We start from the raw sequence: 230,686 nt of genomic DNA on the forward strand, positions 1-230,686 counted from the left end.
ATCACTCGTTATTTTTTATTACCGCTCATATTGTTGATCCATAATTATATTATTTATCAAAATGTTATCTGACATCAACTGACCATGAAATAATATTGCATTCTATTCAACATGCGAAATAGCTCAATTTAACGCGTTAATTTACAAGATACCCTTGATACCTATAAAGTTATACATTTGGGGCGTTTATGTTGTATTTTGAATTTATGTTTTTATTAGTCGTGCTCTATATCGGTTCCCGATTTGGTGGCATAGGTTTAGGGGTGGTATCAGGGATTGGTTTGGTCATTGAGGTCTTTATCTTCAAAATGCCACCTACGTCTCCGCCTGTCACCGTCATGCTGATTATCTTAGCGGTTGTCACCTGTGCCTCGATCCTCGAAGCTGCAGGCGGTCTCAAATATATGCTGCAAGTGGCTGAGCGTGTTTTAAGAAAGAACCCTAAACGCGTGACGCTCATTGCCCCTTTTGTTACCTATACAATGACATTTCTGCTCGGTACAGGGCATGCAGTCTATTCAATTATGCCGATCATTGGTGATGTCGCCCTTAAAAATGGCATTCGACCTGAACGTCCGATGGCTGCAGCGTCAGTGGCGTCGCAAATTGCGATCACCGCTTCACCACTTTCTGCTGCTGTGGTGTTTTATTTAGCCCAATTAGTGGATGTCGACTCTTCTATCACCCTGCTGTCGATCTTAATGGTCACCGTGCCGTCCACGTTATTTGGTACCTTGATGCTGGCACTTTATAGTTTACGTCGTGGTAAAGAGTTAGAGGATGATGAGGAATACCAAGCACGCTTAAACGATCCTATCTGGCGTGAAAAGATCTTAAATACCACATCAACCTCTTTAGATGAAGCACTACCAAGCAAAGCACGTAACGCCGTATTTATCTTTTTAGGTGCGATTGTGTCTATCGTGGTGATCGCCATGTTCCCTGAAATTCGGACCATCTCCGACGGCGCTGCGCCAATCAAAATGTCGGTGGTGATCCAAATGATGATGTTGGCGTTTGGTGGGGTGATTTTACTTGCCACCAAAACCGACCCGCGCGATGTGCCGAATGGCGTAGTCTTCAAGTCAGGAATGGTCGCCGCCATTGCTATTTTTGGTATTGCCTGGATGTCAGATACTTATTTCCAATACGCGATGCCGCAATTCAAAGCCAGTATTGTTGATATGGTCACGCTACACCCTTGGACGTTTGCATTATCGCTGTTTATCGTCTCGGTAGTGGTTAACTCACAAGCGGCCACAGCACGCATGATGTTACCTGTCGGTTTGGCGTTAGGACTCGAACCTGCGTTAGTGATCGGTTTAATGCCGGCGGTATATGGTTACTTCTTTATTCCCAATTACCCATCAGATATTGCCACGGTAAACTTTGATAATTCAGGCACAACGAAAATTGGTAAGTACTATTTTAACCATTCATTCATGTCGGTGGGCTTAATCGGCGTTATCTCTGCCTGTCTGGTTGGTTATGTATTAGGTCAAATAGTGATTGGTTAAAAGCGCTAAGTTAATAAGAACAAAGTTGATAAAAGCAAAAAGCCATTAAACATTAATGCTTAATGGCTTTTTCAATAAATCAAACTGAACGAGATTACTTCAGTTTAAATTGAGCCACAATTGATTTCAGTTGCTCATTAGCAACAGCAACATTTACCGACTCTTGAGCTGTAGATTGACCGTTTATGGCTAGCTCTTGCGCCATTTCACGGATCGCAGTCATGTTACGCGTCACTTCATTAGAAACACTGCTTTGTTCCTCGGCCGCGGTTGCAATTTGCGTATTTAAATCATTAATTTTCGTTACAGAACTGGCGATATGGTCCAAATCTTCAGCTACCGTATAGGTGCTTTTAGCAGCCTCTTGGCAAGTCTCTTGGGTCATATTCATCGCTAATATCGCAGAACTTGAACCCGCAGTTAATGCATCCAGCGTCTCTTTGATTTCAGCCGTACTCACTTGCGTTCTCGCTGCTAGCGCACGCACTTCATCAGCAACAACAGCAAAACCACGACCTTGTTCACCGGCTCGCGCAGCTTCAATTGCCGCGTTAAGCGCCAGTAGATTTGTTTGTTCAGCAATCTCACCAATCACATTAAGTACTTTCGTGATAGCTTGCGTATCTTTCTCAATGTCTTGAATACTTTTTGATGAGCTTTCTACATCTTCAACCAGCTTAGAAACGGTTGCGGTGGTCGATGTAACCGTCACTTTCGACGTATTTACCTGCTTATTCATGGCATCTGTAAATTGTGACGCTTCCTCAGCATTGCTGGCAACATCATTCGCCGTGGCACTCATTTCTTCTACTGCTGCTGCAATTTGATCTGTTTCAATTGAGTGAGCATCCAATACTTGATTATTGCTCGTTGTTTGCTGTTCTAGTCTCTCTACACTTTCGGAAATATGTTGTGAAGAGTTATCGATCTCTAACATCAAGGTTTGCAGGTTCGTAATGAAAGCATTAATACCTGCCGAAATATCACCTAAGTCATCGTTACTTTCAACCGGTAAGCGACGCGTTAAATCACCATTACCTTTCGATAAATCCATGACCACTTCTTTCAGTGAGACAATCGGACGATACACTATATTCAGTACAGTAATGGTCAAGAATAAGCCAATTGCGAGCATGATAGCAGAGACCACAATAGCACTTTCTAACGCCTCATCGACTTCTGCATAAGCCACTGACTTATCAACACCAATAAATAAGTACCAGCGCTTGCCATTGACCAGTGTAATTTCTTGCGTAAAGGCTAATTTATCGACACCATCTACAGTATAAGCCGTTGTGTTCGCTCGCCCACTTAACATACCGGTTTGAACATTACTCATGCCGACATCAGAAAAATTAACCCCCGTTCTCAATGCCGGTGAATTTGATACTAGTGCATAACCGTCACTATCCATAATGGCAGTGACAGAACCAGGGTAATCCACATTTTTAACGGTTTCTTCAAGAATTTTTAAATCGATATTACCAAGTAGTACACCATCATCAATGTTACGAACAACTGAAATAACCGGAAGACCCGTACTTTTAGCGTTATAAACATTCGTCACATCGAGTGTAGCGGTGTTCTTCCCTTTGATATACCAAGGGCGTAGACGCGCATCATAACGTTCTAGAATCGCAACGCCATTAACCCAATCTGAATTTTGAGCGGTAGAATACGTGACACCATCGTCAAATGCGAAAAAGACGCTAGCAAAACCACTGGTTTCTTTTATGAGTCGTGCGATGGTGACGTAATCATCACCCAGACTATTCGATTTGTATTTTTGGGTTATCGCATTAAGCGCATCCGTTTTTGTTGTAAACCAATCTTCAATTTTGTTAGCTTCATAGCTTACGATTGAACTCGACAGCAGGTTCACATCTTCAATGGTTTTAGATTTAAGTATATTGTAAGAAATTATATTTGAAACAAGTAAAATAACGCTCAGTAAGATAACTACCGACAATATGATGAGTCTTTTAAATCCTAAATTTTTTATCATTTTTTATTCCACAATTAGATAGATCAGAGATAAACTGTTGAGATAATTTACATCCATAACAATGAGCCTCAACAGTATTTAACAATATTTGAATATGCTATAAATCAATAACATACCCTTAATTACATCCATAACTCTCTACTTATCACTCAATAATTACGAGAATGTTCTAAATAATCCATTAATGACACAATCTAGCGTATCGGCGGTTCCTCATAAAACATGAATGAAAAACAAAAAAAAGCGCCACCAATAAGGTGACGCTCTTTTCTCTGGATTAAACTTCTTCTAGAATTCTAGTGTCTACGTTTCCTTTTTTTGGCTCTGTTTCAACCTCTTTAAGTAACGCAGTAAAGTGGCGAAGAACTGGCGGTTCGTAAGTAAAGTCCAGACCTTTCACGTTAGCTGCGTTTTCTTTCACTTTTTGGAATGCTTCAATAACAAAGTCCATATGGGTTTGCGTATACGTGGCACGAGGAATAGTAAGACGAAGTAGCTCTGCAGGACAAGCATGTTGTTCGCCAGTCACTGGATCACGACCTTGCAGCAGAGAACCAATCTCAACAGCACGGATACCGGCGACTTTATATAGTTCGCAAGCTAAGGCATGTGCAGGGAATTGACCCGCGGGAATATGAGGCAGTAATTTACCCGCATCAACAAAGGCGGCGTGGCCACCCGCTTGTTGGCATACGATGCCTAGCCCCTCGAGTCCATCTACCAGGTATTGCACCTGACCAATACGGTATGCCAACCATTCCTGACGCATACCATCATAAAGACCCACAGCAAGACGCTCCATCGCACCGCCTTCTAGGCCGCCATAAGTAGGAAAACCTTCTTGAACCACACACAAAGTACGACATTCTCTATAGGCATCCAGCATAGCGTCATCTTTGAAGCAAAGTAGTCCGCCCATTTGCACCATGGCATCTTTTTTCGCCGACATTGCCAGCACATCGGCATACTTGTAAGATTCGCGCGTGATCGCGGCAATGGTCCAGTTTTGATAGCTAGTTTCACGTTGCTGAATGAAGTAAGCATTCTCAGCATAACGCGCTGAGTCCATGACCACTGGGATGGCATATTTTTGCGCTATTTCATACACGGCTTTTAAGTTGGCGATAGAAACAGGCTGGCCACCCGCAGAGTTACAAGTAATGGTACTGACAATATAAGGAACATTTACTGCGCCCGCTTCTAGGATCGCTTCTTCTAGCTTAATAAGGTCAAAGTTACCTTTGAAATCGGCATTAACCGCGGTATTAAACGCATCTTCTGTGTATACATTTTTCGCGACACAGCAGTTTACTTGTGTGTGCCCTTGTGTTGTATCAAAGAAGTAGTTCGACAGTGCAACCATCTTCTTACGGTCTAGCCCGTTCTCCATTTCACGTTTCTTGATAAGCACAGGGATGTAAATTTGTTCGGCACCACGGCCTTGGTGAGTCGGAATGGTATGTTCATAACCAAAAATATCTTTCACTGCATTCGCCAGCGCGTAATAACTGCGGCTGCCGCTGTATGCTTCATCACCACGAAACATCGCAGCTTGCATATCTTGGGTAATTGCACCAGTCCCACTGTCAGTCAGTAGGTCAATAAATACGTCTTCACTGTCGAGCAGAAATGGATTCATACCCGCTTTTAAAATGGCTATTTCACGATGTTCACGAGTAGTGCGTTTCACAGGTTCAATAACCCGGATACGGAAGGGTTCAGGCAGATGTTTAAAGTTTTCCATAAGAATACCTTTGTCATACTTTTAATAATACGAAGAGAATTTAAGGTTATTTTAAGGCGATGTTAAAAATCGCCTATAGAAGTTATTCTGAAGACAAACGGCAGGATAGCTGATGATCGATGTTATACCAGGCTAATAGTGTTAGCGCTGGCATATATTTCATGTGGAGATGTATGCTCATTTATATGCTTCTCTTTAATAAAAAGTAACATGTCAGACCTATATATAAGTGTATTTTACATAACTGAATAAGTACATATTTACACCGCTAAAATGTGATCAACTCTATTCACTCATATCAATGATGTTAATGTCTTCCTTAATGATTAAGCAAAGAGACGCTGACTAGCAACAATCAACGCCTTATTAAACGAGATATGAGGCTACATGCCATAGCGGAACGGTTTCCCCGCATTGACCATATCGCGGTGCACAGGAGCAAGCGCATTAGCATAAGCGGCAAGCAACGCCACCGTATACTCGCTGCGATCATGTAAATTCTGGTCAGTACATTCATGCTCAGATATCAAAGTATCATCGCAGTGTCGAAATATCAGATGATCAGGCAAAAAACACACATGGTTATTTTTGTTACCCGTCATTCGTAATTCACTAATCGGGTAAACACCATTAACACTTGCAGAAACGCCCACCAGCAGCGCGGCCTTGTGAGCTAATTCCTCGTCAGTGGCTAGCATCAAAAAATTCTTTAATGCAGGCGTTGCCATTCCATGCCACTCAGGCGTAATAAAAATGAACGCGTCCGATTGCTTAAGCGTTTGCGCAATAGATTGCCATGGTTTCCACTCCTCATCGCCTTGCCATACTCCCTCATTCCAAAATGGCAGCTTCAGTTGATGTAAATCGAGAACCGTTACCTTGTTAAAATGGCGGTCAGCCAATGTTTGTAGGTAATAGGCAACATTCAGGCTTTGAGAATTCGCTCTTTGGCTTCCAGATACGATAGTAAGCTTCATATTAACTCCGTTTTACAGTTTGCAATTGTGCTAAGTGATTAGTTTGTGCAGATGGCCGAGGCGCAGCCAGCACGATTGAAAACAAAACGGCTGAAGCACCTATAAGTTGAGGCCAAGTCAGCGTTTGATCTAGGATAAGATAACCAAGGAAGCAGGCCGACACACTGCTTAAAAAGCCGATAAAAGAGACCGACACGGGTGGTAGCTTTTCGATACCACGAAACCAGAGAAAGTAACCTAAAATGCTACCAATAATGCTCAAATACCCATAACCAAAGTAGTTGGTTGCCGTCAGTTGGGTTGGAACACCTTCCACCCAAAGTGAAACAGGTAACAGAATTATACCGCCAAATAATAACTGCCAACCGGTAAATCCAAGCATTGTCATCCCCGTTGGACGTCCCCATTTTTTTGTCAGCACGACACCTAACCCCATGCTTAGGGTGCCAAGAATGGCAATCAACACACCTTCGACATTTAGTTCCGCAGAGCTATTAATCACCAGCAGACTCACTCCAAAGATACCGAATCCACAAGCGAGCATTTGTTGTGAAGAAAAACTGGTTCCCAGCAAGTACCAACTCAAGATCATAATAATCACAGGTTGACTAGACATGACCATCGACGCCATGCCCCCCGGTAGGTAGGTTGCCGCAAAAAATAAGCAATAGAAAAATAAACCTATGTTCAAAAAACCGAGTGTAGCCAAACGCAACCACCACATTCCTGCTGGCTTAGTACGGCTAATTAGCACCAGTAATATCCCTGCAGGAAGCGCACGGATGGTTGAAGCAATAAGCGGACTTTCTGGTGGTAATGCTTCGGTTGTCACTATATAAGTACTACCCCAAACGATGGGCGCAATTGCGGTTAACGCTATTGTCTTAATTTGCTGGATCCTGTTCATAACTCACCTCCACTAATTAATTATCAATCTTTCAGTAAAGTATCTTTTGCAAAAGATACTTTACTGAAAGTAATGGATATATATTCTTAAATCAAGTATCTTTTTGAAAAGATATTTATTTGAGAGATAAAAATGCCATCAGACAAAGTCGATAAAATCCTTGCACAGTGGTTAACTGTTAGGCCCGATCTGGATTGCTCTGCAATGGGAATTATTGGGCGATTACGTCAAACCAATGATGCATGGAAGAAAAAGTTAGATCCTGTTTTTAAAAAATATGAATTAAGCGGCATCGAGTTTGATATTTTGGCCACCATACGTCGCAGCAACACAGCGGTTACCCCAACAGAGTTGTATCATACCCTTATGCTCTCCTCTGGGGCGGTCAGCATGCGTATTGAACACTTGGTGAAAAATGGATTTGTCCAACGCATTGCCAGCGAGCAAGACCGACGCAGCTGTAAAGTAACTCTGACTAAAAAGGGAGTTGAGTTGGTAGACACAGCATTGAATGCGCATGTTGCCAACATGGACAACATGCTCAGCGTACTTAGCAACCAAGAGCAAGCGCAGTTAGCAAACTTGTTAAGGAAGATACAGTTAGCAGACCAATAACTGATTAGCCTTCTGCATATAAACCGTTATGACGATGCAAAAAGAAAGTTTAATGGACGTGAAAATGTTAAATGCTGAATCAAACGGCTTAATAGAAATGGGATTAGAGTTAAACGCTACGTCCGTTCATCTTTCGGTGTTTCCATCACCACCAGTGTGGTGATGGAATTCACTTGTGCGATCTCGCCTAACACATCGGAATGAAAGCGTTTGTAAGCGGTCAGATCAGCCGTCTCGACGCGCAACAGATATTCATTAGCCCCCGTGACATTGTGGCACTCGCTCACCTGCTCTACATCCATGATCTGTTCTTCAAAACCACGCTGTGATTTTTTACTGTGACTCGACAGGCCAATTGTGACATAAGCAATAAAACCAATACCCAATTTTTTTGAATTTAGCACAGCGCGATAGCCCTGAATAACGTCACTGCGCTCTAGTTCTTGCACGCGCCGTAATGTCGCAGATGCAGATAATCCGATCCTTTCTGCAAGCTCAACATTAGACAACCTGCCGTTCAATTTAAGCTCACGCAAGATCCTTTCGTCAAACCTATCCATAACAACCATTCCTTGTGTATTTTCATCAATTAGAGCAAATATAGACACAAAATTTACCGCATACTTGCTTAAAATACAACAACACATAAGAACTAACAAATGGATTGAAAATGGAATATCAACAACTTATAGCTTTAATAACCTTCGCTTTGGTTTCAACCGTATCACCAGGGCCAAACAACATTATGCTAATGGCCTCTGGCGCCAATGTAGGCTTTATGCGCACTATTCCCCACATGCTCGGCATTATTTTTGGCTTTAGTTTAATGGTTGCTTTGGTTGGTTTGGGCTTGATGGGACTGTTTACAGCCTATCCAGTTGTGCAGCAAAGTTTACGCATCGCCAGTATGCTTTATCTGCTGTATTTAGCGGTTAAGATCGCCAAAAGCAAACCCATGACAAACGACGCATCTGACTACAAACCGATGTCTTTCCTGTCAGCCGCCAGTTTTCAGTGGGTTAACCCGAAAGCATGGACAATGGCATTAACCGCTATCAGCGTTTATGCCGCCTCTGCAGAACTGCAAGATATCTTACTGGTATCGCTGATATTTGGCCTGGTAAACGTGCCTTCCGTTAGCTTATGGACAACAGCCGGAAAGCAACTGCAGGGGATCTTACAAGCGCCAGCAAAAATTAAAGTTTTTAACTACAGCATGGCGGGCTTACTGGTATTTTCAATTGTGCCAATGGTTTGATAAAAAACATGGCAGAGACAGCGGGAAGGAAATGCTTGGTTTGTAGGCCAAATACCCACAAACCAAGTTAGCAAAGATAAATTAAGGACTAATCTCGGTAAATATCGACGCTAAAATTAACGCACATTATCATCGTGGTTAAGATCACGATTAACTTCAAATTCTAGAATATCGCCAGGCTGGCATTCTAGTACTTCACAAAGCTTGTCGAGTGTTGATAACCGGACCGCTTTCGCTTTGCCGTTTTTTAATATCGACAAGTTTGCCTCTGTGATGCCAACAGCTTGAGCTAGGCTTTTTAAGCGCATTTTTCGCTTGGCCATCATTACATCTAAATTAATACAAATAGTCATCTCGGCTCCTTAAATCGTATGGCTGTTTTCATCAGCAAGAATATAACCTTCTTTCATCACCCATGAAATAATCAAGATAATAAAACCAAGCACTAATGTTAAAAAATCCACCCCGACAAATCCAATTGCCAGCATGCGATCACCCGGAGGGTTATTAAACGACAAGATAGCCGACATCAATGCACCGTAAACCACAGAAGCACCAACCCAATAGAATAAGCTGTAACCTAACTTTTGATAACTCATCACATTATCAAGTGTGAAAATCTCATTACGTTCGTAGCTGCGGAATAAATTAATCAGTACCTTAAGCGCATACATAATGATGCTGCATAAAAATGAGCTGGCGATGGTGGCTAATATTCGCGTTGTTAACGTTAGCGGTAATTGTGTATAACTGTCGATGTTATGAGTGACCTGAATAACGCCGAATGATGTAAGAAAATCATATGATGTTTCAACTGTTAGCCAATAATAACATACCGCAATTGGGGTTAGCACAAACAGACTTTGAAAAAATATACGTGCACGACGGCTTTGCTTTTGAATCTTGGACATAATAAGTAATCCTGTTGAGTAGATAACTGGATACTAAGGTAGAAATAAGTATATTTCAATAATTAATTATCGATTAACGATAATTAATTATCAAATAACAACCGTGAGACGTATTTATCTATTAGCTTTACCTCATACATAATCACTAATTTTACGCTTTCTTTACGCGAACAACTGACACTAATTTGCTAAAGTATTTACAAATCATTCTTTATGGTCTGTTTGTATCATGTACAAGTATTGGCGTTCTAACCTCATGTTCTTCACATTCGTTATATTAATGAGTGCGCTATTAAGTAGCGTTATCATTGATCTGCTGTTCGGTGCAACGATTGCGGTACTGCTTATTTTACAGTTAGCCGTGGTGGTAGTGGCCTTACGGTGTAACGCGAAGTTTGCTTATTTTGCTGCTATCTTCGAAGCCGTGAGTTTCAATCTCTTATTCACGACTCCGCGTTATTCTTTACAGATGTTTCATATGGACGATATCGTGAACCTGCTGGTATTTGTCATCGTCGCACTGACAGCGAGTCAATTGGCAGAGCATTATCAACGTCAGAAAAATGAGTTAAAACAAGCTCAGCTTAGAAACAGTATCCTACTCTCGGTTTCTCACGATTTACGCACGCCATTAGCGACTATCATAGGTACGCTAACGACCCTGAAAGAATATATGGAAAAACTTAGCGAAAGCGAAAAAATAGAATTGTTAGACAGCGCAACAGCAGAAAGCCATCGGCTGCATCAATACATAGAAAACCTACTTCAAGCAACTAAATTGCAGCATGGTGCGCTCAAATTCAATAAAAGTGACGATTCTATCTTAAACGTCGTTAACCAAACTATCGATCGTTTTCCAGAATCACAGCAACGTATCAAGCTCATCGCTGCAACGCCATTACCGATGTTGCAGATAAGCAGTTCCTTAATTGAACAGGCTATTTTTAATGTCTTAGACAATGCTCTCCGTTACACGCCTTCAGACAACATGGTCAATATCAACGCCTACCAAGCAGGTAATGAGGTCATTTTAGATATTCAGGATGAAGGCGACGGTATTACGATTGAGCAAGCCGCACATATTTTTGACTTGTTTTATAGCGAGAGTACGCACAAAAGTAATGATAGTGGCACCGGACTGGGGTTAGCCGTCGCTAAGGGGATTCTGACCGCTCATAACGGTAATGTTGAAGCGATACCCGTGACTCATGGCTGTCTCATTCGTATACGTTTACCCATCACTAAAGAGGAGCAATAAATGACTTATAAAGTATTGGTGGTCGATGATGAACCACAAATTCATACTTTTATTCGTATCTCATTGGCTGCGGAAGGTTTCGACTATATTGGTGCAACATCGATTAAATCAGCTCTGGATATTTTCCATCGGGAACAGCCGCATATTATTGTGCTTGATCTGGGATTGCCTGATGGAGATGGCACTCAATTTTTGCAGTCTATTCGTCAAACCGTTAAAACACCTGTGCTTATCCTAACAGCAAGAGATCAGGAAGCAGAAAAAGTACGCCTATTAGAAGCGGGAGCGAATGATTACTTGAGCAAACCATTCGGCATTAAAGAACTGATCGTGCGCATTAAAGTGCTTGTTCGTGATTTGGTCGATGAAGCGTCTTGCTCAGATATACTCGTCAGTGACCGACTTCAATTACAGAAAAGCACGAATCAAGTCTGGCTGGATAGTAAAGAGGTCGCCTTAACCAAAAAGGAATTTGCTTTTGTTGAAAAACTCATGAACCAGCCTGGAAAACTAGTGAAACAAACAGAATTGCTGGAGGACATTTGGGGACACACGCATCGCAGTGATACCCATTATTTGCGAATTCTAGTGAGCCAGCTGCGTAAGAAACTGAGCGATGGGGCCGATCTGCAACAACTCATAAAGACAGAATCAGGACTGGGCTACCGCTTAATCTCAGATAATGCCGAACGTCATTTATCCTAGAACACATTTCATTTTATTTACTTAACATAACGATACCGAGCAGCGCTTGCGGATGCTTCTTTATCACTTTTGGAAAATAGAAAAGGCAGTCATTATGGCTCATTTTACGGTTATTGGTTTGGGGCGGTTTGGCATCTCTGCCAGCTTGGAATTAATTCATCTTGGCCACACAGTAACAGGGGTCGACACAGATCCTAAAATTGTTGAAAAGTACGTAGAGGAACTGACTCAAGCAGTTATCTGTGATGCTACCGACGAAAGTGTGCTAAGTGAATTAGACCTCGCAAACAGTGAAGCCGTGTTGGTTGCAATAGGGAAAGACATGCAAGCTAGCCTGCTTTGCACGTTAGCATTAAAGAACCTTGGCGTAAAAGGCATTTGGGTTAAAGCAAGTACGAAAGCCCACCATACGATAGTATCAAAACTCGGGGTGTCACGGATAATTCACCCTGAAGAAGAAATGGGAGTTCGTGTAGCGCAGGCGCTTAATTACCCAATGGTGAATAACTATCTCTCCATAGGTCATGGATTTTATGTAGTCGAAATTCATATAAAACCAACGCTGCATAATAAGCCAATCTCTGAAGTGATTGGTCATACAAGGAATCAGGTGAGTGCGGTTTTAGTTAATCGAGAACAGGAAGTTTTCACTCACATTAATGATGATTTTGTATTGCATGTAAATGACACATTATTACTGTGTGGCACTCGTACGGAACTAAAGTACATCGCTCCAAGGTTGGTGTAACGTGGTATTATGGCATCCTTCGGTCTCACCCATTGAGCGTAAACCCAAAGCTGGTAAGAAATTACTTGGCGCACCACCACTCATTTTGAGTGGCAGTTTTGCACTTTTAATTCTGCTTGGAACCTGTTTACTGAAATTACCGATAGCAACACTAGAACCTATTTCTTGGTTGCAAAGTTTTTTTACAGCAACATCAGCGGTAACCGTCACAGGTCTCGTTGTGGTCGATACGGGAACGGCATTCACACCATTTGGTCAAACCATTATTGCACTACTGATCCAATGCGGTGGCCTAGGGCTAATGACGTTCGCTATTGTCACACTGATTGCACTAGGCGGAAAAATCAGTTTTTTACAATGTACAGTGGCAAGAGAAGCCTTTAACCAGACCGACACCTCAACACTAGCATCCACAGCCAAGTCGGTATTAGCCTTTTCGTTATTCGTAGAACTGATTGGTATAGTGATTCTCTCGGTATACTGGAGTGGCGAATTGGGTTGGACAACCAGTTTGTTCCATGGATTTTTCTATACCATCAGCGCATTTAACAATGCTGGTTTTGCCTTGAGCGCGGATAGCTTAATGCCTTATGTCGCAGATCCTATTGTTAACCTGACAATTACAGGGCTACTCATTATCGGCGGTCTTGGATTTTCAGTCTGGACTGATCTACGCCGTAACCGACGCTGGTCGCGTTTGACCGTTTATAGCCGGATGATGATTACAGGAACAATATTCATCAATGCGGTCGCCGTTATTACCATCTATCTGATTGAATACAATAACCCAAATACCTTAGCGCCACTCAGCGAACTAGGAAAATGGTTAGCATCTTGGTTTCAGGCTGTCAGTCCGCGTACGGCTGGCTTTAACACCTTAGCGATTGACCAACTTGAAGATGCAACCACAGCCATAATGTTAGTGTTAATGTTCATTGGTGGAGGCTCGTCAAGTACCGCTAGCGGGATTAAAGTAGTTACTTTTATGTTACTGATTCTGGCTACGTATAGTTATTTGCGTCGTGATGAATCGATCTACGTATTTAAACGTGAAATAGCTAAAGACACGGTGAGTAAAGCGCTGGCGTTGACGATGATATCAATCGGGATCACTTGGCTAGCCATTTTTGCACTGTTACTCAGTGAGAAAGCACCCATGATTGATATTGTGTTTGAAGCGGTTTCCGCTCTGGGCACCGTCGGCTTATCCCGAGGTTTAACAGGCAGTCTTTCTGAATCGGGTGAGTTTATTATCATTTTCATGATGTTTATGGGACGCTTGGGGCCATTAACGCTAGCTTACTTTCTCGCGAGCCCAAGAACAAAAAAACTGCGCTACGCAGAAACTAAACTTGCCATTGGCTAGGTAATTAAACGGATGATATTTACAGTTACTTCACAGCGTATTCGTTAAATATTTGTTGATCTATCTCCGCAAGGACCTTATTGCACTCAGCCATTGAGAACTCGGTTAGATACGTAAAAAGCCAACGACAGTAAGTCGTTGGCTTTTTACATCTCACATCAATATTTTTAGCCTAGATTTATCATTTAAATTATGCACAGATTCCGATATTTGCAGTCACGTTTTCAAACCAAGGCTGACTTTCGCAATCGAGCTCGGCATCAAATTGTCGTGATAACATAGACTGAACTTTTTTAATCGCATTGCTGGCAATCAATACTTTTTCACCGGCAACATTATCATTTTTTAATGCCAATTCATTCGCATAATTGAGCAGATCTTCAGCTGAGTCCAAATTAAAAGAAGCTGTATGTAAGATATCAAGACTTGCTTGCGTGTAGTTGCATGAACGGATAAAACGAATTTCTTGCTTAACACGAGAAACAAGCGCTAAACCATCTTTTACTAAAATTTCAAATTCCACTGCTAGCACCCCAAATAATTTGGTAAAATTATAATCGCTTAGGAAAAAAACGATGCTGTTTATTACTATTTTTTCATTATAACGGTTTAAGTGATTATAAATAGTAAGATAGTTGCTTAATAAGTAACTTGCCTGCAATAGTTAAAACTAAAACAAATAATGCTGAGGAATAAGATTAAACCCCACGTCAGACGATATTTTACGAGTATAACCGCCAATAAGTGAAGCACAGTTAAACAGAAAAATAACTCTAATTATTATTTATTTAATTATAAGTTACTCAACAAAACTAAATACACAATTTGTATGCATTTTCTAATTTAAAACCCTATTCTGGCTTCAACAAATCGAAACGCACCCTGAAAGGATAAAAACCATGACACAATTAAACGTAGTTGATACAGCGAAGAAACTTTGGAGCAGCAAAGACGAAATTGCTAAAAACATTTGGTTAGCAGGCCTTGGTGCATACGGTAAGAGCATTGATGAAGCGAACAAAGTTTCAGACAAATCTTCAACATTATTCGAAGAACTTGTTGCTAAAGGCACTAAGATTGAAGAATCAGCTAAAGCAAAATTGTCTGATAAAAAAATCTCAACTGACGTTTTAGAAACACGTGTAAACCAAGTGTTCACTAAAATTTCAGGTGTTGACGGCACTAAAGTCGACGCATTAAACGCAAAAGTTGATGAATTAACCAAAGCAATTGCTGATCTTAAAAAGTAATAGTTTAACGTTAATCGAAATGGTGAGCCGAGGCTCGCCATTTTTCGTTTAAGAGGCAACAGTATTATAATAAACACAGTTTGTATTTAAAGGCTATTTTGCCTATCTAGACATAACAAGCACAAATTAACGACATTTTCACTCAAAAACACAGTCATAAAGTATAATTTATACCTGTTTAAATATTGACCACCAAGTCAATTAATTTAATTTATTTTAATATTACCCCATTATCTACCTAATTATCCTCAACGCCCTATAAGTAGTAGTTCCCCATAGCAATACCAGCTATTTTCCGCCTAGATATCTCTCTGTTTTGAATGTTCAGCCAACATAAAAAAATTGACAACCGCGTCAACATCTTTAAGATGCCCCGCAAGCAATGTGACGTTGTATAATTTTGGCAATATGGGCCTTAAGTCTCTACTCTGAAACCGTAAATTTCAGACCTACAATGAAGCAGGATAACTGTACCTTTTTTCTGGTATGGTTCCCCTACCCAAGTTTATACTTCGGAATATTGTCATTTTAAATCAACCAACTTAATAGTAATGGGTGTTTAATGGACAAGTACTTCCTCCTGTCTGCGCGTGGCGCAACTGTAAAAAATGAAATCTATGCGGGTTTAATTACCTTTTTAGCGATGAGTTATATCTTAGCAGTGAATCCGGCAATTTTAGGCAGCATCGAAGGGATAGACAAAGGCTCGGTCTTTACTGCAACAGCACTGTCTGCAGCAATCGCCACATTCATTATGGGTGCGTTTGCTAAATACCCAATTATGTTAGCACCGGGCATGTCGATGAACGGCTTCTTTAAAGCTATCTTACTCGGTGGCGGTATCTCGTTACTTTGGCATGAAGCACTGTTTGCTATTTTCCTTTCTGGTTGTCTGTATTTAATCTTAAGCTTAACCCCGGCTCGTAAGGTGATGATTGATGCGATCCCTGAAGATTTAAAACTCGGTATTGCAGTTGGTCTGGGCTTATTTGTATCTTTTCTGGGGTTACGTAACGCCGGTATCATTGTAAGTAACCCTTTCACCTTAGTAAGCATGGGTGATGTCAGCGACCCCAAAGTATTTATCGCCCTGTTCAGCATCTTTATTGCGATAGGCTGTTTAGTCCGAGACATAAAACTCGCGACTGTTATTTCATTCATCTCGTCTATTATTTTAAGTTTATTAAGCGATCACTTCTTGGGTAGTCACTTAATTACCTTACCAACTGAAGTATTTTCTATGCCGCCCAGTTTAGCGCCCACATTCGGTGCTATCTTTGACTTGTCGCAACTGACAATGCCAAAAATGACTGATTTGATTTTCTTGGTTATTATTTTTTTCATTGTTGATTTCTTCGATGGTCTAAGCACGATTGTGGGTGTCGGCCGTGATGCAGGCATTATCGGTAAAGACGGTAAAGTACCAAACGCAAAATCGGCATTAGTGGCTGACTCCGGTGGTACCATCATAGGTACTATATTAGGCACAACGTCCATTACTGCTTATTCAGAATCGGCAGTGGCATCATCAATGGGGGCTAAAACAGGTATCAGCGCCATTACGGTGGCCGTGATGTTCCTAGTATCTATGTTCTTGTTCCCTGTATTCTCAATATTTACCTCGGCGATTGTGGCGCCGGCACTGGTTGTTATTGGTATTTATATGATTAAGAACTTGGCAAATGTTAGCTGGGATAAGAAAGAATCAGCCATTCCGGTATTCTTTATTATGGTATTTAGCTTGTTAACCTTCTCGCCTGCAAACGGCATGGCAATGGGTTTCATCAGTTACTGTTTCGTCATGTTAGTACAAGGTGACGGCAAAAAAGTTCATCCGATTATTTACTCACTCGCACTACTATTTGTTGTTTATTTAGCAATTTCATAATTTAGGGACTGACACATGAATTTATTAGAAAAAGCGATTTTAGAGCACGGAAAATCAGTGAACAACGTAGCCTTAGACGCAAGTAGCTTTTTAACAAAGCAAATTGATATTCAAATTTTAGACTGGTGTGCATCGCAACTAGCGATCCACTTTCAAGATGCTAAAATCGACCGTATCCTCACCATTGAAAGCGGCGGGATTGCTATCTCAACCTTGGTGGCATTAAAATTAAATGTGCCATTAGTGGTGATGAAGAAAAAACGCAGCATGTTAGACCCAGAAAATGTACTAACCACTAATGTGTTCAGCTTTACCAAAAATAGCTCATACGAGTTGAACTGTAATGTTGAACACATTAATGACAATGATCGCATCTTGTTTGTTGATGATGTATTAGCACACGGTAATGCAGTTGAAGGTACACTGGCAATCCTTGAACAAACTAACGCTGAATTAGTGGGTGTGGGTATCTTGTTTGAAAAATCGTTCCAAAGTGGCGCGGCAATGTTAGCAGAAAAAGGTATTGATACCTTGTCACTGGCACGTATCAGTTCATTAGAAAACGGCATTCATTTTTAATAAAATGATTGTTAGCTAAGTAAAGTTAATCGAAAGGGGAGAAACTATCACTGTTTCGCCCCTTTTTAGTTACTAATACTTAATCTTTTTCATTACTCGATAATCAATAAACATTACGCCCGATCGTCTTTCGGAGAGTCCATCACCACATGCGTGGTAATGATGCGGATTTGGGGTATCGCCCCTAATTTATTGGAGTGAAAAACTTTATAAGCTTTTAAATTCTTGGTTTCGACACGTAATAGATATTCAGAGGAGCCGGTAATGTTGTGGCACTCTTTCACTTCTTCCGCCAGTGTGATCTCTTGCTCGAAATGTTGCTGTGCCGCCATGGTGTGTTCACTTAGCCCCACTTCCACATAAGCGATAAAACCATTTCCCATCAGTTCACTATCTAGAATAGCGCGGTAGCCTTTGATCACCCCACTGGATTCTAATTCCTGCACTCGACGTAAACACGTTGACGGCGATAAATTTATTTTTTCAGCCAGCTCAGCATTAGAGATCCGCCCGTTAATTTGAAGCTCTTGTAAGATCCTGTCATTAAAAGCATCCTTTTTGATGATTTGTTGTTTCATAAGTCCTTTTCACTGATCATTTTTAACGATAATCCCACTATAACTGAATTATCATTTAATTAACTAGGGATTACTTAAAGAGATTGATTTTATGAGCGTCGAAATACTAACCGCATTTATGGCTTTTGCATTTGTCACCTCAGTCACTCCAGGACCAAACAACTTGATGTTAATGAACTCAGGCGCTAGTTTTGGTATTAGAAAAACCGTGCCACATGTATTGGGGATCGTTGTAGGATTTATATTTATGCTGCTGTTAGTGGGGCTCGGTATTATGCAAATTTTCCAGCGTTTTCCTGTCAGTTATGACATATTAAAAATACTGAGTATTGCTTATTTACTGTATCTAGCCTTTAAGATCGCCACCTCTAATACCACACTGGAACACAATGCCACCAAGACCAAGCCATTTAGCTTTATACAAGCTGCAATGTTCCAATGGATAAATCCAAAGGCATGGACAATGGCGCTGACTGCGTTGAGCATTTATGCCACGTCTAGCGACTTAAATACGGTATTATTTGTCACGCTAATATTCGCGGTTATTAATCTACCGGCCATCAGCCTATGGGTGCTTTTAGGACAAAAAATGCAGCGTTTTTTAACCAGCCGTAAACGCTTAAAAGCCTTTAATATAACGATGGCAATGCTACTGGTGATGTCACTCTATCCGGTGATTTAGAATGGGTTTAATACTTACTAAACGATGCAACACAACCCCGAGTAACTGGGTTGTATTGCACTAAAATTAAGATGATCAGCTCGAAAGCCGCTTGCATCCTCACTCAGGGTAATGCCCTTTACTTAATGAGCGATACACCTTCAACTACAGCCACAGTACTCGCATCAGTACGTTCGATAGTTTTAACCAGTACCGATTGGATCGTTTCATCTTCGCGTGCGTCAGTTTTACTTGCAAACTTTTGCGCTTGTGGCGCTGCGCCTTCTTCTGACGTAAATGTCACCACAACTTCTGTTGCGATGTCAGCTGTTGCACCAAAGTACTCGAATGATACAACTGGGTAGCCTTTGAAGCCTCTTTTGGCTAGCTTTTCAATGCGTTTTTTTGCTTTATCTACATTCATTTATCTGAATCCTTGTGGTAACTAAACCTGAAAAAATATAATACGTAAACAATAAGGGGATAGCTATGACGAACAGCTCAGTACCATCTTGCGTCCCCACTCTGGCGGTAATGCAGCGAGCTTTTCAAACTCAGGGTGTTCGGCAAATGGATTGGTTAATACTTCAAGTAACTCATTCACCAGGCTATAGTCATAGTCTGTTGCTTGCGTAATAGCTTGCTGCGCTAAGTAATTGCGTAAAATATACTTAGGGTTAACTTGATTCATATGTACTTTACGTACCTCATCTACGCTCGATTCTAAGACCAAACGTTGCTGATATTTAACCGCCCAGGCATCAAATGCCTCACGGTCGATAAACTGATCGCGTATCGGACTATTATCAGCATCCTCTGCGCTATCAAAATCACTTAATGAACGGAAGAAATAGGTATAGTCCACCGCGCTACCTGCCAATATTTCCAGCAAGTTTTTAATCAATTCACCATCCGTATCGTGCACTTGCTGTAAACCGAGTTTACCACGCATCAACTCACGCAATTTAGCTAAGAAGATATCATCATAAGTTTGCAGCACTGCATTTAACGGTTCGACATCCATGAACGGCGTCAACGCACGACCTAACGCCATTACGTTCCAGTAACCCACTTGCGGCTGCTGATTAAAGGCATAACGACCCGAATAATCGGTGTGGTTACAAACATAAGCCGGATCGAAGTTATCCTGAAATGCAAACGGGCCATAATCAAAGGTTTGCCCTAAGATCGACATGTTATCGGTATTCATTACCCCGTGAACAAAACCAACCGCTTGCCAATGTGCCATTAACTCCGCGGTAGTGATCATCACTTGCTTATAAAACGCCAAATAAGGTACTTCTGCGGTTAAGGCATCGGGGAAATGTTTGGTCAGGGTATAATCCAGCATCCGCTTTAAATCGTCTAACTGCTGGGTATAATAAAAGTGTTCGAAGTGACCAAAACGCACATGCGATTCAGCAACACGTACCACCATAGCCGCTTGTTCAACCTGTTCACGCATCACCGCATCGCTACCAACAACCACACTTAATGCTTGTGTTGTTGGAATACCTAAGCCTTGCATTGCCGCACTGCATAAATACTCACGAATGCTTGAACGTAATACCGCGCGACCATCACCTTGACGGCTATAAGGCGTTTTGCCTGCACCTTTTAAATGCAGATCCCAGGTCGTGTTCTTGCTACGATCACCACTAGCATCATTGCCTTTAACTTGTGCTAACAACAAACCACGACCGTCACCGAGATCTGGGTTGTAGTGACCAAACTGATGACCGGTATACTTCATTGCTAGAGGTTCAAAACCGCTTGGCAGATAGTTACCTGAGCATAGTTGTAATAACGCATCGCTATCAGCGACAGCATCGTCTAAACCTAACAAGGCTAATACTTGCGGGTTTAGGCTGACCATTTTCGGGTCGCTGATCCCATCAGGCATTTGCTTGTTATAAAAATGCGCGGGTAACGTCGCATAGTGATTATCACACTTAAGTGAATCGATACCTGCTAGTTTATTATGACTAGAGTCTGGTTTATTAATGATGCTCACGAATTATCTCTTTTGTCCTTGGCTAAAGCCCATCGATATCGAGTTGATACAAAAACGTTGACCCGTCTCTGTTGGTCCATCCGGGAACACATGGCCTAAATGCGAGTCACAATTACTGCACGTCACTTCAATACGTTGCATGGCTAAACTGTTATCTTCGGTATACACCACCGCGCCTGATTTGATCTCTTTATCAAAGCTCGGCCAACCGCAACCGGAATTAAACTTGCTGTCGCTGGTAAATAATTCATGACCACAGCATTTACAGTGATATACGCCCACTGTCTCATTGTTTAATAGCGACCCCGTATAAGGATGCTCTGTGCCTTTTTTACGGCACACGTGAAACTCTTCATCGGTTAACTCGGCTTGCCACTCGGCGTCTGTTTTCGTCACCGAAATAGTGCTTTTACCTATGTTCTTCATATCAGTGTTCTTTATCTCTTTATTCATAGTTTTGTTATCCTCACGGTTAATGAGTAGATTGTAAGCGCCCGTACAATGTTTGATAAAGCCCTTCAACCTGTAATAATTCATGATGTTGTCCTGACTGGCTAATTTCACCATCGTCGAGCACATAGATCAAGTCAGCTTGTTTGATTGCACTGAGTCTATGGGCAATAATTAATGTCGTTCTGTCTTCTAAAAATTCACTCAGATTATGGTGTAACCGACTTTCGGTTTCGGTATCTAACGCCGATGTGGCTTCATCAAATACCACCATTTGTGGTTTACTTAATACCATTCTCGCAATGGCTAAACGCTGGCGTTGACCACCAGAAAGACGCACACCATTACGTCCGACTAAGGTGTCTAGTCCATGGCCCAGTTGTTTAATTGTTTCTGCCATTTCGGCTACTTGCAGCGCTTGCCATAATTCATCATCGGTAAAGCTATTACCCATAGATAAATTTTCACGGATCGAAGTATTAAACAAAATAGGTTGCTGTAAGACCGTGGCAATATTTTCACGTACTTTATCATAACCAATCTGGTTTAGCGGCACATCGTTAATTAAGATCTCGCCTTGCTGTTTCTCATATAAACCCAATAACAATTGCACCAAGGTCGATTTACCACCGCCACTTACCGCAACAATCGCGACTTTTTTACCTTTCGGGATCACTAAGTTGACATTACGAATGACTTTGTTTTCGCTATTATAAGCAAAACACACATCTTTGAATTCAACCGCAACGCCTTCTTGATCTGCAAACGGATCAACCAAACACGGATGTTGTGGCTCTTGGGTTAATTCGAACACACCGTTTAATCTTTTCAATGCCGCCGAGGCTGCGAAGTAGGTATATTGAATACTTAATAATTCTTGTACCGGTCCCATCATAAACCACAGGTAACCAAATACTGCGAAGATCTGACCGATAGTGAGATCCGCAAATACCACCATCAACATGGCAATGGCACGGAACACTTCAAAACCAATTAAAAAGATAGTGAAACTTAAACGGTTAACGGCATCGGTTTTCCATTGTGATTGGATCGCGCTATCACGTAACTCACTCGCGGCTTCGATCACACGACTGAAGTATTGCTTTTCACGTTGCGCGGTACGTAACTGTTGGATCGCATCTAAAGTATCAATCAAGGCTTCTTGAAATGCTTCAAAGGCGGCATTTTCACGAGTTTTTAAGTTTTTAATCCGCTTACCAAACGAACGAGAAAAATAGATAACCGCCGGATTCAGCAATAAGATAATCAAACCTAACTGCCAATCAATCCATAACAAGATCGCTGCCGTACCGATAATAGTGAGCATACTAACCAGGAATTTTGACAAGGTTTCTGCTAAGAACTTATCGATGGTTTCAACATCGGTAATACAGCGAGAACTGATCCCGCCCGAGCCCTGCGTTTCATATTCAGTTAATGATACCAAGGGTAAATGCAGCATTAATTTATTACGAATGTAAAAGCTTAAGTTCTTACCTATGATGGTAAATTGTCTTGCTTGCCATACCGACAAAACTAAACTCGATAAACGTAACAACACTACGAAGCCAAGGATCGCCAAAATATACAGTTGCGGTCCCCAACATGATTCAGGGAACATGTTTTGCATTGCCTGCACTGCAGCACCCGGCTTTTCGAGCAACACTTCATCCACCAACAAAGGCATCATCAGCGGAATAGGCACACTGACTAAGGTGGCAAATACAGCAATAATATGCGCGGTGATTAATGGTTTCTTTTGGCGTAATACCCGCTCACGAATTAACGCCCAGCTGATAAGATTGCCTTGCTTTGTTTGCAGAGCGGGTTGGTCAGCGGTTTGTTGAGACGTTTGCGCTGATGTTTGCTTATGGTCTTGTGAGTCGTCTTGCTGAGATTGAGAAGTTGTTTTTATCATAATGTCTATAAAACCACGCCTACCTTTAGTTGTTACGAATGATTATCAATTGCAGTTATTATGCCGCAGATTCACTCGCAACGACAGCTTTAATACCCGCGCTATGTACCTTGATGCAGATATCACCTTGTTTGAATGCAATCGTCGGATTAGCTAATGTTTCACCTGCTGCTTGTGGCGCAGAGCGTTTAATTTTAATGCTGCTGTCATTGGCTAACACAGTATCAATATCAGGGTTAACCGCATGTAGAGCCTGATCTAATTCAGCCATGCTAGCCGCATTACCCGGCAGCACTAACTCAACATGTTCCCACCCCTGCTGTGGATAATGTTTGCCAGGAAACGGCAGTTCGACACAATCAATCTGCCAGCCGCCTAATATTAACGGCTCATCTAATACTATTATATATATCGGACGACCGTTAATAATACTGTCAGAAATGACTTTCCCACGTTGTTTAAATTCAGCCAGTAATGACTCTGCGGTGGCAATATCATTAACGCGCAATGCAACATGGTCACACCATACTGCCTCATTGTTTGCGTTTGATTGCTTAACTAAACCAAGCTGATGTGTGAATGCTAACATTGCTTTAGAGAATGCCGGCCACTGTTGAGTTAGATCTTGATATTGCATGGTAATTCCTTCAATGAGTTATCAAATAATAATAACACAAGCCGCATTTTTACTGCGTGGTTTATAAAATAACCATTCTTGATTTAGTGCAAAAAATTGAAAGTTGACTCTGATTAGCTCAAAAACACAGAGCTTTTAGGACATTATCCTGCTAAATTAAAGAGGATTTATTTTAATAACGTCTCTCAACTTTTAGACAAAATAGGTGTATATATGAATAATGTTTTTGATGCTGTAAAAAGTGCTCGTCGTAAAAACAAGCTAAAACGCGAAATTCACGATAATGATAAGAAGATCCGCGATAACCAAAAACGTGTCGATCTACTTGATAACCTACTTGATTATCTTTCTCCAGAAATGACTCAAGAAGAGATTGTTGAAATCATTGCTAACATGAAATCTGATTATGAAGATCGTGTTGATGACCACATCATTACCGGTGCAGAACTATCTAAAGAACGTCGTGAAATCAGTAAAAAAATGAAAATAATAACAAAAGCGGTTAGCGAAAAATAAAAAAGAAATCGAACGCTATACACCTACACGATAATCCGCGCCCTAAATAAATCTAATAAGCGGATATCAACATTCAGATGGGCACCAGATACACGAGGTTACTTGCTCGGTCTGGTGTTTTATCTCAATACACACCATCATATCTCTGCTATTACAACACAAAATATTATTCTTAATATAAACCAAATGGTTAACTCGATATTGCAATAGTATTTAAACCACTAACAATGCTAATCTAACTCTCCGTCAATCAATTAGCAGTCGATAAAAATGAACGCACTTTCTAAAACACGATCTAAATTGCCCTCTAAAGAAAGTCCGTTTGTGTTTCTCGCCCTTGCCGGAATAGTCATGGCCATGACCTTTTCCGGCTGGAATGCCCTGTTAAATAACTTTGCCATCGAGAATGCCGCATTTACCGGTGCTAAAATTGGCACACTGCAATCAATACGTGAAATACCGGGATTATTAGCCTTCACGGCTGCCTTTGTATTGTTGGTATTTTACGCAGGCGCAGCGATTGCTGCATTATCGTTAATCTTAAGCCAATTTGTAGCGACTAATCATCTAGAAGATCAATCAAATCATGGCTAAATAAACATTTAATTTGACCAAAACCGTATTCAACCTCTTGCCTAACGATTATATTCAGGCGTTCCTGACCTACGCAAGAACAACCATGGCAGGATTACCGATAATGGGAACCATTAGTCGGCTTTTATATGTTCTAGTACGAGTGATCCATCAAAAAATCGATGTCTTGATCTTCTGTTATGTATTGATGTACATTTCCACTCTTAAATAATTTGAGTGGATTTTTATTTGTCGTTTTATAGCTAAGTGATGAGCCATCTATCTGCAATACACTGCCTTCAGGTATGGCAACTACAATTTCATGAGGATTGACCACCAAAAATTCTAAAATCCGCTCATCTCTTGTCTCTCCCATGTGTCCCTCTAAACTAGCTTCTATATAATGAGGATTTATCTGAAATGGTACGAGATTTAATGATGGCAAGATTGCAGCCGTCACTATTGGCAGATCATTTGTAGTCCTTATCGTTGGAGCCCCAATATTTGATCCTGCGCTCCATCCTATATATAATTTATCTTTCTTTAAGACAGCCTTTCTAATGGGTCCGATTAAACCAAGATCGTGTAATTTTTTATTTAAAACCCAGGTATTTCCGCCGCTGACCAATATACCATCGGCTTCTTCTATGGCTTTAACTGGATCATCTTGATCTTCTATATTTATTACCTCACAACCAAATTGACTAAAACTTTGCTGCACAGCCTGAGTTCTAGTCTTGTGATCCTCCCTTATAACAGCGTAGGGAATAAACACTAATTTCTTCGCCTTTGTCTTAGAGATAACCTCTTTGATCCAGTCGAAGCCGTACTCAAGGATTTGGGTATTACCTGCTAGTTTACCATTGCTAAAAAGCATGATATTCATATATATATCCTCTGTTATAGTTGAACCACACTTTATTCCGCATTCATACCAATCATTTAGCCTTATCGTCCAGTGTGACTTATTTAAAAATAAAAATAGCATTTCATATGTGATAAAACGCACACATAAATATACTCACAAAGTGGTAACGTGGCTATGTTTTTTTATAATGAAATGTAACTAACTACCATTATTGTAGAGTGGTTGGATGTATTCCAGTTTATTAAGATCACTTTCTCAAATCAAAGTGCAGGGCTTGGTTTAAAAATCATGGCCATTGCTGGTTGTGCATTTTATATGCACGAAATAGGTGCTTCAAAATCACTCGTTCGTGTTTTGACTCGTCCGTTAATGCACATCAAACATATGCCGTACCTGTTCATGGCGATATGTTTTTTAGTTGGTGAGTTTCTCTCTATTTTTATTACAAGTGCATCTGGTTTAGGTGTGCTTTTAATGGTCACTCTATATCCATTAATGAGAAGTGTAGGCTTAAGCCCCATTATGATGACCATTGTGATGGTATTGATCATTATGGTTTCTGCGATCTTAATGGGTTCCGGAAATGCAGCATTTTTATCATTCGCAAATCTAGTGCCTGATATAGCTGGGAAAATGGGGATCGCACCAGTAATGATGTTACTACCGATGCAATTTGTAGCGGGCATGAGTCGGAATATCTCTCCTATCACCCCAAATATGGTTGCTATTGCAGGCGTGGCAGATGTTTCGCCATTTGATCTAGCGAAACGAACGGCAGTTCCAATGATGGGGGGTATCATTATCTCTATATTTGTTAGTATTCTTCAATTTTAATCATCACTTTTACGCACGATAGCAAAGAGGCTATCGTGCGTATTTACCAAAAACTAAGAATTTTTCCCAATCAACTTAAGACTCTGTCTGAAGTGAAGTCAGCACGATATGATTAACATATAGGTCTACAGAAACGAAAATTAAGGCCTCTATCATGATCGAAGTTACTCAATCTAATTTTTTTCCGATGAATAATACTATTAAAAATTATGCATGGGGAAGTCTCGACTCAATGCAGGATCTGTTTACTATTTCTAATCCTGAAAAAATACCTCAAGCAGAAATGTGGATGGGCGATCATCCAAATGGCTGTTCTAAAATAACCCATCACTCACACGAAATTTTACTTTCAGATTTTATTGCGTCAGCACCCGCTGCGATACTTGGCCGTCACCAACATTCAAGTAATATGCCTTACCTATTTAAAGTACTTGCGGCGGAAAAAGCATTATCCGTACAGGTTCATCCAAATAAACAGCAAGCTGAAATGGGGTTTTTAAATGAAAATAAATTAGGTATTTTACAGGATGCTTATAATAGAACCTATCATGATGTCAATCATAAACCAGAGCTAGTCTTTGCATTAACACCGTATAAAGTGATGAATGGATTTAGAGATTTAACGTCTATTACCCATGATTTTGAGGCATTAAAAATTTCAAGTTTAGCCTCTGCACTTGCTGATTTTAAAACGGCTTTAACTGACTCCGCGCTAGCCTCATTTTTTACAATCCTATTCATGCTTAGTGAAGCTGAAAAAAAAGAAGCTGTTACCGTATTATTGAATTACGCTCAACAACAAGATACAGATCGACATCAATTAATTACTGAGCTGGCGCAACAATATCCTGGAGATCTAGGTCTTTTTTCCCCCTTATTTTTACATACTGTCATTTTACAACCTGGCGAAGCGATGTTCTTACGTAGTGGCACCCCCCATGCTTATGTATATGGTACCGCATTAGAGATCATGGCAAGTTCAGATAATGTCCTCCGCGCAGGACTCACAGAAAAACATATTGATATTCAAGAGTTAGTGGCCAATATGACATTCACACCATTGAAGTATGACGAGTTACGGCTTAAGCCTAAAAAGGCAAACAATATTACACACTATCCGGTTCCAGTAGCTGATTTTAGCTTCTCAATTTATACGCAACAACAAGCACATACAATAACGGTCAACAGTGCCGAAATCTTGTTTGCCATAGATGCACCGGTATCGATATTCCACGACTCAGGCGAGGTGCTCACCTTCAATAAAGGAGAGTCAATATTTATCCCTGCTTATGTAAAAGAATATAAGATCACAACATTAGGCCGTCTAGCTAGAGCATATACTTCATAATAGATCCCTTCACTAACGCTCATAAATAGCAGGATTTCTTCTTAATAAAGAAATCCCGCACACCTTAAACAACACCCCCAGCAATCTTCCATTGATAGTAATAGTGACGAAATTCACGTTTTCAACACAACGGCAGACAAAGTAGGAATTTTTCCTAATTCAGTTAAGCCAACGTCTCAAGCCAACGTCATACCTACAAGTTAGTATCTCTCATATTCGTTGAACAAAATATTTATACCAATTTCAGTGCCGTTTATTTTATTAAATCCTGCTTAATATGCAGCATTGACTAACCCGCACTGTAGATGAACCTAGTAAGGATCCTATATGCTAAAAATATTAGAACAAGTTAGAAAACCGACACTTGATATACCCGTAGAAGAACGGCGTAAAATGTGGTTTAAGCCATTTCTTCGATCATACTTAGTCGTCTTTATTGGCTATATGGCAATGTACTTAATTCGTAAGAATTACAATATAGCCCAAAATGATATGATTTCAAATTATGGTTTGTCTATGACGGATCTCGGTTTAATTGGCTTAGGTTTTTCAATTTGTTACGGTATTGGTAAAACCGTTGTGTCTTATTATGCCGATGGCAAAAATACCAAGCAGTTTTTACCCTTTATGCTGATCCTATCTGGACTGATGATGATAGGCTTCAGTCTAAGTATGGGTGGTGGTGGCATCAATATCTTTCTAATGATGGCTTTTTACGGTTTGAGTGGTTTCTTCCAAAGTACTGGGGGCCCTTCAAGTTACTCGACCATTACAAAATGGACTCCGCGTAATAAACGAGGAACATACCTCGGTTTATGGAATATGTCACACAATGTTGGTGGTGCAGCCGCAGCAGGTGTTGCTTTATTCGGTTCTAATTATTTCTTTGGCGGCCATGTTATCGGCATGTTCATCTTCCCTGCACTAATCGCAATCGTGCTTGGTTTTATTGGTCTACGTGTCGGTAACGACTCACCTGAAGCTTATGGTCTTGGTTCTGTTGAAGAACTTTTTGATGAAGAAATCAGCCAAGAAGACCTTGACGTAGACGAACAACAACTCAGTAAACGAGATATTTTTGTAAAATATATATTGAAAAATAAAGTAATTTGGCTGCTTTGTTTCGCAAATATTTTTTTATACGTTGTCCGAATCGGTATTGACCAGTGGTCTACAGTTTACGCGTACCAAGTACTTGGCTTTTCAAAAGAGACTGCTATCAGTGGCTTCACGTTGTTTGAAGTTGGAGCGCTTGTCGGTACACTAATGTGGGGTTATCTTTCTGATCTTGCGAACGGTCGACGTGCACTGATTGCATGCATTGCATTGGGATTCATCATTGTCACCCTTGAATTCTACCAATATGCGACCTCTGAATATATGTTCCTTGGTTCATTATTTACGTTAGGATTCTTAGTATTCGGCCCTCAACTCTTAATTGGTGTCGCTGCTGTTGGCTTCGTGCCAAAGAAAGCCATCAGTGTCGCAGATGGGGTTAAAGGTACTTTTGCCTACCTTATCGGTGACAGTTTTGCCAAACTAGGTTTAGGTATGATTGCCGATGGTACCCCAATTTTTGGTTTGACCGGTTGGGCGGGAACCTTTGCAGCACTGAATGCATCAGCTATGATCTGTATTGGGCTACTGTTTTTCGTCGCGATTGCTGAAGAAAAGAAAATTCGTCATGCAAAACGAGCACATAAAAAATCAAAATTAGCCATGACTCTCTAAGCCATAAATATTGTTCTATAAGTATAATGCTGTTCACTTTAAGTGCATGGCATTTCTTTTCATAACAACATAAACCAATTCCTTACGCTTTGTTAACCGAACTATATAAAGATTAACCAACCAGTGCATTTAACTGCCATTTATACCCATAATAGAGATTAACTTGTGAAAATAATTTTAATTAACACGATTTAAAACACAACTTATCTTTATCATCCTTGATTAAACTTTTTAATAAATGTAATTTATTATTTCTTATAATATATAGGACTTTCAGATGATTAAAGTTTCATTAGTCGATGATCATATAATTGTTCGCTCTGGATTTGCCCAACTTTTATCACTAGAAACTGACATAAAAGTGGTAGGAGAATTTTCTTCTGCATCACAAGCGCGTAATGGTCTGCCCGGCTTACAAACAGATGTCTGTATTATCGATATATCGATGCCCGATGAGAACGGTTTATCTTTATTAGCTGACCTCCCTAAAAGTCTTTATTGCATTATGCTAAGTGTGCATGACTCTGCTTCAATTGTTGAAAAATCATTAGAAGCAGGAGCCCGAGGATATTTAAGTAAACGTTGCAGTCCTGATGAACTGGTTCAAGCGGTGCGCACCGTTGCAAAGGGAGGTTGCTACTTAACGCCAGAGATCACGCTCAAGCTAGTCTCATCGGCGCATGTTCAGAAACCAACAATGCAATTGACTAAAAGAGAGCTTCAAATCAGTGAAATGTTAGCATTAGGCTTAAATGTCAAAACGGTAGCAGCTCGCCTTGGATTAAGTCATAAAACTGTCCATGTTCATCGTGCTAATGCAATGGACAAACTGCATGTAAAAAATAACGTTGAATTAGCAAAACACTTTGAACGTGAATTATTTTAATGACTAATTATTGGTTAACATCGTTGTGTGGTTGGCTAATATTTTCATGCAGTTGGTTTTGCCTCTGGATATTTTCTTTTTCTTTTCTTGCCGAACCAGAGCTTGCAATTATATTATTTCCCTTTGCTTTTCGGCTCGGTATTGCATTACATACAAAAAAACGTTTCTGGCCTACGATTTATGGGGCTGAATTATGCCTTATGGCTTCATTATCCATCCTACTGGATCAATCACAATGGATAATTGTCATTATTACCAGTTTTGCCAGTATCCCAATGATCTGGTTTGCACAGCAACATTATTATGGTTCGCAATTACGTCGGCTTTGTGTCATTGGTATTGTCATTGTTGCAACCGCAATCATCAATACCTTGATGTTAGGCGACCGATTAGACTCTTTCGGTATGATTTTTCTAGTTAGCATAACAGGCGGTTTAATACTCGTACCAAGCTGCTACTTGGTATGGAGCTATTTATTTCAAAGTGTATGGACCCCTTTAACAATTAACCTCATTGCTAAACCAGTTGAATTGCGCAGTCGCCATATTATATTTTGTACCCTCTTGTTCATTCTTAATATTGTCATACAACTCGTTCTACCTGAAGAACTGCGACGTTTCGCCCCATTCTGCTTGGCAATCCCCATTATATTATTAGCCTTTCGTTATGGCTGGAAAGGTGCTTTATTAGGTACAGTACTAAATAGCATCGCGTTAATTGCTGCACGAAACGGCGTCAGCCATATGGAAATAACGGACTTACTGCTCTCGCTTTCAGCACAAAGTTTAACCGGTATTTTACTGGGTATTGGTATTCAACATCAACGGGAATTAAATCAAAAACTACAGCATGAACTAAATAGAAATCACAATCTGTCTCGTCATTTTGTTAAAGCTGAAGAATCCGTCCGACGAAATATCGCTCGCGAATTACATGATGAGATAGGTCAAAATATTACCGCGATTCGAACTCAAGCAAGCATTCTTCAACGCGTTGAAAAAAGCCCAGTAGGCCATCGTTGTGCATCTACCATCGAGGAGTTGTCCCTTAATATCTACGATACAACAAAAGGTTTACTCACTCAGTTACGCCCTAAAGTCTTAGATGAGCTGGGTCTTCAAGGCGCTATCCAGCACTTGGTACGTGAACTTGAGTGCGAAAGAAATGGGATCAGCACCACCATAATATGGAATGAACCGATAGAGAGAGACGCAGAAACAAGTGATGCAACCAATGTGACACTCTATCGTATCTGCCAAGAAGCACTTAATAATATGATGAAATATGCGCAGGCATCAGAGGTCACCATTACAGTTTCATTTCAAAAAAAAGCGTATCTAACCGTTAAAGATAATGGGATTGGTTTTAAACATGAAGATACACTCGACGGTTTAGGTTTACTTGGTATTCGAGAACGAGTCCAAGTACTCGGTGGTAAATTTACACTGATCACTCAATCCGGAAGTAATGCAGTCGGTACAGAGCTACAGGTGATTTTACCCATGCTATAAATACAACCACATTGTATAAATAGACAAATGTAATACTGTATTAATCCATAATTTTAAGGTCTGAGTGAATGATCAACTTCTTAAAATCAGAGCAGCATGCCAAAACTGTAGATGACCCGAAAGAAATAGATGAAGCTTATAAATATTGGCGTTTTCATATCATGTTTACCATGTACATAGGCTACGCTGTATTTTACTTTACGCGTAAAAACTTTAGCTATGTCATGCCAGCCATGATTGCAGACCTCGGGCTAGATAAAGCCGACATTGGCATGATGGGCTCTTTATTTTATATTACTTATGGATGTTCCAAGTTTTTTTCTGGCATTATTTCAGATCGATCAAATCCTCGTTTTTTTATGGGCGTAGGGCTGATTATAAGCGGTATTATTAATATCTTATTTGGATTTTCCAGCAGTCTTTTAATGTTAAGCATATTATGGATTTTAAATGCCATTTTTCAAGGTTGGGGTTGGCCAGCTTGTTCCAAGCTATTGACCACTTGGTATTCTCGGTCTGAACGCGGATTTTGGTGGGCACTATGGAATACTGCGCATAACGTCGGGGGTGCATTAATTCCATTGCTAATAGGATACATCACACTTCATTATAGCTGGCGCTACGGATTTATAATTCCAGGCATAATTGCAATATTCGTTGGTTTATTTTTATGTTGGCGATTACGTGATAAACCAACAACACAGGGGCTACCAACTATAGGGCATTGGCGAAAAGATAGTTTAGAATTGGCTCACGAAGGTGAAGACTTAAAGTTAAATCACAATGAAATCCTGAAAAAATACGTATTAACCAACAAGTATATTTGGCTACTGGCATTTAGCTACACGCTAGTTTATATCGTGCGGACAGCAATTAATGATTGGGGGAACTTATACTTAACAGAGCAGTATAATTACAGTTTAATCACAGCCAATAGCGCACTATCACTATTTGAAGTCGGTGGTTTGATGGGCTCATTAGTAGCTGGCTGGAGTTCCGATAAAATATTTGGTGGCAACCGAGGGCCTGTTAATTTAATATTTTCCATCGGCATTTTTTTGGCCATATCGGCACTTTGGTTAATACCCGTAGGAGGGTTTGTTCTGCAAGCGGCTTGCTTTTTTACCATAGGTTTCTTTATTTTTGGGCCGCAAATGTTAATTGGCATGGCCGCCGCCGAGTGCTCTCATAAAAATGCGGTAGGAGCCGCAACTGGCTTTGTCGGATTATTTGCTTATATGGGCGCTGCGCTATCAGGTTATCCCCTCGCTCTGATTATGACTGAATATCAATGGACAGGATTTTTCACTGTGATTACCGCTGCTTCTGCCGCTATTGGTTTGTTATTATTACCATTCTTAAAAGCACAGTCCTCTCAGCATACAAGTGATACTATAATTTATAGTCAATCTTGAAACAGACACAAAAAAAGGTCATCACTTTACAGTGATGACCTTTTTATTTACAAACTAAAAGCTAACAACCGATCACTCGGCTAGCAATTATTTGCTTGCGATATATTCTTCGTAAGTACCGTCGAAATCAATGATGCCGTTTGGCGTGATATCCCAGATACGTGTCGCAACTGTAGATACAAACTCACGGTCATGAGAGATGAATAGTAAAGTACCTTCATATTTCTCAAGCGCTATGTTCAATGCTTCAATTGATTCCATATCCATGTGGTTCGTTGGTTCATCCATTAATAATACATTTGGTTTTTGCATCATTAATTTACCGTAAAGCATACGACCTTTTTCACCACCAGATAGTACACTTACTTTCTTGCTAATATCATCATTAGAGAATAGTAAACGACCAAGGAAACCACGAACAGTTTGATCGTCATCGCCTTTTTCTTTCCACTGATTCATCCACTCCATTAGCGTCATATCTTCTTCGAAGTATGATTCGTGATCCTGTGCATAATAAGCGATGTTTACGTTTTCAGACCATTTGTACTCACCCGAATCTGGAGTAAGTTCGTCTACTAACATACGCATTAATGTTGTTTTACCAACACCATTAGTACCGATAATTGCAATACGCTCGCCAACTTCTACCATCGTCTTGAAGTTAGAGAATAATGGGCCATCATCAAAGCCTTTTGTTAGGTCTTGAACTTCTAATGCATTACGGTAAAGCTGTTTTTCTTGCTCGAAACGAATGAATGGCGTTTGACGGCTAGATACTTTAACTTCATCAAGCTCAATTTTATCAAGTCGTTTAGCACGTGATGATGCTTGTTTTGCTTTCGATGCGTTTGCAGAGAAACGAGCAACGAATGCTTTAAGCTCTGTAATTTGCGCTTCTTTTTTCGAGTTGCTTGTTAGTAGTTGCTCACGCGCTAATGCAGAAGCAAACATGTAATCATCGTAGTTACCTGGGTAAACACGTAATTCACCGAAATCTAGATCAGCCATGTGAGTACAAACACTGTTTAAGAAATGACGGTCATGCGAGATGATTACCATTGTGCTTTGACGTGCGTTTAGTGTTTCTTCTAACCAGTCAATCGTGGCGATATCCAAGTTATTCGTTGGTTCGTCAAGTAGTAAAATATCTGGATCAGAGAATAGTGCTTGTGCTAGTAGTACACGTAGTTTCCAACCGGGAGCAACTTCGCTCATTAGGCCGTAGTGTAGTTCTACTGGGATACCAACACCGATTAGTAGTTCACCCGCACGAGATTCAGCTGTGTAGCCGTCCATCTCTGCGAATTCACTTTCTAGATCGCCAACACGCATACCATCTGCTTCAGTCATTTCTGGGTTAGCATAAATTGCGTCACGCTCTTCTTTCACTGTCCACATTTCTGCGTGGCCCATGATCACTGTATCAAGTACAGTGTTGTTTTCGAATGCGAATTGATCCTGACTTAATTTACCTAGACGTTCGTTTTCATCAAGCTTCACGTTACCAGAGCTTTGATCTAAATCGCCGCCTAAGATTTTCATGAATGTTGATTTACCACAACCGTTAGCACCGATTAAACCGTAACGATTACCGCCACCGAACTTAACTGAGATATTTTCGAAAAGTGGCTTGGCACCGAACTGCATTGTAATATTTGCTGTGCTAATGATAGGGAACGCTCCTGTCCAAAAAGTGGACTAAATATAAATTACTGAATTTTAAGTTGGCGGAGTATAGCACCTAATGTGACGTAAATCACGTAGTCTGATTGGTAAATATAAATGAATAAGAGGAAATATTACTTTAAGGTTTATTTGACTCACTAGACTGCATCCGTGCAGTCTGCTTACGGTGTTTTGGCTGCTTATTTAGTAATAACTTATACACTAGTACTAGGCAATACCCGCTGGTACTTGCGATAATAACAACCAAGCGCCAAGTAATACGAATACCGAACCCATGATTTTATGTTGGTAGATGTGGAAGCGTTCGTTGGTTAATAATGATTTACCTAAGGTACCGACCGTCACCACTAACATTAAGTTAAACAATAAACCTAATACGTTAAGCAGTAAGCCTAGCACGAGCATTTGTTCACCAGAAGACGTTTCTATATTTGATGATACAAACTGTGGTAAGAACAACACAAAGAACAGTAAGGCTTTTGGGTTTAATAGATTGCTGAATACCGCTTTACGATACAGTGAACGCGCCATTTTGCTGGTTTGATCTATTTCAGGCGCCACTACTGAGCTGGTACGTAAACAATCCCAACCCATTTTTAATAAATATAAACCACCGACCAAATGCAAGGCTTGAAGGGCCATTGGATTCATGGCGATCATCGCAGACACACCCATTGCCGCTAATAACGTTAAGATAATACCTGATGTGGCATTACCTAAACTAGCAAAGAACCCGACCTTGCGGCCATAACTTAAGCTTGAGCTGGCAATTAATAACATGTCAGGGCCAGGGATCAGTAATAACGCTACAACAGCAGTTAAATACACAGGTAGAATAGCTAAATCAATCATGAAGGGTTCGCATTACAAAAAAAGGAACTGGATTGTAATACAACTAGCGGTACTTTCATCTACTTTTTAACTAACAAGTAAAATTAATCGCTATTCTAGAAACGAGTGCTAATCGTTCGCGCTAAAAGCTTAAAGTGGTAAGCGATTAAAAGTTTTCTTTCATGTCCAGATAACAACTGCGGATATGTTCAATTAACAGCTGCACTTTTTTCGCCGGCTTACGGGTATACGGATACACCGCATAAATACCAATCACTTTCGCTGTTTGCTGTGACAATACTTCCACCAGCTTGCCATTATCAAGTTCGTTGTAGACCAAACATTTTGGTAGGTAAGCTAAGCCCTTCCCTGCCAGTGCCGCTTGTTTAAGCGCTACGGCATTGTTAGAACTAAAATTTCCCGATACTTTAACGTTATACGTGGCATCGTCACGGGTAAATAACCAATTAAATGCACCGCTGGTTTGACAGGTATAACCTAAGCAATTGTATGGTGCTAACTGTTCGGGAAATTGCGGTTCACCTTGCTGCGCAAGATACTCAGGGCTGGCACAGATCATCCAACGCGAATTAAAGATATGACGCGCGATCAGGCTCGAGTCTTCTAAATGGCCGGTGCGGATCACCAGATCATAACCATCTGCGACCAGATCGACAAAATCATTGTTCATCGACATGTCAACCGTGAGTCCCGGATGCTTTTCACAAAACTCCGCCACGGCCTTGGCCAATAACAATTCACCCGAGATAGTGGGTACTGACATTTTAATGTGACCCGCTAAGGTTTCGCTATAACTGGTCACCGTATCAAAGGCATTCTTCGCGGTTTGGGCAATGCCTTTAGCGCGATAAAATAACATCTCGCCGGCTTCGGTTAAGGTCAGTTTACGGGTGGTACGGAAAATAAGCTGTACACCAAGGTCTTCTTCTAATCGACTGATACGTTTACTCACCACAGACTTAGTGACCTTGTTCGCCTCGGCAACTTTGCTAAACGAACCTTGTTCTATTACTTGGGTAAATAACACTAAATCATCAATTTGCGGCATGCCATTCTCAACTAATTTTTTGGAGGGACTAATCTGTAATTATACACTTAAATCGTAGCATTAAACGATAGTAGATAAATGTAACGAGGTTGAATAGATCCAACCTCGTTGATTTCACTTAAATTACATATCTGCAATCACTACATACGCGGCATGAATAGGACCATGCACACCAATGACTTTAATCAACTCAATATCGGCGGTCGAACTTGGACCTGAAATGAAGTTAATACAAGACGGTAAACGTTCCCCAGCTTGGGCTTTATCATGTAACAGTTTCGTGGCTTGAGTCATACGTGGCATAATTTGGCTTTGCGGGATCAAGAACACCGATGTTTCCGGTAACAAACTCACTGAACGGCCATGTGTCGAGGCACTGTATAATACCATAGTGCCTGACTCTGCTAATGCCTGTTCGGCAAACACAATACCGACTTTCGCCTGTTCTGCTTGTTTGATATTAATGTCATGCGCTTGGTCTGTATCCCAAGTATACACATCATCAAATTGCAGTTTAAGATTATTAGTTACTTGTAACTCGGCTAAGCGGTGATCACCCGAAACCACAATTTTACCGGCATTAAAACCATTACAAATACTGGTTAAGGTTTCGCTCAACTCTTCTTTATTACAACTAACACCCAACGAATTTAAATTAGTTTTAGTGTATTCTAAAAATACATCGGCAAGTTGCTGCTGACTAAATCCAGCCATCACATCATGATGTGGATTATGGGGTAACGGTGGACGCTCAACACCTTGAGTATTCAGTTCACGACCCAGTTTTTTAGCCAATGAACCCAGAAAGCTATCGCGATTATGTATCTTACCTTGCATGATTATTTCTCACTCTTATTAGCTTTAACTTTTGCTTTAACTATACCTGTGACAGCCGCTGAACCTGAAACAGTGCTGTCGGCATCACGGTTAGCAAACCAGCTGCGGAATGACTCACCATCGGGTTGTGGTAGGTCGCGGGCTTCCGTCCAGTCCGCTATCGCGCCAACATTAATCGGTAACTTGCCGTTTCTGATCACTTTCGCACCCACTTTAGCGCCGATCTTCATGCCCACATTCCATAATTTAGGACTGGCATTTAAATAGTTAAACGCCGATACTGCCATGCGTTCACCCAAAGGGGTTATCTTCTTAATCGCCATTTTTTCACGGTGTTTTAATAACAGATCTGACAGCGGGATCTTCACCGGACACACATCATTACACGATTGGCATAACGAACACGCATACGGTAAGTCTTGGAAATCTTCATAGCCACCCAGTAATGGTGACAGTACCGCACCAATAGGGCCTGAATAGATAGAGCCGTACGACTGACCACCAATATGGCGATAAGCTGGACAAGTATTCACACACGCCGCACAACGAATACAACGTAAGATATCTTTAAACTCTGACGCTAAAATGTCTGAACGGCCATTATCTAAGATCACTAAATGGAACTCTTCAGCGCCATCCATATCATTCGATTCTCTTGGGCCAGTAATAGCGGTGACATAACCGGTTAATGGCAGGCCTACCGCACTACGACATAACAAGCTGACCATGATATCGAGTTCTTCAAAGGTCGGGACGATACGCTCCATACCCATCACGGCGATATGTACTTTCGGTAACGAGGTAGCCAATCGCGCATTACCTTCATTGGTTACTAAGCTAATCGAACCTGACTCAGCAACCGCAAAGTTACAACCGGTAATACCGATATCGGCTTCCAGGAAATCATGCCGAATATGCTCACGCACAAAACGCGTCATCTCTTCCGGATCGGAACTGCCTGTATAGCCAATCTTGTCTTCAAATACGCCGCGGATCTGTTCCCGATTTTTATGTAACGCAGGCACGACAATGTGTGAGGGTGGATCGCAATCATCCACTTGTAAAATATATTCACCGAGATCGGTTTCAATCACTTCGCAGTTGTTACGTTGAATGACAGCGTTTAAGCCGATCTCTTCTGTCACCATCGACTTAGATTTAACGATTTTTTTGGCGTTTTTTTCTTTGATGATGTTTTCAATGTAGTCAGTGGCTTGTTGCGAGGTTTCGGCAAAAAATACATGACCACCGGTCTTTTGCACGTTTTCACTTAACTGATGTAAGTAGTAATCAAGGTTGTCTAATACATGGTTACGGATCTCCATGCCGTTTTCACGCCACTCATCCCAGTTACCGAGTTTGTCTGCCGCTAATTGGCGGTTGGTAAGCATACGTTCTTGGGCATTGGCTACCGATTTACGCATAAAGCCATCTTGCATTTGTTCTTTAATACGCTGTTTAAAGATCACATCACTGGTTTTCATCGACATGTTATTCTCCTACCTGGCTCATTAGCACATCAACAATATGCAAGACTTGCACGGTTTTACCTTCGCGCGATAAACGCCCGGCGATATTCATCAGACAGCTCACGTCAGCACCAATTAAGTAATCGGGTGTTACGTCAGTAATATGGGTTGCTTTTTCTTTCACCATTTCACCAGAGATCTCTGCCATCTTGATTGAGAAGGTACCGCCAAAACCACAACAGGTTTCTTGGTTTTTAATCGCAACAAGCTCTAGCCCTTCGACATTACCCAGTAATTTAAGCGGCTCCTCACGCACACCTAATTTACGAATAAGACTACAAGACGGATGATAAACACCACGACCTGGTAGTTTCGCGCCAACATTTTCGACTTTAAGCTCATTCACAAGGAACTGCGTCAGTTCGAACAAACGGTCCGATACCGCTTGTGCACGCGCCGCCCATTCAGGTTCACTCGCTAAATACTCAGGGTATTTCTTTACCGTTGCCGCACATGAACCCGCCGGCGTGACGATTGGATACTCATTACCTTCAAAGGCACGAATTAATGATTTCATCGCTGGCTTGCTTGATTCGACGTACCCGCTATTTAATGACGGTTGACCGCAGCAGCCTTGATCTTTCGGGAATAACACTTCGCAGCCTAACTGCTCCAGTAATAGCACTGTTTTTTTAGCTACGTTTGACTTAACGACATCACATAGACAGGTTACAAAAAAATTAACTTTCATCATCTCACCTTGCTCACCGAGCTTATTTTTTGGAGCATCATATAAGCAAGCCCAGCAAAAAACGAACGTGATTAATGCCAGTAAATATCTTAATAGCGGTGTTTGTGTGATCTTGACTTTTTGTAAAAACAAACAAATTATTTTAAAACAACCAGTTATATTTTTATTAAGGAATTGGGACAGGCATTATTAGATCAGATATGGAAACAATGAAATTCGAGATTAACGGTAATAAGCCATTTTAAACTTAGCGCAATTAGTCAGCAGCGAATGGCTACCTCGCCAGAGACAATAAATATGCTTAAATGTAATAAAATGACGAGATTATGTATTTCAAGCTATAAATACTATATTTTGTGGTTTAATTTCATCAAAATAAATGTCCGAATCACACAATACGCGTCAATCGGTTAATTTGTCGATAGTAACACGCCATTTTATTACCGTGAATTATGACAATCACTGTTTCTAATACCGCTACAATCATTTATCGACTATCATGCGAATGACCATAACTATTTGATTTTAATTGACTTGATAATTTACAGTTTTTTACATACTGTTATTTATGTCACAGTTGTTACCCATATCCCGAACTGCGTACCCCAAAAGAGGTGTAGAGTTTAAGGCTTAAGCTCTTACAATCCATTCCCCACACGATACGGGTATTAGAGAAAGCGCAGGATTTTACTTATTTGTACTTTATCAACAATACATTCTAATCATATTATAAATAGACTCATAGATAGCTATCAGGGCATAACCGATAGACTTATACTCAGAGCACAATGGAGTGGGTAGCAATGACATCCCTAATTTTGGCAATGATGCCAATTCTCGTCCTTATCTGGATGATGACTAAAAAGAATGGTGTACCCTCGTACATTGCACTGCCGTTAACAGCGTTGCTTGTAGCTGCACTGCAAATCTTTTATTTCCAAACAGACCTGACATTGATCTGGGCAAATGTAATCGCAGGCAGCTTGTCAGCCATTACCCCAATATCGATTATTGCCGGGGCAATTTTAATGAACCGGATGATGTGTCTATCAGGTGCTGAGAATACGATCAGTCGCTGGTTAGAAGGCATCAGCCGTAATAAAGTTGCTCAGTTAATGATCATTGGTTGGGCGTTTGCCTTTATGATTGAAGGTGCGTCAGGCTTTGGTACGCCAGCGGCAATTGCAGCGCCGATCTTAGTCGGTTTGGGCTTCCCACCCTTACAAGTAGCGATGTTAGCGCTGGTGATGAACTCGGTACCGGTATCGTTTGGTGCAGTAGGTACGCCAACTTGGTTTGGTTTCTCCAACCTGGGTTTAAGTGATTCAGCATTACTTGAGATCGGTCAACAAACAGCGATGATCCACTTTGTTGCGGCCTTTGTTATTCCGGTATTAGCCTTACGTTTTGTCGCGTCTTGGACTGACATTCGTCGTAACTACATCTTCATCTTGTTAAGTACCTTATCTTGTACTGTGCCTTATTTCCTATTAGCACAATGGAACTATGAATTCCCGGCATTAGTGGGTGGGGCTATTGGTCTGACTATCTCTATTGGTTTGGCTAAGTTAAATATCGGTCTGATCAAAACAGCTGAAACTAGCGATGATAATACGACCCTAACAAATGTGTCGCGTGGCGAGATTTTCAAAGCCATGACCCCGACATTACTGCTTATCTTGATCTTAATTGTGACGCGAATTAAACAGCTGGGTATTAAATCTATGCTGACTGATGCGACTGAAGCAATGTCAGCGTCGTTAGGCATCCTAGGTGACTTTAGTATCAGCCAAGCATTGATCTTCAAGTTAAGTAATATCCTTGGTACTAACGTAGCATGGGCCTACAAAGCGCTTTATGTTCCGGCTCTTGTTCCTTTCTTATTAGTGGTATTAATTTCTATCCCACTGTTTAAGCTTAAAGGCAGTATGGTGAAACAGGTATTCACTGAAACCGGTAGCCGTATCAAAATGCCATTCATTACCTTGATTGGCGCGTTGATCATGGTGAAACTGATGATGGCTGGCGGTGAAAACTCGCCTATCCTGATCATCGGTATGGCGTTCTCTGATTTGATGGGTACTAACTGGCAGTTTGCGTCTGCTTACCTTGGCGCACTGGGTGCATTCTTCTCGGGATCGGCTACGGTATCTAACCTGACATTTGGTGCGATCCAACAAACAATCGCGACGACTGTGGGTTTACCTGAAACCACCATCTTAGCACTGCAATCTGTCGGTGGCGCTATGGGTAATATGGTCTGTATTAACAATATCATCGCAGTATCGACTATCTTGGGTATTTCGAACAAAGAAGGTTACATCATTAAACGTACCGTTATTCCAATGATTATCTACGGGCTAATTGCAGCGATAATGAGCACGTTTATATAAGCGTTACATGTAGGGGAATAGCCCTGCATGATTAATGTTTAAATAAAAAACCAACGGCGACGGCTGTTGGTTTTTTTCATCCTATAACTCAATCTGTTTCATCTCTTCAACCTGAGCTAAGTAATACTCACACCGTATTTGAATGCTTTTTTTATACGCTTCGACATATTTAGACTCTGCCTCCGTAAGCTCCCAAGCTTGTTTTACTGCTTTATCCAAATTACTAAGAATAGATTTAGGCAGTTGGTAAGCATGAACCTTATCAGCTTCGAACTCATCACCAATAGCCATAGCAAGCTCTTGATCAAACACTGGATACATCTGTACATTAACAAGATCGTACCACGGGTTGGTACAATGATCTGCAATACTGAACAGCCTCCCCAAGTTCACCCCTTCACGAATATGTCTTACGTCGCGACTACTACCTAAATTTCGTTCATACTTTCTAGCAACAGAAAAATCAAGAGCCTGGCATGCATCAATCATATGGCGGCGCATTACGATATTACGCTCAGTACTATACATACGGTCGAAACGAGTAAGAGATAGGGCTTTGCATTTCCCTATTGGCATGGCCTCAACTTCAGCAACCTGCAAAGCCGTTTATCTAAAGATCAAAAAAAATCCCACTTACTGCAAATAAGTGAGATTTTACATAAAAGAGTTATCACTTTCTGCAACGGAAAAGACTAAAAAACCGACTGATGCAGTGTACTCAATTTTAGTTACACGCCACTCTGTAGGAGTGGCAATTTCAATGAACCTCGGTATTAATTAACCAAGATTAGAAAGAATAACGAGCGCCGACTTGAAATTCATCAGCATTGTCATTATTACCATGTCCAGCTGAAGTATCCGTGCTTAGTGCCACTTTATAGCTCGCATATACAGCCATGTTATCAATATAATGAGCATATTCAAAAGCAACATAGTTAATATCTATATCATTTTGATCATCTGCACTGTAATAGTTATATGAAATATTCACATTGTTTTGACCAAATGCATAAGCTGCATATGCATCAAAAGCATTGAAATCAGCATCAGCCAAGCTACCAGTTTGTACTAGTCCAGACAGTAAAAAATCACCTTGAGTATAACGCGCACCAACCATATATACATCTGATGAGTCAGTTTCAGTATCAAGCGCTTCTGTTGCTGCATAACCCGTACTTACTTCAACATGGTCAAGTAGTTGATAAGCAACCATCACACCGCCGCCATTTTCCGTCGCTTTAAGGTTAGCCGATGCATTGAATTTAAAGTCACCTTTGGCCACACTATAAAGAATAGTATCTTCTGCTCTGTCACCACTGGCTGTGATGTATTCGTTTGTAGAGCCACTAAATACTTCTGCCATATCGGTAAAGTCAGTCAGATATGTAACAGCGTTATCTTGTGTACCGTATGTCACTGTACCGTAAGCAGTTTCAACACCAACATATAAATAACGAGTATTATTTTTAACTTCGGTATCTGCGCTATTGTCTTCTTGTGTTAATTCAAATTCGAATTTTGCAACAGCAGTGATATCATCATTAACTTGATGTTTACCTTGACCGTTAAAACGTACACGAGATTTATCATCAAAATCACTGTCAGCAACGACGCCTCGAGCTTCAACACGTCCACCAAAAGAAAAATCTTCGATGTTTAATTTGTCAGCAAGAACAGGCATAGAAACAAGTGTTGCTAATGTGATCGATAGTGCTTTATTTAATTTTTTCATGAAATTTCCATTTCTAAATTTAGTCAATAATTAATTAAATAAATAGTTATGTATTTATTTAAAATCATAGATTAAAATCAAGTTTTTACATCGCCAATATCTTTAGGCGTCATTGACACCCTCAGTCATAGCGACTGCACTTTACTTGTTTTCTGTCATTATATTGATTAACTCAGCACCTAGTAACTAGTAAAAATACGGGTTATTCACCTAAATTGACCCAGTGATCAATTAAATAACCCGATATTGAATCGCGTCTTGGTACTTTAAAGCCGGGAGCATCATCGCCCCAATCACCAAACGCTTGTATTTCAGCGCGAGAGAACCAGCGTGCGTCATCTATTTCATGTTTATCGACCTGAATATCATCACTGCTGGCATCGGCAATAAAGCCGAGCATGATAGATGATGGAAACGGCCAAGGTTGTGACGCTAAGTACTGCACATTGGTAACGCTAATACCTGATTCTTCCATCACTTCTCTGGCAACAGCTGTTTCTAATGTTTCACCGGGATCAACAAAACCCGCCAGGGTCGAGTACACCCCTTCTGGCCATTCCACTTGACGGCCTAACAGACAACGTTCTATGCCATCCGGAAACTGCTTTCGCACAATCATGATCACCGCAGGATCGGTACGCGGAAAAGTCTGATGCTGACAATCTGGATTGGTACATAATCGCGCATGTCCCGCTGTCGCGGATTTATTCACAGTGCCACAGCGGCCACAAAAACCATGCGAGCGATGCCAAAAACCTAAACCACGCGCCAGTGCCAGTAATGAAGCAGATTGGTTATCCAGTATCACCGCCACTTTACGCAGATCGCCAAATTCACCTTCGACCAAAAATGCAGCAACTAATGCCTCATCAACATGGGTTAAGTCCAACGCAAAATAAGGTGTATTGTCATTATTTTCATCAAGTCCTAAAAACACAGCAGCCTCTAAATCAAGGAGCTGGACAGCCTCAAGCGTTAAAAATAACGGCGCGTTATTCGCTTTATTAAAGTAGTTTTGATCTGTATGGGTTAGTACCCAACGGCTGTTATTATTCTTTTGACTCGCTAACCACTCAGGGCTTTTGCGTTGATTAGATGCACGGTCGAGTAACATCTCACTGTATTTAAGCATCATTATCATCCTTGCTTGTTTTCTTATTTTTTTGTTGGCATGTATTCTGTTGGTCGTTCGTCAACGCTTAACTAAAGTTATCTGCTTGGCGTTGATAAAACTGATAAATGTGTTCAATAAACAGCTTCACTTTTAATGGCTGAAGCTTGGTATACGGGTAAATAGCATAGATACCTAACGACTTAGCCACCTGTTTTGGCAATACTTCAACCAAGGTTCCCGCTTGTAAATCATCGGCCACCAGCACTTTCGGCACATATATCAGCCCTAAATTAAACAACGCCGCTTTGCGTAATGCCGCAGAGTTATTGGTACTGAAATTACCTGATATCTTCACACTGTAATCGTCTTCACGGCCCTTAAACAGCCACTCATTCGCACCGCTTTCCTGATGACTGTACGCCAAACAATTATATTTATCTAAGTCTTGAGGGCGTTTCGGTGTACCATTTTTAGTTAAATAGGTTGGCGATGCACAGATCACCCATTGTGCTTGCACTAGACGGCGGGCGATGTAGCTAGAATCTTGTAATGCGCCAGTACGAATTGCCAAGTCAAAGTTGTTATCAATTAAATCAACAAAGCTATTATCCAGATCCATATGCACATGAATATCAGGATAACTGGCACTAAAATCGGCTATCGCTTCGGCTAGAATAATTTCACCAGACACCGTCGGTACGGTTAACCGAATCGAGCCCGACAAGCTATCCCCTAGCCCATTCATGGCATCGACCGCACCTTGCACCGATTGGTTAATGGTTCTGGCATGTTCAAAAAATACTTTCCCGGCTTCAGTTAACGTTAACTTACGCGTGGTACGAAAAATCAGCTGTACACCCATTTCTTTTTCTAACCGAGTAATGTGTTTACTCACCACTGACTTAGTTAAACCAACAATATCAGCCGCTTTACTAAAAGAACCTTGTTCAATTAGGTGATAAAAAATTAAAAAATCGTCGGTACTTCGCATTATTGGTCCACTTTATGAAACAGTCATGTGTAATCGGGCTAGTATATCAAATAGTGCGAGTTCGGTACTATATCTAAGATCACATAAGTGATTTGTCTAAAACCGCATCATTACAAAATTAAACAAACATAATGTGGCATATTAACAACAAAATAAAAATAACATAGCCGCGTTATTAGGAGCCTGCAATGTCTGACCCTTACCACATACTAATTAGCAAATTACGCCAATCTATTGATGACAAACGTATTATTACCGACCCGACGCTCACCTTCGCTTACGGTACAGATGCCAGTTTTTATCGTTTAATCCCCAAACTGATCTTACAACTCGCTAATTTAGACGAAGTGGTATTGGTAATTAAGACTTGTTATGACATGGCGATCCCCGTGACCTTCCGCGCGGCAGGCACCAGCCTATCCGGTCAAGCCTTGTCAGACTCGGTACTGATCATGCTGACTTCTGATTGGCGCGAACATAAAGTCTTAGACAACGGCAAACAGATCTGGCTACAACCGGGTATTATCGGTGCTGACGCCAATAAGATCTTAGCCCCTTATCAACGTAAGATCGGTCCGGATCCAGCCTCTATCAATACCTGTAAGATCGGTGGTATTGCCGCCAACAATTCATCCGGTATGTGCTGTGGTACGGCGCAAAACAGTTACCAAACCTTAGCCGGTATGACAGTGGTACTTGCCGACGGTACCGTACTCAATACCTTAGACAGCGATAGTGTAGCGCAATTTAAAATCAGTCATAAACAGATGCTTGATGATCTCACTAACCTTGCGCAAGCGTGTAAAGACAATACCGCATTGGCCGACAAGATCCGCCACAAATATCGCCTTAAAAACACCACAGGTTACAGCCTCAACTCATTAACCGATTACAGCGATCCAATTGATGTATTGCAGCATTTGTTTATTGGCTCGGAAGGTACATTGGGCTTTATTGCCGATGTTACTTACAATACGGTGATCGACCATAGCTTTAAAGCCACGGGTCTGTATTTGTTTGCCGATATTGAGCAAACTTGTTTGGCCGTCAGTGCACTTGCTAATACCAGTGTTGCCGCTGTGGAGTTAATGGATAACCGCGCCTTAAATTCAGTTGCAAATAAACCCGGTATGCCAACATTCATCACGCAACTTGCTGTCGATAACAATACCGAAGCCGCGGCACTGCTTGTTGAGATCCACGCCGAAAGTGATAGTGACTTAAACCAACAAGTGATCCAAATTAATACCTTAATCGATGAGCTTAACCCGACTGAAGCGGTTGAGTTTAGTACCGATACCAAGATCTATAATCAGTTATGGGCGATCCGTAAAGAGCTGTTCCCCGCAGTCGGCGCTGTGCGTGAAGCAGGTACCACAGTGATCATCGAAGACGTGGCATTTCCTATCGAACAATTGGCCGCAGCGGTGCGTGACTTAGAGATCTTGTTAAAAAAATACCATTATGATGAAGCGATCATCTTTGGCCATGCATTAGCGGGCAACTTACACTTTGTGTTTACCCAAGCATTCGAAACAGAAAAAGAAATCAATCGTTACAGTAGTTTCATGGACGATGTGGCGCAGTTAGTCGCGGTCGAGTATCAAGGTTCATTAAAAGCCGAGCACGGTACTGGCCGTAACATGGCCCCGTATGTCGAGCTGGAATGGGGTAGCGAAGGTTATGCCTTGATGCAAGAAATCAAACGCATCTTTGATAAAACCGGTATTTTAAACCCCGGAGTGATCTTAAATGATAATAAAAATAGCCACATTACCGATTTAAAAATCATGCCAGCAGCAGACCCACTAATTGATAAATGTATCGAGTGTGGTTTTTGTGAACCTGTTTGCCCATCACGCGAATTATCACTAACGCCACGCCAACGCAATACCGTATATCGTGAGATCAGCCGTTTACAACGTAGCCAAGAAGATCCCGCGCGTCTTGCCGAGTTAGAAAAATCATTTAAATATTTAGGTATTGATACCTGCGCCGCAACAGGCTTATGTGCAGAGCGCTGCCCAGTGGATATTAATACTGGAGACCTGATCCGTAAGTTACGCCAACAACACTCTCCTATCGCCAATGTCATTGCACGTTGGAGTAGCGATCACTTTGCTGGGATAACCACGGCCACGCAAGCGGGGCTCAGTGTGGCTAACGGTATTCATAGTGTTTTAGGGTCTAAGGCCATGCGTACGGTTACCAAAGCCACCCGTAAACTCAGTGGCGGCGCAGTACCATTATGGACACCGAGCATGCCGACTGCCGCAGGTAAAGTGACGCTATTAGCCAGTGATGGTCTGGCGCATAAAAAAGTCGTCTACTTCCCAAGTTGTGCCGCACGTAATATGGGCACCGCAAAGCATGCCATAGATAACCGCCCACTTGCTGAAGTAACGCAAGCGGTATTGCAAAAAGCCGGTATCGAAGTGGTTATGCCCAGCAAGTTATCAGAAAAATGCTGTGGTATGCCGTATAAGAGTAAAGGTTTTGTGGGTACAGCGCTAAGTAAATCGGCGCAGTTAGAGGCTGCTTTATGGGAAGCCTCAGAGCAAGGTAAATTACCGGTATTAATGGATACTAGCCCGTGTGCAAGTACCAGTATTGAGCTGATGACCAAAGACATTGCCATCTATGAACCGTTCCGCTTTGTGGCTGAGTTCGTGATGCCGCATGTTGATATTACCCCGCAACCAGAACCTGTGATGTTACATATTACCTGTACCTCACGTAAGCAAGGTTTAGCTGGGGTGATGGAACAAGTCAGTCGCGCTTGTGCGCAACACGTGATTATTCCAGAAGACATTCAATGCTGTGGTTTTGCCGGAGACAAAGGCTTTACTACACCGGAATTGAATGCCTCGGCCTTGTCACCATTACAACGTCAAGTACCGAGTAATTGCAGTGAGGGTTATTCGAATAGCCGAACCTGTGAGATTGGTTTATCAGAGCACAGTGGCATTGAATACCGCTCGATATTGTATCTGGTAGATAAAGTGAGTGAAAAGCGTGTTGGCTAGAAGGTCACGTTAGCTTGTCATCACCGCTTACTCGCCATTTATAACCACAAAAAATAAGCAGGTCGATGGCCTGCTTATTCATTTCGTAATACTAAATAATAGTCGTTATATATCCAGTCAGATTACTTGCTAAGGCCGACAAAAATCGCTTCTTTGTACAGTCCATCACGGAAATCAGGATGAGCGATTTGAATTAGGGCTTCAACACGCTGAGGAACAGTGAGACCACGAAGGTCAGCGCTACCGTATTCTGTAGCAATGATCTGAACATCATTACGTGGTGTTGTCACCGGCGTACCAGCAGGTAAAGCGACACGGATCGTTGACGCCAAGCCATCTTTACCTTTATGCAAAGAAGCAAGGCAAAGAATACTGAGCCCTCCTTTTGACATTTGTGCACCACGAATAAAGTCTACTTGACCGCCAGAACCCGAAATTTGTCTAAAACCAATACCTTCAGAGGCGATTTGTCCCGTTAAATCCGCCATGATGCAGGTATTTATCGACACGAAGTTATCATTTTTAGCAATTTCATATGGGTTTACAACTGTGGATACGTTGCCAATTTCGATTTCAGGGTTATTGTGAACGTAATCAATCAACTCTTGTGAACCCGCAGTAAACGCAGTAATGATTTTGTTGGGCTTGTAGTTTTTCTTGTCACCACTCACCGCGCCAGCTTTACACAATGCCATCATTGACTCAGTAAACATTTCTGTGTGAATACCAAGATCTTGATGGTCTTTTAGCGCCATGCCCATCGCATTAGAAATAGTACCGATACCGATTTGGAGCGTCATACCATCTTTAACATAAGGAATAACGTGTGAAGCGATCACCTTTTCAAGTTCAGATGGCTCGCCACCTTTCGGACCCGCAACAGAGTGATGCCCCTCAGTAATATGCGTCACTTGATCAACATGGATTAAGTTGTCATCACCCGCGATATAAGGCTGGTGTTTGTTGATAACGGCAATGATGGTATCAGCATGCTTCATGGCTTCGTTATTACCGACACCACCACATGCCCCCATGCTCATGTAACCCTCTTCATTGGGTGGGGTCATTTCAACCACCATCACATTGGGTTGAATTTGATTAAATAACTGCGGGAAATGAGAAAAATGGAAGTTGATCATTTCAACATTGCCCGTCTTTTGAATTTTACGCTCAATAGGTCCCATAAACAGGCTTATATGTTTAAAGCTACGACGAAACTCTGGTTTCAAAAAACCATATTGATGCGTGATAAGACCCGTATATAATTCACAATTTTCAACTTCTTTGACGCGTTTTTCTAACTCAAGTAAAAATAGAACAGGAGTAGACAGTAGGCCGCCAGCCCATACTTTATCTCCTGATTTTATTAGTTTAGTTGCATCCGTTAGAGAAACAGTTTTACTTTCATAAGTATTTTGCCAAGTTGTCATCATAACCTCTCAATAATAGAAAATAAGAACCTATCTGTATTTCATTTCACTCATAACGTTCCGTTGTTATCAGTTAGGATCTTTTTATTTGCTGCCGCGTAATCCGTGCTCTTTGGATCTACTATATTGATAAAAGGTCTGAATGATTTTGCATTTCAGGTCAAGCGTATGACAAAACCGGTCAAGTATTAAAAATGAGATCTGGATCACGTATGTGCCTATGCAAAATAGGACGTCAAAGGTTGTGAAGCGTGCATGATTATATTAGTCTGAATTACAGTTAATTATTCTTGTTTTTGAGTTATGCCAATAAAAAATAAATCGATTAAGTCGTTGTTATCGTATTACATTCATCCCGGTTGGATGCACCTATTAACGAAAGCGGCAGATAAAGTGAATATTGATACTTCGGATGGTATTTCCAATCGTATTATGGCGTCTGAATCGACCAAGAATATGGATGTACGCGAAATCCGAGATTTTCATTATCAACTCTATCTCAATTCGGGTGATCCAACATTTACAATAGATGCAGCCAAACAAGTGACGCCGCTTACATTCGATACCTACTCCCTCTGTTTATGGACATGCCCCGATCTTGTAACCTTGCTAAAAGATGCGGCAGCGTTTTGTATTACGCTAGGTTCGCCTATTCGACTCAGTTTTCATTTGACGCCGCAAGGGGATGCCGAAATTTGGTTATTTAATCAAGAACCGTTAAACAAAGAATCTCACATCACCCATTTAGGGGTCACATTGTATCTGGCGACACTTGTTCAGATTATTCATGAAACCACGGGTCATCAGCTCGATGAGTTGGCGGTGAAACTCATTACTTGGCCCTATGATGATAATCGCTTAGCTGAATTTGAGAAAATAATGCGTTGTCAAATTTCCACCAGCTCGCAGGTGAGAAAGATCCACATAATGCGTAAATACCTTCACAGACCATTGGTCACACAAAATCCTGAAATATATGCCAGCGCTCGTTCCTTATTACTTAATAAAGCCGCGAAGCTTGAAGCCGATGATATTTTATTACAGGTGTATAACACCCTTGATAAGCAACCAAATTTAGATGATTTATCTGCTGAAAGTATCGCTTCGCAGATGCTTTTCAGTGTGCGAACTCTTAATCGTCGATTAGCTGAAGTAGGAATGTCTTATCGAAGCGTGGTCGAAAAATATAAACTTGAAAAAGCACTGCAACTACTCAATCAACCACATCGTAATATTACCGAAATTGCCTTTCATTTAGGATTCGCAGATTTAAGCACATTCTCGCGTGCGTTTAAACGCTGGACAGGGTGTAGTCCGACAAAATCCATATAAAAAATAGAGCAAAAGACTCGCTAAGGATGATCTAAGTCAACTTAGTTACTAATGACCTAAAGTGTCAAATCTATGGCCTGAAAAGTAAAGTAATTCACGTGCTGAATTGTTCTAATTAACACCAGTTAGTGTAACAAGATAAAAATTTGTTACCGTAAAGTACTGGAGCAAAGCAATGTTAAAACAATCACATAAAGTACTATTTGAGCCGATGTATATTGGTAAACTCAAACTCAAAAACCGTTATTCTATGGCCCCGATGGGTACCCTTGGATGTGTGGATGCCGATGGCGCGTATAACCAACGTGGTATTGAGTATTACACCGCCAGGGCTAAAGGTGGTGTAGGCTTGATCATCACTGGCGTTAACATGGTTGAGAATACGCTTGAGCCGTTCCCAATGCCATCGTTACCTTGCCCGACTAACCACCCTATTTCCTACATTCGCAGTGGTAAAGAGCTGACAGAACGAGTTCATGCTTATGGGGCAAAAATATTTGCTCAATTAACAGCTGGATGGGGACGCTCTTGTGTGCCAGGCTTTACGCCAGCAGACAAATCTATCGCCCCATCTGAAGCGCCTAACCGTTTCGACCCGACTATTATTCACCGTGAATTAACCACGGAAGAAGTGAAATACTTCATTCAGAAATTCATCGAAAGTGCTGTTATTGCAAAAAAATCTGGCTTTGATGGCGTCGAAATTCATGCGGTACATGAAGGCTACCTACTTGATCAGTTTACGATGGAATTTTTCAACAAGCGTACAGATCAATATGGCGGAAGTTTCGAGAATCGTTACCGTTTTGCGGTAGAAATAATACACGGTATTAAGGCCACTTGTGGTCAGGATTTCCCAGTAAGCTTGCGTTATTCTGTTAAAGGTAACATGAAAGCCTTCGGCGAAGGTATTCTACCAGGTGAAGACGCTGTTGAAGTGGGTCGTGATATGGAAGAAGGCTTACAAGCAGCTAAATACCTACAAGATGCAGGATTCGATGCCCTCAACGTGGATGCTGGTACCTATGATTCATGGTACTGGAATCATCCGCCTAACTACTTCAAACCTGGTATGTACAAACCCTACTGTAAAGCGGTATCTGAAGTTGTTGATATTCCAGTACTGATGTCAGGCCGTATGGAGAACCCAGACATGGCAAGTCGTGCCGTCATGGAACATGCCGCTGATGGTATTTCGATGGGCCGTCCATTACTTGCTGATCCAGATGTTGTGAATAAGATCCGTCGTGGCCGTTTTGAAGAAGTACGTCCATGTCTATCCTGTCACCTTGGCTGCCTAGGCCGTATGGCAGAAGTGGGTAACATCTCATGTGCAGTGAATCCGCGCTGTGGCCGTGAAGAAGAATATAAACTAACAGCAACCCATAAAACCAAAAAAGTGGTTGTTATTGGTGGCGGTGTTGCCGGTATGGAAGCGGCGTGTATTGCTTCTGAACGCGGACATAACGTTGTTCTATTTGAAAAATCAGAGAACTTAGGTGGTAATGTTATCCCTGGTTCACAAGCGCCATTCAAACATGATGATAAGCAACTTATTACCTGGTTTGAAGGTGAGATGAATCGTAAAAATGTTGATGTACGTATGAATACTGCAGCAACGAAAGCAACCATTGAAGCGGAACAACCAGACAGTGTGATCTTTGCAACAGGGTCTCGCCCAACGACTCCAACTTGGTTAGCCGGACAAGACAAAGCACATGTTGCCATTGCAGAAGATGTACTGATGAACCCAGACCTAATCACTGGCGAAAGTGTAGTGGTGATTGGCGGTGGTTTAGTTGGTTCTGAAACGGCACTGTGGCTTGCACAAAAAGGCAAAAAAGCAATATTAGTTGAAGGTGCAGACGATATTATTGGTGGTCCACACGGTACTTGTTTTGCTAACTACCAGATGCTTAAAGAACTATTGGAGCAAGAGAACGTTGAAATAAAAACATCAACCTTCTTAAAATCAATCACTGATAATGGCATTGAAATTTGCCCTGCGAATGATCAAACAGCAGTGAGCGAAATCAGCGTCGATCACGTTATCCTTGCGATGGGCTATAAAGCAGAGCATAGCTTGTTTGATGAGTTAGCAAATGAACTGGATGTTGAAGATGTGTTTAACATTGGTGACAGCCAAAAAGCACGTACTATTATGACAAGTATCTGGGAAGGTTATGAAGTCGCTCGCTCATTGTAAAATTGATGCGAACTTGTCGCTATAACATGCCGCTTAAAACGCCATATTAGTAAACGATAAATAAACACGAAAGCACAACAAATTTCCTTGCTGTGCTTATTCATTTCGTAACACTAAATAATCCCCCACTACCCCCGTACCTTTACCCACCTCGACAAACCCTTTCGCAAGATAAAACTGCATCGCTTTTTCATTCTTCACCAGGCATTTCAATATCTGCGGTCGGCCATTAAACTCAGTTAGCATAGCAAGTAACTTAGTACCAACGCCCATATCCTGCGCATCATCGGCAACAAACAAATGATGGATGAAATTATCCGGTTCATAAACGGCAATAAAACCAAGTACGCTGTCACCAGTCACGGCTACATAAATAGTGTCATCGGTAACATGCGCATCAAAATCCGTCAACTGATAACCGCGGCTATCCAACCAAGTGAAAGTTGACGTCCTTGATGCCATATAAAGCGCACGTAATGCCGGTAAATATTGCGGTGAGTATGCTGCTATTTCCATATACAAGTCGTTCCTTAACGTAGATCAGTGCAATGAAGACCATAAATCGCGTGACCGATTATATCGCTATTCAAGTTTTCATAATTGCTAATGATCCCTTCTAAGGTCATATTCAAACGCTCACACAGTCGACGACTTGGTCCATTATCAGCAGCGACACATATTTCGACTTTATCCATGCTTAACTCTGAAAATGCGTATTCAATTAAAAAACTCACCGCTTTTGTCATTATGCCCAAGCCTTGGTATTTTTCACTTAACCAATAGCCCACTACAACCTTTTTTAATTCCTGATCAATACTGTTGAAACTGACATTACCCACCACCGTATGCTGATAAACCAGAGCACAAGTCATCGACTTACCTTCTGCGTATCCTTGCAATGATTTACGGATAAACTCAAGGAAGAAGGCTTCACTATTGGCATCAGTCACCCACGGTAACCATTTCGATAAATACGCACGTTCCGCCGTAACTATATCTAAATAATGTCTGGCGAATGACGGCTGCACAATAGCTAATTGTAAATCTGGAGCAATATTTAATGTAAACATTAGCTCTCCTCAATATGATTTATATACCTTCATATTAGGGGTTATTTATACCCCTAACAAGGTAACAGATCACAGATGTAAGATAAAAACAGACCCAATCTCAAGATTATTCACAGCGATAGTCAGCCAGCTTAATATAACGTGCCAGTGACTATTCACACTTAATTAAGCTTGGGTATAACTAATGATATTGTGGATGGTCACAGGCTTCTCCGTCATATTGCGGTAACCGTGTGGCTGGTCAGCATTAAATTTAATACTCTGCCCTTGCTTTAAGGCATGCCACTGCTGTGCAATGCCATCGGCTGTGAGAGCTAAGAAGTATTCCATAGCGCCATCAACAGCAATGATATGCTCTACCACACCTGCATTATGCGGTGCCGAAATATGTTCACGTTGTGGATCTAAAGTGATCTGGAATACTTCTAGTTTAGTCACTGCGTCATAAGGAAATAATGTCACGATATGAATATCATCTTCACTATTGTGCAATTTATTTATAGACACATTTTCTGGTGTATTTGGCTGTGTTTGCGCTAAATCGGTCAGAAAGTAAGACAGTGGCAGCTCAAAACCATTAGCAATACTCCACAGTCGTACCACGGTTGGGCTTGATTCACCGCGTTCAATTTGCCCTAACATAGCTTTTGATACACCAGTATGTTGACTAGTTTTATCTAAACTCCAGCCTTTGTTACTGCGCGCCGTTTTAAGGCGACTACCTAACGATGTATGAATATTGATAATAATGTCCTTTGTCATAACTCTTTTTTTTAAAGCTTTCAGTGGTAATAAAAAGAAGCTTGTGCGTTATTACGTACAAACACTTTATCACGGAATCGATAATTGGAGAAGTAGCGGCAATGAGCAGCAGCATAATATTAAATAGAATAAACATGGGGTTTATTGCTTCTTTAATCGGCTTTACCAGCTCTATCGCTTTAATATACCAAGCGGCGTCGAACCTCGGGGCAGACTTAGTTATGATATCAAGTTGGGTCTTTGCATTGGGACTTGGCATGGGGTTCACTTCGATTGGTTTATCTATCTATTACCGCACTCCGTTACTAATCGCCTGGTCAACACCCGGAGCCGCGTTACTGATCACCAGCACCCAAGGCTTTAGCATTAACGAAGCCGTAGCCGCCTTCATCTTTTCCGCTGGTTTAATTACCCTGTCAGGTGTTTCAGGGTTATTTGAAAAGTTAATGAATCGCGTGCCCCTGCAAATCGCCAGTGCCATGCTAGCTGGGATCTTATTGTCGTTTGGCATTGACGTATTTAATGTCATGAATGAATCCCCACAGCTTGTCGGCCTAATGTTTATCACCTATTTAGTTTGTAAATCATTGATCCCGCGTTTTTCCATGTTCGCGATTTTAATGGTGGCAATTACATCAGCATCGATACAGGGGCTGTTTGTCGTGCCCGAATTAGAATGGAGTATCGGCCAACTGGTATATATTGAGCCTGAATGGAGTATCGCCGCGCTAATCAATATCGGTTTACCCTTGTTTCTGGTCACGATGGCAACCCAAAACATGCCCGGTATCGCCATTTTAAAAGCCCATGGTTATCACGCACCGGTATCCAAATTAATGACGGTCACAGGCATCACCAATATGCTCATTGCGCCCTTTGGTGGTTTCGGTATTAATTTAGCCGCGATCACTGCGGCAATCTGTATGTCAGAAGAAGCCGACCAAGATCCGAAAAAACGCTATTGGGCTGCGGTGAGTGCAGGGGTGTTCTATTTGTTAATGGGAGTTTGTGCGTTAAGCCTCATGACCTTGTTTCAAGCCATGCCGTCAGCCTTAATATATGCATTAGCAGGGATAGCGCTATTCTCTACGATTGGCGGTAGTTTACAACAGGCTTTTGTTGAATCTCCTTACAAAGAAGCAGCACTTATGACTTTTTTAGTCACCGCATCTGATTTTACCTTGTGGCATATTGGCTCGGCATTATGGGGAATATTAGCGGGCTTAACGACCATGGTCATTATCACGCTGACAGCTGAACTTAAAAGCCCTGTTAATACAGGTTCCAGAAAACGTAAAAAAAATTAATAATTCAACCCCTTAAGGCCAAATAACGTGAAAATCAGAATTCAGATCAATAAATTTTGCACTTTATTATTACAACTGCGATAAATGTTCTATTTTATGGCTTACAGTGTGATGTAAGTCACAATTTGTAGCTTGAACTGTAAACCATATTGTAGTCTATTGATTCTCCTCAATTTATTATACAACCAGCATATTAATTTATGCTGTCTTATGAGCTAAAGGGAAGAAATGACTCATACAACAAATAAAGAAAGAACTTTCTCATCGTCAGTACAATTAGTCTCTATCACAGACCTTGATGGAAGGATCACTTACGCGAATAATGAATTTTGTACTATTGCTGGATATACGCTTAAGGAATTAGTAGGCCAGCATCACAATATCGTTCGTCATCCATCAATGCCTAAAGACGCTTTTTCAGATTTATGGGAGAAGCTAAAACGCAACGATTCGTGGCGAGGTATGGTTAAAAACCGTTGTAAAAATGGCGATTATTATTGGGTAGATGCGTACGTAACGCCCGTCTATGACAATAACAAAGTAGTCGGTTATCAATCTGTTAGAACGCTACCAAGTGCCATACAAAAACAACACGCTCAGAAACTATATGATACATTAAACAACAAAAAGTCAATTTCTGATTTTAAAACCAACATTCACTTGCGAAGAATGATGGCGGTAGTGGTTATTATCGCAGCCTTCCTCATTAACTTTGTATATACCGAGTCTATGCTGTCATCAATAGTGCTACTCATTTCTATTGGTCTTATTTCCCTGCTGTTTACTCAAGAACTGTTTCTGTTTCCCAACTACGTCAGTAAAACTAAAATTTTATTTGATAGTCCGTCACGTATTATTTTTTCAGGCAATGGCGTATTAGGTATTATCACTTATCCATTAGAGCTCTATAAAGCGCGGATCAGAACCATACTAGGCAGAAGCCAAGATTCTGGGCGAAAACTGGTCATACTAGCCTCAGAATTAGAACATGCATCCCAAAAAATGCTGGAAGGTATACAAGAAGAAAACTCACAATTAACCCAATTTTCGACAGCAATTACCGAAATGAGCTCGACCATTGAAGAGGTCAGTGTTAATACTAACCAAACCCATGATAAAGTTTTAGTTGTACAACATGAATGTCAGGCAAACATCCAAATTATCGAACAAAGCCAAGGTAAAATTGATGGTTTAGTTACTGACGTTGATAAAGCCGCCTCAAATGCCCTTGAACTAGTTGATGATGTAAATAATATTTCAACAATTATGACCGAAATTCAAGGGATCGCCGACCAAACTAACTTGTTAGCACTCAATGCCGCAATTGAAGCAGCCAGAGCTGGCGAACAAGGTAGAGGCTTTGCCGTCGTTGCTGATGAAGTCAGAAACTTAGCGAGTCGAACTCAAGAAGCGGCAGTTCAGATCCAAAATTCAGTGGTTGAATTACAAAATACTTTAACCACATGGAGCAAGGTTATGCTGACCAGTAAAGCTAACGCGGAAGAATGCAGTGAAGATAGCTCGAAAATAAAACAAGCAATGGAAAACATTATCATCAATGTTGACGGTGTGAGTGATATGACAGCACAAATAGCGACCGCGGCTGAAGAGCAAAGTATCGTCGCCCATCAAATCACGAAAAGTATTCATACTATCGATGGTATTTCTAAGCAAAATACCTTATATGCCAATCAAGTTCATCACTATGGTATTGAAGTAAACAAAAGTGCGGAAGATATTGAAAAATTAAGCGCTACATTTAAATAATACGTAAAAAGTTGTCCCACTAAGTCTTACTCTCCGACTTAGTGGGACAATTACAGAAAATATTTATTGAATTACCCTTACAACTTATTAATATGAATACATTAAATAGTTAATTAGGCTTTATCTTCGCTTTCAAACCAACGGTAAACGATACCCGCTAAGATTGCGCCGACAATCGGTGCAACCCAGAATAACCATAGCTGCGACAATGCCCAATCACCTTGGAAAATAGCCACACCGGTACTACGAGCAGGATTAACCGAGGTATTGGTAACTGGAATGCTGATTAAGTGGATCAAGGTTAAACCAAGACCAATTGCAATCGGTGCAAAGCCTTGTGGCGCGCGTTTATCCGTTGCCCCCAATATAATAATTAAGAACATGAACGTCATGACGATTTCTGTCACTAATGCTGCGACTAACGTATAACCACCTGGAGAATGTTCTCCATAACCGTTTGATGCAAAACCAGCAGAAGCATCAAAACCAACTTGACCACTCGCGATCACATATAAGGTCGCAGCACCGGCAATCCCCCCTAATACTTGCGAAAAAATATAAGGCCCGAGCTCTGCAGCAGAGAAACGCCCGCCAGACCAAAGCCCGATTGAAACAGCAGGATTTAGATGACAACCCGAAATATGCCCAATCGCAAACGCCATGGTTAATACAGTCAGACCAAATGCCAGTGATACCCCTAATAGTCCGATACCGACATCTGGAAATGCAGCGGCTAGCACAGCACTACCACAACCGCCTAGAACTAACCAAAATGTGCCAATAAACTCAGCAGCCAGCTTTTTTGTTAACGTCATGATTAAATCCATATAATAGTGTCAAAACATTCACTGATCATAGTCTAAAATGTCAGTTTTGCGCCCATGTTAATTTGCCCTTGCCACATTAGATCAGCATCAACTAGCCACTTACTCTATTGCCGAAAAATCACTTGTGCCAAAACTGTATCCACCAAACGGAGCAACAAATACCTCAGCGGCAGCAATTGCAGAGTGCATCAATGCACTAATCGATAGCAAACTAGCACCAAATTGTTGCTTATATTTCATAATGCACCCTGTAATATCGTGATTGACTGTTAAAAATATGCATTGCCACTGCTTTATCCCCATCTACAGGATCACTTTTTCAACAAAAAACTATATACTCCCCTGCTCAACCGCCTTTGGTTTCATAATACGAGAGACAGATATGCTGCACCAGACGTTACAACACTATTTTGGCTATGATCAATTTAGAGAAGGCCAAGAAGCTGTCATTAACAGTATTGTCAGTGGCAATTCAAGTGCAGCCATCTTTCCAACTGGCTCAGGTAAATCATTATGCTATCAGGTATCAGCGTTACATTTACCTCACTTAACCTTAGTTATTTCGCCGTTATTAGCCCTGATCCAAGACCAGCTATTGTTTTTAAAGAAACATAACGTCGCGGCGGCTAAAATTGATTCGAGCATGTCTGTCGATGAAGTCAGAGATACCATGTCAAAAGTCCGTGAGGGCGAAGTAAAGATCTTAATGATCTCGGTTGAACGTTTGAAGAATGAACGCTTTCGTAAATTCATCAAGCAAGTACCGATTTCATTATTAGTGATCGATGAAGCTCACTGTATTTCAGAATGGGGCCATAACTTCCGCCCCGATTACTTGAAACTGCCGCAGTACCAAAAAGAGCTAAACATTAAACAAGCTTTATTATTAACGGCAACCGCGACACCCTCGGTGATTAAAGACATGGAAACCAAGTTTAATATCAAGCCAGAAAATATCATACAAACTGGTTTTCATCGCGCTAATCTTAGTTTATTAATGCACCCTATTGCCCAAGACAAAAAACTGCATGCGCTAACTCGTTGGCTAGGTAAAAAGGCCGGACAAGCATCCATTGTCTATGTCACCTTGCAAAAAACTGCAGAAGAGCTAGCCAGTGCCCTGCAACAAGCGGGGATCGAAGCCGTGGCTTATCACGCGGGTATGCCCACCGAGATACGCGAAGAAGTGCAGCAAAGCTTCATGCGTAATGGCATCGACTGTATTGTTGCAACTATCGCCTTCGGGATGGGTATCGATAAAAGTAACATCCGTAACGTCGTGCATTTTGATTTGCCTAAGTCCATCGAAAACTACAGCCAGGAAATTGGCCGTGCGGGTCGTGACGGTAATGATTCACAATGCCTGGTATTAGCCAATTTAGATAACCAAAGTATTCTTGAAAACTTCGTTTACGGTGATACACCCGAGCTCAATGGCATTGAAACGGTACTTAGCGAAATCCAAGCTGCTGGGACTGAATGGGAACATACTTTATACGGGTTATCGATGAGCAGTAACTTGCGCCAAGCCCCATTAAAAACCTTACTGGTGTATTTAGAAATGCAAGGCATCATCAAGCCACTGTATTCGTATTTCGCCGAATACCGCTTTAAATTTTTAAAAGATCCGGCGCAAATACTCAGCCAGTTTACTGATGAAAAACGCGTATTTATTGAAGAAATATTTAATGCATCACCGGCGAAACGCACTTGGGCAACGGTTAACTTTGAACGTATGAGTGAAGGTTATCAAGAACAGCGAAGCCGTGTGATTACCGCGTTAGAATTTTTACATGAACGCAATAATATTGTCCTTGAAAGCAAGTTAATGACCGATGTATATCAGATATTGAATTCACGTTTTGATAGTCAACAATTAGCCGAAACACTGCATCAACAATTTGCACATAAAGAACAAAGTGAAATTAAACGCGTGCATGCGGTAGGCCAATATATTCAGAGTTCGCAATGCTTGAGTAAAGGTTTATCAACCTACTTTGGTGATGAAAAAGCGCCAGAACAATGCGGTACTTGCTCTGTCTGTCAGGGACGCATTGCACAGTTGCCACAACCCGCCAGCATGCCACCGCTATCGATAGAGCTCGTTGTCGAACTAAGCCAAGCATTTATTAATGCTTGCAACAAACAGCCTACGCCAGTATTAATCACGCGTTTCTTATCCGGCATCAGTACCCCGTTATTTATGAAAATGAAAGCGAAGAAGATCAGTAATTTTGCCGCGCTGCAAGCCTATCCTTATCAGCAAGTATTAACCTTGCTCACCAACAACCAGTAAAATTTTCTACACGCATAAAAAATAGCGCTACAGATCCTGCAGCGCTATTTCATATTCATTATTCCAAATTAAATTTGAAACGTGAAGCCATTATTGATTCTTAATCAGTAATAACTATAGTGCTTTAAGCGCTAGCTCATAGTTAGCTTCATCTGTGATTTCAGCCACTAATTCACTGTGTGTCACAACACCTTCAGCATTGATACATACTACAGCACGCGTCGTTAAACCACGTAATGCACCATCAGGAATAGCAACACCGTAAGCTTCTGCAAACTCAGGACTGCGGAATGTTGAAGCATGTTGCACATTAGCAATGGCTTCAACTTCACAGAAACGACCCGTAGCAAAAGGAAGATCTGCAGAAACACATACCACAACTGTATTTTCTAATGTTGCAGCAGCTTCATTAAATTTACGTACGCCAGTAGCACATACAGGCGTATCGGTGCTTGGGAAAGTGTATAGCTAAATTTTGTAAGTATTCGTAATCAAAAAAAGGGCGATGCATTAAATGCATCGCCCTTTTTGTACCTAAAGATTAACTACCAAGTAGCCAACCTCATGAGAAGGATATTAAACAAGTTTCTTAAGTGCATTAGCAACGAATTCAACTTGTGGACCAATCACGACTTGTACCGTAGTTTTACTTGGCTTGATCACACCTGGTACGTGGCGCTTAAGTTCAGCGTCATTTACAAGTGCAGAATCTTTTACGTCAAGGCGTAAACGTGTTGCACAGTTATCAACGTGTACTATGTTGTCTTTACCACCCACCAGTTCAAACACTTTAGCCGCAACTTCAGCGTGTGAAGCTTTACCCGCTTTAGCAGGAGCAACTGACTCTTCGCCTGCATCTTCACGGCCTGGCGTTTTAAGGTCAAACTTAACGATGATAGCGCGGAATGCAACGTAGTAGATTACGAAGAATGCTGCACCTTGAACCACTAGCATGTACCAATTAACAGCAAGTGGGTTACGTGAAGATAATACTAAATCAACCAGACCCGCACTGAAACCGAAGCCTGCAATCCAATGCATAGATGCCGCAATAAATACCGAGATACCAGTTAATAATGCATGTAGCACGAATAGTACCGGCGCCACAAACATGAATGAGAATTCTAATGGCTCTGTCACACCCGTAAAGAATGTAGCGAAGCCAGCCGCCATCATGATTGACATTACTTTCGCTTTATTTTCCGGTTTAGCGGTATGCACGAATGCAAGCGCCGCACCTGGTAGACCAAACATCATGATAGGGAAGAAACCAGCTTGATACATGCCAGTAATACCCACAGTTGCAGCGCCATTAGCAAGTGATTTTGCACCGCCAAGGAAGTTAGGGATATCATTAATACCTGCAACATCAAACCAGAATACTGAGTTAAGTGCATGGTGAAGACCAACCGGAATCAGCATACGGTTAAAGAACGCGTAGATACCAGCACCAGTAGGACCCATATCTTTAATGCTAGTACCAAAAGTAACCAGACCATCAAAAATAATTGGCCAGATGTACATCAGTACAAATGACAGACCCATCATGACAAAAGAAGTAATAATTGGCACTAAACGACGGCCGCTAAAGAAGGTCAGCGCTTTATGCAACTCAACTTCACTGAAACGATTATATAGTTCAGCGGTGATAACACCCACTAAAATACCAACAAACTGGTTATTGATTTTATCGAATGCAGCAGACACTTGGTCAGCACTCACACCTTGGATTGCAGCAACTGAACCCGGTGAAAGTAACGTTGTTACCACTAAGAAGCCAACAAGACCAGCAAGCGCGGCTGAACCGTCTTTGTCTTTTGACATACCGTAAGCAACACCAACAGCAAACAATAATGACATGTTATCAATAATCGCAGCACCCGATTTGATGAAAAATGCTGCAAGCATATTTTCACCGCCCCAAGCGATTGGGTCAATCCAATAACCAATACCCATTAATACCGCAGCAGCAGGTAGCACTGCCACTGGAACCATTAATGCACGACCAATTTTTTGTAAATAGCTAAACATACAGCCATCATCCTTATCTAAGTTTAAAATCCAATCAAATGTTTCGTTCTTGTTATGAAACTGTAGCAGTTCCATTAAAAGAACAGACTTTGTACTTACTCCACAACTTATTTCGTAATGTAAAGTAAGATGGCGTTAATGACAAACCAAATTCACTTTTAATTGCCTACAGTGTGATCTATTTCAACGATTTGAGCAGAAAAAGGCAAGTTTTGATAGCTGGATCCTAAAACTTAATTTACAATTGAAAAAAAGAATAGTTCACCACCAAAAAATTATAGAGAGTATCACATGAGATTAATTCCTTTACTTACTCCAGCCCAAGTTGGTCGCTGGAGCGCTGCTTACATTGTTGGTAAAATTAACGCATTCAACCCAACCGCAGACAAACCATTTGTATTAGGCCTGCCTACCGGTGGTACTCCGTTAACAACTTATAAGGAACTGATCAAACTGTATCAAGCAGATGCCGTAAGCTTTGAGCATGTAGTTACGTTTAACATGGATGAATATGTCGGTATAGATAAAGATCATCCAGAAAGCTACCGCACATTCATGTACAGTAACTTCTTCAAGCATGTGAACATTCAAGATGAAAACGTTAACTTGTTAAATGGTAATGCAGAAGATCTTGAAGCTGAATGCCAGCGTTATGAAGATAAAATTAAGCGCTACGGCAAAATTAACCTATTCATGGGTGGCGTAGGTGTTGATGGGCATATCGCATTTAACGAACCTGCATCATCACTGGCTTCACGCACACGTATCAAAACATTAACACAAGACACGCGTATGGCTAATTCACGGTTCTTTGATAACGATATTAGCCAAGTACCAAAACTAGCACTGACGGTTGGCGTAGGGACATTATTAGACTCACAAGAAATCTTGGTGTTGATCACTGGCCACAACAAAGCATTAGCACTTGAAGCAGCTGTTGAAGGGTGCGTAAACCACCTTTGGACTATCTCTGCGCTACAGTTACACCCAAAATCAATTATTGCGTGTGACGAACCCGCAACGATGGAATTAAAAGTTAAAACTGTACGCTACTTTAAAGAATTAGAAGCACAGAACATTCAAAGCTTTATTGCGGAGTAAGTCCATGTATGCACTCACTAATTGTACTATCTACACAAACGACAGTGTGTTAACTGAGCACTGTGTAATTGTCGATGGTGAATACATTCATGACTTGGTTGCTGTCGAAAATTGCCCAGCAGATATCGAACGTATTGACCTTGCCGGTGCAAGCTTAACAGCTGGTTTTATTGATTTACAACTCAATGGTTGCGGTGGTGTATTGTTTAATACCGATATCAGTATTAACACCCTTGAAATCATGCAACAGACCAACGAGCGCTTTGGCTGCACTAGCTACTTGCCAACATTGATCACGGCTACCGATGCAGAAATGAAGTCTGCGATTGAAACCATGACGGCGTATTTAGAAAAACACAGCAACCAAGCACTCGGCTTGCATTTAGAAGGTCCTTACCTGTCTACAGCGAAAAAAGGCATTCACAGTATTGACCTTATTCGCCACAGTGAGCAAACGATGATCGACCATATCTGTACCCACAGTGCAGTGATCAGCAAAGTAACCTTAGCACCAGAAAATACTGACGCGGCACACATTGCACAGTTAACCGCAGCAGACATATTAGTATCAGTTGGTCACACTAACGCAACGTACACCGAATGTATGCAAGGTTTTGAAGCCGGTGCACGTTTTGCGACGCATTTGTTTAATGCCATGAGCTCAATTACGGGTCGTGATCCTGGTGTGGTTGGTGCAATTTACGATCATAAAGACGTTTACGCCGGTATTATCGTTGATGGCCACCATGTCGATTACGCCAATGTACGTATGAGCCATAAATTAATGGGCGAAAAATTAGTCTTAGTGACAGATGCAGTCGCGCCAGCGGGGGCCAACATCGAATCTTTTGACTTTGTAGGTACAGAAGTGTTCTATCGTGATGGTAAATGTGTTGGTGCCGATGGTACACTAGGCGGCTCAGCATTAACTATGATCGAAGCAGTTGAAAATACAGTGAAACATGTTGGCATACCGCTAGCTGAAACACTGCGTATGGCAAATCTATACCCTGCAAAAGCCATTGGTGTAGACGATAAACTTGGCAGCATTGCAAAAGGCAAAGTTGCGAATTTAACAGCCTTTAATGCCGACTTCACAGTTATAAAAACCATTGTAAACGGACAAGTGAAAAGCTTCTAATTATGAAACATAGCCCAGTCGCCAATATTGAATTTATTAAACAAGTCAATACCGCCTCTGTTTATCGCCTTATCGATGAACAGAAGCAAATTTCACGTGTTGATTTAGCCAAACTTAGCGAGCTAGCGCCTGCAAGTATTACTAAAATGACACGCCAATTAATGGCGGCGGGGTTAATTAAAGAAGTTGCACAACAAGCCTCTACGGGTGGTCGACCGGCCATCTCACTCACCTGTAAAATAGATCCGTTCATCTTTTTAAGTTGTAAACTGGGTCGTAATAATTTATCCATCGCCTTGCATGACATTGCAGGCACTAAGCTGACCGATTACCGAGTCGCTTTAGACTCTGCTCCCAACAACGATGTGATCCCGTTTTTAATAGCACAAATAGCAGACTTCATTAGTGCTAATATTAATCCTGATAAACAACATCTGATCGCTATTGCGGTAACATCACCCGGCTTGATCGACCGTGAATCAGGCACAATTGTGTATCTACCAAAACACAATTTGAAAGATATACCGCTCGGAAAGATGCTCACTCAAGAGTTTAATGTGCCTGCTTATATTGCCAATCATACCCAATCTTTATCATTAGCAGAGTTATACTTTGGTGCTGCGCAAGATTGCCAAGACAGCGTATTATTGTCTGTGCATGATGGTGTTGGTTCCGGCATTATTAATAACGGTAAAATTTTTACTAACTACAATAACCAAGTCGGTGAAATCGGCCATATCCGTATTGATCCGCTGGGTTTACCTTGCCACTGTGGCAGTCATGGTTGTTTAGAGACTATAGCCTCTAATGAAGCGATCCTGAAACAGATCAAAGGGTTAATTAAGCAAGGTCATGAAACCTGTCTAACGCCCGAAAACTTGACCATCGAAGCGATTTGTACTGCTGCCAATGACGGTGATGAATTAGCGGTACAAGTACTGCTACGGGTGAGTAAATTACTCGGTCAAGCAATTGCAATCATAGTTAACTTGTTTAACCCACAGAAAGTATTAATCAAAGGTGAGATCGTGGCTGCAAAAGCACTCATTTTCCCGATGATTGAACACACTGTCCAACAATATGCTTTAGGTAGTTTCGTACCGAACCTGGTGATTAATGAAGCTAAATTTCAGAACGAGCCATCAATGGCTGGGGTTGCGCTAGTCCGCAAATCGCTATTAGAAGGCAGCCTACTGAGCCACATTATTCATAAGCATCGCGCTTAATCTAGGCAGTGACGGTACCCAAGTGACTTCAGCGCGTTGGGTTTACCTTCACCGTCTTGGTTATCATTTTCATTTTTGTTTGTTATAATCATACCAATTCAGCCAAGCTGACCACCCTTTTAAATTATTGCTAATGAGTATTGATATGCATTTCGATGACAATATCCGCATGGTTTTCTCCACCGAAAGCGGCCGTATAAAAGAAGAAAAACAAGTTGAAACGGCGCCGGAAGGTGATGGAATAGTGCGTATTCGCCGCGAAACCAAAGGCCGTAAAGGTAAAGGCGCGACAACAATTAGCGGTATCGAATTACCAGAAAAAGAATTAAAAGCACTAGCCAAAGAATTGAAAAAGAAAAGTGGTGTTGGCGGCAGTGTCAAAGATTTCATCATCGAGATCCAAGGTGATCAGCGAGATATGGCCAAAGAATTTTTAGAGAAAAAAGGCTATACCGTAAAACTCGCAGGCGGTTAATTGCAATGTTATCAATACACATAGTCACCTTTTTAAACACTTGTCATTTCTTCAAAATAAGCGCACCATAACTCTATTCGCGAGTAATAAAATAAATTATCTCGACGATATAATTCTCAGGGCGGGGTGTAATTCCCCACCGGCGGTAATAATAAGGTGGACGATCCATTAAGTCACAATCGTAACCTTATTTCAGCCCGCGAGCGCCTAAGCTACTTATGATTTATAAAGTCATCTGATTTAATAAAGTCATCGTTTAGGGTCAGCAGATCTGGTGAACGCTATGCCTCATAGCCTAGTCCAGAGCCGACGGTAATGAACATATTCATCGAGTATGTCTAAGTCCGGATGAGAGAGAATGTAAGATGCGTTAACGTCTGCCTTGGTCGATGGTTAATCACGCACTTCTAATTCTGCACGCCCTGATTCTGGAACCCAATATTTTATATAGTTGTATATTAAGGATTTAAACCATGAATCAGTCTTTACTTTCCCCTTTTGGCGATGCTATCACGCGAGTTGAAACAGCACTAACAGCATTACGTTTAGGCAAAGGGGTTTTAGTTGTTGATGATGAAGACCGCGAAAATGAAGGCGATATGGTGTATGCGGCTGAATCGCTTACCAATGAACAAATGGCGCTACTGATCCGAGAAGGCAGTGGTATCGTGTGTGTTTGTTTACCTGACGAACGGGTTAAACAGTTAGAACTGGCACCTATGGTCGAGAACAACTCAAGCCAATACGGTACTGCGTTTACTGTCAGTATTGAAGCCGCCGTGGGGGTTACAACGGGTGTATCTGCCGCCGATCGCGTAACAACCATTAAAGCCGCTATTGCAGATGGCGCTGTACCTAGCGATCTGGCCCGTCCAGGGCATGTTTACCCGCTACGCGCACAACCGGGTGGTGTATTGACCCGTCGCGGCCATACCGAAGGCACTATCGATTTAATGAAACTAGCAGGGCTAAAACCCGCTGGTGTATTGTGTGAAGTAACCAATCCAGACGGTACCATGGCGCGTTTACCTGAGATCATCATTTTTGGTGAAAAGCACGATTTACCAGTATTAACGATTGAAGATATTGTCACTTATCGTAATGCACAGTTAGAACAAGTAGGTTAATCGTTTTAAATAATAAAAGGCACTGTAATTACGCTTATTAGCTTCTATTAACGCTCATTTATCGTTAAACATCAGTGCCTTTATACATAGAAACCTTGATAAAAAACACCATAAACAACAAGTCATTTAAGCCATAAATGGTATAAAACATACCGGCAAATAAATCTGTTTCGTACAGACTAAATAAGTTATTTGTGGTTAACCAATACACCCATGCGCCCACGTATACCAGCTTTTCTATCGCAAAAACTGCAACTAACAAACGAATATTACCTTTGGTCATCGCCGCAGCAAAATATGCCAGTCCCCATACCATAATAATGACTAAACCAAAGTTAGACATCACAATAGGGTCAGCGTCATTAAGGGCCGTATTACTAAACAATTTAGAGAACGTCAGTACCCCTCCAATATTAACCAGCGCAGCTAATATAAGGCCATATTTAATTACCGTTTTATTCATGACAACTTCCTTATTCTTCATTAGTTCATACAAGGTTCATTTAACGTTTTAAAAAATCTTGTTATAGCCCCAGCCTCAAGCGGTTTACTAAAATAGTAACCTTGCCCATATTCACAATCCAATTTTTCCAACAGCATTGATTGTGATGCGGTCTCAATCCCCTCTGCGACAACGGCTAAATTCATCCTATGCGACATTGTTATTATTGTTTCAATTAAAATTTCATCACGTGCATTACCGATCTCATTAACGAACGAACGATCAATCTTTATTTTATCCAGTTGAATACGAGACAAATAGCTAAGGCTTGAATAACCCGTACCAAAATCATCCAACGCGATTTTAATTCCCATTGCTCTAAACTGGGCAATTGTTACTAATGCTTCGTCGCCACCATCGAGTAACACAGATTCAGTATCATATTTTATTAATGTAGTCGTAATCATCTGAATTAGCTCATTATCTTGTAACTGTATTGGTGATATATTTACAGCTACTTCATTAATATCAATTCGCTCGTCACTACGCCATACGGCTAACTGACGAATAGCTTCACATAGAACCCAACGGCCAATATTAATAATCAATCCCGTTCTTTCAGCCAATTCAATAAATTGCAGTGGCTCCACTAAACCTCGACGAGGATGTTGCCAGCGGACTAATGCCTCCGCTAGTTCATATTTACCCGTTTTAAAATTAATAATAGGTTGATAGTGTAACCGTAGCTCACCACGCGATATTACATGACGCAACTCAACCTCAAGCTCGAACCGCTCATGACCTGCAGTTTCCATTTCAGGTTTAAAGTAATTAATCTGACAGGCTTTATTGCCCCCTACTTTGGCAACCGCTAAATCAGCAAAATGCATCAATTTACTTGCATCTTTTATGGTTAACTCATGGCTGAGTACAAAACCACAACGCGTCTGGCAAGCGTAAAAAATAATTCCTAATTGAATCGGTTCGGAGAGCGACGCTAAAATATAATTAATTCTATGGTCTAAAAAATCGCGCTTGTGAGAAGGAATAATATAAACAAATTCATCACCACACCAGCGGCCCACCACTTCATCGTGTTGGCACAATGATAGCAATTTATTAGCCATTTCTACTAATAATCCATCACAAACATCATCGCCAATTTGGCTTTACCATTGAGCAACAATACCACGATGAAGCATGTTCTATTGTGTTACTCCATAGCCAAAATACACACATTGAACTGTTTGTATTTTCCGACACTGTAAAGTCACAACATCATGACACGTTAATTTATCTCAAAGCCATTGGCATCCGTCATTTAGCCATTGAAGTTGATAACGTCACTACGATGCACGACACATTATCAATAAGCACAACCGTAACCCCAATTAAACAAGCTCGATTGGGTTCGTTTAATTATTTTTTCTGCTATGACCCCGATGGCAATCAAATTGAAGTTCTTAACATTAATAATGGAATTAAAGGAATAATATGATCAGATTAACATGGAAACAAAAAATTGGTGCAGTCACCGGTAATGCCTTAGAGTTTTATGACATTGCTGAGTATGTCGTGTGGGGAATATTCGCATTATGCTTTTTAGTGCGACCACTCGGTGGACTGGTGATTGGCGATTACCGCTATTAGTCGGTGTATTAAACACCCTAATGAGCCTTTATTTCCGCTTATCACTACCAGCATTACCACCCGTTTAAACAGTTATTCGACCAATGCAGCGTTCGCGATTAATTTTGCGTATATTTATGGTTACAATCATTGGTGCTGTCATATTTTACACCCAAAACTTTGCCAGTAAAATGATTGGTGAAGAATTAGCGATTACTAACTTACCACTAATTAATTCATCGTTTAGCGGTGCTACGATCAAGGTCATAGCACCGCGGCTACGGTGAATAAAACACGTTCAAACTACATGGTCCGTCTAATTAACGTCACACTCGACATATTTAATAAACGCCAGCAACTAAGCAAACCAATCAGGCCGACAAAAATCGCGCCAGCACCGATCCCTAACAACCAATACTCAAAGTGGAAAGTCCCCGGCATCTCAAAGATACGGTTTTGTAAAATATACACACCCAGCTCCATGGCAATACTTGCCATTAATCCAGCCAACGCCCCTAAAGCGACAAATTCAAACAACACACTATTACGCAGTAAGCGGCCACTCGCGCCAAGCGTACGTAAGATAGCAAGTTCACGTTCACGCTCTTCCATACTGGCTTGTACCTGTGCCACCAACACTAAACTGCCCGCCAGTACCACTAGCACCAAAATAAACTCAATCGCAATCGACACCTGCCCTATCACACTTCTTAATTGGGTAATAATGGCATCCACATCAATCAAGGTAATGGTTGGATATTGAGTTAAGAAATCCTGTAATGCATCTTTCGCATCGTCCGGCACATATAACGAGGAAATATAGGTCGCAGGGAAGTCCGCCAGCACATGTAGGTTGAAGACCATGTAAAAGTTAGGCTGCAGCGTTTGCCAGTTCACTTTGCGAATACTGCTCACCAGTACGACGATTTCTTCACTGCCCAACTGGAAGGTTAAGTTATCCCCGACCGCGACATCTAACTTATCTGCTAATGTCGATTCGATAGACACTAACGCGCGGGTGTCTTCTGGTTGCCACCAGTTACCTGCAACTAAACTGTTTTCATAAGGTAATGCATCACGCCACGTCAGGTTTAACTCACGACCCACACCACGGCGGCCATTATCAGCAGACTTGGTTTCTTCCTTACTCACACGTTTGGTCACTTGGTCATCATTGATTTTGGTTAACCGACCGCGAACCACAGGAAAAAGACCACTGGATTCGATACCTAACGAAGCAACAAAATTGTCCACTGGCTCAACTTGGCTAGCGGTAATATTGACTAAAAATCGGTTGGCACTGTTATCCGGTAATTGCTTCTGCCAATCATCAATCAGGCCATTCTTCATGACCACGATAATCAATAACAACTGAATAGCGATGGTAAAACTGATTAATTGCACCGCATTTTCATTAGCGCGACGTTTTAAATTAGCTAATGCTAAATGCCATGACTTACCCGCCTTACTACCTGCAGAACGTCCTGCCGACATAAACAAGCGACCAATCACTAACAACACGAATGCCACCAGCATGCCGCCAATTAATAACGCCGCACTGAGCACTGCATCTTGGCTAAACAAATACAACAGCGTAAAAATAGCCAATAACGACGGCACAGGATTCATTAACCGCGTGAATAAACTGTTATTGGCATTATCATCACGACCACGTAACAGGGTCATAGGCGAAGTCTGTACCAACTCTCTTAATGGCGTAATAGCAAACGCAACAGCGCAAATAATGCCAGTGACAATCGCAACTAAGAAAGGATAGGCCATATTACCGGTGGTCGAGGTATCAAGGTAATCGCGCATAGCATACAAGCCAATATTCAATATCAAATAACCCACAACCAGCCCTAAACTGATACTCAGAACACTGAGCAGTGACCAATGCAGACAATACAGCTTAGTCACATACCCCTTGGATGCGCCCATCGCTTTAAATACCGCAACCACTGATTGATGGCGCTGACTATAACGACGACTGGCCACCGCGACAGCGACAGATGCTAAAACAATACCCAGCATACTGGCTAATGATAAGTATTTATCCGCTTTCGTTAACGCTCTCGCTAAGGGTGAGTTTTGTGATTTGATATCATACCAACGCTGGTTATCAGTCAACTGTGGTTTGAACCATTGCTCAAATGCAGTGATATTGTCGGCGTCTCCGGCGAACAGGTATTTATAACTTAATCGGCTACCGGGTTGGATTAATTCTGTCTTCTGTATGTCTTGAGCATTAATAAACACCACAGGGCCCGAACTAAACACACTAAACGACGCATCCGGTATTTGGGTAATAATCCCGGTGACTTTAAAACGCTTAACCCCAACTTCAATGCTATCGCCCAGCTTAATATCTAACAGCCTTAATCCCTTCGCCTCTAACCAAGCCTCCCCGGATTTTGGCGAGTTAGATGCAATCGCTTGGGTGGAATCTAACGACGGACTCACCAATAATTCACCGCGTAGTGGGTAATTGGCCGAAACCGCAGACAAGGCCGCCAGCGCCATCTTTTCGTCGGTAAACACCATTGATGACATTTGGATCTGCTGGGCTTGGATTAATTCTAAACTGCTCGCTTTGGCTAATACGGCAGGATCAATGACACTGCCGGTATCCAATACTCGGTCAGCCGCAATAAAAGTACTGCTCTCAGCCGTTAATGCTTGTTTAACGCGGCTAGAAAATCCAGACAAGGCAAATACTGCAGACACAGCCAGTACGATGGCCAACAAGATAATGGTCAGTTCCCCGCGCTTTAACTCGTGTTTTAATAATCGCAGCGAATGAATGCGCCAATAACTCATAATGACCCACTCAACGGCTGTGTAGTTCCTGAAGGTTCAGCAACTACACATTTTGTAACGACAGTTTCGGCAATGATAGGGGCAACATTGGCTTCACTTAGCTGGCCACTTTCCATGATCACTTGACGCTGACAACGCGCCGCTAATTTCGGATCATGGGTCACTAAAATCAAAGTGGTGCCCTGCTGCTTATTAATTTCAAACAACAAATCTGCAATGTGAGATCCAGTTTTAGTGTCTAAGTTACCCGTTGGCTCATCGGCAAATAAAATATCCGGTTTCGAAATAAATGCACGCGCAATCGCCACACGCTGTTGCTCACCACCAGAAAGCTGCGAGGGGAAATGCTCGGCTCTATCGACTAAGTCGACTTTGGCTAATAATTCTCGCGCTAATTGTTCTGGGTTGTCCATACCAGCTAACTCTGCTGGTAACATGATATTTTCCAACGCAGTTAAACTATTGATTAATAAGAACTGCTGAAAAATAAACCCAACATGTTTAGCGCGAACCGCACTGCGTTGCTCTTCATTAAATTGGTGCAAGGGCTGATTTTTTAGAAAAACTTCACCGCTCGAAGGTAAATCTAGCCCCGCTATAATAGACAATAGAGTAGACTTACCTGAGCCAGACGCGCCAACAATCGCTAATGAATCACCTGCTACCACAGTTAAATCCATCGGATATAAGATATCGAGGGTTTTAGCCTCTGTTTTAACTGATTTAGTTAAGGCACTTACTTTTAATATAACGTCGGAATTTAGCTTCATGTTTAAAAATGCCTTTAAAGTATTATTATTGATGGTTATCTTGTTACCTGCAGCACATGCCACAGCTAACCATAAAATTTTGTTATTGGGTGACAGCCTTAGTGCCAGTTATGGTATGACACAAAGCGAAGGCTGGGTAACCCTGCTTAATCAAAAGCTCTCTAATCAAAATGCCCCGTATAACATTATCAATGCCAGTATCAGTGGTGAGACTACCGCTGGCGGCCTGTCTCGCTTACCGGGAATTTTGGCTAAGCAATCAATTGATGCACTGATCATCGAACTCGGTGGTAATGACGGTTTACGTGGTTTTCCGCCTAAGTTAATCAAAAGTAACCTGACGCAAATGGTGGATCTCGCACACGCGCAGAATATTCCCGTGTATGTGATGAGTATTCGTATTCCACCTAATTATGGCCCACGCTACAGTAAAATGTTTACTGATGTATTTACCCAAGTTGGCAGTGAAAAAGACATTACCGTGTTGCCGTTTTTCATGGAAACGATCGCCGTAGATCCAAGCCTGATGCAAAATGACGGTATTCACCCCAACCGCACCGCCCAACCTAAAATTGCCGATATCATGTCAAAACAACTCGCGGCTATTTATCAAGAACGAAACTAACCCAAACAATCTGTCACGAACAAGTCGGTTCCAAAACCAGCATGAACTTATGCTAAGACATACTGGTTTACCTCTATTACGAATAACGGAGTAACTCACTAAGATAAACCAGTTTCTATTTATGTGTCAGGATGGATTTCACAAATGCGGGTAAAGTACTGTCAGGACTTTAGTTTTAAGGACTATTATTTTAAGGACTGTTGTTTTAAGGACCGCGGTTTTAAAGACAATGCTTTAAGGACTGTCAAAACAGTCCCATTTGCTGATCGGTTATCAAATCAAAGCTCAAGCCAATAAAGGGCAAGATACCATCGGCAATGGGTTTAATTTGTTTTTCAATATAATGCTCAAAATCCAAGACTGAATGTTGATGCTCGACCGCTTCAGGGCCATTCAGGGTGAGCACATAACTGATCCATGCTTTGTGCTGATAACGTAACGGTTGCCCTAATTGCCGGTTTTTTTCATCAGCGGCGCGCGCTGCTTTTACGTGGGGCGGCACGTTTTTCACATATAGCGCTAATTCTTGGCGCAAACGTTTACGGTAAACCAGCTTGTCGTTAAATTCACCCGCTAAGGTTTTCTCGACAATTTCCAGCACGTAATCTTCGACCGCAATATTATGGAATACCCGATGGTATAACTCCATCTGGAACATCTTAGCTAAATCAGTCCAATCGGTGCGTACGGTTTCCAGCCCTTTAAAGATCAGCTTTTCCCCGTCTTTAGTATGCACTAATCCGGCATAACGTTTTTTACTGCCTTTATCCAAACCACGAATGGTGGGCATTAAGAACTTGTGATAATGCACTTCGTATTCAATATCTAAGAAACAATCGATATCGTAATCTTCACGTAATAGTTGCTGCCATTGTTGGTTAATATACGCCGACAGCTCTGCACCCATGCGGTCGGCTTGTAAACCGCGATCAGCTGACGACCCACTATAACCGTCGGTAAATTTAGCGGCATCGAGTAATACAAACGTCGAATCGGTATCTCCGTAGATAACCTTGTACCCTTTGGCTTCGATCCAAGCCGCAGTGGTTTGCATGATCTCTTGCCCACGCATGGTGATCGACGAGGCTAAACGGGTATCATAAAAACGACAGCCGCCTGATCCTAACACCCCATAAAACGAATTCATTAAGATCTTAATTGCTTGCGAACGTGCGGCATCCTTGTCACGTTTGGCTTGATCACGCTGCGCCCACAGTTCGGTAATAATATCAGGCAGGTAATGTTTATCCCGATCAAACAAACCACCACGGAAACCGGGTATCGCCTCAGTTGGGTTCTGTACCCCTTCTAGCAGCCCAACCGGATCAATTTTGAACGTGCGGATAATCGACGGATACAGACTTTTGAAATCCAGTACGATCACATGATCATACAATCCCGGAAATGAATCCATGACGTAACCGCCAGGGCTTGCCATTACCCCACTCTCGCGTAGATTAGGGGCGATATAACCAGCACGGTGTAACTTAGGCAGGTAGACATTGGTGAACGCCAATACCGACCCACCGTTACGATCTAATTCTAATCCGGTTAACTGCGAGCGTAATAACAAGAAATCTAACAACCTCGTTTTAACAAAAATATCCCATACTAATACGCAATCTTGCAGGTTGTATTTCGCTAGCTTGACCTTGTTAAAATGAAAGTCGTGGTTGATCTGTTCCATGCGGTTATCAACATCATCAGTATCTTTACCGACACCGAGTATTTCTTGTGCCACGTTTTCTAAACTAAAACTGGGGAAGTTATAGGTGGCGGTTTTTAGACTATCAATGCCATCAACCACTACCCGACCATGTAAGGTTAAAAAGCCTTGTTGTTGTGGGGTTCGGCCATCACGCCAATGCAAGTTTTGACCACCGCGACCCAGCGCTAATTTAAGGTTATGGAAGGTGGCACGTTGGGCTAATAAACGGAAATCAAAGTTAATCACGTTCCAGCCAATAAAAATGTCGGGATCGTAACTGATCACGAATGCTTGCAATGCCAGTAATAAACTTTTTTCGTCAGCAACCCAATGGATTAACGGCTCGCTTTCGGGATCTTGCGCTAAGTCTTTCTCAGCTTTTGTTAGGTCTTTATCAAGAGGTTCGCCAATCATGTATACCCGTTTAAAAGGCTGACCGTCAGCGCAATAGGCTGGGCTTAATGAATACAAACCAATAGAGTACAACTCACCGTGTTCGGAGCACTCTATATCCAATGAGATCTGTTTAATTTTGTCGACTAAGTTGTCTGGCAGTTCAGCCGGTTTAAGCTGTGCTTGTTGAAATTCAACATAACCTCTACGTTGCACTGGCGTACCAGTGAACTCAACAGCCCCTTTAACAAACCGTTCCATTAAGTAACGTTCTGCTGGGCGAATGTCTGCTTCTAATACCGTGACTAGCTTACGTCTTAATAATTCTTGTGCGCGGTGAAAGTCATGCGAGGTACGGAAATAAAAGGCACTCATGAACTCTAAATCAAAGCTGCGCATTTTCAGGTTTTTATACGTAAAACGCGGATTCAATTCACTTAAACAAGCTAAGGCCGTGGTAAGTTGATCTTGAGGAATGAACATCACCAACGGCTGGGTTGCCGGGATCAATTTAACCGCACCCATTTCAGATGCTAACCAGTAACTTAATTCATTGTTACCATTACGATCACGGCTATGGCGCGATAATAAAAAACCCAGATATGTAGCTGACAAAATTAACCAGAAAAAGTAGTTTAAGACTGGTTAAGTGTACAGCATTTTTGTAGGTGTGAAAATGGCTCTTACAATACGATAGAAATACATATTGTAAGAGCCATTTTCACTATGCTAGATTAAAAACCAATTTATTAACTCAATTTAGTGAGGTGATTAAACCAAAAATTGGTTCATTATCTCTAATCAAGATATACCCCTCCCAACCATGGAAAGCCTCCCAAGTGGCATCGCTTGTTCTTATAAATAAGAGACAATCGCCATCTTTATGCATATCTTTTAATGTATTCCATTCCGCATTCAAGCGTCCAAATGGAATTACCTTCATTCCATTTTCAGTATCGATCTTTACTGTTTCTTTTTTTCTACAGCCTGAATTGATTGCGGCTCTGATAGTGTAACTTCAAGATCAAAATAAGACTTAACCTTATCAGTGTCACACGTAACAGATGAGAAAGCTAAGCTACTCCAGAAAAAAAGTACCAAAAAAAAGTAATTATTTTTCATGTTAATACCTATTCGTAAAGTCTGATCGAATTGTGATCAGCCCTATATGGTTCACCAAAATTTGTACTCATAAAATCATTTGTTATATTTATTACAGGCGTCTCAAACTTACGTTTATTAAAAATATATCCAAGTGTCGAACTAGGTTGTAGTGCATGGTCAGCTTCATGAAATAATATCCTATAAACTTTAAACCTTTTACATCAACCCCTAAATTTGATAGTTCAGCAACAACTTATTTTAGCGTTACAGTAACAGAGCGTTTTAATCCTGTATCTAACGTAATATTGTTGCCGCCTTGAGTGGTTGGCAATACACCCGACAACTTTGCCGTAATAGTCATATCCACCTGACAGTGATCATAACCTGCCACCAACTGCGCCTCACTTGCACCAAAGACGATATTAAGTGTGTCGCTATATTGGCCGCTACTTATATCCTTGGGCAGACCATCTAGTTCCGGCAATGCCTCCTGACGATAATCGCCCTGTCCGTTACTGCACACTAGCGCCTGCCCCAATAATTTATAGCTAACATTATCTTCCACTGCCCAGTTTACGGCGATAGTTTCATTACTGTAACTTGCAGTTGGAGTAAAAGGTAAAGGGAGCTTGGTAATACGCTCAGATGCAATTAATGCATTATCTCGACTAAAGGTGACTGATAACTCACTGATTACAGTTGAATGCTGAATTGATGCAGTATGATATTGACCAGAACTGTAGATCACGTCAGTTTCCGTGCCATCCACTGATACCGTTAGTTTATCCAGTGCATCAAGTTTGAGGTTCTCAGAGTTACGATCCTGAATACTGGCACTGACATATAATTCGTTATCAGCAATACCATATACAGAAACATACAGCTTCAGTTCATTTGTAGGGTAATCACTGCTTTTATTCAGCGCCACCAAAGGTGAAAAAGGGGTATTTTCACTACCACAGGCGGTGAGTAGTAAAGTTGTTAAACTTAATACTATAAGCTTGTTATAGTTATTGGGTTTGTAAAACATAATCATCCTTAATTAATGTTTGTTGTTTGATTTTATCTGTTCACCAACCCTTTGATTACACGGGGCCGACCAACATTACTAATAATTTCATTCGTACTATAGATAAACTCACAATTTACATATCTTTTATGAATTAATTTACAAGCCAGCTATCCGTTTTTGTTTTTAAAAGTAAGGTTATCTTTTCATAAGTTTCACGAGAAATTTGATTCCTATAAAGATGATATTGAAACTGTATACCACGATAGCTGAAGCGCATAATGCAACTATCGACTATCTCATCATATCCGCTGCAACTACCCACATAGCGCAAAGAATCATTACTTCTTTTTTCAAAAAGCGAGCTAACGATCGAACTTTCAACGCCAACTACAAAACCATCAATTAAATCTTCATGAAAAGGATTATTATCATATGGGCCTGTTCTTTCAAAAGCTGCAATCTCTAAATATGGCACCTGACTTTCTCTTAAAGGGTTATCAATATGCAATATAGAGCTAAGATTATGAGGGAACATATCCGCTGATAAATTCAAGTCATCATTCACATCAAATTTAATCCTAATGCTACACTGACTACTATCTAGTCCATCTCCATACTCGTCTTAACTGCGGGTCCTACAAGCCTCGATACTAATGCTTTAAAAAAATAAATTGCCCTTCTTTTTGAATAATAATGCCTTATATTCCCAAGCAACATATTCAAAATTTACGTTTACCTCACCGAAAAACGAACAAAGTGTAAAGATATAAAAAATACCCAGCCGTACATCTTATTCCTGCGAAGCCGCCACCTTTAATCGTCATCATGTTTAATCTTTAAGGTATGTGGCTCATTAGTTCGAATATGCTGTTGATACCATGGTAAATCTTCATTGCCTGCTCATCAGCCACTCTTCAAAATAATGATAAATTAACATGATGATTAAGCTGAAATAACTTAGCTATGAAACAACCAAACTAATTTGGCACTTTAGCGTTAAGTGAGTATTGGTCACCTCTATATACGACTATATCAATACAAAAACGTAATCTGATGCCATCATTTGTTAGTTATATGTTATAAAGCTTACAGGAATTATTAATAAACAATTTTAGATTAAATAAAGAAGAGAATACGCCTGTGGTCACAACCCTTAAACCTTTCATATTACTGCTCATTAGTGGCTTCTTGCTCATGCTTGGTTATGGTTTGAGTAATATCCTATTGCCTGTACGCATGCAAAGTAACGGTATCAGCGTCGATAACATAGGTATTATCTTATCTATGCTGTCAGTGGGCTTCTTACTGGGTGCTATCTATAGTCGCAGGCTATTACAACGGGTTGGTCACATTCGCATATTTGCCATGTGCGGTAGCTTAACCTCGGTGGCTATCTTACTTTCTGGCCTGTATCCAGAGCCATTAATGTTAGCCGCTATGCGCATGCTGACTGGGTTTTGCATCGCCTGTGCCAACGCCACGCTCGATAGCTGGTTAAGTCATAGCGCCACAGAGGAAAGCCGTGGAAAAATATTATCAATTAACCAGATGGTGATTATGTCTGCGTTATTCTCTGGGCAGTTTTTGTTAAACGTGGCCCCCGTCACCGATGTCACCTTGTTTGTTATCTCCGGTATTCTATTTAGTCTTTCTATTACCCCTATGGTGATCAGCAAGCATCAAGCGCCACAGATTGAAGACAGCCAGTCCATGTCCTTAATGACCATTATAAAACTGTCACCGCTCGGGGTTATCTGTTGTTTTTATGGCGGCTTTCTGTATGCCGGTTTAGTCAACATGCTGCCTATTTTTGCCAGTGATAATGGGATTCAAGATTTCAGTTTATCTATATTTATGGGGGCATCTATCTTTGGTGCCATAGTTTTTCAATATCCAATAGCCTATTTGTCCGACCGCTTTGACCGTCGTAAAACCATGTTATGTATGGTATTAGCCATTGCTGCATTGTCTTTATTAGTGCCGCAACTGATTAGTTCATCACAATTTAATCTCAGCTTATTAACGATTTCTGTCGTGATGGGGCTAACCGCTTGCCTCTACCCAATGAGCATGTCAGAAACCTTCGATAAAGTATTAAAAGAACAGATCCTCGCGGCAATGGGCTCGTTATTACTCATTTATGCACTGGGTAGTATTCTGGGACCCAATCTCGCGTCAATCGCCATGAATATGTTTGGCAGTGCCGCATTATTTTCATTTATTAGCATAACGGCCATGACGTTACTGGCTTTGATCATTGGTAATATGTTCAAGCAGACAGCATTACCGCGCGATGAACAAGAAAACTTCATCATGCAAACCCCATCGGGCGTGGCATCAGAACTGGATCCTCGTACTCAGTATGCTCAGCCTTCTTTTGAACAAACAACAGAAGTTGAAGTGGCTATTAGTTTGGCCGCTAACAATCCCGCTGCCGCCGTAAACATGGCTAAAACTTTAGCCATGCGCGACCCTAATGATGCCTCAAACTTAGCCGCGGCACTAAGTACCATTGACGAAATTGATATTAGCCGTCTATACCGTGCGATCACAGCAGCCGCACCAGAGATGAGTATTCATATTGCCGAAGCATTAACCAATGCCTCGCCAGAACAGGCTGAGGAATTAGTCGACTGGATCACCACCGAGCGTCCTGATCAATTTACTGATATTATTGTTGCCATCGCTAACTCAATGCCAGACAACGGTATTGATATGATGGAAATTGCCGCTGAAAACATGGTTGACGATCATCAAGACGAATTGCTCGAAATGACCGACCAGTACATGATAAATCTGTCTGATTCATTAGATGATATGCGTCCTGTCGATCGTACCGCAGCGGCTTCTGAACAAACGGCAACAGAGCTATATAACCGTTTAACCGATATCTCTCCTACCCAGTCCGCCGACTTCGCTTTGGCAGTATCAGAAGCCTTACCAGAGTCATCCAATGTGGTCGCGGAAGCCTACGTCAGTAACCTCATTGAAAGTGAAGAAGCAACACCGGGTGATGCGACTGCGAACATTGAAAGTGCGGTTAATGATTATGTGAGTCAACTAGCAGAAAGTATCCCTGAATATGCCGTCGATATTGCCAGTACTATGATTGACTCAGTCCCCGATATCGCCTCTGACATGGTCGAGATCTTACAATGTTCTGACGTATTCGATGACAGCGAATTGAGTATGTCGATCAAGGATAAACCAGAGCATGATGCGCTAGAAGAACAATTGCAATATGCCGTACAGACGCAAGCAGATGAGATTGATAAGAATAGTTAATATATGCAATAGGAAGATAAATAGAAAATCTGAATATCAAAGACAAATAAAAAACAGAACTAACCTACAAGTATGGGGTTAGTTCTGTTTATCAATCACAGGTTGATTTGTTTATTCATTACAAATTAAAACAACGCGTCATTCAGCCATAGATGGCAAATAATCGAAGCGATGTAACCCAGTGCAATCACTGGCGCCCAACGTAAGTGCCCTGCAAAAGTGTACATTCCACGCGCTTGGCCCATCAGTGCCACACCAGCAGCAGAACCGATAGACAGTAAACTACCGCCCACACCCGCTGTTAACGTCACTAATAACCATTGCCCCAGTGACATATCAGGCTCCATGCTTAATACCGCAAACATCACCGGAATATTATCAACAACCGCCGATAACAGACCGATTGTAACGTTGGCAACCGTGGTATCCCACGTGCCGTACATGATGCCAGAAGCCAGACTGAGATAACCCATAAAGCCTAAACCACCCACACACATGATCACGCCGTAGAAGAATAACAAGGTATCCCATTCGGCTTTAGCAACCTTGTTGAAAACATCAAATGGCACCACACCACCGAGCTGTTCTAAGGTTTTTTCATCATTCGCTAATTCGGCTTTCGCACGTTTCCGCTCTAACGAGATTGGCAGCGTTTTACGCAAGAAGTATCCGAAGAATTGCAGATAACCCAGACCTGTCATCATACCCAGTACTGGTGGCATGTGTAACACGCTGTGTGCAGCAACAGCTGATGCAACAGTCAGTAGGAATAACAACACAATACGCTTCGCACCACGCTTGGTATATACGATTTCTTGTACACCAGATAACTTGGCATTTTTAGGAATGAAGAACGTCATGATCGTAGCAGGTACAATGAAGTTAACCACAGATGGTAAGAATAACGCAGCGAATTCGTTAAATTCGACCATGCCCTTTTGCCATACCATTAGCGTTGTAATATCACCAAATGGACTGAACGCACCACCCGCATTCGCGGCAACAACGATATTAATACAAGCAAGGTTAATAAACTTTTTATCTTCCCCTGCAACTTTCATTACCACCGCGCACATAAGCAAAGCCGTGGTTAAGTTATCGGCAATCGGCGAAATAAAGAATGCGAGAATACCGGTTAGCCAAAATAAGCCTCTAAGATCAAGACCTTTACCTAACATCCAGCTACGTAATGCATCAAATAACTGACGTTCTTCCATCGCATTGATGTAAGTCATCGCAACCAGTAAGAACAGCAATAGTTCGGCATACTCTAACAGGTTATGCCTAAATGCAGCCTCAGCTATATCTGACATGCCTAAGCTAGCATAGTGCCAACCAATGAGGGCCCAAATAATACCCGCCGCCACCAGCACAGGTTTTGATTTTCGTAAATGTAAGTGCTCTTCTGCCATTACCAGCAAGTATGCGCAAGTAAAGATAATTACAGAAAAATAGCCTATTCTGGACGTAGTGAGATCAACGATTTCCCCACCGCCACCTGATGCAAACGCAAACGTTGCAGGTGCCAATCCAAACAAGATAACTAAAATAAGCTTCATTGCCATGTTATGTGCCTTCCCTCTCCAAATGATAAAAACCTGTGTAATGTATGTTAAATAATTGTTTTATGCTATTAGCAAAATCAATTTTGGTGAAATAATTACAATTTGTATGTTCTTTATCTACGAGCCATTAACTCAGAATTTACGACTAAAACCTTGTCAGTAAATGAATATTTCAGGTTGAAATTAAATAAAAATCGAGATAAGCACTTGATAAAAAACAATCTATTGCCTACCATCGAGTAACTCTGAACACTAAATATTAACGTCACTTACCGCCGCTCGGCACTAGCAAGGATATCCAAATTGGATCAAGAATTAAGGTTAATCATTTCCCAGTGGCTCGCTGATAGCGATACATTAAACAAAGCTGATTCAAACACTTATAACTTAATACTGGTTGTTCTATGTTTGAGCTTGGCTGCCGCCTCATACTTGTTGGTTAAACGTATTGTCATTAAAGCCATGAAGCTGATGTCGGTGCGATCTAAAGTAACTTGGGATGATACCTTCGTCGCTCACGGCGTATTAGAGAAGTTTGCCTTGTTAGTGCCGCTATGGGTCATTGATATTCTATTACCACTGTTTACAGTACTGTCCCCCTTTATTACCGAAGTCTTCGGTCGTCTGCTTAGCGCGCTGTTAGTGATCTTATTTGTCCGCGCAGTTTATGCGGTACTGAATGCCATTGCTGAAATAACAGACAAGCATACGGCAACACAGCGATTACCGATCACCAGCTTTCTGCAATTAATTAAATTATTTTTATTTTTTGTGACAGCCATTATTACCATCTCAATTTTGTCCAACCAATCGCCTCTCTACTTCTTAAGTGGTCTTGGTGTCGCGACTGGTTTCATCATGCTGATATTCAAGGATACCATTTTGGGTTTTGTCGCTGGTATTCAATTAGCCACCAATCAGATGGTGACCAAAGGTGATTGGATCCAAATGGATAAATACGGGGCTGATGGTACTGTTGAGGAAGTCTCATTGACGACAGTGAAAGTGCGTAACTTTGATAAAACCATTACCATGTTGCCTGCCTATGCTTTAGTGTCTGACGCCTTCAAAAACTGGCGTGGCATGAGTGAATCGGGCGGCCGCCGTATCAAACGAAGCCTGTTTATTGATATTCAAAGCATCGGTTTTTTAACCAAAGATGAGTTACAACGTCTTAGTAATATTCATTTATTGAAAAACTATCTTGCAGACAAAAGCTTTGATATCAATACTTTCAATCTCGATTTCAATGAAAATGAGCAAGCAGTAAACAGCCGTGGTTTGACCAATATAGGTACATTTCGTGCTTATTTATTAGTGTATTTACAGCAGCATCCAAAAGTACGTAAAGACATGACACTATTGGTCAGACAATTAGCACCAACAACACAAGGCATGCCAATCGAGATCTATATTTTTACCGAGGAAATTCGCTGGGCGTTTTATGAAGACATACAAGCCGATATCTTTGACCATATCTTCTCGGTATTACCGGCATTTGGTTTGCAGGCTTTTCAGCAACCAAGTGGCAATGATGTGCAAGCGCTACGTCATAAGCAATCTTAATAGCGAATACCTAAATAATTGATACATCTGAGTTGCTCCTACGTCCAAACATTTTAACGTGAGATTAAGCCCAACCAAAAATTGTTTTAAATAAATCAGCCTGTCCTAGCCAAAAAATAGTAGTTTCTGGTTTTATTAAACCAGAAACCTTTCTTTTGTTAGCTGTTTTTATTATATTGCTAAACTCTAATAATCAACCGTAAGCTATTCAATACAAATGACTCATGATCTAAAGATACTGCGGTTAATAAAAGTAATCCCCCCTATTATTGTCATTATCTTCGCTATCTTGGTTAACGTGATTATTATTAGCAATAATCAAGCGACACTAAAAGATGATATAAAAACACTTCGCCAAGATTTTATAAAAACAGAAAAAGAGTTAGTAAAGTTTCAGGTTCAGCAGCTTGTTCAAGACATAAATTACGAAAAAAACAGTACTAGAGCCTTATTAAAAAAAGACATTAAAGCCCGTGTGTATCAGGCCCACCGTATTGCCACGACTATTTATGAAGCAAATAAACATAAATCCGAAGTCCAAGTCACCAAATTAATTACCGACGCTTTGAGAAGTATTCGTTTTAATCAAGGACGTGGTTATTATTTCATTTATAAAACCAATGGTCTTAATGTCATGCACTCGACACTGCCTGTAATCGAGGGAACTTCAAAGTGGGATTATCAGGATATAAAGGGGAACTACGTTGTCCGAGACATGGGACAGTTAGCGAAAAGTAAGGGCGAAGGTTTCTCCCGATGGTGGTTTGAAAAACCACAGAACAAAAATAAAGATTTTGAAAAAATTGGTTTTAGTAAACATTTTTCACCTTATGATTGGTTCATCGGTACAGGTGAATATGTGATAGATGTAGAAAATGACATTAAACAACGTCTATTACAGCGAATATCCAATATAAGTTATGGCACCAATCGTTATATTTTTGTTATCGATTATCAAGGTAACTATTTATCTCATAATCCAAAAGACCTAAAAAGATATAATAACAATAATAATCACAGCCTTGCTGTAATGCAGAATATTGTATTCGTGGCTAAGCAGGGGGAGGACTACCTACATTATACCAGTTCAGAGATGCCGAGCACCGCTCAACCCACTGATAAAATTAGCTATATAGTGGGGTTGCCAGACTGGGAATGGGCAATTGGCTCAGGGGTCTATATTAGCGACATTGAAAATTACCTTACCACACGTGAAAAAGCGATTAGCCAACAACATCAGGATCAGTTATCCGAAATTTTATGGCTAAGTTTATTCGTCACCTTGTTTTTTGTTACCTTGTCGCTTTTCTTAGCTAATTATTTAGGCCGTCGTTTTGCCTTGTACGAAAACCAAATTAGCACCGATTTTTCTGAGTTAAATAAAGTTAAAGAGCAATTGCAATATCAAGCATTACACGATTCGTTGACGAAACTACCAAACCGAATATTACTCGATATTAAAATAGAACAAGGCATTGCTCTTTCAAATAAAAACAATAAAAAATTAGCCATCATGTTTGTCGACCTCGATGATTTTAAGAAAATAAATGACCTTTATGGGCATTCTGTTGGTGATGAGTTACTCGCGACACTCGGCACTATATTCAATCAGATGTTATCTGCAGGAGATAGTGTTGCTCGTTTTGGTGGCGACGAATTTATTTTTTGTTTCCCAGAACTAGAAAATTTAGCCGATGCGGAGAGAAAAGCCAAGCATATATCAGAGATCTTCAAACAACACTTTGTTATTAATGGTAAATCAATTTACTCAAGTTGCAGTATCGGTGTTGCTATGTATCCAGATGATGGTCATGTTGCCGAGCAACTAATTAGTAAGGCTGATATCGTGCTGTATAAATCAAAATTACAACAAAAGGGCCACTTTTTATTTTTTAATGACACTATCAATACCCAAGTACAACGGGATCTATTACTCGAATCTGAATTACATTTAGCGATAGCGAAGAATGAATTAGACGTGCTTTATCAACCACAAATTGATGCTGCAACAGGACAGATTTACGGCGTTGAAGCATTAGTACGTTGGTACAATACCAAACTGGGACATGTTTCACCTGTGGAGTTTATTCAAGTAGCTGAAGATGTGGGTATAATCAACGACATCGGTAACTTTGTCATTAAAAAATCGTTACAGGATATTTTACAGTTTAATAATCGCAGCAATACTCAATTGCACCTATCCATTAATATTTCACCTAAGCAATTGATGGAACCCGATTTTGTCAGCAATGTTATTAATCTCACTAATGAAATGGCCGTTGATAACCGCCTCATTACGTTAGAGATCACAGAAAACGTGCTGATTAACGATTTAGCTAAAGTACAGCCCGTTTTGCAATCTATCCGCAACAGTGGGATGAAGTTGTCACTTGATGACTTTGGTACTGGCTACTCATCATTAAGCTACTTGAGCAACCTGCCAATCGATGAAATAAAAATTGATCGTTCATTTATTGATAAATTACTGACCAATGACCAAAGTGAGTCGTTAGTAAAAACAATCATCGCCATTGGTCAATTCTGTGATTTAACGGTGATCGCCGAAGGGGTTGAAACAAAAGAGCAGTATGACCATCTTCGTCATTATCGCTGTGACTTGGTTCAAGGCTATTATTTTGACCGACCACTTTCGTTGGCGGCTCTCATTTCAAGTTATCAAACGAGTCGAATTAGTCATGAGGCATAAAAAAACGCGCTAGCCCTGTATCAATCAGATAACAAGGTTAGCGCGTTAGCAGTAAAGTTTATTCTGTTATAACCAAAGCGTTGTGCTTAAAACGTGTAATTAGATACGAGTACGTTTTTTCGCTTTAGGGCCGCGCTGCTGTTTAGCTGGGCCTTTCTTACCTCTATGGAGCGGGATACCAGAACCTGTAGGCTTAGTACGACTTTTACCACGCGATTCAGTGGTTTCTTCGATTTCTTTACCCAATCGACCGCTTCTCGTCGGCTTTTGACGTGCGTCATTGTTTTTCAATGAACGACGGATACGACCTTGACGAATACGTGTCTCTTTACGCTCTAAGCTACGCGCGGTTGTTTCTGGTGGTAATGAAACCAGGGTACGTAAATAGTTAATTTCTTCAAGTGCTAACTCTGACCAACCGCCACGTGGTAAACGGCGATCAAGTACTAAAGAACCATAACGGATACGGATAAGACGGCTTACCTGAATACCTTGAGATTCCCATAAACGACGTACTTCACGGTTACGACCTTCACTCAATAATACATTGTACCATTGGTTAAGACCTTCGCCGCCAGTTCCCTCTGCAACACCTTTAATCTTTTGGAATTTGGCAGGACCATCTTCTAATTCAACACCCATACGCAGGTTTTGAATTATTTTTGGCGTTACTTCACCAAAGATACGACAAGAGTATTCACGCTCTACTTCGTGACTAGGGTGCATTAGACGGTTTGCTAGCTCACCATCTGTAGTAAAGAGCAATAGACCCGATGTATTGATATCAAGACGACCAATCGCGATCCAACGACCACTCTTAAGTGGCGGTAGACGATCAAATACAGTCTTACGACCTTCTGGATCTTTACGCGTACATAACTCACCTTCAGGTTTATGGTATGCAAGAATACGACATACAGCGTCTTCTTCCTTGACCACACTTACCGGATTACCGTCGAGACGTATTTTATCCACTTCTTCAACACGGCTACCTAATGTAACCATTTCACCATTAACGCTGACACGGCCTTCTGCGATCACAGCTTCCATCTCACGACGGGAACCTAAACCAGCACGTGCTAGTACTTTCTGTAGCTTTTCACTCATCAGTTTTCCTAAATATTAAGTTACGATCTTATTTCGCAATTATAAAATGTTGTATGTATTCGATATCTAACAATATTCTTTAAATATCTAACAATGTTTCTTCGTCCATGGCGGCTAATTTAGCCAATAACGCTTCGTCCAATGGGGGTAACTCTTGGATACTTTTAATACCAAAGTAATCCAAGAATTGGGTCGTTGTCGCATACAAAGCCGGTCTACCCGGTACTTCTTTGCGGCCAATTACTTTGATCCATTCACGCTCTTCAAGCGAATGGATCGTTTGGCTGCTCACCGCGACCCCACGAACTGCTTCAATATCACCCCGACTCACGGGTTGACGATAAGCAATCAATGCTAATGTTTCTAATGTCGCGCGCGAATATTTCGCCGGTTTATCTTGCAACATACGCTGCAACCAAGGCGTTAAATAGGAACGCGCTTGAAAGCGATAACCACTGGCAACTTCTACCAGTTCGATACCTTTATCATGGTAATCCGCGCTTATTTCGGCAATATAGGCGGTCACTTGCTGACGGCTTAAATCTTCGTCGGCAAGCACATCACGGCATAAAGCCGCTAATGATAACGGTTTCTTGGCAACAAAAATAGCTGCTTCAATAATCTGTTTATAAGGTGTTGTATTCACACTCTGATCCATACTTATTCGGCTAAACTTAAGTATATCTCACCCAAAGGATTATTCTGGATAAGGCTAATTAAAGACTCTTTAAGTAACTCAAGGATCGCCAGAAAACTCACCACAATACCGCGTCGACCTTCTTTAGGATCGAGCACTTGATGGAAGGTTCGCACTTTACCATCTTGCAGTAATGCCAATATATGGGTCATCTTTTCACGCGTGGTTAATACTTCACGTTGGATCTGATGATGCTCGAAGTGTTCTGCTTTCTTGAGCAATTTTTGCAGATTATACGCCAAGTCTCGCAGAGATACTTCAGCTAATAACGGTGTAGTAGTAATATTTTCTGGCAGCTGTGCGTTTGCAACAAAAATATCGCGCTGGATCCTTGGATGCTGGTCCAAATCTTCTGCCGCATTCTTAAATATTTCGTATTCTTGTAACTGTCTGATCAGCACTAAACGTGGATCGTCGAGTTCTTCTTCTGCCACCACTAATTTAGGTAGTAGCAAACGCGACTTGATTTCCGCGAGCAAGGCAGCCATCACCAAATACTCACCGGCAAGTTCAATTTTCAACGTAGTCATTAGATCCACGTATTCCATGTATTGCGCAGTAATTTGTTGCATCGGTAACTGCAGAATATCGAGTTTTTGCTTTTTAATTAAATACAGTAATAAATCTAATGGTCCTTCAAATGCGTCTAAGAATACACTCAGCGCATCTGGCGGAATAAACAAATCCTTGGGAACTTTACGTAATAACTCGCCATTAACCTTGGCAATCGCAGCGCTAGACTCTACCACGGGTTACACGAAAGAAGATGCATCACCAGCACCTTGACGAAGAATAACGGCATCACCTTCCGAATAATCCACAACCGTTGTTACTTGCTCACCTAAGTAGCCGCCATTGATAATCAGCTCGACTTGGTTTTCAAGTTGGTCTCGGATCGCTTCAGGATCAAACTCTGCACCTTCGTTACCCGGTAAAATTAACGACGTCGACATCATAGGTTCACCGAGTGCATCTAATAATGCTAACGCAATGGTGTTATCAGGCACACGAATACCGATGGTTTTACGCTTCGGATTCATTAAACGACGTGGTACTTCTTTGGTGCCTTTAAAAATAAACGTAAATGGACCTGGGGTATTATTTTTAAGCGCACGGTAAGCCTGGTTCTCAACACGTGCGTATAACGACAGTTCTGATAAATCACGGCACAACAAGGTAAAATTATGATCTTTATCTAACTTACGGATCTTACAAATACGCTCTAATGCGTTTTTGTCACCAATATGACAACCTAGCGCATAGCCAGAATCGGTTGGATAAATGATCACGCCACCATCACGTAAAATAGCAACGGCCTGACTGATTAAACGCGCTTGCGGATTATCAGGATGCACGTAAAAAAATTGACTCATAATAATGATTCCTTAACTGTTTAATGACCCTTGCTGATGCCGCTAACTATTATTTAGTCATGCTAACTCATGCCGGGTTAGCTTGAGTTCCTCGCACTACTTAAGCACTTTGCTCGACAGTAGAGACTGGTTTAGCATCAGGCCAAGACGACCACACAGGGGTACAATCTTTGGGGATATATAAATTGCGGCCTAACTCAGTCCAGCTGCTTGGTCGATGAAAATCAGAACCAACAGACCCAGCTAAATTATAATCGCGACCATAACTGGCCAACAGGGTGCGCTCGGTAATGCCTTGTTGTGGCTGTCCCACTTCGAGGGCATCACCACCCGCTTCTTCGAAGGCCGCTAATAATCTTTTAATCCATTTAGTCGACAGTTTATACTGCAGCGGATGAGCCAGTACAGCTTGCCCACCAGATTGATGTATTATTTCTATCGTTTGCTCAATTGTTGCCCAGTTGGGTGGCACGTAACCAGTTTTCCCCTTAGCTAAGAAACGTTTAAATACATTTTGGAAGGTATTCTCAACGCCTTGCTCAACCAAATATTGAGCAAAGTGACTACGCGTGATACTGGCATCGCCAGCAAGCGCTTTAGCGCCTTCATAGGCACCAAAAATACGCGCTTTAGCTAAACGATTACCCATTTCAACCGCGCGCTCTTCGCGTTTATGGCGCTGTTCAGCTAAGAATGCCTGCAACATAGGGTTCGCGAGGTCAACATTCAAGCCAACGACATGAATTTCATGGTTTTGCCAGTTAGTTGAAACTTCAACACCATTGATCAGAGTAATAGGCAATCCATGTGCGGCAATCGTATCATGGGCTTCTTGTAAGCCATTAGTGGTATCGTGATCGGTAATAGCGAACACATCAACACGATGTTCAACCGCGCGCTGGACTAATTCAGCTGGACTTAAAGAGCCGTCAGAGGCTGTGGTATGAGAATGTAGATCGTAAATCATAAAATAGAGTATATCCAGCGATAAAAAGTCAGAAAAGGCAAAATAGGGCCCCATTATAAGTTTTATTTAACAATTTCACACAAAAATTAATAAATGTATTGACAGTAATAGCCCTAACCGCCTAAGTTTAACCTACTTAGATAACTTTATGGCTCAGACGCAATGCAAAATATTACAAACCAAACAATCAGTTGGTGGTGGCACATCCCTCTCTAAACGGGCATGTGATTTTGTGATATCTGCAGTAAATGTAAATCTACAAAAAATAACAAACATTAAAGCCCGTTTCATTGAAACGGGCTTTTTTATTGGAAATTTAGACACTCTAAAGCAAGGAAAGTGCGATGACGCAACTATTAGCGCCAGGTAAATTACATTCGATTCAGCAAGATTGTCCTCACATTGACGATCCCCTTGCGTTTTATCGCCACATGTATCGCCCCAGTGGTAACAGCTTATTATTAGAATCGGCGGATATAGTCACCAAGACCGCTCTGCAAAGTTTAATCTTGCTTGATGCCGCCGTTAAGATAACCTGTTGTGGCCGCACGGTTGAATTTACCGCATTAACCCTGAACGGCGAAAACCTGCTGCCTTTCTTAGCCGATGAGTTTAAAGCTCAACTTGGCGGTGATGCGATCACCGCTCTGAGTCATCACAAATTAGCATTAACCTTCGCGCCGACTGACGACAGCTTGGATGAAGATTCACGTTTACAGTCATCATCACCATTCGATGCCCTGCGGACCATTATCAACCGCGTCATTCCAGAAACACCGTTTCATGAAGCGCTATTTTTAGGCGGCTGCTTTGCCTATGACATGATTGCCAGCGTTGAAGAATTACCCAGTGTGCCAGATGGCGCTAATATCTGTCCTGATTTTGTATTCTATATTGCCGAAACCTTAATTGTGATTGATCGTCAAACCCAACAATCAAAATTAATCGGTAGTGTCTTTGGTGGCGAGCACTTTGCCACTGCACTTAACCAAACCCAAGCGAAATTAGCCCGTATCCAAACGGAGTGCACGACAGTCTTAACGGCAACGCCAGAGTCTAAAGCAGTTGAGTTAACGTTAAACGTTGATATTAGCGACAGTGAGTTCTGTGCCACGGTTGAAGATTTAAAAGACTACATCCGTAACGGTGACATTTTCCAAGTGGTACCGTCACGTTGCTTTAGCTTACCCTGTCCAGATTCGTTAGCCGCTTATGCCAAACTAAAACAAACTAACGCCAGTCCGTATATGTTCTACCTGAACGATTCTGACTTTGTATTATTTGGTGCATCACCAGAAAGTGCATTAAAATATGATGCGCAAACCAATGATGTAGAAATTTATCCGATTGCCGGGACTCGCCGCCGTGGTTTCCGCGCTGATGGTTCAATTTGCCCCGACTTAGATGGCCGTATCGAATTAGAACTACGCCAAGACAAGAAAGAAACGGCCGAACACATCATGCTGGTTGATTTAGCCCGTAATGACGTAGCCCGTATTAGTCAGCCAGGTACACGTTATGTGGCTAACCTATTAAACGTAGATCGTTATAGCTACGTGATGCACTTAGTGTCTCGCGTAAAAGGAAAACTACGCAATGATCTTGATGCCCTACATGCATACCAAGCGTGCATGAACATGGGGACGTTAGTTGGCGCACCGAAGATCCGCGCCGCTGAACTGGTTCGTCAAGTAGAACAACAACGCCGTGGTAGTTATGGCGGTGCAGTTGGTTACCTGACTGGTGATGGCACCATGGATACCTGTATTGTTATTCGCTCTGCATTTGTTAAAGATGGCACTGCGTATGTACAAGCTGGTGCGGGTGTGGTTTACGACTCAAACCCACAAGCCGAAGCCGAAGAAACCCGCAGTAAAGCAGCCGCGGTATTAAACGCAGTTGCCCTCGCACAAGGTTCATCATTAGCTGCCATCATGAAGGCAGAAGCTAACTCAACAACTAACAACGCTAAGTAACGGAGGCAACATGAGCAACACTTTATTTTTATTAGACAACTTTGACTCTTTTACTTACAACCTGGTGGATCAATTCCGCAGTCTCGGTCATGAGGTTAAAATTTACCGTAATAGCATCAGTGCACAAGCGATTAAACAGCAAATAGACCAATGTGAGAACAACCCCGTGGTGGTACTTTCACCGGGCCCTGGTAATCCATCTGAAGCGGGTTGCTTGTTGGAGCTTATCCGCTTGTGTCGCGGTCAATATCCTATGATTGGCATTTGCTTAGGGCATCAAGCACTGGTACAACAGTATGGTGGCACCGTTGGCCGTGCAGAAGAGATCATGCACGGTAAAGCCTCATCGATTAACCATGATGGTCAGTTGATGTTTGCCGGTTTAAGTCAGCCGTTAGTTGTGGCCCGTTATCATTCATTAGTGGCAACAGAAGTACCAAGCGGCTTAACCGTTAATGCCGAATTTAACGGTATGCCAATGGCAATTATTCAACCAGAAGATAAAGTAATTGGTTTTCAATTTCATCCAGAATCAATATTAACCAGTGAAGGCGCTGAGCTGTTAAAAAATACCCTAGCATGGGCAACAGCATCAGTAACCAGCCCTAAGGAGTAGGTCATGGCAGCATCAAACATCGTATCGGAAAACACGGCACCAGCAACAATCACCGTTATTCTAGAAAAGTTATACGCAAACCAAGTACTCACGCTTGAAGAATCAGAAACCGTGTTTACGGCAGTGGTACGAGGTGAAATGGACCCTATCGTACTTTCGTCAGTGTTAACTGCATTAAAAATACGTGGTGAACAGCCAGACGAGATTGCGGGTGCCGCGCAAGCGTTATTGGCCGCAGCAACACCTTTCCCGGCAATAGACGAACTGCATGCCGACTGCTGTGGGACCGGTGGCGATAACATGAATACCATTAACATCTCAACAACAGCTGCGTTTGTCGCGGCTGCTTGCGGATTGAAAATGACGAAACATGGTAACCGCAGCGTATCCAGTCAATCAGGCTCGTCAGATTTATTGGAAGCGTTTGGCATTAATTTAACCCAAACCCCAGAACAAGCAAAAGCCTGCCTGGATGAATTGGGCATTTGCTTTTTATTCGCGCCGCAATACCACGCCGGTATTCGCCATGCGATGCCTGTGCGCCAAGCCCTGAAAACCCGCACCATCTTTAATGTGCTCGGCCCACTGCTAAATCCAACGCGTCCACAAGTACAGTTAATGGGTGTATATGATGAATGTTTAATTCGCCCAATCGCCGAAACCATGGATAAGCTTGGAGTGCGCCGTGCGTTAGTCGTGCACGGCAGTGGTTTAGATGAAGTCGCCCTACACGGTGAAACCAACGTTGCCGAATTAAATAATGGCATGATCACTGAGTACACCTTAAGCCCTGCCGATTTTGGTGTGCAGCGTTATGACGTGGCCGAACTACGTGGTGGTAATGCCGCAGAAAACAAAGTCATTATCGAACGCTTATTATCAGGTCACGGCAGCGACGCACAAAAAGCCGCAGTGGCAATCAACGTATCGGCATTGTTGGTGGTGGCTGAAATAGCCACAGACTTCAAACAGGGTACTGAATTAGCCATGGCGGCAATTGATGATGGCCGTGCATTAGCCCTAATCCACCAGCTAGCAGCAAAAAGTCAGCAAGTTTAGTCTTGCTCTTAGTCTTAACAACAGGAAGGAAGCATACATGTTAACGCAAGAGTTACAGCAAACTATTCTCGGTAATATTGTTAACGATAAAGTGACTTGGGTTGCCGCGCGCAAAATCAGCCAACCATTAGCGAGTTTTATTGCTGATCTAACACCGACAGATCGTGACTTTTATGCCGCGTTATCGGGTAAACCAACCAAGTTTATTCTGGAATGTAAAAAAGCATCACCATCCAAAGGACTCATTCGCCCAGAATTTGATTTAGAGTTAATTGCTGGTGTCTATAAAAACTATGCGGCAGCAGTCTCTGTATTAACCGATAAGAAATACTTCCAAGGTGACTTTGACTACATCACTACAGTACGTAATATCGTGACACAACCGGTGATCTGCAAAGACTTTATCATTGACGAATACCAAATTTACTTAGCCCGTTTATACCAAGCCGATGCAACGCTGTTAATGTTATCGGTACTGGATGACGCAGAATATATTGCCTTAGCTAAAGTAGCTCACAGCTTAAACATGGGCGTACTTACCGAAGTCAGTAATGAGGCAGAATTAGTCCGTGCCATTGCGCTAGATGCAAAAGTGATCGGCATTAATAACCGTGACCTACGCGACTTATCCATTGACTTAAACCGTACTAAGAAAATTGCCCCAAAGATCCCAAGTGATCGTATCATCATTTCAGAATCGGGCATCTACAATAACCAACAAGTCCGTGATTTAGCCAACTACGCAAATGGCTTCCTGGTCGGCAGTTCATTAATGTCGCAAGACAACGTCGATTTAGCTTGCCGCCGATTGATTTTAGGTGACAATAAAGTCTGTGGCCTTACCCGTCCAGAAGATGCAAAAGTAGTGTATGAACAAGGCGCTATTTATGGCGGACTAATCTTTGCACCAACATCACCACGTTGTGTTAACGTAACAACAGCGCAACAGGTCATTGCAGCTGCACCGCTGGCTTACGTGGGTGTATTTGTGAATGAACAAGCAACAGTCGTGGCTCAGCTGGCTAATCACTTAGGTTTAGCCGCGGTACAATTACACGGCAGCGAAGATGCAAGCTACATTGCAATATTAAAAACCTTACTCAATAACGACATACAAATTTGGAAAGCGCACGGGGTTAGCAAACAAGCACCCGATTTAAGTCTGGCCAAGGTTGATCGTCATTTAGTTGATAGTAAGGTAGCGGGACAATCAGGTGGCACAGGACAGACATTTGATTGGTCGTTATTAACACCTGAAGATTGCAGTCAAATCATGTTGGCCGGCGGATTAACCCCTGACAACGTGCAAGACGCGGCGAAACTCGGTTGCTTAGGACTGGATCTAAACTCAGGATTAGAATCAGCACCCGGTATTAAAGATACAAACAAAATTATCGCGGCATTTAGCGCGCTTAGACATTATTAAAGGAACTTATCATGGCAAAACTTAATGCCTTTTTTGGCGAATTTGGCGGCCAATACGTATCGCAGATCTTAATACCTGCATTAGATGAATTAGAAGATGCATTTATCGATTCACAAAATGATCCGGCCTTCGAAGCAGAGTTTCAGAAACTGTTAAATGAATACGCAGGTCGTCCAACACCATTGACGCTATGCCGTAACATTACTAAAGGTTCAAAAACTAAGATCTACCTAAAACGTGAAGATCTACTTCACGGTGGCGCGCACAAAACCAACCAAGTATTGGGTCAAGCATTACTGGCTAAACGCATGGGTAAAACCGAGGTCATCGCAGAAACAGGCGCAGGCCAACACGGTACTGCATCTGCGCTAGCCTGTGCGTTACTGGGTCTAAAATGTCGCATCTACATGGGTGTAAAAGACATGGAACGCCAAAAGCCCAACGTATTCCGCATGAAGTTAATGGGTGCAGAAGTCATTCCCGTTGATTCTGGCGCAGGCACATTAAAAGATGCCTGTAACGAAGCATTACGCGACTGGTCTGCTAACTACGAAAATGCCCATTACCTACTCGGTACAGCGGCAGGTCCTCACCCATTCCCAACGATTGTGCGTGAATTCCAAAAAATGATCGGTGAAGAAGCCAAACAACAGATCTTAAAAGCAGAAGGTCGTTTACCTGATGCTGTGATTGCCTGTGTAGGCGGCGGTTCAAATGCCATTGGTATATTCAATGACTTCATCGAAGAAGAAGGGGTCAAACTGTACGGTGTTGAGCCTGCAGGTAAAGGCATTGCCACTGGTCAGCATGGCGCGCCGATTGCCGAAGGTACTAACGGGATCTTCTTTGGTATGCACTCATTATTAATGCAAGATAACTATGGTCAGATCCAAGAATCATATTCAGTATCAGCTGGTTTGGATTTCCCATCAGTGGGTCCACAACATGCGCATCTATATACCACTGGCCGTGCAGAGTACCCGTCAGTAACCGATGATGAAGCATTAGCCGCATTCCAGTTATTATCATCTAAAGAAGGCATTATCCCGGCGTTAGAATCATCACATGCATTAGCGTATGCACTACAGATGATGGAACAGGATATGGACAAAGAACAAATTTTAGTAGTGAACTTATCAGGTCGTGGTGATAAAGATATCTTTACCGTTGCCGATATTCTTGAAGGTAAAGGAGCATTATAATGGGACGTTATCAACAAACTTTTGCTGCACTTGCAGCAAAAAATGAAGGCGCTTTTGTACCTTTCGTCACAATCGGCGATCCAAACCGCGAGCAATCAATGGCGATCATCGAAACGCTCATTGCAGCAGGTGCTGACGCGTTAGAACTGGGCATTCCATTCTCGGATCCGGTGGCTGATGGCCCAACGATCCAAAAAGCCACATCACGCGCATTAAACGTGGGGATCAACCCAGATATCTGTTTTGAAATGCTCACCGAAATCCGTGCAAAATACCCACAAATACCCATTGGTTTATTACTGTATGCCAACCTAGTTTACGGTAACGGTACCGATAAGTTTATGGCCAAAGCGGCCGCGGCCGGGGTTGACTCATTACTGATTGCCGACGTGCCAGTACAATACGGTCAACAATTTAAAGACGCTGGCGATAAAGTCGGTATCGAAAGTATCTACATCGCACCGCCAAATGCCGATGACGCGACACTGCTACAGGTAGCAGAGCAAGGGTCTGGTTATACCTACCTACTTAGCCGCGCAGGTGTAACAGGTACCGAAACCAAAGCAGGAATGCCAATCGGCCCATTGTTAGATAAACTAAAATCATTTAATGCCGCGCCTTGTCTGCTGGGTTTTGGTATTTCATCACCTGAACAAGTGAAACAAGCTATCGCAGCAGGTGCTGCGGGTGCAATTTCAGGTTCAGCCATTGTTAATATCATTGAAAAAAACCTTGATAATAATGCAAAAATGCTGCAAGAACTGGCTGAGTTTGCCACGCCAATGAAAGCAGCTACGCGCAAATAACTGCATATTATTAAAAAATGAGGCCTCACCAAGGTAGATAACGATGACTCCAGCAGTAAAATTAGCTAAAAAAGCAAAAATAGCCCACACAACTCATGAATACCAACATGATTCAAACGCTGGATCTTATGGTTTAGAAGCGGCAGAGAAAATGGCCGTGGCCGCCGAACGTATATTCAAAACACTGGTGGTTGATGTCGGTGATAAGAAACTCGTGGTTGCCGTTGTTCCCGTCACCGCAATGCTTAATCTAAAGGCCATCGCCAAAGCTGCAAAAGCTAAAAAGGCAATAATGGCAGATAAGAATGATGTAATGCGCTCGACGGGTTACGTACTTGGTGGCGTGAGCCCATTGGGACAGAAAAAACGCTTACTCACTGTCATTGATAGCTCAGCACAAGCACATGAAACTATCTATGTTAGTGCCGGTCGTCGCGGTTTAGAGATCGAACTAAGCCCGTTAGACCTAAAGCAGCTAACCAATGCTGAGTTTGCTGCTATTAGTAGTGAGTAATGATTAACAGTAAAAAAAAAGCCCAGTAGATCGCGCTACTGGGCTTTTTTATCTATTACTGATGAAGGCTCAGGTCTAATTAAAGCGCGGTACTGATTAATAAGATGATTAAAGCAGGACAAACAAACTTCACATAAAGCGGCCATACTTTCCAGAAAATACCATTTTCGTCTGCGCCATCTTGACCTTTGATTTCAACAAGTAGGCTATTACGATGCCATACCCAACCTACAAAGATAGCAAGACCTAAGCATACTAATGGTTGTGTTATCTCTGTCGCTAGCTTAATCATGAAACCAAACATCAAGTCAAAGTTAGTCACTACAACCATCGCGAATGCAGTCAGTGCCGCGCCAACAATCCACGTTACTTTCTTACGTGACATTGCAGTTTTATCCACGATATAACTGGTTGGCACTTCGACTACCGAAATAGCCGACGTGAGTGCTGCAACAGACATCAGTGCAAAGAAGATAATCGCAACAATATGTTCTGCGGCGCCCATCGTTGCAAACAATGCAGGTAGTACAGTGAATACCAGCGTGTCAGAACTGAGTAAGTTACCATCAGCATCAAAGATGGTTACTCCATTGTGCTTAGCTACATACATAGCAGGTAGGATTAACATTGCCGCTAAGAAAGCCACACCTGTATCCATAAAGGTTACGTGCATCGCTAACTTACTGATGTTTTCATTTGATTTAAGGTATGAACCGTAGATCATCATTGCGCCCGTACCAATCGATAACGAGAAGAATGTCTGACCAAGTGCACCGATGATCACATCAGGGTGCATTACTTTTTCAACGTCTACGGTGAATAACGCCGTCACACCTTCACTTGCGCCTGGTTGGAACAAGATATAAATAACACTCGCAATCAAGATAGCGAACAATAGTGGCATTAAACGCTTCGACCATTTTTCAATACCGTCTTGTACGCCTTTTTGAATAACGTAAACACACATTAATGCAAATACTAAGGTAAATACGATATTACGCGATAATGAGAAATCGATTAACCAACGGCTTGTTTCATCTGCGCCAGCCATTGTGGCAATAGGTGCGAGCGTATTACTCACGAACCAGCCTGACAATACCGCGTAGAAACTAAAGATCATCGCCGCACACACAATCGATGCCAGACCGATAAGGCTACCAATCATTTTAGTGGCAGGCGTACGACCTAAATTAGCCATCGAGTCTGCAGGGTTAGTTTGACCATGACGGCCGACCATCAACTCAGCCACTAACATTGGATAACCCAGTAAGAAGATAAGGAACAAATACACAAGTAAGAACGCGCCGCCGCCATTACTTGCCGCTTGCGTCGGGAAACCCCAAATATTACCCACACCAACCGCAGAACCTGCCGCGGCCATTATAAAACCAAAACGAGAACCAAAATGTCCTCGAGACGCACCATCATTATTCTGTATTGCAGCCATTTATCCGTACCAAGTTTGCCAATTCCAATTGATAATAGGTGTTATACCCAGATAAACAGAAAACACAACCATTAAAACCTACCAAACACCATGATACATAGCTTTTATAACTATAAAAGTGTGATTTATAGCAATATTTAACTACTAAACACTTAAGTGTTCCTTTTTAATTGCGTAAACAATCCAATTTCATCGTTGAAATAGCATCTATTACCTATCACGTTAAACATAAAAAATAACACTTTAATCAAACCGTCACCAAAACTGCCTACTATGCGTACTTAATATATAACATAATATTTTATACTCCCGCTTGGTTAGTCATAAAACACACACAAAAATAAGGATCTTTATGTTAAAGAAAGTAACCGTCTTATTCTGGCTGTACATGTTCACGCCGGCATTAATGGCGATGAGCCAAGTGCCCACGGAACGGCATACTATTATTCAATTCACCAATAGTACGCCTCATACTTTATATGCGTATATTGAAGAAGGTAATAATGTCGACTTATTAACAACAGAAGTGCTGCCATTAAGTACCGTTGACGTGGCTAATATTACCCGCACTAATGTGGAACAGAATATATCTATCTCACTGAGTAACGCTGATTACAGCTTTAATTTAACGCAGAAGGTAACCGAGGATGAACTCGCTTTTGGCTTCGATAGCAGTGAACTGACCATAGCTCCACAAACCGACAATACTATTCAGCAGTTTGAGATCCAACTTGCCGATAATAACAATACCATCGCCTTTAATAGTGAAAATATACACCAAGGTGGCAGGGTAAATTACGTATTACAGCTGCATGATAAAAAGCCCACTATCGGACCCAGCAACGAGTTTAGCTTATTAAGCTACAACATTTGGGCCACCACCATATTCGGTTCTAAAAAAGTCGATAGCCGTTTAACGGAAATGCCAGCGGTGATGTCAGGTTATGATGCGTTAGTGCTAACCGAGGTCTTTGATCCAATCCGAACAAGCAAATTACTTAAACAGCTCAGTAAAGAATATAGCTTTACCAGCAGCGAAATATTTAAGTTAGGTAAAATCATGCAATCAGGTACACGTATCTTAACGCCTTGGCCTGTAGAAGCAGAAAAGAGTCTGAAATATACCAACTGTAGCGGTATTCAGTGTGCTGCGACGCGTGGGGTTATTTATACCCGTATTAATAAGCAAGGTTATATTTACCATGTCTTTGCGACTCACACACAATCGTCTGATGACGATACCAACCGCGCAGCACGTTTAGGCCAGCTAGAAGAAATGGGTGAGTTTATTCGCGCACAAAACATTCCTGCCGACGAAGCCGTCATTTTAGCGGGTGACTTCAACGTCAACAAAATTGGCTTGCCCGGTGATCGTGATCAAATGGCATATATTCTTAATGCCACCGAACCAGAGAATAAAGGTCACAATCTGTCTTTTGATTCCAATACTAACTATTGGGCAGAGAAACCTTATTTAGAATATCTGGATTACACATTAACAGGGAATGACAATTTACAGCCAATCAGTGCCAGCCAAGAAATATTCGCCCCTCGCGTACTGACAAAATCGCTTTGGGGAACTTGGGATTTATCAGACCATTACGCTGCTCGCGGATATTTTATCTACCCGACCAAGTAATAGCAGGATAAAACTCTACGCATAAATATTTCCGCATCTATTCTCTTTAGATGCGGAAATATCCGCCGAAAACTCGATATCACCACTAGATGAATACTCAAAACTAGGCATATACACTTATTTAAGCTTGAAACGTCCGAAAGTAGCACTCAAATAAAGTTGAAGCCCACTATGATTAGTGTGATCTGTGCATACAAATAAATTGCTAACAACTTGTTAAAACCCATAAAACTACCCATTATTAGCTACAGCGATGTTTTACTGGTCATTATAAGATAAAGATTAAAACCAAGTAACACCAAAACGAAAGCATAAAACACTAAATAGAACCCTCGCAACAACATAAACAGCAATAAATACAGTCAAGCGCTCGATAAACATACAACCACAAGGGTTGTTAATAAAAAACACGTAAAACATCAAATTATTTTGATAAATACGGGGTATTTTTTAGGTTAGAGGCAAAAAGGCGATCTACATCACTTTAAATAAAATTCAAATCATTATCCTATGCAGCAGTTAAGATACAGCGCAATATTACAGGTGAAATAGATATGTCAGAGCAAACAACTACAACTATCACGGACAGCACTACGAACGCTGCTAAATGGAACAAAGCAGACACAGAATGGGTATTAAGTTTATTCGGCACAGCAGTAGGTGCTGGTGTTTTATTCTTACCTATTAAAGCAGGTTTAGGTGGTTTTTGGCCGTTGGTAGTTCTAGCATTGATTGCTGGCCCAATGACATGGCTGGCGCACAGATCACTGGCGCGTTTTGTATTATCATCAAAAAATCCTGATGCAGACATCACAGATGTTGTTGAAGAACACTTTGGTAAAGGCTCAGCAAAACTAATTACATTTGCTTACTTCTTTGCTATCTACCCTATCGTATTAATCTACGGTGTTGGTATTACTAATACATTCGAAAGTTTCATTGTTAACCAACTTGATATCTTCACTGAAATTCCACGCCTAGCGGCTGATGGCGCACCGATGCTTAACGAAGCTGGTGTTCAATTAATGGATAAAGTAAGCGGTATCCCACGTTGGTTACTATCTGGTGGTCTAATTTTAGCAATGACTGCACTGATCCTATTTGGTAAAGACTTAATGCTTAAAGCAACATCAGCATTAGTTTACCCATTAGTAATCATCTTATTCGGTCTATCACTGTTCTTAATTCCGAGCTGGAATACAACGATGCTAACAGTTGTACCTGAAGCATCATCGTTCCTACCAGTTATCTGGTTATCGATTCCACTGATTGTGTTCTCATTCAACCACTCTCCAGTCATCAGCCAGTTTGCTAAAGCACAACGTAAATCTTACGGTGAAAACGCAGTAGAAAAATCAGACCTTATCTGTAAACGTGCAGGTCAAATGCTACTTGGTTTTGTAATGCTATTCGTATTCTCTTGTGTGTTATCACTATCACCTGAGCAACTAGCAGAAGCTAAGGCACAAAACATCTCAATCCTGTCTTACCTTGCAAACGTACATGATTCAGTATTAATTCAATACTTTGGTCCTTTCGTCGCATTCGCAGCGATTACGTCTAGCTACTTCGGTCATTACCTAGGTGCTCAAGAAGGTCTAAACGGTCTAGTTAAACAAGTTATGCCGAAAGCATCAGAGAAGAAAATCGGTACATTCTCTATCGCATTCATCGTACTAACTACATGGGCTGTAGCGATTATCAACCCAAGTGTACTGGGTCTTATTGAAACAATCGGCGCACCAATGATTGCCGCTATTTTGTTCTTAATGCCTATGGTTGCTATCAAGAAAGTACCTGCGATGCAAAAATATGCTAGCGATAAAGCAGCAAACATCTTTGTTACTATCTGTGGTCTACTCGCTATCACTTCAGTTATCTACGGCGCATTCTAAACCGCTGTTGACTGTAATGAAAAGTACTGCAACATAAGTTAATAACGAACAAAACCGGCGAGTCACCTCGCCGGTTTTTTTGTGTCTATATTTTCCGACTCAAAAAAATACCCATCAACCTAAGCTGATGGGTACTCTTCAATTATTGGACGAATCAAAACTACATATTTGGTGTGTCTGTTACTACATGTAGATTTTGCGCTCGGTGTCTTAGCAAGTGATCCATTAGCGTGATAGCAAGTTGTGCTTCAGCGATTGGCACAGCGCGGATACCCACACATGGATCGTGACGACCTTTGGTAACCACTTCAATGGCGTTACCAAATTTATCAATGGATTTACCTGGAATGGTAATACTTGATGTTGGCTTCATGGCAATATGAGCAATGATGTCTTGGCCACTTGAGATGCCACCCAGTACGCCACCAGCATGATTAGAAAGGAAACCATCTTCTGGTGTCATCTCATCGCGGTGCTCACTGCCAAGCTGTTCTACAACGCCAAAACCATCACCAATCTCAACACCTTTCACAGCATTGATGCTCATGAGTGAATGGGCGATGTCAGCGTCTAAACGATCGAATACCGGCTCACCTAAACCCACCGGAACACCTTGGGCAACCACTGTTACTTTGGCACCCACAGAGTTACCTGATTTTTTCAATCCACGCATATATTCATCAAGCGCTTCTAATTTACTTGGATCAGGAAAGAAGAATGGGTTTTGTTCAACTTGATCCCATTGCAGTGCTTCTGCTTTGATTGGGCCCAGTTGTGATAAATAACCGCGAATCACAATACCGTGTTGTTCTTTCAAGTATTTCTTCGCAATAGCACCCGCAGCGACGCGCATTGCCGTTTCACGTGCCGATGAACGACCGCCACCACGGTAATCGCGATGCCCAAATTTTTGATGATAAGTATAATCAGCGTGACCGGGACGGAAGGTATCTTTAATATTGGAATAATCTTGTGAACGTTGATCGGTATTTTTGATCATCAGACCAATTGAAGTACCTGTGGTTTTACCTTCAAAAATACCAGAAAGGATCTGAACTTCGTCAGCTTCACGTCGTTGAGTGGTATAGCGAGAGGTGCCAGGCTTACGACGGTCGAGATCAAACTGCAGATCTTCTAGTGAGATTTCGAGTCCTGGAGGGCAGCCATCAATAATACACCCAAGTGCTGGTCCATGGCTTTCTCCGAATGTGGAGATCTTAAATAATTGCCCAATACTATTCCCTGCCATAACAGCGTTTCCTTTATATAATGCCGACTAATACCTTCGAGAATACAAGACCCGTGGCTTAGCGACAATAGCAAACAGCTAAAAGAAGGAATAAAAAAAAACCTGTCACCATCATAAGATGATCACAGGTTTATCATGGGTTAAAGACCCAATAATAGTTCGCTACAGCGTTATTTAAACGGAGCGCCTATTTAAACGGTGCAAACAGCGCCATTGAATCTAAGATCTGCTCTTTGCTGATCACGAAGATACCGTGACCGCCGTTTTGCATTTCTAACCAGGTAAATGGTACTTCTGGGAATTTCTCTTGCATGTGAACCATGCTGTTACCGATCTCAACAAACAGTAAACCGCCGTCGTTTAGCATATCAGGTGCTTGTGCTAGCATTTTAAGCGTTAGCTCTAGTCCATCAAAACCAGACTGTAGACCGATTTCAGGTTCGTGTTTGAACTCATCAGGTAGGTTATCAATGTCTTCTTGATCAACATAAGGCGGATTCGATACGATCATGTCGTAGCGTAAACCTTCAAGATTCGAGAACAAGTCAGATTGAATTGGTGTTACTTGATTCTCAACACCGTGATCTTGGATATTGATCTCGGCAACTTCAATCGCACCATGTTCAATATCAACCGCATCGATTTCTGAATCAGGGAATGCATGAGACAATGCAATGGCAATACAACCGCTGCCCGTACACATATCAAGAATACGCATTGGCTCGTTTGTTAACCAAGGTTGGAAACCATTCATGATCAGTTCTGCAAACGGTGAGCGAGGCACTAATACACGTTCATCAACAAAGAACTCTAAGCCAGCAAACCAAGCTTTGTTAGTCAGGTATGCAGCAGGGATACGCTCATTTACACGGCGAACGATTAACTCAACCAATGTTTGGCGTTCAGAAGTAAGCAGTCTCGCATGACGAATTTGAGGGTCAATATCCAATGGCAGGTGTAATGTCGGTAAGATTAACTGTACAGCTTCATCCCACGAATTATCAGTACCGTGACCATAACAAATACCAGCATCGTTAAAACGGCTAACCGCCCAACGGATAATATCTTGTATTGTAATTAACTCTTTGACTGCTTCGTCAATAAAAATCCTGTCCACAATTGACTCCAATTTTGGTAAAGTAACAAAATGTTTAATCAACTGAGCTTAGCAGTTGAATTTGGGTAACTAACATTATGTTTAATAAACAAATGAAAAAAAAGATGTTGCTGCAAATAGATGTAGCAAAAGAACAGGCACAAGCGGCGCAAGTGAAAGTATCGCAAGCAGCGTTGAAACCAGATGATCACGCTCTTTTCTCTGATAGTATGAAAGGTATAAAACCTTTAGCACAGGATACCATACGCAAAACAAAAATCAGGGCTAATAAACCGAAAACGCAAGCAAATGATTCAATCCGGCAAGAATCAGCGCAACGTGAACATTTTTTCTCCGATCAATTTGAACCACATATTGCTGACGAAGGTCCAACTCGTTATATACGCGACGGCGTTTCACCTTATGAGTTGAAGAAATTGCGTCGTGGTGATTACGAACCTGAGTTGCTGTTAGACTTACATGGTTTAAGCCAAGAAACAGCCAAGGTAGAAATATCCGCATTAATCGCAGAATGTCGCAAACAGCATATTCGCTGCTGTAACGTCATGCATGGTCATGGCAAGAATATTCTTAAACGCCAATTACCAATGTGGTTAGCGCAGCATCCTGATATTGAAGCATTTCATCAAGCAACCAAGACCTGGGGGGGCAGTGCAGCCATATCTATCTTGGTTGAGCTGACCACGAAAGAAGATTTGTTTTAGTTGTCTGCCACGTATTAGCAGTATTTATTGATGATTATCGCGAAGGTAATAAAGGTATGGTGACTGATAAACAAGATCAGTGGTTTGCAGCGTTAGAAAAAGAAAACAATGAGCGTCTGGTGCAACTTGAACAAGCGATGCAGACCAAGGATAAATTGCACCTAATCAAAGCTGGGAAGGTCAGGAAAAAGGCTGAAGCAGCTACAGATTTCAAAGCGAGACATCCAAGGTTAAGCTTTCTAAAGCGTTACAATGTCATCATTATGATGCTGTTTTTTCTGCTCATCACGGTGGGTTTTAATGTGTCTATGTTTATCGGTTAACAGCAAACGGTTTATCGACGTGTACTAAACTATTTATCCTGTAGTACTAAACAACAGGCACAAAAAAAGGTTAGTGCATAACACTAACCTTTCAAACTCAGTCTGTTAAACCGCAAATCGCTTAATTTCACGATTCACTTCCGAGATACGCATTTTAACATTGTTACCTGCGTTGCTCGGCATGATTAACATACCTTGCTGGAACTCTAATAATCCCAAACCGGTGACATAGAGGGTTCCACGAAAAAAACTCTTTACATATTTTGCAATACGGAACGAGTTAAACTGTTTAAAACTACGCATTTAGCACTCCTTTATACGCTTATATAAGTACCATCCAAGTACCCAAACAGAGGCGGCATAGTATACTAACAAAACATCAATGCAAAGCTATTTAACACTACAATAACCGTTGTGCAAAGTATCAGCACCATTCATAATATGCTTTATTAAACAACATACTAACTTATACTTTGAGATGTCTCTAACCACTTCAGCTGGCAATCATTTTCATTTAATTCTAAACAAGCAATCGCAGACGTTGCGAAAGCAGGCATTTGTTTACCATTTGTCAATGCAGCAGTGAGATAACTCACTACAGGCAAATGCGAAACTAACAATATGGTTTCATAGTTATATTCTGCGACCAGTGCGCGAATATAATCAGCAATAAATTCAGCATCACCATAAGGGGTGATATCTTCACATACTTGGACTTTGTTTACGGTGAAAAAGTTCCCGATAACTTGCCAAGTTTGTACAGCTCGTACATATGGGCTATGTAATACACAATCTAACGTCGGTTCAATGGCACTTAACCAACGAGCCATCTCAGCGGATTGTTGTCGTCCAGTGCCCGTTAATTCACGTTCAGCATCGCTGTTGGCATACAGTCCCGCTTGACCGTGTCGCATAATATAAATCTTCATACCACCACGCATATTATCTATTGAATACTCTATAGATATTAACACAGCGCCTTAAAACGATTGCATGGTAACGCAGCTTGATGACAAAAATATTAAAAACCACGTTTAGCTTATGTTTTTAAACATTGTTTTCAAAAAATACTTACTTACTGCCATTTTAACGCCATACTGAACTTATATTATTAGCAAATAGTATCGCCATCGTGCGGTATCAATTTTATTCAGTAAGATTAAACCTCAGCATTCATGATTGCATTTTAAATTGGCCATTCTTTGAAGCCGATCTAATTTAAACTCTTTTTCTGATGCCATCATCACATGGAGCATTCACCTTGATTACTAGCCCTAATGATTACAAACAATATCGCCACATCACGCTCCCTAATGGTTTAGTTGTATTACTGATCCAAGATGATCAATGTAAAAAGTCAGCCGCATCCATGTCCGTTGCCGTTGGCCATTTTGATGATCCCTTGCAGCATGAAGGGCTTGCGCACTTACTCGAACATATGTTATTTCTGGGGACCGACAAATACCCAAAACCCGGCGAATACCAGTCGTTTATTTCCATGCATGGTGGCAGTAACAACGCTTGGACCGGTACCGAATATACCAACTATTATTTTGACATTAACAATCGCTATTTCCATAACGCCCTCGACCGTTTCGCCCAATTTTTTATCGCGCCAAGCTTTAATGCTGATTTGTTAGAACGCGAACGTCACGCGGTTGATTCCGAATATAAACTAAAGCTTAAAGATGATGTACGTCGCTTCTACCAAGCACACAAAGAAACCGTTAATCCAACCCATCCTTTTAGTAAATTCTCGGTGGGCAACCTCACGACATTAGCCGACACCGAAAGTTACACTTTGCGTGATGAATTGTTGCGATTTTATGAGCAACATTACTGCGCATCTTTAATGAAATTAGTGATCCAATCCGAACTGACACTCGATAAACAAGAACACATGCTTAGGGAGATGCTCTCCGCCGTGCCTAATCGCGGGATCAATGCAGTTCCTTTAGCAACCCCGCTATATACAGCAGCGCAATTACAACAAGCTATTTGGGTGGAATCGCTCAGCGGCCATAAAAAATTATACATCAGCTTCCCACTAGGCAATATTGTCCCCTACTACCAAATTAAACCACTGAGTTACATTAGCCAGCTAATCGGTGATGAAACCGATGGCAGTTTACTGTCATTACTGAAACGTAAAGGCTGGGTAACCGCGTTATCAGCGGGCAGTGGTCAAAGCGGTGCTAACTTTAAAGATTATAATGTCATTGTCGGTTTAACCAGTGATGGTTTTAACCATATCACCGAAATTGTTGAGTTCTGCCTGCAATATATCAAACTGATCGCCGAGCAAGGTTTACAGGCGTGGCGCTATGACGAGAAGAAAAATTTCTTGGAACAAGCCTTTCGCTACCAAGAAAAAATACCCGCCGTTAAAAATGTCTCTCACCTATCACAAAACTTGCATATCTATCAGCCTGAGCATGTGATTTACGGCGATTATATGATGAAGGGGTTTGATATTGAGGCGTGTCGTTTCTTCTTGCAGCAGCTTAGCCCGACAAATATGCGCTTGATGATATCAGCACCAAACTTAGAGACCAATAAAAAAGCGGCTTGGTATGATACCCCTTATCGCGTAGATGCATTTACACCTAGCCAGCAACAACGCTGGGCAAATGTAGAGATTGATGACCGCCTGGCGCTACCAATTAAAAACCTATTCATGAGTTCGTCTTTAGAAGCCCTGGCGCTTGATAAAGCCAATCTCACTGAACAACCCCGTTTGATTGATAAGAGTGAAGGGTTTAAAACTTGGTTTATGCAAGAGCATGAGTTCCACCTGCCAAAAGGTAATATCTTCATTTCAATTGACAGTGAATTCGCCATTGCCAATACCCATAATATAGCCATGACCCGATTAGCGGTTGAGCTATTGATGGAGCAATTAAATAGCCTGACTTATCAAGCCGAAATTGCTGGTATTAATTACCATATCTACGCCCATCAAGGCGGATTTACCTTACACCTTGCCGGGTTTGCGCAGAAACAGTTCGAGTTATTAAAACTGATCATTGGTCATCGTCACTTACAAACCGTCGATAATGATACCTTCTCGAGTATTCGAAACCAGTTACTTATTTCGTGGGAAAACCAGAAACAAGCGAAACCAATCAATCGCTTGTTTTCAGAGTTAACCTCACTGCTGCAACCAAATAATCCGTCAAGTGAACGTCTTGCTAAAGCCTTGGTGGGTATTAAGCAGGAACAATTACCTCAGTATCTGGAAAAAATATATCAAAACATCAGTGTGGAAATATTAATACATGGTGACTGGCATCAATCACAAGCGTTAGAGATAGGTCAATACGTCAAAGATAAACTGCATCCCATTAGCACGCCAGGTAAAGAGACAATACGTAAGTTGGTGGATATCCAGGATACCGGTTCTTTGGTACATGAAGTGGCTGTTGAACATAACGATTCTGCGCTGATTGTGTACTATCAAGCAGCGAAGATATCACCCAAAGAATTGGCTTATTACAGCTTGGCAAATCATGTCATGTCATCGAAATTTTTCTATGAACTGCGCACCCAGCAACAATTGGGTTATGTCGTCGGGACCGGTAACATCCCGCTGAATCGTCATGCCGGATTAATGTTGTACGTACAATCACCCCATACGCAACCAACGAAACTACTCAATGCGATCAATGATTTTATTGATTTCTTCCCGTTCGGGATGATTTCCTTTACCGAGCAGCAATGGCAATCCAGTAAGCAGGGATTAGTGTCTAAATTACGCGAACCGGACGCTAACATAAACGGTAAAAGTAAACGTCTGTGGCATGCTATTGGCATTAAAGATAAAGACTTTAATAAGTCCGATAAAATTGCCGAAGAATTGGAAAAAATTGAACGTGTCGACTTGATCCGCTTCATGGTGGAGTTAAAGTCTCGCACCTCAGACCGCTTGATAATGGCGACCATTAACCAAGGAAATAAACATGACCATGAAGATGACCACGAAGAACGTCATATAGAAAAGTTGGAAGGTACCTATCTTACTGATGTACAAGCCTTCCAGCAGCAAAGTCATATTTTTGAGCTATAGCGCTAAACAAAACTAACATAACAAGTACAAAAAAGGCGCAGTCGGTTACTCACCCACAGCGCCTTTCTTTTTAAGCTTGATCGATTCTAAATAGCGTTAGCTACTTAAACCAATAAAGCCGCCTAACGTAATTAACAGACCGCCTGTGGCTTTATTGATCTTATCTTGATAACGATTGAGCATTTGTTTTAGTGTGCCACGGTTAAGTAACATGATGAAACATGACCACAACACTGCTGTTTCTATGAAAATAGATAAACTAATTAATAACTTATCTGATGTCGGTGTCTCAGGTGCAATAACCTGACTGAATACCGCCACCATGAACATCAAGATCTTAGGGTTTAATAAATTACACAGCAGACCGTCTAAATAAGCTTTCCCAGGACTAAAATCTAATGAACTCGTATCAACCGCTATTTCGCTTTTCCCTGCACGCAATGATTTAATACCAATATAAATAAGGTAACCGGCTCCGAACCAACGCACCACATTGAACAACATAGGGTTGCTCGAAATAAGAAACGATATACCGAATAAACCTAGCATAATGTGCACAGCCAAACCACTAATGATACCGCCAACACAGTACCAAGCAGCACGTTTCGCACTTAGGCTACCGTATTTTAAGACCAACATCATGTCAGGCCCAGGGCTAAGCATGCCAAAAAAGTTAATAATTAATAATGACACTATTATTTCGTACATGTTGATCACCACTCCATTGCGTTGAGGTAATCATAGAACCTAAGTTGAAATGAATAAAATGACTTATCCTACTTTTCAGCAGTCCCACTGGGAATACCGGTAGTTAATTGAGCATATAGTTCATCACGCAGCCACTTATGCGCCAAATCATGGTCAAAACGGGGATGCCAGATGATTGCAGCCTGTAAAATAGGTAACTTAATGGGTAAGGCTTTGCGAATAAATTGCTCACCGATGATTAATTTATCGGCAATAGAGTTAGGAATGGTTAATAAATGGTCAGTTTTGGCGAGAATGCTAAAGGCCGAAGAATAAGACGGGATGCGTAGTGCCACCTCTCTAAATAGCCCTTGTGCGGATAACCCTACATCAATGTCACTGGCTTTATCTGCACCCGAGGTAATAATACTATGTGGATATTGCGTATAATTCGCTAACGTTAATACTTCATTTTCTAACGGGTGGCCTTGGCGCATAATACACACGTAGTTATCTTTCTCTAGCGGTAAATAGGAAAGGTGTTTATGTTCAGGACGAATAATGGTAGCGCCTAAATCAATCTCACCACGCTCCATCGCCGCCAGGGTAAACTTATCCCAATAGGTGAGATTAAGTTTAATCTTCGGTGCATGCAGATACAAATGAGCCAGCGCCGCAGGTAAAATATAATCGGTGACATAATCGGTTGAAGCAATTGTAAATTCACGCTGTGATTGCAGCGGGTCAAAGCCCCCGGTCATCAATAACCCATCGATGTTGTTCAAGATTTGCGCCAGTTCGGGTTTTAACTGCTTGGCTTTTTCGGTTAACTGACTTTTATTATCCATTTTGATGAGTAAAGGATCGGCGAATATCTCGCGTAACTTAGCCAGGTTTTTACTCATTGCCGACTGAGTGATGTATTGACGCTGTGCTGCCGCCGTAACTTGTTGCTCTTGCAACAAGTACTGCAAACTGAGTAATAGGTTTAGGTTGATACGTTGTAAATTAATCATTTAGCTTTAATTTTAAATCTGCGTTGCCTTCACGATAATCCATTGTCACTTTAAAGCCACAATATTTCGATAACTTAATCATACCCGAGTTGGTTGGCATGGTGAATCCGACCATATTTTTTAAGCCTAATTGACGACAAAATTCAATAATTTTCAACATTAATGCTTTACCTAAGCCCTGCCCTTTTAAATCTGAACGTACTGAAATGGCAAACTCTGCTTCAGACTTATCCCAATCAAAAATTGCCCGTACCACCCCTAATGTTTCAGGCTGACCCATCGGGTTTTTCGCACTGGCAATAAAGGCCATCTCACGTTCATAATCAATTTGCGTTAGCATTGCCATTTCAAAGTGGCTGAATTTAGAACGTGCGCCAAAATAACGTAAATAACGATCATCTGCAGTTAATGAAGAATCAAATGCTTGATGCTCTGGTTCATCCTCATGACGAATTGGTCTTAATAATACCGCTTTACCATTTTTCATGGTATAGACACTTTCTAATTCTTTCGGGTAGGGTAATATCGCTAATTTTTGCTGTGAACGGCGACCACGTAGGCCAATGCTAACGTTATCTACCTTGATGTTATAAGCAGTACGTCCTAATTCTAATGGCTCCAACAAGATCGACTTTATCATCGGAAAATCAATAATCATCTGTGATATACGGGTTAATATCTCACAGAGTCCGTCCATATTTAAGCGAACCGATAAACTGCGTTCTCGGATAATGCCTTGCTTGATAGTGCCGACAACAAGGTAACGAGATAGCGCCATATTCAGCGGTGGTAAAGCCACTCCAGCATCTTGATCGATATCCCAGTCGCCACCCGCTTCGCCTAGGCAAATAATTGGCCCAAACGCAGCGTCATCAATCACCTCAATCCGAAGCTTATTCACCTCGTCTTTGGTTAACGTCGTATCTGACCTAATGCCGTATGCACTGAGTAATAAATTAACCCCTTTGTCATTAATTTCTTTGACGCCGATACGCATGGCTTTGTCGACCATCATCTTAGCGTCGGCAATCAAGCCAGGATTTAAATCAGCTAATGTCTCAGGTGTTTGGATCAGTTGCTTTTGGTGACGTCTAAATTTAACAATATAATTAAAGGCTTTGACTGCGACTTCCGGGGTGCCGTATGACGGAATACCGGCTTTAATTAAGGTCTGACGGGCAAGACGACCACTGGTTTCGCCCATCCACGACGTGAATATAATCGGACCTTTTTTGTTATTTTTAACCAGTTGAGGGATCAGTTTTTCTGCCGTGACATGACATTCTTCCGTCACCTGCGGTGCATGAATAATTAATAAGGCATCATACTGTGCATCTTCTAACACAATATCTATCACCTTACTGTATGCCTCGGCATCAACACCACCGAGAATATTAATCGGGTTCATGCTGATAATTTTACCCGGCAGGGCTTTTAACAGTTTCTGCTCGGTTTCATAACTTAATTCAGCTAATTTACAGCCTGATTTAATCAATACATCAATGGCCATATAGGCTGGAGAGCCACCATTAGAAATGATCAACATTTTATCACCACGCACAGAACGTTTGACCGTAGCAATGGTTTTAATAGCAGATAGTAACTCGAAGGTATCATTCACTCGTAACATCCCCGAGCGTTGGAATGCTGCAGTGTAAGCGGTGTTATAAGAGATCTTATTGCGGCGGTCTTGTAATAACGCCGTTGCGCCACAGATGTTGGAACTTGAACGTACCACTACAATCGGTTTTTTAAATGCCGCGGCTCTGGCTGCAGACATAAAACGACGAGTATCAATAATATTATCAACATATAGTGCAATCGATTTAGTAAAGCGATCACGACTTAAATAGTCGATCAAGTCAGCAAAATTAACGTCAATCCGCGTACCAATAGAAATAAAACAGGAGAAACCAACGCCACGGGTTTCAGCCCAATCAATCATAGATGTAGCAAACGCGGCCGATTGTGAAATAACCGCGACATCACCTGCTGGCGGGGCAACATGCGCCAAGCTGACATTTAATTTCAGGCGTGGATTTAATACCCCTAAACTGCTCGGCCCTAATACACGAATATTGTATTTTGCGGCGATTAAGCCAATTTTTTCCCAGGTGTCAGCATTGCCTTCATAAGGTTCATCACTAAATAAAATAACCGCTTTACAACCAACCTCGCCCAGTTCTTTCACGATCTTGGCAACAAAACGAATCGGTGTACAGATCGCGCCAAGATCCGGCGCTATCGGTAAATCACTTGGTTTTTCATACGCTAAAATCCCACAGACATTATTAGCCTTTAATGATATCGGCATAATCGGACCATCATATTGACTGGCAATTAAATTTTTAACGACCCAATAACCAATACTCTCGGTGCTATTTTTAGCGCCAATAACGGCAATGGATGAAGGTTCTAATAATGCTTTAATATTCAGTTGGGACATAGTTATAAGACCGCCTGTTAAATACTACGTTTTCTATAGGGTAATGATTTTTTGACAAAATTACGAGTTACAGCCACAAGTTGATTCCACTTACCCATGACTTTTTTCTGGGTTTGAGTTTCCATTACTAATACTGCTTGCTCTGATGCCACCCATGTTTCGTTAAGTAACGATTTCGCGGCGACAATCGCATCTGGTGAACGGGTTTTGATACTCTCGACAAAGGTCATCGCCGCCGCCATCGGATCATCACAAACATGAGTAACCAGACCATACTTTTCAGCCTCGATACCGCTAAACTTACGCCCCGTCATGGTTAACTCTTTGGCAATATCAATACGGGTTAGTTCACGCATGGTGACCATGCCACTCATATCAGGAATTAATCCCCATTTGATTTCCATCACCGAGAATTCACAATCAGCCGTGCTATAACGAAAATCTGCACCGAGCGCTATTTGTAAACCACCACCAAAACACACACCATGAGTCACGGCAATGACAGGCACCGGAATTTGACGCCACAGATAACCCACCTTTTGTGCCAGATTAGCCAGTTCGCCTTCTTCACGTTTTAAGAGTTTACCGGGATTGAGGGGGTTTTTGATAATACTTTTGACATCCAGGCCAGCGCAAAACACCTTACCATCACCGCGTACGATCACTGCTCGGATGGCTTTATTATCCGCGAGTTCTGACGCTGTGCTATCTAATGCATAAAACATATCCATGTCTAACGCATTATATTTAAGGCCTCGATTAAGGGTGACTATCGCCACTTCATCGATAATTTCCACGGTAACACGTGGTTGTTGTGCGGTTACTTGACTATTTGGCATCTCTTACATTCCTTGTATGATACCAATCGCAATAAATAAATGTTCATTTAATACAATTGATATGCGATTCAATAATAAATCGAATAACAAGATAGTAGAGTAAAGAGTGACTTTAGATCATGACATAACTCAAGTTTTCCTATTCTTAGAGTAAATGCCCGAATAAGATGGGAATACCATATTTATACCCAAGTTTCTTCAAGATGCTATTTTATTAACGCTATCTCTAAAACCACACCATGGTTTGTGCGACCAAGCCAAATTTATTCGAACCACCATAACTGACACCGAGATCAAGGTGGAAAACCTTAAACGGTGACAAGCCAATACCAGCCGTAAATACTTGAGCTTTGTTACCTTGCAAATCTTTGGTATAACCAGCACGCAATTGCATTGCAGAAGGCAAGCTTAGCTCACCACCAATTCTCAGCATTTGGGTATCGTCAAAATCATCACTGACACCCGATAGGCTTTGTACATTCTCATAACGCTGCGTCGCATTCACATCAATATCCATCGCTAACGTGGCATAGTCACTGCGCCAACTAAGCCCTGTTGTCAGCACTGGGTGTAAATTATAGCTGGCACTCGAACCGTTCATCGGTTTTAAATCGACTTGTTGTGGTATTAAATTTTTCACTGCCGCGCCCGCATTTAACCCATATAACAGGCCAACTTCCATACCTAAGTCAAGGTTGAAGCCTTTCTTATCACTGCTCGCACCGTATTTGTATTTATCCGGATCAAAATTGTCGATAGTTTGTGAGTAATTATAAGTTGAAATAATATTGTATTTCGGTGATATACCAAAGTGCATGCCACCATAACGAGTATCGAACTTACGCGCGAAGGTCATGCCAAATTCAACCACAGAGATCGCATACACGCTCATTTTAGAATCAATATTACTATCACTATTCAGATCATCATCTAATATATCGGCAAACAAAAAGGCATCGGCATAACCTTTAATAAACACATTGGTGGAGTAATAACGTGTCGGCACTGAAGCAACCAGACCAAAGCCCACTTCTGAATAAGCTTTATCACCCGCAAGTTGGGTTAATGCAGCTTCAACAATTGCTTTATCAGTAGACACGTTCGTATTAGCGATAACATCATAAATATTTGAGGCATCATTAAATAATTCATTCGGATCATCGAATTGAATACCCAGTACCGGAGCTAATAAACCAAAGTCATCACGTACATCATGCTTGGCCGCCATTGCAGGATTGTGGAAAGAAGCAGTAACATAATCTGCAGTAGTAACACCTACTCCACCCATTGCATATGAGCGCGCGTCGAACTCGGTTGCCGAAAGTTGGCAACTTGTAACGGCAATACCCAATGATAAAGGCAACAATAATGATTGGCTGAGTTGAATTTTCATCAGATCATGAATCCTTATGATATTTGAATAGCGACATGTTCCATCGCACAAATTATAAGATTTATATCGTCATCACAGCTAACAACTTTAGTTAATTTCGTGTATTCGCACAAAAAACAGCTCGGAGCCTTGCTTATAGGTTAATGACGAGTGGCTTTTATAGACTTTCATGCTCAGTAATGCAGCAGTCAAACAGCAAATATAAGTTTTTGATTGACCTTTACGAGGTGATTAATTACAGTACGCATCGTTATATTTTATATAACATTCTGATTAGGTGACGTGTCCGAGTGGCTGAAGGAGCACGCCTGGAAAGCGTGTAAAGGGTAACCTTTCGAGAGTTCGAATCTCTCCGTCACCGCCATCATCACATTTAAAGACGTCCAAAGACGTCTTTTTTTGTATCTGAAATACACCAATATCAATGACTTAGTGTGTATTAACGTCCAAGGACGTTTTACAGCATCCTAAATTTTTAGTACCATCTCTTGTACCAGCACCCTTTTCTTATGTACTTCTATTTAGCTGGTGGCACATCAAAGTTCTTAGAACTTTGCTTTTAAGGTGGTACATCATGGCTAAAAAAGTAACTCCGCTCACTAATACTCAAGTCAAGCAGGCCAAGGCATGCGAGAAAGAATTCATCCTTGCCGATGGCGATGGACTACAACTAAAAATCAAACCGTCAGGCTCTAAAACATGGGTATTTAAATACTCTAAACCCTTTACCAAAAAGAGAACCAACCTAGGGTTAGGCATCTATCCTGAAGTATCGCTGGCTCAAGCCAGAGGTAAACGTAAAACATACCGTGAGCTATTAGCACAAGATATTGATCCAAAAGGCTACAAAGACCAAGAACATTTAAAAGAACAAGAAAAACACAACAATAGCTTACAAGTAGTAGCTGAAAATTGGTTCGGTATTAAAGAAACGGCAATCACTACCGACTATGCTAAAGATATATGGCGATCGCTTGAATTACATATATTTCCAACGTTAGGTAAATACCCTGTAGCAAGCTTAACTGCACCCGTGGTTATAGCAGTGTTAAAAAAAGTAGCCGAAACAGGTAATTTAGAAACGGTTAGACGCTTAGCGCAACGCTTAAATGAAATAATGACCTTTGCCGTCAATACAGGTTTGATCCATGCAAATCCATTAAGCGGTATAAAATCTGCGTTTGAAAAGCCTAAGCGTGCACACATGCCGACCATTAAGCCTGAAGAACTGCCTGAACTAATGCTAACGCTAAATCGAGCTAATTTGCATATGATCACTCGCGCATTAATCGAATGGCAATTACATACCATGACCCGTTCAAATGAAGCAGCAAAAGCTGAGTGGTCAGAGATAGATGTAGAAAACAAACTTTGGATAATACCAGCCTCACGTATGAAAATGAAACGCGAGCATACAATACCGTTGACCGAGCAAGCGCTTGCAATTCTTACCGTGTTAGAACCTTTTAAGCGGCCTCACTACCCTTACCTATTTCCATCTAACCGCGATCCTAAAAAACACATTAATACGGAAACGGTCAACAAAGTATTACGTCGTATCGGTTATCAAAACCGCTTAGTAGCACATGGCTTCAGAGCATTAGCAAGCACAACACTTAATGAGAAAGAATTTAATCCAGATGTGATTGAAGCAGCACTCGCACATGTTGATAAAAATACAGTGCGCAAAGCCTATAACCGCGCTGAGTATTTAAAACACCGTATTGATTTAATGTGCTGGTGGTCAGATCATATTGAAAACAGTGCGAAAGGAAGTTTTAGTATTACCGCTGGAATTAAGCTACGTAAAGTCATTTAGGGTTCATAAATATCGATAATTTTTGATTACTTTCGGAAAAGTGAACTTTTAGTAGTACATGATTCACCGAATATTATGACAAATAGCGCTATACAAACACTTGTTAGCACGGCATTAAATGAGAAAGCCTTTGCCGTGATTAAATTGAATCAGTACTTAGTCATATTGATAAAATAAGGTTCGTACAACCGTTCAAACTTTTAGAACGTAGTTCAACCAACATCTTAAGGGATTGAATGATGACAGAACAAAAAATAAAGACAGCTGAGTTAGTAAAAGACACAGAAATAAACAAACTAATTCCAAGGTTACTACCTCTTGAATACTGTAATCTGAATCGTGCAGCAAAAATGCTAAATATTGAAGTAGATGATATTAAACATTTTAATGAAATAAGCAGGATCAAATTATATGTTCGAAGTGAAGACGTTGTGGAAGGAGAAAAGTGGGATGAGCAATATCAGGATCACATTCCAAGTCATTATTACACTTATAACTTTACCCCGTTTTTTGTTAATGACGATTATCAGCCTAAGAATGATGATATCTACATAATGTATGCAGAATTAAAGGGAATACATAGCGCCATATATGAAGGTAAAAAGTTACCTGATAAAGACACTAATATTAGAAAGGCTAGAACGGAATCTGGACAAGTTGATCTAATCTTTGCATTAATTCAGTCAATCAAAGAATTAAAGGGATGCTTTGATAAAGATAAAGTAAAAGATGCAGACGATTTAATCAGAGAATATTTAATCAGCACAGGAGTAAATGAACAAATTACTTTTAATGAGAGAACTATTGCAGGCTGGCGAGAAAGTTCTAAACTTTTTTACCTGTCTGAAACTAAAAAAATAAAAAATAAAAATGTGATTTAATTCAACCACTTGAACTCGGGAGTTAATATCTGACAAATGAGTTAATTAACTCCCTGTACTTACACTGACCTCAGCAAGTAACCTTAATCCCGTAATAAGCAATAACGTTTATTACTGATTATTTAAGGTTACTAACATGATTAATACCAGCACCAATCCCCCCCGCTTACTAAGACTCACCGAAGTTCGGTACCTCACTGGTTTATCCAAATCTTCAATTTACAACTATATGAATAAAGGACTTTTTCCTCACTCAATTGCACTAGGTCTAAGATCTGTTGCTTGGGCAGAATATGATATACAGCTCTGGATTAATGATCGTATCAACATACGCGACCAGATGGTTGCTTCATGAAATACGAAAAAATCTTATTTATTTCATTAAAAATATAAATAATATGTGTAACAAACGTTATACAACAATAATGAATTTTCGATTGGTTAGCAATTTTATTGTTATCTAATAGATGGTTCAAAAGTAACTTATTTAAATAAAATACTTAACTTTAATCAATCCAAGATTTAAGCATGTAGCACATGTTATTTATGTTTCAAGCGAATAATTAGAGCAACATATATTAGGTAATAAATAGAAAAGATTTGAAAGTGTAAAATGATTTTTGAGTGTCTCGTGTTTTTATCCTAAACAGGTGAAAACAAATGAAAAAATTTAAAACTAACAAAAACAGAACAGAGTTTAAAAAAGAACAAGTAAATAATAATGTTATTGCTTTTCGTTTAAGTGAACGCTTTTTATTACCGCTTTTACACGAAGTTGCGGATGTGGCACAAATGTCTATGGCTAGTTCTGCCCAAGCAATAGTGAGAGATTTTTTGGTTGAATATAACAAAAAAACGTTAAAATTATCAGAAGAAGCTAAAGCGTTAAACCTACCTGAACCACCACCAATAGAACCGTTCATTAATAGCACTGATTTTAGACTGCAATGCGGTGCATTACTTCGTGAATCAAAAGCTTGTGAGTTAAAATCAGATCTAGAACCCCCCCATAATGCAGAACAAATGGAGGTAGTGTCTAATGATTAATTTTACTACTTTCACATCAACTCAACCTTGTAACAAAAATTATTTTGTCGAAAACAATAAAATTAATAAAAATGCGAATGGTGTTATATATGCTGGCGAGGCCAAAGAAACAATAATAAAAGATTTAAGTTTTTTATCTGATTATTTAAATGGCTTAGGGAAAAATCAGGCAATCAGCTTAGGTTGTTTTAAGGAAGGTATCGTTAATGTAGTAACTAAAGCGAAAGAAAATATTCCATCAGGTTCTTATGCGCGCAGTAAAGATAATATGAGTACCGATGATACATTTTTAGCTTTCCTAGATTTCGATGATCCTATCAACGGTTTAGACATGGATGATCCTAAAACTATTGGTGAATTTGCTCAAAAAATATTAGGTGAAAATGTAGGTGTTTACATTCGCGCTAGTTCATCAAATCAAATCTTATATAATAATAAACCAGTAAAAAATTGCTCCTCATGGCATGTTTATTTTGTATGCAAAGATACAACTTTAGAAAACGTTAAAAAACATGTAAATCAAAAAATGTGGTTAAACGATTATGGTCAAGTAACCTTAAACAATGCAGGCTCTATGCAAGTTAAGTGTGGTATAGATTTAGCTGTATTTAGTGCTGAACGCTTGGTGTTTGAAGCAAAACCAGACTTTTTAGGTGATGGTTTTAAAGTTATTCCGGTAAAAGATTTATATTTACAGGGTGATATTTTCCATGATTTTTTTAATAACGAACAAGATGAAATAACAGTAAAAAAATATATTGAAGAAGCTAAAGACAAAATAAAACCACAAAGTGAGAAGCTTAAAGAAGAATTTGTAAGTAACTATATAACTCCAGCTATGAATAGAACTGATATACCTCTTACATTGCAATCAAGTTGGAGGAATATTTTAGGGGCATTTGGATACATACAAAATCCAAGTAACTCTGAGCAATGGAAACATGCAACCGCCTCTCAATTTGGCTTGAATGTACTTAATCACGATTTGGTATGCTCGCATAACGCTAATGATATTCTATACGCGAGAAGTCAGGAAACAGGTAGCGTTTCTAAAAGACAAGCTATTGCTGATCTGATGTTTGAAGGTAATGAACAAAAAGCAAAAGATTTTCTTTTAAAAAATATTGCACCACCTAAAGATGATGAAACTATAGAAAGTTATATCAAGGGATTGAAATTACTTGATGTTAAGGATTTGCCTTCAAAATTAGAATCTACAAAAAAAGGTATTGATCTACTCAGTCAGAAATACTCAAAAGTGATGGTAAAACAAAGCTTTAGGATTGCAGTAGAATTAGATGATAAAAGCAGTTCACCTATTGAATTTGCATCAAAAGCTGACTGGGTGAATTTTACAGCAGATTTGCTTATACCATACAAAAAATTAAAAAATGAAGAATATATAAGTGGAAATTACAAGATAAGCGAGGAATTTTTAAAAAGTATGGATGTTCCTAAATTTGAACAAATTGCATTTAATCCCGCTGTAGATGGGGATTATAGAAAAATTAAAAATCTTTTTAGAGGTTTTCCATATTCTTATAATCAATCTGAACGTCTTGTATTCGATAACTCTATAAAAAGAAATGATGTTATAAGATTTACAGAAGAACATTATCCTCATGCTAAACGTTTTATTGAGCATGTTTGGGATAATATTTGTGATTCAGATGACCGTGCCGCTCGCCAATTTTTAGCATGGATAGCTGATATATTACAAAAACCAGATCGTTCTCCAATGATTGCTCCTGTTTTAAGAAGTGAAGGTAAGGGGACTGGTAAAAGTATTGTAGGTAATATTATTTCTCATTTAATTGGGACTGATTATGCTTTTAGTACTTCCACTGCCGCACAAATTGTTGGGAATTTTAATGCACATTTAGCAAATAAGCTTTTTGTATGTGGTGAGGAAATGAGTTGGGGTGGAAGTGTTGATATAGGTAATAAAATAAAGGATTGCGTTACTTCGAGTATACAAACTATAGAAATGAAAGGGGTGGATGTTTTTACTTTGCCTAAATACTACCGCTTAATGCTAATTACCAATAATGAATGGGCTGTAAATGCTTCAAAAGATGAAAGGCGTTATCTTGTGTTAGATGTTGCAGAACATCAAAAACAAAACAATGAATACTTTGCTTCATTTTTTGAATCTAAAAGTAAATTGTGTAAAAAAATGCTAAGTGACCTATTTAGTCTACTTAGTTCTTTTGAGTATGAAGATATAGATTTATCCAAAGGCGTTCAAACTAAAGCCTTACAAGCCCAGAAAATTAACTCTATGAGTCCTATGGAACAATGGTGGGATAATTGTTTAGAAGCAGGTGAGATTAAAAATTATAAGGACAACGATTGTAGTAATTCGCCTTTTAACCTCGATTCAACTAAAAAATTGAGTAATGACAAGGTAGAAAAATCTTTTGTATTCAATTGCTATTTGAGTTGGTTAGATAATGTAAAGCCTAACAGTAAAGAGCGTATCACCAATGCTGGAACTTTCGGTAAGCAATTTAAAAAAATGGTTAGTGGTGGTGAACAGAGGTTGGTTGATAGTAATCAGAAAACAGCATCAGGAAAGAATGCTTATTCTTTAGCTAATTTAGTTGAGTTAAAAGAAATATTTTATAAAAATTATCACTTTTAGATTAAACAAGCAAAAAAGAGCGAGCTTAATGCTTGTTCTTTATTATTTTTAAAACAACATGTTGATAGTGTTTTTTTCTAGATATATCCTAGCTAAAGCCTTGGGAAGCCCTTTATTTACTTGGTTTCCTAGTTTTCTTGGAAAAATAAGATAAGTGTGATTACAGCATATACGAAAATATTAGAGATATGTAATTCTATATATTTTAATACAATAAATTACTAAGATAACTAGGAAAACCAGCCTACACCTAGCTTCTAACTAGGTTTTTACTAGAAATCTTATTGTTTACTAAGAAACTTCAATTTTTATCCCACTTTATCTTAACGGTAGCAATGCCCATGCTTAGTTTTTCAGCTGTTTGTTATTGGTTAAAACAAATTTATTTCAGTTGTAGTGAATAGCTTATGTACTCTGTTTAGTTAGTGTAATATTTGACTAAGCGGTCAATTAATACGTTCAAACCATTCCACCTACCTACATCACTATCCTTTCAACATATCAAACACGACTCTCGCAAATCCTTTGGCTAACTCAGGGTTAGACAGGTATTGCATCATCATCGCTTGCTGCGCATCATTACTATCCATAACAGCATCATCAATGGCTTGTGGGAAATCACCTAACATGGCTTGTTCTGATGTGTTGTTGGCAATTTGCGTCATCACAGCGTCGTTTTCAGTTAACTTGTCGCGTACGGTAAAGGCATAGTTAATCAGATCTTTGTCTGTCAGTTCATCGGTAATAAACAATTCATTTAAACGAGCAAGTATCTGCGACAAATATTCTTCTTTTTTATCTTTAGCCGTCGCAGAACCAACATCATTACTTGGCTCTAATTGGTATTCAGCGGCATCTTCTTTAAGCTGAATGTCTTGTTGGCGGATCTTAGACAAACGGTAATGGCTCATCACGACGTTATCAAGATCGACATCGTCTTGTTCCGTGACTTTTTCACGTAACAATGGGCGTAGAAAACGCGCATAAAGGCTCAGTTTTTCTAATTCTTTATCATCGTAATCAACGATCTGTGACATGAATTCATAGAATCGTGTGAAGCTGCCTAAATCCTTCTTAAATATTTCTAAGCGGCTTTTCTCTTTTAGACATTCTTTTAATGATGATTCAGCATTAGCCATTAACACAGCATCACCTGTTTTCTTAGTGCGCTCAAACATATCCTTGGCTTTAAGGAACTCTTCTACAGCTGAGCTGTATTGACTCTGCCAGCGTTCAACCGCAGGTCTACAGATATTACTGATTGCTGCGCCGCTTTTGTTTTTCACAAAAAAAGCTTCGCAGAACTGTTCGACTTCGCGCCATTGGAATATACGGCCTGTTTTTAACTTTTCAAATAACTCAAACACCAGATCGGGATTCGAAACATCCGCCAGTTCAGCGGTTTGATAGTAAGGCTGAAATGCCGCTAATATTTCATCGGGTTCGTTGAAGAAATCTAATACAAAGGTACCTGTCTCTGCTTTACCCGGATAAGTACGATTAAGGCGAGAAAGAGTTTGCACGCATTCAACACCACCGAGCTTTTTATCTACATACATAGCGCACAGCTTTGGTTGATCAAAACCAGTTTGGAATTTATTCGCCACCAGCATGACTTGATAATCATCACTATCAAATGCTTTACGCATATCTCGTTTTTTGAGATTTGGATTCATGTTCTTTTCGGTAAATTTCTGATCAAGCCATGCGCCACAATCAGGATCGTCCTCCGTGAATTCAACTTCCCCCGAAAAGGCCACCATAGCTTGAATATTGCTACCATTTTTCTTACCCGCACCCGCGGTGGATTCTGCTATGTATTTATCAAACGCCAGTTTGTAACGAACCGCTTCTTTACGTGAACTGGTCACGACCATGGCTTTTGCTTGCCCACCGAGTAAACCCATTACGTGGGTTTTGTAATGCTCAATAATGACTTTTACTTTCTGTGTAATATTGTACTCGTGCAAACGTACCCATTGGTTTAATTTCACCTTGGCGCGCTTACTGTCTACCTCATCATCAGCACTTTCTATCTTCTGTGCCAATTGATAAGCCACCTGATAGTTAGTGTAGTTTTTTAATACATCCAGAATGAAACCTTCTTCAATGGCCTGACGCATTGAATACACATGGTAAGCCTGTGGGAGGTTTGTCTTGGATGCTGGTAATTCAGGATTAGGTAAACGACCAAACAATTCAAGCGTCTTAGCTTTCGGTGTTGCGGTAAACGCATAGTAATTTAGATTGCCACTGCCTTTACGTGCAGCAATAGACGCATCAAGGATGTCTTCTGACGATAATACCGTGTCGTCATCCATCTCATCAGTCATTAGCACTTCTTTTAACTGACGCGCTGTAGAGCCGCTCTGTGATGAATGAGCTTCATCGGCAATCACTGCATAGTTACGCTCTTTTAGACAGGTGCTATTTTCAATGGCTCGCAGTACAAACGGGAATGTTTGTATCGTTACAATAATGATCGGCTGGGCGTTTTCCAGTGCTGCAGCTAGTTTTTCTGACTTAGAGCCGTCACCTTCTTTGTTGTTAATACGCCCGACTACACCGTCTGCATGTTCAAACTGATAGATGGTATCTTGTAGCTGGTCATCCAGTACCGTGCGGTCGGTAACAATGATCACGGAATGAAATTGTTTTTCGCCCTGTTCATCATACAAGGTAGATAACTAGTGTGCTGTCCATGCAATTGAGTTTGATTTACCTGAACCTGCACTGTGTTGAACCAAATATTTATTACCCGTTCCTTCGTCAATAGCGGCAGTGATTAATTTAGTCACTACATCCCATTGATGATAACGAGGAAAGATTAAGGTTTCTTTCTTGGATTTTAATCCTTCCCAGTTTTGTTTCTCTTCAATTTGTAAATGAACAAAACGACCGATAATGTTTAATAGGTTGGCAGGTAATAATACTTCGTTCCACAGGTAGTCTGTTGCGTAGCGGTTTAGGCTTTCGGCATTAGTCAGATCGGGAATATCATTGCCCTTACCACCTTCACTTGTGCCTTTGTTGAAAGGTAAGAAATACGTCTCAGCACCATCAAGTTTGGTTGCCATAAATACTTCGTACTGACTGACGGCGAAGTGCACTAATGCACCACGTTTGAAAGACAGTAATGGCTCAGGTTTTTTAGTTGCTGGATCTTTAGGTAAACGGGTTTGCTTGTATTGCTTAATTGCATTTTCAACCGCTTGTTTGAACTCTGATTTCAGCTCTAGGGTCGAAACAGGTAAACCGTTGACAAATAACACCAGATCAATACGCCAATTTTTGGCTTTCTTACCTGTTTCAGCTAAATGCGCGGCGGTGGCGTACGGGCTATAAACAAGTTCGGGGACGATACGACAGATGTTCTGTTGGTATCTTGCTAATGTATCTGGGTTTAAACCGTGCTCGGGTTTAAATTGGCACAGTGAAAAGCGGACGTTACGGATTTTTAAACCATGACGTAATACACCCAATGTACCGTAAGTACGCGATGCTTGGTCTGTGGCATTGATATCGGCTTTTTTAAGCTGCGATACTAATGCTTCTAAAAAGTGCTTATCTGACTCGACAGGGAATAACTTGCAGAACTTCTGCCATTCTTTGGCTTGAGTTTCTTTTACAAACGCCAGTGCATCTTGTTGGTATAAGGCGCTTTCTCGATGGTAGTGTTCGGGTGAACCAAGTTGCCAGCCATTTTCCACCATCTGCTCGATGATATTATCTTGAAAAACGCGTTCATTAGATTTATCTGACATCTTGGTACATCCTGACGTTTGTTATTATTGTTGTTTGCCGATTATGATGGGGTACTGATTATGTTATTTCACGGAAAACACAGGTGATTTCTTTAGGATTATGTTTCCATATATGATCGAAGCCACTCGATAGCATGATTTCTATTTTTGATGTCGGTGATTCGATTCTTAAGTAACGATCATGGCTATTAGCGTATAAGGTACTTGGTGAAACTGTCCAGTCTGCATGTATTCCTTTAACAAAAGCGGCGGTAATCTTAGTACTGTTCAAAGTGGCATTGACTGTCTGTGATGTTTCAACATATTCAATATTTAAATTATTTCGAGGTAAAATCGATAAAAATAACGCCCGTGTATTGCTCCAGTTCTGAGCAATATAGTTGTCACAAATCGTAACTTTTGTTGCATCAGCAGATACCATTTCAAGGTATTTACTCAGATCTGCTCTCGATTCAGCTGGTGATAAACTAATGGTAAGATTGTTCGCGGTAAAATTCGATTTTATATTCAGATAAGGTAGTTGAACATTTGTATCTGAAGTCAGAATAAATTTAAGACTTGTTGTCGCTGCTAGTGCAGGTAAATCATAATCCTTAGTAATAGAGCCAGCATAAATAGGCAGTAAACGATCGTAACAAGCAGCATTAAGACCTAGCACTTTAGCTCTAACCAACTGAGCTTTGTTTGTCTCATACGGTAAGATGAGTTTACTCATTAACTGCTTGTATTTTTTGTTATATCGACGAGGTTCTAGCGCATAGTTTTCATAAGCCACCAGCAACTCATCACTTAATACCATTTTTCCAGCCATGACTACCTCATGTCCATCAGGTCTGCAACTGAAGTATCAAAAAATCCGGTTGGAAAGCTAATTATATTATTTAACTGATCTGTGAATTGGCCATTTTCATCAATAATTAATTGCTGAAATTGCTCTCTGACATTTGCTTTGTATTGGATCACAACGTCACTTTCTGCAATTTTTTCATCATAAACCTGATAGCAAATCTTATTAATCAAATGCTCACAATGAGTTTCGATGATCAACTGAATGCCGCAGTTGGCGATAAAAGTGAAGAATACTCCTAACTGTGCTTGCGCTTGTGGGTGTAAATGAATCTCTGGGTTTTCGATAATAACCAAGTCGCCTTTCTTCGCTATTAGGCAAAGAATAATCACCTTAGATACATAGCTCATGCCTGCACCTAAATTAAGAGGTGATACAGGCCCCAAATCTTTATCTTGAAAATATACTTTTGCTTCAGAAGACGACTTAGCTTCAGTTTTTAGCTCTGTTTTCGTATCTGTAATATAACTTAGCCATCGTCCAACTTGATAATCAAGATCTTTTGACTCTCTATAAAAGCACATATCATCTGGAATGGGTTCATCTTTAACTCTATCAAAATGTCCAAAAATAAATTGTCCAGATATACCGACTTTAGACTGGGAAATTTGTGCATTTTCTTCAGGGCCCTGCCTATTAGCATTGAGATAGAATAACTCTGGAGAAACAATGTTATCCAATACATCTATGCGATAATCAGCTGGTCCTTCTGTTAAAATTTCTTCAGAGTCTGCATTCCACTTCAAAATACCTGTGTCGCTATTTAATTCAATTTGAATTTTTTTAGCATTGTTATATTTATTTCGAATATCTGAAAACGAATCTAAAAACTTTGTTAACATTTCCATTTTAAGTTGGTTTTCCAAACTAGAATGACGAATAGCTAACAATAAAGCCTGTATTACAGTTGATTTACCAGATGAGTTTATTCCGGTAATAACCGTTAGTGGCTTTAAATCCAAAGATTCACAACCGAGACTCTTAAAATCTAATATTTTTATTTTGTTAAGCATGTTTAATACTCTCTATAATCTCATTTGCAAATTGAGTTCTATTATATGAGTTAGAGACTGTTTTATTATCTGAAAACAACATCTTATTTGATTTAACTTGTATTTTATAGTCATCAACAATATCAACAATTCGGTCCTTCAGACCTTCTTCTATTTTTTTTCTGACATCATTGTTACTAAAAACATGAAGTATAATTTCAAAAAGAGATATTACAGTCCTAGAATTTGAGCCAATACTTTGGAAAGCTCTTTCACCTAAAGTAATAAACACATAATAGAAAGACCAAATCGTATGTAGCCTTAGCTGTTCAATAAATTGATCATCACAACCATTTAAGAACTTCATCACATGTGAATGTAATTCGTTAATATCATTAGAAAAATCATCATTAACATGAATAAAACCTGTTGAATACAAATAAAAAGATAAAAATCTCAATATCATATATTCTTTTTGCATCCGACTTGAGTCATGCTTCGCAATACCAAAATAAGAAACCCTCTCATCAGAAGCTATAGACTGTAATAGCTTGGTAGATTTCCCTTGATGTAGTGCATGCCGCATTTCTTGTTGATTTAATTGAGTTCCACCTCTATTAATACGATCAAATATATAGAACTTCACATTATCAGGCGTTGGAGGCTTCACAACATATATTTGAAGCTGACAGTCTTCAATTCTTGCTTGAAGAATAGGGGGAAGTTGATTAAAACTTTTCCCTATATATTCTGGCAACAATTTTAATTTTGATAGCGTAAACTTCCCACTAATATAATCATGCAACGCTGTAAGCCTTTGTTTACCATCAATAATCTGCTTTTCACCTAACTCATTCTCAAATAGATACAGCATTGGTATTGGTATTTCTAACAAAATTGTCTCAATTAGCTCTGATCGCTGCAAGTCGCTCCAAACACTATATCGCTGAAAATCAGGACTAATATTGATTCTTCGTTTTTCTATATGTCTAACTATCTCAAAGACACTATATTGCTCTTTTACAATACGGATAGATGTATCACTAAGCGTTCCATAAGATTCGGCGCAACTTTCAATCGCATCCGCAATCTCAATGTCATCTTGCAAATCTTGAGGAGGTAAAAAAGGTCTATTAGGCATATTTGAACCGTATTGTTGTAAAGGCTTTTAACTAAAGCAATTATTGCACATTGTATAAACTGTCGTAAGCATTAAATTATGACCAATCTCGAACGTCTATCTTGCCTGTTACAGCTGCGGAGATTAAAGCAGTGCGGCGTTCTTGCATTAATGCTATAGCATCCTGAGCCTTTTTAACTAAACAATTAAATAGTTCAAGTTGCTGCATAACAAACTCTACAATATTATTTTGCTCTGATTTAGGTGGCAAGGAAAATCTGAAACCTATAACTGCACTTTTAGTTATATTATTAGCCATACCTTCAGCACCACTAATCGTCCTCTCAATATTTCGTCTCATATATGAAGATCGCATTAATAATGAGAAAAACTCTCCATTAATTTGAGGCGTTAAATGTAATCTAAATATCTTATCTGATAATAAAATTTTAGGTGGCGTTTCATAAACGTACGCAACAGAGCCAATTAAGTTAATAGAGCCACTAGCTCGTGACATTAATACATCACCAATTTTCACCTCATATGCAGGAAAAGGTGTAATAAAATTAGGCAGTGCTTTATTTTGTGAATAGTCATATTCAGCATTATTAACACAGCTAGTTTTTAATACTCCCCATTCATTATATTCAGATACACGATTTTCACACTCTGGACTTTTACCTTGTTCCATTAACTTAAGTATTCTACGAATTTGAAGCACATCCCAATGCTCAGGCACGTCCCCCAACCACTTAACACCCGAGTCTTTCATCGGTGCTTGCGGATTGAGCCCTTTGGTCACGGCATGGCTAATCACCGCCTGACGTTTTTCTTTAAGCAACTTGATAAGCTGTTGTTGCTTGTCGATGAGCGTGTCTATTTTGGCTGTTTCGTGATCGAGGAAATTAACTATTATTTCTTGTTCAATTAACAATGGTAACGAAAATTCGAAATTTAAGAACTGAGGCAATCGAAGAGAATCAACTGTAGATTTAGCATTTCCAGCGAGTGCTACTTTATAAAAATTTGAAGATAAATAATAATATACAAATCTCCCTGTCACTAGATTGAATTCACTTAACATATAGACGCGTTGATGATAATCAAACTTACCTTTATAGTAATGATAAACTTTACCAACCCCAACGCCATCTCCAGCAGTCAGAACTGCCTCACAGTCCGAACCAACGCTATTAATTCGCTCGACAGTTTGAGATCGAACAAAAAAAGGATACTTCCCATTATCAATAGCGTTAACCGTATCTTTTGTACCAGTTTGAACGCTACAAATATATTTTAATCTTTTTATACTCCAATCTCGTGGAACATCACCCAACCACTCAACTCCAGAGTCTTTATACTCTGGATATGCTTGATACTTAGATTCAGCCATTACGAATGCACCTCTTGCAGTAGCTTCATAATATCCGCACTCACCGCATCCAAATCACTGTCAATCGCTTCCAGTGCGCGTGGCGGTTGATAAACATAAAAGTGACGGTTAAACGGGATCTCATACCCCACGATACCAATTTCTTCATCTTTTTCATCACGCTTATCGGCATTAATCCAAGCATCAGCAACATGCGGGGCGACTTCTTTGGCAAAATAGGTTTCAATCAAGGTCGCAGTATCCACACTTGGATCCAGTGCTACGTTTTCGTTATCACGTAAGTCACCGTCTTGCTGGAACTCAACAACTTTGCCTTTATATTCAAACGCACCGTAAACTGGGTTAGCCGTTATTTTCAGTACTTTTTTAATTACGGGTTCAGCGTTTTGATTCGTCCACTTAATAGCATCAATAAACTGTTTCTTTTCTTTAGTATCAAGCTTAACATCTGTGGCTTTTAATGCCGCTTTAAGCGTTAAGTCAAACAGGTTAAAGTCGTCACACTGTTCATGCCCGATATGACCTTGTAATAACGTTGCTTTGTCCATTAATGATTTTTGGAACAACCATACCTTCTCACTTAACAGGTCTTTTATTTGTTTTTCTTTCAGCTCAGGGAAATCGGCTTTAACAATCGCTCTGACTTGTACTTCGACAGCGGTTAAATCACCGTATTTATCGGCATCGTTATCAACTGTCCAATCACTACCAAACTCGTCAAACAATCTCACCATTGGTGCGTTAAACGGTTTAGGTGCAAAACGTAATCCAGCTACCTTGTCATCTGTGATTGATGTTGATAAACGTAATGGGTGTTCAATAGTAAGTCGGCGGTAACCAAAATCAGTGGTATTAAAGATCTTACTTGCGAATGTCTTAGGCGCTTCTACTTTCGCAGTAGCTGATTGACGACCTCGGTTGCTCTTTTGCTCCGCTGGTTTGTCTAAACCTAAAGCTTCAAGTGTTGTAGCATCAACTACTTTAAACGCACCAAACGTACGAGTGATGAGCTTAATATCTGCTGCACTCATTAGATTACGTTTAGAGCCTAATGACTTACGCATCTTGCCATATAGGTTAGAACCATCTATCAATTGTACCTTGCCTTTACGCTCCGCAGACTTCTTGTTAGACAACACCCACACATACGTGGCAATACCTGTGTTGTAAAACATATCCGTTGGCAATGCGACTATGGTTTCAAGTAAATCAGCTTCAAGAATATAACGACGAATTTCACTTTCACCACTGCCTGCACCACCGGTAAACAATGGCGAGCCGTTTAAGATAATACCAATACGACCGCCAGCTTCTTGCGATGAAGCGTCACGCATTTTGCTAATCAAATGCATCAAGAACAATAACGAACCATCAGACACGCGTGGTAAACCCGCACCAAAGCGCCCATCAAAGCCTTTCAAAGTATTTTCGTCTTTAATCGTGGCTTCGATTTTCTTCCAATCCACACCAAATGGTGGGTTAGATAACATGTAATCAAATTTGTCGTTAGATAGTTGATCGTTAGACAAGGTATTACCCAGTTTAATACGGGTAACGTCTTGGCCTTTAATCAACATATCCGCTTTACAGATTGCATAAGATTCAGGGTTTAGTTCTTGACCAAAGGCGCGAATTACCGCTTTAGGGTTGATCTCATGTACGTATTCCATACCTGATGATAAGAAACCACCGGTTCCCGCTGTTGGGTCATAAATAGTACGGATAATGCCGTCTTTGCTGAGTGCGTCATCATCTTCCATGAAGACTAAAGACGTAGTGAGACGGACGATATCCCTTGGGGTAAAGTGCTCACCCGCCGTTTCGTTTGAGCCTTCGGCAAAACGTCTGATCAATTCTTCAAATACTATCCCCATATCATGATTAGAGATTGCCGCAGGGCTTAGGTCTGTAGTGGCAAACTTCTTCACTACTTTATACAGTAAGTTCGCTTCGTTTAATGAGCCAACAAATTCATCAAACTTAAAGTGTTCAAACACCTCACGCGCATCGGCTGAAAAGCTCTGCACATATTGCTCAAGATTGGCTTTAATATCACTTTGCCCCATCTTGCTTAGATTCATTGGTGAGGTATTAAAGAAAGATAATCCTGCCGCACGTAACAACATTTTCTCCTGCGCTGCTTCTGGCAGGTTCATCGCTTGTACTTTTTCGTTTTGCGCTAATACATTCGCTTTGCTTGTTTCAAGCACACACTCTAAACGGCGTAATAAAGTAAAAGGTAAAATAATACGTCCATATTGTGATTGTTTAAAATCACCACGGAGAAGATCAGCGACAGACCAGATGAAAGCAGCTGTTTGCGAGAAGTTTGAAGTCGTCATGTTGGCATCGTTATTGATTGGAAGTGGGTCCAATATTACACTAATTTGTGTTTGGGATTACGCAGAAAATCAAATAAACAGAGAATTGCTCAAGCTATAGGCGAGATATTGAAGCTAGCTTATTAAAGTCAGCTTCAATATGGCTTAGTTGCATCTAGATAAAGCTCAATTCATTAATTGAATAAGGACATAAAAAACACAGAGTGTCGCTCCTGCAAAGAAGCCAATAATTGGCTTAGCCGTACTCGCAGCTAGCTTTCCATATCGACTGCCAGTTAATAACTCTGGTACTCGAAAGACCTCTGCATAAGCAAGGTGAGCATTAACAGAGGCTAATGCTGTTCCGATAAATGCCACCAGCGCAATATTCAAATAAAAATCATATTCTTGTGTTTTAAAATAGTCACTTGCTAGCGCTACCGTAATAGCAGCAAATGTCATTGATAAAACCGACATGTTTTTAAAAAATTCGGCCATTTGTTTATAGTGTTAGGCCATATCTTTTTCTATATTTGAATCTTTCATATTCATTTCCCTTAATATTAATTTCCGATTGAAGCCACTTTCATTTAAATGGCATCAATATGATAAAGGAATAATATATAGAAATGTGAAACTGCTGATTTTCGAAATCTGTCTAGTGTTAAAAAATACCAGTTCATTATGAGTATGCTTCAACGAAACCAGCCGCACACTTCTATAATTTAGTTTCATTTAAGATTGACACCACCCTAACAAAACCACAACAATGAAACCACTCAAACGAAACCATGGACGATATTATGTTTATCCGATGCTATCTACGCGCTTCCACACAAGAACAATCAGCAGAACGAGCAAAAGAAGAAGTTGCCGCTTTTATTAAACAGCACGATCATAAAATCGCTGGCTTCTATATTGAGAATGAAAGTGGTACTAAAGCTGAACGGCCAGAACTGGAACGTCTGATCAATGATTCACATAATGGTGACGTATTAGTTATTGAAAAAATGGACCGATTAACCCGCCTACCTTATCAGCAATGGCAAACTCTAAAATCGCGAATTCAAGAAAAGGGCTTAACTATTGTTGTTGTCGACCAACCTATGACTCACCAAGCTCTTGCGGCATGCCAACCCGAGTTATCAGCAATACAGCAAGCGCTAACGAGTTTTATGCTAGATCTTGGCGCTGCGATGGCGCGTGATGATTATGAGACAAGGCAGAAGCGTCAAAAACAGGGAATAGCGAAAGCTAAAGAGGAAGGAAAATACAAAGGTAAGCAGATTAATACTGAGTTACATAAAAATATTAAAACCATGCTTACTGCTGGATTGAGCTATACCGATATACAAAATGCGCTTGGTTGCTCTAGGGCTACTATTGCACGGGTTAAGAGCTTGAGCAAAAAATAAGTTCCATCCGTCAGTGCTGACATAGTAATAGTCATCAATTCATTACAATATATTAAATTCATCTTCAAGGCACTATATACGGTTTAAACATTTGAATATAATAGCTTAAATGTTACAGTGACGTATACCCATAAAGGCTCAGCTGGATTGTACTCAATAAAGTTAGTGCATACCGATAATTTGACAAAATAAAAATTAAAGGTATCGACATAATCCTAACAAAGTAAGGCATGGTAGACAGCAGTTTATAATATCAAGAATAACGGGTGTTAAATAAATAGTACCGCCAACCATGTTTTAATACCGAGAGATATGGCTTAATGATTACTGAGAATCTGTTCCTAAAAAAGTTTAATCTACAAGCTCAACAACCTGCTCCTATAGAAATAAGTATTCCTTCTGTACGAGATACTAAAGATGGGTTTTATAATCTTTGGCATCGCTTATTCTTTGTTGAGTGGGATGTTTCAAAAAAATACCATATAACCCTTACTTTTAGTTCATGCAACTATGCCGGTGTTAATCTTACAGCTTTACTAGGTGCATTCGTCTGTTTTGTACGACGGAAATTGACTAATAGTCAAATTCACATTGAAACTAAGACAATGAATTCACAGGTATATTTAAAGCTTAAAAATATGGAGTTATTATCTACATTCGCTCAATACGATGTGCCTGGTTATAATGTAAAAACAGATGACATTATTCCTTATCGTGAGTTTTTAGCTTCAACGAAAGAAGATGAAGTTTTATCTTATCTAGAACGTGATTGGTTAGGGAAAAACAGGCTAAATTTTTCAGAAGATGTAAAAAATTCTGTTCTTAGCTCCCTATGGGAAATCTATGCTAATGCGTTTGAACATAGTAATACGTTTCAGGTTAACTGCTGTGGCTCCTATGACAGCAAAAATAATACATTAACTCTACTTGTTGGGGATTCAGGAAGAGGTATAGTAAATTGTATTAAAGAATATCTAGACAGTGATATACCCTCTACTGAAGCATTAAAATGGGCTTTAATTAAAGGTAATTCCACATATACTGCAAATCTACGAGAAACTGGTGAAACTCAACCTAGAGGTTTAGGCTTTCATCTCTTAACTCAGCTTGTTGATTTGAATGGTGGGTCAATGGAAATATACACTGATAACATTTATTACTTAAGACATGAACAAAAAGATCTGTATGACACGATCTCATATTCAATCAAAGGAAGCTGGATTAGATTGACATTACAGTGTAAAAAAGACGTATTATATTATTTTACTAATGAAAAAATTCCAGAGTACTTCTAAATAACTTTAGGATATTAAAATGACAATTCAAGTAACAAGCCTTATCGGTAAAACGGCTGTATCTCGTGAAAGCGGCCTTAAGCTTAAAAGTGCTATAGATGATTTACTTTCACAAGGAAACATTGTTGAAATTGATTTCGAAGGAATTCAGTTTTACGCATCTCCATTTTTCAATACTGTAATTGCCCCATACTTAGGAAAAATGTCACTAGGTGAAATGAAAGAACGCTTTATTTTTCATAATCTTACACCTGTAGGACGTAACTTGCTTAACCAAGTGATACATAATGCAATTGACTTTTATTCAAAATCTGAAGAAGAGCAGAAACGAATTGAAGATAGTGTTAATAATGGCTTAGATTGAGGTTAAAATGAGTTCAATAAATATTAGTTCTTCAAAATTCCCTCAAAATGAAAAAGTTTTTTTGGATACAAATGTTTTATATTGGTTAACGTTTGCCAGTGCTAGATCTTTACCCTCTACATTAAAACCAAGTGCATACCAATTAGAAGAATATCCTGCACTATTTCAGGCTGTTATTGAAAAAAATAATCAATTGATCTACTCCCATTATTCAATTCCGGAACTGGTCAATATTATCGTAAATGTTGAATCATCTCTGAGTGGTTGTGGCAAACGACACGAAAAGAAAAAGTGGCTACGTAAGGGTGGTCGACAGATAATAGTAAGCGAAATGAAAACAATTATTGAAACACTAGAGTCTTGGGGAGCAACACCACTTGGCCCGATACCACCTTTAGATGCAACTCAATACATGGACAGATATGCTAATGTATATCTGGATGGCTATGATCTATTTATTGAGAATGAGCTTTCAACAAACAATATCAAATATATTTTAACTGATGATATTGATTTTTTAAGTGTTAATAGCCTCGATGTCATCACCGCTAATAGAAATGCTTAATTAAATAGGAGTTTATTAACTCCTATTTAATAGTAACTAATTACAGCACAAGCAATCAAGTTAATTGGTGCTGTTATCCAAAGTATTCCAATCCAAAAAGTTATAGCCCCGCGCTTAACGAACTTTTAACCGTAGTCGTAGAAACCTGCCGCCTGCCGATGATTCAAGATAGATAGCGATCTTAGTCGAATACTTAATTTAGAATAAAGCCAGTTACGATTTGTAATTAAACTGGCTTAGCTCAACAATAACATGCACTACAATCAACATAGGACAAATGGATGTGGCATATTGAAGTTATATGGTAGAATAAACTGTATCTAAGCGATAAGTCGACTATCAAGGTTGTAAATAAAATTATTTTTATTTCATGACAAATTCGTTTTGTACCACCAGATGTACCATTGATAGTAATGACAACCGCATCAGTCCTTATCTATCAGTAGTTTACAAGCGACTGGAGACTGCCTCCGTCCCGCCATCAAACTACATTGAGATGCTAACGCATCTTTTTTTGTACCTGAAATTCAGTAAAACCAATAATACCACCATTGTTCTTTGTATCTTTTCTTAGATGAATTAATATTAACGTAGCAGATATCTTTCATTTTTAAATTTTCGTACGTAGGTAAAAAATTGAGTAAAAATAACGAATCAAATTTAGTTGCCGGTCGAGAATGTGGAGAATGCACAGCATGCTGCGTTGTACTTCAGATTGATGATGAAAATTTTAAAAAGCCTGCCGATCAAGTCTGTAAAAATTTAATGGAAAAAGGTGGCTGTAAGATCTATACCAAAAGGCCTTCGGTATGCCAAGACTGGCATTGTGCATGGCGATTCATGCCGCAGTTAGATGAGAGCTGGAGACCGGATCTATCAGGGATCATGGTGCGTTCAGATGAGAATGGTATTATTTTCCAACCGATTCACGATCCTAAAACCGTATTAATTACAGCACAAGCAATCGAGTTGATTGGCGGCGGTGTAGCCCAAGGCATTCCTATGTCTATGTCTATTCCTATTAAGCAAGGTTATCGTAGTTATAGCACTGCGCTTAATGAACCTTTAGCGACGGCTGTAGAAGCAAGAAGTCTGCCGATGATCCAGGATAAGATGCTGGAACTGATTGAATTTTCACTCGCACAAAATACCGCTATAATTCCAATCATCGAGGGTTGAAGTGGCGTAGTATACATGGCCATTTTTTATTTTAGGGGTTACTTAGTCATGCATACTAAGTAATCCCTGAAAGTTGTTAGTTTTTTGTTACTAACCCTGTCTTTTATCGTGTTTATTATCTTACAAAGTAATATAGTTAGTGTAATCAAATTAAGCACTAATCACTGTTAATGATAGGGACATCATTATGAAAGACAAAAATAAGCTGATTAAGATCTTAGATATTGCTGATACTTGTATCAGAGCAAACAGTAATTCGGATTCTATATCGGATATTCTGACGAAAATCAATGAACTGATCCCCTTTCAAGCAGCCACTATTGCTATCGATACAAATATAGAATTTGCTTTAACGGCAAAACAACAAATTTTCACTCAAAACCTCAGTGAGGAGTGGCAGGAAATTTACTTTCAGCGTAAGTTTTTCAATCAAGATCCAATACTAAGCGCTATTGCAAATACCACATCGGCTGTCGACTGGCGTACAGCGACGAGTCAAGCTAACTATATAAGCGACGATTTTAAACAAATGTCGCAAAAATATGTTGGTAGTGACGGTCTTTCTATACTGGTTAAAACGGATGTTGGTTCGACCTTGATCTCTTTAGTTATACCGAAAAACAGTCTGGACGCAGAACAAAACCAGTTAATTGAATATATTGCACCTCATATTCATGAAGTATTTAATCGTCAGGGGGAAAACATACGTAAAAGTTTATGGAAGCCCAATTTGTCAAACCGTGAATTAGAAGTACTTAACTGGGCTAAAGAAGGTAAAAGTAATTGGGATACATCACTGATTTTAGCTATTTCAGAACGTACTGTTAAATTTCATTTCTCTAATATTTTCAAAAAACTAGAGGTTGTAAATCGCTCTCAAGCAATAGCTAGGGCAATTCATTTTGGTTTAGTTTCCGTTTAATCATACCAAGTCTATTACACTTGTAAGGCCTCACTTTTCCCACAGGGATGAACATCATTTATAAATAATCCCCTTGCCTGACTTAAAGGACAGGTGTCTGATAATCCATAACAACATAATATTTACCCACTGAGATTAATTAACATAAACCAATGGGGAAATACTATGAAAACCAATCCACTAATGAAAGCAGTTCGTATCCATGAATATGGCGGACAACACACATTACGTACCGAACAAATCACCTTACCTGAAATCACAGCCGACGAAGTATTAATTGAAGTGGTTAATACCAGCGTAAATCCAGTTGACTGGAAAGTACGTGAAGGTTGGTTGGCTGATGAAGATTTACACCAATTACCGTTAACCTTAGGCTGGGATATCGCAGGCCGAATTTCCCAAGTTGGTGAGAATATCAATAACTTCAAGGTAGGTGACGAAGTTTATTCTTTCAGTGATCTTACTCGTGACGGGGCCTATGCCGAGTTTGTAGCTGTGGATGCAAGTGCCGTATCTTATAAACCAAAAAACATTAGTTTTGCGCAAGCTGCAGCGGTTCCGTTGACGTCATTAACGGCATGGCAGGCAATCTATGAGGTGTCGCAACTCAGCGCAGGTGATTCGGTATTGATACATGGTGCCAGTGGCGGTGTAGGCAGTTTTGCAGTTCAATTTGCCAAGCAATTAGGCGCTAAGGTTACAGCGGTAGCTTCTGCGGCTAATCATGATTATTTACGTGAACTTGGCGCCGATAATGTGGTGGATTACAAAACACCTAATTATCTTACAACCCTTGCAACCTTTGATGTAGTTTTCGATATCGTTGATAACGATGTTGCTGGTATTTATGACAAAGTTAACGCCAAAGGAAAATATATTGCCACCTTAAAAGAGCACGATATCCCTGAACAATTTACTTTTGAACATGCCCGCGTCATGGTGATGCCTAACGGTGAACATCTGACAAAAATCGGCGCCTTAATCGACAATAATGAAATCCAGGTACCTGCGATTTCAGAAATGCCGTTTGATCAGATTGCTCAGGCACATGCACTTTCTGAAACAGAACATGTACGCGGAAAAATCGTTATCAATATCTAATGCCTTAATATGGCAAAAGAAAACGCGGTTACAACAAAATGATATTTATGGGCGGCCAATTTTCGGCCAACCCTATCTGCAATTAGTATAAGGAAGTACGATGAAGCGTTATCTATTTCCCAGTAACGGCTTACCCGCAACCAACTAAAGGATATTTAACATGAAAAGCATATTAATGTTGATCGCCTGTGGCGTCATTTGGGGATCTCAGTACGTTTTTAATGCGGTTGCTATAGGAGAGATTGATGTCATTTGGATCGCCGCATTTCGATCAGGTATTGGCGCTCTATTCCTGATTCTGATTTGTTACATGCTTAAATTGAAGCGTTCTCCTGGTAACTGGCCACTTATCATTTTAATTGGTCTACTTGAGGCGACCTTGCCATTTTTACTGGTAGCCTGGGGACAGCAAACAACCCCGTCGGCATTTGCTGCGGTGATCACTGGTACTAATCCTCTGATAACTTTATTACTGGCCCCTGTGGTTTTAGCGGGCACGAGGATGACACTTAAAGCAGTCGTTTGTAGTTTGATCGGTTTTAGCGGGTTATTATATTTGTTCTGGCCACAGCTACAACATCAGGGATTGACAGATTTTTCTGGTTCTATCGCAATATTAATTGCCGCGGCAAGTTTTTCCTTGAGTTTACTTCTCGTAAAACGCTTGCAGCATTTACATCCGATTGTTTTAGCAAGAGATGTTATCGCAGTTTCCGCTATACAATTAATCCCTATGGCGTTGATTTGGGGAACCATGCCAACAGTAATGCCAAGTACTGCCAGTATCGGATCGGTATTGTACCTCGGGGTATTTTGTGGTGGCTTAGTTTATGTGCTCTTTATGACGCTGATTATGAATAAAGGGCCAACTTTCGCTTCTTTTAGTAATTATTTAGTACCAACAGTCGGGGTCTTGTTGTCTATGTTAGTGGCTGATACCGGATTAGATAACAGGATATTCATCAGTTTACTCATTATCATCAGTTCTATTTATCTATACCAGTTGGACTCCCCCTTTGCTGGAAAAAGCACTTTATCTAAAATTCATGAGAACAAATGACGTTACAAGTCAAAGATATAGGGGTAATTATCGGTAGTAAACAGGGGGAGCGCTCTCTTTATATTATCGACCCTAATGGCGATGAAATTAAAATAGCCTCTAGACCAATCCCCTTGGATTATAGTTTTTGAGGCTTTTTAAATACCACTGGTTAAATGCTGATACAGTCTCTAGCTCTTAGCTATCAACTCTTAACTATCAAACAACCCAGTCACTTTACGTAACGGTTTTAACGCCGGTATTTTACGCTGCGCCTTCGCCTGTAAGATCGTAATGGTTTCTTCTAAACACAGCATGCCTGCTTGCCAAGTTGCCATATATTTCAAGCTGTCATCGACACCATGATCACGACTGTAATTAAGCATCTCTTTGCTGCCGGTCACTGCCAGTGGTGAATGTGCCGCAATTTGACTGGCGATCTGTAATACCCCATCCAACATAGCTTCTTGGGTGTCAAACACTTGATTAACTAGGCCAAATTTCTCTGCTTCAGCAGCACTAAAATTACGCCCTGTGTAGGCGAGCTCACGTACAATACCTTGCGGTAAAATACTCGGTAAACGCTGCAATGTGCCGAGGTCAGCAGTAATGCCTAACTCCACTTCTTTAATGGTAAAGAACGCATCTGCCGTGCAATAACGCATGTCTGATGCCGCAGCTAAATCCAGCGCACCACCAATACAACCACCTTGAATCGCCGTTAATACCGGTACCCGTAATTGCTCAAGATCAGTAAATACTTGTTGTAACTGCATAACAAAACGGCGCATCGCCTCACTGACTCTGGCTTTATCTTTCCCCATAGGGAAGTTATCAGGGCTTTGGAATACTTCCAAATCCATGCCAGCGCAGAAATGTGGACCTTGCGCCGAAATCACCAACACACGTAAATCATCACTCATAGAAAGTGCGGCGATAGCCGTTGGAAATTCACGCCAAAAATCCAGGTTCATTGAATTCAATTTATCCGGTCGACTAAATTGTAGATGCGCGACACTATTTTCAACAGTTAGCGTAAAGGTATTGTAAGTAGATGCTATTTCCATTTTCTTCCATTCCTTGATAATGATTACTTTATGCTAGCAAAATGAATCGCGGTCAACATTATCTTTATACGACATATTATTATCTGTATCTCACAGCTAAAAATAGAATAAATGAGACCTCAACCACACACCCACCCAAATATAGCCAGTTAGGGTTAATTAAATCATAATTTTGATCTGGATCACTTAAAAAACACCCCCAAATGGCTATCATTGCCACAGGTTAGAGCTATTGCTCTAAATAATTATTAATCAGACCTGAACTAGATAAAGATAGTTCAAATATTTAAATAAAAACTACTGGAGGCTTTATGAACATTCCTGTTTGGCAATATGTTGTATCGATGAGTATATACATAATATTCTTATTACTCATGGTCGAGGGCATGCGTCGTACACCACGATTAACCACTGCTTTTTGGATTTTATCTCTGTGTACAGCGCCGCTATGGGCTGACAATCTTGACGGTTGGTTCCGTTGGGTTAAAACCGTAAGTGTACTGATCCCAACGGCTATCATCGTTGGTGGTGCGCGGATCGCGTGGTTATATCATGATAACCCGAATAAATTCTTGTCGTTCTTCCGCGGCGACTGGGTGTTAAAAGTACTTTACATGGTTCTGTTCCTGAATATCGCCGAAGCAACAGCCAAAGATTTTGCCACCGCAAACTACTTCAATGCAATTTGTGGTGCGATCCTGTGTATTACGATTCCGTTCCCACGTTACAAAAATGGTCAGCGTCTATATTGGGTTGTCGGTAAAGACAAGACAAATGATGTACTGTTCTTTTCAACCGCGGCGTGGAACTTCCTATACACAACATGGAACCTTGCATTCGTATTTGGTGAAAACCCGGGCTTCTTTGCGAGTTCATTCTGTATCCTAATGGCAGCTGAATTGTATCCTGTCATCAAGGGTCGTCCAGAATTATACATCACAGCTCGAATATTCACACTAGCCTTCCACATCCTGGTGCGTGCTAACGGTGATATCTTCACACCAATTATGGACTCTTCAAGCTGGGCTAACGATACATTCCTGTATTTCTGGGGTGCGGTCAACTTGGCACTACACGTTCCATACGCTATTTGGTACTTCAATAAAAAACGTAATAACCCAACGGGCGAGCCGCCTTGTGGTGATAACCAACCATTACTTAGTGACTACGCAGGTACTGAATTAAACCCAACCCCAGAAGGAAAACTAGCCAGATCTTGATTATATAAATGATAAGAATCAATAAATAGCGTCCACTGGATGGGCGCTATTCCAGAATCCTAATTGTAGAGAGCAGTATAATAATGAGAAACAGGATTAACTCACTGTTTATGGCAATGTTTACATTGCTACTGATGTTCGGTGCTAGCGGCGCAAACGCTACCACAATCAATAATGATATGACTTACGTTACCGATATTACAAATACGGTTTGGCAAGGTACACGTGACGGTAAACCAGGCGAAGGCAGTTTGCTGTATCGTTTAGAGTTTTCGGATAACAATCAAGTACAAGTGATCAAGCAATCGGGTGGTTTTAACCACAGTGAGCAACAGACTTGGCGTCAACAAGAGAATCGCATCATCATTACGAGTTATGCCAACTCTAAAATAAAAGATTTTGACGGCGCAACACTCACATTTTATGCTGATGAACGCGTTAGTTTTAGTCTCGATGGCGATTCATTTATCATTCACAAATGGCATCAATACCGTTCTTATGCCCACGTTATCTTTGTGTTACTTGGTTTAATGCTACTTAACGAATTATGCCGCCGCGTAGTATGGAGTAACTACTTACTGTTCTTCATCTTACCGATTGTACTTATTCCGCTATGGACTAGCTACGATGTAACCTACTGGTTCAAATGGATAAAACTATATTCAGTAGTCGGTGCAGCCGCATTATTCACGCTGATCAGGTTTACCAAAATAGGGAACATGAAACTGGCTAAATTTGGTGCCGCCGCATTCCTCGCCATTAATATTTCCGAAGCCGTAATGCAAGACTTCAGTATGGGGAATACTGCAAATATATTAAATGCGATTGGCGGTATCTTATCCATTATCACCTTGACTGGCTGGCTCAGCATTCAGGCAGATAAGAGTAAAGAGCGAGACATGGTCTGGCCTGCAATGACAACGTTCTGGATCATTGCTTATGATGTGTGGAATATTGTATTTGTTTACTTAAACTTCCCTGGTTCTGCCACAGCCCAATTGATGGTACTGATATCTGCCACGCTGCCAGCGTTGTTCATCAAAAAAGGCACCTGGTTACAAGCCCGCGCATTTACATTAGCTGGGTCATTTATGTATTACTTCTCAAACCCTGCCATGTTCGAAAGTAATGTAGTAATGATGCCGCGTAATGATGAATTAATGCTGGCGGCAGGTGCTGCAAGTTTCATTATCAACAGTATTTACGCTTACATGTTCTTTAGCAAGAAGTTACAACAGCGTCGTTTAAATAACGCCACTGGGTAACCACAAAGCAATAAAGCACTAAAGCACAATGACCTTGATCCGTTCACACAGTGCAAGTGAGCGGATTAGGAACGTGACACCATAAATTAAATTATTAATTTTACCGTGACATAAAAAAACAGAATTTTACGCTGGTTCTCACTTTTTTAAATTAATTACTCATAAAGTGATACTTAATTTTATCAGTGTGATCATCTTCACTAAATAAATTTACACAACGCTTATTATACTCACAAGTTAGAGTTAACACTCTAAATACTAAATGGAATAAATAAAGACGTCATATTGAACCTTGGATTGTAGCCAGATGATATGACATCGAATTGTCATTTTTATATAAATTAAAACAATATAACGGAGTAAATTATGAAAAAAGGTATCTTAACTCTTGCAGTGTTAGCATCTTTTTCGTCAATGGCTGTGATTGCAGAAGAAGCAAAAACAGATGGCCCAGATATGGCTGACCCGACAGCGGTTTATGCTTATGCTGGTTTGGCTTATGGTAACAAAGGCCTTGATTTTGAAGCCATGGCGGTCCTAACTAAAACTGATACCCAACGCAGTGGTTTTATCTTCGAAGCGAAAGATATTCTTGATGATGATAAAGAGACATCGTCTATAACTGGTCGTGATGTTTCTAGCCGTAACTTCCGTTTACGCTACGGCAGTATCAACACCACCAATGGCCTAGGTGGTTTTGCCGATATTGTGGCGGCTGAACATCCGTTTTTCGGTAACATGGTGGTTGCACAAGCGGGTCCAGTAGCCACAATCCCAATTGGTGATGACCTTTATATTTGGCCAATGCTGTTGGTTGGTGGTGTAGTCGCAGAAGATAATTCAGCTCAGAATCTAGGTTTTGCAATTGATAAAACAAAAGCTGACATTGCAAAAGCAAAAGCAGCCGGCGATGCTGATACAGTAAAGAAATTATCAATAGCTCTTGCTTCATTAATGAGCCAAGAAGCTGTAACAACAACTAGTTCAGAAGGCATGGATTGGATGGCTACAACCGGTACCGCGATGGCATACATTCGTTACCAGCCACATGAAGATTTCTTTGCGCTAGGTAGCATTCGTTATACCACATCGCTTTCAGGTAAAGAATGGGATGCCGACGTCAAAGATGGCGGTTTACAAATGGCGTCTACCGCTTGGGATCTCAAGCTTGGTTATTACCTCACCAAAACACAAACTATCACATTGTTCTATGGCGGTGACAATACCAAAGCTGACGATAAATACAGCCTTGGTTACAAATTCGCATTCTAATTTAAGTTAAACAAAGGCTAGATCTGCATTTATCCGAGATATAGCCTTATAACATAGCCAGGTAAAATTACATTCAGGAAGAATTCAATGAAAAAATCGGCTTTAGTATTAAGTACCCTATTAATGATGAGCAGCGGTGCCATGGCTGCAACAGACATCGCAGGTGTAAGCGTACCAGACAGTATTACGCCACAAGGAGAAAGCTTACAATTTAACGGTGCGGGTATCCGCAGTAAATTTTTTATTGATTTATACGTCGGTTCATTATTTACCCACGAAAAAATGAACCAAGGTGATATGGTCATCAATAGTGATAAAGCCGTGGCTATTCGCTTAAATATCACCTCAAATATGATCACGTCAGAAAAAATGATCAACGCAATGAAGGAAGGTTTCGAACGTGCCACCACAGGGCAAAGCAAAAACTTAGATACCAAAATAAAATCTTTTATTGATACCTTTGCAGATCCCATTAAAAAAGGGGATCAATTTACACTACTGAGTGTGCCTGGCGAAGGCTTGATAAACTATAAAAATGGCGAGTTTATGTCGATCACATCAGGTGAAGACTTTAGAAAAACAGTACTTGCTATCTGGTTAGGCGATAAACCAACAGATGATGACTTAAAAGAAGAAATGCTCGATATATAGTTCGCCAAAAATGTCGACTGCCTATCCCTACTTGGCGGTCGTCATGCATCCCCCCTAAAAAATCGTCATACCTCCTCTATAAATAAATCACCATACAGATCGCATAAAGGAATCAATACCATGATTGGGATAAAAGCCAATCTCAATGCGTTGAGATTATACTTTTTTTTACGTTATTGTCGTTTGTCTCAGGGATCTACAGTTTTGTAAAATGGTACAACCATGATCATCAAGCGATGATCATCACCTCCCTCTTTTTGATCTGTGCCGAACTGATTGCGTCGCTGGTATTACGCTTATTTAAAACCACCAATCTAGCCCTACATATCGGCTTTGTTGGTATGGTTGTTAACGCTTTAAACCTAATTTATCAGACCGGTGGGGTGATTCTTTCTCCGCAAGCATTCTGGATCCCACTGCTTATTATTTCATTTTTCCTCACCGCAAGCTTAACCATGGCAATATGCTGGAGTGGCATTGTGATTGCCATTACAGCTTGGATGTTAAACCAATCATTACATAACACCGAACTGCCGATAAAACCAGTCAGATATCGGAATCAGTCGCAACTCAAGGCACGCAGCTATCACAACAAGTTATCATTTTAAAAACACTCGCCGATGATCTAAATTCAGTAATGGAATTATCATAATGATAATAAGCAGTTAGCTGTAAACATTATTTCTTTACGGTATTTTACATAGCGTAAGCAAAGATTTGCTATGCATAGATATATAGAAAAAGGTAAAATAGCGGTCGTATAATTTATTTAATCGAGTTGGAGGGTAAGTTGTTAACACCACATAATGCATATGAATTAGCCATCAGAAGTTATGCACTAAAACTAATTTTAGGTCAGTTGTTGTTGGTAATATTTATTGTTTCTGCAACTTACCTGGGGACAGACCATAAGACTACACGCTCGGCAGCATTGGGGGGGATGATCTTCTTGGTACCACAATATATCTTTACCCGACTATCATTTTTATATATCGGGTCTAGCAGCATTATGCGAGCCAATACGTTCATGATCCTCGGTCATGCTTGTAAATTTGCACTTATATTTCTGTTGTTTAGCGTAATATTACCATTACCTGACATCCAACATTTCAATCTTTTTATCACTTTTGTGATCGTCATGTTTTCGCAAATATTTAGTTTATTGAAACCATTACCAGAACAGTATCCAGCTAAGTTAGCATTATCAAGCAAGGCAGTAGTAGTAGAAGAGAACCAAAGTGTCGATATCGAAGCAGGTAAACAAGGTATTTAATAGCAAAAGCATACAGGGATAATCAAGATCATCCCTGTATTACAGGCTAAATTAGTCTGCTAACGTCGGTAAAATAGCTAATTTTTTAGCGTGGTTAAACGGACGTAATATATAACGGTTGTGGCGTTTCACGATAGAGCGATTCGTCGAGCCAAACACCAAATAACCGTGTGAGAACATTTTATCAATAAATGCCAAATCACCATGACGAATAAACACTGACAGCGGGCTTTCCAATACCCCGTCGGTATCAGAGAAAGCACGGTCATAGACTTCAGCACAGATCACCAGCGAATTTTCGCCACTTGAGCTTAATTTAAACTTATCCGTCACATTGCTTTCAGTTTCAATCAACCAACCTTCATTATCCAGTTCAGTTAAGATATCTTCTAAAACAAACTGGGTTAGATTTTTATATTCCAGTTCGCAGATCTGGGTATAGACACGTTCAATTTTTTCGAAACGTTGTTTGAAAGCAGCCTTTGGCCCTAATGTGCGACTTTCTTGCAACCAAATTTTTAAGTCACCCGCTAAGATAATATCAAAACGCTTTTCTTTTAACGCAGTAATGATCCAATTACCCAAAAAATGCGTTTCTGAAACGGGATTTTGTAAGCTACGCTTTTCTGCTTGCGCATCAGCTAACGCGGTTAAGCCTTCTCTAACGAGCTTTAACATATTAACGTTATATGACTTTTCTTGTTCAGACATGTGTGTACCTCAGGTTATTAACCAGTAAATATTGTGCTCAAGGACACATTATTGAAACCTGCATACGATATATAGGCACCAAAACCGATTGGTAGGATGACATAAATGAGTGAGTAGATGGTAAAACCGATTGGTCGGCCTAACGCTTTTTTCATAAAGTCTAAACGTGCTTTTTGATGTTTAGCTTTAGCACGAGTCAACGCAATATAGCTGCCATGGCACAGCATAAATAGACCTAAGGCCAATGTATAAAAATCCATAAAACTACCTTTATAAAAACGACAAACAATAATGAGGGGGATCCTAACAAGAATTAAGATTATCGCAATGTACTTTTTTGATATTAAATTGTGATAATTTTGTGATAACTCCCAATCTAATCACAGCTATAGTATAGACAAGACCTAGCACACAGCTTGCTAGACATACTTAACGACAGTGGATTAATAGAGATGAAATATATAATTAAATTGTTAGTTATCAGCAGCCTAATTTTCTCATTTAACAGTTTTGCTAAAGATCCTATCTATACTGGTTACTTTAGTAGTAAAGCCGTGAGCGGTTACGATACCGTTGCTTATTTTACCCAGTCAAAAGCGGTTAAAGGATTAAAAAAATTCAGTTATAAATACCAAGGTGAAGATTGGTATTTTAGTAACAACCAACACCTTGCATTATTTACACAAGATCCAGAGAAATACGCACCACAATATGGTGGTTATTGCGCCTATGCGGTTGCTCAAAATGATACGGCGTCTTCAGATCCCGAGCAGTGGACAATTGAAAACGGTAAACTTTATTTAAATTACAACGCTGATATCAAGCAACAATGGCGAGGAGACAAAGCCAATTTTATAATCAAAGCTGATCAAAACTGGCCTCACGTATTAAACTAATTAAAAGGATTTTTTAATATGTTAACAAAGAACCGTATTTACACTATTGCTAACTGGGTTATCGTGGTTTGGATCACTAAAGTCTTTTTATCTTCTATTCCATACAAATTTTCTGGCCACCCAGATACGATGCATATCTTCTCAACCATAGGTTCATGGATAGCAACCACCTTGTCTGTCGATTTAGGTAGCTTTTTTGCCCAATACGGCGCGATTGTGGTTGGCAGTGCTGAATTAGCAACCAGCCTACTGCTATTAAGTCCTTTAGTATTGTTACTGAAAGATAAAATGTCAGGTCAAAACAGTGCACCTTTACGTGCAAGAATTCATGCTATTGGCGGGTTAGCATCTTCAGGTATTATGGCCGGTGCTGTGTTCTTCCACTTATTTACACCGTTAGGCATTGAAGTACTACATCAAGGTAAAAGTGATGGCGGATCATTATTTATGGCTGCTGTATCAATCCTCATTTTAGGCTTAGTGTTATGTGCTATTAACTTAAAATTAATCAAAGCAGAGTGATCCTATGCTTATACGTGGCTTATTAATATTACATTACATGGTCTTTTGCTTGCGGTTTTTGACTATTCCGTGGCGTTATTTCCAGCTCAATGCGCGCTATTTTAATAATCAAAAAAAAATATTCTCTAAGCAAGATTTAGATGCCATAACACCTGTCGAATGGCGTTTAAAGCAGTATATTGATAGGTCTGATTTACGTCCAGAGCGCTACCCTGTATTTGCTAAACCAGAATGGGGACAAAACTCGACCGGTGTCAGCTGTATCCATAATATTGCTGAGCTTGGCGCATTACGAGAAAGCTGCGGTTATCAGGCACAAAATTATTTAATCCAAGAAGCGGCAGTCGGTGCAATTGAGTTTGAGGTATTTGTTGTTAAACACCCTCAGAAAGCGGGACAGTTTGCAGTCATGTCGATAACGCAAGTGATTAACCACAGCGCAGATAAATTCCCCGTCAATGGCATTTATAACAGTGATACCCAATACCAAGATATTACCGACGCATTAAGTCCTGCAGAGCAGCAACAGCTGTGGCAGGAGCTTAATCGCATGGGTGACTTTACAATCGCCCGCTATAGTTTGAAAGCAGATTCATTAGGTGCACTATTACAACGACAATTTAAGCTCGTCGAAGTCAATTTATATGTGCCGATGCCGCTCAGTCTATTAAGTCATAATTTGACCCGGTTACAGAAGTACCAGTTACTGTATAACACCACGCATTCACTTGCTCAGTTAGCGCAACAGCTAAACAGCAAAAAAGTAACCCAAGGTATATTTTTTAATAAGTTGATCGCCGCCAGACGGAGTCATGGAACAAGGATATTAACTCAAGATGAAACGAATAAAGCAACTAATTTACAAATGGATCAGTAGCAAGTTCATGGATGGCTGTAGCAACTACAACAGCCTAGAAGTACGTCGCGGTTGTCGTTCCAAGAAACAAGCGCGGGATAAGTTTGCTGCGGGTAATATTCCACATGCGCAAGGCACTATCTTCTTCAATCCTTTGACTGCAGTTAAGTTTGCTAAAGAACATGGTTTTCCATTAGTCATAAAGCCCAATGTCAGTGGCTTTTCGCGTGGCAGTCATTTTCCGATCCGTAATTATAAAGAACTTTGGCGGGCCATTTTCTTGGCTAAACTGTGGTGGCCAACGACGGTTGTTGAGCAATATTTACAAGGTAAAAACTACCGAGTGGTGATCACTAAAGCTGGGGTGATTTCAGTCCTACAACGTTATCCCGCATTTGTAACAGGTGATGGGGTCAATACCATCAGCAGCTTAATCGAAACAGAAAATTTGGTGCGTGAAAAAATGGGGCTTTATCCATGCAATAACCCGATATCTCAAGGCCAACAAACCATCAGTTATCTTGCTAAGCAAGGTTTAACCTTAACCTCAGTGCCAGATAACGAACAGCAAGTTGAATTATTTTATCGTATATCGTTAGCACCAGGTGGCGTGGTTGAAACCATCCAGCGCGATCTGATACCAACCTACAATCATGAATTGTTTGCCAAGGTATTAAATTTATTTGATGCTGAAATATTAGGTATTGATGTGATCATGGAACAAGGTATTGAGCATGATGCCCGTAAGCAAAAGTTGATCTTCCTCGAAGTAAACTCACGCCCTTATCTAAACATGCACAACTACCCACGTTACGGTGAAGCAGATGATCTGTCTGAACACTTAGGGTTGATCAGCGTAGCGCCAAATCAACAAGCAGACACCTTCTAATGTCCTCGGTGCTTCCTAAGCTGGCACCGGCCAGCTATTTCACTGTATTCTCGGCCATTCACAGCTTTGTGATTGGCTTATTACCTTTCTACCTGCCTATCCTTATCTGGCAGCAATACCAACAGCTCGCGCCACTGACAACGTTTATCGCCTGGACAGGTGCAGGCTATGTCATGGCATTGTGGGGCTGGCATCAACTATTCATCAGTGGTTACTGGCGCACCTTAGTGACACTCTCGTTTGTGTTCGAGGTAGGACTCATCTATGTGGCGCTATTCCATGCAGCAAGTACGCACTTGATCATACTCGGTTTACTCAATGGTCTGTTTAATTGCAGCTATTGGATGTTACAACGCATCCTGTTTAACAGCATTAGTAGCAGCCATAATACCGGGCGCTTGTTCGGTAATTTACAATTAATATTAGGTTTGAGCTTAAAATTGGGGATCTTGTTTGGCGGCTATTTTATGCAATCGCAACCTTGGGTTATTTTTACCTTAAGTCTTATTGCTGGTCTGGGCTTTTGTATACTGACATTAAGTTCGTTAACCACACCGCACTTCGTCTATAAGCAAAGTGATCACTCACAACCGAAATCGGTTATAAGTATACGTGATAAGATAGTGTTTCTCGTTGATGGTCCTTTTTTATACCTTGAAAGCTACTTATGGGTGGTGAGTATTTTTCATCTCACTAACAGTGATACCAGTCAATTTAGCTTAACCGTTATCGCCCTTTCGTTATCCTTGGGGTTAATCTTTTACTTCATCAAAAACACCATAGATAAGCAACCTCAATATCGATTATACCAAGTGGCGACGCTGCTTTATCTTGGCGGTTGGTTAATGCGGGGTTGGATCTCGGCTGATTGGAGCGGCTTTGCCATCGGTTTAGGCTTACTGAGTATTGCCTTTGCCACGGCGCTGTTTCGCTTATACTTCAACAAGCGTTTTTATGATAACGCCAAGCAACAAGCCAATTACCATTACTTAGTCAGCAAAAGTTTGTATTCTCAGCTTGGCATAGTGCTGTTTTTTACCGGTTTAACGGCACTATCGAACCTAACAAGCTTTAGCTTAAGTCAGGTATATTGGGCGGTCTTACCCTTGATTGCAGTTTATGTGTTGTATCAGCAGGTTGATAACAACGCCGTACCCGCAACTTTAAGGCCATAAAAATATCGGCGAGTTTAGACTACTTCAACGTAGGTTTCTCGCTGTGGATATAAAGCATAAGACTGATGTTGCTTTGATGAGCACGGACAACCACAGACATAATTCATTTTAAGTTGCCTACGGGTAGCAATTAGATGGGTAAAACTGACCGTATGCGCGTCATCACGGTGCATACAAACCGATAAATAAGACGGTGTAGGTTCATGACTCGCATGAAATCGCGTCAGCGCTAAACTGTTCTTATCATCAATACACCGCTGATTCGTTAATTCAATAATATTTTTTTCAACACTATCAATATCAATATCAGCTGATGCCGGGTGTTGGCTTATTTCCAACTCATCATTGCACCCGTCGCCCGAAAATAACACCTGATGATGTAATAAAATGGCGTTATGGTGGTCTTCTCGGTAGTTAGTCACTTCGGCTAAAGCGACTGATGACGATATCATCGGTGATACAGCGGTCACAGTGGTGAGTTCAAAACCATTCCAACGTACCGCATATACATCACCAATTTGTGCCGTGAGATGACTTGGGAACACTAATAACGTAAAGGCTGCATAACGCTGTAAAGGCAGTTTTTTTAATGCCAAACGGATCTTCGTCAGTGACGTATTACTGATTAATGCTTTGACTAATAAACCACGGCTGATCAGCGCTTTCTCGGGTGGTTTTTGTTGATAATAATTCAGTAAACATACCGATAAACCCGCTTGATTCATCGCAATCCAACTGCCTCCACCGACCGGATCCATCGGCATTAAATATTTAACACCAAGATCATTAAAGTATTTTGGTGAGTATGCCAGAGCACGGCCCTTTTGCTCATCTCGGTTAAAGAATACTTGATAGCCATCATTTGCCAACAACCAACTTACTGTACACATGATGAACCATTCCTCAATGCAGTGAGTGTCGCAGGGGCAATGCCCATATTTTTCGGTGTATCGACGTCACACAATTTTGCCGAAATATCCATTAATGCATAATGATGGATCGCATGTGTACTGACAAATATAAGTTCACGAATTAAGGATGTTTCAACTTGTGCGACTAAAGTATTAAGCACTGATACTTCTGTCGACATCATTATTTTATTGTTCATCATGTGCGGCTGTAATGTGAGCAGCCAGCTTTTGATATGTTCTAATTCAGATAAGCCCGTCATACGACACGATTCCACGAGAGCACCACGACGACGAACATCATAATCAATCACTCCAACGTGTTCTTTTAATACATAATAAAGATCGAGAATGTGACGTAAATGCTCACCAATGCAGCTTGTAATATAAGGTTTCGCACGCATACAATATTGCTCATTGGTCATCGCCATGAGTAAAATGATCCCCTGGTCTAAACCTTCTATATTCCCTTTTATTACCGTTCTAAATTGCTCTACAGGGCCTGACACCATAATTATTCCTTTTATCAGCACTTCTTCTAAGTAAAGCATACATCAAATACGGGGTTTAATTTATCACGAAAAAATCACAATTTGAGTAAGAAAACGTACCATAGCAACCTGCGTTTACTGAATAAATAGGTGAACATTAAAACTAATTGGTAAATTATTACTCTTTTAGCTAACATTTATGATAAATTAGGGGAAGATAGCAAATACTTTAAATTGATGGGACACTCCATGTTAAATGATTTTTTAAATAAATTATCGGCACAACCAACGACTATTCAGTTCGAAGATGTCATCGCTGTTATTGATGAAAGCTATGATTTCACAGCCACTAAATTTTATAATGGCTACCTAGTAAACGAAGCAACTGAAAACACCGGTTCATGCAAATTGTTTGCACTAGGTCGTTTAAATAAATTCACCAAACAGCAAATGCTGGAGTGTTTCGGTACTTATTATCGTGATGACGTACTAAATAACCCAGACGGTGATGACCATGCCAACATCCGTTACTTTATGCGTACGGGCTGGTCAGGTATCCAATTCGAAACACTGCCGCTAACATTAAAATAATGTTAATGCGTTAACGTTATCTTGAGGCAGAGAAAGCCTTATTTTCTCTGCTCACATCTCCTTATTAATCACTTTATCTCGCGTTACTGAGCACCCCCCCCCTAGCAACATTTCTTAGCATAAAATAATCACCATACTGAATCTATCTTACTAACCAAATTTAACCCGTTATACTTATAGCAACTGCGTTATGTCTCCCCGCTTTAGCAAACCGCTAACAAGGAGTTGATATGTATATTCATCTAAATGGTTTTGACTTTGATTTTTCAAAGCAAGTGATCGCTTCTTTTATCAACAGCACTGATTATCAACATCAATCATCTGACATCGCAGGTATCCACCTTGCCGACACTTATCAGCAGATGCTGCATGCTGGTATAGGCAAAAACGAACTGATAACAGCGATATTAAACTATCACATCAGTGCCTTAAATGAAGATGGCATCAGTGTTGATGCGATCAAAGAATCGACGTATAGCGATATCAATGTCAGTTTTTTAATTGATGTAAAAAGTGATAGCTTTGCCCGATTTTTAAATTTCAATGATCATAAAACAGAAGACACCGTATGTATTAATATACGTAATTTTGACCATCAATTTACCCTCACCTACTCCCAGTTAATTCAACTTGAGGAGTCTTATCAAGACAAAACACCAGAACAACTACTCATACTGTTTTTAGAAACATTTAAAGCTATTATGGAAACCGAAGACACCGTATCACGACAATGCCATTACGCCATTCTTGTCAGTACAGGGTTACTGTTATTTGCAGATCAACTCAATATTCTTGATGCCATCCAGTATAGTGAGATTGAATTTGAGCTGAACACCGAGCGACTGTTATTAAATTTACCCGCAGGTTTAGAAACCTGTTTATTTGAGCTTGAATTTAATACCGAAATCGAATAACACAAATTACCAACAAATAAGTAATTCCGCCCTAATCTCTGTTCTGACGATTGAAAAGTGCATAAAATAAATTTATTTTGTTGATTTTATTTTTCAACCTAAGCACTTAATTTTAAAAATGTTTATAGAAACATCGTGAATGGTTTGTTTTTTCGCTTAAATTTACTTAAAGATATTACCAAAAATGCCGACTATATAGACCTAGCCACAGGGTCGGCAATGTTAATTAGGTAGGATGTCGTAGATATGAAGATCAGAGATAAATTATTAGGACTTACTGGTATTTCAGTAAGTGCACTGCTATTGGTACTCGGTATGTCTTGGGTTGCCAACGAACAAGTCACGGGTATTAACCATGCTGCGACAGATGTAAAGCAACTTGAAGTCACATTATTAAATTTACGTCGTAACGAAAAAGATTTCTTACTACGACGTGATACAAAATATCTCGACAAATTTCAGACTAACTACGCTCTATTTCAAATACAATTGAACGCATTATCGGCAGACCTTACAACCGTCAATATTGTTTTGCCAAGTATTGCCAGCTTACCAGCATCAATGCAAGATTATAATCGCACGGTGAACGCACTGATCAGCAATTATAAAACACTGGGACTGAGCAATGAACAGGGTTTGCTGAAACGCCTAAATAGTGGTTATAAACAGTTACTGCAAACTGCGGATCGCCATAACCGTAATCTGTTAATTACCACTGATCTTGCACAAACCGCTAAAATATTTGCATTACTGGGTAAACAAGAATACTACCTAGACTACCAAGCTAAGTTGGCGCTTTATGACCAGCAGCTCACGCTTGATTTTGGTAGTAACTATACTGATTTCCGTGCCACGATGGCTGAGATCATTACGCAATATAACACGATAGGTAATACGCCAAAAACGGGGTTACGTGGTGAGATGCGCGGGTATTCACATCAAGTTGAACGAACCTTTAAAACCATGAGTCAGCAACTCAATGACGAAACAGCAAACCAACAGCAGCAAACGATAATGTTTACTATTATAGCCGTATTAATCGTGATAATAGCCCTGATCACACTGTCTTGGTTAATTAGCAGCTCTATCCAACGTCGTATACAAAGCTTAAGTAGCTTGATGGCAACGATAGCTAAAAACCATGATTTAACTGCTGCTGCAGATGAAAAAGGCAACGATGAATTATCACAAATGGCCAGTAACTTTAATTATTTATTATCCCATTTACGTGAACTTGTCAGTAATGTTCAGTCTGCAGTATATGAACTTGGTTCGGCATCAACAGAATTACAAGAGCGTAGCATTCATTCTGAAGACGCAATGAGCCGCCAACAAGCCGAAACGGATGCAGTCGCAACAGCCATTACAGAAATGGGCTCAACTATTCGCGAAATTGCGCACAATACCGAAAGTGCAGCAAGTAATGCGGACAATAGCCATAATGGCGCAATGGAAGGTTTATCTGAAGTAAGTGCAACCAAAGATCGTATTCGCATTTTATCTGACGACTTATCTAAAACCAGTGATGAAATCTCAAACCTTTCTACCCTGTCAGATAACATAGGGTCAGTGCTGGATGTGATCAGGTCAATCGCAGAACAAACCAATTTACTTGCACTGAATGCTGCTATCGAGGCTGCACGCGCAGGTGAACAGGGGCGAGGTTTTGCTGTTGTGGCCGACGAAGTCCGCTCTTTGGCATTAAGAACCCGTCAATCTACAGAAGAGATCACCGGTATTATTGCGACATTACAAGAGCAAACAGGTCAGGTTGTTCTACACATTAGCCGTTGTCATGAACAAGGCGAATTAAGCGTAGAGCAAGCCGATAGCGCTGAATCTAAGATTGGGCAAATCATGTCTGATATGCAACTCATCATGGATACCAGCACTCAAATAGCAACCGCCGTTGAACAGCAAACTATCGTTTCTGATGAAATAGGCCGTAACGTCACTTCAATTCGTGATATCACTAGCCAAAATTCACAAATCACGCATGAAAACGCACAAGCAGCCAGCTCTATTGCAGATCAGGCTAAAAACCTAGATCGAGCCATTGCGCAATACACAGTGTAATAACACTGCTTATTGGTAAGTTTTGATAATAACGGGATAACAGATATAAAAGACCAAAGTCATCGCTTTGGTCTTTTTGTATCTATACCCAAGTTACTTCAAGATGCTATATCAGAGACGAGCAGGGATAACAGAACAAGGCGCAATATGTAGAGAATGGTTATTCCATTTTCAAATATTGTAACGCTGTGCTGCTATTTCTGCTCGCCTCCCGTAGGGCAAGCCGAAAGAATGAATCTTCGACTTCATGCCTTGAATATCCTTTCCTTTCGGTTTGCTGATTGTGCATCTTGAAGTAGCTTGGGTATATACCTTCACCATCAGAGCGTACGATTAACTGTTTTCTTTTATCGCTTGTTGCATCGTCAACCAATTTTCGACTACCGGATGCAATACCCTATTGTCCAAATTAGTCATCACCGAACCGTTCAGTTCTGAGTCAGCCGTTAATAATGAATGCGGTGCCACAGCCTTACCTGATTTCAAGGCCATTTCTTTCACTAACCCAATCGTGACTAATTTGTTGCCACAAAAAAACTGATGCTGGTAATAAAAATATTTCTCATCGCAACTCAAAATTTCTGTGGTCATGGTAAACGCTTGAAATGGACGAATAGGTTTTAAATAAATAAAATCTTGCGCGGCAATCATACGTAAACCATAACGACCAGATAACGCCAGTCGAGAACTATGCCAGATACCAAAACGGCCTAATTCCATGAAACTAAATACCCGGTAATTAGGTAAATGATCACGCCAACCCAGATCGTGTAACCAAACTCGAAACCGATCACAGCGCTTATCAACCAGCGCCACCGCATCCTGCTTACGCGCACTAAAGATAATGATGAGCATTCTAAAAAATAAATTCATGTAACTCCCTTTCACAAAAATAAATTGACGTACCATACTGACCTAAGTACATATAATGTAAAGTAAATACAATGTAAATATAAAACAAAGCGGCTACAAAATAGTATTCATATTATTTTTAGTCTCGCTACGCCAATGTCATCGATATACCAAGTACAATGAACAACATGCCGCAACACTGATTAAAACGCTGCCCGCTTTGTATTAATTTAGGACGAATACTGTGAGCAACGCACGCGATGCCATATTCAGCCACAAATTCAACACAAATAAAGGTGATAGCAATAACAATAAACTGCGGCAGTAACGCCACATCAGGATCAATAAACTGAGCTAAGAATGCGGTAAAGAACAGTAATACTTTCGGATTTGATAACGCTGCAAAAAAACCTTGTCGAAACAAACGAGTAGGACTATATAGTTGGCTTTCAGCAAGCTCGGTCAACTCCAGCGCAGGGGCATACCATAGCTTGATGCCCAACCAAACTAGATACGCGGCACCAACCCACTGCAATGCCGTCATGGCATCAGGTTGCGCTTGCAATACCGCACCTAAACCAAACATAGCGATTGCAATTAAGATCAAAAACCCAAACACACCACCGCATATAGTAAACAGTGTACGTCGATGTCCATAACGCGCACCGTGGCTCAATGCCAATAATGAATTAGGCCCAGGCACGACTGCCAGCCCCATTGCCGCAACTAAAAATACTAACCAAAGATTAAACGCCATAACCATATCCACATGAACAGAAGTACAATGAGTATAAATTCCAACAATAAAAACAAACGGTATAATCTGGACGTTTAATGGTATTATTTGGACGTAGCGATAAATACACGAGCCATTAACGGATACCAGCCATGAACTCAGTAGACGTTCGTTTTCTACTACTACCCCTGCCCGAATTTAATATGCTACCGTTTGGTGGTTTTTTAGATAAATTACGTTTTTCGGCTGATGATGCAGACCATAGCCAACAGCGACATTGTTCATGGCAAGTTGTCGGCTTAGACACTACCCCGGTGACATCCAGTAGCGGTATATCCATTGAGATACAAGCAGCGTCTGCGGATATAAACCTCTGCCAGTATGATTACCTGGTTATTTTTGGTTGTCGGACTGCGCGTCAATCACAACAACAAGCACGGCATTACGGTGCATTTTTAAAACAAGCGGCAGCAGTCGGCATCACCTTAATTAGCATTGATAACGCTTGCTTTACCTTGGCTGAATTAGGTTTATTAAATGATCATAAAACGACTGTGCACTGGCGTCATATCAATGAGTTTAGTAACGCTTATCCGCGTTTGAAGATCGCGAATGAGCAACTCTATTGCATCGATGATAAACGCGTCAGCTGCGCTGGAGGAACGGCGGCCATTGATTTAGCAGTGGCGATACTCAGTCGTCATCTTGGACAAACCTGGGCAGTAAAAGGACTGGCAGATATGCTGGTTGATGAAAGCCGTAATCAATTGCATCAATTAAAATCACGCCAACAAGCAATGCATCATGATCGCCACCTTGGCCGTACAATTGCCTTAATGCAAGAGCTCATGGCCAGCAACACTTCAATTGAACAATTAGCCGCGCTCACCGGGTTAAGTCGCCGACAATTAGATAGACGCTTCAAGCAGCATTTTAATATGTCTGCACATCAATATTGGAACGAAGTTCGCTTACAACATCTGCATTGGCGTTTACTTAATTCAGACCATTTTTTAGAAAATCTGGCGGATGAAGTTGGTTTTCAAGATAGCAGCTATTTGTGCAAAGTATTTCGACAACGATTTCACCTTTCACCGGGCCAACTGCGTAGTCAAGTTCGGGATAAATATGAATCTAGCACGAATGAATAGCTGACAACCTATCGTGATAACTGCACTTAAGTGACTGTATTACAAGCTACATCCTAATAGGCAACATAGATAAATCACACATATTGCAATCAAAATTCACGTCACAAAGTCGCACAGGGCTATGGCATAGGGAAACCGCAACCCATTGACAATATGCTGACCATAAATCAATTTTTATAATATTATCTAGTCCATTACAATTTTAGATACAGTATTTTATGCATTATTAATCATGGCTAATATTCCATTTTCAAATATTGTAATGCAGTACTGTTATTTGATTGATTAATTTATCATCCGTATATTTCAATCCATCGCACTCATAACGAGTGATAGATCACACTATTTAGCGGTTATCTCAACAATAGATGCCATTTCATCAAATATATTTGACAGATTAAACTATTTTTTATAATTTGCAGTCTGAAAGAAGATGTATAGTACTAAATAGGTATTGGAATGGTGCAATCTTCGAGCAAGTTATGCCTGCCGAAGGTGGCATGAGTTCAGTGCTGATGTCGGTCTGGTTAATTTTGCCAGTCATGGTGTTCTCGTTTAATCACTCGCCCGTTATCTCTTCATTTGCAGTCGCAAAAAGAAATGAATACGGTGATGATGCCGAGAAAAAATGCTCACGTATCTTATTGTGTGCACACGTAATGATGGTTGTGACTGTGATGTTTTTCGTATTCAGTTGTGTATTAAGCCTATCACCAGCGAATCTTGCAGAAGCCAAAGAAATGAACGTGTCTATTTTGACTTATTTAGCCAATCACTTTGATACACCTGTCATCGCTTATGCTGCACCAATTGTGGCAATCATTGCGATCACCAAGTCATTTTTAGGTCATTATATCGGTGCAAGCGAAGGTCTTAACGGTCTAGTTTTAAAAGCAGTACGTAGCCAAGGTAAAGAAGTAAGTAAAAAAACATTAAACAGTTTCACTACTGTATTCATGCTAGTTACGGCTTGGGCAGTGGCTACCATTAATCCAAATATTTTGCATATGATTGAAAGCCTGGGCGGACCAATCATTGCGTTACTGCTCTTCATTATGCCTATGTATGCTATCCATAAAGTACCGGCAATGCATAAGTACTCAGGTGCACTAAGTAATGTATTCGTAACCCTAATTGGTTTGATCTCAATTACTGCTATTTTTTATTCACTCGTGCAATAAACATTATTCATAGTACGTCCCCAATGTATCAACACATTTCAGGACAAGACATCGAATAGATGTAAAAAAGGCGAGAGCAATCTCGTCTTTTTTTATATCTAAATATGAACAATCACTATTCAAAGTATAGGCTGAATGACAAACTTATATTGTCCCAACTCATCGCCTTATCTTGCTCTTTAATCCACACATAAGATAAACCGAGAGCCATCGCCTGATCGATAAAGTACTTACCGCCGAAAGTAAATGATGTTGAATCAAGATAACTATACGTATATTGGCTATTACTAAATCCATGATTAACATTAAAATCTGCTTCAAATTCAGGGCTAGAAGAAATTTTCACACCAGCAATCACACTCGGATAAAAATCTGATTCCAGTGGTCGTGATATGCCATTCTCCCACGACTTAACGGTATTTTGAGTAAGGTTAGCACCCGCATAAAACTCGGTCATATGGCCAATATTCCTTGACGTCATTAAACCTGCGCCTAAGATCTTGGCTTTAGCTTTTACGTTCGAGCTTAGCGCGATATTACCAGTGTGATGATAAAAGCCTGTAATATAGAAATCTTCAGTGACAGCACGTTCAACATTTAGCGCCCAATGCTCCGCTCGATAACTTATCTGCGCATTATTATGGCTAAATGGTTCTGCCATGAGTGTTGGTGCAACAATAAGTAACGGTATGCTTGCAAGCGTTGAAACTTTAAACATGTTTTTTCCTTTTCTATAAACAAATTAAACTTGAATTCACGTATTAACTGTTTAACTAAAGGTTTAGCTAAACACTGAACTAGATTGATCGCTAAAAGTATATCGGCAAGCAGCCAAAAAATATAAATATTTTTATAAATACTCGCTACATTACGCCGCGAATAACAATGATTGCAACTGTGTTAATGATGTCACTTGATAGCTGGGTTTTATACCGTCAGGTAATACTGAGTTCTCACTGTTAAGCCAACAAGTATCAAATCCAGCATTCATCCCACCTAAAATATCAGAATGGGGATTATCACCAACCATCAATACTTGCTCACGTTGTATGTCTCCCATATGGGTTAACGCGTACTCAAATATACCAATATCGGGCTTAGCTATGCCGACTTGTTCAGAGATAACGAGGGGAGCGAACACATCTTTTAAGCCTGTCTTTTCTAAACGTACACGCTGTAATTCTGTAAATCCATTTGTAATGATACCCATATTTACCTTACCTGTTAATGCCGAAATAAGCTCTTTGGCACCGGGTAACAAACAACAAATATCAGCCATGGCGGTCATAAATGCGCTATTTAAAGTTTGTGTCGTCACCGCTAATTTATCAGCCCAAAATTGAAAACGACGGTTTTGTAACTGTGTCGCGGTAATGTTTCCATCTTGATAATCAACCCATAACGGTAAGTTGACGGTTTGATAATGACTAAAATCATCTCGACTGAAATCAACATCAAACCGGGAGAACATCAACTGCAAACCTTTAAATGCATCAAAATGGAATAATGTTTCATCGGCATCAAATAAGATCCATTGGTATTTCATGTAAATCACTCCAACGGCTAACCGCTACAAAGAATAAAAATTAAAAAGATGAACTTTCAGTGAAAACATCAGGTTACCTTAATCATGAGGAGGGATTATACCCAAACTACTTCAAGATGCTATATCAGAGACTCGCTGGGATGCCGAACGACGGTATCTTGGGTATATAATCGCGGAAAAATGAAATACCGCTAAACAATAAATAAAAATACCCAAAAATAAACTTGCCATAAAAGAAACACCCTGTTAGTATCAGCACAGATTTATTTAATAACAATCCTCGAATTAAAAATCAGCGATTAAAGCCTTACCTAGAAATTCCCGTAAGCCAGATTAAAAAATCCAACATATAAAGCTAAATTATTGAACAACGAAATACAGCAAATGTTGCGTGCTGTAAACACTTCTAATCAAATCAGCTATTTATAAAAGAATAAAGATAGTTAGATTTCAGAATATTATCGTTATACGGTAATGAAGCTTATTACAAATAACGCGTAGCTTAAGTTACGCCTTTATAGTGAGTTTTATTATGACTATTATTTTTAATGGTACACAGATCCAAATTAAACAACCGGTACACTCGATTTCAGTTCACAAAAACCGAGTAGCATTTACAGATTCACAAGGTGAGAAAATAGCTCAACTTGCAACCGTAAAAGAACGCCGTAACTTTATTGATATGCTAGTAAATAGCTAATTTCATCAATACCAATTCCCGATGTTTTAACTTAAAAGAGTTTTAATATCGGGATATTATTCCCCCTCCCTTCTTCATATACTCCGTCGTATTTATCTTGTCCAAAATAAAATCATCCCTATTTTTCTCTAATAAAATACATCTACATCCGTTTATTGGCTTATAACGATTGCATTAAATAAGTGATCATCTATTTATTGTGATAGGTATCAATCAGTGGCAACTAAATTGGAAAGAATAATTGGAAAGAATTTTAGACAAAAAAAAGTCAGGTTGTTAGCCTGACTTACATATAAGGGAAAAGAGGGTCGGCCAAAAAGCCTGCTCCTGTATCCGTAATACACTTCTTACATTGACTTACTTTTATCACTTACTAACTTCCTTACACTTTCTTCACTAACTCGTACATTTAATATACGCTATTCACTAACACTTACGTTTTCACTTATACGCACTTTTCACATGCGTTCTTCACTTACACTTACTTCTTCACTTACATCTACGTCTTCACTTCACGCATCTTTCACATGCGGTTTTCACTAACACTTTCTTACACGTATCTGTCACCTACGTTATTCACTTACACTTACATCTACGTCTTCACTTCACGCACCTTTCACATGCGGTCTTCACTAACACTTTCTTACACGTATATGCCACGTACGGTATTCACTTACACTTACATTCACTTACACTTACTTACATTCACTTACACTTACTTACTTTTACTACTTTACTTACTATATTACGGGAGGTAGATAGAAACAAATATTCCGGTCGACCTAATAACTAATATAGTACACCGTCATTTTTTTGCGCTAAAATTAGCTAAAATAAATTAAATAAGTGTCAATTTTCATAATAACTAGCTACTGTTCCATTTCTACTTTGACACATTAAATATTTGATAGTATTCTACATTGTTTTATTTTATGCTCGGTATTAAAATAAGTAGCAAGCATAATAAAAAATCAAACAGACTTAACGTTATTAAGGAGTACGCATGTCTCAAGCGAACATGTCGATAAACCCATTCGCCCAACTTGGCCGTGCAACACTCGCTTTACTCCGAGGTTTTGGCAAAGCTACACTCTTCCTTATACATAGTGTAGTACATATGTTCTCTCGTCCTTGGCAATGGCGCCGAGTAATTGAACAACTGTATTTTATTGGTGCTAAGTCCATCGTCGTTATCTGTGTTACCGGACTATTTACCGGTATGGTATTAGGACTACAAGGTTATTATACCCTCTCTAAATTTGGCTCAACCGGCTTACTCGGCTCTGCGGTTGCACTTACGCTCATTCGTGAGTTAGGCCCGGTATTAACCGCCATCATGATCATCGGCCGTGCCGGTTCAGCAATGACAGCAGAAATTGGCATTATGCGTATTTCTGAACAAATTGATGCGCTTAAAACAATGACCATAGATCCAATCAGGTTCCTCGTTAGCCCGCGTATTATTGCTGCGCTGATTAGTTTTCCACTATTAACGGCTATCTTCGATACTGTTGGTATCTTTGGCGGTTATCTTACCGGGTCTCAATTATTAGGCATTAACCCCGCGACTTATTTCTATCGCGTCGAAAACAGCGTTATCATGGCCGATGTCGCAGGCGGTTTTATTAAATCAATATTTTTTGCTATAACGGTAATAACCGTCTGCTGCTATCACGGTTATTATACCCATATTCGTCGTGACAATTTTGGAGCGAAAGGCGTTGGTCTATCAACAACAACCGCCGTTGTACAAGCAAGTATCCTGGTACTTGTCATTGATTATATTTTAACGACGTTTTTATTATAGGGATGCTATGGATACGCCACTGATTCAGCTTTGTAATGTCAGTAAAACATTCGACAACAACACAGTTTTAAATAACATTAACCTCAGTATTTTTAAGGGCGAAATAACCACGATCATAGGTAAAAGTGGTGAAGGTAAAAGCGTTTTACTCAAGCATATTATCGGCTTACTTAAACCTGATTCCGGCACTATACTTTTTACAGGTAAGGCCTTCTCTGCTCACAATTCTGAAGAGCAGCTTAGTTTAAAAAAGAAATTCAGTTACATGTTTCAAGATTCAGCTCTGTTTGACTCAATGACGGTATATGACAATATCGCCCTGCCCTTACAAGAAGCCAGTCAACTAACTAAAACAGAGATACAGCAACGTGTTAAAATACGCATGACACAACTCGACATAATCGGTACTGAGCAGCAATATCCCGGACAACTATCGGGTGGTATGCGCAAAAGGGTCGCGCTAGCCCGAGCTCTGGTGACTGATCCTGAAATTATCTTATTTGACGAGCCAACGACGGGGTTAGATCCGATACGTAAAAAAGCGGTTCATCAGATGATTGCAAACTATCAACGTAAACTTGGTTTTACTGGGGTCATTGTCAGTCATGAAATCCCTGAGATATTTAGTATTTCTCAGCGCGTTGCATTACTTAATAAAGGCGATATTATTTTTCAAGGTACTCCTGAACAGCTTAACACTGATGACAATCCCGTTATTTCAGCATTTATTCACGGACATGAGTCCTCACTACTCGATATCGATTAACGTAATAAATTGGAGCTATTATGAAAAAATCATCCATTGAAACTTCTGTCGGTATATTTGTACTAATCGGTATACTGTGTGTCGGTTACCTGACTATTAAACTCGGAAAAATGGAGTTACTCAGCGATAACTATTATAGCGTTTATGCCGATTTCAATTCTGCTACAGGCCTAAAAGGTGGGGCTAATGTGGAAATGGCGGGCGTAAAGATCGGTCAAATTGATAACATTGTATTGTTGCCTAATATTAAAATTGCCCGGGTAAAACTAAATATAGACAAAGAGATAACCCTCTCTGTCGATGTTATTGCATCAGTTAAAACAGCTGGATTACTTGGCGATAGATACCTGTCTCTTACCCCTGGTGGGAGTGATGAATATCTAGAAGCAGGTGATAGTATTGAAGAAACAGAGTCCGCGCTTGATATTGAAGATCTCATCAGTAAATATGTGTTTAGTAGTGAAGGTTAATAATCACTTAATAAGCACTACGCTATATTTGAACTTTGTATTATAAGGCATTCTATGAAAAAAATTATTACGTTATGTATTGCAACACTTTTACTATTAACGACTGCGGTTAATGTTAATGCGCATACTCATAACATTAACCAAGCGACGGCATTGATTGACAATGCGATGCAAGAATCTTTAAGCATAATTAATGATCCAGCTCTGACAACTGCAATGAAACGTAAAAAGCTCTGGCCTATTGTGACAAGTTATTTTGATTTCACCTTGATTTCGGAGTTAACGCTGGGTAAATTTTCTGCTGGTGCAACAAGTCCGCTGGGTGATTACAGCGATCGTCGCTTTACAGACAAGCAGCAAGCCGAGTTTACCGATGCATTTACAATTCACTTGGGAAACTTATATTTAGACAAACTCAATAACGACAGCCAGTTCTCGGTACAACTGACCCGAACATCAGCAATGAAACCAATACGTAAGATGCAACGAGCACGTGTAAACAGCTTAATTAACAAAAAAACGTCCATCGATTATTCATTAAGACTAAAGAATGATGAATGGCGCATCTATGACATTAAAGTTGAAGGTCGAAGTCTGATTAGTTCATTTCGTAAAGAGTACTCGGCAATTTTATTAAAAAATACGCCGGATGAATTATTAGCACTACTGAATGAAAAAAACTTAGCTCATACGGGTAATAATGCTGAACAATAATAAATTACGGTCTTTAGTTAAGGTGGCGCTATCGCTGCTCATTTTTGTGATGAGTGGTTGTGCCAATTCGAAACATAGTGATGAGCCTTCTTCTGTAGCACCCCTTGTATCCTCAGCGTCAGTATTTATTGAAGATGATGGGCTTTTCGATGAAAATGATGATGATGATGACTTATTCAGTGATGATAGTCCCATTGAACCGGCGCCGCAGACCGAAATATCAGATCCTTTTTATTACTTCAATAAAGCCATGTTTCATGTCAATGATAAACTGTATTTTTGGATTCTACGTCCGACCGCATTAGGTTACAAAGCGATCACACCACAGTTTTTCCGTGTCGGTGTAGCCAACTTTTTTCACAATATCACGATGCCGATACGCTTTACCAGTAGCCTAATGCAAGGCGATTTAACGTCGACAGGCACTGAATTGGGACGCTTTGCAGTAAATTCTACGGTTGGTTTACTCGGTGTTATGGATCCAGCTGCACATTACTTGGATTGGCAACCAAATAACCAAGACATGGGACTGACATTAGGAAAATACGGGATTGGCAATGGGCCCTATATTGTTTGGCCTGTATTTGGCCCTTCAACCTTAAGGGATACTGTAGGACGTAGTACCGACTATTTTCTTAGTCCACTGACCTATTTACAACCCGATAAGCTGTCAATCACGGTACAAGCTGTAGATAGAGTAAATACGATATACTTTAGCCTCGGCGATTACGAAACCTTCAAACAAGCCTACATAGATCCTTACGAACGCATGAAAGAGTTTTATATCGAATACCGTGCACAGCAAGTTGCGGAAGAATAGTGGTCGATTTAATAATGAGTAAGTTTAATGGCTTGAAAAAAACGTGATCTTAAAATTTCTATTCGAGACAACAAGTCATTCACTTCTTTGCGCCCAATATCTGCCCCTCGTACATTTTCGAGCGCTTTATTATTATAATCGAGTTCATCATCATATAAGCAGTTATCACTGATCAGCAGCCAGAGTTGCTTTACCTTATTAAACTTACTCTCTAAACTTTCCACCTCAACATTGAGCTGTTCTAGCTCTTCAATGGCTAATTTTTCCACTCGAAATCGTTGTTCACCCTTACCGACTTTAGATAAATTGACTTTATCCAACAGTACATTATAACGGTCGATGTGATCATTTAGTAAATCAATATTATGCGTATAAAGTTGATAAGCATCCTGCCAATTTTTACCACTGCAATAACTGGCCTGCGCAGTCGAGGTCAGTAGGAATAAGATTATTAATACACTATATTTCATCATCACCCCCTTGATTATGACGCATGATTTTCGGTAATATGAACATCTAATTCGATTAAAAGTGCAGACAAATTGTACTGTTCACCACATTTATTCTTTTCCCTGATATAATTAATCTATGTTATGAATTATTCCGTTATTCCTTAAAGGGTAAAAATGAAAAAAACGTTTGTATTAAACCACCCAAAAATTGTTCCTGCACGCCAAGTTGAATCAATAAAAAGCGAAATCAGAAAATACATTAAAAGAGAGCGTAACAAGGTCTTACCTAAAGGCGTTGATTACTGGGACTTTAATTGTAAGTATGGTGCAACAGAACAAGAAGCGCAGGTTATTCACCTATCAGAAATCAATAAATCAATTGATAGTGGCGACCTAAGCAAAGATGCATCTTTCTATATCGAAGTGTTGGTAAAAGAAGGCATTCGCGTGATCAGTGAAGAAGACGAAGATTTCGATTACGGCGAAGAATAATAATACCAGCAGGGAGTCTCGATACTCTCTGCTTGCTATTACCTATTACCTATTACTTATTACCTATTACCTATTACCTATTACCTATTACCTATTACCTATTACCTATTACCGCAGTACAACACCCCTTCTCTGCTAATTCAAGTTTAAACGTTTACTTAGCCTGCTAGCAAAGTAACACCACTTAGTCATAACAGCCATTGTGTTTAAATTTTGCCAACCGAATGCAAAACTACTGTTTGCGGGCGTTACCTGATAACATGGCGACCTAATTCATGCAGACCACTGCAAACATGTTGAAAAAATAAATGAAGTTACACAAGATTGATGCAGTAGATTGGTTAAAAACCCTCCCGAATGAAAGCGTGGATCTGGTTATCACAGATCCACCTTATGAGTCCTTAGAAAAACACCGTAAAATAGGCACCACAACCCGCTTAAAAAACAGTGCAGGTTCGAGTAACCAATGGTTTAGTATCTTCCCTAACAGTGATTTCCCTGCATTAATTGAACAAATTTATCGAGTACTGAAAAAAAACAGTCACTTCTATTTATTTTGCGATCAAGAAACCATGTTTGTGATTAAACCGATAGCGGAAGAGCTTGGGTTTAAATTTTGGAAACCAATTGTCTGGGACAAATGCGTAATAGGCATGGGCTACCATTATCGCGCACGTTATGAATTCATTTTATTTTTCGAAAAAGGCAAACGTAAATTACATGATTTAGGCATGCCTGATGTATTACAAGAAAAACGGGTATGGCGTGGCTACCCAACCGAAAAACCTGTGCCATTAATTGAAAAACTCATAACACAAAGTTCAAGTATTGATGATTTGGTTATTGATCCCTTCTTTGGTTCAGGCGCAACCTTAGTAGCAGCGGCCAATCTAGGCCGACAATCTGAAGGCGCTGATATTGCACAGTCTGCCCATGAGTTTGTTAATAACCGTATTAAACCGGTAGAAAAGGCATCATAATGACCATTGAAATAACCAATCTGCCAGTAACAGAAATAACCTGTTCGAACTGTGAAGCATGCTGTTGCCGCTTAGAAGTAATGCTTCTCACCGATACCGGCGTACCGAAACGTTACATATCAACTGATGATTGGGGTGGTGAAGTAATGGCGCAGGGTCATGATGGCTGGTGTGCAGCACTCGATAGAGACACCTTGATGTGCAGTATTTATGAAAACAGGCCTTGGGTATGTCGCATATTTGAAATGGCATCATTCGAGTGTATTGAAGAACGTGAAGCGCATATGTAACTATACGTAAATATATGCTCGCAATACACCACAAATATCTGTGGGGATACAATCAACCCACAGATTGATATAGAACAATTATCGATATAAATGCACTCCCCCTATACAAAATTAGTTAGTATTTACTAAAAACTGGTCTGACATCACTCCTATTTGTTTCATTCTTTTAACCTATTCACAACATAGCTCTCTTTTTATTTATATCACTATCTATATTTTTAGATTTGGAGGAATATAATAAGACAAGCTGTCACATAATAAATTTCTTCATCTGTCATAGAGTTACGTATTTTACAGGGATGAGCGAATATCGCTAATAGGATACGTTGGGGGTTACAAAATGGAATTATTTAATGAATCAAACGCATTAGACCTTTACATGCAACAAGTGAATAAAACCAGTGTCTTACTTACCAAAGAACAAGAGTACGATACTGCCATTGCTGTACATGAAGGAGACCAAAAAGCACGTCAACGTATGATCCAGTCTAACTTGCGCTTAGTGATCAACATAGCTAAACGTTATCAACATACTTCATTATCACTTGTTGATATAATTCAAGAAGGTAATACGGGCTTAATTCACGCCGTTGAAAAATTTGATGCCACCAAAGGTTTTCGTTTTTCAACTTACGCTGTGTGGTGGATTAAAAACAATATCGAACGTTTTATCATGAATCAATCCCGTACAATCCGCGTGCCAATTCATATTGGTAAAACATACAAGCGCATTCTAAAAAATGCCCGTGAAAAGGTCCTTGATCTTAAATGTAATAATGACTTAAAAAAAATTGCCATAAACTTAGAACTTGAATTAAATGAAGTTGTTAATGTACTTTCTTACTACTTCACTGAGGCCAGTCTGGATAAAACAATTGCAACTAAGAATGACTCAAATACAGCATTAGTCGATCTTATTGAAGACAGCTCTATTTGTAAACCGAATGATGAAATAGAAAAAACCGATACATCTAGCTATCTAATAGCAGTATTAAATCACCTATGTGATCGTGACAGAGAAATCATCCAACTCAGGTTTGGTCTTGGTAGAGAAGAACCACAGACGCTTAATGCCATTGGTGAGCGTCTATTTATGTCAAGAGAACGTGTACGTCAAATTATTACGGCTAGTTTACAAAAAATTAAACCCGAGTTATTAGTTAACAGCGTAAACCAACAAGATTACCTAAACTAACCAATCATATATAATCTAATAAAAAACTACATGTAAAACAGCCCTAACGAGGGCTATTTTTTTGCTCATAACAAAGTGATTATGGTTATTAGAATCACACTTTATGGTGCACTGATCTTGATACGAGATACCTTACCATCTAAGCCATTATGACGATGGAAATTAACACGTACATAATCATCACTATAGCTGTCCTCATAACTGTCTATATCATAAGTGCCCAAGATATCTTGTAATACAGTTATCTGAGTATAATCATCACCAGTATCACCATTCGGAGAATCATAGATGGTGAACTGTGTACCCGCACTAACTCCAACTAATTTAGCTGAGCGCGTTTCATCATTATCACAACTTCCTGAGTTCTTAAAATTAAATTCACGGTCATACACATTCAATGTACAGACTATATTTTGCGTCGCGTTATTCCCTTCATAAAGCATTATTTCAGGCGTTACTTCATAATCACCTGGCTTAAATACTTCAAAATATGAAATCTTCCCATCTAATCCGTTATTATGAAATGCCCACTGATTAACGGCAGCGTTACTGACATTATTTTCAAATGAATCGATGACATATTCAGACAAATTATGCTTAATCTGAATAACCGTATAGTCATCATTAGTATTACCAGAAGGACTGTCATATACGACAATCGTGGTGCCAGCTTGTACATCAACGAGTTTAGCAGAGCGTGCTTCATCATTTTCACAACCGTGCTCACCACTCGGAATATAGCGTGTTTTATCTCCGCCTATACCACAAACTATATTCTGTGTAGCTCCGTTGCCTTCATAAAAAATTACCCCGCCTTCATTCAGCACTTCCGTTATTTCCTGTACATCGCCTTGTTCAATAAAATCAACAGCGATGAAGTTAGGTTTTTTGTCTAGCAAGGTTGCAGGCATACATGTATCAATGATTCTTGGATAAAGTCCATCCCAGTTATTATCTGATGCAGCGATACCTGAATGTGGGACATTAGGAAAATGATTCATACTGAATAGTCGAGACCAGGTTTTATGTCCCAGTATATTAACCGTTGGTACACCGTATTTATGTCGTTCTTCACAACTATCATAATCAGTTACAGCCCACATGTTCTCCATGGTGACATCTTTTCTATATAACACGTAATAGTCGCCATAATCACCAGACACATCATACTTATCTATATAGAGAAGAATACGCTGATTAGCTGCAGCCATTTCTTCCAATGTCGGCCATTCTTGCTTACCATCCCATACAGGATCTCTTGGATCAAACATCATCGCAGTAAATTCAGGCATTTGATCCATCGCCTCTTTCAGCTGGTCTTTCGTTAAAACGTTATTAGTCACTTCAACATCAAAAGTGAGCACCACATCAGGGTTCGCTTTCAAGAATGGAACGATCTCATTATTCATTCTATCGATGAACTCACCCGCATTATCGGTACCATGCGTTAACTCAACTCGGCCATCTTCATACCGAATATCAATCAATAAAGAACGAACATTATGGTCACGTAGTTGCTCCGGTATATCGAGCCATTGATTCATATAACCGATTGCAAATACATAACCTTGTGAAGCATGCGCATTATGAGCGCCTACCCAGCTATATTCATTAAACGTTTTATCCGCTTTGGTCAGTAAAAATGAAGACACTTTATTATCGAAGTTAATATTGGCTAAACGAAATTGTCCTGCAGCATTCACTTCGGCACTGCTACCGTTATAATGATCATCTTGATAAATCGTCAACTTATAACCGACAGGTACAGTGACCGATGACCAAGAGTCATTCGCTTTACCGATGGATTGATGGCTTGCGCTATAGCAAGATGGAGTACCTTGAAAGTCCATCTTGTCATAAAAACAAACTAATGGATCAATGCTAAATGAAGACACTATATCGTTAAAGTAATAGTCTGAAAGGCTCGCATATTCACCCGGATAAAGTGTCCATTGTTTACCGCCATAATCATCATGTTCAAATAACGTTAACAAAGAGCCACTTGGTACTTTTACCGATGACCAAATATCATTTTCACTGCCGACGGTATGCTGTGTAGAATCAAAACAAGCCTGCTGACCCGTATAATCATCATGTTCATAGAAACATATCTGAGGGGTTGTATCGATCTGAGCGCTTACCTGCGCATTCACAAATGGTTGAAATGACAGCGCAGAAATCATTACTGCACCTTGAATAAATCTATTTTTTACAATTATTTCATTGTTAATTTTAGACATATAACTTCTCCAACCAGATTATTCGAAACAAATATAAACCGTTTATTAAGCTCAATATTTGCGACTCGCATGAATTACTTTGCACTATCTGACAAAAATGGAAGCATTAATAAAGTACCAAGTTGAGTGTTAGGAACAACCGTCTATTTAGTATTTATATTGGTGAAGTGTGAATATAGAAGATAATTAATTCATCGATAAAATACAGTGAAAATTCAATATACGAGTTTGATTAGCTAATAAAAAAGTCCCCGTAAACATCTTTAAACATTTATAAAATATGATTTATATTTTAATTTAGATAATTTAAAGAGTGACATAAAACAGTATTTAAAAATACTCAATTACACTTACCTCGATAAATCGAAAGTATCGACCGAGTATTACAAAAGCATGATAAAACAGCATTTAAAATAATTACTCAAAAGGTAGTAATTCAACTTTAAAAACAGAAGATAGCCACGATAAACGACCAATTGATAATCAATACCTATCAATATTTAACATTCAATCGATTTTGCAAATGTTGATACATACGTTAAATTTAACTCTGATCTTTTTTAGGAGTTGAATATGAACCGCATAACCCAAAATACCTTAATTAATATTGCCAGTTGCAACGCCAGCGTACCGGTCAAAGACGCGGCACTGGTTGTCGAAGGCGGTGGGCAACGCGGTATTTTTACAGCGGGTATCTTAGATAGTTGGCTAGCCAATGATTTTAACCCTTTTTCATTACTCATCGGGACATCCGCAGGTGCACAAAATTTATCAAGTTACATGACGAAGCAATCTGGACATGCGAAACGTTCGATCATGCAACTATCCAAACACCCCGAATTTTTTGATATAAAGCGCCCGCTATCCGGACGTAATACGGTGGATCTAGATTGGTATTTTGATAGAGTTAACGACCCCGAGTTTCAGCTCAATATGAACTGTGCCCAAGCACAATTGAAAAACCGTCAACTGCTCTTTTCAGCGACTAATATCAATGGATTCTGTCCCACTTTTCTTGAACCAACCGCAGATAATTGGCTCACCATGCTCAAAGCATCCAGTGCGTTGCCCTATTTGTATAAGAAAGGAGTCGCTATTGGTGACGGCCACTACGTAGATGGCGGAGTGGCATTGCCGATTCCAATTCAAGAAGCTTATCATCGTGGCGCTAAAAAGATCATTGTACTGCGCACTGTCCCTGCACATCAAAATGTACAATCTCCGTGGGCGCATAAACTCAAGTCTTGGGTATGTAGCTCACAGCGCTGTCCAAAAGTATTGGATATCATCACGGGTCATGAGAACGCCTACAATGAGGCGCTAGACTTTATACAGTCACCACCAGAAGATGCGCAGATAATTGAAATAGCCCCACCAAAAGCGTTAGCAAGCCGTATTCTTGGTAGCAGTGATGAAGCATTAGCGGCCGATTACAACATGGGCTACGAAATGGGCACGCAATTTTTATCGGGTCATCATGTAGCGTTATTTAGCTAACGCTAACGACCATAGCGATAAATATCCAAGTCACTACTATCAATATCAGGTGTAACACCGCTGATGACATCAGCAAGATAACGCGCTGAGCCACACGCCATAGTCCAACCTAACGTGCCATGTCCACAGTTAGTAAATAAGTTAGCCATCGGCGTTTTACCAATAATCGGCGTACCATCGGGCGTCATTGGTCGTAATCCGGTCCAAAATTCAGCTTTGCTCATATCGCCAGCGTTGGGAAATAAATCGTTTATCACCATCGCTATCGTGTCTTTTCGAGATTCTGTCAGGTCTAAATTATATCCTGCCAACTCTGCGGTTCCAGCAACGCGAATTCGTTGATCAAAACGCGTCATCGCCACTTTATAGGTTTCATCCATCACTGTTGATACCGGCGCTTGGCTACTATCAACAATCGGAACCGTGAGCGAATACCCTTTTACCGGATAAATAGGCATAACTAAACCTTGCGGTGACAAAATTGGTGATAACAATGCCGATGAATAACACCCCATGGCGACCACATAAGCATCCGCCGTTAATTCACCCATATTAGTGCTGACTGACTTGATTTTGTTGTCGCTATGATTAAGTTTATCGACCGTCACATCAAATTTAAACTTAACTCCCGCAGCTTGCGCTAATGCAGTTAGCTGCTGGCAGAACATATAACAGTCTCCGGTTTCATCATCAGGTAGACGTAATCCACCGACAATTTTATCTTTAACACCTGCCAATCCAGGCTCCACAGCAATACAAGCCGCAACATCTAATTCTTCATATAACGTGCCACTATCAGCCAATATTTTAATGTCTTTGGCGATTGCAGCTAACTGAGACTCATGACGGAATACCTGTAATGTGCCCTGCTGGCGAGCTTCATACTGGATGTCTTGCTGCTGACGTAATTCAATCAAACAGTCTCTGCTATAGTTAGCAATGCGCAACATCCGCGCTTTATTAATCTCATAGCTATGTTGATTACAATTGGCGAGCATTTTTGCTGCCCATAAATACAAATCGGGTGACAGTCCCGGTTTTATTTTTAACGGGGCGTGTTTTTGCGCTAGCCATTTGATTGCTTTCACTGGTATACCAGGCGCAGCCCAAGGAGATGAATAACCATAAGAAATCTGTCCGGCATTAGCAAAACTAGTTTCTTCAGACCCCCTTGGTTGACGATCAATGACCGTCACATCATGTCCGGCCTGAGCCAAATACCATGCCGACGTTAACCCTATCACCCCACAACCTAATACCATGACGTCCATTTGTTACCGACTTATCGCGAATGAATAATAGCGCCAGCATAAGAGAGTTACATTTACTTAACAATCCATAAGTATTAATATCAGCCTTTAGAAAAACTAAACGCAAGCGCGTACTCAGGATGACCATTGATGATAAAAATTAACGATAATCTATTATCCGGTTTAGCCACGTTTACCGCAGTGGCTAGCTGTCATAGTTTCACCCAAGCCGCCGAAAAACTACATATCACCACCGGCGCCATTAGCCAGAAAATAAAACAGTTGGAAAAAAATATCAAGTTAACCCTATTTCAACGCCATTCTCGCGGTATTCGTTTAACGACGGCGGGGCAGCAATTACATCAAGTCGTGGCGCAAAGTCTCACGGATATTGGTGACGAGATCCGTCAGTTACAACAAGTAAATCGACTTGATGGCGATGTACATCTTAAACTCACCCCCTCTTTTGCATATAAATGGTTAGTCCCTCGCTTAAAGAATTTCTATCAGCAATACCCCGATATCAAAATCCATACTTTTGCCGAAGGAGCATTAGTCGATCATACCGATACCAATTTTGATCTTGCTATCGATTATGGCAAAACGCCCTATCAAGCGAATGATAAAAAGATTAACGCTGAATTATTATTGGCAGAGCAGTTATTACCCGTGATGAGTCCACAATACATGGCTAATTTTGACTGGCATCTTGCTCAGGAAGTGGTGGCATCGAATGATATTAAACAGTGTAATAATAATGAACTCTGGCAGAGTATTACGCTGTTACATGATGCTATGCCCTGGCAGCACGCGGATAAAGACACAGAATGGCAATTTTGGTTACAGCAGATAGCGGGCACAACAACAGGAAGACAAACGCTCAGCAAACACGGGCATTATTTTAACCGTACAGATATGGCAATGGCGGCAGCCGCAGCTGGCTTAGGGGTTGCCTTAGCACGTTGCGCACTGTTTAATAGCGGGTTAACAGCCGCCGATTTAGCCAAGGAAGGGTTAGTCTCACCTTTCAGCCCCATAGATGCACAAGCGGGATATTACTTGATCCAGCATCATCACTCGCCCGCTATTGCGTGTTTTAAAGCTTGGTTAAAACAACAAGCCTTGAGCTCGCAACAACGTAAAAAATAAACGCTAAAATAATTACCAGTAGTTTTCAGAACTAAAGTGCCCAGCACTGCGACGTGAGTGTTTTTGATAGCCAAGTTGCTTTAACACTTCACTCGTGTCTTTAACCATACTCGGATTACCACATAAATAGAAAAAACTGCGCTCTGGGTTCAATGGCACACCAGCTACATTAACCAATTCTCCGGTCTCTAAAAACGCCGGGATCCGACCACGTAATGTCGCGTTTCTATGTTCTCGGGAAACAATCGGCACATAATGAAACTTACCTTGATAGCGTTCTTCAAGTTGTTGGATTTTATCCTGATATACTAATTCTGCCGACGTTCGTACGGCATGAACTAATACCACGTTCTCGAAACGCTGCTGCGTATCAGCTTCATCAAGTAGCGCGAGGAAAGGGCCAATCGCGGTGCCAGTAGACAATAACCATAGATCTTTTGTATAACGCGGGATCTCATCCAACGTCATAAAACCAGCAGGATTTTTCCCCACATACACGTCATCGCCGACTTGCAAACGATCTAATCGCGAGGATAATTGCCCATCAGGGACGGTAATAATCAGAAACTCCATCACTTGTTGACCCAGCGCCTGATTCGGAGAGTTAACAAATGAGTAAGCCCGACGAACCCACTCACCAGCATCATCGCGCAGTGCTAGTTTGGTAAACTGACCTGCTGTATAGCGAGAAATATCGGCGGTGACCTGTAAACTGAATTCGCTATCAGTCCAGTTAATACGCCCTGTAACGGCTCCTTTAATTAGACCATGTGGTATTTCCTTCATTACCGACCTCACAAATGTATATTATTGGTGGTAACTCCCTTAACTAAGATAAAGCGTGATACTAATTAAACTCAGTCAGAGAGTTTTTATTACGTAATAAAATTCATATTATCTAGTGTTAACCATGCTATAGATATAAATCTAATATAGGTTAACACTAAGTCATATGTCTACTTAAATTACACCAATTTGAACTGACTCACCAGCGCTGCAAGTTGTTCATTCGCGGTCGCAAGATTTTTGGTACTCTCCTTTGTTTCCTGACCATTTTTACTTAATACCAGTACCATATCTTGAATCGAATGCATATTCCGAGAGATTTCTTCCGTGACGCAATTTTGCTCTTCCGATGCGGTGGCAATTTGTGCGCTCAAATCATTAATTACCACGATAGACTGCGTCATGGAGTCTAGGTTTTCTGTGACCAAGGAAGTATTTTCCGCGACCTGCTCACAACTCAGCTTAGTCTCATCCATGATAGTTGCAGCTGTAGAAGCATCACGACGCAGCGTTGATAACATGTCATTAATTTGTGCAGTACTATCCTGAGTTCGGGCTGCAAGTGAACGAACTTCATCCGCAACAACAGCAAAACCACGTCCCTGATCTCCCGCACGAGCCGCTTCGATTGCCGCATTCAACGCAAGTAAATTAGTTTGATCGGCAATGCCACCGATAACTTCCAGTACCTCTGCAATCTGCTGAGTATTTTTATTCATGGTATGAATACTTGCGGATGCACTACCCATCTCTCGAACCAACGCCATCACACTACTTGATGCATCGATTACCGAAATTTTAGAAGCCTTAGCTTCATCATTAGCACTCAGGGTATTCGATGCGGTCTGCACCGCATTTTGCGCAATAATATCGGCAGTTGTGCTCATTTCGGTAATAGCCGTAACCGCTAACTCTGTTTCTTGGGTATGATTGTGCAAGGCTTGGCTGTTGCGTTCGGACTGCGCATGAATCTGTTGAATGCCATCCGTAATGTGATTCGATGCCTGAGATATATCCAGCATCATCGTTTGCAGATAACTAATAAAGGTATTAACTGACCGACTGATATCCGCCAACTCATCATCCGATACAATCTCAAGTCGCGAGGTTAAATCGGCTTTACCGGTAGATAAAGTGTCGATACGTGTTTTAAGTACCACCAATTCTTTAACGATCTTGTTCACGATCCAAACTGATATAAACACCGCTAATATAGATAATACGCCGGCAACACCAATGCTGCGTGATACTTCATGATCGAAAATAGCAGCGGTTGCCTGAGTTAATTCTTCTTGAATTGAAGTGATCTCACTTTCATAAGCACCTGTTCCTATAACCCAACTCCATTCTGGCATTACCTTACGGACATAACCTATTTTATTCTCCAGCAGTCCAGTTTGTGGATTCTCAAACTTCATCGGTAAGAATGCATCCGTCTTACCGATTAAACTGGTCACTGCGTTTCTGGTATTTGTCACTGTCTGGCCAACAAGTGATTGCTGCGGATGAGCGAGGATCTTACCGTTAGCGTCTTGGATCCAAAAATAACCACTGTTACCATACTTAGCCGCGATAATATTTTTAAGCGCAATATCAATCTTATATTGTTTTAAGGTGCTGACATATTCACCGGTGGCAATAACTAGGTTTAGTGGTTCAAAATAAAAGGATACTGATAGTTTTTCTTCGACCTTCTGGTAAGCCGGATTGGTGAAATAATAATGACTAAAACCTAAATCTTGCGCTTTAGCAGCCGCCACTATATTACGGGCATAAAAAGTACCCTTTTCGTCAGTAGAATCATAACTACTACTACCGATAATACCGCTGTTTACGCCATTCGCCATATTAACGATAGTGTCAGCATCATAGGCAAAAATATACCGACCATTATCCCATCGGTAATTATTAATAAATGCATAAATACTCAGCCTAGCCTGATCGGGTGACGCACTGCTGGCATATATATTCGAGATAGTTTGTCTGAAAGTATTAATCTCTGTACGTAATTCGGCTTTGATGTTTTCAACTTTAGATTGTTCATAAAGCCCAGACAATGACAAAATTATCGTGTCAACCTGTCCTAATAAATTTTCTTTAATTAAATTCTCAGCTTTCGCGCTAATGTTGATTTTTTCTTGCTTAAGTACCGATTGTTCAATATCTAATATACTGAAAGTAAAGAAGCTACTGACAGCGAGTAAAGCCACGCATATCGTTGTGATTAACTTTGTTTTTATTGTTAATTTCATTATTATTTTATTTTCCTGATGCTGCTTGCAGCCAATGTTAAATTTTTAACTTCAGGAAAGTAACACGCAGAATACTTTGACGTTGATCACAATTATAAAACATTTTATATACTTTGACAGACCTCACGTTTCATATGAAAAAACATATACCCTCGAGTGAATATCAAACAAAAAGTGGTCAAATACCGACATAACCTTACTAAAATCAGTGTTTTAAACTTTATTTATCAGGTGATTAATTATAGCTTACGAGTTATAAGTTATAAGTTTACGGTATTTCCTATTTACCCCCTTGCTCCAATAATATAAACAGAGGTAATAACAAGGGGCCAATATGCTTATTAACAAACTCATCATGCTACTGGTATGTTTATGCATATTATTGTCAGTCTTCACGACTGGATTAACGTCATCAGCATTAGATCTCGTCGCATTTTCTTTATTGATAACCTATCTATTAAGAAAAAAGAAAGACGAAAAAACGATACTGTTACATAAAAAATAAAATATAAGTCAACGAACTAACACTGATCACGATCCAAAGTAACACACCTAATAGTAATGGTTTTACACCTGCATCTCTTATTTTTTGCACTGTGATCCCCGCACCAATCAAAAATAAACACATCACTAATACTTGTTTAGAGGCACTAAAAATACTTTGATATAGCGGCTGGTAATCCGGCAGTACATACGCAATAAAGATGGCAAAACAATAGAATAAGATGAAAAATGGGATCGTTAATTTTTTACTGTCACCTTTAAATAATAAGGCACTGATAAAAGCCACCGGTACGATCCACAATGCGCGCGCCAACTTTAATGTTGTCGCCGTTAATAATGCTTCATCGCCATAAGCAGAAGCGGCACCGACAACAGATGACGTATCGTGAATTGCAATCGCACTCCACACACCAAAGGCATGTTGACTCATGTCCAATAGGTGACCAATCACAGGAAAGAGAAATAAAGCCACAGAGTTAAGAATAAATACGGTCGCTAACGCTAATGATGTTTGATCATTTTTGGCATTAATGGCGGGCGCAATAGCAGCAATCGCACTACCACCACAAATCGCCGTACCTGCAGAAATTAAATACCCCGTCTTTTTTTCAATTTTAAATGCTTTAGTCAGGATCCAGCCAAGTATTAACGTACAAAAAATCGAAGTAACGATAATGCCCATCCCATCTTTGGTCGCAACAATCGCTTCTTCTAAGTTAATACCAAAGCCTAAGCCAACAATAGAGTAAGCGAGTGTTTTTTTAGTTATCACGCTTAAATTAATATGTTTAGGCACTAAACCTAGTGAGGCTAGCGTAAAACCCAGCACTAACGCTACGGGCGATGAGATAAGCGGTGTTAAACATAAAAAGCCAATAACAATAAATAACAAATTTGTTTTTTGAAATGAATAATGGGCAAGTGATTTAAACATAAGAACTCTCTATTTATAAGAGTCATCAGTATAACCTGTCATCTTGGTTAAAAACATCAGAATGAAGTTAACATGATGTTCATTTAAATTGAACATCAATGAATAATATCACAATTAAGTTGCTCACAGTTTTGATGTTTAATTGACAGCAAGCGCAAACAATAAAATATTAACCGCCATTGAGCTTAATGCATTAAGAGACGAGTTTGGAGGCAATAGACATTACGCTTTCCATTACAGGTAATGAATAATGCTTAATCAAGATGAGGCAGGCTACGGACATAACCAATTGAGCTGAAAAACAATAACGAATAGCCTAATAATTCAATACCTTCTTCAACGATATCTTTGGCTAAACGGATATAATTATCAGCAAGGACCGTTTTCCACAACTCTCCCATACCAAATAAGCGCGAAAAAATAAGGATGATAACTAAAGCTGTAACAATACTTTGAAAATCACGATGACGAGTAAACTGAGCCAATCCTTCCAATGTGCCGCGGTTATTCCTTGATGCATACAAACTGCATGTTACAAAAACCAATAACGCTGGGTAAAGCCAAAATCCATGCACAATTTGATCAAAAAAACCATCTAACTCACGAATCAGCATACAAGTGAAAAAGCCCATGACCAGCACATGAAAACGACGATTACCTTTATCTATTTTTACTGCATAAGCAAAACTACACGCAACTGACAAAATCAATATTTGCTGATAATACTCAGTTAAAGAGCGCTCACCAACACCGTGTTCTAATACCATCACATCCAAAAATATAGTTAAACACACAACCGCGACAATCAGTATTAATAAAATAAACTGTACTATTTCTTGTTGAATAATTTTGATTGTAGGCGAAGAGGAATAATGAACAAGCATAATAAGCTCCATTGAACTTGAATTTAGTATCGCCCCGGTTTACGTAGCATAGATCAGGGCAAAAAAATGAGTAATATACTGCATTTTCAACTAAATACAATGAAAAATATTAAACATTGCAGTGGACTGGTATATTTACCAGTCATGCGCCTATCTCGTTGTTAGTGCAAAAATTATCTGTAACCACGATTAAAGTCAACTTTCATAAATAGTGGGGTGCTATAGTAATAAGCTAGTTATAGACATTTATTTTCACTCTTGAGGAAATCTTATGCTAAATGAAAATCATGCACTTATTTTTGACTTTCCAGAACTAAAACAAGATATAGTTTATTTGAATTATAAAAATGAAACGTTTAGAGAGAAATCAAAGCAATATCATTTACTCGATTACGATATTCGCCAATTAGAAATAAATGGCAGTCCGACTGGTGATGAGCACATGACACAATTAAAATTACAACGTGCCAATTTAAAAGATGTGTTATATAAACAACTAAAACAACACCATGACGAAGTCATAGCGGCCTCTTAAAATAACGAAGCGGATCTTATGGTTCGCTTTTTAATCCAATCAATTAAAATGACTTATGCTTCAATTTGTAGTAAGTCCATCACCATTAATTTACGAATAACGCTAACGTACATAATGTTAATTTTTGCTAACTTAGTAATTTTAGTTAACGAGTGTCCTTCACGTAATAACTTAATAATGTATTGTACTTGTTCTCTATCCATAATAATTCCGATGACTATATTCAAATTTAACACCATACGTTAAGAGCAACTAAATACAATAATTTATCATAAAATCAACCAAAAACCAGTAAATATACCAGTAAATATACCAGTAAATATACCAGTGTAAAAAGAACAAAGGAAACCCTCAATGTCACTGCCAATTTTATACTCATTACAAAACTGTCCTTACGCGATGCGCGCACGACTGGGGTTATTACTCGCCCAACAAGCCGTGATGTTACGTGCCGTGGTAATGAAAAATAAACCGGCTGAAATGCTCGCGGTATCACCGAAGGCGACAGTACCAGTATTAGTACTTGATGACGGTACTGTTATTGACGAAAGTTTAGACATTATGATTTGGGCGCTACATCAAAGTGATCCATTAGACTTACTACACAAAAGTGAGCCTGAAGCATATCCAGCCATGCTCGCCCTGATTGACATTCACGATACCGTGTTTACTTCAGCATTAAGTAAATACAAATACGCGGTACGTTACCATGCAGATGATGAAGTTGAGTTACGCAGACAATGTGCAGTTTATGCAACCATGCTCGAATCGCATCTAAGCCAACATGCTTATTTAATGGGTGACAAAGTCAGTTTGGCTGATTACGCAATTTTACCGCTCATCCGTCAGTTTGCCCGTGTTGATCGCCAGTGGTATTTGCAAGCCCCCCTACCACACTTACGTAATTGGCTAAATAAACATTTACAAGATCAACGCTTTGCTAAGGCAATGGCGAAATACCCGCAGTGGTTAGAGACTAACGAAGAATTTTTATTTGGACATGCCGACTAAAAAAGGACAAGCACGATATCGCTCATGCTTGTCCTTATCATTAATACGAATATTTTCGCATCTGGAATGAATGGCTAATTAAGCCACGTCTTTCACTATATGCACATCACTTACTTGAGTGTTCGTTTTATCTGTTTTAGCTGCTAACGTTTTGGCTGATTGCTCTGCTAATTCCGCTTCTAACAAATGCAGGCGCTTGGGTACTAAACGATTTAATAACGCCTTTGCCAACAAGCGATATTTAACCGCTTTAACAACAATACCACAATAATCGTTTTCTAAACGTTGGAACAATTCTTCCATCCACAGGCTAAAGCGACTGATTTTTTGCTCTGATTTTAACATCTTACTGGCAAGTGTCGGGGTTAGTGTCTATATACACTTGGGCAACGTCGCGTAAAGCAGCAGACCAACCATAGGGACCAGTAGTGAAATCACGAACGCGGCAAACGATATCAAAAGATTTAAACATAAATTCACCTATAAAAATCCAAGTTATTTAATATTTATCAGTGTTGAATGAATTCGTCAGAGGTAAGTATACAATCTAAGGCAACGCTCACAAACGCTTACATAAAAGGAATCCAGCATTATTTTTTCTTATGTTAGGATTTAATGCGAATTGATATAACAAACACTAACCATCGCATGGTAAAAAATAGTAACGAGAGTCCATTATGACAGCTTCAGAATATACTCAAAAACACCGGCCAATACGGGCTAAGTTAGACGGTAAAGGCCCTTATATTGTCACCGAATTAACTGTTACAGAACAAATATTTTCACGTTCCTATTATGCCACAGTATTAATATCCAAAGACAAGATATCAGAATCCTTATTAGGCAAAGCGATTGCTCTCAGCTACTCACCAGGTCTCGAAGGAAACAGAAAAGAAGCACGCTGTTTTCATGCATTAGTCTCATCGATAGAAAGTCTCAGTTTTGATCCTGTAAAAGCGCTTTACACCTACCGTATCGAAGCGATAGATCCATTGTCCGTATTTAACTATCGCGTATCGAGTCGTACTTTCCAAGACATGACCAGTAAACAAATCATTGAAAAGGTCTTGTCCGACTCCGGTTTAAAAAGCTATTTCAAACTATCAATGCGTAGTGCTGGTATTAAGCACTCCTATTGTATTCAATTTAACGAAAACGATTACGATTTCCTAAGGCGAATGATGGCAAGTGAAGGTTGGCATTATCACAGCGATCATAACGGGAATCAGCCGTATATTATCATCGGTGATAATAATCAAGACTTTGCAAATCTAGATAGCAGCAAAATTCCGTTCATTACCGGTGCGAAAGATAAAACACACGCCATCATACATTGGCACGTACGTAGTATCCTTGGCGTAAGCAAATTATCACTTGGCGATCACAATGCCGAACTCGCCGAGTGCCTTTCGAGTGGTAATAGAACAACGACCAATAGCGTTAAAAATAATGCCTTAACACAATATTTTTTTGGTCAGGGGCATAACGATAAAAATACCATCAGAGATTCAGCTAAGCGTCAGATGGAAAGCATCGATACACAAAAAATCAATATTACAGCACAATCATCCATCCCGGCATTAGGGGCTGGATTACGTTTTACACTAACTGACCACAGTGACTGCGAGCACAATCAAGAATACGTGGTAACACAAGCAGAACATCACTTCTCAGCAACAGAAAGCGGTCATAAAACCGAATACACCAATACATTTCAATGTATGCCTGCATCCATTTTATGGCGTCCACCCTTCTTGCCAAAACCACAAATCCACAGTGTACAAAGCGCAGAAGTCACCGGGCCAAGTGGTGAAGAAACAAATCAAGATAAACAAGGGCGAATTAAAATCCACTTTCATTGGGACTTGCAAGGTAAAAAAGACGAAAAAAGTTCGTGCTGGGTACCAGTTTCTCAAGCCTCTGCCAGTAACGGATTTGGCGTACAATTTATTCCTCGTGTTGGTGACGAAGTATTAATTAACTTTATTGATGGCGATCCTGACCGCCCTGTTGTTTGTGGCTCTATCTACACAGGGAAAAATAAACCGCCCTACAGCGCAGCAACACAATCAGGGATCAAAACCAGAAGCACACCGAAAGGTAATGCCAGTACTGCGAATGAACTCAGATTCGAAGACAAAAAAGATAAAGAAGAAATCTTTTTACAAGCCGAAAAAGATCTGACCATCAACGTAAAGAAAAATAACAAAAAGACCGTCACTGGTACGTCGTTATTAACCGTCGAAAAAACAATAAATATCAGCAGTAAAGAAGCGACAAGTCTGGAAAGTAAAGATGCCTTATCAACTAAATCTGTAAAGGATACGAATATAGCGTCAGATGCGAACATCAGTTTAGATGCTGGTAAAAATGCCAACATGAGTGCAACTTCTGCGATCAAGATTGATGGTCAGACAATTGAATTAAAAGGTAAAACAAAAATAAAATTATCCGTCGGGGGTAGCAGTATCGAAATAAGTCCAAGCGGTATAAAAATAACGGGCCCACAGATCGCAATCGAAGGACAAGGTAGTGCGACCCTCAAAGCCACTATCGTCACTGTCGAAAGCAAAGCAAAAACAGATATTAAAGGTGCACTAGTCGGCATTAATGGCAGTGCAATGACACAAATTAAAGCAGGGGCCATGGTTCAAATACAGGGCGCGATTACAAAGGTAAACTAATGCATTATTTAAAGATCCCACACCAGCATGCACAAGACATTTTATCTTTGTATGAAGCAAGTGATGAAATAACCGCGCTCGCAGCGCAACATCTTACGCCCGCAGCGGTCATCGATATGGCAATTGCAGCTGAACTCTTTGCTGATACCGTCTTATTCCTTGCGCATGCATTACCGGTTCGAGAAGCAATCTGGTGGGCATGTTGCTGCGCAAGTCAACGTAGCGACTGGAATGAAGACGAAGCCAATGCGATTCGCTCTGCCAAAGCATGGGTTCATGAACCCGATGAAACAGCACGTCGATTTGCCGAAGATATGGCAAAAAAAGCAGACTTACAAACTGGTGCTGGTTGGGTTGCTCAGGCTGCATTCTGGAGCGGTGGTAGTATGACGGCTCCGAGCGAACCCATTGTTCAGCCGCCTGAATACTTATATTCACAAGCAGTCGCAGGTGCGGTTAACTTAACTGCAGCCCTGCCTGATGGCGAGCATGCCACAGAACGATATGAACACTATTTTAAACTTGGATTACATATTGCCCAAGGTGGCAATGGTAAGTTAGGAGAATAATATGTTACCAGCAGCACGCGCGACCGACATGCATATATGTCCAATGCAAACACCCGCATTAGTACCGATCCCACATGTTGGCGGGCCGCTGCTACCACTGCCGACAACCGTATTAATCGGTAATTTACCCGCTGCGACCGTAGGACAAATATGTATGTGTGTTGGCCCACCCGACAGTGTGGTGAAAGGCAGTGCAACCGTCTTAATCAACAGTAAGCCAGCAGCAAGAATGGGCGATACCACAGCCCACGGTGGTACCATTATAATGGGAATGCCAACGGTTTTAATTGGTGGTTAATTCAGTCTTATCATACAAAGATAAATCATTCGATTTATCTTTCATTTTTGTAAGCCAGTTAAGCCAACGCGTTAATAACTGCTGTTCTGGCAAGGTTAAATCCGAATTATACAACTGTAATAACCACTGATAAAAAGCATGCCAATCATCCTGAGGCACCACGATGTGCGACTGTTCATAACGATCTGCGGAACAAAAACCAGGGGTCACTTGCCATGATGACAAGTTCGATAATATCGTACCTGACGGTAATGCAGAACCACAATCAATTAACGATATTTCACCTTTATCCACATTATAGATAACATTCGATGGCTTAATATCACCATGCACCCAACCTTGCGCATGCATCGCCATCATCGCACGCACTATCTGTGGTACAAGTGGCAAAAATTCATTTATTTGATGCGCAGTAAAAGAGAGTAATGACTCCCCTTCAATGAATGGCATCAATAATAAATTTTCCGCCTTAAAATACTCCCTCACAGGGCGGATGTAATATGAGTGACAGTCAGCTAAACAGAGTAACTCTCGTTCTATTGCAATGGGCTCTGCCCGCTTCAGCACCACATACTCTGATGCTGAAGCAGATTGGCTATCTCGGACCAGCCATGTCGTCGATGACAGTAATTTAATTACTGTAAAACGAGAAGCAAGTCGATCGTTTATCGCGCTCGTAATCCTTTATAAACGCGCAGGTAAGCCAAAGCGGGTAAACAAGTGCTTATCAAATATTTGGTTACTACCTCTCAGGCTGTATTGCAAGACGATATTCTCATTATTAAGGGTGTAGGTTAACTTCTTAATACGCCGGTCACCCGTTGCACTGGTACGTCCATCAAATAAGGCTCTGAACAGCGCCCATTGTCCTGAATATGACTTACTCGCGACACGGTTCTCACCACTAAAGAAGTTCACCGACATGTAATCATCTTCACCGATTGATGGCCATGCAATGCTTTCCCATAATCGAGGGCCATGGCGATACGAGAATATGTTTTCTGTTTCCATAATATTAAATTGGGTCACAGAGGTACTCATCGAACTGACTTTTAACTTCAACGTCATCGCTAGCTCCTGCCCTGACGTACCGAAGAACAATTCTCTAATCCTTTTTGCCTGCTTAAGTTGCTGCAAGCTTTTCGCATTGATTGGCAGTTTTTCACCATCAAATTCAGCCAATTTTAAAGTGCCATTATCCCAGTATGTAAAGGGAGAAAGCACTTCACTAACGAACTTATCTATACGCCCTTCAGGCTTGAACATCAATGCAAAATCATCAATGGCAACTTCGCCACGTCCTGTTAAAAAAAATGGGAAACGTCCTTCAACCGCTTGGCGATAAAACCCATATACTTGCTCTTTCCATTGCTGATTAACATGTTCTGCACTGCCGTTGATCACACTCTTCCATGACTGCGCATACAAGGAGTTGATCCAACTTGCCACTTGGTTCGGCGAACGACTTGATTGACGACGGAAATTAACCAGTATATCTTGGCTTCCTGACGCATGAGCTTGTGCATACTGATATAACGCACGGCTTGGATCGCCACTTGATAACGCAATATCAAAATACGTATTCAATTGCTCTAATTCAGCCATCAATTCATCTACAGGTGTTGTTTTACCTTTACTCGCCATGAACATTGAATAAGGGCTAAACGCCTCATTAACAACATACGAAGGCTGTAAACGTAATAATTTATCACCCGCAAGGCGATTAACTCTTTCAACTTTCTTCAATACCGATGCCGTTTTTTTCAAGCCTAATTGACCGACAACCTTCGCATCAGGCGCATTTCCAGCTTCTTTAGCAAGGGTGGTATTCACAACAAGAGCCTCAAGCACATCAATAATCGGGCTACTGGCGGGTGAACGCGCGGTTTTAATCGCATAAACAAGATCATCGGTCGTATTAAATTGCTTCACTTCGATGTGGTTAATAAGTTCTTTCCACTGATATACGTAATCTGCATAATACAGACGCTGTACCTTCTTACTCAACTCTACAAGCTCAGAAATCGACGCACCCGACACACCACCTTGAATACTTTTAAATTCATTCAGTTGCTTTTTAAGTAATCTTGATTTCGCACTCAGATCGATATTCGCTTGCCCCTGACGAGTAAATAACTCAGGCAATAAATAACCGTTAAATCCAATTTTAAATTGAAATAACACATCAAACTTATCCCCTAATTGACGACGTATATCAACGCGATTACGGTATTCAGGGAGTGATTTTATACGGGTGTAAATCAGGCGTTCTGGTGATAAACCTTCTAAATTTTGCTTCGCCACCGAAATTAAATCATCACTCGGAACAAGCACATTCTCATAATCACTGCTGAATAAATCTTCCATTAACATGATCAACGTTTCTATATTATCTAGCGAAATATCACCTTGTTCATTTAGCGTTTCAACCAAATAAGATAATAATTCAGTCATGTCTAAACGTTGCTTATCAAACAACATTTGATAATAACGCAACACTTCAAATATCTTGCTAGGATTGCCTAAATTAACATATACATACAGTTCACTGCTTAATACTTCAGCCAGCTGAGGCAACAAGAACATCTGCAATTGGGCTTCATAGCTCAAGTAGATTTGTTCCGTCGTTTTAGGCTGATTAACACTGATACGTTGATACAAAGGCATTGGTTTACGCCCTTCTTCAACCACCAGACGCAATTCATTTAACACTGGAATAATGTCTTCAAAACCAACGTTAGTATTACGTAATCGTTCCATGTTTTGCTGGTACAACGCTAATTGAGTGACCGCATGGTTTCGATAATCTTCATCTTTATTCCAGTTATCGCGCAGCAGTAAGCCAAGTACAACAATCATCCCGATAAAACCTAACATCATCGATATTCGCGATACAAGGTAACTATAATGACGCAGCTGGTTAACACCAACAATACTCGATTCAGGCAATACTGCCTGCTTCAATATATTCATTGAGAACAGTTGCTTACGGCCAGACAATTGTTCTCTTGTCGTATTGGCATTAAACGCATTGCTGCTAGCGACAAGTTGTGTAAGTAAATCGTGACAGTTGCCACCTTGCAGTGTCGAACATAAATACATGCCTCTTAACCACACAACATCTCGAACCCGATTTTCCCGACTTATTCCCTCTAAGAACTCGGTAACTTGCTCAAAGAAAAGACGTAACTGATAAGGAAGTGCAACAACAGAATGCGCATCCTCTTGACGTGTTTCTCGTAATGATTGGAATTGCTGCTGAGCTAAAACATCAAGTAATTTCTGACATTCCTGCTCAAACATGCTGACTTCAAATCGATGGTCATCCGTGTTTGGAAACGTAATACCCAAAGGTCGGTCGATATCGCATCCCGAGTTACTCGAGAAAAATTCAACAAAATCAGCAATCGTATCTGACTTCGTGAATAATGTATAAACAGGCAACGCTAACCCACAATGCTCGCCAAGTGTTAAAATAGCATCTTGTAAATTTGAACTAAGAGATAAACGTTCTTTTTTATCCCCCGTTAATAATCGCTCACAGCTAATCGCGACTAACACACCATTGACCGCTTGACGAGGTCGGTATTTCATTAATTGCTGAGCAAATACACGCCACAACGCGTCATCAATACCGTCTCGATCGAATAATCGATGGTTTACTTCAATAACCACCATGTTTTCATTACTCCAAAACCTCATGTATTGTGACGTTTCACTTTTATCACGATCGTGATAGTTAACCGGTTCTAGGTTATTTTGGTGTAGTACGCTACTTTTAGCATCCTCTTCACCACCAATCAAAACATACCAAGGCAATTCATACAAACTATTAAGTTTGCTACCCTTATGCCCTTTCAATTTTATAACTGCCGACTTAAACAGTGAATTAATGATTTTCACGTCTTGTTTAAATAAAATAACTTGCTCGTGGACAGCCGATTTTTCTTCACGCAGGTGTTGCATAACCGCAATCGCGAGGGCTATCATAATCAAACACCCTCCAAAAATCGTAACCACCAGCCTTAATAATTTATCAGTTTCATCTAAGGTCGGGAGGTATATCCAGCCAAGTCCAGTACAAACTAATAACGCTAACGCAATGAGTAAGCATGCTATTTTTAATGTTATTTTTTTCATTACTTATCATCTACCTTTTTACTACGGCGTATAACTGCATTTAATCCAAAGCGAGCATTAATTTCATTTTTCAACAGTTTCGCCTTTGCTAAATCGCGATTGTTCGGAATAAATAATTCCACGCCGGTAGGTACTTCATTTAATACCACTTTATAGCCAATAGCTTGTATGTCTTTTTCTAACCGCGCAGCGCTGGCTTTCGTCGCAAAACTCGCTACCACGATATTCCATGAGATCGTATCGATAAGCGCAGTCGGTTCCACGCTCACAGCTTCTTGCACTTCAATGTCTAAGTCTTCAGGCGTACTGGTGTAAATCAAATCATTGTTATTCGTGCTATTGATAAAACCAGCCATATCCAACGAGCTAAATGCCATTAAGGTTGATTGACTACGCTGGTCATACCAAAATTCTGAAAAACAATACGTACTGATAATTAATAATACGCCAATCCAAGATAATTTAACCGCACTGATAAATCGCCAAGGCGAGGTCGTTTCCGGCATCGAAATCGGCGCTGGCGGCTCCAGTATTGATTCGCTACGGTAGTGTAGGATCGTACTGTAAAGCTCAGACTGTAACTCATTCATTTTCTGGCGATTATCATGACGATACTTGCCTAAAAAACCGAGCATAATCAACACATATTGAAGCTCTAAGAAGTCCACCAGCTTTGCAGGTTGACGGCCTGCTTGTTCAAGCAGTTGGAAGAAAACCTCACCACCATTACGTTGGCTAAAGACCTTACTGAGTAATGAATGATTTTCCCAACGAGCCACTTCGCCCCACGAGGTATACAAGATCAATTCATCAAACGCCGCGCATAATATAAAGCAAACCTTTTCAATCACACTTGGGTGATAATCTAAAAACAACCCTTTGCGTTTAAAGTCTGCGATACCATCCAGCAATTGTTGACGAAAGGCATTAATATCTAAAGGTGAGGTTTGTCTTTCAACACTTGCCAAAATACCCAGTAATTCACTGCATTCTTTTAAGATTGGATTGTTATAATTCGCTAATTGAGCGATTAACTTTTCCGAGCCTCTTAAATCAAGCTGTACCTCACTACTCGTTTTCACTGCTTTACGCGGACTGTTACTGCGACGAATTGAAATCGTCGGTTGTTCATTAAATAATAATGTCATAGCGTCCCCTAACGAATTACGTACAATTCAATATCAACATCGCCAATGCGATTATCGACATGTAATGCTATCGGTTCGTCTTTCTTCACGAGCTGCTGCCACAAATCAGATTTCGTATCCAGCTCGAAATAGGCCACATCAGTACGTGATTTTAATTCCGATGGCGCAATAGGTAACGCGCGTACAGGCACACCAGATAACGCATTTCGCACAAGTTCAGCAACCATGCTGTTACCTGCTAGCTTAACCGCGAGTGGGAATTGTTTACTTAACTGCACAGCACCTAACGGTGACGATACCACCAAAATAAATCGACCCGCATTATAAAGGCTTGAGTCCTGTACTAACGTACGCAATAAACGACGCTTATCAAACAAGCTCTTATCCCAGACTAACGTAGTCACGCTATCGAGTTGAACTTCACGTAATAGCACGCGAATATCAGAGAACAAGGTTGAAAAAAGGCTATACAAACGGCCATTATTCCAGCTGTCATATTCTTTCGGCATCTTAGTATCTAAGCCCTGCATTTCACCTGCCATTGACATACATTCTTGGTAAATTTCTTGCGGTGATGTGGTGCCACTATCAAGCCAATACTTAATATTTGGTAACCAACGACCTAAAGCCTGTAGCCATAAATAATCACGAATTAACGCTTGATAGCTTTTGTTAACAGAATCTACCTGTAAGCGTTGTGAAATGGTGCTCGCGCGGTATTTCATCTGTGCATACAGATCATTCACGTTATCTTTTAAGTATTCAGACACCGTGAAATAAAGTGACATTGGGATAAACGCACGGTTTAGCTCAATCCCGCCATCTGACTTATGTTCAGTGATATGCGCAATCGGGATCTGGGTATAATCCTGTAACTCTTCGCCTTCAAGCTTGAGTACGATATTTAATTCCGCTAACTCTAATTGCAACGCATCGGCATTGTCTCGGGTCGTATCAAACACGTCGTAATCAGTGCGGTGGTAACGGCGATGAGGGTCATCTTTACTGCCTACATTCATCACACCAGATCGATAAATTGGCATCGCTAAATACACTAATTTATCCATGGCACCAGCAGGAATATCAAGTGCTAATCCATTACGAATATCAAAAGGAGTGCCATCAGGAAAAATACCTTTTGCACGCTTGATCCCAACTTTGCCAATATTAACTAATGAATAATCAAGTTCTAACTCAGCCAAACCGTGGCGCATTGGATTCATCAGGCTGCAATATTGTTTGGTAAACTCTTCAAAATAACGCTCTTGTTGTTGAAAATGTTGCGGGCTTAAAAACATCCCCTCAGACCAAACTACTTTTTTCTTATCCATTATTAATCCTCTTCACCTGTCACGGTAATGTTTACGCCGTCAATTCTGATGTTTACAACAATCGGAAATCCAGATTTCACACTCAAAATTGCGGTACTTTTGGCTTCTCTGTAATTAGAAAAAGCAGCTACCACACCGACATATTTAATTTCGCTGTTTTGTGGCAACGCGACCTTGTGAGCTTCGCTCGGTAAGATACTGTCGAGCTGGCGTTTAGATAATAATCCAGCCTTTAACACACCTTGATCATCACGATACAAATCAATAAAGTTCGCCTGCATAAATGCCTCTCTGTCAGCCAACTGATAGATTCGAATCTCAAGGGGTGACGCTAAGCCATTTATATTAGGGTTGATGTTGTATTCAGCCTCAATATTAACGACCACTTGCAATGGCAGTGCGTCTCGCCAAAACATCCAGCTGCTACAGCCACTTAAAAATAAAGTACACATCAAAAAGACAAGCACACGTTGCATATTACTTGCCTCCCATTGACTGCTTAATGCGTAAACTTTCACTGAAATACGCTTTAAATTTCATCTGCCATTCGTTGTTCTCTTTTTGACGAGTAAAGTAGCGTTTGTACACAGTCCAATAGTCCGCTTTCTTTTGCCAAAAACGTCGCGGCGCAAAGTCATCAAAGAAACTTTCTAGCTCCGTCGGCGAAATATCAGACAGTAATCGTTCTAACGCCATTTCTGCTGATTGCACCATCAGGTCATGCTGCTTAAGTTGTAACAACATCAGTTGCTGTGATTCCAACGCAGGGTAATTAGATCGTGAACTCGTATCAGCAAACGGTTGGCCTTCATCAATCACTACAGACGCGGTATTAAGCATCTCATCACCAAAGGGATCATCAGAAAAACTATCATCATCCAACCAGGTATTTTGAAGCATGTCTTGTCCCCGTTTTTTTACAGGTTCATTCGCAACAAATGGGTCTGCAAATATGCCGTCCAACTCTTCTTTGGGATCAACAAACACCCATTCTGGTACTGCAAGGTCATCTGACGACTCTGGTGCTGAGTCTGCGTTGTCATTACCCGAATGAGCGTTAACGCGGGCAGTCGATAAGGCATCGCCAAACGGATCGTCATCCCAGCCATTCAGTAATGACGACTTATCAGTACCTTGTGTTCCAGTTTTCCCCGACACCTTTACAACCGCTATGTCGGGAGTGAAACAAGACACCATTAGGCGATATTTACCCACATTAACCACGTCGCCATCGTTCAAGGTCGATTGATTATTTGAACCTAACGGTTTGGTCGCGCCATTTAAAAACACACCATTAGTGCTCACATCCATAATTTGATAACCACGGCTGCCACGATTAATTAACGCATGCGTACCCGAAATTTCTCTAGAGGCATCCGATAATTGCATCGTCATACCATAAGCACGACCAATGCTTCCTCCTTCATCAGGGAAAGTGACTGTCCATTCTGGAATGGGTTCTCCATCAGGAGAGCTGATGATTCGTAATGATAACGGCATATTATTGACCCTCGCACGCCACAATGGCTTGATTGAATTCATTGATAAATAACGGATATTTCTCCGTAAACTTCTTCGAGAAATACACACCGAGTGGTTTCTCATTTACCATTGTTTTAGTTATTGCTCGATGGCTAATACCCAATTGATTAATCGCGTTGTCCATCACTACATCATTCGCCAACACTGCACCTACTTCGCCTGACAGTAGTAATTCAATAAGCGCAGTAGCACGACGCGGTTTTTTCTCGACTCGGTAACCTTGTTTTTGTAACCATAACCACTTGTTCGAACCAAATAACGCGGTTACTGGTACTTCTTTTTTAAACTGGTGACTCTTCGTATCAATCGCGTCAGACAAACTAAACCAACTCCATGTTTGGTTCATTAAAGGCGCAGAATACTCGGCATATTTATCGCGGGTATCATTCTTAGACGCGAGGAAAAGGCCATGTAGTTCCCCTACTTCCGTTAGAATTTGAGAACGGTCCCAGTCTGTCATCGTTATTTGATAAGGCTGTTTCATTACCTTTAAAATACATTTCAACTTCACGATCCCAAGCCCTTTCATTTCACCGTTTTCTTGGTATTGATAAGGACTCCACATTTGTGTCGCTAACAGTAATCGTTCCGGACGGATTTCACTTCTTGCCATAAATGCCCCTCCGAGAAACAAGCTTAACGCCAGTGTTAAAGGCATTATTCTGTTTACGTTATGTATTACGTTATGTATTACGTTCATTGACCTTCCTCCACAGACATTCCGTTAGAGCGGATCATTCTGCCTTCGATACCATACACATCGCTGGCCATTTCCATTAGTTCGAATGGGATTGATTGGTTAATACGGGCCGCTTGCCTAAAGCTAATTGAAATGTCAGGTGGCGAGATAACACCAACAGGAAGGTCTCCTACAACGACCTCTTTTTTTAAAATTTGGATGCCATACAACGCCGCTTGTGTCGCATTATTCACAAAGCTAACGCCAAACGACATTAACGCACTGGCTTTCGTCCCATTCACCACATCAGGCACTGCAGAAATCAACGCAAGCTGCAGTGAAAGTTGATTAATTTCATCCACACGCGCGAGTAATGACGAGCTGCCAGTTAACCAAAGCAAGGTATTATTCAGTTCTGGATCAGTTTGTTTGAGCCGAGTCATCGCAGTCTCCATCACTAACTTTAAACCCAGAGCCGATTTCGATTCATCAACTACAATTGGCACAACAGTTAATCCCACTTTTTCAGCAAATTTTTTCATTGGCAAAAATTGCGTGAGATATGCACTCTGATTGGTACGTGAATACAAAATACCGATTTGCTTTAGTTGTGGATTAAAGCGTTGCATAATACGAAGGGTCACATCTGTGAGTAAATTCAATGACGTGAATGCAAAATTGTTCCCCGTGCCTGCATAGTCATCTGTGAGGCCTAATAACACCGGATCTTTTGAATTAACAGAAACAACTGGCAATAAACCACCTTGATACACTTTGTGTACAGACACGGTCGCTTTAGAGCCTAAGGTATACACCAAGTCAACCTCACTCTCTGCACGATGAAGCAAGTTCGCTAACATGGCATTATCTGCAGGTAAGCGCTTAACGACCCACTGCACTTGCGGTAATTGGGTACTGTATACATTTAACAGCGTTTGTAATGCCACATCATAAGACGATGCCTTGCGTGACACGATCACCAATATTTTAGACAATGAACGCGCAGGCACAAACGATACCCCTTCAGCGACAGACTTCGCACGCCAATGGCTGGCTGCTTTAGGTTGTAACTCTTCACCTAGCCATATTGGCCATTCTGTTGCAGCATACGTTGGTAAACAACATGCTACCCAAATTAATAAGATTCGGATCATACGTTTACCGCCTTAGATGTTTGTCTATCGAATACAGAAAACAACACTGCTATCACGACAAATAAAATAGCCAGTGTTATTAGCGTATCATCCACGCCAACCCAGAATAATAATTGCCCGACAACAAGCGGCCCAGACACATGGCCCAGTCGTTCAAGGAAGCGATACGTCGCAGCAATAACTGAGTCCACTTCTTGCCTATCCGCCATCGCATTCACAACATGCGTCACCACAGGCGCATTAATAAGGCCATGCGATAGCCCCATGCACATCATTGAAAGAGTAGTAAAGACAACAATCATCAGACTGTCCTCCATTTCAAATGCAGTACCAAGGATAATGAGCGAGATCCCGGCAAGCAGGTTACCAACGCTCAATGCAAGCTTACTACTGCCTAACTTATCGACCCAAGGCCCAGCTTTGTGGCTCACCAATAACACCACGGCGGCATAAGTCATCAACACTTGACCGATGCTTTCCTTACTAATACCACGCTCAGCAAGCATTAACGGCACCGCAAAAGAGACGATACCGGTTAACGCCGCTTTAGTCGGAATTCCCACCAATAACATGGTGCGAATAAACGCGGGCACTTTCATTAATCGCCAAGAATCTCGCATCATCATCGAGATATTATTTAACAACGAACCCGAGGCTTTCGTAGACGCTTTCATGCTCGGTAATACAAAGCTAAATAACGTCATCACACCGCCAATAGTGGTCGCTACCATGAATATGGCGCGGTCGCCAAAGTAGTTAGCTAAGAGTGCGCCAATCGCAGCGCCCGCAATAAATCCAGCATTAAAACAAAATACGATAATACCTGCGGCTTGAGTTTTATTTTTCTTATCACTGAAGCGTAAAATATAACCTTGTACCGAAATGAATACGAAGGCTTGGCCCACACCCGACACAACACGCGCAATCAATACACTCACAATACTACCTTCAGCACTGACACTAAGGATGCCACTACCTAACGTCGACAAAAGCACGCCACATACAAGCACAGTGCGAATATCATAAGTTTCAATTAAGCGTGCGGCAGGTAGTAAGGTTAAGGCAAAACCTAAAAAGTAGAGTGTGAAGAAAATAGCAGAAGTGCTTGCATCAAGCCCTGACGATTCTGCTAATGAGGTTAAGAACTGTGGCATGATTGGTGCCATTAAAGACTCCATCAGCACAGCACCTAAAAACAACGGCTTTAGACGTTCAAGCACTTGTTCTGATGAAGATTGGTTTGCGTCACCACCAAGTAAGCGGATAAAGGCAAAACAGACCAAGCCACAAGCAAAAAATAAGATCGCGAAGTTTTTTAATATTTTGGTTAACTGCCCCAGTACCACGCTTGATTGATAAGTAAGGTGCACCTCTGCAAATTCAGACGTCGTAAAACTATAATCTAACCACCCTATACGCCCCAACATCGGTAGCATAATGCTTTGGTTATATTGAGAATCCGCAACTAACTCGGCATTTTTATACACAGCAATAGTAGCCACTTCAGGATTAGCTTTGCGGAAGTTATCCAACATGCTATCAATCCCCGTCACCAGGCTCTGGTCAATATTATATTCCAGTACAGGGGCTAAACGGTGACTCACAATATCCGCTAACGATACGGCCTTATTACGTAAACCATCATGATATAAGCTACCAACAAGTAGCACGACACTGATTGCCATACTAAAAAATACCACAATAAAACTCGTTAAATACACTTTTCGACGCTGAGTTCGAAGCACTGAAACAATAAATAAAATCAGTAAAAATGCAATCAACCACACCATAGGTTGAAAAACATCGGTCACGACTTCTTCTACTTTTTCAGGACTGAATGCAATTTTTAAATAACCTACCTGGGTGAATTTATTGTTGAGTGGGATCGTCATGTAGTTATCATCGAGGATAGTTTCTCCCGCATGATACAGTTCATCGTGGCCAGCGAATAACGCTAACCCAGTAACCGATGAATTCGAGTTAACAATCGGCTGTAATACCAGATTTAACCCTGCGATTTCAGGTAACGGCACACCCGAGTTGAGTATCTGTTCGATGCCTAATTTAGCCGCTTGAGTTTGCGCTAAAATGGTGTCGGTTGATAATTCGCGATGACTTTTTAGCGCTTGTGCATAACCTACAACCAGTATTAGCAATAATGACATTGTCACTACTGCTACACCAAACGTAAGCCGAAGATTATCGTTAACGGTTCTCACTGTCGCTCCTAAGCACTTTTCAAGCTGAAAAAATCATCGTTAAAACAATGTGCTAACGATTCAGGGCGCTGTGCTTGCAAATACACCAAACGATTGAAAACCAAAGATTGGATCAAGTCTTGATAGCTCATGCCTTCATTGTGAATATCGTGACAAACAATACTGAGTTTATCGCCTTCAGGACGTTTCAAATCTGGCTTTGGATTCGCTTCAAGGACATATAATTTACCCTTGCAGTCCATGCGTAAATCAACACGCACAAGCGTACCGAGTCCCAATTGCTGGTAAATCTTATTACCCAGATCAATTAATGACTGGCGTAATTCAGGTTCATCTACTTTTAATAAACGATCACTGGTAATCGGTTTTACATCCATCGACGTAAAAATGAGTTCATCGTCTGCAAGTACACGTTCCGTCACCGAAAATGCAAAAGGTGAATCTAACTGATTTAACTTGTCGTTTTTAAATATCACCGAACCTGCAACCGCGACCACAAACTCACGGCCAGACAGATAAGGTTCAATCATGACGATGTTATTTGTCGCAGCCTGCACTATTTTTACTTTACCAGCGAGGTCTGCACGATCAAACACCGGATAAACATGTATCGAGGCACGGCCAGAAACAGGTTTCACAATAAATCGGCCACCGAAATCAGCGTCCATTTGGTCTAACGCCTCTTTATTCACCGCATCGGTAATACACTCACCCAAACCAACGGTAATAAAAGGTGCAGTTGGAATCCCAGCCGCTTTTATTTCATGTTTGAACAAATGTTTGTTATCGAGTAAGCCAGCCGTCATTGGCGAATGACCGACATAAGGCACCCCCAACATTTCCAACATCGACGGTAAATGGCACATCGAATCAAAGCCTTGAAGGCCACCACTATTGGTGATCACCAGATCAATGTTTAGCGCTTTTAAGCGTTGTGGCAAGTCCATGTTTTCAGGTAATACATCAATATGTTGAAATCCAGACTCACGTAAAGCATCTGCAATATCATAAGCCACGGACTGATATGTTTTTGTTGAACGCGGACTCAAATTTTTATAAATAAAGCTATCCGGCTGTGTTTTTTCGCCACCATGCACAACGGCAATGTAAAGTGAACGTCGAATCCATTGGATTTGTTCGATTGTGAATGTGCTGTTTTCCAAAATATTCTCTTCTTACAAAAATTTAAACGAATGCGTGATTAATATTAATCACGCATTTAAATTAAAAAATCGATTAATGATCAATTGACCATTCTACTAATTCTCTTGTTTCATCAAGATATGCATCGAAGCAAGTAACATGAGCCGTTACTTCTACAGCTGTTGTTTGTAATACCACACTCATAGCCTGAACTTTGTCAATATAGTGCTTCACTTCGTGATAACTCATCGCTACATTATCTCGAGCTCTTCGGATATGAAGCTCCTTTAGTCCCGCATTACTTGCTAACCCATTTTCAGAAAAATCACTCTCAACAAGGCGTTCAAGAATTACCTGACGGCTATCGAGCAACACCGCCGCTTGCTTTAATTTAGCTAAATTACGTTGCAACTTTGGTCCCAATTCTGCGATATCTTTTGCATGCCATTTTGCGACTTTACGTTGTCCTTCTGATGCACCAAGTGAACCTTGTAAAGCAGCAAGGTTACTAGAGTCATACTTTGCACGTTTGCGTTTTTTTCTAGCATCGCCAAGTCCTTTACTCGCAGCTTCTATACCTTTAAATGTATACTTCACTGCAATCGTCCCCCCTGGAATTAGACTAAAGGGAATTTTGATAAATTTAATCGGTGTCTTCTTATTCGCACGAAGTTTATCCGCGATGCTACGTTTAATTTGATAACCTTTCCCACTGGTTGCTGAGTCATAAGCATGCTTTGATTGATCGATATAATCACCTCCACCATATGTTTTTTTATTATGGCGTAAATGACTGACAAAACTATCTGATTGCGACATGCTTGGTGATGCGAACGCTTGTAATTTCTGAGCTAACACGCGGCTGAAATAACTAGAAAACTTTTGTTTTGCCCCCTCAACTATTGCGGACTGTTCTACTTTGCTTACAATATATTGGTCGATTAAAGGACTAAGCTTAGAAAACACGAGCCCAGAAGCGACATCTATAATAGGATCTGCTTTAGCAATCATCTTAGCTGCATTTGTTTTACCTGTTTCTGTATTCGGCATAATTACTGCTCCATTTATTTAATTAATGGCAATTGCCACGGCACCATCTACAACACTGATATTGACGCTGGTGATGCTTTGCCCTTCACTTATTCTGGTGATACATTGCGTCGCCAGTTCTGGTACTAATCGACGATTAATGATTTGTTCAATGGCTCTAGCACCTGTTTCTGGCGAATTATTTTGGCTCACTAAATAATCCACCAAGTCACTGTCATAACTGAACTCAGCGTTATAATAACCACTCACTCTTTTCTCAATTCGACGTAAAGAAAGACGCGCAATTTCAGCCATTTCAGTATCATTTAGAGGGAAATATGGCACCACGGTCGTACGACCAATAAAGGCAGGTTTAAAATACTGCTGTAAAGCAGGCGTGATCGTCTGAGTCAAAGCAGATACATCTGGACGCTCGATCTGGCAGGCATCAACAACCGCACTATCTGCCGCATTAGATGTCATGATGATAAGCGTATTTCTAAAGTCAATTTCACGACCTTCACTGTCTGAAATAGTGCCTTTATCAAAGATTTGATAAAATATATCGTGAACACCGGGATGCGCTTTTTCCATTTCATCAAGTAACAATACCGAGTAAGGATTTTTACGTACCGCTTCGGTTAACACACCACCTTTACCGTAACCAACATAACCCGCAGGCGAGCCAAGTAGCATTGATACTTTGTGCTCTTCTTTAAATTCAGTCATATTGATGGTCGTGATATTTTTCTCACCACCGTAAAGCAGATCCGTTAATGCCAACGCGGTTTCTGTTTTACCCACACCACTCGGTCCACACATTAAGAACACACCGACGGGTTTACGTGGATCAGTTAATCCAGCGCGAGACATACGAATCGCTTTGGCTATTTCATGAATAGGAGCATGTTGCCCAATAACACGTTTTCCGAGTTCAGCTTCAAGGTTAAGTAAACGTTTCACATCATCTTTAACCATGTTACCAACAGGGATCCCAGTCCATAACGCAATCACTTCAGCAATAGTCTGCTTATCAACCTGTGCCATCACCAAGGGTGACTCACCTTGAATACTGCGCAGTTCCGTCATTTTTTCACTTAACAGTGCCTGCATTGGCGTATCTGCAACCTGTTCACCCGCAAGAAAACGTTCTCCAATAACATCCTGTAATCTTAAAATTTCGGTCACACATTCCTTTTCTATATTCCAACGCGAGTTTAACGCCTCGTATTCAGACTCCAGTTGATTACATTTCTGTTCAATCGCCACCAATTTTTCAGTGCCGTTCGCATACATCGCATCTTCATATGTAAACGAGGTACGCTCATTGTGCGCATAACGGATCTGTTCAGCTAACCCATCTAATTGTTGCGGTAATGCGCTCTGGCTCAAGCCAATACGTGAACACGCCGTATCTAATAAACTAATCGCTTTATCAGGTAATTTTCGCTCTGGTAAAAAGCGTATTGACAACTGAACCGCAGCTTCAATTGCTTCTTCCAATACCGCCACGTTATGGTGTTTTTGCAAACTACCCGCAACACCTCGTAGCATTTGAATAGCATCTTCTTCACTCGGTTCACCCACAGCAACAAGCTGAAAACGACGCGTCAGTGCGGCATCGGTTTCAAAATACTGCTTATACTCAGCCCACGTTGTTGCAGCAATCGTTCTAAATTCCCCACGTGCTAACGCTGGTTTTAATAAGTTGGCCGCATCATTTTGTCCTGCAGCACCACCTGCGCCAATTAACGTGTGAGCTTCATCAATGAACACAATAATTGGGCGTTCAGATTGCTTCACTTCCGTTAACACATCTTTCAAACGGTTTTCAAATTCACCTTTGATACTTGCACCCGCTTGTAATAAAGACAGATCCAGTGTACGTAACTCCACATTCATCATTGACGGAGGCACGTTACCATCAACAATTTGCTGTGCTAATCCTTCAACAATCGCGGTTTTACCCACACCCGGATCACCTACAAGGATCGGGCTGTTTTGACGACGACGGCACAGAATATCAATCGATTTACGGATTTCAGGATTACGCCCTGAGATTGGATCTAATTCACCTTTACGTGCTGCTTCAGTTAAATTGTGCGTATATTTATCAAGTGCTACAGTACCCACAGACTCATTCGGAGCCATGTCATTATGTTGTACTTCACCTGCGGTTGTTTGAGCGCCTTGCTTCGTGGCAACACTTTTTAATGATTCAAGCGATACCGTGTTCAACCATGTGGTCAATTCACCGTTGTATCCACCTTGTTCAATACGCTGCTTGAGTACGAGCAGTACGTGATAACCATTAATTGACGCGTTACTGTGGTTAAGCGACGCTAATAACCAGCAATCTTTAAGCAGTTCAATCAACGAAGGTGAAAGCGATGGCGAACTGTCGTTGCCACGAGCTAAACAATTTAAGTTCCGATTAAGCAAATCAATAATTTGTTCACGCTCAATACTGCTTTGCGATAACACGCCTTGCCAACCTGATTTTGACTCATTTAATAATTGATAAAACCAGTGTTCAACATCGACACTAAAATGTGTTCGAGCCATACAATCTGCAGCAGCCTGCTCGAGAGCGCTCTTTAATGTTGGCGTTAATCGCGTCACTAGTTTTTGTAATTCAACGTTAATCATGCAGTGTCCTACTTTAGTTTTAGTGGCATAACCACATACTGTTGTGTTATTTCAGTCGATGCTAACCTCGCGGATTGGCTTAATCGCACACCATAACTCGCATCTCGAGTTAACTGACAAGCCGGTAATTGTTGTCCAGCCACTTTCATTGCTAAGTTGATTTTAATATTCGAGCCCATGTAATGGCGGATAAATGCGTCGATGGCATCGCTCAAGACTTTGTTTTGATTGAGCTGTTCAAAGTTTTGATGATTGGGTTTCACTTTGACGTCAAGTTGTTGAAATGCGGTAACCGCACTTTTCCCAAGCAATGCGTCAAAGCCCAACTGGTTGTTTTGCCCTGTTGCGCCTAAGTGTGTCAAGCAGCACCCTAATAGCGGCTGATATTCAATATCGCCATGATCGACTTCAAATTCATACCCAAAATAATCCGCTAATAAGTGCTTGAGTGTTGTTAGACATGTCACCTTCGCTCCCATTAACCCGGTGTATTGAATAAGGTGCCCTTGTGGTAACGCAGTATTAATACTCGTGTCACCCGCAAGGCTAGACAACATCGTAGTGAGTGATTTGTGATGACGGTTCCAGCTAAACCGCTCTTCTTCCGCTTGGATAACGATGTTGTTCTTGGTTTCGGTCTGGCAATAAAGGCGAAAATAGCGATTATTAAAACCATCCAAAAAATCGACTAAGGCGCTATTACCTTGCTCAAATGACTCACGTAACGCTTCGCTGTAGTTATAACGAGGCATGACCCCTTGACTGCCAGACAGCGCGGGTAAGTCACACGTAAAATGCCATGAATTGTCAGTGTATTGCTGAACTTCAACAATGTCTGATTGATGGTATGACGGCAGTAAATGCGTAATAAAATTAAGCTCAGGACGCGCGCCTAACTTAGCCGCATGATGCTTCACTAACTGCACCGCCTGCGGTAATTCAAACTGATAAGGCGCACAACGTAGCGAGCCTAATATAGATTTTTGCATCCGAGCCTCCGTGGGAAAACACGGTATTCGCCTTCTCGACCATCAAGTAATATCACGACTTGTGTAAAGCTATTAAAACCAGAGAAATACGCAAAAAATCGATCCAATAATTGGGCGAGTAGCTCAACCCCACCAGCCAGACCCGTCGGGTTTATTGTCACGCTCAGTCGTGTGCCATTAGCAAAACAACTTTTCCCCGAAATACGCACAGGTGCAACAACATGCGCTTGCGACAAACCTTGAATGGATTCGATATAAGCACTGTTTTTGGCACTATTGTTGTGGTTATAAAGTTGCAGCATGACTTTTAATGCCGACACCGGATCATCGTTACCAAACAGGGCTTGGTAGTTAAAATGTAAGTGCGCCAATAACGGCCAAGCGCCTTGCTCACCAGTGTTGATGTTAGTTTGTTTTGTCGGGCGACGTAATAACGTCAAATCCGCAGGTAAAGAAATAGAGTCGTGACAATGTAACTGACAAGACGTAGACAATTGACTCGCCGCATTGCCATTTGTGCAGGTCGTCGAGATTAACCAAGTGTGTGCTGATTTATCAACATGACTGTGGTCTAAATTCGCAACACGCAATGCACTCGACACCGACTGGTCGCTCATATTTTCAGACTGCGATAACTGCCAACGTAATCCAATTTCAGCACCGTTAAATTTTTCACCGTATAGCGGCGGTACATTTCGGGGTTTCTGTTCAGTTACGTCCGTTACATCATCAACCGAAAATAACTGTAACTGCGCTTGTCCACCAACATCCAGCATGATTGGATACTGCGACTGGCTAAAATCGACACGTAATGGCTCTGCGGTGATGGACTGTAAGTTAATGATAGGCGAACAGAATAAATGAAAATTATTAACACCTAAGCTACGTGCTAACTCCACTGGCATGTCGTCTAAAAAAATTCGGATTTTAAGTGTGTTGGTATTGGCATGCTGCAATGCCGACGATAACGCTAACTTAATCGCATGGAATCGCTCTGCAAACATAAAAAATTCGGTTAATAACTTAAAACCACCGAAACTACGTACACTATAAGGTAAGACGAATTCTTGCTCTTCAAAACCAACCGGCAAGAGGGCGTCAGCCCCTAATAAAACAACGCTGTCGTCATATTGAATTGAGATCTGTTGGATCCCCGAAAACAAATGATCGTAAAGGCGCAATATTGTAGATGTTTCACCCCGCAAAAATAACGATAATTCAGTCAGTTCCAAATCAGAAAACAGGATCGTTGGATCTGTCGTTGTTAATGTCAGTTCAAGCATCGCTTTCGCATGCTCAGCCCCTTTTGGCTTTTTAATATCAAAGGGAGCAATAGACGCTGAACAATCCGTTAAGGTGATCGGGTATAAATCAACATCTTGCGTTGTGCGGAACACCAAGGTGTCGGTATCGACATCATCAAGTCCTAAGTGCGTTCCGCGAGGCAGAGTGTACTTTGCAGTGACTTCTTCGTGAGGCAGCATTTTAACCATGCTATAAGCAGGCACAGGGCGTAGATAATGTGGAAATAAAAGTTGTAACAAGCTATCCGTTAACTGCGGGTAATCCTCATCTAAACGCTGTTGTAAACGAGCATTCAACAAGGCCACGCTATCAATAAGACGGGTCACTTGCGGGTCATCAATACTATCGCGACTGATCCCAAGTGACTTAGCGGCACCGGGATGGCGTTGAGCAAAGTGACCCGCATCTTGGCGAATAAATGCTAACTCTTGTTCAAAATAACTTAATAATGATTCAGACAAAGTTAGTTTTCCTTACATCGACACTGCTTGTGGTGAAATCTAAGCTTGAATCAAACACAACAAGCTCTTCACCAAACTCGCTGACGATCACGCCTTCGATTCTAAATTTCAGTTTATTCGTGACGACTGACTCTTCTTCCAGCTCAATATTAAGATCCTTAATGCGAGGTTCGAATTTCGTAATTAACTGCTTAATACTTTGTAAGATATGTTCACTATTGGCTCTATTCTGGCCTCTCACCGCATGGCTCATACCCAGTAAAGCGATAGATTCATCAGTATATTTAGCAACATCATCATCGCCCCAAATGGGCGATTTAGCAGAAAGTAATGATGCAATATTTTCAATAATAGCATCGCGAAGATCATCAATATTCGCCGTCCAATCACCTTTCATTTTTGCAAACAGACTCATGATTATTGCTTCCCTAATTTTGTTGCGGGCACGTCGGTAAGCAGCACTATGTGGGTGTCTAACATTTCATATTGATATTGCGGCTGTAGGTTTATTTGGCAACGGTATTTTGTTGGATCAAGCAGGTCTTGCGTAAAATTAACATCAGCGCGTTTAAGAGGATAACGGGCCATGACAGACTCATCACCAAAATCAACGCCACTGATATATTGGTTTAACCATTTTTCTAACGAACGCTGACATGTAGACGGGCTATCAAAGCTACCGATTTGGTCGCGGATCTGCGCTTTAATGTAATGACCAAAACGACAGGCCATGAGATTGGTCTGTAACATACCACTCATTTTTTCAGTTTCAGTCGTTGCCTTCCACACAGACTGATTACTGAAAATGCCTTTTTGACCGCTGAGATAGACACTTGATAAAGGAACAAACCCTTGTTCAGACCAAAATTCATCATCTTCACTAAACAGATCAATCCGTGATAACAGTGGCTCTTGCTGACCATTACCGACTTGCACTATCGCGCCATAACGCCCGCGTTCATCGTAGGCACGTAAAAAACCAAACCAACTGATACGATCAAATTCACGGATCACGTTTGCAGCCAATAAATACGCTGCGTTTCCCCACAGTACATGTTCCGTCAGCGCTCGTTCGTTAAACACAAACCCGGCTTGGCAATGCTGATAAGGGCTTCTTAAATGGTATTCTGGTAACACCAAATTTAAGAAACGACTCGCACTATGAGAACGTAATAACTGCCAACTTTGTAAATCTGAACTGCTTAAAATACGCTGTATACGTTTATGGTCAGGCATTAATCGAGCGGGTTCGTCACCAAAGAAATACGGATCCACGCCAAGGCTTACAGGGCACAACGCGCGTTCACCTAATTCACCTAATAACTGCAGTGTGTACAGATCATCAAAATCGGCATCATCATCTAAGTCAGACTGAATAAGATGGTCAACAACCAACAGTCCAAAGGGGTGGCCGCCTGCAGTATCGAGTTCTTTTGCGTATATTTTTTGATATAACGCACTGCGGGTGACATTGAAAGATTGATTAAGATCGGCAGACACCATGTCCCAGCTAAGGTCTAATAACTTAACGTGCACACGGCGTTGCGAAACTGGCAGTAAAACTAAGCTATGTAGTCCTAACCAGCGCGCTTCCAATTCTTTGAAGTCAGTGGCTTGCATGACAGCAGAAAGTTGCTCGCTCATGACATCATCAAGTTGCGTGATCAGTTTACTTAACTGTGATTTGAATTCTGAACGATTATCGTTCTGAGCATGGTTTAACAGCATCCGCCACAGCCCTGCATCCGTCAGGACGTTGGCGGATGATGTTAGATTTGATGTACTCATAACAACCTCAACTACCCGAGGGGTCCCCCGGGCATCAACTATTAACCCGGAATATTAGCAACCATACGTAATGACGATGTTAACTCTTCCATTTGTAACCAAGGGCGTAAATAAGCCACGGCAGAATAACAACCAGGGCGGCCCACTTGTTCTTCAACTGTTACTTTTGCTTCAACCAATGGATGTGTTGATTTTGCTTCATTGCCAATCGCACTTGGATTAACATACTGGTGGAGCCAGTTACTTAGTTCTTTTTCAATAGTACCCGGATCTAAGTTAGAACCAATACGATCACGGCCCATGACTTTTAGGTACTGTGCGATTCGGCTACTTGCCATGGTGTAAGGCAAGCGTGCTGAAATGGCTGCGTTTGCAGTCGCATCAGGATCGGTATACGTTTTTGGCTTATGCGCCGTTTGAGCACCCATGAATACGGCGTAGCTCGTATTTTTATAATGCACTAACGGTAAGAAACCTAAGTCACTCAGTTCTTTTTCACGTTCATCTGTTAGGTTTACTTCAGACGGACATTGTTGAACTAAATCACCCGCTGGTGTGTAGTAAGTAAAGTTCGGTAGGTTTTCAACTTTACCGCCATTATCATTACCACGAATAGCAGTACACCAACCGAATTGTGTATATGCTTGCGTTAACAATAAACCGTATTCAAACGCAGCATTACTCCACACAAGATCATCTTGCGTCTCTGGGTAAGCATTGCCGTTAGCGTCATGTTTCAATTCTTCAAAATCAAATGACTTAACAGGTACTGTTTGTTTACCATAAGGTAAACGTGCAATTGTTTTTGGTAGTGTTAGTGCAACATAACGCGAATCATCACTTTCACGGAATGCATTCCAGCTAGCGTAAGCAGGTGAATCAAAACCAGCGGCGACTGGTTTACCTTCGTTAAAGTTAACGAATGAACTAAAATCAAACATGCTTGCATTTGCAGCCGCAATAAATGGTGAATGAGATGCCGCAGCAACTTCACCCATATAACGCATTAGCGCTACATCTTCATCGCCATAACCAAATTCGTAATCACCTAACAATGCACCGTAAGGTTGGCCACCAGCTGTACCAAATTCTTCTTGATAAATCATCGTAAATAAACGGCTACGATCAATCGCTGGCGCATCTTCAAATTGCTCTAATAATTCGTCTTTCGTGTAGTCCGCAAGCTTAATTTTTAAGTTTGGGCCTAATTCACTATTTTTAACTAATTTTTGCAGACCTAACCAAGTACCTTCCAGTTTTTGGAACGCCTTGTGTTGCATCACTGTTGAAAGCTGTTCAGAGATTTTCACGTCTAATGCAGAAATCGCTTTTTCGATTGTTAGTGTTAGGTTTTTATCCCAAGTAACAGTACCGTCTAGCGCTTGTAAAGTGAGTACAGATAGCAATTCTTTGGTCGTGTCTGCTGGTGTCTGTGTGGTTGCTGAAATAGCGCGGTCAAGAAAGTTTAATTCACCTTCTGCGGCACCGGCTTGTTCTGTTGCAGCTTGTTGTTCCGTGCTCATTATTCAGTCTCCCCAGTTTTTACACCTAGCTCTTCAGCTAAATGTTGAATTGAATCGGTACTTTGTAGTACTTCTTTCAATAAGCGTTCTAGATCACGAGAGCGATCCGCTTTGCTTAGTAATTCTTTTAACTGGTTACGTGTTTCAACCAATTTTTTTAGGGGATCAATTTGTTGAACCAAGCGTTCAGGATGAAAATCATTCATTGAACTTAGCTTCAGGTTAACTTCAAATTGGCTATCATCATTTGCTAATTTGTTGTCAACTTTATATGACAATGACGGGCTAATTTGTCCCATCACAGCATCAAAATTATCTTTATCAACACCAGTGAACTCACGTTCTTCTAGGTCAATTTTATCACTTTCAGCTTTATGACCAGAGAAGTCACCAATAACACCAACGACAAAGGGCAAAGGGCAAAGGGCAATTCTTTGGTTTCTGTTGCGCCATTAGTTTCAACATCATAGGTGATACTGACACGGTTTTTACTTATACGCTTATGTTGTGAGTTGAGAGCCATACTTCCCTACCTTTTATTTTAACAAAAATAAAGCGGTGCGCAGCCTAAGAAACACACCGGTCAAAATTATTTAGTTCCAGAAATTAACTTACCTTGTGGAACGTTGTAAGAAACAAGACCGCCGTCTTCTAGTTTACCGCCATCAAGTTCATGACGATGTTTCTTATCAACTTGGATGTAAGAAAGTGAGATGCTTTCGAACGGTTGAGAACCGTCGCTGCCACTTAGGTTGTATGAAACAACACGTGCTTTTTTTAGACCTACTTGGTAATAAATTTCAGCACCAGAACCATCACGTGCAGCTTTAGTAAATACGATATCAACATTTTTACCTTCAACACCTGGACTGAATAGGAACGATAAAAGATCTTCAGAAGCACCACAAAGTTCTTTTGTAATACTTACTTCGCTCATAGCAACCATGCCGGAGTCAGCATTATTACCACTACCAATTTCCATTGCTACTTGACGAACAGCGCCCCAGCTATATGAATTCAAAGCAAACCAACCATCTTGTGGTAAACCTTCAATTGTTGCGCCACCTTTAACTTTAACGCCATCAATTCTCATATATATACTAGCCATGATATTCCTCACTTATTTCTACTTGGGATTGAAAACCAATTACCAGAGAGAATTACTACTCGAGGTAGATACTGGTTCTTCTTGAACTTCTTCTACAGAGACAGCCGTTACATTGTTCAAAACAGAGTGACTCGATGTTGTACTGACTGCTCTCGTGTTGTGTTGCACAGATGTAGATTTATCCACACCTGACAGCGGTAACATTTTTTTGTGCATTGGCTGAATAACATTCGTATCCCCGTTCTCATCAAGAGCGGATAGATGAAACACTTGTTTAATCGTATCCTCTTGATTTAATAACAGCTCCGACATCAACTCAGGAAGTGATAAATAGCCCCAACGAATTGCTTTTTCTAACAAATAAGAGACCGGGCTATGTGGTTCTACTTTCCTAAACGATTCAGCTAACGTTCGTAGTTGATGAAACGCATCATCGCGATTGAATTCTTGATTATTAACAGGTAAACCATCTAACAAAGCGTAATCAGTAACACTATCTTCTTTAACTTGCATATTCTTTTCGCCGCCATCAACATGATTGATTTCATCTGTTTCAGGTTGTATATCAGCCTTAATCACGCGTTTTTCTTCACTCTTTAAACCTGAGATGTATTCCATCGCTTTCAATATTTTAGTGATCACGCTGACAATAAATTGAAAGCCAGGTTGAGGTAATAAATACTGTTTACATACGCTAGTGACATGTGTTTCAACGGCACGCATAGCCTCTCGTATCGACACTAAATTTTGCATTAAGCTAGTTACTTTAACCCTTTCACCCAATGCCACATTTTGGTACTGTTGACGTAACTCAGGTAAACCGCCTTTGCGCTCTGCACTTAAATAACGCGAATAATTTAAGTCCCCAATTAGCGGTAACATTAAGAAAGGTGAATACACTAAGCTACTGTCTTCACTTTCACCGACTAGTTGTACAAAGCCCTTCACTTTAAATGCGTTAATTTCTTTTAATTTGTCACTTTCTGACTTTATTTTATTGTCAGGGAGTACGGGATGAACCTCGTCCCAATGCCCCTCAACAAGTGCTTGCAACCATTGACTTGCTTCACGCAGCCCATTTAATGCAGGGTCAATGACTATCTGAGCCGCTAGCAGCCAACCCGCTAGCTCAATATCTTTTGATGTCGTTTTAAATATTTCAATCAAACTACTTGATAAAGAACGCCAGTGTTCAACGTTGGCATCTTGTAAACTATCCATTTCTGCAGGATCTGGTGTCTGCATTAATTGACGCTGAGATGTTTGTGCAACATTAAATTCATTTCTAAGCGGTCTAAACTTTTGTTTATCTGATTTTAAATAAACGCCACAAAAATGTTCATCATCAATTGGTAATAAAAGTAATTCATGTGATGTCTGATTGAATAACATATATTTTCTGACCTATTTAATTTAGACCTATTGTTCCAACAGGTTGGCAGCTTGTAAACAAACTTATCGTAAGCGGACGTAAGCGATGTAAGTCAAGCAACGAATCAGGAGGGTAATAAAAATAATTCAAAGTTAATATTAATACAAATAAAGATCTTCAATAGTGTAACGAACAACGAGCACAAAAATAAATACATAATAATCAATAGGTTAATATCACATGTATCAATAGGTTAATATTGCAGCCATCATGGGCGCCACAAAAAATAAGACCAGTTAATAAAAGCCATTAACTTAAAAAAAATAGAGTAATAACTTTAATGGACAATATGAAACCAGTATTTATTTGTTTTATATGTAATGAAATTTATTAGACAGTAAACTTTACGTTTAGAAATCCAATAAACATTGGAAAACTTACATCAAGCACGTACGAAAGATTAGATGTATTTGGTGGTCGTCTGAATTTATATTCAATTTATGACAACACCTCATTGTAAGTCATTGTAAGAGATTAACTCTAATATAAGAAATCGCATGAGTAGTATGTTACGTTTTGTCTATCTCGATATTGAGTATAATAATTATATTTTTTTGAGTGAATGGTTTTATTAATTAATAATTATAATAGGAATAGCTAATATGCCACGTCAAAGTCAACCCCACTTAGAATTAGATTTGGGTTTCATCAAAAATAACTTAGGCAAGGCAGGTGTATGCTCGAGAGAATTTGACAAATGGTTAGACCGATTACAAAAAGCATACGGCAAAGTAAATTCCGTCAGGGCTATTCCGGTACTACAAAGAGGGATTGATGGTGTTTACTCGCTGCTTGAAAGTATGAAGTATCGACATCACAAAGGTAACAGTAGTGCATATGAATATGGTGTATCTGCTATTACTGAAGACCCTACTTGGCAATGTCTTGTATCTTCTGTCACACATCATTTTCCTAAACAGGTCAAAGTAGTTAGACCGAGTAGAACACCACATGAGGCAATTAGGGATAAATGTGTTAACCGGACATTTTTTAATTTTATTTTTCAGCAACAACGTCTAGTTGAAATTATGAAACCTAATATTATTGCCCAAGGTGAGTTAGGTCGTCTACAAGTTCAGATTCTTGAAGCACAGATATCCTCTTTGGAAAAAGCCTACAATGAGCGAAGTCAGTTCAATGAACAGGTATGGACAATTCTGAATGACTACAAATGTCGTCAGAGTGTCTTTCAGGCTACAGCGTCACCGAAAGCAAGTGCAGAAGCAAAGAGTAATAGCTTATCTGCGGATGCTAGTGTTGAGCTTTTTGCCGGTTTAAAAGTTGAAGTAATTAAAGAATGGGACTTTGCAAATATAATGCGTAATAAGGTAACAGTAAACGCATTAATTGGTAGTAATTTTAAAGCAGCAGTAAGTGCTAACGCTAAGATAAATGACATTAGTTACGCGAGTGCTAGTGCCAAAATTGACGAAGCAAAAAAAACCACGAATAAGAGTGGTTTTTCTGATGCCATGCAATTGATACCCGGTATTGATTTAGGTGTAAATGCAGAACTTGCAGCAATGATGGGGGTAAAAGTTACCGTTAAGCATGAGCTTACTGTGGGTCAAATTATGGCAATGACCAATGAAGCTGAACTGTTTGTTGGTGCAGAGGTAAAGGCTTCAGCTTCAGCTACGCTGAACTCAAATAACATTTATGGAAAAGATGAAATAATTTTCGGTAAGCTGGGGGCAAGTGCCTTTGCGGGACTAAAAGCCACAGGCTCGAGTACCGTTACCTTTAAAGCGCGAGGAATCAGTGCAGCATCTGTGAAGGTTTCTGGATCTGTTTCGGCGGGGATAGGCATCACAGCTGAAATTGAAGCATCGGTTCGAACCTCTGGGGATATCAAATTTAAAATTGCAACAGGGGCAACCGCAGGGATCGGCGCTTCAACGTCACTAGGTGCAAGTGTTAATCCAGTTGCCCTTAAGGTGATCTTATGGGATGGTTTCGCTCATCACCTGACAACAAAAAAATACCAAATACGCAAGAATGAAAAACTAGACCGAAATTTAAATACTGTGGCGATTATACGTTGCGGTGAACATGCTCTCATGTCATTAAGTTCTCTAGAAAACGATTATAGAAAAATGGCAGAAGAGCTTTGGAGAATCCCGGTAGATGCTAATTATTCTAATGGTGTTTATCATGATGATCTATCTCGAGGAGCCAAACTTGATGATGCTTATATACGTTCGGTTGAGATGAATAGTGATCGCGGCATGAAGAAAGCCGAGGAGGGCATTATGCATAGTTCTCAGGTTTTAAGTCAATCGGTTGCAGATAATAAGTCGCATTTAAATAAACAATCTCGAGGTCGAAAAGCAATACGCAGAACGAAAGGATTACTAGCAATACAACCTCCGGTGGGGGCTTGGGTTTAATGCTATTTTAGCGGATATCTTAACGGTAAAAGCACTGAAGGTGAAAATGTTCAGTGTTTTATTTTGGGCCCTTATAACCCCTGATTTAGCGTTAAATCAGCTAAGAAATAACAGCGTTAAAATATCACAATTATTAAATACAGCGCGAAGGTGCATTCTTGTATATTTTGAATATAATATTGTCTATCTGCAACATCATTCAAGTTCTCTTAAACGATTGTAATCAAGTAAAACGGTGAACTTCAATGGAAAGTTATGTCACTGCGCCAATTAACTCTTTAAAACAGGGGACGACTCTTTTCTTTGTACTGGAATCATGAGTTCAAATTTAGCGCCGCCAAGTTGACTTACTGATGGAGCGATTTGACCTCCTAAGCATTTTGCAGCACTTTTCGCAATTGATAGGCCGAGTCCTAGCCCCCCCGAATTACGGCTTCGGCTATTATCTAAGCGAGCAAAAGGGATAAAAATCTTGTGATAGTTCTCGGGAAGGATACCAGGACCATCATCTTCAACTGTTATTCTAATGGTATTAGCGAGTTGAACAACGCTTACTTTAACCGTTGACTGGGCATAATTTAACATATTTTTTAGTAAGTTATCAAATGCTAAGCGCAAATACATCGGGCTGATATTCATTATTATCTCATCGTCAGCACAATAATTTACATCAATACTATTATGAGTCTGATATAACGCGATCCGAGACTGAATGAAGTCGGTTATTACAATAGATTGTTCATCACAATTATAATGGGAATATTTAGCGCTGACGCGTGAAAATGTAGTTATCTGCTCTGATAATTCAACCATGCCATCTACATAATCATCAATACTATCTAGTAGTTCGATATGTTTACGTCTTGTGAGGTCTTTTTTCAATAGCCCTACAGCCAGTTGTATTCGACTAAGCGGAGTTCTCACTTCATGAGGTAAAGCTTGTGCGAATACCTCACCTTCATCAACGCGTTCGTTGATTGCTTTTGCCATGGCATTAAAGCTGATCGATAGGCCATTAAGTAACGAGGTAGCTTGAAGATCTACGCGTATATTCAGATTTCCGCGACCAAAGGCATGATTTATTTCAACTAAGTGATTTATCTGAATCTGTAACTTACGGATAGGCCAATATAAATTTATAGCGATAAGAAAAAGCATGAAAGCAAACGTACCGAATAAGATAATATCATCTTCAACACGTTCATCATAAAAGTTTTCACTGATTGTGATCGCCGCAATAGCGCTACGGAGTCGATAAACTGCGAGATATTCGTTATTTTTTTGCATGTAAATATCAACTTTATTAATAGTCTTAATATATTTACATTCCTGGCAAGGAGATAAACTTTTCAATAAGCTAATTTTTTCAATGTTATAGTTATATGAATCAACCTCGGCACGTTGATAAAAATCATCAGCATTCATCAGCACATCATTACGCTGAGCTTCTAGTTCTTGGTAAACTTGCATCGTATTGTTATAAAAATACGCGGTCTTTTCTTGATAAACGAATATACTTGTTAACCATGCTGTTAATAAAATACAGGCACAGATAACGACCACGATACTGATATAAATATGCGAAAATAATGAGGTCAGACGATTATTCATTGATCAACATATAGCCTTTGTAACGGATCGTTTTTATTATTTTCTGCGTCGAATCATCAATATTGAGTTTCTTGCGTAATCCAGATATACGCATATCAATAGAACGATCAGAAAAGTCATGATCAATACCACGCAGTTGTTGGCAGCACTCTTCCCGGGAAATAACGACTCCCACATTTTTGGTTAATAATAACAGTAGATCATATTCAGAATCGGTGAGTTCTAATGTTTTCCCTCTAAATTCTACATGTTGCTTTCTCGGATCAATTTTTAATCTTTTTAGCTGAATTGTCTCACTGCCATTTTGTTGTCTGTTTGAGCGGCGTAACAATGCCGTTATTCGTGCAGCCATTATATGAGGACGCACAGGTTTAGTTAAATAATCATCAGCACCAAGTTTGAGTAAGCTAACTTCAGTTAACTCATCATCACTGGCAGTTAATACCAGTATGGGTTCATTGAAAAAAACTCTAGCTTGTGCACAAATATCTCTGCCTGATAAACCAGGTAGCATTAAATCTAAAATAAGTAGGTCAGGTTGATATTGCTTTATAGCAGTCAAGGCTATGGCGCCATCATTAATAATCTTAGTTTGATAACCTTCGCCGTTTAAATACATGGCTGTTAATCTTGCTATTTCATGATCATCTTCGACGATCAATATTCGTGTACTCGGCATTTACCCACCCTTAAATAATATAGATGCTGAGTGAGCCAGTCTAGTGGCACACAAAAGTCGCATCGAATTATAAACATATTTATTATTCTGTAACCTACCCATTATTGGTGCAAAACACCACACTAGTTCAAAAAACCAAATTAATATATATTAAATTATTTAATATCTATTAATTTAAATATAAGGACATTTTAATCTTTGACTAATCAAAATCACGACAGGCCGTTACAAACGCTTACAAAAAATATATTTAGCTTACGTGAAAATTAAATCTTTCCAGCACCAATTGGATTGACCCGCTAAAACATCAATTTTGTTGGGCTTATAATATTGTGTTATTTTTCATATAATATTGCGTTTAAAATACGACTACGACATTATTATAATTAGGGTTAACCACTGCCAATTTTATACTCATTACAAAACTGTCCTTACGCGATGCAAGCGGTACGTGACCATGCTCGAATCACATCTAAGCCAATGGCGAAATACCCGCACTGGCTAGAAACTAATGAAGAATTTTTATTTGGACATGCCGACTAAAAACAACAAAGGGCAAACATAATATCAATTATGTTTGCCCTTATCGTCAGTATGACCGTCAGTTAAAACGACAATGAAAAATTAAGCGACGTCTTTCACTACATGCACATCACTTACCTGTATGTTCGTTTTAGCTGTTTTAGCAGCAGACGTTTTGGCTGATTGCTCTGCTAATTCAGCTTCTAACATCGCTTCTACATAACCTGGAGAATGTGTTGTGCCAGAAATCAAACGGTACATTGCAGGGATCACGAATAACGTAACCAAGGTCGCAAACGCCATACCGAAGAACACCACAGTACCCACAGCAATACGACTTTCCGAACCAGCGCCAGTAGACATGATCAATGGAATAGCACCCGCTAACGTGGTAAATGCCGTCATCAGAATCGGACGTAAACGACGGGCAGACGCATCAATAATAGCTTGTTCAATTGCAACGCCACGATCACGTAACTGATTGGCAAATTCTACAATTAAAATACCATTCTTAGTCACCATACCAATCAACATGATCATGCCAATCTGACTGTAAATATTCAGACCACCACCCATGACATACAAGCCTAAGAAGCCACCAAACACGCCCATAGGCACAGTGAACATCACTACCATCGGGTTAATAAAGCTTTCAAACTGCGCCGCTAATACTAAATAAGCCACCAGCAGAGCTAAACCAAACACAATTAAAATACTACTTTGGTTTTCTTTAAAGTCTTTTGACTCGCCAGAATAAGCGATGGAAATATCACTCGGTAATGACGCAACGGCTTGCGCATCCAAAAAGTCCAAGACTTCGCCTAAGGTATAACCGTCACCCAAACTACCGCTTAGGGTAATAGATTTTTGCTTATTGCTGTGCGATAAACGATTTGCCGATGCAACCTCTTCGATTGTAGTAATGGTATCTAACGTGATCAGATCACCTTTAGCACTACGAATATAAATCTGACTTAAATCGTTAACGTTATTAAAGCTATTTTCATCACCGCGCAGGTAAACATCGTATTCTTCACCACGCTCGATATAACTGGTCTCACTACGGCCACCGAGCATGATCTCAAGTGTTGTTGATACTTCATCAACACTGATACCTAATTCACCAGCACGCTCTTTATCAATAGTCACCACCAGCTCAGGGGTTTTCTCTGAATAATCCAGATCACCACCGACTAAAACGCCTGCTTCTTCTGCTTTGGCTTTCAGTAACTCCGCCCATTTTTCGAGTTCCGAATAATCAGAGCCACCTAATACAAATTGCACCGGATCGCTTGAGCCGCCACGGAAACCAGGCATCATAGGACGTACCATCACATCGGGAATGTCTTTTAACGCTTTTGCTACCATGCCTAACGCTTCACCAGCGCTAACACTACGGTCTGCCCAGTCTTCAAGAATGATGATCACAAAGCCCGTTTGATCCCCAGCACGGCCACCAAATGCAGGCGCTTGGGTACTAAAGGATTTAATAACACCTTGGCCAACAAGCGGTAATAAACGCCCCTCAACAATATCCATATTCGCCGTCATACGGTTAAAACTGGTGCCTTCCGCACCTTTAACAAACGCAAATAATACCCCGCGATCTTCTTGTGGTGACAGCTGTGATGGCACTTGCTTCATTAATAAGAAACTACCAACAACACAGGCGATAATAACCACAGGTGCAACCAAGCGATATGCAATTGCTTTGGTGACAATACCGCGATAACCATTTTCTAAGCGCTGGAATAATCCTTCCATCCACACACTAAAACGACTGGTTTTTTGCTCTGATTTTAACATCTTACTGGCAAGTACAGGGGTTAGTGTCAATGCAATCAACGACGAGAAGATCACTGACATTGCGAGTAATACCGAGAACTCGGTAAATAACAGCCCGACCATACCATCCATAAACGAAATAGGCAGGAATACCATGACTAACACCATGGTTGTAGCAACAACCGCAAAGCCCACTTCTCGCGTACCTTTATACGCCGCTAATAATGGTTTTTCACCTTGCTCAATGTGATGGAAAATATTCTCGACCACCACAATGGCGTCATCCACCACCAAACCAATGGATAAGATCAATGCCATTAAAGTGATTAAGTTAATCGAAAAGCCAAAATAATAAGCGGCGATAAATGACGAAATCAACGAGACAGGCACAGTAACTGCCGGGATCAACGTTGCGCGTGCCTGACCAATAAAGATATACAAGACTAATACCACCAAACCACCGGTGATAAATAGCGTGCTATACACCTCCGAAATAGATTGGTCGATAAACACGGTAGAATCGTAATCCACCGTCAGACTCATGCCTTCGGGTAAAAAGCCTTGCATCTTATCGACTTCTGCACGTACCGCCGACGCGACATCCAAAGGATTGGCATCTGATTGTGTGACAACACCCAAGCTCAGGTTAACGATACCATTACTTTTAAATGACGAACTTTCATTTTCAGCGCCAACATACACTTGGGCGACGTCGCGTAAATACACCGGATAACCATCACTGGTCATACGTACAACGAGGTATTCAAAGTCTTGAGGTTCGGCATACAAACGAGCGGTACGCACTGACATTACTGTGGTATCGTTACGTACTTCACCACCTGGATTCTCAACGTTTTCAGTTTTTAATGCATCGACGATATCACTGGTGGTAACCGCACGCCCAGCCATTAAATCAGGAAACAACTTAACGTACATGACCTGATACAATCCGCCGGATAAATCAACCGAGCTCACGCCCGAGATCAAGCTAAAGCGATCTTCCAATACCCGTTGGGCATAATCGGTAAGCTGAGTACGATCCATTACGGTGGAGTTTAAATTGATATAAACCGAGGGTTCACCACTGCCGTTATCTTTCGATACGATGGGATCATCGGCTTCATCCGGCAAGCTACGCTGCGCTTTGGCAACCGCATCCCGAATATCACTGACACCTTCGGTTAAATTCCAGCCCAGATCAAATGTCACCGTAATACGCGACATACCATTTCGGGTAACCGATCTTACTTCATCGATACCACTAATACCGGTAATTTGATCTTCAATCACCGAGGTGATCTGGCTTTCCATAATGGATGCAGCAGCACCATCATAACGTGTCATCACGGTGACAACTGGGCTTTCAACATCCGGCATTTCGCGTACCGCAAGTTTACTAAACGACACGGCGCCAAACACACACAGCAATAAGCTGAGTACTATCGCGACGACAGGTCGTTTAACTGACGTATCAGACAACCACATTAGTTAGTCTCCTGTTGATCTGTCAAATCTTTCACTTGCAGTCCGTTACGCATATTAACCAGACCCTGTACGACAATGCGGTCGCCAATGTCTAGGCCATTTTCAATCAATACTTGGTCAACAATACGTGCACCTAAAAATACTTGAGTTCGCGTGACACGTTCATCTTCACCGACAACATATACAAAACGTTTTGTGCCTGAGTATTCTATTGCTTGTACTGGAATAATAGGTTCGTTGATCACCGGAAATACCACACTTGATGACATCATCATTCCTGGTTTAAGATGGTTATCAGTATTTTCAAAATTCACGCGTACACGTAAATTTAATGTTTCAGGATTAATGCGAGAATCAATCGCAACGACCTCGCCTTTAAAACGCTGATCATCCCATGCCCGACTTGTTGCGGTCACGACCATACCCGTTGATAATTGCGATAAATAACGCTCTGGTACTGCCAGATCAAGCTGCATTGTCGATAAGTCATCCAGCGTTAACAGCTCAGTACCAACCGACACCATTTTGCCGCGACTAAAATCTAATAAACCAACCGTGCCTGCAAAAGGCGCGGTTAAATAATGATCATCCATATTTGCTTGTGCCGCCGCTAAACGCGCCTTGGCAATATCCACTAACGCAGTTTGTGCGAAAACTTCGGTTTGGGTAATGGCATTACTTTTTACTAGCGTTGCATATTCATTAAGCTTACGCTGCTCATCGGTAAAATAAGCGTTTGCCTCCATCAATACCGCTTGTGCTTTACTGTCATCAAGCTGCACTAATAATTGCCCTGCTGTCACCGTTTGATTGGCTGTAATCTTGATACTATCAACCTTACCTGCGACTTCTGGTGCAACGCTGACAAATTGTACTGACTGTAACTTACCGATTAACGAAATAGATTGTGAAACTTCGTGATATTGCACGGTATCCGTATACACAGACACCACCCGTTCGGGGCCTTGTCCACCTTTCGCGCCTTTGGCCTGAACAGGAATGGTGTAACTAGAAAAACTAAACATCAGTGCGCTAATGATCGCAAGGGAAGTACGTCTATGCATTATATCTCTTCTATAAAAATGAGCGTGATTGCCTTCATCCATGAATAGCAAATCTAAAATTTTGATATCGTATAATACCGCAAAATAGGCAGGGAAATATGGAGGAAATGAGGAGATTAGGGTCAACTAGTGTAAAGTTTGTCAGGATCAAGAATATATTATAAAAACTATTATTTAACCGGTAAAGAAAAATGCCAGTCAGTATCGATTCATCCCATCAATACCAACCCGCATTGTTTCATACTTCGGTGCTATTTATCTATACGCACTTTCTATTCGGTGCTATTTATCTATACGGTACTGGGCCATCACCCCGTTTTGCTGTTTAAATTGGCTGGTCATGTCACCAACATTACTTTGCTCATCAGCTTTTAAGGTGTAGTTTTTACCATCGTTAAGTTTATTAAAATCAACTTTAAACTGGGTATACACATCACCATACTGATAACGCATATTAAGCTCTTTCTGCTCGAGATTATAAGTGAGGGTATATTGTGTTGCATAACCTGTCATTTCACCGCCAATGAGTCGATTAGCCGCATCCAGTGGCACTTTATAGGTCGAGCTGTCAATTTTTGCTAAACCGTTAATTATACTGCTTGGTTCTTGCAGTTGGGATAACATGTATTTATTCCACACAAAACGTTCTGCAGCCCCTACGTTACCGTCGAGTGGATAGTCACTGGAAAATTGCGCTTGTTGGGTCGGTTTTTTTGCATCCCAATTATTTAAATGTTCATTAAACTCGGGGCTATTGGTTAATACGTCATATTGCGCACCGTGGTAAATGTTCCACTTGCCATCAATGAATTCTAAAATAGCAGAATCACCACTGGTGTCTTGCAATGAATAATGGCCTTTTAACTTAGCGCCAGCATGTGAAAACAACTGTATTTGAATATCTTCGATGCCCACTAACGCGGCTTTTACGCTGCTAAAGTTATCTAAGAAATACGGAATAACGCGCGAGTTTTCTAACTGCACTTTATCGGCATTGTATTCACCACTGCTTTCTTCACCAAGATACAAGGCATTCGCCGCTAATCCCGCTTCATTAAAGCCATCAATACCGGCTTTACCGTAAAACGTCGTCAGAATAGATGCATACTTAGATGTCCACGTCATGACTTTTTCACCAGACTCAGCACCTCGGTAACTGATACCTTTGGCACGTACATCAATCGTTGGGTGTGTTTCAACCATCCAGTCCATGGTACGAGACACAAATACCCCGTGCTCTTCGGTATCCCAAATCAAACGCGAGCAGGCTTGCACCGCAGAAATAGCGGATGTGAATAGCGCCGCGCCGACCGCTATCTTAACCAATGATTTTTTTGCTAATAAAGTCATGCTTAACCTACCTTGTAAGATGTTATCCCAGTAATGGAATGTTTCTGGATCTCGCTTGTTTACATACCGCCATAATAAAGGTTTAATCTCACAGGTAATCTCAGTTGTGTTGGGCATTCCCTAACAAAAAGAAAACAAACGACAAGGCAATAATAATGCTTAGATTTAGTTTCGAACAGCTGGCGTCATTCGTGGCGGTAGCTGAAAAAGGCTCATTTAGTAAAGCGGCGCTGTCACTGGGGAAAGACCGTTCGACCTTGCACCAACACGTCGGCAATTTAGAGATTGATTTAGGCATTACCTTATTTGATCGCAGTGGGAAATTCCCGAAAATCACCTTTGAAGGCAATAGCTTATTAACCCAAGCCCGACATATTCTTTATCACGCTCAAGTATTACAAAATAGTGGTGATAGTTTGGCGGAGGGTTTAGAAGAAAGCCTGACCATCTATCACGATATATCCTTACCTATCTCGGTCATAGAACAAGTACAATTAGCGGTCCACCAGCAATACCCACAAACCCAACTGCATTGGATCCATCGCGGGCGTGCAGAGTCCATGGACGCTCTTGCAGAGCAACACGCTGATATTGCCATTGTATTGAGTAAAGGTTCCGGTGTATTACCAAGTAAAGGGCTCACCTTTACTAATCTCGGTTATCTGCCATTTTCTTTCTTTGCCCATAAAGACAGTGTATTAGCGCAACAAACAAGTTGTAACTTAGAAGATCTAGAAAAGCAGCAGCAATACACCGCAGAAAACTACCTAGAAGTGGAGCTCGGAAACAATACCAAAATCTCAGGGCGTATTGCCACGATCAGCAATATAGATATTATTCTGTCATTACTCAAACAAGGTGGCTGGGCATTGCTGCCTAACCACTTTGTCAGTTCGTCTTCGTATGTCGATGCGATCTGTAAACTCAATATTAACTTTATGACTAATGATGGCCGTTGGAGTTTGATATTACTCACCCGTAACCATCAAAGTACCGGTACAGTACAACGCTATGCGATTGAGCAGTTTAAAGCAGCGTTCAAAGTGATCACACAATAGCTTAGTGAATGTATTGATGTCAGTATTCTCTTAAACTACACGCCTTACCGGGTGATGATGTGAAACCACAAGATTTTGTATGTTTCTATTTCAGTGGTGATCGCGGTGCCTATATCCATGCTGATATTTGGCACGAAGGGGTATTTACGATTGCAGGAGAACAAGAATTTGCCGTAACGTTTAACCGTGAACATTAACGATAAAGCGCGTCAATTTCACCATTTTTAATGCGTATATTCACCCGCAGTAGCGCATGTTGGGCAATTTTCAACACATCTTTCATGCTCTCATAACAAGCGTGCTCATTCTTACCATAAGCAAAGAAATTTAACGACACTTGATAACCCATACCACCAGTATCCGGTTTATCACCCAACGCCAAATAGCAGGTCGGCGATTGCGACAAACCAATCACGCCAGCGTTAAAACTCGGTTTCATCGACGACACCATGGACTGAATATTAGTCATTAACCAGTTAATGCTTTTTTCCTGACAATTTTCAGGAATATCGCGGAACAAGATCATTAACCGCGCACTGCATTTTTTCGCATACGGGTACTGCTGGTCGGTATTATCTTCAGCGGCATTAAACACACAGTCGTTACTTTCCAATAACGAGCCGGCACCATTCACCCATTCAATTAAGCTATAAAACTGTTCAACAAAATCCCACTGTTTAAACGGTAACAGATCTTCTAATGCACTACGGATCAACTGAGGCTGTCGTTTAAAATCCATATATACACTCGACTCATCCGATACCATACTCGTCCACGGATGAGATCTTAACGCTGAGTTATCAATTTTTTTGGAAATAAAAGCGTCCACAGTTGCAGCCTTTGTTGGTTATACCCATGTTACTTCAAGATATTTGGGTTAATACGATAATGAGAATTGGATTTTAACAGTGTTCCGGCGATATATTAAAAGTTTTATCCGCTAAAATTTTGTTATCGAGTTCAATCGTCATACGCCAGTCACCGCATTTATCCGCAATGGGAGACCACACAGTATCA

204 protein-coding genes, 1 tRNA gene, 4 pseudogenes and 2 riboswitches (1 of these 211 cut by a window edge) are annotated in these 230,686 nt (G+C 40.6%); of the genes and pseudogenes, 100 read left to right on the forward strand and 109 right to left on the reverse strand.

Annotated features, from left to right (window positions below; all coding sequences use genetic code 11):
- Positions 1 to 188 precede the first annotated feature (188 nt).
- Positions 189 to 1,517 (forward strand): anaerobic C4-dicarboxylate transporter, encoded by a 1,329-nt coding sequence (locus HRT96_RS04565; protein WP_293152869.1) that lies wholly within the window; start codon positions 189 to 191, stop codon positions 1,515 to 1,517.
- A gap of 94 nt (positions 1,518 to 1,611) precedes the next feature.
- Here the strand turns inward: HRT96_RS04565 and HRT96_RS04570 are convergent, their stop codons facing one another.
- The 4 genes from HRT96_RS04570 to HRT96_RS04585 form a co-directional block, all read right to left on the reverse strand.
- Entirely contained in the window at positions 1,612 to 3,522 is a 1,911-nt protein-coding gene (locus HRT96_RS04570) for a methyl-accepting chemotaxis protein (RefSeq protein WP_293152872.1), read from the reverse strand.
- 277 nt (positions 3,523 to 3,799) lie between these two features.
- Positions 3,800 to 5,266, reverse strand: coding sequence for a tryptophanase (tnaA, locus tag HRT96_RS04575; RefSeq protein ID WP_293152875.1), 1,467 nt, complete (start codon positions 5,264 to 5,266; stop codon positions 3,800 to 3,802).
- Positions 5,267 to 5,649: 383 nt separating this feature from the next.
- Positions 5,650 to 6,243, reverse strand: coding sequence for an NAD(P)H-dependent oxidoreductase (locus HRT96_RS04580; protein ID WP_293152878.1), 594 nt, complete (start codon positions 6,241 to 6,243; stop codon positions 5,650 to 5,652).
- A 1-nt stretch (position 6,244) separates the two neighbouring features.
- Complete coding sequence (locus HRT96_RS04585; protein WP_293152881.1) at positions 6,245 to 7,150, reverse strand: EamA family transporter; 906 nt, start codon at positions 7,148 to 7,150, stop codon at positions 6,245 to 6,247.
- Between the two features lie 132 nt (positions 7,151 to 7,282).
- Here HRT96_RS04585 and HRT96_RS04590 point away from each other — a divergent pair, with 132 nt between their 5' ends.
- Entirely contained in the window at positions 7,283 to 7,765 is a 483-nt protein-coding gene (locus HRT96_RS04590) for a MarR family transcriptional regulator (protein ID WP_293152884.1), read from the forward strand.
- A gap of 116 nt (positions 7,766 to 7,881) precedes the next feature.
- On the opposite strand, the gene HRT96_RS04595 is transcribed toward HRT96_RS04590, so the two are convergent.
- Positions 7,882 to 8,325 (reverse strand): Lrp/AsnC family transcriptional regulator, encoded by a 444-nt coding sequence (locus tag HRT96_RS04595; RefSeq protein WP_293152887.1) that lies wholly within the window; start codon positions 8,323 to 8,325, stop codon positions 7,882 to 7,884.
- A gap of 110 nt (positions 8,326 to 8,435) precedes the next feature.
- On the opposite strand from HRT96_RS04595, the gene HRT96_RS04600 reads away from it, so the two are divergent.
- Positions 8,436 to 9,023, forward strand: a complete 588-nt coding sequence (locus HRT96_RS04600) for a LysE family translocator (RefSeq protein WP_293152890.1) — start codon at positions 8,436 to 8,438, stop codon at positions 9,021 to 9,023.
- A gap of 116 nt (positions 9,024 to 9,139) precedes the next feature.
- On the opposite strand, the gene HRT96_RS04605 is transcribed toward HRT96_RS04600, so the two are convergent.
- Together HRT96_RS04605 and HRT96_RS04610 are read right to left on the reverse strand one after the other, a co-directional pair.
- The gene (locus tag HRT96_RS04605; RefSeq protein ID WP_293152893.1) at positions 9,140 to 9,376 is read right to left on the reverse strand and encodes a helix-turn-helix transcriptional regulator; all 237 of its coding nucleotides are present in this window, start codon (positions 9,374 to 9,376) and stop codon (positions 9,140 to 9,142) included.
- 9 nt (positions 9,377 to 9,385) lie between these two features.
- Positions 9,386 to 9,934, reverse strand: coding sequence for a DUF2975 domain-containing protein (locus HRT96_RS04610; RefSeq protein ID WP_293152896.1), 549 nt, complete (start codon positions 9,932 to 9,934; stop codon positions 9,386 to 9,388).
- Between the two features lie 229 nt (positions 9,935 to 10,163).
- Here HRT96_RS04610 and HRT96_RS04615 point away from each other — a divergent pair, with 229 nt between their 5' ends.
- From HRT96_RS04615 to HRT96_RS04630, 4 genes are all read left to right on the forward strand, one after another.
- On the forward strand, positions 10,164 to 11,192 hold the full coding sequence (locus tag HRT96_RS04615; RefSeq protein WP_293152899.1) for an ATP-binding protein: 1,029 nt from the start codon (positions 10,164 to 10,166) through the stop codon (positions 11,190 to 11,192).
- Positions 11,193 to 11,897 carry a response regulator transcription factor gene (locus tag HRT96_RS04620; RefSeq protein ID WP_293152902.1) on the forward strand — a complete coding sequence of 235 codons (705 nt, stop codon included), beginning with the start codon at positions 11,193 to 11,195 and terminating at the stop codon, positions 11,895 to 11,897.
- Between the two features lie 94 nt (positions 11,898 to 11,991).
- Positions 11,992 to 12,645, forward strand: a complete 654-nt coding sequence (locus HRT96_RS04625) for a TrkA family potassium uptake protein (protein WP_293152905.1) — start codon at positions 11,992 to 11,994, stop codon at positions 12,643 to 12,645.
- Between the two features lies 1 nt (position 12,646).
- Positions 12,647 to 14,011: a TrkH family potassium uptake protein gene (locus HRT96_RS04630; protein ID WP_293152908.1), complete on the forward strand. Its 1,365-nt coding sequence runs from the start codon at positions 12,647 to 12,649 to the stop codon at positions 14,009 to 14,011.
- A gap of 190 nt (positions 14,012 to 14,201) precedes the next feature.
- On the opposite strand, the gene HRT96_RS04635 is transcribed toward HRT96_RS04630, so the two are convergent.
- Positions 14,202 to 14,534 carry a hypothetical protein gene (locus HRT96_RS04635; RefSeq protein ID WP_293152911.1) on the reverse strand — a complete coding sequence of 111 codons (333 nt, stop codon included), beginning with the start codon at positions 14,532 to 14,534 and terminating at the stop codon, positions 14,202 to 14,204.
- A 376-nt stretch (positions 14,535 to 14,910) separates the two neighbouring features.
- On the opposite strand from HRT96_RS04635, the gene HRT96_RS04640 reads away from it, so the two are divergent.
- From HRT96_RS04640 to HRT96_RS04650, 3 genes are all read left to right on the forward strand, one after another.
- Positions 14,911 to 15,261: a phasin family protein gene (locus HRT96_RS04640; protein WP_006031353.1), complete on the forward strand. Its 351-nt coding sequence runs from the start codon at positions 14,911 to 14,913 to the stop codon at positions 15,259 to 15,261.
- A gap of 370 nt (positions 15,262 to 15,631) precedes the next feature.
- Positions 15,632 to 15,733, forward strand: a riboswitch (purine riboswitch).
- A 90-nt stretch (positions 15,734 to 15,823) separates the two neighbouring features.
- Entirely contained in the window at positions 15,824 to 17,149 is a 1,326-nt protein-coding gene (locus HRT96_RS04645; protein WP_293152914.1) for an NCS2 family permease, read from the forward strand.
- 15 nt (positions 17,150 to 17,164) lie between these two features.
- Entirely contained in the window at positions 17,165 to 17,728 is a 564-nt protein-coding gene (locus HRT96_RS04650; protein WP_006031355.1) for a xanthine phosphoribosyltransferase, read from the forward strand.
- Between the two features lie 113 nt (positions 17,729 to 17,841).
- Here the strand turns inward: HRT96_RS04650 and HRT96_RS04655 are convergent, their stop codons facing one another.
- Positions 17,842 to 18,306, reverse strand: a complete 465-nt coding sequence (locus tag HRT96_RS04655; protein WP_293131797.1) for an Lrp/AsnC family transcriptional regulator — start codon at positions 18,304 to 18,306, stop codon at positions 17,842 to 17,844.
- A gap of 91 nt (positions 18,307 to 18,397) precedes the next feature.
- On the opposite strand from HRT96_RS04655, the gene HRT96_RS04660 reads away from it, so the two are divergent.
- Positions 18,398 to 18,988, forward strand: a complete 591-nt coding sequence (locus HRT96_RS04660; RefSeq protein WP_293152917.1) for a LysE family translocator — start codon at positions 18,398 to 18,400, stop codon at positions 18,986 to 18,988.
- A 118-nt stretch (positions 18,989 to 19,106) separates the two neighbouring features.
- Here HRT96_RS04660 and HRT96_RS04665 read toward each other — a convergent pair whose 3' ends face one another.
- The 5 genes from HRT96_RS04665 to HRT96_RS04685 form a co-directional block, all read right to left on the reverse strand.
- On the reverse strand, positions 19,107 to 19,391 hold the full coding sequence (locus tag HRT96_RS04665) for a hypothetical protein (RefSeq protein ID WP_293131803.1): 285 nt from the start codon (positions 19,389 to 19,391) through the stop codon (positions 19,107 to 19,109).
- A gap of 63 nt (positions 19,392 to 19,454) precedes the next feature.
- Positions 19,455 to 20,981 (reverse strand): YdiU family protein, encoded by a 1,527-nt coding sequence (locus tag HRT96_RS04670; protein ID WP_293152920.1) that lies wholly within the window; start codon positions 20,979 to 20,981, stop codon positions 19,455 to 19,457.
- A gap of 3 nt (positions 20,982 to 20,984) precedes the next feature.
- Positions 20,985 to 21,434: a peptide-methionine (R)-S-oxide reductase MsrB gene (gene msrB, locus HRT96_RS04675; RefSeq protein ID WP_293152923.1), complete on the reverse strand. Its 450-nt coding sequence runs from the start codon at positions 21,432 to 21,434 to the stop codon at positions 20,985 to 20,987.
- 19 nt (positions 21,435 to 21,453) lie between these two features.
- Entirely contained in the window at positions 21,454 to 23,349 is a 1,896-nt protein-coding gene (locus HRT96_RS04680; RefSeq protein ID WP_293152926.1) for an ABC transporter ATP-binding protein, read from the reverse strand.
- Positions 23,350 to 23,407: 58 nt separating this feature from the next.
- Positions 23,408 to 23,986 carry a VOC family protein gene (locus HRT96_RS04685; RefSeq protein WP_293152929.1) on the reverse strand — a complete coding sequence of 193 codons (579 nt, stop codon included), beginning with the start codon at positions 23,984 to 23,986 and terminating at the stop codon, positions 23,408 to 23,410.
- Positions 23,987 to 24,199: 213 nt separating this feature from the next.
- Between HRT96_RS04685 and HRT96_RS04690 the strand changes: the two genes are divergently transcribed.
- Together HRT96_RS04690 and HRT96_RS04695 are read left to right on the forward strand one after the other, a co-directional pair.
- Positions 24,200 to 24,502 (forward strand): DUF496 family protein, encoded by a 303-nt coding sequence (locus tag HRT96_RS04690; RefSeq protein ID WP_293138499.1) that lies wholly within the window; start codon positions 24,200 to 24,202, stop codon positions 24,500 to 24,502.
- Positions 24,503 to 24,772: 270 nt separating this feature from the next.
- Positions 24,773 to 25,003 (forward strand): annotated as a pseudogene (locus tag HRT96_RS04695) (MFS transporter); the annotation flags it as partial.
- Positions 25,004 to 25,229: 226 nt separating this feature from the next.
- On the opposite strand, the gene pepE reads toward HRT96_RS04695, so the two are convergent.
- Positions 25,230 to 25,961, reverse strand: a complete 732-nt coding sequence (pepE, locus tag HRT96_RS04700; protein WP_293152932.1) for a dipeptidase PepE — start codon at positions 25,959 to 25,961, stop codon at positions 25,230 to 25,232.
- Between the two features lie 204 nt (positions 25,962 to 26,165).
- Between pepE and HRT96_RS04705 the strand changes: the two genes are divergently transcribed.
- The 6 genes from HRT96_RS04705 (at position 26,166) to HRT96_RS04730 (ending at position 33,668) form a co-directional block, all read left to right on the forward strand.
- Positions 26,166 to 26,777, forward strand: coding sequence for a hypothetical protein (locus tag HRT96_RS04705; protein WP_293152935.1), 612 nt, complete (start codon positions 26,166 to 26,168; stop codon positions 26,775 to 26,777).
- Between the two features lie 154 nt (positions 26,778 to 26,931).
- Positions 26,932 to 28,125: a mannose-6-phosphate isomerase, class I gene (manA, locus tag HRT96_RS04710; protein WP_293152938.1), complete on the forward strand. Its 1,194-nt coding sequence runs from the start codon at positions 26,932 to 26,934 to the stop codon at positions 28,123 to 28,125.
- Positions 28,126 to 28,452: 327 nt separating this feature from the next.
- Positions 28,453 to 29,856 (forward strand): hexose-6-phosphate:phosphate antiporter, encoded by a 1,404-nt coding sequence (gene uhpT / locus HRT96_RS04715; RefSeq protein WP_293152941.1) that lies wholly within the window; start codon positions 28,453 to 28,455, stop codon positions 29,854 to 29,856.
- Positions 29,857 to 30,133: 277 nt separating this feature from the next.
- Positions 30,134 to 30,742, forward strand: coding sequence for a transcriptional regulator UhpA (uhpA, locus tag HRT96_RS04720; RefSeq protein ID WP_293152944.1), 609 nt, complete (start codon positions 30,134 to 30,136; stop codon positions 30,740 to 30,742).
- The gene (gene uhpB / locus HRT96_RS04725; RefSeq protein WP_293152947.1) at positions 30,742 to 32,253 is read left to right on the forward strand and encodes a signal transduction histidine-protein kinase/phosphatase UhpB; all 1,512 of its coding nucleotides are present in this window, start codon (positions 30,742 to 30,744) and stop codon (positions 32,251 to 32,253) included. The genes uhpA and uhpB overlap by 1 nt, the downstream gene beginning before the upstream one ends.
- Before the next feature lie 68 nt (positions 32,254 to 32,321).
- On the forward strand, positions 32,322 to 33,668 hold the full coding sequence (locus tag HRT96_RS04730; protein ID WP_293152949.1) for an MFS transporter: 1,347 nt from the start codon (positions 32,322 to 32,324) through the stop codon (positions 33,666 to 33,668).
- Positions 33,669 to 33,755: 87 nt separating this feature from the next.
- Here HRT96_RS04730 and HRT96_RS04735 read toward each other — a convergent pair whose 3' ends face one another.
- The 6 genes from HRT96_RS04735 to HRT96_RS04760 all read right to left on the reverse strand — a co-directional run bounded on the left by HRT96_RS04735 (position 33,756) and on the right by HRT96_RS04760 (position 40,311).
- Complete coding sequence (locus HRT96_RS04735; RefSeq protein WP_293153592.1) at positions 33,756 to 35,339, reverse strand: ABC-F family ATPase; 1,584 nt, start codon at positions 35,337 to 35,339, stop codon at positions 33,756 to 33,758.
- 222 nt (positions 35,340 to 35,561) lie between these two features.
- Complete coding sequence (locus HRT96_RS04740) at positions 35,562 to 36,206, reverse strand: LysE family translocator (RefSeq protein ID WP_293152952.1); 645 nt, start codon at positions 36,204 to 36,206, stop codon at positions 35,562 to 35,564.
- 145 nt (positions 36,207 to 36,351) lie between these two features.
- Positions 36,352 to 37,254 (reverse strand): LysR family transcriptional regulator, encoded by a 903-nt coding sequence (locus HRT96_RS04745; RefSeq protein WP_293134895.1) that lies wholly within the window; start codon positions 37,252 to 37,254, stop codon positions 36,352 to 36,354.
- A gap of 123 nt (positions 37,255 to 37,377) precedes the next feature.
- Positions 37,378 to 38,091 (reverse strand): lactate utilization protein C, encoded by a 714-nt coding sequence (locus HRT96_RS04750; RefSeq protein WP_293152955.1) that lies wholly within the window; start codon positions 38,089 to 38,091, stop codon positions 37,378 to 37,380.
- A gap of 2 nt (positions 38,092 to 38,093) precedes the next feature.
- A complete protein-coding gene (locus tag HRT96_RS04755) occupies positions 38,094 to 39,581 on the reverse strand; it encodes a LutB/LldF family L-lactate oxidation iron-sulfur protein (protein WP_293152958.1) in 1,488 nt (495 codons plus the stop codon).
- Position 39,582: 1 nt separating this feature from the next.
- Entirely contained in the window at positions 39,583 to 40,311 is a 729-nt protein-coding gene (locus HRT96_RS04760; RefSeq protein WP_293152961.1) for a (Fe-S)-binding protein, read from the reverse strand.
- 803 nt (positions 40,312 to 41,114) lie between these two features.
- On the opposite strand from HRT96_RS04760, the gene HRT96_RS04765 reads away from it, so the two are divergent.
- Entirely contained in the window at positions 41,115 to 42,704 is a 1,590-nt protein-coding gene (locus tag HRT96_RS04765; protein ID WP_293152964.1) for an L-lactate permease, read from the forward strand.
- 81 nt (positions 42,705 to 42,785) lie between these two features.
- Here HRT96_RS04765 and HRT96_RS04770 read toward each other — a convergent pair whose 3' ends face one another.
- The 4 genes from HRT96_RS04770 to HRT96_RS04785 all read right to left on the reverse strand — a co-directional run bounded on the left by HRT96_RS04770 (position 42,786) and on the right by HRT96_RS04785 (position 46,541).
- On the reverse strand, positions 42,786 to 43,304 hold the full coding sequence (locus tag HRT96_RS04770) for a HipA domain-containing protein (RefSeq protein ID WP_293152967.1): 519 nt from the start codon (positions 43,302 to 43,304) through the stop codon (positions 42,786 to 42,788).
- Between the two features lie 187 nt (positions 43,305 to 43,491).
- The gene (locus HRT96_RS04775; protein WP_293152970.1) at positions 43,492 to 44,436 is read right to left on the reverse strand and encodes a porin; all 945 of its coding nucleotides are present in this window, start codon (positions 44,434 to 44,436) and stop codon (positions 43,492 to 43,494) included.
- Positions 44,437 to 44,638: 202 nt separating this feature from the next.
- Positions 44,639 to 45,568 (reverse strand): NAD(+) diphosphatase, encoded by a 930-nt coding sequence (nudC, locus tag HRT96_RS04780; protein WP_293153595.1) that lies wholly within the window; start codon positions 45,566 to 45,568, stop codon positions 44,639 to 44,641.
- Positions 45,569 to 45,635: 67 nt separating this feature from the next.
- The gene (locus HRT96_RS04785) at positions 45,636 to 46,541 is read right to left on the reverse strand and encodes a LysR family transcriptional regulator (RefSeq protein WP_293152973.1); all 906 of its coding nucleotides are present in this window, start codon (positions 46,539 to 46,541) and stop codon (positions 45,636 to 45,638) included.
- Positions 46,542 to 46,729: 188 nt separating this feature from the next.
- On the opposite strand from HRT96_RS04785, the gene HRT96_RS04790 reads away from it, so the two are divergent.
- Positions 46,730 to 49,567, forward strand: coding sequence for an FAD-binding and (Fe-S)-binding domain-containing protein (locus tag HRT96_RS04790; protein ID WP_293152976.1), 2,838 nt, complete (start codon positions 46,730 to 46,732; stop codon positions 49,565 to 49,567).
- 122 nt (positions 49,568 to 49,689) lie between these two features.
- On the opposite strand, the gene HRT96_RS04795 is transcribed toward HRT96_RS04790, so the two are convergent.
- Complete coding sequence (locus tag HRT96_RS04795; protein WP_293152979.1) at positions 49,690 to 51,000, reverse strand: acetyl-CoA hydrolase/transferase C-terminal domain-containing protein; 1,311 nt, start codon at positions 50,998 to 51,000, stop codon at positions 49,690 to 49,692.
- A 300-nt stretch (positions 51,001 to 51,300) separates the two neighbouring features.
- Between HRT96_RS04795 and HRT96_RS04800 the strand changes: the two genes are divergently transcribed.
- Together HRT96_RS04800 and HRT96_RS04805 are read left to right on the forward strand one after the other, a co-directional pair.
- The gene (locus HRT96_RS04800; protein ID WP_293152982.1) at positions 51,301 to 52,329 is read left to right on the forward strand and encodes a helix-turn-helix transcriptional regulator; all 1,029 of its coding nucleotides are present in this window, start codon (positions 51,301 to 51,303) and stop codon (positions 52,327 to 52,329) included.
- 175 nt (positions 52,330 to 52,504) lie between these two features.
- Positions 52,505 to 54,535: an FAD-dependent oxidoreductase gene (locus HRT96_RS04805; protein WP_293152985.1), complete on the forward strand. Its 2,031-nt coding sequence runs from the start codon at positions 52,505 to 52,507 to the stop codon at positions 54,533 to 54,535.
- Positions 54,536 to 54,631: 96 nt separating this feature from the next.
- Here HRT96_RS04805 and HRT96_RS04810 read toward each other — a convergent pair whose 3' ends face one another.
- From HRT96_RS04810 to HRT96_RS04820, 3 genes are all read right to left on the reverse strand, one after another.
- Positions 54,632 to 55,051 carry a GNAT family N-acetyltransferase gene (locus HRT96_RS04810; protein ID WP_293152988.1) on the reverse strand — a complete coding sequence of 140 codons (420 nt, stop codon included), beginning with the start codon at positions 55,049 to 55,051 and terminating at the stop codon, positions 54,632 to 54,634.
- A gap of 14 nt (positions 55,052 to 55,065) precedes the next feature.
- The gene (locus HRT96_RS04815; RefSeq protein ID WP_293152991.1) at positions 55,066 to 55,605 is read right to left on the reverse strand and encodes a GNAT family protein; all 540 of its coding nucleotides are present in this window, start codon (positions 55,603 to 55,605) and stop codon (positions 55,066 to 55,068) included.
- 165 nt (positions 55,606 to 55,770) lie between these two features.
- The gene (locus tag HRT96_RS04820) at positions 55,771 to 56,367 is read right to left on the reverse strand and encodes an XRE family transcriptional regulator (protein WP_293152994.1); all 597 of its coding nucleotides are present in this window, start codon (positions 56,365 to 56,367) and stop codon (positions 55,771 to 55,773) included.
- A gap of 101 nt (positions 56,368 to 56,468) precedes the next feature.
- Between HRT96_RS04820 and HRT96_RS04825 the strand changes: the two genes are divergently transcribed.
- Both HRT96_RS04825 and HRT96_RS04830 read left to right on the forward strand, forming a co-directional pair.
- Positions 56,469 to 57,674, forward strand: coding sequence for a benzoate/H(+) symporter BenE family transporter (locus HRT96_RS04825; protein ID WP_293152997.1), 1,206 nt, complete (start codon positions 56,469 to 56,471; stop codon positions 57,672 to 57,674).
- Between the two features lie 228 nt (positions 57,675 to 57,902).
- Positions 57,903 to 59,441 carry a PAS domain-containing methyl-accepting chemotaxis protein gene (locus tag HRT96_RS04830; RefSeq protein ID WP_293153000.1) on the forward strand — a complete coding sequence of 513 codons (1,539 nt, stop codon included), beginning with the start codon at positions 57,903 to 57,905 and terminating at the stop codon, positions 59,439 to 59,441.
- 113 nt (positions 59,442 to 59,554) lie between these two features.
- Here the strand turns inward: HRT96_RS04830 and aqpZ are convergent, their stop codons facing one another.
- Both aqpZ and HRT96_RS04840 read right to left on the reverse strand, forming a co-directional pair.
- Positions 59,555 to 60,256: an aquaporin Z gene (gene aqpZ / locus HRT96_RS04835; RefSeq protein WP_293153003.1), complete on the reverse strand. Its 702-nt coding sequence runs from the start codon at positions 60,254 to 60,256 to the stop codon at positions 59,555 to 59,557.
- Positions 60,257 to 60,367: 111 nt separating this feature from the next.
- Complete coding sequence (locus HRT96_RS04840) at positions 60,368 to 60,508, reverse strand: hypothetical protein (protein WP_293153006.1); 141 nt, start codon at positions 60,506 to 60,508, stop codon at positions 60,368 to 60,370.
- Between the two features lie 142 nt (positions 60,509 to 60,650).
- On the opposite strand from HRT96_RS04840, the gene HRT96_RS04845 reads away from it, so the two are divergent.
- Positions 60,651 to 62,564, forward strand: a complete 1,914-nt coding sequence (locus HRT96_RS04845; protein WP_293153009.1) for an ATP-dependent DNA helicase RecQ — start codon at positions 60,651 to 60,653, stop codon at positions 62,562 to 62,564.
- Positions 62,565 to 62,678: 114 nt separating this feature from the next.
- Here the strand turns inward: HRT96_RS04845 and tpx are convergent.
- Together tpx and nagE are read right to left on the reverse strand one after the other, a co-directional pair.
- Positions 62,679 to 63,020: pseudogene (gene tpx, locus HRT96_RS04850) on the reverse strand (thiol peroxidase); the annotation flags it as partial.
- A gap of 120 nt (positions 63,021 to 63,140) precedes the next feature.
- A complete protein-coding gene (nagE, locus tag HRT96_RS04855) occupies positions 63,141 to 64,595 on the reverse strand; it encodes an N-acetylglucosamine-specific PTS transporter subunit IIBC (protein ID WP_293153012.1) in 1,455 nt (484 codons plus the stop codon).
- A gap of 291 nt (positions 64,596 to 64,886) precedes the next feature.
- Between nagE and nagB the strand changes: the two genes are divergently transcribed.
- The 5 genes from nagB (at position 64,887) to ribB (ending at position 69,665) form a co-directional block, all read left to right on the forward strand.
- Positions 64,887 to 65,696, forward strand: coding sequence for a glucosamine-6-phosphate deaminase (nagB, locus tag HRT96_RS04860; protein WP_293153015.1), 810 nt, complete (start codon positions 64,887 to 64,889; stop codon positions 65,694 to 65,696).
- A 4-nt stretch (positions 65,697 to 65,700) separates the two neighbouring features.
- A complete protein-coding gene (nagA, locus tag HRT96_RS04865) occupies positions 65,701 to 66,837 on the forward strand; it encodes an N-acetylglucosamine-6-phosphate deacetylase (RefSeq protein WP_293153018.1) in 1,137 nt (378 codons plus the stop codon).
- A gap of 2 nt (positions 66,838 to 66,839) precedes the next feature.
- Positions 66,840 to 68,063, forward strand: coding sequence for an ROK family protein (locus tag HRT96_RS04870; RefSeq protein ID WP_293153021.1), 1,224 nt, complete (start codon positions 66,840 to 66,842; stop codon positions 68,061 to 68,063).
- 145 nt (positions 68,064 to 68,208) lie between these two features.
- Positions 68,209 to 68,538 (forward strand): stress response translation initiation inhibitor YciH, encoded by a 330-nt coding sequence (gene yciH / locus HRT96_RS04875; protein ID WP_043993643.1) that lies wholly within the window; start codon positions 68,209 to 68,211, stop codon positions 68,536 to 68,538.
- Positions 68,539 to 68,646: 108 nt separating this feature from the next.
- Positions 68,647 to 68,902, forward strand: a riboswitch (FMN riboswitch).
- A 109-nt stretch (positions 68,903 to 69,011) separates the two neighbouring features.
- The gene (gene ribB / locus HRT96_RS04880) at positions 69,012 to 69,665 is read left to right on the forward strand and encodes a 3,4-dihydroxy-2-butanone-4-phosphate synthase (protein WP_293153024.1); all 654 of its coding nucleotides are present in this window, start codon (positions 69,012 to 69,014) and stop codon (positions 69,663 to 69,665) included.
- Between the two features lie 64 nt (positions 69,666 to 69,729).
- On the opposite strand, the gene HRT96_RS04885 is transcribed toward ribB, so the two are convergent.
- Both HRT96_RS04885 and HRT96_RS04890 read right to left on the reverse strand, forming a co-directional pair.
- Complete coding sequence (locus HRT96_RS04885; protein ID WP_293153027.1) at positions 69,730 to 70,128, reverse strand: hypothetical protein; 399 nt, start codon at positions 70,126 to 70,128, stop codon at positions 69,730 to 69,732.
- A 20-nt stretch (positions 70,129 to 70,148) separates the two neighbouring features.
- Positions 70,149 to 71,234 carry a bifunctional diguanylate cyclase/phosphodiesterase gene (locus HRT96_RS04890; protein ID WP_293153030.1) on the reverse strand — a complete coding sequence of 362 codons (1,086 nt, stop codon included), beginning with the start codon at positions 71,232 to 71,234 and terminating at the stop codon, positions 70,149 to 70,151.
- Between the two features lie 83 nt (positions 71,235 to 71,317).
- On the opposite strand from HRT96_RS04890, the gene HRT96_RS21920 reads away from it, so the two are divergent.
- Positions 71,318 to 71,605, forward strand: coding sequence for a VOC family protein (locus HRT96_RS21920; RefSeq protein ID WP_366051210.1), 288 nt, complete (start codon positions 71,318 to 71,320; stop codon positions 71,603 to 71,605).
- Positions 71,602 to 71,757, forward strand: a complete 156-nt coding sequence (locus HRT96_RS04895) for a hypothetical protein (protein ID WP_293153033.1) — start codon at positions 71,602 to 71,604, stop codon at positions 71,755 to 71,757. Before HRT96_RS21920 ends, HRT96_RS04895 begins: the two co-directional genes overlap by 4 nt.
- A gap of 282 nt (positions 71,758 to 72,039) precedes the next feature.
- Here the strand turns inward: HRT96_RS04895 and HRT96_RS04900 are convergent, their stop codons facing one another.
- Positions 72,040 to 74,556, reverse strand: a complete 2,517-nt coding sequence (locus tag HRT96_RS04900) for an FtsX-like permease family protein (protein ID WP_293153036.1) — start codon at positions 74,554 to 74,556, stop codon at positions 72,040 to 72,042.
- Positions 74,553 to 75,326 (reverse strand): ABC transporter ATP-binding protein, encoded by a 774-nt coding sequence (locus tag HRT96_RS04905; protein WP_293153039.1) that lies wholly within the window; start codon positions 75,324 to 75,326, stop codon positions 74,553 to 74,555. The genes HRT96_RS04900 and HRT96_RS04905 overlap by 4 nt, the downstream gene beginning before the upstream one ends.
- Between HRT96_RS04905 and HRT96_RS04910 the strand changes: the two genes are divergently transcribed.
- Complete coding sequence (locus HRT96_RS04910; RefSeq protein ID WP_293153042.1) at positions 75,325 to 75,951, forward strand: arylesterase; 627 nt, start codon at positions 75,325 to 75,327, stop codon at positions 75,949 to 75,951. The genes HRT96_RS04905 and HRT96_RS04910 overlap by 2 nt on opposite strands.
- Before the next feature lie 244 nt (positions 75,952 to 76,195).
- Here HRT96_RS04910 and HRT96_RS04915 read toward each other — a convergent pair whose 3' ends face one another.
- The 3 genes from HRT96_RS04915 to HRT96_RS04925 all read right to left on the reverse strand — a co-directional run bounded on the left by HRT96_RS04915 (position 76,196) and on the right by HRT96_RS04925 (position 80,733).
- A complete protein-coding gene (locus HRT96_RS04915) occupies positions 76,196 to 78,667 on the reverse strand; it encodes a DNA polymerase II (protein ID WP_293153045.1) in 2,472 nt (823 codons plus the stop codon).
- Between the two features lie 742 nt (positions 78,668 to 79,409).
- Complete coding sequence (locus HRT96_RS04920; protein WP_293153048.1) at positions 79,410 to 80,186, reverse strand: hypothetical protein; 777 nt, start codon at positions 80,184 to 80,186, stop codon at positions 79,410 to 79,412.
- A 133-nt stretch (positions 80,187 to 80,319) separates the two neighbouring features.
- Positions 80,320 to 80,733, reverse strand: a complete 414-nt coding sequence (locus HRT96_RS04925; RefSeq protein WP_293153051.1) for a hypothetical protein — start codon at positions 80,731 to 80,733, stop codon at positions 80,320 to 80,322.
- A 575-nt stretch (positions 80,734 to 81,308) separates the two neighbouring features.
- Here HRT96_RS04925 and HRT96_RS04930 point away from each other — a divergent pair.
- A complete protein-coding gene (locus HRT96_RS04930) occupies positions 81,309 to 83,453 on the forward strand; it encodes an MFS transporter (protein WP_293153054.1) in 2,145 nt (714 codons plus the stop codon).
- Between the two features lie 125 nt (positions 83,454 to 83,578).
- On the opposite strand, the gene nhaD is transcribed toward HRT96_RS04930, so the two are convergent.
- Positions 83,579 to 85,018, reverse strand: coding sequence for a sodium:proton antiporter NhaD (nhaD, locus tag HRT96_RS04935; protein ID WP_293153057.1), 1,440 nt, complete (start codon positions 85,016 to 85,018; stop codon positions 83,579 to 83,581).
- 303 nt (positions 85,019 to 85,321) lie between these two features.
- Between nhaD and HRT96_RS04940 the strand changes: the two genes are divergently transcribed.
- Both HRT96_RS04940 and HRT96_RS04945 read left to right on the forward strand, forming a co-directional pair.
- The gene (locus tag HRT96_RS04940; RefSeq protein ID WP_293153060.1) at positions 85,322 to 86,584 is read left to right on the forward strand and encodes a mechanosensitive ion channel family protein; all 1,263 of its coding nucleotides are present in this window, start codon (positions 85,322 to 85,324) and stop codon (positions 86,582 to 86,584) included.
- A 217-nt stretch (positions 86,585 to 86,801) separates the two neighbouring features.
- Entirely contained in the window at positions 86,802 to 89,291 is a 2,490-nt protein-coding gene (locus HRT96_RS04945; protein ID WP_293153063.1) for a cache domain-containing protein, read from the forward strand.
- 99 nt (positions 89,292 to 89,390) lie between these two features.
- On the opposite strand, the gene rluB is transcribed toward HRT96_RS04945, so the two are convergent.
- From rluB to HRT96_RS04970, 5 genes are all read right to left on the reverse strand, one after another.
- Positions 89,391 to 90,398, reverse strand: coding sequence for a 23S rRNA pseudouridine(2605) synthase RluB (gene rluB / locus HRT96_RS04950; RefSeq protein WP_293153066.1), 1,008 nt, complete (start codon positions 90,396 to 90,398; stop codon positions 89,391 to 89,393).
- Between the two features lie 79 nt (positions 90,399 to 90,477).
- Positions 90,478 to 91,056 carry an SMC-Scp complex subunit ScpB gene (scpB, locus tag HRT96_RS04955; RefSeq protein ID WP_293153069.1) on the reverse strand — a complete coding sequence of 193 codons (579 nt, stop codon included), beginning with the start codon at positions 91,054 to 91,056 and terminating at the stop codon, positions 90,478 to 90,480.
- A gap of 2 nt (positions 91,057 to 91,058) precedes the next feature.
- Positions 91,059 to 91,844 carry a ScpA family protein gene (locus HRT96_RS04960; protein ID WP_293153072.1) on the reverse strand — a complete coding sequence of 262 codons (786 nt, stop codon included), beginning with the start codon at positions 91,842 to 91,844 and terminating at the stop codon, positions 91,059 to 91,061.
- 3 nt (positions 91,845 to 91,847) lie between these two features.
- The gene (locus HRT96_RS04965) at positions 91,848 to 92,468 is read right to left on the reverse strand and encodes an L-threonylcarbamoyladenylate synthase (RefSeq protein WP_293153075.1); all 621 of its coding nucleotides are present in this window, start codon (positions 92,466 to 92,468) and stop codon (positions 91,848 to 91,850) included.
- A gap of 100 nt (positions 92,469 to 92,568) precedes the next feature.
- Positions 92,569 to 93,435, reverse strand: coding sequence for a PHP domain-containing protein (locus tag HRT96_RS04970; protein ID WP_293153078.1), 867 nt, complete (start codon positions 93,433 to 93,435; stop codon positions 92,569 to 92,571).
- Positions 93,436 to 93,583: 148 nt separating this feature from the next.
- On the opposite strand from HRT96_RS04970, the gene HRT96_RS04975 reads away from it, so the two are divergent.
- The 8 genes from HRT96_RS04975 to ybaK are packed head-to-tail and all read left to right on the forward strand — an operon-like array spanning position 93,584 to position 101,034.
- Positions 93,584 to 93,805 carry a hypothetical protein gene (locus HRT96_RS04975; protein WP_293136855.1) on the forward strand — a complete coding sequence of 74 codons (222 nt, stop codon included), beginning with the start codon at positions 93,584 to 93,586 and terminating at the stop codon, positions 93,803 to 93,805.
- Entirely contained in the window at positions 93,780 to 95,411 is a 1,632-nt protein-coding gene (locus tag HRT96_RS04980; RefSeq protein ID WP_293153081.1) for an anthranilate synthase component 1, read from the forward strand. The genes HRT96_RS04975 and HRT96_RS04980 overlap by 26 nt, the downstream gene beginning before the upstream one ends.
- 10 nt (positions 95,412 to 95,421) lie before the next feature.
- Complete coding sequence (locus tag HRT96_RS04985) at positions 95,422 to 96,027, forward strand: aminodeoxychorismate/anthranilate synthase component II (RefSeq protein ID WP_293136851.1); 606 nt, start codon at positions 95,422 to 95,424, stop codon at positions 96,025 to 96,027.
- Between the two features lie 3 nt (positions 96,028 to 96,030).
- Positions 96,031 to 97,086, forward strand: a complete 1,056-nt coding sequence (gene trpD, locus HRT96_RS04990) for an anthranilate phosphoribosyltransferase (protein WP_293153084.1) — start codon at positions 96,031 to 96,033, stop codon at positions 97,084 to 97,086.
- Between the two features lie 37 nt (positions 97,087 to 97,123).
- Positions 97,124 to 98,512, forward strand: a complete 1,389-nt coding sequence (gene trpCF / locus HRT96_RS04995; protein WP_293153087.1) for a bifunctional indole-3-glycerol-phosphate synthase TrpC/phosphoribosylanthranilate isomerase TrpF — start codon at positions 97,124 to 97,126, stop codon at positions 98,510 to 98,512.
- Between the two features lie 11 nt (positions 98,513 to 98,523).
- On the forward strand, positions 98,524 to 99,714 hold the full coding sequence (gene trpB / locus HRT96_RS05000) for a tryptophan synthase subunit beta (protein WP_293153090.1): 1,191 nt from the start codon (positions 98,524 to 98,526) through the stop codon (positions 99,712 to 99,714).
- Positions 99,714 to 100,520, forward strand: a complete 807-nt coding sequence (gene trpA, locus HRT96_RS05005) for a tryptophan synthase subunit alpha (protein WP_293153093.1) — start codon at positions 99,714 to 99,716, stop codon at positions 100,518 to 100,520. Before trpB ends, trpA begins: the two co-directional genes overlap by 1 nt.
- A 43-nt stretch (positions 100,521 to 100,563) precedes the next feature.
- On the forward strand, positions 100,564 to 101,034 hold the full coding sequence (gene ybaK, locus HRT96_RS05010; protein WP_293153096.1) for a Cys-tRNA(Pro) deacylase: 471 nt from the start codon (positions 100,564 to 100,566) through the stop codon (positions 101,032 to 101,034).
- A gap of 79 nt (positions 101,035 to 101,113) precedes the next feature.
- Here the strand turns inward: ybaK and HRT96_RS05015 are convergent, their stop codons facing one another.
- A complete protein-coding gene (locus HRT96_RS05015) occupies positions 101,114 to 102,481 on the reverse strand; it encodes a sodium-dependent transporter (RefSeq protein ID WP_293153099.1) in 1,368 nt (455 codons plus the stop codon).
- 352 nt (positions 102,482 to 102,833) lie between these two features.
- Here HRT96_RS05015 and HRT96_RS05020 point away from each other — a divergent pair, with 352 nt between their 5' ends.
- Both HRT96_RS05020 and HRT96_RS05025 read left to right on the forward strand, forming a co-directional pair.
- A complete protein-coding gene (locus HRT96_RS05020; protein ID WP_293153102.1) occupies positions 102,834 to 104,120 on the forward strand; it encodes a sphingomyelin phosphodiesterase in 1,287 nt (428 codons plus the stop codon).
- Between the two features lie 554 nt (positions 104,121 to 104,674).
- Positions 104,675 to 106,015, forward strand: coding sequence for an aromatic amino acid transport family protein (locus HRT96_RS05025; protein WP_293153105.1), 1,341 nt, complete (start codon positions 104,675 to 104,677; stop codon positions 106,013 to 106,015).
- Between the two features lie 160 nt (positions 106,016 to 106,175).
- Here the strand turns inward: HRT96_RS05025 and aroC are convergent, their stop codons facing one another.
- A complete protein-coding gene (aroC, locus tag HRT96_RS05030) occupies positions 106,176 to 107,264 on the reverse strand; it encodes a chorismate synthase (RefSeq protein WP_293131162.1) in 1,089 nt (362 codons plus the stop codon).
- A gap of 187 nt (positions 107,265 to 107,451) precedes the next feature.
- A complete protein-coding gene (prmB, locus tag HRT96_RS05035; RefSeq protein ID WP_293153108.1) occupies positions 107,452 to 108,381 on the reverse strand; it encodes a 50S ribosomal protein L3 N(5)-glutamine methyltransferase in 930 nt (309 codons plus the stop codon).
- Positions 108,382 to 108,458: 77 nt separating this feature from the next.
- Between prmB and smrB the strand changes: the two genes are divergently transcribed.
- Positions 108,459 to 109,085: an endonuclease SmrB gene (smrB, locus tag HRT96_RS05040; protein ID WP_293153110.1), complete on the forward strand. Its 627-nt coding sequence runs from the start codon at positions 108,459 to 108,461 to the stop codon at positions 109,083 to 109,085.
- A 56-nt stretch (positions 109,086 to 109,141) separates the two neighbouring features.
- Complete coding sequence (locus HRT96_RS05045; RefSeq protein ID WP_293153113.1) at positions 109,142 to 109,408, forward strand: hypothetical protein; 267 nt, start codon at positions 109,142 to 109,144, stop codon at positions 109,406 to 109,408.
- A gap of 105 nt (positions 109,409 to 109,513) precedes the next feature.
- Here the strand turns inward: HRT96_RS05045 and HRT96_RS05050 are convergent, their stop codons facing one another.
- Together HRT96_RS05050 and sixA are read right to left on the reverse strand one after the other, a co-directional pair.
- A complete protein-coding gene (locus HRT96_RS05050; RefSeq protein ID WP_006030279.1) occupies positions 109,514 to 109,711 on the reverse strand; it encodes a DUF1107 family protein in 198 nt (65 codons plus the stop codon).
- A gap of 158 nt (positions 109,712 to 109,869) precedes the next feature.
- A complete protein-coding gene (gene sixA / locus HRT96_RS05055; protein WP_293153115.1) occupies positions 109,870 to 110,382 on the reverse strand; it encodes a phosphohistidine phosphatase SixA in 513 nt (170 codons plus the stop codon).
- A gap of 287 nt (positions 110,383 to 110,669) precedes the next feature.
- On the opposite strand from sixA, the gene HRT96_RS05060 reads away from it, so the two are divergent.
- Complete coding sequence (locus HRT96_RS05060; protein WP_293153117.1) at positions 110,670 to 113,474, forward strand: insulinase family protein; 2,805 nt, start codon at positions 110,670 to 110,672, stop codon at positions 113,472 to 113,474.
- A 96-nt stretch (positions 113,475 to 113,570) separates the two neighbouring features.
- Here HRT96_RS05060 and HRT96_RS05065 read toward each other — a convergent pair whose 3' ends face one another.
- From HRT96_RS05065 to traF, 5 genes are all read right to left on the reverse strand, one after another.
- A complete protein-coding gene (locus HRT96_RS05065; protein WP_293153120.1) occupies positions 113,571 to 114,182 on the reverse strand; it encodes a LysE family translocator in 612 nt (203 codons plus the stop codon).
- A gap of 68 nt (positions 114,183 to 114,250) precedes the next feature.
- A complete protein-coding gene (locus HRT96_RS05070; protein WP_293153123.1) occupies positions 114,251 to 115,177 on the reverse strand; it encodes a LysR family transcriptional regulator in 927 nt (308 codons plus the stop codon).
- Positions 115,170 to 117,623 carry a GNAT family N-acetyltransferase gene (locus HRT96_RS05075; RefSeq protein WP_293153126.1) on the reverse strand — a complete coding sequence of 818 codons (2,454 nt, stop codon included), beginning with the start codon at positions 117,621 to 117,623 and terminating at the stop codon, positions 115,170 to 115,172. The genes HRT96_RS05070 and HRT96_RS05075 overlap by 8 nt, the downstream gene beginning before the upstream one ends.
- Positions 117,624 to 117,640: 17 nt before the next feature.
- Positions 117,641 to 118,462, reverse strand: coding sequence for a crotonase/enoyl-CoA hydratase family protein (locus tag HRT96_RS05080; RefSeq protein WP_293131132.1), 822 nt, complete (start codon positions 118,460 to 118,462; stop codon positions 117,641 to 117,643).
- Positions 118,463 to 118,688: 226 nt separating this feature from the next.
- Positions 118,689 to 119,855 (reverse strand): conjugal transfer protein TraF, encoded by a 1,167-nt coding sequence (traF, locus tag HRT96_RS05085; protein WP_293153129.1) that lies wholly within the window; start codon positions 119,853 to 119,855, stop codon positions 118,689 to 118,691.
- Between the two features lie 276 nt (positions 119,856 to 120,131).
- Between traF and HRT96_RS05090 the strand changes: the two genes are divergently transcribed.
- From HRT96_RS05090 to HRT96_RS05115, 6 genes are all read left to right on the forward strand, one after another.
- Positions 120,132 to 120,219 (forward strand) — tRNA-Ser (locus HRT96_RS05090).
- 210 nt (positions 120,220 to 120,429) lie between these two features.
- Positions 120,430 to 121,674, forward strand: a complete 1,245-nt coding sequence (locus tag HRT96_RS05095) for an integrase domain-containing protein (protein WP_293153132.1) — start codon at positions 120,430 to 120,432, stop codon at positions 121,672 to 121,674.
- A gap of 236 nt (positions 121,675 to 121,910) precedes the next feature.
- Positions 121,911 to 122,555, forward strand: coding sequence for a hypothetical protein (locus tag HRT96_RS05100; protein ID WP_293153135.1), 645 nt, complete (start codon positions 121,911 to 121,913; stop codon positions 122,553 to 122,555).
- A 136-nt stretch (positions 122,556 to 122,691) separates the two neighbouring features.
- Positions 122,692 to 122,910 (forward strand): AlpA family transcriptional regulator, encoded by a 219-nt coding sequence (locus HRT96_RS05105; protein ID WP_293153138.1) that lies wholly within the window; start codon positions 122,692 to 122,694, stop codon positions 122,908 to 122,910.
- A gap of 305 nt (positions 122,911 to 123,215) precedes the next feature.
- Positions 123,216 to 123,602 carry a hypothetical protein gene (locus tag HRT96_RS05110; protein ID WP_293153141.1) on the forward strand — a complete coding sequence of 129 codons (387 nt, stop codon included), beginning with the start codon at positions 123,216 to 123,218 and terminating at the stop codon, positions 123,600 to 123,602.
- A complete protein-coding gene (locus tag HRT96_RS05115; RefSeq protein ID WP_293153144.1) occupies positions 123,595 to 126,246 on the forward strand; it encodes a DUF5906 domain-containing protein in 2,652 nt (883 codons plus the stop codon). Before HRT96_RS05110 ends, HRT96_RS05115 begins: the two co-directional genes overlap by 8 nt.
- Positions 126,247 to 126,731: 485 nt before the next feature.
- Here HRT96_RS05115 and HRT96_RS05120 read toward each other — a convergent pair.
- The 7 genes and pseudogenes from HRT96_RS05120 to HRT96_RS05150 form a co-directional block, all read right to left on the reverse strand.
- Positions 126,732 to 130,010 (reverse strand): annotated as a pseudogene (locus tag HRT96_RS05120) (DEAD/DEAH box helicase family protein).
- A gap of 58 nt (positions 130,011 to 130,068) precedes the next feature.
- The gene (locus HRT96_RS05125) at positions 130,069 to 130,821 is read right to left on the reverse strand and encodes a hypothetical protein (RefSeq protein WP_293153147.1); all 753 of its coding nucleotides are present in this window, start codon (positions 130,819 to 130,821) and stop codon (positions 130,069 to 130,071) included.
- Between the two features lie 2 nt (positions 130,822 to 130,823).
- Positions 130,824 to 131,870, reverse strand: a complete 1,047-nt coding sequence (locus HRT96_RS05130; protein ID WP_293153150.1) for an AAA family ATPase — start codon at positions 131,868 to 131,870, stop codon at positions 130,824 to 130,826.
- A complete protein-coding gene (locus tag HRT96_RS05135; RefSeq protein WP_293153153.1) occupies positions 131,863 to 132,990 on the reverse strand; it encodes a DUF262 domain-containing protein in 1,128 nt (375 codons plus the stop codon). Before HRT96_RS05135 ends, HRT96_RS05130 begins: the two co-directional genes overlap by 8 nt.
- A 76-nt stretch (positions 132,991 to 133,066) precedes the next feature.
- A complete protein-coding gene (locus HRT96_RS05140) occupies positions 133,067 to 134,362 on the reverse strand; it encodes a restriction endonuclease subunit S (protein WP_293153156.1) in 1,296 nt (431 codons plus the stop codon).
- The gene (locus tag HRT96_RS05145; RefSeq protein ID WP_293153159.1) at positions 134,362 to 136,704 is read right to left on the reverse strand and encodes a class I SAM-dependent DNA methyltransferase; all 2,343 of its coding nucleotides are present in this window, start codon (positions 136,702 to 136,704) and stop codon (positions 134,362 to 134,364) included. The genes HRT96_RS05140 and HRT96_RS05145 overlap by 1 nt, the downstream gene beginning before the upstream one ends.
- Positions 136,705 to 136,869: 165 nt before the next feature.
- Positions 136,870 to 137,145: a hypothetical protein gene (locus HRT96_RS05150; protein ID WP_293153162.1), complete on the reverse strand. Its 276-nt coding sequence runs from the start codon at positions 137,143 to 137,145 to the stop codon at positions 136,870 to 136,872.
- A gap of 341 nt (positions 137,146 to 137,486) precedes the next feature.
- Between HRT96_RS05150 and HRT96_RS05155 the strand changes: the two genes are divergently transcribed.
- The 8 genes from HRT96_RS05155 to HRT96_RS05190 all read left to right on the forward strand — a co-directional run bounded on the left by HRT96_RS05155 (position 137,487) and on the right by HRT96_RS05190 (position 144,584).
- On the forward strand, positions 137,487 to 138,098 hold the full coding sequence (locus HRT96_RS05155; RefSeq protein ID WP_293153165.1) for a recombinase family protein: 612 nt from the start codon (positions 137,487 to 137,489) through the stop codon (positions 138,096 to 138,098).
- A gap of 320 nt (positions 138,099 to 138,418) precedes the next feature.
- Positions 138,419 to 139,393, forward strand: a complete 975-nt coding sequence (locus tag HRT96_RS05160) for a hypothetical protein (protein WP_293153168.1) — start codon at positions 138,419 to 138,421, stop codon at positions 139,391 to 139,393.
- Positions 139,394 to 139,412: 19 nt separating this feature from the next.
- Positions 139,413 to 139,757: an STAS-like domain-containing protein gene (locus HRT96_RS05165; RefSeq protein ID WP_293153170.1), complete on the forward strand. Its 345-nt coding sequence runs from the start codon at positions 139,413 to 139,415 to the stop codon at positions 139,755 to 139,757.
- A gap of 7 nt (positions 139,758 to 139,764) precedes the next feature.
- Positions 139,765 to 140,322, forward strand: a complete 558-nt coding sequence (locus tag HRT96_RS05170; protein ID WP_293153172.1) for a hypothetical protein — start codon at positions 139,765 to 139,767, stop codon at positions 140,320 to 140,322.
- A 636-nt stretch (positions 140,323 to 140,958) separates the two neighbouring features.
- Positions 140,959 to 141,501, forward strand: a complete 543-nt coding sequence (locus tag HRT96_RS05175) for a hypothetical protein (RefSeq protein ID WP_293153174.1) — start codon at positions 140,959 to 140,961, stop codon at positions 141,499 to 141,501.
- Between the two features lie 187 nt (positions 141,502 to 141,688).
- The gene (locus HRT96_RS05180; RefSeq protein WP_293153176.1) at positions 141,689 to 142,423 is read left to right on the forward strand and encodes a LuxR family transcriptional regulator; all 735 of its coding nucleotides are present in this window, start codon (positions 141,689 to 141,691) and stop codon (positions 142,421 to 142,423) included.
- A 165-nt stretch (positions 142,424 to 142,588) separates the two neighbouring features.
- Complete coding sequence (locus tag HRT96_RS05185) at positions 142,589 to 143,524, forward strand: NADP-dependent oxidoreductase (RefSeq protein ID WP_293153178.1); 936 nt, start codon at positions 142,589 to 142,591, stop codon at positions 143,522 to 143,524.
- A gap of 160 nt (positions 143,525 to 143,684) precedes the next feature.
- Positions 143,685 to 144,584: a DMT family transporter gene (locus tag HRT96_RS05190; RefSeq protein ID WP_293153181.1), complete on the forward strand. Its 900-nt coding sequence runs from the start codon at positions 143,685 to 143,687 to the stop codon at positions 144,582 to 144,584.
- 191 nt (positions 144,585 to 144,775) lie between these two features.
- Here HRT96_RS05190 and HRT96_RS05195 read toward each other — a convergent pair whose 3' ends face one another.
- Entirely contained in the window at positions 144,776 to 145,630 is an 855-nt protein-coding gene (locus HRT96_RS05195) for a crotonase/enoyl-CoA hydratase family protein (RefSeq protein ID WP_293153184.1), read from the reverse strand.
- Between the two features lie 311 nt (positions 145,631 to 145,941).
- On the opposite strand from HRT96_RS05195, the gene HRT96_RS05200 reads away from it, so the two are divergent.
- From HRT96_RS05200 to HRT96_RS05225, 6 genes are all read left to right on the forward strand, one after another.
- Entirely contained in the window at positions 145,942 to 146,850 is a 909-nt protein-coding gene (locus HRT96_RS05200) for a hypothetical protein (RefSeq protein ID WP_293153187.1), read from the forward strand.
- 110 nt (positions 146,851 to 146,960) lie between these two features.
- Positions 146,961 to 148,115 carry a DUF5692 family protein gene (locus tag HRT96_RS05205; protein ID WP_293153190.1) on the forward strand — a complete coding sequence of 385 codons (1,155 nt, stop codon included), beginning with the start codon at positions 146,961 to 146,963 and terminating at the stop codon, positions 148,113 to 148,115.
- Between the two features lie 366 nt (positions 148,116 to 148,481).
- Positions 148,482 to 149,387, forward strand: a complete 906-nt coding sequence (locus HRT96_RS05210; RefSeq protein ID WP_293153193.1) for a hypothetical protein — start codon at positions 148,482 to 148,484, stop codon at positions 149,385 to 149,387.
- An 87-nt stretch (positions 149,388 to 149,474) separates the two neighbouring features.
- On the forward strand, positions 149,475 to 150,038 hold the full coding sequence (locus HRT96_RS05215) for a chalcone isomerase family protein (RefSeq protein WP_293137614.1): 564 nt from the start codon (positions 149,475 to 149,477) through the stop codon (positions 150,036 to 150,038).
- 236 nt (positions 150,039 to 150,274) lie between these two features.
- Complete coding sequence (locus HRT96_RS05220) at positions 150,275 to 150,646, forward strand: hypothetical protein (protein WP_293153196.1); 372 nt, start codon at positions 150,275 to 150,277, stop codon at positions 150,644 to 150,646.
- A gap of 182 nt (positions 150,647 to 150,828) precedes the next feature.
- Positions 150,829 to 151,311, forward strand: coding sequence for an ATP synthase subunit I (locus tag HRT96_RS05225; protein WP_293153199.1), 483 nt, complete (start codon positions 150,829 to 150,831; stop codon positions 151,309 to 151,311).
- A gap of 51 nt (positions 151,312 to 151,362) precedes the next feature.
- Here the strand turns inward: HRT96_RS05225 and HRT96_RS05230 are convergent, their stop codons facing one another.
- Entirely contained in the window at positions 151,363 to 152,022 is a 660-nt protein-coding gene (locus HRT96_RS05230; RefSeq protein WP_293153202.1) for a DUF2913 family protein, read from the reverse strand.
- Between the two features lie 17 nt (positions 152,023 to 152,039).
- Complete coding sequence (locus HRT96_RS05235; RefSeq protein ID WP_293144541.1) at positions 152,040 to 152,282, reverse strand: hypothetical protein; 243 nt, start codon at positions 152,280 to 152,282, stop codon at positions 152,040 to 152,042.
- Between the two features lie 192 nt (positions 152,283 to 152,474).
- Between HRT96_RS05235 and HRT96_RS05240 the strand changes: the two genes are divergently transcribed.
- Genes HRT96_RS05240 through HRT96_RS05260 form a run of 5 tightly spaced genes read left to right on the forward strand, consistent with a single transcriptional unit; the run spans position 152,475 to position 156,360 of the window.
- Entirely contained in the window at positions 152,475 to 152,918 is a 444-nt protein-coding gene (locus HRT96_RS05240) for a YHS domain-containing (seleno)protein (RefSeq protein ID WP_293153205.1), read from the forward strand.
- An 18-nt stretch (positions 152,919 to 152,936) separates the two neighbouring features.
- The gene (locus HRT96_RS05245) at positions 152,937 to 153,440 is read left to right on the forward strand and encodes a hypothetical protein (RefSeq protein WP_293153208.1); all 504 of its coding nucleotides are present in this window, start codon (positions 152,937 to 152,939) and stop codon (positions 153,438 to 153,440) included.
- 49 nt (positions 153,441 to 153,489) lie between these two features.
- On the forward strand, positions 153,490 to 154,317 hold the full coding sequence (locus tag HRT96_RS05250; RefSeq protein WP_293153210.1) for a hypothetical protein: 828 nt from the start codon (positions 153,490 to 153,492) through the stop codon (positions 154,315 to 154,317).
- Positions 154,277 to 155,185: a cyanophycin synthetase gene (locus HRT96_RS05255; protein WP_293153213.1), complete on the forward strand. Its 909-nt coding sequence runs from the start codon at positions 154,277 to 154,279 to the stop codon at positions 155,183 to 155,185. The genes HRT96_RS05250 and HRT96_RS05255 overlap by 41 nt, the downstream gene beginning before the upstream one ends.
- Positions 155,185 to 156,360, forward strand: a complete 1,176-nt coding sequence (locus tag HRT96_RS05260; RefSeq protein ID WP_293153216.1) for a hypothetical protein — start codon at positions 155,185 to 155,187, stop codon at positions 156,358 to 156,360. The genes HRT96_RS05255 and HRT96_RS05260 overlap by 1 nt, the downstream gene beginning before the upstream one ends.
- 14 nt (positions 156,361 to 156,374) lie before the next feature.
- Here HRT96_RS05260 and HRT96_RS05265 read toward each other — a convergent pair whose 3' ends face one another.
- Positions 156,375 to 157,250 (reverse strand): NRDE family protein, encoded by an 876-nt coding sequence (locus HRT96_RS05265; RefSeq protein WP_293153219.1) that lies wholly within the window; start codon positions 157,248 to 157,250, stop codon positions 156,375 to 156,377.
- A complete protein-coding gene (locus tag HRT96_RS05270; RefSeq protein ID WP_293153222.1) occupies positions 157,238 to 157,780 on the reverse strand; it encodes a hypothetical protein in 543 nt (180 codons plus the stop codon). Before HRT96_RS05270 ends, HRT96_RS05265 begins: the two co-directional genes overlap by 13 nt.
- A gap of 228 nt (positions 157,781 to 158,008) precedes the next feature.
- Between HRT96_RS05270 and HRT96_RS05275 the strand changes: the two genes are divergently transcribed.
- The 3 genes from HRT96_RS05275 to HRT96_RS05285 all read left to right on the forward strand — a co-directional run bounded on the left by HRT96_RS05275 (position 158,009) and on the right by HRT96_RS05285 (position 161,340).
- Positions 158,009 to 158,350 (forward strand): HopJ type III effector protein, encoded by a 342-nt coding sequence (locus HRT96_RS05275; RefSeq protein ID WP_112714564.1) that lies wholly within the window; start codon positions 158,009 to 158,011, stop codon positions 158,348 to 158,350.
- A gap of 230 nt (positions 158,351 to 158,580) precedes the next feature.
- Positions 158,581 to 159,264 carry a hypothetical protein gene (locus tag HRT96_RS05280; RefSeq protein ID WP_293153293.1) on the forward strand — a complete coding sequence of 228 codons (684 nt, stop codon included), beginning with the start codon at positions 158,581 to 158,583 and terminating at the stop codon, positions 159,262 to 159,264.
- Between the two features lie 246 nt (positions 159,265 to 159,510).
- A complete protein-coding gene (locus HRT96_RS05285) occupies positions 159,511 to 161,340 on the forward strand; it encodes a methyl-accepting chemotaxis protein (protein WP_293153295.1) in 1,830 nt (609 codons plus the stop codon).
- Between the two features lie 333 nt (positions 161,341 to 161,673).
- Here HRT96_RS05285 and HRT96_RS05290 read toward each other — a convergent pair whose 3' ends face one another.
- Together HRT96_RS05290 and HRT96_RS05295 are read right to left on the reverse strand one after the other, a co-directional pair.
- Positions 161,674 to 162,213: a thioesterase family protein gene (locus HRT96_RS05290; protein WP_293153297.1), complete on the reverse strand. Its 540-nt coding sequence runs from the start codon at positions 162,211 to 162,213 to the stop codon at positions 161,674 to 161,676.
- Positions 162,214 to 162,340: 127 nt separating this feature from the next.
- Entirely contained in the window at positions 162,341 to 162,949 is a 609-nt protein-coding gene (locus HRT96_RS05295) for a LysE family translocator (RefSeq protein ID WP_293153299.1), read from the reverse strand.
- 131 nt (positions 162,950 to 163,080) lie between these two features.
- On the opposite strand from HRT96_RS05295, the gene HRT96_RS05300 reads away from it, so the two are divergent.
- Complete coding sequence (locus HRT96_RS05300) at positions 163,081 to 164,079, forward strand: helix-turn-helix domain-containing protein (protein WP_293153302.1); 999 nt, start codon at positions 163,081 to 163,083, stop codon at positions 164,077 to 164,079.
- A gap of 482 nt (positions 164,080 to 164,561) precedes the next feature.
- Complete coding sequence (locus HRT96_RS05305; RefSeq protein ID WP_293153305.1) at positions 164,562 to 165,260, forward strand: hypothetical protein; 699 nt, start codon at positions 164,562 to 164,564, stop codon at positions 165,258 to 165,260.
- 115 nt (positions 165,261 to 165,375) lie between these two features.
- On the opposite strand, the gene HRT96_RS05310 is transcribed toward HRT96_RS05305, so the two are convergent.
- Positions 165,376 to 165,978 (reverse strand): hypothetical protein, encoded by a 603-nt coding sequence (locus HRT96_RS05310; protein ID WP_293153308.1) that lies wholly within the window; start codon positions 165,976 to 165,978, stop codon positions 165,376 to 165,378.
- Between the two features lie 150 nt (positions 165,979 to 166,128).
- Positions 166,129 to 166,806, reverse strand: a complete 678-nt coding sequence (gene yjjG, locus HRT96_RS05315) for a pyrimidine 5'-nucleotidase (protein ID WP_293153311.1) — start codon at positions 166,804 to 166,806, stop codon at positions 166,129 to 166,131.
- 532 nt (positions 166,807 to 167,338) lie between these two features.
- Here yjjG and HRT96_RS05320 point away from each other — a divergent pair.
- From HRT96_RS05320 to HRT96_RS05345, 6 genes are all read left to right on the forward strand, one after another.
- Positions 167,339 to 167,506: a hypothetical protein gene (locus HRT96_RS05320; protein ID WP_174216915.1), complete on the forward strand. Its 168-nt coding sequence runs from the start codon at positions 167,339 to 167,341 to the stop codon at positions 167,504 to 167,506.
- A 1,003-nt stretch (positions 167,507 to 168,509) separates the two neighbouring features.
- Entirely contained in the window at positions 168,510 to 169,313 is an 804-nt protein-coding gene (locus tag HRT96_RS05325) for an MlaE family lipid ABC transporter permease subunit (protein WP_293153314.1), read from the forward strand.
- A gap of 7 nt (positions 169,314 to 169,320) precedes the next feature.
- Complete coding sequence (locus tag HRT96_RS05330; RefSeq protein WP_293153317.1) at positions 169,321 to 170,079, forward strand: ATP-binding cassette domain-containing protein; 759 nt, start codon at positions 169,321 to 169,323, stop codon at positions 170,077 to 170,079.
- A gap of 20 nt (positions 170,080 to 170,099) precedes the next feature.
- Positions 170,100 to 170,549 carry an outer membrane lipid asymmetry maintenance protein MlaD gene (mlaD, locus tag HRT96_RS05335; protein ID WP_006030334.1) on the forward strand — a complete coding sequence of 150 codons (450 nt, stop codon included), beginning with the start codon at positions 170,100 to 170,102 and terminating at the stop codon, positions 170,547 to 170,549.
- Between the two features lie 54 nt (positions 170,550 to 170,603).
- Positions 170,604 to 171,263 carry a phospholipid-binding protein MlaC gene (locus tag HRT96_RS05340; protein ID WP_293153320.1) on the forward strand — a complete coding sequence of 220 codons (660 nt, stop codon included), beginning with the start codon at positions 170,604 to 170,606 and terminating at the stop codon, positions 171,261 to 171,263.
- Positions 171,250 to 172,083, forward strand: coding sequence for a VacJ family lipoprotein (locus HRT96_RS05345; RefSeq protein WP_293153323.1), 834 nt, complete (start codon positions 171,250 to 171,252; stop codon positions 172,081 to 172,083). Before HRT96_RS05340 ends, HRT96_RS05345 begins: the two co-directional genes overlap by 14 nt.
- A gap of 8 nt (positions 172,084 to 172,091) precedes the next feature.
- Here HRT96_RS05345 and HRT96_RS05350 read toward each other — a convergent pair whose 3' ends face one another.
- A complete protein-coding gene (locus HRT96_RS05350; RefSeq protein WP_293153326.1) occupies positions 172,092 to 172,556 on the reverse strand; it encodes a hypothetical protein in 465 nt (154 codons plus the stop codon).
- A gap of 153 nt (positions 172,557 to 172,709) precedes the next feature.
- Here HRT96_RS05350 and HRT96_RS05355 point away from each other — a divergent pair, with 153 nt between their 5' ends.
- The 4 genes from HRT96_RS05355 (at position 172,710) to HRT96_RS05370 (ending at position 175,492) form a co-directional block, all read left to right on the forward strand.
- The gene (locus tag HRT96_RS05355; protein ID WP_293153329.1) at positions 172,710 to 173,027 is read left to right on the forward strand and encodes a DUF6172 family protein; all 318 of its coding nucleotides are present in this window, start codon (positions 172,710 to 172,712) and stop codon (positions 173,025 to 173,027) included.
- Between the two features lie 308 nt (positions 173,028 to 173,335).
- On the forward strand, positions 173,336 to 174,007 hold the full coding sequence (locus HRT96_RS05360; protein ID WP_293153332.1) for a site-specific DNA-methyltransferase: 672 nt from the start codon (positions 173,336 to 173,338) through the stop codon (positions 174,005 to 174,007).
- On the forward strand, positions 174,007 to 174,297 hold the full coding sequence (locus tag HRT96_RS05365) for a YkgJ family cysteine cluster protein (protein ID WP_293153335.1): 291 nt from the start codon (positions 174,007 to 174,009) through the stop codon (positions 174,295 to 174,297). The genes HRT96_RS05360 and HRT96_RS05365 overlap by 1 nt, the downstream gene beginning before the upstream one ends.
- 340 nt (positions 174,298 to 174,637) lie before the next feature.
- On the forward strand, positions 174,638 to 175,492 hold the full coding sequence (locus tag HRT96_RS05370) for a sigma-70 family RNA polymerase sigma factor (RefSeq protein WP_293153338.1): 855 nt from the start codon (positions 174,638 to 174,640) through the stop codon (positions 175,490 to 175,492).
- 101 nt (positions 175,493 to 175,593) lie between these two features.
- On the opposite strand, the gene HRT96_RS05375 is transcribed toward HRT96_RS05370, so the two are convergent.
- Positions 175,594 to 177,732: a beta/gamma crystallin-related protein gene (locus HRT96_RS05375; protein ID WP_293153340.1), complete on the reverse strand. Its 2,139-nt coding sequence runs from the start codon at positions 177,730 to 177,732 to the stop codon at positions 175,594 to 175,596.
- Positions 177,733 to 178,305: 573 nt separating this feature from the next.
- On the opposite strand from HRT96_RS05375, the gene HRT96_RS05380 reads away from it, so the two are divergent.
- Complete coding sequence (locus HRT96_RS05380; RefSeq protein WP_293153343.1) at positions 178,306 to 179,229, forward strand: patatin family protein; 924 nt, start codon at positions 178,306 to 178,308, stop codon at positions 179,227 to 179,229.
- Between the two features lie 2 nt (positions 179,230 to 179,231).
- Here the strand turns inward: HRT96_RS05380 and HRT96_RS05385 are convergent, their stop codons facing one another.
- Positions 179,232 to 180,500: a D-amino acid dehydrogenase gene (locus tag HRT96_RS05385; RefSeq protein WP_293153346.1), complete on the reverse strand. Its 1,269-nt coding sequence runs from the start codon at positions 180,498 to 180,500 to the stop codon at positions 179,232 to 179,234.
- Positions 180,501 to 180,629: 129 nt separating this feature from the next.
- Between HRT96_RS05385 and HRT96_RS05390 the strand changes: the two genes are divergently transcribed.
- The gene (locus tag HRT96_RS05390; RefSeq protein ID WP_293153349.1) at positions 180,630 to 181,628 is read left to right on the forward strand and encodes a LysR family transcriptional regulator; all 999 of its coding nucleotides are present in this window, start codon (positions 180,630 to 180,632) and stop codon (positions 181,626 to 181,628) included.
- Positions 181,629 to 181,640: 12 nt separating this feature from the next.
- Here the strand turns inward: HRT96_RS05390 and HRT96_RS05395 are convergent, their stop codons facing one another.
- The 4 genes from HRT96_RS05395 to HRT96_RS05410 all read right to left on the reverse strand — a co-directional run bounded on the left by HRT96_RS05395 (position 181,641) and on the right by HRT96_RS05410 (position 186,988).
- Positions 181,641 to 182,414: a ferredoxin--NADP reductase gene (locus tag HRT96_RS05395; RefSeq protein ID WP_293153351.1), complete on the reverse strand. Its 774-nt coding sequence runs from the start codon at positions 182,412 to 182,414 to the stop codon at positions 181,641 to 181,643.
- A 179-nt stretch (positions 182,415 to 182,593) separates the two neighbouring features.
- Positions 182,594 to 184,666 carry a methyl-accepting chemotaxis protein gene (locus HRT96_RS05400; protein WP_293153354.1) on the reverse strand — a complete coding sequence of 691 codons (2,073 nt, stop codon included), beginning with the start codon at positions 184,664 to 184,666 and terminating at the stop codon, positions 182,594 to 182,596.
- 490 nt (positions 184,667 to 185,156) lie between these two features.
- Positions 185,157 to 186,104 carry a putative sulfate exporter family transporter gene (locus HRT96_RS05405; RefSeq protein WP_293153357.1) on the reverse strand — a complete coding sequence of 316 codons (948 nt, stop codon included), beginning with the start codon at positions 186,102 to 186,104 and terminating at the stop codon, positions 185,157 to 185,159.
- A gap of 254 nt (positions 186,105 to 186,358) precedes the next feature.
- Entirely contained in the window at positions 186,359 to 186,988 is a 630-nt protein-coding gene (locus tag HRT96_RS05410; RefSeq protein WP_293153360.1) for a hypothetical protein, read from the reverse strand.
- Between the two features lie 271 nt (positions 186,989 to 187,259).
- Here HRT96_RS05410 and HRT96_RS05415 point away from each other — a divergent pair, with 271 nt between their 5' ends.
- Positions 187,260 to 187,523, forward strand: coding sequence for a YdcH family protein (locus HRT96_RS05415; RefSeq protein WP_293153363.1), 264 nt, complete (start codon positions 187,260 to 187,262; stop codon positions 187,521 to 187,523).
- A 53-nt stretch (positions 187,524 to 187,576) separates the two neighbouring features.
- On the opposite strand, the gene HRT96_RS05420 is transcribed toward HRT96_RS05415, so the two are convergent.
- Positions 187,577 to 187,726, reverse strand: a complete 150-nt coding sequence (locus HRT96_RS05420; RefSeq protein WP_293138253.1) for a hypothetical protein — start codon at positions 187,724 to 187,726, stop codon at positions 187,577 to 187,579.
- Positions 187,727 to 187,877: 151 nt separating this feature from the next.
- On the opposite strand from HRT96_RS05420, the gene HRT96_RS05425 reads away from it, so the two are divergent.
- Positions 187,878 to 188,534: a glutathione S-transferase gene (locus HRT96_RS05425; protein ID WP_293153366.1), complete on the forward strand. Its 657-nt coding sequence runs from the start codon at positions 187,878 to 187,880 to the stop codon at positions 188,532 to 188,534.
- A 78-nt stretch (positions 188,535 to 188,612) separates the two neighbouring features.
- Here the strand turns inward: HRT96_RS05425 and HRT96_RS05430 are convergent, their stop codons facing one another.
- Both HRT96_RS05430 and HRT96_RS05435 read right to left on the reverse strand, forming a co-directional pair.
- On the reverse strand, positions 188,613 to 188,879 hold the full coding sequence (locus HRT96_RS05430) for a hypothetical protein (RefSeq protein WP_293153369.1): 267 nt from the start codon (positions 188,877 to 188,879) through the stop codon (positions 188,613 to 188,615).
- A 1-nt stretch (position 188,880) separates the two neighbouring features.
- Positions 188,881 to 189,006, reverse strand: a complete 126-nt coding sequence (locus HRT96_RS05435; RefSeq protein WP_293153372.1) for a hypothetical protein — start codon at positions 189,004 to 189,006, stop codon at positions 188,881 to 188,883.
- A 205-nt stretch (positions 189,007 to 189,211) separates the two neighbouring features.
- Here HRT96_RS05435 and tssI point away from each other — a divergent pair, with 205 nt between their 5' ends.
- From tssI to HRT96_RS05450, 3 genes are read left to right on the forward strand one after another with little or no spacing between them, the layout of a single operon-like run.
- Complete coding sequence (gene tssI, locus HRT96_RS05440) at positions 189,212 to 191,218, forward strand: type VI secretion system Vgr family protein (protein WP_293153375.1); 2,007 nt, start codon at positions 189,212 to 189,214, stop codon at positions 191,216 to 191,218.
- Positions 191,218 to 191,787 (forward strand): Twin-arginine translocation pathway signal, encoded by a 570-nt coding sequence (locus HRT96_RS05445; RefSeq protein ID WP_293153378.1) that lies wholly within the window; start codon positions 191,218 to 191,220, stop codon positions 191,785 to 191,787. The genes tssI and HRT96_RS05445 overlap by 1 nt, the downstream gene beginning before the upstream one ends.
- Before the next feature lies 1 nt (position 191,788).
- Positions 191,789 to 192,085, forward strand: coding sequence for a PAAR domain-containing protein (locus tag HRT96_RS05450; RefSeq protein ID WP_293153380.1), 297 nt, complete (start codon positions 191,789 to 191,791; stop codon positions 192,083 to 192,085).
- Here HRT96_RS05450 and HRT96_RS05455 read toward each other — a convergent pair.
- From HRT96_RS05455 to HRT96_RS05550, 20 genes and pseudogenes are all read right to left on the reverse strand, one after another.
- Positions 192,071 to 192,655 carry an AarF/UbiB family protein gene (locus tag HRT96_RS05455; RefSeq protein ID WP_366051242.1) on the reverse strand — a complete coding sequence of 195 codons (585 nt, stop codon included), beginning with the start codon at positions 192,653 to 192,655 and terminating at the stop codon, positions 192,071 to 192,073. The two genes, HRT96_RS05450 and HRT96_RS05455, sit on opposite strands and share 15 nt — an antisense overlap.
- A 114-nt stretch (positions 192,656 to 192,769) precedes the next feature.
- Positions 192,770 to 196,225 carry a type VI secretion system membrane subunit TssM gene (gene tssM / locus HRT96_RS05460; RefSeq protein WP_293153386.1) on the reverse strand — a complete coding sequence of 1,152 codons (3,456 nt, stop codon included), beginning with the start codon at positions 196,223 to 196,225 and terminating at the stop codon, positions 192,770 to 192,772.
- Positions 196,225 to 197,373: a type IVB secretion system protein IcmH/DotU gene (gene icmH, locus HRT96_RS05465; RefSeq protein WP_293153389.1), complete on the reverse strand. Its 1,149-nt coding sequence runs from the start codon at positions 197,371 to 197,373 to the stop codon at positions 196,225 to 196,227. Before icmH ends, tssM begins: the two co-directional genes overlap by 1 nt.
- An 8-nt stretch (positions 197,374 to 197,381) precedes the next feature.
- Positions 197,382 to 198,704 (reverse strand): type VI secretion system baseplate subunit TssK, encoded by a 1,323-nt coding sequence (gene tssK / locus HRT96_RS05470; protein WP_067040633.1) that lies wholly within the window; start codon positions 198,702 to 198,704, stop codon positions 197,382 to 197,384.
- A gap of 2 nt (positions 198,705 to 198,706) precedes the next feature.
- Positions 198,707 to 199,180 (reverse strand): type VI secretion system lipoprotein TssJ, encoded by a 474-nt coding sequence (gene tssJ, locus HRT96_RS05475; RefSeq protein ID WP_293153396.1) that lies wholly within the window; start codon positions 199,178 to 199,180, stop codon positions 198,707 to 198,709.
- A 1-nt stretch (position 199,181) separates the two neighbouring features.
- Positions 199,182 to 200,204: an FHA domain-containing protein gene (locus HRT96_RS05480; protein ID WP_293153399.1), complete on the reverse strand. Its 1,023-nt coding sequence runs from the start codon at positions 200,202 to 200,204 to the stop codon at positions 199,182 to 199,184.
- A 1-nt stretch (position 200,205) separates the two neighbouring features.
- A complete protein-coding gene (locus HRT96_RS05485) occupies positions 200,206 to 200,946 on the reverse strand; it encodes a transporter substrate-binding domain-containing protein (RefSeq protein WP_293153402.1) in 741 nt (246 codons plus the stop codon).
- A complete protein-coding gene (locus tag HRT96_RS05490) occupies positions 200,943 to 202,079 on the reverse strand; it encodes an ABC transporter substrate binding protein (protein WP_293153405.1) in 1,137 nt (378 codons plus the stop codon). Before HRT96_RS05490 ends, HRT96_RS05485 begins: the two co-directional genes overlap by 4 nt.
- Positions 202,076 to 204,298 (reverse strand): MFS transporter, encoded by a 2,223-nt coding sequence (locus HRT96_RS05495; protein WP_293153408.1) that lies wholly within the window; start codon positions 204,296 to 204,298, stop codon positions 202,076 to 202,078. The genes HRT96_RS05490 and HRT96_RS05495 overlap by 4 nt, the downstream gene beginning before the upstream one ends.
- Before the next feature lie 8 nt (positions 204,299 to 204,306).
- Positions 204,307 to 205,461: a D-alanine--D-alanine ligase gene (locus tag HRT96_RS05500; RefSeq protein ID WP_293153411.1), complete on the reverse strand. Its 1,155-nt coding sequence runs from the start codon at positions 205,459 to 205,461 to the stop codon at positions 204,307 to 204,309.
- Between the two features lie 73 nt (positions 205,462 to 205,534).
- Complete coding sequence (locus HRT96_RS05505) at positions 205,535 to 206,491, reverse strand: hypothetical protein (RefSeq protein WP_293153414.1); 957 nt, start codon at positions 206,489 to 206,491, stop codon at positions 205,535 to 205,537.
- Positions 206,492 to 206,509: 18 nt separating this feature from the next.
- Positions 206,510 to 209,119 (reverse strand): type VI secretion system ATPase TssH, encoded by a 2,610-nt coding sequence (gene tssH / locus HRT96_RS05510; RefSeq protein WP_293153417.1) that lies wholly within the window; start codon positions 209,117 to 209,119, stop codon positions 206,510 to 206,512.
- 8 nt (positions 209,120 to 209,127) lie between these two features.
- Positions 209,128 to 210,108: a type VI secretion system baseplate subunit TssG gene (locus HRT96_RS05515; RefSeq protein ID WP_293153419.1), complete on the reverse strand. Its 981-nt coding sequence runs from the start codon at positions 210,106 to 210,108 to the stop codon at positions 209,128 to 209,130.
- Positions 210,090 to 211,874: a type VI secretion system baseplate subunit TssF gene (gene tssF, locus HRT96_RS05520; RefSeq protein WP_293153422.1), complete on the reverse strand. Its 1,785-nt coding sequence runs from the start codon at positions 211,872 to 211,874 to the stop codon at positions 210,090 to 210,092. Before tssF ends, HRT96_RS05515 begins: the two co-directional genes overlap by 19 nt.
- A complete protein-coding gene (gene tssE / locus HRT96_RS05525; protein ID WP_293153425.1) occupies positions 211,867 to 212,289 on the reverse strand; it encodes a type VI secretion system baseplate subunit TssE in 423 nt (140 codons plus the stop codon). Before tssE ends, tssF begins: the two co-directional genes overlap by 8 nt.
- Positions 212,290 to 212,291: 2 nt before the next feature.
- Entirely contained in the window at positions 212,292 to 213,662 is a 1,371-nt protein-coding gene (locus HRT96_RS05530) for a type VI secretion system contractile sheath large subunit (protein ID WP_293153428.1), read from the reverse strand.
- 41 nt (positions 213,663 to 213,703) lie between these two features.
- Complete coding sequence (gene tssC, locus HRT96_RS05535; protein ID WP_293153431.1) at positions 213,704 to 215,185, reverse strand: type VI secretion system contractile sheath large subunit; 1,482 nt, start codon at positions 215,183 to 215,185, stop codon at positions 213,704 to 213,706.
- A pseudogene (tssB, locus tag HRT96_RS05540) lies at positions 215,185 to 215,708 on the reverse strand (type VI secretion system contractile sheath small subunit). The gene tssC and the pseudogene tssB overlap by 1 nt, the downstream one beginning before the upstream one ends.
- A gap of 66 nt (positions 215,709 to 215,774) precedes the next feature.
- Positions 215,775 to 216,293: a type VI secretion system tube protein Hcp gene (locus tag HRT96_RS05545; protein ID WP_293153434.1), complete on the reverse strand. Its 519-nt coding sequence runs from the start codon at positions 216,291 to 216,293 to the stop codon at positions 215,775 to 215,777.
- 39 nt (positions 216,294 to 216,332) lie between these two features.
- Positions 216,333 to 217,685: a type VI secretion system ImpA family N-terminal domain-containing protein gene (locus HRT96_RS05550; protein ID WP_293153437.1), complete on the reverse strand. Its 1,353-nt coding sequence runs from the start codon at positions 217,683 to 217,685 to the stop codon at positions 216,333 to 216,335.
- A 642-nt stretch (positions 217,686 to 218,327) separates the two neighbouring features.
- Between HRT96_RS05550 and HRT96_RS05555 the strand changes: the two genes are divergently transcribed.
- Complete coding sequence (locus HRT96_RS05555; protein WP_293153440.1) at positions 218,328 to 220,115, forward strand: hypothetical protein; 1,788 nt, start codon at positions 218,328 to 218,330, stop codon at positions 220,113 to 220,115.
- Between the two features lie 270 nt (positions 220,116 to 220,385).
- On the opposite strand, the gene HRT96_RS05560 is transcribed toward HRT96_RS05555, so the two are convergent.
- From HRT96_RS05560 to HRT96_RS05580, 5 genes are all read right to left on the reverse strand, one after another.
- Positions 220,386 to 221,726: an ATP-binding protein gene (locus HRT96_RS05560; protein ID WP_293153443.1), complete on the reverse strand. Its 1,341-nt coding sequence runs from the start codon at positions 221,724 to 221,726 to the stop codon at positions 220,386 to 220,388.
- Entirely contained in the window at positions 221,719 to 222,405 is a 687-nt protein-coding gene (locus tag HRT96_RS05565; RefSeq protein ID WP_293153446.1) for a response regulator transcription factor, read from the reverse strand. The genes HRT96_RS05560 and HRT96_RS05565 overlap by 8 nt, the downstream gene beginning before the upstream one ends.
- Before the next feature lie 624 nt (positions 222,406 to 223,029).
- Positions 223,030 to 226,197: a multidrug efflux RND transporter permease subunit gene (locus HRT96_RS05570; protein ID WP_293153449.1), complete on the reverse strand. Its 3,168-nt coding sequence runs from the start codon at positions 226,195 to 226,197 to the stop codon at positions 223,030 to 223,032.
- Complete coding sequence (locus HRT96_RS05575) at positions 226,197 to 227,261, reverse strand: efflux RND transporter periplasmic adaptor subunit (RefSeq protein ID WP_293153452.1); 1,065 nt, start codon at positions 227,259 to 227,261, stop codon at positions 226,197 to 226,199. The genes HRT96_RS05570 and HRT96_RS05575 overlap by 1 nt, the downstream gene beginning before the upstream one ends.
- A gap of 282 nt (positions 227,262 to 227,543) precedes the next feature.
- Positions 227,544 to 228,611: a linear amide C-N hydrolase gene (locus HRT96_RS05580; protein WP_293153455.1), complete on the reverse strand. Its 1,068-nt coding sequence runs from the start codon at positions 228,609 to 228,611 to the stop codon at positions 227,544 to 227,546.
- A 155-nt stretch (positions 228,612 to 228,766) separates the two neighbouring features.
- On the opposite strand from HRT96_RS05580, the gene HRT96_RS05585 reads away from it, so the two are divergent.
- The gene (locus HRT96_RS05585; protein WP_293153457.1) at positions 228,767 to 229,669 is read left to right on the forward strand and encodes a LysR family transcriptional regulator; all 903 of its coding nucleotides are present in this window, start codon (positions 228,767 to 228,769) and stop codon (positions 229,667 to 229,669) included.
- A 59-nt stretch (positions 229,670 to 229,728) separates the two neighbouring features.
- A complete protein-coding gene (locus tag HRT96_RS05590; RefSeq protein ID WP_293153460.1) occupies positions 229,729 to 229,866 on the forward strand; it encodes a hypothetical protein in 138 nt (45 codons plus the stop codon).
- Here HRT96_RS05590 and HRT96_RS05595 read toward each other — a convergent pair.
- Both HRT96_RS05595 and HRT96_RS05600 read right to left on the reverse strand, forming a co-directional pair.
- Entirely contained in the window at positions 229,863 to 230,498 is a 636-nt protein-coding gene (locus HRT96_RS05595; RefSeq protein WP_293153463.1) for a hypothetical protein, read from the reverse strand. The genes HRT96_RS05590 and HRT96_RS05595 overlap by 4 nt on opposite strands.
- A gap of 73 nt (positions 230,499 to 230,571) precedes the next feature.
- Positions 230,572 to 230,686, reverse strand: the 3' portion of a protein-coding gene (locus HRT96_RS05600; RefSeq protein WP_293153466.1) for a DUF3859 domain-containing protein. 119 nt of this gene lie beyond the right edge of the window; the window shows 115 of its 234 coding nt (coding positions 120–234); its start codon lies off the right edge, out of view; it ends in the stop codon at positions 230,572 to 230,574.

The sequence above is a fragment of the Moritella sp. genome, from assembly GCF_013215705.1.
Lineage (GTDB): Bacteria > Pseudomonadota > Gammaproteobacteria > Enterobacterales > Moritellaceae > Moritella.

Excerpts from the sequence above, each read along its gene's own strand:
- HRT96_RS04565 (WP_293152869.1), top strand. The coding sequence starts at position 189 with ATGTTGTATTTTGAATTTATGTTTTTATTAGTCGTGCTCTATATCGGT.
- HRT96_RS04570 (WP_293152872.1), bottom strand. The coding sequence starts at position 3,522 with ATGATAAAAAATTTAGGATTTAAAAGACTCATCATATTGTCGGTAGTT.
- tnaA (WP_293152875.1), bottom strand. The coding sequence starts at position 5,266 with ATGGAAAACTTTAAACATCTGCCTGAACCCTTCCGTATCCGGGTTATT.
- HRT96_RS04580 (WP_293152878.1), bottom strand. The coding sequence starts at position 6,243 with ATGAAGCTTACTATCGTATCTGGAAGCCAAAGAGCGAATTCTCAAAGC.
- HRT96_RS04585 (WP_293152881.1), bottom strand. The coding sequence starts at position 7,150 with ATGAACAGGATCCAGCAAATTAAGACAATAGCGTTAACCGCAATTGCG.
- HRT96_RS04590 (WP_293152884.1), top strand. The coding sequence starts at position 7,283 with ATGCCATCAGACAAAGTCGATAAAATCCTTGCACAGTGGTTAACTGTT.
- HRT96_RS04595 (WP_293152887.1), bottom strand. The coding sequence starts at position 8,325 with ATGGATAGGTTTGACGAAAGGATCTTGCGTGAGCTTAAATTGAACGGC.
- HRT96_RS04600 (WP_293152890.1), top strand. The coding sequence starts at position 8,436 with ATGGAATATCAACAACTTATAGCTTTAATAACCTTCGCTTTGGTTTCA.
- HRT96_RS04605 (WP_293152893.1), bottom strand. The coding sequence starts at position 9,376 with ATGACTATTTGTATTAATTTAGATGTAATGATGGCCAAGCGAAAAATG.
- HRT96_RS04610 (WP_293152896.1), bottom strand. The coding sequence starts at position 9,934 with ATGTCCAAGATTCAAAAGCAAAGCCGTCGTGCACGTATATTTTTTCAA.
- HRT96_RS04615 (WP_293152899.1), top strand. The coding sequence starts at position 10,164 with ATGTACAAGTATTGGCGTTCTAACCTCATGTTCTTCACATTCGTTATA.
- HRT96_RS04620 (WP_293152902.1), top strand. The coding sequence starts at position 11,193 with ATGACTTATAAAGTATTGGTGGTCGATGATGAACCACAAATTCATACT.
- HRT96_RS04625 (WP_293152905.1), top strand. The coding sequence starts at position 11,992 with ATGGCTCATTTTACGGTTATTGGTTTGGGGCGGTTTGGCATCTCTGCC.
- HRT96_RS04640 (WP_006031353.1), top strand. The coding sequence starts at position 14,911 with ATGACACAATTAAACGTAGTTGATACAGCGAAGAAACTTTGGAGCAGC.
- HRT96_RS04645 (WP_293152914.1), top strand. The coding sequence starts at position 15,824 with ATGGACAAGTACTTCCTCCTGTCTGCGCGTGGCGCAACTGTAAAAAAT.
- HRT96_RS04650 (WP_006031355.1), top strand. The coding sequence starts at position 17,165 with ATGAATTTATTAGAAAAAGCGATTTTAGAGCACGGAAAATCAGTGAAC.
- HRT96_RS04655 (WP_293131797.1), bottom strand. The coding sequence starts at position 18,306 with ATGAAACAACAAATCATCAAAAAGGATGCTTTTAATGACAGGATCTTA.
- HRT96_RS04660 (WP_293152917.1), top strand. The coding sequence starts at position 18,398 with ATGAGCGTCGAAATACTAACCGCATTTATGGCTTTTGCATTTGTCACC.
- HRT96_RS04665 (WP_293131803.1), bottom strand. The coding sequence starts at position 19,391 with ATGAATGTAGATAAAGCAAAAAAACGCATTGAAAAGCTAGCCAAAAGA.
- msrB (WP_293152923.1), bottom strand. The coding sequence starts at position 21,434 with ATGAATAAAGAGATAAAGAACACTGATATGAAGAACATAGGTAAAAGC.
- HRT96_RS04680 (WP_293152926.1), bottom strand. The coding sequence starts at position 23,349 with ATGATAAAAACAACTTCTCAATCTCAGCAAGACGACTCACAAGACCAT.
- HRT96_RS04685 (WP_293152929.1), bottom strand. The coding sequence starts at position 23,986 with ATGCAATATCAAGATCTAACTCAACAGTGGCCGGCATTCTCTAAAGCA.
- HRT96_RS04690 (WP_293138499.1), top strand. The coding sequence starts at position 24,200 with ATGAATAATGTTTTTGATGCTGTAAAAAGTGCTCGTCGTAAAAACAAG.
- pepE (WP_293152932.1), bottom strand. The coding sequence starts at position 25,961 with ATGAATATCATGCTTTTTAGCAATGGTAAACTAGCAGGTAATACCCAA.
- manA (WP_293152938.1), top strand. The coding sequence starts at position 26,932 with ATGATCGAAGTTACTCAATCTAATTTTTTTCCGATGAATAATACTATT.
- uhpT (WP_293152941.1), top strand. The coding sequence starts at position 28,453 with ATGCTAAAAATATTAGAACAAGTTAGAAAACCGACACTTGATATACCC.
- uhpA (WP_293152944.1), top strand. The coding sequence starts at position 30,134 with ATGATTAAAGTTTCATTAGTCGATGATCATATAATTGTTCGCTCTGGA.
- uhpB (WP_293152947.1), top strand. The coding sequence starts at position 30,742 with ATGACTAATTATTGGTTAACATCGTTGTGTGGTTGGCTAATATTTTCA.
- HRT96_RS04730 (WP_293152949.1), top strand. The coding sequence starts at position 32,322 with ATGATCAACTTCTTAAAATCAGAGCAGCATGCCAAAACTGTAGATGAC.
- HRT96_RS04740 (WP_293152952.1), bottom strand. The coding sequence starts at position 36,206 with ATGATTGATTTAGCTATTCTACCTGTGTATTTAACTGCTGTTGTAGCG.
- HRT96_RS04745 (WP_293134895.1), bottom strand. The coding sequence starts at position 37,254 with ATGCCGCAAATTGATGATTTAGTGTTATTTACCCAAGTAATAGAACAA.
- HRT96_RS04750 (WP_293152955.1), bottom strand. The coding sequence starts at position 38,091 with ATGCAAGGTAAGATACATAATCGCGATAGCTTTCTGGGTTCATTGGCT.
- HRT96_RS04755 (WP_293152958.1), bottom strand. The coding sequence starts at position 39,581 with ATGTCGATGAAAACCAGTGATGTGATCTTTAAACAGCGTATTAAAGAA.
- HRT96_RS04760 (WP_293152961.1), bottom strand. The coding sequence starts at position 40,311 with ATGAAAGTTAATTTTTTTGTAACCTGTCTATGTGATGTCGTTAAGTCA.
- HRT96_RS04765 (WP_293152964.1), top strand. The coding sequence starts at position 41,115 with ATGACATCCCTAATTTTGGCAATGATGCCAATTCTCGTCCTTATCTGG.
- HRT96_RS04775 (WP_293152970.1), bottom strand. The coding sequence starts at position 44,436 with ATGAAAAAATTAAATAAAGCACTATCGATCACATTAGCAACACTTGTT.
- nudC (WP_293153595.1), bottom strand. The coding sequence starts at position 45,568 with ATGCTTAAATACAGTGAGATGTTACTCGACCGTGCATCTAATCAACGC.
- HRT96_RS04785 (WP_293152973.1), bottom strand. The coding sequence starts at position 46,541 with ATGCGAAGTACCGACGATTTTTTAATTTTTTATCACCTAATTGAACAA.
- HRT96_RS04790 (WP_293152976.1), top strand. The coding sequence starts at position 46,730 with ATGTCTGACCCTTACCACATACTAATTAGCAAATTACGCCAATCTATT.
- HRT96_RS04795 (WP_293152979.1), bottom strand. The coding sequence starts at position 51,000 with ATGATGACAACTTGGCAAAATACTTATGAAAGTAAAACTGTTTCTCTA.
- HRT96_RS04800 (WP_293152982.1), top strand. The coding sequence starts at position 51,301 with ATGCCAATAAAAAATAAATCGATTAAGTCGTTGTTATCGTATTACATT.
- HRT96_RS04805 (WP_293152985.1), top strand. The coding sequence starts at position 52,505 with ATGTTAAAACAATCACATAAAGTACTATTTGAGCCGATGTATATTGGT.
- HRT96_RS04810 (WP_293152988.1), bottom strand. The coding sequence starts at position 55,051 with ATGGAAATAGCAGCATACTCACCGCAATATTTACCGGCATTACGTGCG.
- HRT96_RS04815 (WP_293152991.1), bottom strand. The coding sequence starts at position 55,605 with ATGTTTACATTAAATATTGCTCCAGATTTACAATTAGCTATTGTGCAG.
- HRT96_RS04820 (WP_293152994.1), bottom strand. The coding sequence starts at position 56,367 with ATGACAAAGGACATTATTATCAATATTCATACATCGTTAGGTAGTCGC.
- HRT96_RS04825 (WP_293152997.1), top strand. The coding sequence starts at position 56,469 with ATGAGCAGCAGCATAATATTAAATAGAATAAACATGGGGTTTATTGCT.
- HRT96_RS04830 (WP_293153000.1), top strand. The coding sequence starts at position 57,903 with ATGACTCATACAACAAATAAAGAAAGAACTTTCTCATCGTCAGTACAA.
- aqpZ (WP_293153003.1), bottom strand. The coding sequence starts at position 60,256 with ATGACGTTAACAAAAAAGCTGGCTGCTGAGTTTATTGGCACATTTTGG.
- HRT96_RS04840 (WP_293153006.1), bottom strand. The coding sequence starts at position 60,508 with ATGAAATATAAGCAACAATTTGGTGCTAGTTTGCTATCGATTAGTGCA.
- HRT96_RS04845 (WP_293153009.1), top strand. The coding sequence starts at position 60,651 with ATGCTGCACCAGACGTTACAACACTATTTTGGCTATGATCAATTTAGA.
- nagE (WP_293153012.1), bottom strand. The coding sequence starts at position 64,595 with ATGTTTAGCTATTTACAAAAAATTGGTCGTGCATTAATGGTTCCAGTG.
- nagB (WP_293153015.1), top strand. The coding sequence starts at position 64,887 with ATGAGATTAATTCCTTTACTTACTCCAGCCCAAGTTGGTCGCTGGAGC.
- nagA (WP_293153018.1), top strand. The coding sequence starts at position 65,701 with ATGTATGCACTCACTAATTGTACTATCTACACAAACGACAGTGTGTTA.
- HRT96_RS04870 (WP_293153021.1), top strand. The coding sequence starts at position 66,840 with ATGAAACATAGCCCAGTCGCCAATATTGAATTTATTAAACAAGTCAAT.
- yciH (WP_043993643.1), top strand. The coding sequence starts at position 68,209 with ATGCATTTCGATGACAATATCCGCATGGTTTTCTCCACCGAAAGCGGC.
- ribB (WP_293153024.1), top strand. The coding sequence starts at position 69,012 with ATGAATCAGTCTTTACTTTCCCCTTTTGGCGATGCTATCACGCGAGTT.
- HRT96_RS04885 (WP_293153027.1), bottom strand. The coding sequence starts at position 70,128 with ATGAATAAAACGGTAATTAAATATGGCCTTATATTAGCTGCGCTGGTT.
- HRT96_RS04890 (WP_293153030.1), bottom strand. The coding sequence starts at position 71,234 with ATGGCTAATAAATTGCTATCATTGTGCCAACACGATGAAGTGGTGGGC.
- HRT96_RS04895 (WP_293153033.1), top strand. The coding sequence starts at position 71,602 with ATGATCAGATTAACATGGAAACAAAAAATTGGTGCAGTCACCGGTAAT.
- HRT96_RS04900 (WP_293153036.1), bottom strand. The coding sequence starts at position 74,556 with ATGAGTTATTGGCGCATTCATTCGCTGCGATTATTAAAACACGAGTTA.
- HRT96_RS04910 (WP_293153042.1), top strand. The coding sequence starts at position 75,325 with ATGTTTAAAAATGCCTTTAAAGTATTATTATTGATGGTTATCTTGTTA.
- HRT96_RS04905 (WP_293153039.1), bottom strand. The coding sequence starts at position 75,326 with ATGAAGCTAAATTCCGACGTTATATTAAAAGTAAGTGCCTTAACTAAA.
- HRT96_RS04920 (WP_293153048.1), bottom strand. The coding sequence starts at position 80,186 with ATGTTTTACAAACCCAATAACTATAACAAGCTTATAGTATTAAGTTTA.
- nhaD (WP_293153057.1), bottom strand. The coding sequence starts at position 85,018 with ATGGCAATGAAGCTTATTTTAGTTATCTTGTTTGGATTGGCACCTGCA.
- HRT96_RS04945 (WP_293153063.1), top strand. The coding sequence starts at position 86,802 with ATGACTCATGATCTAAAGATACTGCGGTTAATAAAAGTAATCCCCCCT.
- rluB (WP_293153066.1), bottom strand. The coding sequence starts at position 90,398 with ATGAGTGAAAAGCTACAGAAAGTACTAGCACGTGCTGGTTTAGGTTCC.
- scpB (WP_293153069.1), bottom strand. The coding sequence starts at position 91,056 with ATGGATCAGAGTGTGAATACAACACCTTATAAACAGATTATTGAAGCA.
- HRT96_RS04965 (WP_293153075.1), bottom strand. The coding sequence starts at position 92,468 with ATGAGTCAATTTTTTTACGTGCATCCTGATAATCCGCAAGCGCGTTTA.
- HRT96_RS04970 (WP_293153078.1), bottom strand. The coding sequence starts at position 93,435 with ATGATTTACGATCTACATTCTCATACCACAGCCTCTGACGGCTCTTTA.
- HRT96_RS04975 (WP_293136855.1), top strand. The coding sequence starts at position 93,584 with ATGGCTCAGACGCAATGCAAAATATTACAAACCAAACAATCAGTTGGT.
- HRT96_RS04980 (WP_293153081.1), top strand. The coding sequence starts at position 93,780 with ATGACGCAACTATTAGCGCCAGGTAAATTACATTCGATTCAGCAAGAT.
- HRT96_RS04985 (WP_293136851.1), top strand. The coding sequence starts at position 95,422 with ATGAGCAACACTTTATTTTTATTAGACAACTTTGACTCTTTTACTTAC.
- trpD (WP_293153084.1), top strand. The coding sequence starts at position 96,031 with ATGGCAGCATCAAACATCGTATCGGAAAACACGGCACCAGCAACAATC.
- trpCF (WP_293153087.1), top strand. The coding sequence starts at position 97,124 with ATGTTAACGCAAGAGTTACAGCAAACTATTCTCGGTAATATTGTTAAC.
- trpB (WP_293153090.1), top strand. The coding sequence starts at position 98,524 with ATGGCAAAACTTAATGCCTTTTTTGGCGAATTTGGCGGCCAATACGTA.
- trpA (WP_293153093.1), top strand. The coding sequence starts at position 99,714 with ATGGGACGTTATCAACAAACTTTTGCTGCACTTGCAGCAAAAAATGAA.
- ybaK (WP_293153096.1), top strand. The coding sequence starts at position 100,564 with ATGACTCCAGCAGTAAAATTAGCTAAAAAAGCAAAAATAGCCCACACA.
- HRT96_RS05015 (WP_293153099.1), bottom strand. The coding sequence starts at position 102,481 with ATGGCTGCAATACAGAATAATGATGGTGCGTCTCGAGGACATTTTGGT.
- HRT96_RS05020 (WP_293153102.1), top strand. The coding sequence starts at position 102,834 with ATGTTAAAGAAAGTAACCGTCTTATTCTGGCTGTACATGTTCACGCCG.
- HRT96_RS05025 (WP_293153105.1), top strand. The coding sequence starts at position 104,675 with ATGTCAGAGCAAACAACTACAACTATCACGGACAGCACTACGAACGCT.
- aroC (WP_293131162.1), bottom strand. The coding sequence starts at position 107,264 with ATGGCAGGGAATAGTATTGGGCAATTATTTAAGATCTCCACATTCGGA.
- smrB (WP_293153110.1), top strand. The coding sequence starts at position 108,459 with ATGTTTAATAAACAAATGAAAAAAAAGATGTTGCTGCAAATAGATGTA.
- HRT96_RS05045 (WP_293153113.1), top strand. The coding sequence starts at position 109,142 with ATGGTGACTGATAAACAAGATCAGTGGTTTGCAGCGTTAGAAAAAGAA.
- HRT96_RS05050 (WP_006030279.1), bottom strand. The coding sequence starts at position 109,711 with ATGCGTAGTTTTAAACAGTTTAACTCGTTCCGTATTGCAAAATATGTA.
- HRT96_RS05065 (WP_293153120.1), bottom strand. The coding sequence starts at position 114,182 with ATGTACGAAATAATAGTGTCATTATTAATTATTAACTTTTTTGGCATG.
- HRT96_RS05070 (WP_293153123.1), bottom strand. The coding sequence starts at position 115,177 with ATGATTAATTTACAACGTATCAACCTAAACCTATTACTCAGTTTGCAG.
- HRT96_RS05075 (WP_293153126.1), bottom strand. The coding sequence starts at position 117,623 with ATGTCCCAACTGAATATTAAAGCATTATTAGAACCTTCATCCATTGCC.
- HRT96_RS05080 (WP_293131132.1), bottom strand. The coding sequence starts at position 118,462 with ATGCCAAATAGTCAAGTAACCGCACAACAACCACGTGTTACCGTGGAA.
- traF (WP_293153129.1), bottom strand. The coding sequence starts at position 119,855 with ATGAAAATTCAACTCAGCCAATCATTATTGTTGCCTTTATCATTGGGT.
- HRT96_RS05095 (WP_293153132.1), top strand. The coding sequence starts at position 120,430 with ATGGCTAAAAAAGTAACTCCGCTCACTAATACTCAAGTCAAGCAGGCC.
- HRT96_RS05100 (WP_293153135.1), top strand. The coding sequence starts at position 121,911 with ATGATGACAGAACAAAAAATAAAGACAGCTGAGTTAGTAAAAGACACA.
- HRT96_RS05105 (WP_293153138.1), top strand. The coding sequence starts at position 122,692 with ATGATTAATACCAGCACCAATCCCCCCCGCTTACTAAGACTCACCGAA.
- HRT96_RS05110 (WP_293153141.1), top strand. The coding sequence starts at position 123,216 with ATGAAAAAATTTAAAACTAACAAAAACAGAACAGAGTTTAAAAAAGAA.
- HRT96_RS05115 (WP_293153144.1), top strand. The coding sequence starts at position 123,595 with ATGATTAATTTTACTACTTTCACATCAACTCAACCTTGTAACAAAAAT.
- HRT96_RS05125 (WP_293153147.1), bottom strand. The coding sequence starts at position 130,821 with ATGGCTGGAAAAATGGTATTAAGTGATGAGTTGCTGGTGGCTTATGAA.
- HRT96_RS05130 (WP_293153150.1), bottom strand. The coding sequence starts at position 131,870 with ATGCTTAACAAAATAAAAATATTAGATTTTAAGAGTCTCGGTTGTGAA.
- HRT96_RS05135 (WP_293153153.1), bottom strand. The coding sequence starts at position 132,990 with ATGCCTAATAGACCTTTTTTACCTCCTCAAGATTTGCAAGATGACATT.
- HRT96_RS05140 (WP_293153156.1), bottom strand. The coding sequence starts at position 134,362 with ATGGCTGAATCTAAGTATCAAGCATATCCAGAGTATAAAGACTCTGGA.
- HRT96_RS05145 (WP_293153159.1), bottom strand. The coding sequence starts at position 136,704 with ATGACGACTTCAAACTTCTCGCAAACAGCTGCTTTCATCTGGTCTGTC.
- HRT96_RS05150 (WP_293153162.1), bottom strand. The coding sequence starts at position 137,145 with ATGACATTTGCTGCTATTACGGTAGCGCTAGCAAGTGACTATTTTAAA.
- HRT96_RS05155 (WP_293153165.1), top strand. The coding sequence starts at position 137,487 with ATGTTTATCCGATGCTATCTACGCGCTTCCACACAAGAACAATCAGCA.
- HRT96_RS05160 (WP_293153168.1), top strand. The coding sequence starts at position 138,419 with ATGATTACTGAGAATCTGTTCCTAAAAAAGTTTAATCTACAAGCTCAA.
- HRT96_RS05165 (WP_293153170.1), top strand. The coding sequence starts at position 139,413 with ATGACAATTCAAGTAACAAGCCTTATCGGTAAAACGGCTGTATCTCGT.
- HRT96_RS05170 (WP_293153172.1), top strand. The coding sequence starts at position 139,765 with ATGAGTTCAATAAATATTAGTTCTTCAAAATTCCCTCAAAATGAAAAA.
- HRT96_RS05180 (WP_293153176.1), top strand. The coding sequence starts at position 141,689 with ATGAAAGACAAAAATAAGCTGATTAAGATCTTAGATATTGCTGATACT.
- HRT96_RS05185 (WP_293153178.1), top strand. The coding sequence starts at position 142,589 with ATGAAAACCAATCCACTAATGAAAGCAGTTCGTATCCATGAATATGGC.
- HRT96_RS05190 (WP_293153181.1), top strand. The coding sequence starts at position 143,685 with ATGAAAAGCATATTAATGTTGATCGCCTGTGGCGTCATTTGGGGATCT.
- HRT96_RS05195 (WP_293153184.1), bottom strand. The coding sequence starts at position 145,630 with ATGGAAATAGCATCTACTTACAATACCTTTACGCTAACTGTTGAAAAT.
- HRT96_RS05200 (WP_293153187.1), top strand. The coding sequence starts at position 145,942 with ATGAACATTCCTGTTTGGCAATATGTTGTATCGATGAGTATATACATA.
- HRT96_RS05205 (WP_293153190.1), top strand. The coding sequence starts at position 146,961 with ATGGCAATGTTTACATTGCTACTGATGTTCGGTGCTAGCGGCGCAAAC.
- HRT96_RS05210 (WP_293153193.1), top strand. The coding sequence starts at position 148,482 with ATGAAAAAAGGTATCTTAACTCTTGCAGTGTTAGCATCTTTTTCGTCA.
- HRT96_RS05215 (WP_293137614.1), top strand. The coding sequence starts at position 149,475 with ATGAAAAAATCGGCTTTAGTATTAAGTACCCTATTAATGATGAGCAGC.
- HRT96_RS05220 (WP_293153196.1), top strand. The coding sequence starts at position 150,275 with ATGATCATCACCTCCCTCTTTTTGATCTGTGCCGAACTGATTGCGTCG.
- HRT96_RS05230 (WP_293153202.1), bottom strand. The coding sequence starts at position 152,022 with ATGTCTGAACAAGAAAAGTCATATAACGTTAATATGTTAAAGCTCGTT.
- HRT96_RS05235 (WP_293144541.1), bottom strand. The coding sequence starts at position 152,282 with ATGGATTTTTATACATTGGCCTTAGGTCTATTTATGCTGTGCCATGGC.
- HRT96_RS05240 (WP_293153205.1), top strand. The coding sequence starts at position 152,475 with ATGAAATATATAATTAAATTGTTAGTTATCAGCAGCCTAATTTTCTCA.
- HRT96_RS05245 (WP_293153208.1), top strand. The coding sequence starts at position 152,937 with ATGTTAACAAAGAACCGTATTTACACTATTGCTAACTGGGTTATCGTG.
- HRT96_RS05255 (WP_293153213.1), top strand. The coding sequence starts at position 154,277 with ATGAAACGAATAAAGCAACTAATTTACAAATGGATCAGTAGCAAGTTC.
- HRT96_RS05260 (WP_293153216.1), top strand. The coding sequence starts at position 155,185 with ATGTCCTCGGTGCTTCCTAAGCTGGCACCGGCCAGCTATTTCACTGTA.
- HRT96_RS05265 (WP_293153219.1), bottom strand. The coding sequence starts at position 157,250 with ATGTGTACAGTAAGTTGGTTGTTGGCAAATGATGGCTATCAAGTATTC.
- HRT96_RS05270 (WP_293153222.1), bottom strand. The coding sequence starts at position 157,780 with ATGGTGTCAGGCCCTGTAGAGCAATTTAGAACGGTAATAAAAGGGAAT.
- HRT96_RS05275 (WP_112714564.1), top strand. The coding sequence starts at position 158,009 with ATGTTAAATGATTTTTTAAATAAATTATCGGCACAACCAACGACTATT.
- HRT96_RS05280 (WP_293153293.1), top strand. The coding sequence starts at position 158,581 with ATGTATATTCATCTAAATGGTTTTGACTTTGATTTTTCAAAGCAAGTG.
- HRT96_RS05285 (WP_293153295.1), top strand. The coding sequence starts at position 159,511 with ATGAAGATCAGAGATAAATTATTAGGACTTACTGGTATTTCAGTAAGT.
- HRT96_RS05290 (WP_293153297.1), bottom strand. The coding sequence starts at position 162,213 with ATGAATTTATTTTTTAGAATGCTCATCATTATCTTTAGTGCGCGTAAG.
- HRT96_RS05295 (WP_293153299.1), bottom strand. The coding sequence starts at position 162,949 with ATGGCGTTTAATCTTTGGTTAGTATTTTTAGTTGCGGCAATGGGGCTG.
- HRT96_RS05300 (WP_293153302.1), top strand. The coding sequence starts at position 163,081 with ATGAACTCAGTAGACGTTCGTTTTCTACTACTACCCCTGCCCGAATTT.
- HRT96_RS05305 (WP_293153305.1), top strand. The coding sequence starts at position 164,562 with ATGCCTGCCGAAGGTGGCATGAGTTCAGTGCTGATGTCGGTCTGGTTA.
- HRT96_RS05310 (WP_293153308.1), bottom strand. The coding sequence starts at position 165,978 with ATGTTTAAAGTTTCAACGCTTGCAAGCATACCGTTACTTATTGTTGCA.
- yjjG (WP_293153311.1), bottom strand. The coding sequence starts at position 166,806 with ATGAAATACCAATGGATCTTATTTGATGCCGATGAAACATTATTCCAT.
- HRT96_RS05320 (WP_174216915.1), top strand. The coding sequence starts at position 167,339 with ATGACTATTATTTTTAATGGTACACAGATCCAAATTAAACAACCGGTA.
- HRT96_RS05325 (WP_293153314.1), top strand. The coding sequence starts at position 168,510 with ATGTCTCAAGCGAACATGTCGATAAACCCATTCGCCCAACTTGGCCGT.
- HRT96_RS05330 (WP_293153317.1), top strand. The coding sequence starts at position 169,321 with ATGGATACGCCACTGATTCAGCTTTGTAATGTCAGTAAAACATTCGAC.
- mlaD (WP_006030334.1), top strand. The coding sequence starts at position 170,100 with ATGAAAAAATCATCCATTGAAACTTCTGTCGGTATATTTGTACTAATC.
- HRT96_RS05340 (WP_293153320.1), top strand. The coding sequence starts at position 170,604 with ATGAAAAAAATTATTACGTTATGTATTGCAACACTTTTACTATTAACG.
- HRT96_RS05345 (WP_293153323.1), top strand. The coding sequence starts at position 171,250 with ATGCTGAACAATAATAAATTACGGTCTTTAGTTAAGGTGGCGCTATCG.
- HRT96_RS05350 (WP_293153326.1), bottom strand. The coding sequence starts at position 172,556 with ATGATGAAATATAGTGTATTAATAATCTTATTCCTACTGACCTCGACT.
- HRT96_RS05355 (WP_293153329.1), top strand. The coding sequence starts at position 172,710 with ATGAAAAAAACGTTTGTATTAAACCACCCAAAAATTGTTCCTGCACGC.
- HRT96_RS05360 (WP_293153332.1), top strand. The coding sequence starts at position 173,336 with ATGAAGTTACACAAGATTGATGCAGTAGATTGGTTAAAAACCCTCCCG.
- HRT96_RS05365 (WP_293153335.1), top strand. The coding sequence starts at position 174,007 with ATGACCATTGAAATAACCAATCTGCCAGTAACAGAAATAACCTGTTCG.
- HRT96_RS05370 (WP_293153338.1), top strand. The coding sequence starts at position 174,638 with ATGGAATTATTTAATGAATCAAACGCATTAGACCTTTACATGCAACAA.
- HRT96_RS05375 (WP_293153340.1), bottom strand. The coding sequence starts at position 177,732 with ATGTCTAAAATTAACAATGAAATAATTGTAAAAAATAGATTTATTCAA.
- HRT96_RS05380 (WP_293153343.1), top strand. The coding sequence starts at position 178,306 with ATGAACCGCATAACCCAAAATACCTTAATTAATATTGCCAGTTGCAAC.
- HRT96_RS05385 (WP_293153346.1), bottom strand. The coding sequence starts at position 180,500 with ATGGACGTCATGGTATTAGGTTGTGGGGTGATAGGGTTAACGTCGGCA.
- HRT96_RS05390 (WP_293153349.1), top strand. The coding sequence starts at position 180,630 with ATGATAAAAATTAACGATAATCTATTATCCGGTTTAGCCACGTTTACC.
- HRT96_RS05395 (WP_293153351.1), bottom strand. The coding sequence starts at position 182,414 with ATGAAGGAAATACCACATGGTCTAATTAAAGGAGCCGTTACAGGGCGT.
- HRT96_RS05400 (WP_293153354.1), bottom strand. The coding sequence starts at position 184,666 with ATGAAATTAACAATAAAAACAAAGTTAATCACAACGATATGCGTGGCT.
- HRT96_RS05405 (WP_293153357.1), bottom strand. The coding sequence starts at position 186,104 with ATGTTTAAATCACTTGCCCATTATTCATTTCAAAAAACAAATTTGTTA.
- HRT96_RS05410 (WP_293153360.1), bottom strand. The coding sequence starts at position 186,988 with ATGCTTGTTCATTATTCCTCTTCGCCTACAATCAAAATTATTCAACAA.
- HRT96_RS05415 (WP_293153363.1), top strand. The coding sequence starts at position 187,260 with ATGCTAAATGAAAATCATGCACTTATTTTTGACTTTCCAGAACTAAAA.
- HRT96_RS05420 (WP_293138253.1), bottom strand. The coding sequence starts at position 187,726 with ATGGATAGAGAACAAGTACAATACATTATTAAGTTATTACGTGAAGGA.
- HRT96_RS05425 (WP_293153366.1), top strand. The coding sequence starts at position 187,878 with ATGTCACTGCCAATTTTATACTCATTACAAAACTGTCCTTACGCGATG.
- HRT96_RS05430 (WP_293153369.1), bottom strand. The coding sequence starts at position 188,879 with ATGTTAAAATCAGAGCAAAAAATCAGTCGCTTTAGCCTGTGGATGGAA.
- HRT96_RS05435 (WP_293153372.1), bottom strand. The coding sequence starts at position 189,006 with ATGTTTAAATCTTTTGATATCGTTTGCCGCGTTCGTGATTTCACTACT.
- tssI (WP_293153375.1), top strand. The coding sequence starts at position 189,212 with ATGACAGCTTCAGAATATACTCAAAAACACCGGCCAATACGGGCTAAG.
- HRT96_RS05445 (WP_293153378.1), top strand. The coding sequence starts at position 191,218 with ATGCATTATTTAAAGATCCCACACCAGCATGCACAAGACATTTTATCT.
- HRT96_RS05450 (WP_293153380.1), top strand. The coding sequence starts at position 191,789 with ATGTTACCAGCAGCACGCGCGACCGACATGCATATATGTCCAATGCAA.
- tssM (WP_293153386.1), bottom strand. The coding sequence starts at position 196,225 with ATGAAAAAAATAACATTAAAAATAGCATGCTTACTCATTGCGTTAGCG.
- icmH (WP_293153389.1), bottom strand. The coding sequence starts at position 197,373 with ATGACATTATTATTTAATGAACAACCGACGATTTCAATTCGTCGCAGT.
- tssK (WP_067040633.1), bottom strand. The coding sequence starts at position 198,704 with ATGGATAAGAAAAAAGTAGTTTGGTCTGAGGGGATGTTTTTAAGCCCG.
- tssJ (WP_293153396.1), bottom strand. The coding sequence starts at position 199,180 with ATGCAACGTGTGCTTGTCTTTTTGATGTGTACTTTATTTTTAAGTGGC.
- HRT96_RS05480 (WP_293153399.1), bottom strand. The coding sequence starts at position 200,204 with ATGCCGTTATCATTACGAATCATCAGCTCTCCTGATGGAGAACCCATT.
- HRT96_RS05485 (WP_293153402.1), bottom strand. The coding sequence starts at position 200,946 with ATGAACGTAATACATAACGTAATACATAACGTAAACAGAATAATGCCT.
- HRT96_RS05490 (WP_293153405.1), bottom strand. The coding sequence starts at position 202,079 with ATGATCCGAATCTTATTAATTTGGGTAGCATGTTGTTTACCAACGTAT.
- HRT96_RS05505 (WP_293153414.1), bottom strand. The coding sequence starts at position 206,491 with ATGCCGAATACAGAAACAGGTAAAACAAATGCAGCTAAGATGATTGCT.
- tssH (WP_293153417.1), bottom strand. The coding sequence starts at position 209,119 with ATGATTAACGTTGAATTACAAAAACTAGTGACGCGATTAACGCCAACA.
- HRT96_RS05515 (WP_293153419.1), bottom strand. The coding sequence starts at position 210,108 with ATGCAAAAATCTATATTAGGCTCGCTACGTTGTGCGCCTTATCAGTTT.
- tssE (WP_293153425.1), bottom strand. The coding sequence starts at position 212,289 with ATGAGTCTGTTTGCAAAAATGAAAGGTGATTGGACGGCGAATATTGAT.
- HRT96_RS05530 (WP_293153428.1), bottom strand. The coding sequence starts at position 213,662 with ATGAGTACATCAAATCTAACATCATCCGCCAACGTCCTGACGGATGCA.
- tssC (WP_293153431.1), bottom strand. The coding sequence starts at position 215,185 with ATGAGCACGGAACAACAAGCTGCAACAGAACAAGCCGGTGCCGCAGAA.
- HRT96_RS05545 (WP_293153434.1), bottom strand. The coding sequence starts at position 216,293 with ATGGCTAGTATATATATGAGAATTGATGGCGTTAAAGTTAAAGGTGGC.
- HRT96_RS05550 (WP_293153437.1), bottom strand. The coding sequence starts at position 217,685 with ATGTTATTCAATCAGACATCACATGAATTACTTTTATTACCAATTGAT.
- HRT96_RS05555 (WP_293153440.1), top strand. The coding sequence starts at position 218,328 with ATGCCACGTCAAAGTCAACCCCACTTAGAATTAGATTTGGGTTTCATC.
- HRT96_RS05560 (WP_293153443.1), bottom strand. The coding sequence starts at position 221,726 with ATGAATAATCGTCTGACCTCATTATTTTCGCATATTTATATCAGTATC.
- HRT96_RS05565 (WP_293153446.1), bottom strand. The coding sequence starts at position 222,405 with ATGCCGAGTACACGAATATTGATCGTCGAAGATGATCATGAAATAGCA.
- HRT96_RS05570 (WP_293153449.1), bottom strand. The coding sequence starts at position 226,197 with ATGTGGTTGTCTGATACGTCAGTTAAACGACCTGTCGTCGCGATAGTA.
- HRT96_RS05575 (WP_293153452.1), bottom strand. The coding sequence starts at position 227,261 with ATGCATAGACGTACTTCCCTTGCGATCATTAGCGCACTGATGTTTAGT.
- HRT96_RS05580 (WP_293153455.1), bottom strand. The coding sequence starts at position 228,611 with ATGACTTTATTAGCAAAAAAATCATTGGTTAAGATAGCGGTCGGCGCG.
- HRT96_RS05585 (WP_293153457.1), top strand. The coding sequence starts at position 228,767 with ATGCTTAGATTTAGTTTCGAACAGCTGGCGTCATTCGTGGCGGTAGCT.